212 protein-coding genes, 1 tRNA gene, 2 pseudogenes and 3 riboswitches (1 of these 218 running past the window's edge) are annotated in these 224,717 nt (G+C 72.6%); of the genes and pseudogenes, 132 read left to right on the forward strand and 83 right to left on the reverse strand.

What is annotated here, in order from left to right; translation table 11 throughout:
- The 4 genes and pseudogenes from AB0O19_RS09195 to AB0O19_RS09210 all read right to left on the reverse strand — a co-directional run.
- Positions 1–217, reverse strand: a pseudogene (locus tag AB0O19_RS09195) (ubiquinol-cytochrome c reductase cytochrome b subunit); the annotation flags it as partial.
- Complete coding sequence (locus AB0O19_RS09200) at positions 214–1,266, reverse strand: Rieske 2Fe-2S domain-containing protein (RefSeq protein WP_363583006.1); 1,053 nt, start codon at positions 1,264–1,266, stop codon at positions 214–216. The pseudogene AB0O19_RS09195 and the gene AB0O19_RS09200, both read right to left, overlap by 4 nt.
- 8 nt (positions 1,267–1,274) lie before the next feature.
- Positions 1,275–2,084, reverse strand: a complete 810-nt coding sequence (locus AB0O19_RS09205; protein ID WP_363618848.1) for a c-type cytochrome — start codon at positions 2,082–2,084, stop codon at positions 1,275–1,277.
- Between the two features lie 188 nt (positions 2,085–2,272).
- Positions 2,273–2,893, reverse strand: a complete 621-nt coding sequence (locus tag AB0O19_RS09210) for a heme-copper oxidase subunit III (RefSeq protein WP_063347284.1) — start codon at positions 2,891–2,893, stop codon at positions 2,273–2,275.
- Between the two features lie 396 nt (positions 2,894–3,289).
- On the opposite strand from AB0O19_RS09210, the gene AB0O19_RS09215 reads away from it, so the two are divergent.
- The 3 genes from AB0O19_RS09215 (at position 3,290) to AB0O19_RS09225 (ending at position 6,570) form a co-directional block, all read left to right on the forward strand.
- Entirely contained in the window at positions 3,290–3,715 is a 426-nt protein-coding gene (locus AB0O19_RS09215) for a hypothetical protein (protein WP_350886353.1), read from the forward strand.
- A 120-nt stretch (positions 3,716–3,835) separates the two neighbouring features.
- Complete coding sequence (gene trpD / locus AB0O19_RS09220) at positions 3,836–4,912, forward strand: anthranilate phosphoribosyltransferase (protein WP_363583004.1); 1,077 nt, start codon at positions 3,836–3,838, stop codon at positions 4,910–4,912.
- A 107-nt stretch (positions 4,913–5,019) separates the two neighbouring features.
- A riboswitch (SAM riboswitch) is annotated at positions 5,020–5,137 on the forward strand.
- A 53-nt stretch (positions 5,138–5,190) separates the two neighbouring features.
- Positions 5,191–6,570 (forward strand): aminotransferase class V-fold PLP-dependent enzyme, encoded by a 1,380-nt coding sequence (locus AB0O19_RS09225; RefSeq protein ID WP_363618849.1) that lies wholly within the window; start codon positions 5,191–5,193, stop codon positions 6,568–6,570.
- A 27-nt stretch (positions 6,571–6,597) separates the two neighbouring features.
- Here AB0O19_RS09225 and AB0O19_RS09230 read toward each other — a convergent pair whose 3' ends face one another.
- Positions 6,598–6,879: an Lrp/AsnC ligand binding domain-containing protein gene (locus tag AB0O19_RS09230; protein ID WP_063347281.1), complete on the reverse strand. Its 282-nt coding sequence runs from the start codon at positions 6,877–6,879 to the stop codon at positions 6,598–6,600.
- A gap of 41 nt (positions 6,880–6,920) precedes the next feature.
- Positions 6,921–7,703 (reverse strand): rhomboid family intramembrane serine protease, encoded by a 783-nt coding sequence (locus AB0O19_RS09235; RefSeq protein ID WP_363618850.1) that lies wholly within the window; start codon positions 7,701–7,703, stop codon positions 6,921–6,923.
- A 201-nt stretch (positions 7,704–7,904) separates the two neighbouring features.
- Between AB0O19_RS09235 and AB0O19_RS09240 the strand changes: the two genes are divergently transcribed.
- From AB0O19_RS09240 to AB0O19_RS09265, 6 genes are all read left to right on the forward strand, one after another.
- Entirely contained in the window at positions 7,905–8,168 is a 264-nt protein-coding gene (locus AB0O19_RS09240; RefSeq protein ID WP_350886362.1) for a hypothetical protein, read from the forward strand.
- A 270-nt stretch (positions 8,169–8,438) separates the two neighbouring features.
- A complete protein-coding gene (locus AB0O19_RS09245; protein ID WP_363619070.1) occupies positions 8,439–9,800 on the forward strand; it encodes an NYN domain-containing protein in 1,362 nt (453 codons plus the stop codon).
- A 200-nt stretch (positions 9,801–10,000) separates the two neighbouring features.
- On the forward strand, positions 10,001–11,035 hold the full coding sequence (locus tag AB0O19_RS09250) for an NlpC/P60 family protein (protein WP_363618851.1): 1,035 nt from the start codon (positions 10,001–10,003) through the stop codon (positions 11,033–11,035).
- 338 nt (positions 11,036–11,373) lie between these two features.
- Positions 11,374–11,523, forward strand: a riboswitch (cyclic di-AMP (ydaO/yuaA leader).
- A gap of 10 nt (positions 11,524–11,533) precedes the next feature.
- The gene (locus AB0O19_RS09255; protein ID WP_363582994.1) at positions 11,534–12,679 is read left to right on the forward strand and encodes an NlpC/P60 family protein; all 1,146 of its coding nucleotides are present in this window, start codon (positions 11,534–11,536) and stop codon (positions 12,677–12,679) included.
- Positions 12,680–12,906: 227 nt separating this feature from the next.
- The gene (locus tag AB0O19_RS09260; RefSeq protein WP_363618852.1) at positions 12,907–13,953 is read left to right on the forward strand and encodes an NlpC/P60 family protein; all 1,047 of its coding nucleotides are present in this window, start codon (positions 12,907–12,909) and stop codon (positions 13,951–13,953) included.
- A gap of 188 nt (positions 13,954–14,141) precedes the next feature.
- Positions 14,142–15,173: a hypothetical protein gene (locus tag AB0O19_RS09265; RefSeq protein ID WP_363618853.1), complete on the forward strand. Its 1,032-nt coding sequence runs from the start codon at positions 14,142–14,144 to the stop codon at positions 15,171–15,173.
- Between the two features lie 13 nt (positions 15,174–15,186).
- On the opposite strand, the gene AB0O19_RS09270 is transcribed toward AB0O19_RS09265, so the two are convergent.
- Positions 15,187–16,602, reverse strand: a complete 1,416-nt coding sequence (locus tag AB0O19_RS09270) for a glycosyltransferase 87 family protein (RefSeq protein ID WP_363618854.1) — start codon at positions 16,600–16,602, stop codon at positions 15,187–15,189.
- Between the two features lie 244 nt (positions 16,603–16,846).
- On the opposite strand from AB0O19_RS09270, the gene AB0O19_RS09275 reads away from it, so the two are divergent.
- Positions 16,847–17,983, forward strand: a complete 1,137-nt coding sequence (locus tag AB0O19_RS09275) for a glycosyltransferase family 4 protein (protein ID WP_363618855.1) — start codon at positions 16,847–16,849, stop codon at positions 17,981–17,983.
- A 62-nt stretch (positions 17,984–18,045) separates the two neighbouring features.
- Here the strand turns inward: AB0O19_RS09275 and AB0O19_RS09280 are convergent, their stop codons facing one another.
- On the reverse strand, positions 18,046–19,839 hold the full coding sequence (locus tag AB0O19_RS09280; protein WP_363618856.1) for a long-chain fatty acid--CoA ligase: 1,794 nt from the start codon (positions 19,837–19,839) through the stop codon (positions 18,046–18,048).
- Between the two features lie 325 nt (positions 19,840–20,164).
- On the opposite strand from AB0O19_RS09280, the gene AB0O19_RS09285 reads away from it, so the two are divergent.
- The 5 genes from AB0O19_RS09285 to AB0O19_RS09305 all read left to right on the forward strand — a co-directional run bounded on the left by AB0O19_RS09285 (position 20,165) and on the right by AB0O19_RS09305 (position 24,313).
- Positions 20,165–20,626, forward strand: coding sequence for an SRPBCC family protein (locus AB0O19_RS09285; protein WP_350884431.1), 462 nt, complete (start codon positions 20,165–20,167; stop codon positions 20,624–20,626).
- A 24-nt stretch (positions 20,627–20,650) separates the two neighbouring features.
- Positions 20,651–21,823 carry an ArsA-related P-loop ATPase gene (locus AB0O19_RS09290; RefSeq protein ID WP_363618857.1) on the forward strand — a complete coding sequence of 391 codons (1,173 nt, stop codon included), beginning with the start codon at positions 20,651–20,653 and terminating at the stop codon, positions 21,821–21,823.
- An 85-nt stretch (positions 21,824–21,908) separates the two neighbouring features.
- Positions 21,909–22,286, forward strand: a complete 378-nt coding sequence (locus tag AB0O19_RS09295; RefSeq protein WP_363582980.1) for a DUF5304 family protein — start codon at positions 21,909–21,911, stop codon at positions 22,284–22,286.
- 193 nt (positions 22,287–22,479) lie between these two features.
- The gene (locus AB0O19_RS09300) at positions 22,480–23,424 is read left to right on the forward strand and encodes an ROK family glucokinase (protein WP_363582978.1); all 945 of its coding nucleotides are present in this window, start codon (positions 22,480–22,482) and stop codon (positions 23,422–23,424) included.
- 133 nt (positions 23,425–23,557) lie between these two features.
- Positions 23,558–24,313 (forward strand): endonuclease/exonuclease/phosphatase family protein, encoded by a 756-nt coding sequence (locus AB0O19_RS09305; protein WP_363582976.1) that lies wholly within the window; start codon positions 23,558–23,560, stop codon positions 24,311–24,313.
- On the opposite strand, the gene AB0O19_RS09310 is transcribed toward AB0O19_RS09305, so the two are convergent.
- Together AB0O19_RS09310 and AB0O19_RS09315 are read right to left on the reverse strand one after the other, a co-directional pair.
- A complete protein-coding gene (locus AB0O19_RS09310; RefSeq protein WP_363618858.1) occupies positions 24,310–25,053 on the reverse strand; it encodes a hypothetical protein in 744 nt (247 codons plus the stop codon). The two genes, AB0O19_RS09305 and AB0O19_RS09310, sit on opposite strands and share 4 nt — an antisense overlap.
- Before the next feature lie 10 nt (positions 25,054–25,063).
- Positions 25,064–25,858 (reverse strand): alpha/beta fold hydrolase, encoded by a 795-nt coding sequence (locus tag AB0O19_RS09315; protein ID WP_363582972.1) that lies wholly within the window; start codon positions 25,856–25,858, stop codon positions 25,064–25,066.
- Positions 25,859–26,129: 271 nt separating this feature from the next.
- Between AB0O19_RS09315 and AB0O19_RS09320 the strand changes: the two genes are divergently transcribed.
- Genes AB0O19_RS09320 through AB0O19_RS09330 form a run of 3 tightly spaced genes read left to right on the forward strand, consistent with a single transcriptional unit; the run spans position 26,130 to position 28,901 of the window.
- On the forward strand, positions 26,130–26,948 hold the full coding sequence (locus AB0O19_RS09320; protein WP_350884442.1) for a lysophospholipid acyltransferase family protein: 819 nt from the start codon (positions 26,130–26,132) through the stop codon (positions 26,946–26,948).
- A 35-nt stretch (positions 26,949–26,983) separates the two neighbouring features.
- On the forward strand, positions 26,984–28,243 hold the full coding sequence (locus AB0O19_RS09325; protein WP_363618859.1) for a DUF5931 domain-containing protein: 1,260 nt from the start codon (positions 26,984–26,986) through the stop codon (positions 28,241–28,243).
- The gene (locus AB0O19_RS09330) at positions 28,221–28,901 is read left to right on the forward strand and encodes a response regulator transcription factor (RefSeq protein WP_063347264.1); all 681 of its coding nucleotides are present in this window, start codon (positions 28,221–28,223) and stop codon (positions 28,899–28,901) included. Before AB0O19_RS09325 ends, AB0O19_RS09330 begins: the two co-directional genes overlap by 23 nt.
- A gap of 82 nt (positions 28,902–28,983) precedes the next feature.
- On the opposite strand, the gene AB0O19_RS09335 is transcribed toward AB0O19_RS09330, so the two are convergent.
- Complete coding sequence (locus AB0O19_RS09335) at positions 28,984–30,918, reverse strand: anthranilate synthase family protein (RefSeq protein WP_363618860.1); 1,935 nt, start codon at positions 30,916–30,918, stop codon at positions 28,984–28,986.
- A 301-nt stretch (positions 30,919–31,219) separates the two neighbouring features.
- Between AB0O19_RS09335 and AB0O19_RS09340 the strand changes: the two genes are divergently transcribed.
- Both AB0O19_RS09340 and AB0O19_RS09345 read left to right on the forward strand, forming a co-directional pair.
- Positions 31,220–32,569 (forward strand): class II 3-deoxy-7-phosphoheptulonate synthase, encoded by a 1,350-nt coding sequence (locus AB0O19_RS09340; protein WP_363618861.1) that lies wholly within the window; start codon positions 31,220–31,222, stop codon positions 32,567–32,569.
- A gap of 209 nt (positions 32,570–32,778) precedes the next feature.
- Positions 32,779–33,072, forward strand: coding sequence for a (2Fe-2S)-binding protein (locus AB0O19_RS09345; RefSeq protein WP_363618862.1), 294 nt, complete (start codon positions 32,779–32,781; stop codon positions 33,070–33,072).
- Positions 33,073–33,076: 4 nt separating this feature from the next.
- Here the strand turns inward: AB0O19_RS09345 and bfr are convergent, their stop codons facing one another.
- Entirely contained in the window at positions 33,077–33,556 is a 480-nt protein-coding gene (bfr, locus tag AB0O19_RS09350) for a bacterioferritin (protein WP_363582962.1), read from the reverse strand.
- A gap of 221 nt (positions 33,557–33,777) precedes the next feature.
- On the opposite strand from bfr, the gene AB0O19_RS09355 reads away from it, so the two are divergent.
- Positions 33,778–34,407, forward strand: a complete 630-nt coding sequence (locus AB0O19_RS09355) for a molybdopterin-dependent oxidoreductase (RefSeq protein ID WP_363618863.1) — start codon at positions 33,778–33,780, stop codon at positions 34,405–34,407.
- A 28-nt stretch (positions 34,408–34,435) separates the two neighbouring features.
- Here AB0O19_RS09355 and pknB read toward each other — a convergent pair whose 3' ends face one another.
- The 4 genes from pknB to thiO form a co-directional block, all read right to left on the reverse strand.
- Positions 34,436–36,211 (reverse strand): Stk1 family PASTA domain-containing Ser/Thr kinase, encoded by a 1,776-nt coding sequence (pknB, locus tag AB0O19_RS09360; RefSeq protein ID WP_363619071.1) that lies wholly within the window; start codon positions 36,209–36,211, stop codon positions 34,436–34,438.
- Between the two features lie 119 nt (positions 36,212–36,330).
- Positions 36,331–37,128 (reverse strand): thiazole synthase, encoded by a 798-nt coding sequence (locus AB0O19_RS09365; RefSeq protein ID WP_363618864.1) that lies wholly within the window; start codon positions 37,126–37,128, stop codon positions 36,331–36,333.
- A 1-nt stretch (position 37,129) separates the two neighbouring features.
- Positions 37,130–37,384 carry a sulfur carrier protein ThiS gene (gene thiS / locus AB0O19_RS09370; protein WP_363582956.1) on the reverse strand — a complete coding sequence of 85 codons (255 nt, stop codon included), beginning with the start codon at positions 37,382–37,384 and terminating at the stop codon, positions 37,130–37,132.
- Positions 37,381–38,556 carry a glycine oxidase ThiO gene (gene thiO, locus AB0O19_RS09375; protein WP_363618865.1) on the reverse strand — a complete coding sequence of 392 codons (1,176 nt, stop codon included), beginning with the start codon at positions 38,554–38,556 and terminating at the stop codon, positions 37,381–37,383. The genes thiS and thiO overlap by 4 nt, the downstream gene beginning before the upstream one ends.
- A 3-nt stretch (positions 38,557–38,559) precedes the next feature.
- Positions 38,560–38,672, reverse strand: a riboswitch (TPP riboswitch).
- Between the two features lie 84 nt (positions 38,673–38,756).
- On the opposite strand from thiO, the gene AB0O19_RS09380 reads away from it, so the two are divergent.
- From AB0O19_RS09380 to thiE, 3 genes are read left to right on the forward strand one after another with little or no spacing between them, the layout of a single operon-like run.
- Positions 38,757–39,965, forward strand: a complete 1,209-nt coding sequence (locus tag AB0O19_RS09380) for an FAD-dependent oxidoreductase (RefSeq protein WP_363618866.1) — start codon at positions 38,757–38,759, stop codon at positions 39,963–39,965.
- Between the two features lie 42 nt (positions 39,966–40,007).
- Complete coding sequence (locus AB0O19_RS09385) at positions 40,008–40,373, forward strand: Rv2175c family DNA-binding protein (protein ID WP_350884398.1); 366 nt, start codon at positions 40,008–40,010, stop codon at positions 40,371–40,373.
- Positions 40,373–41,023: a thiamine phosphate synthase gene (thiE, locus tag AB0O19_RS09390; protein WP_363618867.1), complete on the forward strand. Its 651-nt coding sequence runs from the start codon at positions 40,373–40,375 to the stop codon at positions 41,021–41,023. The genes AB0O19_RS09385 and thiE overlap by 1 nt, the downstream gene beginning before the upstream one ends.
- A gap of 56 nt (positions 41,024–41,079) precedes the next feature.
- On the opposite strand, the gene AB0O19_RS09395 is transcribed toward thiE, so the two are convergent.
- On the reverse strand, positions 41,080–42,186 hold the full coding sequence (locus tag AB0O19_RS09395) for a polyprenyl synthetase family protein (protein WP_363618868.1): 1,107 nt from the start codon (positions 42,184–42,186) through the stop codon (positions 41,080–41,082).
- Between the two features lie 220 nt (positions 42,187–42,406).
- On the opposite strand from AB0O19_RS09395, the gene metF reads away from it, so the two are divergent.
- Both metF and AB0O19_RS09405 read left to right on the forward strand, forming a co-directional pair.
- Positions 42,407–43,327 carry a methylenetetrahydrofolate reductase [NAD(P)H] gene (gene metF, locus AB0O19_RS09400; protein ID WP_363618869.1) on the forward strand — a complete coding sequence of 307 codons (921 nt, stop codon included), beginning with the start codon at positions 42,407–42,409 and terminating at the stop codon, positions 43,325–43,327.
- Positions 43,328–43,546: 219 nt separating this feature from the next.
- A complete protein-coding gene (locus AB0O19_RS09405; RefSeq protein ID WP_363618870.1) occupies positions 43,547–44,449 on the forward strand; it encodes a hypothetical protein in 903 nt (300 codons plus the stop codon).
- An 18-nt stretch (positions 44,450–44,467) separates the two neighbouring features.
- Here the strand turns inward: AB0O19_RS09405 and AB0O19_RS09410 are convergent, their stop codons facing one another.
- Together AB0O19_RS09410 and AB0O19_RS09415 are read right to left on the reverse strand one after the other, a co-directional pair.
- A complete protein-coding gene (locus tag AB0O19_RS09410) occupies positions 44,468–45,964 on the reverse strand; it encodes an NAD(P)/FAD-dependent oxidoreductase (protein ID WP_363618871.1) in 1,497 nt (498 codons plus the stop codon).
- Positions 45,965–46,024: 60 nt separating this feature from the next.
- Positions 46,025–46,666, reverse strand: coding sequence for a DUF4126 domain-containing protein (locus AB0O19_RS09415; protein ID WP_363618872.1), 642 nt, complete (start codon positions 46,664–46,666; stop codon positions 46,025–46,027).
- A 577-nt stretch (positions 46,667–47,243) separates the two neighbouring features.
- Here AB0O19_RS09415 and AB0O19_RS09420 point away from each other — a divergent pair.
- The 3 genes from AB0O19_RS09420 (at position 47,244) to AB0O19_RS09430 (ending at position 49,414) form a co-directional block, all read left to right on the forward strand.
- The gene (locus AB0O19_RS09420; RefSeq protein ID WP_363582938.1) at positions 47,244–47,816 is read left to right on the forward strand and encodes an SAV_6107 family HEPN domain-containing protein; all 573 of its coding nucleotides are present in this window, start codon (positions 47,244–47,246) and stop codon (positions 47,814–47,816) included.
- A gap of 45 nt (positions 47,817–47,861) precedes the next feature.
- A complete protein-coding gene (locus AB0O19_RS09425) occupies positions 47,862–48,614 on the forward strand; it encodes a methyltransferase domain-containing protein (protein ID WP_363378597.1) in 753 nt (250 codons plus the stop codon).
- A gap of 410 nt (positions 48,615–49,024) precedes the next feature.
- Positions 49,025–49,414 (forward strand): DUF3040 domain-containing protein, encoded by a 390-nt coding sequence (locus AB0O19_RS09430; RefSeq protein WP_350884379.1) that lies wholly within the window; start codon positions 49,025–49,027, stop codon positions 49,412–49,414.
- Between the two features lie 122 nt (positions 49,415–49,536).
- On the opposite strand, the gene AB0O19_RS09435 is transcribed toward AB0O19_RS09430, so the two are convergent.
- From AB0O19_RS09435 to AB0O19_RS09450, 4 genes are all read right to left on the reverse strand, one after another.
- A complete protein-coding gene (locus AB0O19_RS09435) occupies positions 49,537–51,990 on the reverse strand; it encodes a DUF3488 and transglutaminase-like domain-containing protein (protein WP_363618873.1) in 2,454 nt (817 codons plus the stop codon).
- The gene (locus AB0O19_RS09440; protein ID WP_363618874.1) at positions 51,987–53,303 is read right to left on the reverse strand and encodes a DUF58 domain-containing protein; all 1,317 of its coding nucleotides are present in this window, start codon (positions 53,301–53,303) and stop codon (positions 51,987–51,989) included. Before AB0O19_RS09440 ends, AB0O19_RS09435 begins: the two co-directional genes overlap by 4 nt.
- Position 53,304: 1 nt before the next feature.
- Positions 53,305–54,249: a MoxR family ATPase gene (locus tag AB0O19_RS09445; RefSeq protein ID WP_363619072.1), complete on the reverse strand. Its 945-nt coding sequence runs from the start codon at positions 54,247–54,249 to the stop codon at positions 53,305–53,307.
- A gap of 374 nt (positions 54,250–54,623) precedes the next feature.
- Positions 54,624–55,166, reverse strand: a complete 543-nt coding sequence (locus tag AB0O19_RS09450) for a carbonic anhydrase (RefSeq protein ID WP_063347243.1) — start codon at positions 55,164–55,166, stop codon at positions 54,624–54,626.
- 563 nt (positions 55,167–55,729) lie between these two features.
- On the opposite strand from AB0O19_RS09450, the gene rsmH reads away from it, so the two are divergent.
- The 16 genes from rsmH to AB0O19_RS09530 all read left to right on the forward strand — a co-directional run bounded on the left by rsmH (position 55,730) and on the right by AB0O19_RS09530 (position 74,236).
- Positions 55,730–56,704 carry a 16S rRNA (cytosine(1402)-N(4))-methyltransferase RsmH gene (gene rsmH / locus AB0O19_RS09455; RefSeq protein ID WP_363618875.1) on the forward strand — a complete coding sequence of 325 codons (975 nt, stop codon included), beginning with the start codon at positions 55,730–55,732 and terminating at the stop codon, positions 56,702–56,704.
- Positions 56,705–56,837: 133 nt separating this feature from the next.
- The gene (locus AB0O19_RS09460; RefSeq protein WP_363582930.1) at positions 56,838–57,332 is read left to right on the forward strand and encodes a hypothetical protein; all 495 of its coding nucleotides are present in this window, start codon (positions 56,838–56,840) and stop codon (positions 57,330–57,332) included.
- Positions 57,329–59,518: a penicillin-binding protein 2 gene (locus AB0O19_RS09465; protein ID WP_363618876.1), complete on the forward strand. Its 2,190-nt coding sequence runs from the start codon at positions 57,329–57,331 to the stop codon at positions 59,516–59,518. Before AB0O19_RS09460 ends, AB0O19_RS09465 begins: the two co-directional genes overlap by 4 nt.
- Before the next feature lie 93 nt (positions 59,519–59,611).
- Positions 59,612–61,177: a UDP-N-acetylmuramoyl-L-alanyl-D-glutamate--2,6-diaminopimelate ligase gene (locus tag AB0O19_RS09470; RefSeq protein ID WP_063347240.1), complete on the forward strand. Its 1,566-nt coding sequence runs from the start codon at positions 59,612–59,614 to the stop codon at positions 61,175–61,177.
- Positions 61,174–62,577, forward strand: coding sequence for a UDP-N-acetylmuramoyl-tripeptide--D-alanyl-D-alanine ligase (gene murF, locus AB0O19_RS09475; protein WP_363618877.1), 1,404 nt, complete (start codon positions 61,174–61,176; stop codon positions 62,575–62,577). The genes AB0O19_RS09470 and murF overlap by 4 nt, the downstream gene beginning before the upstream one ends.
- On the forward strand, positions 62,577–63,638 hold the full coding sequence (gene mraY / locus AB0O19_RS09480; protein WP_363618878.1) for a phospho-N-acetylmuramoyl-pentapeptide-transferase: 1,062 nt from the start codon (positions 62,577–62,579) through the stop codon (positions 63,636–63,638). Before murF ends, mraY begins: the two co-directional genes overlap by 1 nt.
- Entirely contained in the window at positions 63,635–65,122 is a 1,488-nt protein-coding gene (gene murD, locus AB0O19_RS09485) for a UDP-N-acetylmuramoyl-L-alanine--D-glutamate ligase (protein WP_363582924.1), read from the forward strand. The genes mraY and murD overlap by 4 nt, the downstream gene beginning before the upstream one ends.
- A gap of 173 nt (positions 65,123–65,295) precedes the next feature.
- Positions 65,296–66,561: a putative lipid II flippase FtsW gene (ftsW, locus tag AB0O19_RS09490; protein WP_350884436.1), complete on the forward strand. Its 1,266-nt coding sequence runs from the start codon at positions 65,296–65,298 to the stop codon at positions 66,559–66,561.
- 6 nt (positions 66,562–66,567) lie between these two features.
- Positions 66,568–67,674, forward strand: a complete 1,107-nt coding sequence (gene murG, locus AB0O19_RS09495; protein ID WP_063347235.1) for an undecaprenyldiphospho-muramoylpentapeptide beta-N-acetylglucosaminyltransferase — start codon at positions 66,568–66,570, stop codon at positions 67,672–67,674.
- Positions 67,667–68,443: an FtsQ-type POTRA domain-containing protein gene (locus tag AB0O19_RS09500; protein ID WP_363582922.1), complete on the forward strand. Its 777-nt coding sequence runs from the start codon at positions 67,667–67,669 to the stop codon at positions 68,441–68,443. The genes murG and AB0O19_RS09500 overlap by 8 nt, the downstream gene beginning before the upstream one ends.
- 363 nt (positions 68,444–68,806) lie before the next feature.
- Positions 68,807–70,021: a cell division protein FtsZ gene (gene ftsZ / locus AB0O19_RS09505; RefSeq protein ID WP_363618879.1), complete on the forward strand. Its 1,215-nt coding sequence runs from the start codon at positions 68,807–68,809 to the stop codon at positions 70,019–70,021.
- Positions 70,018–70,749 carry a peptidoglycan editing factor PgeF gene (pgeF, locus tag AB0O19_RS09510; protein ID WP_363618880.1) on the forward strand — a complete coding sequence of 244 codons (732 nt, stop codon included), beginning with the start codon at positions 70,018–70,020 and terminating at the stop codon, positions 70,747–70,749. Before ftsZ ends, pgeF begins: the two co-directional genes overlap by 4 nt.
- Positions 70,750–70,820: 71 nt before the next feature.
- Positions 70,821–71,555 carry a YggS family pyridoxal phosphate-dependent enzyme gene (locus AB0O19_RS09515; RefSeq protein ID WP_363619073.1) on the forward strand — a complete coding sequence of 245 codons (735 nt, stop codon included), beginning with the start codon at positions 70,821–70,823 and terminating at the stop codon, positions 71,553–71,555.
- Between the two features lie 303 nt (positions 71,556–71,858).
- Complete coding sequence (sepF, locus tag AB0O19_RS09520; RefSeq protein ID WP_031071810.1) at positions 71,859–72,461, forward strand: cell division protein SepF; 603 nt, start codon at positions 71,859–71,861, stop codon at positions 72,459–72,461.
- A 99-nt stretch (positions 72,462–72,560) separates the two neighbouring features.
- Positions 72,561–72,842, forward strand: a complete 282-nt coding sequence (locus AB0O19_RS09525) for a YggT family protein (RefSeq protein WP_063347232.1) — start codon at positions 72,561–72,563, stop codon at positions 72,840–72,842.
- 59 nt (positions 72,843–72,901) lie between these two features.
- Complete coding sequence (locus AB0O19_RS09530) at positions 72,902–74,236, forward strand: DivIVA domain-containing protein (RefSeq protein WP_363618881.1); 1,335 nt, start codon at positions 72,902–72,904, stop codon at positions 74,234–74,236.
- Positions 74,237–74,404: 168 nt separating this feature from the next.
- Here AB0O19_RS09530 and ileS read toward each other — a convergent pair whose 3' ends face one another.
- Positions 74,405–77,533, reverse strand: a complete 3,129-nt coding sequence (gene ileS / locus AB0O19_RS09535) for an isoleucine--tRNA ligase (protein ID WP_363618882.1) — start codon at positions 77,531–77,533, stop codon at positions 74,405–74,407.
- A gap of 641 nt (positions 77,534–78,174) precedes the next feature.
- On the opposite strand from ileS, the gene AB0O19_RS09540 reads away from it, so the two are divergent.
- The 6 genes from AB0O19_RS09540 (at position 78,175) to AB0O19_RS09565 (ending at position 84,811) form a co-directional block, all read left to right on the forward strand.
- The gene (locus AB0O19_RS09540) at positions 78,175–78,642 is read left to right on the forward strand and encodes a TraR/DksA family transcriptional regulator (protein ID WP_244293330.1); all 468 of its coding nucleotides are present in this window, start codon (positions 78,175–78,177) and stop codon (positions 78,640–78,642) included.
- 240 nt (positions 78,643–78,882) lie between these two features.
- Entirely contained in the window at positions 78,883–79,461 is a 579-nt protein-coding gene (gene lspA, locus AB0O19_RS09545) for a signal peptidase II (protein ID WP_363618883.1), read from the forward strand.
- A 61-nt stretch (positions 79,462–79,522) separates the two neighbouring features.
- The gene (locus AB0O19_RS09550; protein ID WP_363582910.1) at positions 79,523–80,461 is read left to right on the forward strand and encodes an RluA family pseudouridine synthase; all 939 of its coding nucleotides are present in this window, start codon (positions 79,523–79,525) and stop codon (positions 80,459–80,461) included.
- Between the two features lies 1 nt (position 80,462).
- Positions 80,463–80,924 carry a GNAT family N-acetyltransferase gene (locus tag AB0O19_RS09555; protein WP_363618884.1) on the forward strand — a complete coding sequence of 154 codons (462 nt, stop codon included), beginning with the start codon at positions 80,463–80,465 and terminating at the stop codon, positions 80,922–80,924.
- A 156-nt stretch (positions 80,925–81,080) separates the two neighbouring features.
- Positions 81,081–83,885 carry an alpha/beta fold hydrolase gene (locus AB0O19_RS09560; RefSeq protein WP_363618885.1) on the forward strand — a complete coding sequence of 935 codons (2,805 nt, stop codon included), beginning with the start codon at positions 81,081–81,083 and terminating at the stop codon, positions 83,883–83,885.
- Positions 83,886–83,929: 44 nt separating this feature from the next.
- Positions 83,930–84,811, forward strand: coding sequence for an ABC transporter permease subunit (locus tag AB0O19_RS09565; protein WP_363619074.1), 882 nt, complete (start codon positions 83,930–83,932; stop codon positions 84,809–84,811).
- An 84-nt stretch (positions 84,812–84,895) separates the two neighbouring features.
- On the opposite strand, the gene AB0O19_RS09570 is transcribed toward AB0O19_RS09565, so the two are convergent.
- Positions 84,896–86,593 carry an alkaline phosphatase D family protein gene (locus AB0O19_RS09570; protein WP_363619075.1) on the reverse strand — a complete coding sequence of 566 codons (1,698 nt, stop codon included), beginning with the start codon at positions 86,591–86,593 and terminating at the stop codon, positions 84,896–84,898.
- Between the two features lie 163 nt (positions 86,594–86,756).
- On the opposite strand from AB0O19_RS09570, the gene AB0O19_RS09575 reads away from it, so the two are divergent.
- Positions 86,757–87,386: a dienelactone hydrolase family protein gene (locus AB0O19_RS09575; RefSeq protein ID WP_363618886.1), complete on the forward strand. Its 630-nt coding sequence runs from the start codon at positions 86,757–86,759 to the stop codon at positions 87,384–87,386.
- A 32-nt stretch (positions 87,387–87,418) separates the two neighbouring features.
- Here the strand turns inward: AB0O19_RS09575 and AB0O19_RS09580 are convergent, their stop codons facing one another.
- The 3 genes from AB0O19_RS09580 to AB0O19_RS09590 form a co-directional block, all read right to left on the reverse strand.
- Entirely contained in the window at positions 87,419–88,111 is a 693-nt protein-coding gene (locus AB0O19_RS09580; protein WP_363618887.1) for a response regulator transcription factor, read from the reverse strand.
- A complete protein-coding gene (locus AB0O19_RS09585) occupies positions 88,108–89,343 on the reverse strand; it encodes a histidine kinase (protein WP_363618888.1) in 1,236 nt (411 codons plus the stop codon). The genes AB0O19_RS09580 and AB0O19_RS09585 overlap by 4 nt, the downstream gene beginning before the upstream one ends.
- 130 nt (positions 89,344–89,473) lie before the next feature.
- A complete protein-coding gene (locus AB0O19_RS09590; protein ID WP_363618889.1) occupies positions 89,474–90,001 on the reverse strand; it encodes a GNAT family N-acetyltransferase in 528 nt (175 codons plus the stop codon).
- A gap of 148 nt (positions 90,002–90,149) precedes the next feature.
- Here AB0O19_RS09590 and AB0O19_RS09595 point away from each other — a divergent pair, with 148 nt between their 5' ends.
- The 7 genes from AB0O19_RS09595 (at position 90,150) to AB0O19_RS09625 (ending at position 95,859) form a co-directional block, all read left to right on the forward strand.
- Complete coding sequence (locus tag AB0O19_RS09595; protein WP_363618890.1) at positions 90,150–90,920, forward strand: HAD family hydrolase; 771 nt, start codon at positions 90,150–90,152, stop codon at positions 90,918–90,920.
- Between the two features lie 124 nt (positions 90,921–91,044).
- Positions 91,045–91,509: a MarR family transcriptional regulator gene (locus tag AB0O19_RS09600; RefSeq protein ID WP_363618891.1), complete on the forward strand. Its 465-nt coding sequence runs from the start codon at positions 91,045–91,047 to the stop codon at positions 91,507–91,509.
- 133 nt (positions 91,510–91,642) lie between these two features.
- The gene (locus tag AB0O19_RS09605; protein WP_350884320.1) at positions 91,643–92,203 is read left to right on the forward strand and encodes an RNA polymerase sigma factor; all 561 of its coding nucleotides are present in this window, start codon (positions 91,643–91,645) and stop codon (positions 92,201–92,203) included.
- Positions 92,200–93,027 (forward strand): zf-HC2 domain-containing protein, encoded by an 828-nt coding sequence (locus AB0O19_RS09610; protein ID WP_363618892.1) that lies wholly within the window; start codon positions 92,200–92,202, stop codon positions 93,025–93,027. The genes AB0O19_RS09605 and AB0O19_RS09610 overlap by 4 nt, the downstream gene beginning before the upstream one ends.
- A 32-nt stretch (positions 93,028–93,059) precedes the next feature.
- Positions 93,060–93,872, forward strand: a complete 813-nt coding sequence (locus tag AB0O19_RS09615) for an ABC transporter ATP-binding protein (protein ID WP_363618893.1) — start codon at positions 93,060–93,062, stop codon at positions 93,870–93,872.
- A complete protein-coding gene (locus AB0O19_RS09620) occupies positions 93,869–95,269 on the forward strand; it encodes a hypothetical protein (RefSeq protein WP_363618894.1) in 1,401 nt (466 codons plus the stop codon). The genes AB0O19_RS09615 and AB0O19_RS09620 overlap by 4 nt, the downstream gene beginning before the upstream one ends.
- On the forward strand, positions 95,266–95,859 hold the full coding sequence (locus tag AB0O19_RS09625) for a hypothetical protein (protein WP_363618895.1): 594 nt from the start codon (positions 95,266–95,268) through the stop codon (positions 95,857–95,859). The genes AB0O19_RS09620 and AB0O19_RS09625 overlap by 4 nt, the downstream gene beginning before the upstream one ends.
- 72 nt (positions 95,860–95,931) lie before the next feature.
- Here the strand turns inward: AB0O19_RS09625 and AB0O19_RS09630 are convergent, their stop codons facing one another.
- Positions 95,932–96,888 (reverse strand): SDR family NAD(P)-dependent oxidoreductase, encoded by a 957-nt coding sequence (locus AB0O19_RS09630; RefSeq protein WP_363618896.1) that lies wholly within the window; start codon positions 96,886–96,888, stop codon positions 95,932–95,934.
- Positions 96,889–97,026: 138 nt separating this feature from the next.
- On the opposite strand from AB0O19_RS09630, the gene AB0O19_RS09635 reads away from it, so the two are divergent.
- Positions 97,027–97,620: a TetR family transcriptional regulator gene (locus AB0O19_RS09635; RefSeq protein WP_363618898.1), complete on the forward strand. Its 594-nt coding sequence runs from the start codon at positions 97,027–97,029 to the stop codon at positions 97,618–97,620.
- 81 nt (positions 97,621–97,701) lie between these two features.
- Here AB0O19_RS09635 and AB0O19_RS09640 read toward each other — a convergent pair whose 3' ends face one another.
- Positions 97,702–99,696 (reverse strand): ricin-type beta-trefoil lectin domain protein, encoded by a 1,995-nt coding sequence (locus tag AB0O19_RS09640; protein ID WP_363618899.1) that lies wholly within the window; start codon positions 99,694–99,696, stop codon positions 97,702–97,704.
- A 305-nt stretch (positions 99,697–100,001) separates the two neighbouring features.
- Between AB0O19_RS09640 and AB0O19_RS09645 the strand changes: the two genes are divergently transcribed.
- A complete protein-coding gene (locus tag AB0O19_RS09645) occupies positions 100,002–100,250 on the forward strand; it encodes a hypothetical protein (protein ID WP_363618900.1) in 249 nt (82 codons plus the stop codon).
- A 34-nt stretch (positions 100,251–100,284) separates the two neighbouring features.
- Here the strand turns inward: AB0O19_RS09645 and AB0O19_RS09650 are convergent, their stop codons facing one another.
- On the reverse strand, positions 100,285–101,337 hold the full coding sequence (locus AB0O19_RS09650; RefSeq protein ID WP_363618901.1) for a HEAT repeat domain-containing protein: 1,053 nt from the start codon (positions 101,335–101,337) through the stop codon (positions 100,285–100,287).
- A 428-nt stretch (positions 101,338–101,765) separates the two neighbouring features.
- Between AB0O19_RS09650 and AB0O19_RS09655 the strand changes: the two genes are divergently transcribed.
- Both AB0O19_RS09655 and AB0O19_RS09660 read left to right on the forward strand, forming a co-directional pair.
- Positions 101,766–102,488 carry a hypothetical protein gene (locus tag AB0O19_RS09655; RefSeq protein WP_363618902.1) on the forward strand — a complete coding sequence of 241 codons (723 nt, stop codon included), beginning with the start codon at positions 101,766–101,768 and terminating at the stop codon, positions 102,486–102,488.
- Positions 102,489–102,645: 157 nt separating this feature from the next.
- Entirely contained in the window at positions 102,646–103,551 is a 906-nt protein-coding gene (locus tag AB0O19_RS09660; RefSeq protein ID WP_363618903.1) for a sterol desaturase family protein, read from the forward strand.
- Positions 103,552–103,944: 393 nt separating this feature from the next.
- Here AB0O19_RS09660 and AB0O19_RS09665 read toward each other — a convergent pair whose 3' ends face one another.
- A complete protein-coding gene (locus tag AB0O19_RS09665) occupies positions 103,945–104,796 on the reverse strand; it encodes a LysR family transcriptional regulator (RefSeq protein ID WP_363618904.1) in 852 nt (283 codons plus the stop codon).
- A 94-nt stretch (positions 104,797–104,890) separates the two neighbouring features.
- On the opposite strand from AB0O19_RS09665, the gene AB0O19_RS09670 reads away from it, so the two are divergent.
- Both AB0O19_RS09670 and AB0O19_RS09675 read left to right on the forward strand, forming a co-directional pair.
- Positions 104,891–105,622, forward strand: coding sequence for an SDR family NAD(P)-dependent oxidoreductase (locus AB0O19_RS09670; RefSeq protein WP_363618905.1), 732 nt, complete (start codon positions 104,891–104,893; stop codon positions 105,620–105,622).
- 200 nt (positions 105,623–105,822) lie between these two features.
- Positions 105,823–106,200, forward strand: coding sequence for a nuclear transport factor 2 family protein (locus AB0O19_RS09675; RefSeq protein ID WP_363582862.1), 378 nt, complete (start codon positions 105,823–105,825; stop codon positions 106,198–106,200).
- Positions 106,201–106,346: 146 nt separating this feature from the next.
- On the opposite strand, the gene AB0O19_RS09680 is transcribed toward AB0O19_RS09675, so the two are convergent.
- The 3 genes from AB0O19_RS09680 to AB0O19_RS09690 all read right to left on the reverse strand — a co-directional run bounded on the left by AB0O19_RS09680 (position 106,347) and on the right by AB0O19_RS09690 (position 107,654).
- A complete protein-coding gene (locus AB0O19_RS09680; RefSeq protein WP_363618906.1) occupies positions 106,347–106,538 on the reverse strand; it encodes a DUF397 domain-containing protein in 192 nt (63 codons plus the stop codon).
- A gap of 65 nt (positions 106,539–106,603) precedes the next feature.
- The gene (locus AB0O19_RS09685; RefSeq protein ID WP_363618907.1) at positions 106,604–106,795 is read right to left on the reverse strand and encodes a DUF397 domain-containing protein; all 192 of its coding nucleotides are present in this window, start codon (positions 106,793–106,795) and stop codon (positions 106,604–106,606) included.
- Positions 106,796–106,805: 10 nt separating this feature from the next.
- Complete coding sequence (locus AB0O19_RS09690) at positions 106,806–107,654, reverse strand: helix-turn-helix transcriptional regulator (RefSeq protein WP_363618908.1); 849 nt, start codon at positions 107,652–107,654, stop codon at positions 106,806–106,808.
- A 218-nt stretch (positions 107,655–107,872) separates the two neighbouring features.
- Here AB0O19_RS09690 and AB0O19_RS09695 point away from each other — a divergent pair, with 218 nt between their 5' ends.
- From AB0O19_RS09695 to dnaE, 4 genes are all read left to right on the forward strand, one after another.
- The gene (locus AB0O19_RS09695) at positions 107,873–108,232 is read left to right on the forward strand and encodes an ATP-binding protein (RefSeq protein WP_363582853.1); all 360 of its coding nucleotides are present in this window, start codon (positions 107,873–107,875) and stop codon (positions 108,230–108,232) included.
- A complete protein-coding gene (locus tag AB0O19_RS09700; RefSeq protein WP_159398403.1) occupies positions 108,232–108,498 on the forward strand; it encodes a hypothetical protein in 267 nt (88 codons plus the stop codon). The genes AB0O19_RS09695 and AB0O19_RS09700 overlap by 1 nt, the downstream gene beginning before the upstream one ends.
- A gap of 169 nt (positions 108,499–108,667) precedes the next feature.
- Positions 108,668–109,666 carry a hypothetical protein gene (locus tag AB0O19_RS09705; protein ID WP_363618909.1) on the forward strand — a complete coding sequence of 333 codons (999 nt, stop codon included), beginning with the start codon at positions 108,668–108,670 and terminating at the stop codon, positions 109,664–109,666.
- 129 nt (positions 109,667–109,795) lie between these two features.
- Positions 109,796–113,329: a DNA polymerase III subunit alpha gene (gene dnaE, locus AB0O19_RS09710; protein ID WP_363618910.1), complete on the forward strand. Its 3,534-nt coding sequence runs from the start codon at positions 109,796–109,798 to the stop codon at positions 113,327–113,329.
- A 39-nt stretch (positions 113,330–113,368) separates the two neighbouring features.
- On the opposite strand, the gene AB0O19_RS09715 is transcribed toward dnaE, so the two are convergent.
- Positions 113,369–114,256, reverse strand: coding sequence for a LysR family transcriptional regulator (locus AB0O19_RS09715; protein WP_350885762.1), 888 nt, complete (start codon positions 114,254–114,256; stop codon positions 113,369–113,371).
- Between the two features lie 72 nt (positions 114,257–114,328).
- Between AB0O19_RS09715 and AB0O19_RS09720 the strand changes: the two genes are divergently transcribed.
- The 6 genes from AB0O19_RS09720 (at position 114,329) to AB0O19_RS09745 (ending at position 121,064) form a co-directional block, all read left to right on the forward strand.
- A complete protein-coding gene (locus AB0O19_RS09720; RefSeq protein ID WP_363582847.1) occupies positions 114,329–115,219 on the forward strand; it encodes a dihydrodipicolinate synthase family protein in 891 nt (296 codons plus the stop codon).
- Positions 115,220–115,320: 101 nt separating this feature from the next.
- Positions 115,321–116,367, forward strand: a complete 1,047-nt coding sequence (locus AB0O19_RS09725; RefSeq protein WP_363582845.1) for an aspartate-semialdehyde dehydrogenase — start codon at positions 115,321–115,323, stop codon at positions 116,365–116,367.
- Positions 116,368–116,663: 296 nt separating this feature from the next.
- Complete coding sequence (locus AB0O19_RS09730) at positions 116,664–118,169, forward strand: NYN domain-containing protein (protein ID WP_363618912.1); 1,506 nt, start codon at positions 116,664–116,666, stop codon at positions 118,167–118,169.
- Positions 118,170–118,281: 112 nt separating this feature from the next.
- Positions 118,282–119,280 carry an ABC transporter ATP-binding protein gene (locus tag AB0O19_RS09735; RefSeq protein WP_363618913.1) on the forward strand — a complete coding sequence of 333 codons (999 nt, stop codon included), beginning with the start codon at positions 118,282–118,284 and terminating at the stop codon, positions 119,278–119,280.
- The gene (locus AB0O19_RS09740; protein ID WP_363618914.1) at positions 119,277–120,092 is read left to right on the forward strand and encodes an ABC transporter permease; all 816 of its coding nucleotides are present in this window, start codon (positions 119,277–119,279) and stop codon (positions 120,090–120,092) included. The genes AB0O19_RS09735 and AB0O19_RS09740 overlap by 4 nt, the downstream gene beginning before the upstream one ends.
- Positions 120,093–120,224: 132 nt before the next feature.
- Positions 120,225–121,064, forward strand: a complete 840-nt coding sequence (locus AB0O19_RS09745; RefSeq protein ID WP_363618915.1) for a hypothetical protein — start codon at positions 120,225–120,227, stop codon at positions 121,062–121,064.
- Positions 121,065–121,128: 64 nt separating this feature from the next.
- On the opposite strand, the gene ybaK is transcribed toward AB0O19_RS09745, so the two are convergent.
- The 3 genes from ybaK to AB0O19_RS09760 form a co-directional block, all read right to left on the reverse strand.
- Positions 121,129–121,623 (reverse strand): Cys-tRNA(Pro) deacylase, encoded by a 495-nt coding sequence (gene ybaK, locus AB0O19_RS09750; protein ID WP_063347187.1) that lies wholly within the window; start codon positions 121,621–121,623, stop codon positions 121,129–121,131.
- 77 nt (positions 121,624–121,700) lie between these two features.
- Positions 121,701–122,429: an LON peptidase substrate-binding domain-containing protein gene (locus AB0O19_RS09755; protein WP_363618916.1), complete on the reverse strand. Its 729-nt coding sequence runs from the start codon at positions 122,427–122,429 to the stop codon at positions 121,701–121,703.
- Positions 122,430–122,512: 83 nt separating this feature from the next.
- Positions 122,513–124,090 carry an oxidoreductase gene (locus tag AB0O19_RS09760; RefSeq protein WP_363618917.1) on the reverse strand — a complete coding sequence of 526 codons (1,578 nt, stop codon included), beginning with the start codon at positions 124,088–124,090 and terminating at the stop codon, positions 122,513–122,515.
- 91 nt (positions 124,091–124,181) lie between these two features.
- On the opposite strand from AB0O19_RS09760, the gene hisD reads away from it, so the two are divergent.
- From hisD to hisF, 8 genes are read left to right on the forward strand one after another with little or no spacing between them, the layout of a single operon-like run.
- A complete protein-coding gene (hisD, locus tag AB0O19_RS09765; RefSeq protein WP_363618918.1) occupies positions 124,182–125,489 on the forward strand; it encodes a histidinol dehydrogenase in 1,308 nt (435 codons plus the stop codon).
- A 41-nt stretch (positions 125,490–125,530) separates the two neighbouring features.
- Entirely contained in the window at positions 125,531–126,631 is a 1,101-nt protein-coding gene (locus AB0O19_RS09770) for a histidinol-phosphate transaminase (RefSeq protein ID WP_363582829.1), read from the forward strand.
- 5 nt (positions 126,632–126,636) lie between these two features.
- A complete protein-coding gene (gene hisB / locus AB0O19_RS09775; protein ID WP_063347182.1) occupies positions 126,637–127,230 on the forward strand; it encodes an imidazoleglycerol-phosphate dehydratase HisB in 594 nt (197 codons plus the stop codon).
- Positions 127,227–127,379, forward strand: coding sequence for a hypothetical protein (locus tag AB0O19_RS09780; protein ID WP_350885740.1), 153 nt, complete (start codon positions 127,227–127,229; stop codon positions 127,377–127,379). Before hisB ends, AB0O19_RS09780 begins: the two co-directional genes overlap by 4 nt.
- 30 nt (positions 127,380–127,409) lie before the next feature.
- Entirely contained in the window at positions 127,410–128,045 is a 636-nt protein-coding gene (gene hisH / locus AB0O19_RS09785) for an imidazole glycerol phosphate synthase subunit HisH (protein ID WP_063347181.1), read from the forward strand.
- 19 nt (positions 128,046–128,064) lie between these two features.
- Positions 128,065–128,790 carry a bifunctional 1-(5-phosphoribosyl)-5-((5-phosphoribosylamino)methylideneamino)imidazole-4-carboxamide isomerase/phosphoribosylanthranilate isomerase PriA gene (gene priA, locus AB0O19_RS09790; protein ID WP_350885736.1) on the forward strand — a complete coding sequence of 242 codons (726 nt, stop codon included), beginning with the start codon at positions 128,065–128,067 and terminating at the stop codon, positions 128,788–128,790.
- Entirely contained in the window at positions 128,787–129,218 is a 432-nt protein-coding gene (locus AB0O19_RS09795) for a RidA family protein (protein WP_363618919.1), read from the forward strand. The genes priA and AB0O19_RS09795 overlap by 4 nt, the downstream gene beginning before the upstream one ends.
- The gene (hisF, locus tag AB0O19_RS09800) at positions 129,215–129,985 is read left to right on the forward strand and encodes an imidazole glycerol phosphate synthase subunit HisF (protein ID WP_363582824.1); all 771 of its coding nucleotides are present in this window, start codon (positions 129,215–129,217) and stop codon (positions 129,983–129,985) included. The genes AB0O19_RS09795 and hisF overlap by 4 nt, the downstream gene beginning before the upstream one ends.
- A 60-nt stretch (positions 129,986–130,045) precedes the next feature.
- Here hisF and AB0O19_RS09805 read toward each other — a convergent pair whose 3' ends face one another.
- The 5 genes from AB0O19_RS09805 to AB0O19_RS09825 form a co-directional block, all read right to left on the reverse strand.
- Entirely contained in the window at positions 130,046–130,831 is a 786-nt protein-coding gene (locus AB0O19_RS09805) for a VOC family protein (RefSeq protein ID WP_363618920.1), read from the reverse strand.
- A 119-nt stretch (positions 130,832–130,950) separates the two neighbouring features.
- Entirely contained in the window at positions 130,951–131,760 is an 810-nt protein-coding gene (locus AB0O19_RS09810; RefSeq protein ID WP_363618921.1) for an aminoglycoside phosphotransferase, read from the reverse strand.
- A 69-nt stretch (positions 131,761–131,829) separates the two neighbouring features.
- Positions 131,830–131,964 (reverse strand): hypothetical protein, encoded by a 135-nt coding sequence (locus AB0O19_RS09815; RefSeq protein ID WP_363618922.1) that lies wholly within the window; start codon positions 131,962–131,964, stop codon positions 131,830–131,832.
- The gene (locus AB0O19_RS09820; RefSeq protein WP_363618923.1) at positions 131,961–133,082 is read right to left on the reverse strand and encodes a radical SAM protein; all 1,122 of its coding nucleotides are present in this window, start codon (positions 133,080–133,082) and stop codon (positions 131,961–131,963) included. The genes AB0O19_RS09815 and AB0O19_RS09820 overlap by 4 nt, the downstream gene beginning before the upstream one ends.
- Before the next feature lie 16 nt (positions 133,083–133,098).
- On the reverse strand, positions 133,099–133,779 hold the full coding sequence (locus tag AB0O19_RS09825; RefSeq protein ID WP_363618924.1) for an ATP-binding protein: 681 nt from the start codon (positions 133,777–133,779) through the stop codon (positions 133,099–133,101).
- A 192-nt stretch (positions 133,780–133,971) separates the two neighbouring features.
- Between AB0O19_RS09825 and AB0O19_RS09830 the strand changes: the two genes are divergently transcribed.
- Together AB0O19_RS09830 and AB0O19_RS09835 are read left to right on the forward strand one after the other, a co-directional pair.
- Positions 133,972–135,324 (forward strand): tetratricopeptide repeat protein, encoded by a 1,353-nt coding sequence (locus AB0O19_RS09830; RefSeq protein WP_363618925.1) that lies wholly within the window; start codon positions 133,972–133,974, stop codon positions 135,322–135,324.
- A gap of 29 nt (positions 135,325–135,353) precedes the next feature.
- A complete protein-coding gene (locus AB0O19_RS09835; RefSeq protein ID WP_363618926.1) occupies positions 135,354–135,857 on the forward strand; it encodes an NUDIX domain-containing protein in 504 nt (167 codons plus the stop codon).
- Between the two features lie 99 nt (positions 135,858–135,956).
- Here the strand turns inward: AB0O19_RS09835 and AB0O19_RS09840 are convergent, their stop codons facing one another.
- Positions 135,957–136,595 (reverse strand): TIGR03085 family metal-binding protein, encoded by a 639-nt coding sequence (locus AB0O19_RS09840; protein WP_363618927.1) that lies wholly within the window; start codon positions 136,593–136,595, stop codon positions 135,957–135,959.
- Between the two features lie 19 nt (positions 136,596–136,614).
- On the reverse strand, positions 136,615–137,190 hold the full coding sequence (locus AB0O19_RS09845) for a hypothetical protein (RefSeq protein WP_363618928.1): 576 nt from the start codon (positions 137,188–137,190) through the stop codon (positions 136,615–136,617).
- Positions 137,191–137,405: 215 nt separating this feature from the next.
- Here AB0O19_RS09845 and hisI point away from each other — a divergent pair, with 215 nt between their 5' ends.
- From hisI to AB0O19_RS09940, 19 genes are all read left to right on the forward strand, one after another.
- Positions 137,406–137,777, forward strand: a complete 372-nt coding sequence (gene hisI / locus AB0O19_RS09850) for a phosphoribosyl-AMP cyclohydrolase (protein WP_063347172.1) — start codon at positions 137,406–137,408, stop codon at positions 137,775–137,777.
- A 48-nt stretch (positions 137,778–137,825) separates the two neighbouring features.
- Entirely contained in the window at positions 137,826–139,349 is a 1,524-nt protein-coding gene (locus tag AB0O19_RS09855) for an anthranilate synthase component I (protein WP_363618929.1), read from the forward strand.
- Between the two features lie 68 nt (positions 139,350–139,417).
- Complete coding sequence (locus AB0O19_RS09860; protein WP_363618930.1) at positions 139,418–139,918, forward strand: Uma2 family endonuclease; 501 nt, start codon at positions 139,418–139,420, stop codon at positions 139,916–139,918.
- Positions 139,915–140,517 (forward strand): TIGR02234 family membrane protein, encoded by a 603-nt coding sequence (locus AB0O19_RS09865; protein WP_363618931.1) that lies wholly within the window; start codon positions 139,915–139,917, stop codon positions 140,515–140,517. The genes AB0O19_RS09860 and AB0O19_RS09865 overlap by 4 nt, the downstream gene beginning before the upstream one ends.
- Before the next feature lie 235 nt (positions 140,518–140,752).
- Complete coding sequence (locus AB0O19_RS09870; RefSeq protein ID WP_350885707.1) at positions 140,753–141,007, forward strand: HGxxPAAW family protein; 255 nt, start codon at positions 140,753–140,755, stop codon at positions 141,005–141,007.
- Between the two features lie 136 nt (positions 141,008–141,143).
- Entirely contained in the window at positions 141,144–141,587 is a 444-nt protein-coding gene (locus AB0O19_RS09875; protein WP_363618932.1) for a DUF2752 domain-containing protein, read from the forward strand.
- A gap of 347 nt (positions 141,588–141,934) precedes the next feature.
- Positions 141,935–142,741 carry an indole-3-glycerol phosphate synthase TrpC gene (trpC, locus tag AB0O19_RS09880; RefSeq protein WP_363618933.1) on the forward strand — a complete coding sequence of 269 codons (807 nt, stop codon included), beginning with the start codon at positions 141,935–141,937 and terminating at the stop codon, positions 142,739–142,741.
- A gap of 9 nt (positions 142,742–142,750) precedes the next feature.
- Complete coding sequence (locus AB0O19_RS09885; protein ID WP_167745855.1) at positions 142,751–142,900, forward strand: hypothetical protein; 150 nt, start codon at positions 142,751–142,753, stop codon at positions 142,898–142,900.
- A gap of 47 nt (positions 142,901–142,947) precedes the next feature.
- Entirely contained in the window at positions 142,948–144,219 is a 1,272-nt protein-coding gene (gene trpB / locus AB0O19_RS09890) for a tryptophan synthase subunit beta (RefSeq protein ID WP_350885701.1), read from the forward strand.
- Positions 144,220–144,221: 2 nt separating this feature from the next.
- On the forward strand, positions 144,222–145,031 hold the full coding sequence (gene trpA / locus AB0O19_RS09895; protein ID WP_363582796.1) for a tryptophan synthase subunit alpha: 810 nt from the start codon (positions 144,222–144,224) through the stop codon (positions 145,029–145,031).
- 215 nt (positions 145,032–145,246) lie between these two features.
- The gene (locus AB0O19_RS09900) at positions 145,247–145,495 is read left to right on the forward strand and encodes a hypothetical protein (protein WP_350885697.1); all 249 of its coding nucleotides are present in this window, start codon (positions 145,247–145,249) and stop codon (positions 145,493–145,495) included.
- Between the two features lie 200 nt (positions 145,496–145,695).
- Positions 145,696–146,214, forward strand: coding sequence for a MauE/DoxX family redox-associated membrane protein (locus AB0O19_RS09905; RefSeq protein WP_363618934.1), 519 nt, complete (start codon positions 145,696–145,698; stop codon positions 146,212–146,214).
- 67 nt (positions 146,215–146,281) lie between these two features.
- Positions 146,282–147,145, forward strand: a complete 864-nt coding sequence (locus AB0O19_RS09910) for a thioredoxin domain-containing protein (protein ID WP_363582792.1) — start codon at positions 146,282–146,284, stop codon at positions 147,143–147,145.
- A gap of 143 nt (positions 147,146–147,288) precedes the next feature.
- Positions 147,289–148,407: a prolipoprotein diacylglyceryl transferase gene (gene lgt / locus AB0O19_RS09915; protein WP_363582790.1), complete on the forward strand. Its 1,119-nt coding sequence runs from the start codon at positions 147,289–147,291 to the stop codon at positions 148,405–148,407.
- Between the two features lie 160 nt (positions 148,408–148,567).
- Entirely contained in the window at positions 148,568–149,290 is a 723-nt protein-coding gene (locus tag AB0O19_RS09920) for a VIT1/CCC1 transporter family protein (RefSeq protein ID WP_363583022.1), read from the forward strand.
- A gap of 450 nt (positions 149,291–149,740) precedes the next feature.
- Positions 149,741–154,342, forward strand: coding sequence for a glutamate synthase large subunit (gene gltB / locus AB0O19_RS09925; RefSeq protein ID WP_363619076.1), 4,602 nt, complete (start codon positions 149,741–149,743; stop codon positions 154,340–154,342).
- The gene (locus AB0O19_RS09930) at positions 154,335–155,813 is read left to right on the forward strand and encodes a glutamate synthase subunit beta (RefSeq protein WP_363582788.1); all 1,479 of its coding nucleotides are present in this window, start codon (positions 154,335–154,337) and stop codon (positions 155,811–155,813) included. The genes gltB and AB0O19_RS09930 overlap by 8 nt, the downstream gene beginning before the upstream one ends.
- A 354-nt stretch (positions 155,814–156,167) precedes the next feature.
- A complete protein-coding gene (locus AB0O19_RS09935; protein WP_363618935.1) occupies positions 156,168–157,034 on the forward strand; it encodes a helix-turn-helix transcriptional regulator in 867 nt (288 codons plus the stop codon).
- Positions 157,035–157,118: 84 nt separating this feature from the next.
- Positions 157,119–158,576: an aldehyde dehydrogenase family protein gene (locus tag AB0O19_RS09940; protein ID WP_363618936.1), complete on the forward strand. Its 1,458-nt coding sequence runs from the start codon at positions 157,119–157,121 to the stop codon at positions 158,574–158,576.
- Positions 158,577–158,679: 103 nt separating this feature from the next.
- Here AB0O19_RS09940 and AB0O19_RS09945 read toward each other — a convergent pair whose 3' ends face one another.
- The 5 genes from AB0O19_RS09945 to AB0O19_RS09965 all read right to left on the reverse strand — a co-directional run bounded on the left by AB0O19_RS09945 (position 158,680) and on the right by AB0O19_RS09965 (position 164,725).
- Positions 158,680–159,249 carry a Uma2 family endonuclease gene (locus tag AB0O19_RS09945; protein WP_363618937.1) on the reverse strand — a complete coding sequence of 190 codons (570 nt, stop codon included), beginning with the start codon at positions 159,247–159,249 and terminating at the stop codon, positions 158,680–158,682.
- Between the two features lie 84 nt (positions 159,250–159,333).
- Positions 159,334–161,166: a 5'-nucleotidase C-terminal domain-containing protein gene (locus tag AB0O19_RS09950; RefSeq protein ID WP_363588921.1), complete on the reverse strand. Its 1,833-nt coding sequence runs from the start codon at positions 161,164–161,166 to the stop codon at positions 159,334–159,336.
- Positions 161,167–161,434: 268 nt separating this feature from the next.
- Positions 161,435–162,022 carry a hypothetical protein gene (locus AB0O19_RS09955; protein WP_363618938.1) on the reverse strand — a complete coding sequence of 196 codons (588 nt, stop codon included), beginning with the start codon at positions 162,020–162,022 and terminating at the stop codon, positions 161,435–161,437.
- Positions 162,009–163,640 carry a VWA domain-containing protein gene (locus AB0O19_RS09960; protein WP_363618939.1) on the reverse strand — a complete coding sequence of 544 codons (1,632 nt, stop codon included), beginning with the start codon at positions 163,638–163,640 and terminating at the stop codon, positions 162,009–162,011. The genes AB0O19_RS09955 and AB0O19_RS09960 overlap by 14 nt, the downstream gene beginning before the upstream one ends.
- 8 nt (positions 163,641–163,648) lie before the next feature.
- Positions 163,649–164,725: a hypothetical protein gene (locus tag AB0O19_RS09965; protein WP_363618940.1), complete on the reverse strand. Its 1,077-nt coding sequence runs from the start codon at positions 164,723–164,725 to the stop codon at positions 163,649–163,651.
- Between the two features lie 281 nt (positions 164,726–165,006).
- Here AB0O19_RS09965 and pyk point away from each other — a divergent pair, with 281 nt between their 5' ends.
- Entirely contained in the window at positions 165,007–166,437 is a 1,431-nt protein-coding gene (gene pyk, locus AB0O19_RS09970; protein ID WP_363618941.1) for a pyruvate kinase, read from the forward strand.
- A 57-nt stretch (positions 166,438–166,494) separates the two neighbouring features.
- Entirely contained in the window at positions 166,495–166,629 is a 135-nt protein-coding gene (locus AB0O19_RS09975; RefSeq protein ID WP_363618942.1) for a hypothetical protein, read from the forward strand.
- Between the two features lie 15 nt (positions 166,630–166,644).
- Here AB0O19_RS09975 and AB0O19_RS09980 read toward each other — a convergent pair whose 3' ends face one another.
- The 3 genes from AB0O19_RS09980 to AB0O19_RS09990 form a co-directional block, all read right to left on the reverse strand.
- Positions 166,645–167,418 (reverse strand): transcriptional regulator, encoded by a 774-nt coding sequence (locus AB0O19_RS09980; RefSeq protein ID WP_363618943.1) that lies wholly within the window; start codon positions 167,416–167,418, stop codon positions 166,645–166,647.
- 7 nt (positions 167,419–167,425) lie between these two features.
- Positions 167,426–168,211: a helix-turn-helix domain-containing protein gene (locus AB0O19_RS09985; RefSeq protein WP_363618944.1), complete on the reverse strand. Its 786-nt coding sequence runs from the start codon at positions 168,209–168,211 to the stop codon at positions 167,426–167,428.
- Positions 168,212–168,330: 119 nt separating this feature from the next.
- Positions 168,331–168,405 (reverse strand) — tRNA-Leu (locus AB0O19_RS09990).
- 96 nt (positions 168,406–168,501) lie between these two features.
- On the opposite strand from AB0O19_RS09990, the gene AB0O19_RS09995 reads away from it, so the two are divergent.
- Positions 168,502–169,158 carry a response regulator gene (locus AB0O19_RS09995; RefSeq protein WP_363618945.1) on the forward strand — a complete coding sequence of 219 codons (657 nt, stop codon included), beginning with the start codon at positions 168,502–168,504 and terminating at the stop codon, positions 169,156–169,158.
- Positions 169,159–169,224: 66 nt separating this feature from the next.
- On the opposite strand, the gene AB0O19_RS10000 is transcribed toward AB0O19_RS09995, so the two are convergent.
- The 6 genes from AB0O19_RS10000 to AB0O19_RS10025 all read right to left on the reverse strand — a co-directional run bounded on the left by AB0O19_RS10000 (position 169,225) and on the right by AB0O19_RS10025 (position 176,146).
- Positions 169,225–169,941: an ABC transporter ATP-binding protein gene (locus AB0O19_RS10000; RefSeq protein WP_363618946.1), complete on the reverse strand. Its 717-nt coding sequence runs from the start codon at positions 169,939–169,941 to the stop codon at positions 169,225–169,227.
- On the reverse strand, positions 169,938–170,759 hold the full coding sequence (locus tag AB0O19_RS10005) for an ABC transporter ATP-binding protein (RefSeq protein ID WP_363619077.1): 822 nt from the start codon (positions 170,757–170,759) through the stop codon (positions 169,938–169,940). Before AB0O19_RS10005 ends, AB0O19_RS10000 begins: the two co-directional genes overlap by 4 nt.
- Positions 170,760–170,767: 8 nt before the next feature.
- The gene (locus AB0O19_RS10010; protein WP_363619078.1) at positions 170,768–172,696 is read right to left on the reverse strand and encodes a branched-chain amino acid ABC transporter permease; all 1,929 of its coding nucleotides are present in this window, start codon (positions 172,694–172,696) and stop codon (positions 170,768–170,770) included.
- A gap of 5 nt (positions 172,697–172,701) precedes the next feature.
- On the reverse strand, positions 172,702–173,631 hold the full coding sequence (locus AB0O19_RS10015; RefSeq protein WP_063347149.1) for a branched-chain amino acid ABC transporter permease: 930 nt from the start codon (positions 173,629–173,631) through the stop codon (positions 172,702–172,704).
- Between the two features lie 220 nt (positions 173,632–173,851).
- Entirely contained in the window at positions 173,852–175,090 is a 1,239-nt protein-coding gene (locus tag AB0O19_RS10020; RefSeq protein ID WP_363588910.1) for a branched-chain amino acid ABC transporter substrate-binding protein, read from the reverse strand.
- Positions 175,091–175,681: 591 nt separating this feature from the next.
- Positions 175,682–176,146 (reverse strand): hotdog fold thioesterase, encoded by a 465-nt coding sequence (locus AB0O19_RS10025; protein ID WP_363368771.1) that lies wholly within the window; start codon positions 176,144–176,146, stop codon positions 175,682–175,684.
- Positions 176,147–176,477: 331 nt separating this feature from the next.
- Between AB0O19_RS10025 and polA the strand changes: the two genes are divergently transcribed.
- Entirely contained in the window at positions 176,478–179,165 is a 2,688-nt protein-coding gene (polA, locus tag AB0O19_RS10030) for a DNA polymerase I (RefSeq protein WP_363619079.1), read from the forward strand.
- A 122-nt stretch (positions 179,166–179,287) separates the two neighbouring features.
- Positions 179,288–179,836 (forward strand): GNAT family N-acetyltransferase, encoded by a 549-nt coding sequence (locus AB0O19_RS10035; RefSeq protein WP_363618947.1) that lies wholly within the window; start codon positions 179,288–179,290, stop codon positions 179,834–179,836.
- 69 nt (positions 179,837–179,905) lie between these two features.
- Here AB0O19_RS10035 and AB0O19_RS10040 read toward each other — a convergent pair whose 3' ends face one another.
- Positions 179,906–180,595 (reverse strand): TetR/AcrR family transcriptional regulator, encoded by a 690-nt coding sequence (locus AB0O19_RS10040; protein ID WP_363618948.1) that lies wholly within the window; start codon positions 180,593–180,595, stop codon positions 179,906–179,908.
- A 70-nt stretch (positions 180,596–180,665) separates the two neighbouring features.
- Between AB0O19_RS10040 and AB0O19_RS10045 the strand changes: the two genes are divergently transcribed.
- Both AB0O19_RS10045 and AB0O19_RS10050 read left to right on the forward strand, forming a co-directional pair.
- Positions 180,666–181,328 (forward strand): class I SAM-dependent methyltransferase, encoded by a 663-nt coding sequence (locus AB0O19_RS10045; RefSeq protein ID WP_363618949.1) that lies wholly within the window; start codon positions 180,666–180,668, stop codon positions 181,326–181,328.
- 148 nt (positions 181,329–181,476) lie between these two features.
- On the forward strand, positions 181,477–181,878 hold the full coding sequence (locus tag AB0O19_RS10050; protein WP_363618950.1) for a hypothetical protein: 402 nt from the start codon (positions 181,477–181,479) through the stop codon (positions 181,876–181,878).
- A gap of 107 nt (positions 181,879–181,985) precedes the next feature.
- Here AB0O19_RS10050 and AB0O19_RS10055 read toward each other — a convergent pair whose 3' ends face one another.
- The gene (locus AB0O19_RS10055) at positions 181,986–182,837 is read right to left on the reverse strand and encodes an alpha/beta hydrolase (protein ID WP_363618951.1); all 852 of its coding nucleotides are present in this window, start codon (positions 182,835–182,837) and stop codon (positions 181,986–181,988) included.
- Positions 182,838–183,655: 818 nt separating this feature from the next.
- Here AB0O19_RS10055 and AB0O19_RS10060 point away from each other — a divergent pair.
- From AB0O19_RS10060 to AB0O19_RS10075, 4 genes are all read left to right on the forward strand, one after another.
- The gene (locus AB0O19_RS10060) at positions 183,656–183,910 is read left to right on the forward strand and encodes a hypothetical protein (protein WP_363618952.1); all 255 of its coding nucleotides are present in this window, start codon (positions 183,656–183,658) and stop codon (positions 183,908–183,910) included.
- Positions 183,911–184,550: 640 nt separating this feature from the next.
- The gene (locus tag AB0O19_RS10065; RefSeq protein ID WP_363618953.1) at positions 184,551–185,060 is read left to right on the forward strand and encodes a hypothetical protein; all 510 of its coding nucleotides are present in this window, start codon (positions 184,551–184,553) and stop codon (positions 185,058–185,060) included.
- A gap of 13 nt (positions 185,061–185,073) precedes the next feature.
- Positions 185,074–185,688: a hypothetical protein gene (locus tag AB0O19_RS10070; protein WP_363618954.1), complete on the forward strand. Its 615-nt coding sequence runs from the start codon at positions 185,074–185,076 to the stop codon at positions 185,686–185,688.
- Positions 185,689–186,394: 706 nt separating this feature from the next.
- The gene (locus AB0O19_RS10075; RefSeq protein WP_363618955.1) at positions 186,395–186,853 is read left to right on the forward strand and encodes a DUF4277 domain-containing protein; all 459 of its coding nucleotides are present in this window, start codon (positions 186,395–186,397) and stop codon (positions 186,851–186,853) included.
- Between the two features lie 86 nt (positions 186,854–186,939).
- Here the strand turns inward: AB0O19_RS10075 and AB0O19_RS10080 are convergent, their stop codons facing one another.
- Both AB0O19_RS10080 and AB0O19_RS10085 read right to left on the reverse strand, forming a co-directional pair.
- Positions 186,940–187,506, reverse strand: a complete 567-nt coding sequence (locus AB0O19_RS10080; protein ID WP_363618956.1) for a hypothetical protein — start codon at positions 187,504–187,506, stop codon at positions 186,940–186,942.
- A gap of 13 nt (positions 187,507–187,519) precedes the next feature.
- Positions 187,520–187,969: an ATP-binding protein gene (locus AB0O19_RS10085; RefSeq protein WP_363618957.1), complete on the reverse strand. Its 450-nt coding sequence runs from the start codon at positions 187,967–187,969 to the stop codon at positions 187,520–187,522.
- Positions 187,970–188,130: 161 nt separating this feature from the next.
- Here AB0O19_RS10085 and AB0O19_RS10090 point away from each other — a divergent pair, with 161 nt between their 5' ends.
- The 3 genes from AB0O19_RS10090 to AB0O19_RS10100 all read left to right on the forward strand — a co-directional run bounded on the left by AB0O19_RS10090 (position 188,131) and on the right by AB0O19_RS10100 (position 190,558).
- On the forward strand, positions 188,131–189,078 hold the full coding sequence (locus tag AB0O19_RS10090; protein ID WP_363618958.1) for a helix-turn-helix transcriptional regulator: 948 nt from the start codon (positions 188,131–188,133) through the stop codon (positions 189,076–189,078).
- The gene (locus tag AB0O19_RS10095; RefSeq protein ID WP_363618959.1) at positions 189,041–189,175 is read left to right on the forward strand and encodes a DUF397 domain-containing protein; all 135 of its coding nucleotides are present in this window, start codon (positions 189,041–189,043) and stop codon (positions 189,173–189,175) included. Before AB0O19_RS10090 ends, AB0O19_RS10095 begins: the two co-directional genes overlap by 38 nt.
- A 132-nt stretch (positions 189,176–189,307) precedes the next feature.
- Complete coding sequence (locus tag AB0O19_RS10100; RefSeq protein WP_363618960.1) at positions 189,308–190,558, forward strand: hypothetical protein; 1,251 nt, start codon at positions 189,308–189,310, stop codon at positions 190,556–190,558.
- A gap of 43 nt (positions 190,559–190,601) precedes the next feature.
- On the opposite strand, the gene hrpB is transcribed toward AB0O19_RS10100, so the two are convergent.
- A complete protein-coding gene (hrpB, locus tag AB0O19_RS10105; RefSeq protein WP_363619080.1) occupies positions 190,602–193,091 on the reverse strand; it encodes an ATP-dependent helicase HrpB in 2,490 nt (829 codons plus the stop codon).
- Between the two features lie 73 nt (positions 193,092–193,164).
- Positions 193,165–194,019 (reverse strand): class I SAM-dependent methyltransferase, encoded by an 855-nt coding sequence (locus AB0O19_RS10110; RefSeq protein ID WP_363584190.1) that lies wholly within the window; start codon positions 194,017–194,019, stop codon positions 193,165–193,167.
- A 414-nt stretch (positions 194,020–194,433) separates the two neighbouring features.
- Here AB0O19_RS10110 and rpsA point away from each other — a divergent pair, with 414 nt between their 5' ends.
- Both rpsA and AB0O19_RS10120 read left to right on the forward strand, forming a co-directional pair.
- The gene (rpsA, locus tag AB0O19_RS10115; protein ID WP_063347134.1) at positions 194,434–195,924 is read left to right on the forward strand and encodes a 30S ribosomal protein S1; all 1,491 of its coding nucleotides are present in this window, start codon (positions 194,434–194,436) and stop codon (positions 195,922–195,924) included.
- Between the two features lie 247 nt (positions 195,925–196,171).
- Positions 196,172–198,388, forward strand: coding sequence for an MMPL family transporter (locus AB0O19_RS10120; RefSeq protein ID WP_363618961.1), 2,217 nt, complete (start codon positions 196,172–196,174; stop codon positions 198,386–198,388).
- On the opposite strand, the gene AB0O19_RS10125 is transcribed toward AB0O19_RS10120, so the two are convergent.
- Positions 198,368–198,793 (reverse strand): MarR family transcriptional regulator, encoded by a 426-nt coding sequence (locus tag AB0O19_RS10125; protein ID WP_363584187.1) that lies wholly within the window; start codon positions 198,791–198,793, stop codon positions 198,368–198,370. The genes AB0O19_RS10120 and AB0O19_RS10125 overlap by 21 nt on opposite strands.
- A 62-nt stretch (positions 198,794–198,855) precedes the next feature.
- Here AB0O19_RS10125 and AB0O19_RS10130 point away from each other — a divergent pair, with 62 nt between their 5' ends.
- Complete coding sequence (locus tag AB0O19_RS10130; RefSeq protein ID WP_363618962.1) at positions 198,856–199,497, forward strand: MBL fold metallo-hydrolase; 642 nt, start codon at positions 198,856–198,858, stop codon at positions 199,495–199,497.
- A gap of 88 nt (positions 199,498–199,585) precedes the next feature.
- Entirely contained in the window at positions 199,586–200,188 is a 603-nt protein-coding gene (coaE, locus tag AB0O19_RS10135) for a dephospho-CoA kinase (RefSeq protein ID WP_363618963.1), read from the forward strand.
- A gap of 3 nt (positions 200,189–200,191) precedes the next feature.
- Here the strand turns inward: coaE and AB0O19_RS10140 are convergent, their stop codons facing one another.
- Complete coding sequence (locus AB0O19_RS10140; RefSeq protein WP_363618964.1) at positions 200,192–201,532, reverse strand: sensor histidine kinase; 1,341 nt, start codon at positions 201,530–201,532, stop codon at positions 200,192–200,194.
- A gap of 101 nt (positions 201,533–201,633) precedes the next feature.
- Between AB0O19_RS10140 and AB0O19_RS10145 the strand changes: the two genes are divergently transcribed.
- Positions 201,634–202,173: a GNAT family N-acetyltransferase gene (locus AB0O19_RS10145; RefSeq protein WP_363618965.1), complete on the forward strand. Its 540-nt coding sequence runs from the start codon at positions 201,634–201,636 to the stop codon at positions 202,171–202,173.
- Positions 202,174–202,216: 43 nt separating this feature from the next.
- Here AB0O19_RS10145 and AB0O19_RS10150 read toward each other — a convergent pair whose 3' ends face one another.
- Positions 202,217–202,858 (reverse strand): HD domain-containing protein, encoded by a 642-nt coding sequence (locus AB0O19_RS10150; protein WP_363618966.1) that lies wholly within the window; start codon positions 202,856–202,858, stop codon positions 202,217–202,219.
- Complete coding sequence (locus tag AB0O19_RS10155; RefSeq protein ID WP_363618967.1) at positions 202,855–203,679, reverse strand: hypothetical protein; 825 nt, start codon at positions 203,677–203,679, stop codon at positions 202,855–202,857. Before AB0O19_RS10155 ends, AB0O19_RS10150 begins: the two co-directional genes overlap by 4 nt.
- Positions 203,680–203,749: 70 nt before the next feature.
- Between AB0O19_RS10155 and AB0O19_RS10160 the strand changes: the two genes are divergently transcribed.
- Positions 203,750–204,646, forward strand: a complete 897-nt coding sequence (locus tag AB0O19_RS10160; protein WP_363618968.1) for a LysR family transcriptional regulator — start codon at positions 203,750–203,752, stop codon at positions 204,644–204,646.
- 155 nt (positions 204,647–204,801) lie between these two features.
- The gene (locus AB0O19_RS10165; protein ID WP_363618969.1) at positions 204,802–205,356 is read left to right on the forward strand and encodes a hypothetical protein; all 555 of its coding nucleotides are present in this window, start codon (positions 204,802–204,804) and stop codon (positions 205,354–205,356) included.
- 740 nt (positions 205,357–206,096) lie between these two features.
- Here AB0O19_RS10165 and AB0O19_RS10170 read toward each other — a convergent pair.
- Positions 206,097–207,356 carry an alpha/beta hydrolase-fold protein gene (locus tag AB0O19_RS10170; RefSeq protein ID WP_363618970.1) on the reverse strand — a complete coding sequence of 420 codons (1,260 nt, stop codon included), beginning with the start codon at positions 207,354–207,356 and terminating at the stop codon, positions 206,097–206,099.
- A gap of 173 nt (positions 207,357–207,529) precedes the next feature.
- Here AB0O19_RS10170 and AB0O19_RS10175 point away from each other — a divergent pair, with 173 nt between their 5' ends.
- Positions 207,530–207,961, forward strand: a complete 432-nt coding sequence (locus tag AB0O19_RS10175; protein ID WP_363618971.1) for a hypothetical protein — start codon at positions 207,530–207,532, stop codon at positions 207,959–207,961.
- Positions 207,962–208,088: 127 nt separating this feature from the next.
- Here the strand turns inward: AB0O19_RS10175 and AB0O19_RS10180 are convergent, their stop codons facing one another.
- The 7 genes and pseudogenes from AB0O19_RS10180 to AB0O19_RS10210 form a co-directional block, all read right to left on the reverse strand.
- Positions 208,089–208,853 carry a Scr1 family TA system antitoxin-like transcriptional regulator gene (locus AB0O19_RS10180; RefSeq protein ID WP_363618972.1) on the reverse strand — a complete coding sequence of 255 codons (765 nt, stop codon included), beginning with the start codon at positions 208,851–208,853 and terminating at the stop codon, positions 208,089–208,091.
- A gap of 28 nt (positions 208,854–208,881) precedes the next feature.
- A pseudogene (locus AB0O19_RS10185) lies at positions 208,882–208,956 on the reverse strand (hypothetical protein); the annotation flags it as partial.
- Between the two features lie 90 nt (positions 208,957–209,046).
- On the reverse strand, positions 209,047–209,328 hold the full coding sequence (locus AB0O19_RS10190) for a hypothetical protein (RefSeq protein ID WP_363618973.1): 282 nt from the start codon (positions 209,326–209,328) through the stop codon (positions 209,047–209,049).
- A gap of 125 nt (positions 209,329–209,453) precedes the next feature.
- The gene (locus tag AB0O19_RS10195) at positions 209,454–209,675 is read right to left on the reverse strand and encodes a DUF397 domain-containing protein (RefSeq protein ID WP_363618974.1); all 222 of its coding nucleotides are present in this window, start codon (positions 209,673–209,675) and stop codon (positions 209,454–209,456) included.
- Positions 209,672–209,821 (reverse strand): Scr1 family TA system antitoxin-like transcriptional regulator, encoded by a 150-nt coding sequence (locus AB0O19_RS10200; RefSeq protein WP_363618975.1) that lies wholly within the window; start codon positions 209,819–209,821, stop codon positions 209,672–209,674. The genes AB0O19_RS10195 and AB0O19_RS10200 overlap by 4 nt, the downstream gene beginning before the upstream one ends.
- Before the next feature lie 79 nt (positions 209,822–209,900).
- Positions 209,901–210,332: an SRPBCC family protein gene (locus tag AB0O19_RS10205; RefSeq protein WP_363618976.1), complete on the reverse strand. Its 432-nt coding sequence runs from the start codon at positions 210,330–210,332 to the stop codon at positions 209,901–209,903.
- Between the two features lie 98 nt (positions 210,333–210,430).
- On the reverse strand, positions 210,431–211,075 hold the full coding sequence (locus AB0O19_RS10210) for a CatB-related O-acetyltransferase (protein ID WP_363618977.1): 645 nt from the start codon (positions 211,073–211,075) through the stop codon (positions 210,431–210,433).
- Positions 211,076–211,151: 76 nt separating this feature from the next.
- Between AB0O19_RS10210 and AB0O19_RS10215 the strand changes: the two genes are divergently transcribed.
- Both AB0O19_RS10215 and AB0O19_RS10220 read left to right on the forward strand, forming a co-directional pair.
- The gene (locus tag AB0O19_RS10215) at positions 211,152–211,790 is read left to right on the forward strand and encodes an SUMF1/EgtB/PvdO family nonheme iron enzyme (protein ID WP_363618978.1); all 639 of its coding nucleotides are present in this window, start codon (positions 211,152–211,154) and stop codon (positions 211,788–211,790) included.
- Between the two features lie 66 nt (positions 211,791–211,856).
- On the forward strand, positions 211,857–212,363 hold the full coding sequence (locus AB0O19_RS10220; protein WP_363584158.1) for a GNAT family protein: 507 nt from the start codon (positions 211,857–211,859) through the stop codon (positions 212,361–212,363).
- A 13-nt stretch (positions 212,364–212,376) separates the two neighbouring features.
- Here the strand turns inward: AB0O19_RS10220 and AB0O19_RS10225 are convergent, their stop codons facing one another.
- Together AB0O19_RS10225 and soxR are read right to left on the reverse strand one after the other, a co-directional pair.
- Positions 212,377–213,300, reverse strand: coding sequence for an aminoglycoside phosphotransferase family protein (locus tag AB0O19_RS10225; protein WP_363618979.1), 924 nt, complete (start codon positions 213,298–213,300; stop codon positions 212,377–212,379).
- A 123-nt stretch (positions 213,301–213,423) separates the two neighbouring features.
- A complete protein-coding gene (gene soxR, locus AB0O19_RS10230; protein ID WP_363618980.1) occupies positions 213,424–213,963 on the reverse strand; it encodes a redox-sensitive transcriptional activator SoxR in 540 nt (179 codons plus the stop codon).
- Between the two features lie 57 nt (positions 213,964–214,020).
- Between soxR and AB0O19_RS10235 the strand changes: the two genes are divergently transcribed.
- On the forward strand, positions 214,021–214,734 hold the full coding sequence (locus AB0O19_RS10235) for a transketolase (RefSeq protein WP_363584153.1): 714 nt from the start codon (positions 214,021–214,023) through the stop codon (positions 214,732–214,734).
- A gap of 121 nt (positions 214,735–214,855) precedes the next feature.
- Positions 214,856–215,749, forward strand: coding sequence for a transketolase C-terminal domain-containing protein (locus AB0O19_RS10240; protein ID WP_363618981.1), 894 nt, complete (start codon positions 214,856–214,858; stop codon positions 215,747–215,749).
- 27 nt (positions 215,750–215,776) lie between these two features.
- Here AB0O19_RS10240 and treZ read toward each other — a convergent pair whose 3' ends face one another.
- The 3 genes from treZ to glgX all read right to left on the reverse strand — a co-directional run bounded on the left by treZ (position 215,777) and on the right by glgX (position 222,343).
- Positions 215,777–217,522, reverse strand: a complete 1,746-nt coding sequence (treZ, locus tag AB0O19_RS10245) for a malto-oligosyltrehalose trehalohydrolase (protein ID WP_363618982.1) — start codon at positions 217,520–217,522, stop codon at positions 215,777–215,779.
- Positions 217,523–217,524: 2 nt separating this feature from the next.
- Positions 217,525–220,050, reverse strand: coding sequence for a malto-oligosyltrehalose synthase (gene treY, locus AB0O19_RS10250; RefSeq protein WP_363618983.1), 2,526 nt, complete (start codon positions 220,048–220,050; stop codon positions 217,525–217,527).
- A gap of 70 nt (positions 220,051–220,120) precedes the next feature.
- Positions 220,121–222,343, reverse strand: a complete 2,223-nt coding sequence (gene glgX / locus AB0O19_RS10255) for a glycogen debranching protein GlgX (RefSeq protein WP_363618984.1) — start codon at positions 222,341–222,343, stop codon at positions 220,121–220,123.
- A gap of 539 nt (positions 222,344–222,882) precedes the next feature.
- Between glgX and AB0O19_RS10260 the strand changes: the two genes are divergently transcribed.
- The gene (locus tag AB0O19_RS10260; RefSeq protein ID WP_350881759.1) at positions 222,883–224,073 is read left to right on the forward strand and encodes an SAV2148 family HEPN domain-containing protein; all 1,191 of its coding nucleotides are present in this window, start codon (positions 222,883–222,885) and stop codon (positions 224,071–224,073) included.
- A 320-nt stretch (positions 224,074–224,393) separates the two neighbouring features.
- Positions 224,394–224,717, forward strand: the 5' portion of a protein-coding gene (locus AB0O19_RS10265; RefSeq protein WP_363618985.1) for a carboxylesterase family protein. 1,236 nt of this gene lie beyond the right edge of the window; 324 of the gene's 1,560 nt are visible here — the first part of the coding sequence; it begins with the start codon at positions 224,394–224,396; the stop codon falls past the right edge of the window.

Genomic DNA, 224,717 nt, shown 5'->3' on the forward strand with positions numbered 1-224,717 from the left:
AGACACCGGTCAGGATGATGATGACGAACGTGTAGAGGCAGATCTCGCCCAGCATGAAGGACCAGTGGTCCGGGAAGATCTTGCGCAGGTTGGCCTTGGCGAGGGAGTAGATCCCCACCCGGCCGTCCGTCCAGTCAGCAGCGGCCTCCCACTTGTTGGCGGGCTTGGCGCGCGTGCTGGCGGGCTTGGCGGCACCGGTGGTGCTGCTCGTACTCATCGAGCACGCTCCCAGTAGCTCGGGCCGACGGGCTCGTCGAAGTCGCCGGTGGCGACCAGGTAGCCCTTCTCGTCAGTGATGATCTTCAGCTGCGGCAGCGGGTGGCCGGCCGGGCCGAAGATCACGCGCGCGCCGTCCGCCAGGTCGAAGGTCGACTGGTGGCAGGGGCAGAGCGCGTGGTGGGTCTGCTGCTCGTACAGGCTGATCGGGCAGCCGACGTGGGTGCAGATCTTGGAGTAGGCGAGGATGCCCTCGAAGGCCTTCTCCCGCGACCGGTCGTCCTTGATGTCGTCCGGCGCGATGCGCACCAGCATCAGGGCGTCCTTGGCGATCGCCTGCTGGAAGTCCTCGTCGTGGACGTGCAGACCCTCGGGCATGGCGAAGGTCAGCGAGCCGATGACGATGTCCTCGGCCTTCATCGGCAGGTTGGTGCTCATGTTGATGAGCTGCAGGGGCTTGGCCGGGGTCGCCTCGTTCCAGCCCGTCTCCTTCAGCTTCTTCTCGGGCAGCGGCCCGAGGTCGCGGAGCAGGACCACGCCGGAGAGCGGGACCAGCGCCATGGAGCCGATGAGGGTGTTGCGGATCATCTTGCGGCGGCCGAAACCGGACTCGGCGGCACCGGTCTTGAACTGCTCGATGACGTCCGCGCGGACCTCGTCGTCAGCCTCGATCGGGTGGCGCTCGGCCGGCAGCTCGACGTCCGACATCAGCGTGCGGGCCCAGTGGACCGCACCCGCGCCGATCATGAACAGCGCGACGCCCAGGGTCAGGCCGAGCGCGAAGTTCAGCGCGCTGACGTGACCGAGCGGGAAGATGTAGACGATCTTGTCCGGGTCGATGGCCACGTACGAGGCGATGAAGCCGATGGTGGCGAGCATCGAGACCACGAACATCAGCGAGACCTGGCGCTCGGCCCGCTGGGCGGCCCGCTCGTCGATGTCGGTGCGGCGGGGCTCGTGGGCCGGCAGGCCCGGGTCGGCGAACGGGTCGCCGTGCGCGGCGACGTCACCGGCGGAGCCGTGCGACTCCGGCAGCTTCTCTTCTGACATGTCGTGGCTCATGACTTCTTGGCCTTGGTGGTGTGGGCGGCGACCCAGATCGCGACCGCGATGAGCGTGCCGAGACCGAAGATCCAGCCGAACAGACCCTCGGTCACCGGACCGAGGCTGCCGAGCGTGAGACCACCGGGGTTGGGCTCATCGGAGGTGGTGTGGCGGACGAAGGCCACGATCTGCTTCTTCTGCTCCTCGGGCATGGTGGTGTCCGGGAACGACGGCATGTTCTGCGGGCCGGTCTGCATGGCCTCGTAGATGTGCTTGGCGTCCACGCCCTCCAGCGACGGGGCGTACTTGCCCTTGGTCAGGGCACCGCCCTGGCCGGCGAAGTTGTGGCACTGGGCGCAGTTGGTGCGGAACAGCTCGCCACCCGCGGAGATGTCATCCGGGTTGGTCGAGGTGTACTGCTCCGGGGTCGGCGTCACCGGGCCGGGGCCGAGCGAGGCGACGAAGGCGGCGAGCTGGTCGATCTCCGCCTGCGAGTAGATGTTCTTCTTGCGCGGCACCTGGGCGCCGGGCTGCTGGGCCGGCATGCGGCCGGTACCGACCTGGAAGTCGACGGAGGCGGAGCCGACGCCGACCAGGCTCGGACCGTCGCTGCTGCCCTGGCCGTTCAGGCCGTGGCACGAGGAGCAGCCCACGGCGAAGAGCTTCTTGCCCTCATCGATCGCGAGCGACTGCGCGGCGACGTCGGCCTGCGCCTTGTCGGCGGGCGCGAACGCGGCGTACAGCCCCCCGGTTGCCGCCAGGGCGAGAAGTAGGACGACCAGCGCCGCCAATGGGTGGCGCCGTCGTGCGGAGAGCTTTTTCACGGAATAACCCCGGTGTCAGGATCTGGTCGACTGGTGGGTGCACCCGGCGGCCGGTCTGGCCGGCACGAGGCTGCCTGTCTAGGGCTGCGCGCGCGGTCGGTCGGTGGGAGCGTCGCCCACCGGCAGAATCGGCCCGACGCCGGTGAGGGCGGGGACCGAAGCCGGTGGCCAGCGACCTGATCAGCTGGTTACTTGATCAGGTAGATGGTCGCGAACAGGCCGATCCACACGACGTCGACGAAGTGCCAGTAGTACGACACGACGATCGCGGCGGTGGCCTGCTCGTGCGTGAAGCGCTTGGCTGCGTACGTCCGTCCCAGGACCAGCAGGAAGGCGATCAGACCACCCGTCACGTGCAGACCGTGGAAGCCGGTGGTCAGGTAGAACACCGTGCCGTACGGGTCGGAGGACAGCGAGAGGCCGTCCTTCTTGACCAGCTCGGTGTACTCGAAGATCTGGCCGCCGATGAAGATCGCGCCCATCACGAAGGTGATGACGAACCACGAGCGGAGCTTCTTCACGTCCCCGCGCTCGGCAGCGAACACGCCGAGCTGGCAGGTCAGCGAGGAGAGCACCAGGATCGTGGTGTTGACCGAGGAGAAGGGCACGTTGAGGGCGTGCGCCTTCTCGGTCCAGAACTCGGCTCCCTTGACGGAGCGGAGCGTGAAGTACATCGCGAAGAGGGCCGCGAAGAACATCAACTCGGAACTGAGCCAGACGATCGTTCCGACGCTGACCATGTTCGGCCGGTTGACCGATCCGTGCGCGTGCCCGGTTTCTACTGCTGTTGCTGTCGCCACGACGGACATTATGTCGGTCCCTTATTCCGTCTTCACGCCGGGGGGTGTCCCTCGGAGTGTCCGGTGCGTGCGGTATGCCCCCCTGGAGGGCGGTGGGGGGTCCCAATGGCGGCTGAGCAGCGGCGTGTCCCTTTTCTGACGGTTCCTCGAAGGGGCCCGCGACCCCGTTGCCCAGCGCGTCGTTGCACGCTTGGCGGAGCCTCCGGGGGTAATGCGCGGGTCCCTTGTCGGCCGTACGGGTGGTCTGGACGGGTCCGGGTGACGGGCCGTCCTCCGGGCGGGTGAGTCGCGGGCGCGGCGGCTTGAGGGGGGAAGGTCCGCGAGGGGGACTCGGCGACGGGTGATCGGGAGTAGCATCCGGATCAGGCGAACGTGGTCCGGATCACACTTGAGGGAGCAGGGCCCATGGCGTACACGACCGACGAGACGCTCACCGTTCTCGTCTACAGCGATGACCGCAACACCCGCGAGCAGGTGCTGACGGCACTCGGCCGCCGGCCCGTCGAGGACCTTCCGGAACTGTCCTACCTGGAGTGCGCGACCACCCCCGCGGTGCTGAAGGCACTGGAGAAGGGCGGCGTGGACCTCTGCATCCTGGACGGCGAGGCGGTGCCGGCCGGCGGGCTCGGGCTCGGCCGCCAGCTCAAGGACGAGATCTACGGCTGCCCGCCGGTGCTGGTGCTGATCGGCCGGCCGCAGGACTCCTGGCTGGCCGCCTGGAGCCGGGCCGACGCCGCGATCTCGCGCCCGGTGGACCCGGTGGCGCTGGCCGAGGCGGTCGCCACCCTGCTGCGGGCGCGGCTGGCCAAGCGGGCGCCCGTCAGCCGCTGAGCGGTGCCGTCTCAGGACCAGAGAAGACGCCGCCGCGGGAACCCCGCCGGTCGATAGGCTGACTCCATCCGTACGGACGTCCCCCCGACGCGGGGAACCCGACAACAGCTGGAGTCAGCCATGGTGAACGTGAACCCTGCGAACGGTGGTACCGCACCCGCGCAGGTGGTCCGCACCTGGCCGGACGTCCTGGCGGCGCTGTTGAAGGGGGAGGACCTCGACCGCTCGGCCACCGCGTGGGCGATGGACCGGATCATGAGCGGCGAGGCGTCCCCCGTCCAGGTGGCCGGGTTCATGGTGGCGCTGCGGGCCAAGGGCGAGACGGTCGACGAGATCACCGGCCTGGTGGACGCGATGTACGCGCACGCCGAGCCGCTGGACATCCCCGGCCCGGCCGTGGACATCGTCGGCACCGGCGGCGACCGGGCCAAGACCGTCAACATCTCCACCATGTCGGCGATCGTCGCGGCCGCGGCCGGCGCCAAGGTGGTCAAGCACGGCAACCGGGCCTCCTCCTCGGCCAGCGGCTCCTCGGACGTGCTGGAGAAGCTCGGCGTCCGCCTCGACCTGTCGGCCCGGCGGGTCGCCGAGATCGCCGAGGAGGTCGGGCTGACCTTCTGCTTCGCGGCCAAGTTCCACCCGTCGATGCGGCACGCCGCCACCGCCCGGCGCGACCTCGGGGTGCCGACCGCGTTCAACATCCTCGGCCCGCTGACCAACCCGGCCAAGGTCACCTCGCACGCGATCGGCTGCTTCGACACCCGGCTCGCCGGACTGATCGCCGGCGTGCTCGCCCGGCGCGGCTCGACCGGCCTGGTCTTCCGGGGCGACGACGGCCTGGACGAGCTGACCATCACCACCACCTCGCAGGTGTGGATCGTGCGGGACGGGACCGTCACCGAGACCGCCTTCGACCCGCGGGACGTCGGCGTCGAGCTGGTCGGCATCGAGGCGCTGCGCGGGGCGGACCCCTCGTACAACGCCGAGGTCGCGCGGCGGCTGCTGGCCGGCGAGCGCGGGGCGGTGAGGGACGCCGTCCTGATGAACACGGCGGCGGCGCTGGTCGCGCTCGACCTGGGTGAGGCGCCGCTCACCGAACAGCTCGCGGCCGGCATGGCGCGGGCCGAGCGGGCCATCGACTCGGGCGCGGCGCAGGAGCTGCTGCGGCGTTGGTCGGAGGCCACCAGCCGGGTGTGAGGCGGTACTTGGGAGCCCGTGCCGGAACGCCGGCGCGGGCTCCTCGGCTGTCCGGATGGTGGATGCCTGTTTGACCACTCGCTGGGCGCGACCTAGAGTCTTGGCCAGGTCATGAGTGACAGCGTCAAGCCCCAGCTTGCTGTCCGGCAACCCTCCGTCCGTGGCGGGGTGCCCTGGGTGAGGACCGGGTCGCTCGGCGAATCGTCCGTGCGGCAAGCGCGGACGCCCGACGACTTAGCACTCCCGGGGTCCCACACCCCCAGAAGGAGTGCATCCTCATGTCGATCGCCACCGAAATCTGCGCCCCCCTCGCCGTCCTCGGCCACGACGTCCAGGTCCCGCTCGCCAGCGGCGAGAAGGTCGGGTACGCGGCCCTCGACTACGCGGCCAGCTCCCCGGCGCTCCAGCGGGTCTGGGACGACGTCTCCGCCTACGCCCCCTACTACGGCAGCGTGCACCGCGGCGCCGGGTACCTCTCCCAGCTGTCCACCGACCTGTTCGAGCAGAGCCGCCGCACCGTCGCCGAGTTCCTCGACCTGCGCGAGGGCGACCAGGTGGTCTTCACCCGGGCCACCACCGACTCGCTGAACCTGCTCGCCTCGGCCGTCCCGGCCGGGACCCGGGTGTTCGCCTTCGAGACCGAGCACCACGCCTCGCTGCTGCCCTGGGCGCACGCCGGGCTCGACGTCCACTACCTGCGCGCGCCGCGCTCGCACGCCGAGGCGGTCGCCGCCCTGGACGCCGCGCTCGCCGAGGCGCCCGAGGGCCCCAAGCTGCTCTGCGTCACCGGAGCCTCCAACGTGACCGGCGAGCTGTGGCCGGTCGCCGAGCTGACCGGGACCGCGCACCGGCACGGCGCCCGGGTGGTGCTGGACGCCGCCCAGCTGGCCCCGCACCACCGGGTCTCGGTGCGCGAGCTGGACGTCGACTGGATCGCCTTCTCCGGCCACAAGATCTACGCGCCCTTCGGCGCCGGCGTGCTGGCCGGCCGGGCGGACTGGCTGGACGCGGCCGACCCGTACCTGGCCGGCGGCGGGGCGACCCGGACGGTGGCCCGGGAGAGCGACGGCTCGGTGGCCGTCCAGTGGCACTCCGGCCCGGCCCGGCACGAGGCCGGCTCGCCGAACGTCATCGGCGCCTACGCGATCGCCTCGGCCTGCCGGGCGCTGAGCGAGGCGGGCTTCGACGCGCTGGAGGCCCGGGAGCGGCAGCTGATCGCCCGGCTGACCGCCGGGCTGGCGGAGATCCCGCAGGTCAAGGTGCTGACCCTGTTCGGCGCCGAGGCGGCCCGGGTGGGCGTGCTGTCCTTCGTCGTCCAGGGCTGGAACAGCTCGCACTTCTCGGCCGCGCTGTCCGCCGAGTACGGCATCGGGGTCCGCGACGGCCTGTTCTGCGCGCACCCGCTGCTGCGCACCCTGCTCGGGGACGAAGAGGTCTCCCCCTCCGAGTGCGGGGCGCCCGAGCCGTCGCTGCCCGGCGAGCGCAGCCTGAACGCGATCCGGGTGAGCTTCGGGGCCGGGACCCCGGACGAGCACGTCGACCGCTTCCTGACCGCCGTGCGCGAGCTGGTCACGGACGGTGCCGCGTGGAACTACCGCAACGAGGGCGGGCGCTGCGTCGCCACCGTGCAGGTCGACCGGGGGCGTCAGCAGGGCTGAGGGGCCCGGTCGGCGGGGCCGAGGGGCCTACTCGTCCAGGCCGAGGGCGAAGGCGGCCTCGAGGTCGTGCTGGGAGTAGGTGCGGAAGGCGATCTGGGTCTCGGTGTGGGCCACGCCCGGGACCTTGTTCAGCCGGCCCGGGATGACCGCGGCCAGATCGTCGTGCCGGCGCACCCGGACCATCGCCACCAGGTCGTAGCCGCCGGTCACCGAGTACACCTCGCTGACGCCCTCGATGGCCGCGATGGCTTCGGCGATCTCCGGGATGCGGTCGACACTGGTCTTGATCAGGACGATGGCGGTGATCACTGTTCGGGCTCCTTTGTGGGGTGCCGCCAGCGTATCGGGCGTCAGCCGGGTCGTCTCGGGGGGTGGCTGACCGCCGTGCAGGCGTAGAGGAAGCCCGCCGAGAAGCCGATCACGTGAACCAGATAGGCCACCCCGGGCCCGGCCGAGTGGACCGACCACCACTGCAGGGCGAACCAGAGGCCGAGCACCAGCCAGGCCGGGAAGCGCAGCGGCAGGAACAGCAGCAGCGGGACGAGCGTCGTCACCCGGGCGCGCGGATGGAAGCGCAGGTAGGCGCCGAGGACGGCGGAGATCGCGCCGGAGGCGCCGATCAGCACCCGGGTGGAGCCCGGGGAGTGCGCCTCGGCGAGGGCGAAGCCGTACGTGGCCAGGCTGCCGGCGGCCAGGTAGAAGACGGCGAACCGGGCCCGGCCCAGCCGCCGTTCGACGGTGGGGCCGAAGACGTGGAGGAAGAGCAGGTTGCCCAGCAGGTGCAGCCAGCCGGCGTGCACGAAGAGCCCGGTGAGGACGGACAGCGCCGGGTGCTTGCCCGGGGTGGGCGCGGCCGGGCAGCCCGGGGCCGGGTCGGGGGCCTGGGCCAGCTGCTCGGCGGTCAGCGGGCGGCCGGCCAGCACCTCGGCGGGGATGACGCCCCAGCGCTGCTCGTACCGCTGCTCCGCGCAGAGCCGGGACTGGCCGGTGCCGTACAGCGGGTTGAGCCCGGCGGCCGGGCCCAGCAGGAACACCAGGGTGTTGACCGCGATCAGGGCGTAGGTGACCGCCGGGGCGGGCACGGACGGGTGCTCGCCCCGCGCGTCGGTGTGCCCGGGGGCCGTCAGTGCCATGCGGCCAAGCATCCCTCCGTGTCGGGCGTGTGACACGGCCTTGTACGGCAGGTGGACTAGCCCGCTCGTTCTCCTGACTGGTGGCCGGGATGGTTGCCTCAGGCAATAGGCTTGGGGCGGGCAATCCCGCCTCCCGCCGCCGACGCCGGGGCTCCGGGGGGAGCGCCTAGCCCACCCAGGGACCACCCGAGAGGACCCCCGATGACAGTCCCCGCCCTGACCGCCGAGACGCGCTGGCGCTGCACCCTGTGCGGAAACCTCACCCGCTTCGACGTGACCCGCACCGCGCGGGTCACCGAGTTCCTGCACTTCGACCTGGCCGGCGAGTCCAAGGTCGAGGAGACCGAGGTGCTGAGCGAGACGATCGAGTCGGTGCGCTGCCGCTGGTGCAACGCCGTGGACCAGGTCGAGCTGGTGGCCCGTCCGGGTGCCGAGAACGCGGAGGCCTCCGCCGAGCAGGGCTGACGCCCGACGGCGCGGGGGGCGGGTGCGCGGCGCGCCTGCCCGCCGCGCTGGGACAATACAGACAGGACGCACGGAGCGTGACGACAGGGCGGCGGCCGCGGGCCGTGACCCCGTAGGACCAGGATCGGAGCCGAGGACGTGGTGGACGCAGCGAGGGAGCCCGCCGAAGCGCAGGGGCTTCAGCCCGCTGCGGCCGTGCAGGCGCGGGCCGCCGACGCGGCTCCGTCCGAGCCCGCGGCCGCCGGCGGGGCGGCGGGTCCCGATGAGTCGGTGGGCCCCGGCGGGGCGGCGGGCTCCGGCGAGGTGGCGCCGGAGCGTGGTGCCGAGAAGCTGGACCGGCCGCTGCCCGAGGGCGTGCGCCGGCGCGTGGTCGGCCTGGCCTCGGACGCGCTCGGCGGGCTGCCGCCCGGCGAGCTGCCGCAGAGCCTGCGCCAGTACGTCAAGTTCACCCCGGCCCGGCGGGCCAAGTACGCGGCCACGGCGCTGGCCGCGGCGCTGGAGTCGGAGCCGGCGTTCCGGGTGCGGATAGCGGAGCGGCTGAGGCTGGGCCAGCCGGACCTGGTGAAGGCGTTGGAGTCGGGCAGCGTTCCGGGCGCCGCCGATCCGATGGACGTCGCGGCCGCCGCCTACCTGGTGCGGTCGGCCGGTTGGAGCCGGCTGGTGGCCGAGGCCGGGGAGGAGGCCGAGCGGGCCGGCGCCGAGGGCGCGGCCGCCGAGGCCACCCGGCTGGCGGAGAAGTTGCAGGCGGAGCTCGCCGAACTGCGGTCCGCCGCCCGGGCGGACCTGGAGCGGCAGCGCGCGGAGTTCGAGGGCGTCCGCCGGGAGGCCGAGTCGCTGCGGAAGAAGGTGCGCTCGCTGGAGAGCGACACCCGCCGGGCGCAGGCCGAGACCAGGCGGCTGACCGCCGAGCTGGAGGCCGCGAGGGCGCAGGCGGCCGCCGAGCGTGGCGCCGCGGAGTCCGAGGCGCGGCGGCTGCGGCACCGGGTCGGCGAGCTGGAGACGGCGGCCGAGCAGGGCCGCCGGTCGGCCCGCGAGGGCCGCAGCGTCGAGGACATGCGGCTGCGGCTGCTGCTGGACACGGTGCTGCAGTCGGCGCAGGGGCTCCAGCGGGAGCTGGCGCTGCCGGTCTCCCAGATCCGGCCGGGGGACCTGGTGGAGGCGGTGGTGCCGGGTGCGGCCTCGCCGCACGACGTGGCCCGGCGCGGTCTGGCCGACGACGATCCGGCGCTGCTGGACCAGCTGCTGGCGATCCCGCAGGTGCACCTGGTGGTGGACGGCTACAACGTGACCAAAACGGGCTACCCGACGCTGCCGCTGGAGCAGCAGCGGATCCGGCTGCTGGGCGGGCTGGCGATGCTGGCCCAGCGCACGCAGGCGGAGGTCACCTGCGTGTTCGACGGGCAGGACCTGGACGTTCCGGTGATCATGGCGCCACCGCGCGGGGTGCGGGTGCGGTTCAGCCGGACCGGCGAGACCGCGGACGAGCTGATCCGCCGTCTGGTGCGGGCCGAGCCGCAGGGCCGTCCGGTGGTGGTGGTGTCCACCGACCGGGAGGTCGCGGAGGGCGTGCGGAAGGCCGGCGCGCGCCCCGTGGCTTCCGTTCTGCTGCTGAACCGGCTGGCGCGGCCCTGACGGCTGCCGCGGCGGGATGACGCCTGGTCAGCGCCCGGTTTGCGGTGGTGTGCACATCCAGTGGAGCCTGCGGGGGAAGTGGAGTTCACGCCTTCGGGGGAGTGGCAAAACCCGTGGATCTTCCCTAGGGTGTGGCGTCAAACCTATTTTCCGGATTCTCACCTGATCGGGTGAGGCCGATGGAAGAAGGAGCAATTCCCTTGGCCTCCCACCGCCGTCCCAAGCAGCCGAGCCGCGCCCGGGTCTCCGTGCTCACCGCTGCCGCGGCGACCGCGGTCGCCCTCTCCGCGCAGGTCGCCGCGCACGCCGCGCCCCAGCCGAGCAAGAGCGACGTCAAGGCGCAGATCGACCAGCTCCAGCAGGACCAGGAGCAGGCGGCGGAGAAGTACAACGGCGCCAAGGAGCGGGCCGACCAGCTCCGCAAGCAGTCCGACCAGCTGCAGGACAAGGTGGCCCGCAGCCAGGACGAGATGACTCAGCTGCAGACCGGCCTGGCCGGCGTGGCGGGCGAGCAGTACCGCACCGGCGGCATCGACCCGTCCGTCCAGCTGATGCTCTCCTCGGACCCGTCGGGCTACCTGGAGAAGGCGTCCAGCGCCCAGCAGGCCAGCGCCAGCGAGTCCGAGGCGCTCAAGGGCCTGCTGGACCAGCAGCGTCGGCTGGACCAGGAGAAGTCCGAGGCCGCCGCCGTCCTGGCCTCGCTCGACTCCACCACCAAGGACCTGAACCAGGCCAAGACGGACGTCAACCAGAAGCTGAAGGCCGCGCAGGACCTGCTGAACTCGCTCAGCGCCTCCGACCGCGCCGCGCTGCGGGCCCAGCAGCAGCAGGACGACCGCGCCTCGCGCGGCAGCGACCGTGCCGACCTCGGCAGCCTTCCGCAGGCCGGCGGCTACGCGGGCGTGGCCGTGGCCAAGGCGATGAGCAAGCAGGGCTCGCCGTACGTGTGGGGCGCCACCGGCTCGACCACCTTCGACTGCTCGGGCCTGATGGTCTGGGCGTACGGCCAGGCCGGCGTCTCGCTGCCGCGCACCTCGCAGGAGCAGGGCAACGTCGGCACCAAGGTCTCGCTGGACCAGGCCCAGCCGGGCGACCTGGTCATCTACGGCGCCGACCGGCACCACGTCGGGATGTACATCGGCAACGGCATGGTGGTGCACGCGCCGCACACCGGCGACGTGGTGAAGGTGATGAAGGTCGACGCGATGCCGATCAACACGATCCGCCGGGTCTGACGGCCCGACACGCCCGGAGGGCCCCGTCCGGGCCTGTGATCCACGCCACCCTCCGACCGGGGGTGGCGTTCGGGTTTTGTCCGCAGCGCGAGTCCCCGGTGAAGAGTGATCAGCTTTGCGTACGGCGGTGATCACTATGTGTCATATTCACAAAAGAACTTTGGTCTTCTTCCGTCTTTTTTCTGACAAGGATTTGAACGGATCACGGTTCAGTTACTAGGGTCGTGCCCCGAACCACCGCACTCCCGATCGCCCAGCCAGGGTGACGGCGGTGGTTTCCGTCGAGTTCGTGACGCAGCGGGGCGGGCCCAGTGCCTGCCCGACGGGGAGCCCAGCAGTCGGGGGTGCTGTCGAACGGAGCCGGGGAACCACGTTCCTCCGGGGTGAATCGGCGCCAGGTCGGCCGGTGGAACGGCCGTGAGGCGTCGTAGGGCACGCTTCCGGCCCGAACCCGTCAGCTCACCCGGTAGACGGCGTAGGAAGAAGGAGTCCGCCTTCGTGGCGTCCCATCGTCGTCCCAAGCCCGCCAGTCGCACCCGGGTCTCGATCCTGACCGGCTTCGCCGCGGCGGCCGTCGCGCTGTCCGCGCAGTCCGGCGCCCACGCCGACCCGCAGCCGACCAAGGACCAGGTCAAGGAGCAGGTCGACCAGCTCAACGAGCAGGCCGAGGTCGCGACCGAGAAGCTCAACGCCGCCCAGGAGAAGCAGCAGCAGCTGCAGAAGCAGGTCACCGACCTGCAGGACCAGGTGGCGCGGCAGCAGGGACAGGTGACCGACCTCCAGGGCGGCCTGGCCGAGATCGCCGGCGAGCAGTACCGCAACGGCGGCATATCCCAGACCGTCCAGCTGATGTTCTCCGCCAGCCCGGACACCTTCCTGAGCCAGGCCGACACGCTGAACCAGGCCGGCGGCACCCAGAAGGGCCAGCTCAAGCAGCTCCAGGACGAGCAGCGCAAGCTCGACCAGGTGCGCTCCGAGGCCCAGGGCAAGCTCGCCGAGATGGAGACCACCACCCAGCAGCTGAAGAGCGCCAAGGACGAGGTCCAGGGCAAGCTCAAGGCCGCGCAGGACCTCTTCAACACCCTGTCCGAGCAGGAGCGCCAGGCGATCCGCGCGGCCGAGGAGAAGGCCGCCGCCGAGGCCAAGGCGAAGGCCGACGCCGCGGCGAAGGCCGCCCAGCAGCAGGCGGCGGCCCAGCAGGCCGCCGACCGCTCCTCCCGCGACAACAGCCGCACCGACCTGAGCGCGTCGCAGGCCCCCGCCGCGCCGGTCACCAAGCCGAGCGCCGGCAGCTCGCGCGGCGCCGCGGCGCTGTCCATCGCCGCCTCCAAGATCGGCAGCCCGTACGTCTACGGCGCCTCCGGCCCCGGCTCCTTCGACTGCTCGGGCCTGATGGTCTGGGCGTTCAACCAGGTCGACGTCTCGCTGCCGCGCACCTCGCAGGAGCAGGCCCACGCCGGTACCCGGATCGGCACCGACCTCTCCCAGGCCCAGCCCGGCGACCTGCTGATCTTCTACGGGGACGCCCACCACGTCGGCATCTACGCGGGCAACGGCCAGGTGCTGCACGCGCCCAAGCCGGGCGCGTCGGTCCGCTACGAGGCCGTCGGCAACATGCCGCTGACCTCCATCGTGCGGGTCTGATCCCCGCTCAGGCCCTCCCGGGCCCGGCCTTCCACCGCGGAAGGCCGGGCCTGCGGCTTTTCCGGCGCCTCGGACTGATGTCCGATTGCGGGTCAAATATTCGGGTTGGCGGGGGTTTGGACTCGGTTGCCCGGACTCGCTAACGTCTGCCACCGGACTCCGCTTCCAGGGCCGCCCGCGTTGGGGCGGCGGCGGGGCCCCACCGCCGGATCGGAGCCGCTGCCGCCATGCCCGTGCACCGTCGTTCCCAACTGCTCGCCCGTGCGCTGGTGCTGACCGCAGCCGCCGCCACCGCCCTGGGTGTGACGACGGGCGGCAGTGCCCAGGCCGCCCCCGCCACGCCGGACACGCCCACCCGCAAGGACGTCAAGGCGCAGGTGGAGCAGCTCTACGGCGAGGCCGAGCAGGCGTCGGAGAAGTACAACGCCGCCCAGGAGGCGCAGCAGCGGCTCCAGGGCGAGACGACCGTCCTCCAGGGCGAGATCGCCGTCGCCCAGGACCAGCTCAACCAACTGCGCGGCGACCTCGCCACCGTGGCCGGCGCCGAGTACCGCGGCGGCGGCATGGCCCAGACCGTCCAGCTGATGCTCTCCACCGACCCGGAGGGCTACCTGTCCCGGGCCCGCACCCTCGACCAGGCCGCCGAGCGGCAGCAGGAGACCCTGCACGAACTGGCCACCCGCCAGCGCCGGCTCGACCAGCGCCGCACCGAGACCGCCGGCAAGCTCGCCGAACTCGACCAGGTCCGTCGCTCGCTCGCCGACAGCAAGCAGCAGATCCAGCAGCGGCTCACCCAGGCCCAGCGGCTGCTCAACAGCCTGGGCGTCGTCGAGCGGGCCCGGATGGCCGCCCAGGACGCCCGGGAGGCCGAGCAGCGCGCCACCCGGGGCACCGACCGGCTGGACCTCGGCACGGCCCCGCCCGCCTCCGAGCGCGGGGCGGCCGCGCTGGCGGCCGCGGTGCGGATGATCGGCTCGCCCTACCTCTACGGATCCACCGGGCCCCGCGCCTTCGACTGCTCCGGTCTGATGTACTACAGCTGGCGGCAGGCCGGAGTGACCCTGCCGCGCACCTCGCAGGCCCAGGCGTACGCCGGGCAGCGGGTCAGCCTCTCCGAAGCGCGGCCGGGAGACCTGGTGATCTTCTACCGGGACATGCACCACGTCGGGATGTACGCCGGCGGCGGGGTGATCGTGCACGCCCCCTACCCGGGCGCCAAGGTCCGCTACGAGAGCGTCAACGCGATGCCGGTCGCGGGGGTGGTCCGGCTCTGAGCCCGGCACCGTCCGACCCCGACGCCCCCCACCCGATAGACGGCGCCCGCCGGACGCTGTCCCGGCGCGGTGCGCTGCTGCTCGCGGCCGGCGGGCTGGCCCAGCTGTCGCTGCCGCCGGCGGCCCCGGCGGCCCCCTCCGCGGCCGGGCGGGCGTCGGACCGGTGGGCGTCGGACCGGCGGGCCGAGGTGGCCGCGCTGCTGGACGCGCGGGCCCGGGCGCTGCCCTCCTGGTCCGGACCGGCGGCGATCGAGGCCGGCTACCACAACCTGGTGCTCGGCGCGGACGGCGGACCGGAGCGGCTCACGGCCGCCGCCGACCTGGCGGTCCGGATCACCGGGTACGACGACTACCCGGTGGTGTACCCGCGCCGGATCGACCTGGTCCTGGTCGGCGGCGGCTGGCGGGTCGACCGGGAGGAGAGCGCGAGCGGGCCCCCGGCGCTCTGGGACCTCGGCTCCGCCCGGTCCGCGGCGGGCGCGCACTGCCTGGTGCTCGGACTGGCCGACGGGCCCGACCCGGCCGGTCTGGTCGCGGTGGCCGACCGGGCCGCACCCGCCGTGAGCGAGGTCTGGGGCACCGGCTGGGCGGGCCGCCTGCTGCTCGAAGTACCCGCCACCGCGGAGCAGTTCGCCCGGCTGCTGGAGGTCGACCCGGCGGGCTGGGCGGGCATGGCGGCGGTCACCTCGGCCGCCCCCGGCGCGCCCTGGCACACCCCCGCCGACCGGGTGCTGGTCAACCCCGGCACGTTCGGGCGGCTCAGCGACTTCGGCCGGCAGGTGGTCGTCACCCACGAGGCCACCCACGTCGCGACCAGGGCCGACACCCGGGCCTGGACACCGCTCTGGCTCTCCGAGGGCGTCGCCGACTGGACCGCCTACCGGGGCTCCGGCCGGCGCCCGCAGCAGATCGCCCCCGAGCTGGCCCGGGACGTCGCCGCCGGCCGGCTGCCCACCGCGCTGCCCGCCGACCGGGACTTCACCGCGGGGGCCGACGGCATCGCCCAGGCGTACGAGCAGGCCTGGCTCGCCTGCGAGCTGATCGCCCGGCGCTACGGGCCCGAGCGGCTCGTGGCGTTCTACCGGGCGGTCGGCGCGGCCGACGGGCAGGGGGAGGACCGGGACCGCCGGCTGGACCGGCTGCTCCGGGCCGGACCGGGCGTCGGCCTGGCCGAGTTCACCCGGCTCTGGCTGGACGAGGTGGCCGCGCTGCGCGATTGAAGGCGCGCGTCGTTCAGCGCCGCTGCCTGGCCGGGGTGCCGGGCCGGTCGATGCCGTCCAGCAGGTCCTGCTCGTAGGCGATGCCGGGGCGCACCGGGTAGGCGCCGGCGGGCACCGGCTCGGGCTTGGCCAGCACCACCGTCGCCGGGAGCTGTGCCGGGCCGCGGGTGGCGCGCCAGAGCCGGACGCAGGAGAGCACGGTGGCGGCCAGCAGCAGCAGGTTGCGCAGGCTGAGCACGCTGACGCCCCAGGGCTCGCTGGCGAGGATCCGGCTGAACATCAGCGGGAACTCGGCCAGCGTCAGCGGGCAGGCGAGCAGGATCAGCAGGGCCACCGGCCGCTGGCTGCTGCCGCGCACGGTCAGGCAGACGGCGGCGACGCCGATCAGCCAGACCAGGTACTGCGGGCTGATCACCCGGCTGGTGACGGTGAAGATGAGCAGCGCGCTGAGCGCCGCGTCGTACATGGTGGCCGCGTTGCGGCGCTTGGCGGTGAAGCGCCAGAGCAGCAGCCAGGCGAAGCCCAGCACGGTGCCGGCCATCATCACCTTGCTGATCACGGGGACCCACGGCCCGAGCATCTCCGGGGAGCCGTAGTTCATGGTGACCCTGCCGTCCCAGGCGTCCGCGAGCCGGGCGAAGTGCAGTGGCAGCGCGCCGAGCGACTCCACCTCGATGCCGCGTTCCTTCTGGAAGGCGAGGAAGCCGAAGGCGCCGTTCATCCCGGCCGCGAGCAGGAAGCCCACCGAGACGGCGGTGGCCGCGGCCAGCGTCCAGGCGCGGCGGGTGCGGCGGCCGGAGGGGGTGCCGATCAGGGCGAGCAGCGGCCAGATCTTGATGATCCCGCCCAGGCCGAGCAGCATCCCGCCGATCGCCGGGCGGCGGATCAGCGCCAGCAGGCCGGCCAGGGCGATCGCGGTGACGATGATGTCCAGCCGGTTGTAGACCATCGGGCCGAGCAGCGGCACGGCCACCACCCACATCCAGGCGCCGGTCAGTGCCCGGCCCCGGCGCAGTCCGGTGCGGACCAGCAGGGCGGTGGCGGCGACGTCGGCGATCCCGCAGATCACCCAGAAGGAGACCAGGTACGACCAGGGCAGCAGGCCGGGCAGCAGGATCACCAGGGCCGCGCCGGGCGGGTACTGCCAGGTCACGTCGTCGAACGGGAAGGTGCCGGTCTGCAGGACGCCGTACCAGGCGTGGTAGATCATCCAGACGTCGGCGGTGATGTCCCCGCCGAGCCCCTTGACCACGCCGGTCATCAGCAGCACCAGCACCGTCCGGGTGGCCACCCAGGTGGCACCGAGTGCGGCGAGCGCCCCGAACGGGCGGCCGGGGGCACGGGCCGGCTCCTGCCGGGCGGCCGGCGTCGGGCCGGGGCCGGCGGCGCCGCTGGGTGTACCGGACTCGGTGGCCGGGGCCAACTCCACTGCGCTCCCTCGTTCGTCTCGGACGTCCCACCGGAGGCGCCGCGCGACGGACGCCCGGGCGGTCGGAGGGGCGGGCGCGGCACGCTTGGCCGGGCCGCCACCGGCCGCCTAGGTACTAGGACTGACCCGGGGGTGAAACGGTTGCCGTGCGCGGATCCGTTCCCGGCGGGTCATGGTGTTGACCTATCGTACGGATCACCCAGCGGTACACCGAGCACCCCCCGACAAGCGAGCCGTGGCCTGAATGCACCGAACCTTGATCGTCACCAACGACTTCCCGCCCCGCCCCGGCGGCATCCAGGCCTTCGTGCACAACATGGCTGTACGTCAGCCCGCCGGGAGCATCGTGGTGTACGCCTCCACCTGGCGGGACGGCAGCGAGGTGGCCCGCTTCGACGCCGAGCAGCCGTTCCCGGTGGTCCGGGACCGGACGAAGGTGATGGTTCCCACACCGCGGGTCACCCGGCGGGCCGCCGAGATCCTGCGGGCGGAGAAGTGCGACTCGGTCTGGTTCGGCGCCGCCGCCCCGCTCGGGCTGATGGCGCCCGCGCTGCGCCGGGCCGGTGCGGAGCGCCTGCTCGGCATGACCCACGGGCACGAGGCCGCCTGGGCCCAGCTGCCGGCCGCCCGGCAGTTGCTGCGGCGGATCGGCGCGGGCACCGACGTGCTGACCTACCTGGGGGAGTACACCCGGTCCCGGATCGCGGGCGCGGTCGGGCCGCAGGCCGCGGCCCGGATGGTGCAGCTGCCGCCGGGCGTGGACGAGACGACCTTCCACCCGGGCTCGGGGGGCGCCGAGGTGCGTCGCCGGCTCGGGCTGGCGGACCGGCCGGTGGTGGTCTGCGTCTCCCGGCTGGTGCCGCGCAAGGGCCAGGACACGCTGATCGAGGCGATGCCGCAGATCCTCGCCGACGTGCCGGACGCCGTGCTGCTGATCGTCGGCGGCGGCCCGTACCGGGCGGACCTGGAGAAGCTGGCCGACGCCAAGGGGGTCCGGGCCTCGGTGCGCTTCACCGGCGCGGTGCCGTGGGAGGAGCTGCCCGCCCACTACGGGGCCGGGGACGTCTTCGCGATGCCCTGCCGGACCAGGCGCGGGGGGCTGGACGTCGAGGGCCTGGGCATCGTCTACCTGGAGGCCTCGGCGACCGGTCTGCCGGTGGTCGCCGGTGACTCCGGCGGCGCGCCGGACGCGGTGCTGGAGGGCGAGACCGGGTACGTGGTGCCGGGCGGCTCGGCCGCCGCGGCCGCCGAGCGGATCGTCCGGCTGCTGGGCGACGAGGAGCTGCGGCGGCGGATGGGCGAGGCCGGGCGGCGCTGGGTGGAGCGCTCCTGGCGCTGGGACCTGCTGGCCGGGCGGCTGACCTCGCTGCTGGCGGCCTAGACCCGGGTCCGGACCCGTGAGCGGGCCCCGTCTCCTTCGCCGGAGGCGGGGCCCGTACCCGGCTACTTCTGGTAGATCGCCTCGATGTCGGCGGCGAAGTCCTTCAGCACGAGGTTGCGCTTGAGCTTGAGGGAGGGCGTCAGGTGGCCGCTCTCCTCGGAGAACTCGGTGTCCAGCAGGCGGAACTTCTTGACCGCCTCGGCGTGCGAGACGGCCGCGTTGCCGTCGTCCACCGCGGCCTGGAGGGCGGCCAGCAGGTCCGGGTCCTGGCTCAGCTCGGCCACCGTGGCGGTGGCGGGCTTGCCGTTGAGTTCCTTCCACTTGGGGAAGAAGTCCGGGTCGACGGTGATCAGGCAGGCCACGAAGGGCTTGCGGTCGCCGACCACCATGACCTCGCCGACCAGTGCGTGCGCCCGGATGCGGTCCTCGATCACGGCCGGGGCGACGTTCTTGCCGCCCGCGGTGACGATGATCTCCTTCTTGCGGCCGGTGATGGTCAGGTAGCCCTCGGAGTCGAGCGAGCCGAGGTCGCCGGTGGCGATCCAGCCGTCCTTGAGGGTGTCGGCGGTGGCCTGCGGGTTGTTCCAGTAGCCGGTGAAGACGTGCGGGCCCTTGAAGAAGACCTCGCCGTCCTCGGCGATCCGCACCGAGGCACCGGGGACCGGCTGGCCGACCGTGCCGATCTTCGGCTTGTCCCACGGGTTGAAGGCGGTGGCCGCGCAGGTCTCGGTCAGGCCGTAGCCCTCCAGGACGGTGAAGCCGATGCCCCGGTAGAAGTGGCCCAGCCGCTCGCCGAGCGGGGCGCCGCCGGAGATGGCGTGGGTGGCCCGGCCGCCGAGGGCCGCGCGCAGCTTGCTGTAGACCAGCTTGTCGAAGACCGCGTGCTTGATCCGCAGGCCCAGGCCCGCGCCGCCGGCGTCCAGCGCCCGGCTGTAGGCGATCGCGGTGTCGGCGGCCTTGTCGAAGATCTTGCCCTTGCCGTCGGCCTGGGCCTTGGCGCGGGCGGTGTTGTAGACCTTCTCGAAGACTCTCGGCACGCCCAGGATCAGGCTCGGCTTGAAGGCGGCCAGCTCGGTGGTGACGTCCCTGACGTCGGAGACGTGGCCCAGCTTGATCGGCGCCATCGCGGTGGCGATCTCGGCGATCCGACCGAGCACGTGGGCCAGCGGCAGGAACAGCAGGACGGAGCTGTCGCCGGTGCGGAACAGCGGGGCCAGGCGCTCCACCACGTTGCCGCACTCGGCGAGGAAGTTGGCGTGCGTCAGCTGACAGCCCTTCGGGCGGCCGGTGGTGCCCGAGGTGTAGACGATGGTGGCGATCGAGTCGGCGGTCGCGGTCGAGCGGCGCTCCTGCACCGTCTCGTCCGGGACGTCCTTCCCGGCCTCGGCCAGCGCGGCGATCGCGCCGCCCTCGATCTGCCAGGTGTGCTTCAGCCCGGTGAGCCGGCCGCGGACCTCGTCGACCACCTTGACGTGCTGGTCGGTCTCGGTGACGACGGCGACCGCGCCGGAGTCGCCGAGGATCCACTCGACCTGCTCGGCGGAGGAGGTCTCGTACACCGGGACGGTGATCGCGCCGGCCGTCCAGATCGCGAAGTCCAGCAGCGTCCACTCGTACCGGGTGCGGGACATGACGCCCACCCGGTCGCCCGGCTCGATGCCCGCGGCGATCAGGCCCTTGGCGGCGGCGTGCACCTCGGCCAGGAACTGCACCGCGGTCAACTCCTGCCAGCGGCCGTCCACCTTCCGGCTGAGCACCGCGACGTCCGGGTGCTCCGCCGCGTTCCGGTGCACAGGGTCGGAGAGATTACCGCCGCCGGGTACCTGATAGAGAGCCGGAAGGCTGAAGTCGAGCAAGACTGCTCCTCGTTCGCGACGCTGCGGGACGGCAGGACGTTACTGCCCGGTAGGCAGCTTCGACCAGGGGGGTCGGCTCCGGTGTTCGAAGTGTCACACCCGGCCGGGTCCGACCAGGCCGTGACCGGGTCGTTCGAATGGCACCCTACGACAGCCCCGAGGTGACCGGCCGGTAGCATGCCCCGCCGACCGGCGCCGGGCCCCCGCCGAGCCGCGGCCCGCGCGGCCGAGCCGATCGCTGGTCGCGGTAGCCTGCTCCGGGCGGACAAGGCCGAGCACGCTCGACCGGACCGGCAGGCAGAGGGACGACGCGGAGGGCCATTCCATGGCGGAGCACACCAGGTCGAGCATCACCATCGACGCGACCCCGGCCACGGTCATGGCCGTGATCGCCGACTTCGCCGCCTACCCGGCCTGGACCGGAGAGGTCAAGGAGGTCGAGGTCCTGGAAGCCGGCGAGGACGGCCGCGCCGCCCAGGTCCGCCTGCTGCTCGACGCCGGCGCCATCCGCGACGAGCACGTCCTCGCCTACACCTGGGACGGTGACCGCGAGGTCGGCTGGACCCTCGTGCGCAGCCAGATGCTCCGCTCGCTGGACGGCTCCTACTCCCTCGCCCCGCTCTCCGGCAGCCGCACCGAGGTGACGTACCAGCTCGCCGTGGACGTCAAGATCCCGATGCTCGGCATGATCAAGCGCAAGGCCGAGAAGGTCATCATCGACCGCGCCCTGGCCGGTCTGAAGAAGCGCGTCGAGGACGCCGACGGCAAGAAGCCCGTCCAGGGCTGACGCGGCGGAACGGGGGCCGACGGCATGACGGCGACACGCACCATCCTGGTCAGCGGCGACGCGGGCGCGCCCGTGGTGGCCGCCGCCACCGCCCTGCACGCCGCCCGGCGCGGCCACCGCACCTGGCTGCTGGCCGCCGACGACCCGCACCGCGCCCTGGACGGCGTCCTCGGCACCCGCCTGGAGCCCGAACCGGCCCGCTACGCACCCGGCCTGACCGTCTCCCGGATCGACGAGCAGGCCGCCTTCCGGTACGCCGCCGGCGAGCTCACCAGCCGGCTCAAGCCCGCCCTCGACCTGCTCGGCGCCGAGCAGCTCGACCCCGAGGAGCTGACCGCCCTCCCCGGCATCGCCCGGATCGCCCTGCTGCGCGCCCTGCCCGCCGCCGACCAGGACGTCCTGGTCGTGCTCGCCCCGCCGCCCGCCGAGCTGATCGCCACCCTCGCCCTGCCCGAGCAGCTGGAGCGCTACCTGGACCGGCTCGTCCCCGAGCAGCGGCAGGCCGCCCGGGCGCTGCGCCCGCTGCTGGCCGGCCTGGCCGGCGTGCCGATGCCCGCCGAGTGGCTGTACGAGGGGCGGACCAAGGCCGCCGCGGTGCTCGCCGAGTCCCGCGCCGCGATCGCCGCGCCCGGCACCAGCGTGCGCCTGGTCGTGCCCGCCGACGGCCACCCGTACCGGGAACTGGGCCGGATCCGGGCCGGGTTGGCCCTGCACGGCCACCGGCCGGACGCTGTCGTGGTGCACGGAGTGCTGCCCGAAGGCGCGGCCGACTCGCCGGACCCGTGGCTGGCCGCGCTGGCCCGCCGCCGCCGGGAGGAACTGGCCGAGCTCGCCGCCGAGACCGACGCCCCGGTGCTGGCCACCGGACTGGCCGAGGCCACCCTGGAGGCCGTCGCCGACCGCCTGTACGGGGGCGGGCCCGGCCCGGAGCGGCTGGCCCCCGAGCCCTGGCCGGTCGAGGACCGCCTCGCCGAGGAAGGCCTGCTGGTCTGGCACCTCGTGCTGCCCGGCGCCGACCGGGCCGAGCTGGACCTCGTCCGGCGCGGCGACGAACTGGTCGTCGGCCTCGGCGCCCACCGCCGGGTGCTCACCCTGCCGTCCGCGCTGCGCCGCTGCACGGTGGCCGGCGCGAGCCTGCACGACGGGGCGCTCTCGGTACGGTTCGCGCCCGACCCGGCGCTCTGGCCCCGGGGCTGAAGCCCTTTCGAGGCCCCTGCCGGCTGTCCGGTAGCGTCGGGCCCGAGGGCCGCGGGGTGCGGCCCCGGCTGAGGAGGCGCCCGCGATGACCAGCACCGACGACCGGACCGAGCCCACCGCCGAGCCGGGCGGCCCGCAGGCCCACCCGTTCGGGCCGGAGCTGGGCCCGCTGGTGGACGAGGTGCGCAAGCTCGCCTCCGCCGTCGGCCAGAAGGCGCAGGAGGCGAGCGCCGACACCCTGATCACCCTCTCCGGGCTGGCCGACCGGCTGCGCACCCAGCAGCCCGAGGTCTACTCCCACCTCGCCGCCGCCGGCTCCGGACTGGCCGCCGCGGGCACCGAACTGCTGGCCGCCTACCGGGCCGCGGTGGCCGGCCACGAGCACCGCTGGACGGCCGGCGAGGGCTCCCCCACCGAGCGGATCGACCTCGACACGCCTGACGAGGCGTCCGCCAAGCAGTGAATCCGTAACCTTCGAACCGTGATCGCGTTGCTCTGGTGCGTGACGAAGCGGGCGATTAGATACGACTTTTGAAGCTTGGCGGCCCGGTTGGTCCATGATTGTCTTCGGTTAATGTATGCGAGGCTGTGTACGGGGGGCAGGGTTGGGCGGTACCGTTCCGCCCAGCGGGAACGAGTGAATAGCTGAGGGACACATGGCTCTGACCATCGGCGTCGATGTCGGCGGGACCAAGATCGCGGCAGGCGTGGTCGACGAGGCGGGCGCGATCCTGGCTCGGACCAGGGTGCCCACCCCGGCCGACCCGCAGTGGGCGGTCGATGCCATCGCGCAGGCCGTGCGCGAGCTCAAGGAGCAGCACCCCGACGTCACCGCCGTCGGCGTCGGCGCCCCCGGCTTCGTGGACAGCAACCGTTCCACGGTGATCTTCGCTCCCAACATCGACTGGGAGAACGAGCCGCTGCGCGGCCGCATCGAGGAGCTCGCAGGCCTGGACACCGTCGTCGAGAACGACGCCAACTGCGCCGCCTGGGCCGAGTTCCGCTTCGGCGCCGCCGCCGACCACCGGGACATGGTGCTGATCACCGTCGGCACCGGCATCGGCGGCGGCATCGTCCTCGACGGCCGGCTGCACCGCGGCCGGTTCGGCGTGGCCGGCGAGATCGGCCACCTCAACATGGTCCCCGACGGCCTGGCCTGCGGCTGCGGCGGCAAGGGCTGCTGGGAGCAGTACGGCTCCGGGCGGGCGCTGCGCCGCTACGGCCGGGAGAAGGCCGCCGCCGACCAGGTGCGCGGCCGGCGGATGCTGGAGCTCAACGACGGCGTCGCCGAGACCATCCGCGGCATCCACATCACCGAGGCGGCCGAGGAGGGCGACCCGCTCGCCCTGGAGTGCTACGCCGAACTGGCCGACTGGCTCGGCCGCGGCATGGCCGACCTCGCCGCGCTCTTCGACCCGGGCGTCTTCGTCCTCGGCGGCGGCGTCTCCGACTCCGGCCGCCTGCTGCTCGACCCGGTCGCCAAGGCCTTCGAGCACTACCTCACCGGCGGCATCCACCGCCCGCGCGCCGAGGTCGTGCTGGCCTCGATGGGCTCCGCCGCCGGCATCGTCGGCGCCGCCGACCTGGCCCGCACCGCGTAGCCACCCCCCGAACCCGCCGGCGGCGGTGCGACCGGACCCCGACCAACCCCGGACGCGCCGCCGCCGACGCACACCCCCGGCCCTGCCGTACGGTCGTCCCACGCGCCACGTACGTACGGGGAGGACCAGGACCATGACCACGGCACCCGCCGAACCGCCGCCGCCCGGCCCGCGCCGGCTGCGCCTGCTCAGCTACAACATCCGCTCGCTGCGGGACGACCGGCGGGCGCTGGCCCGGGTGATCCGGGCCTGCGCGCCCGACCTGGTCTGCATCCAGGAGTCGCCGCGCTACTGGCGGCCCGAGGGCCAGGCCGCCTGGCTGGCCCGGAGCACCGGGACGGCCGTCCTGGCCGGCGGCGGCCGGACCGCCGCCGGGCCGCTGCTGCTCGGCCGGCCCGGCGCGGCGCAACTGCTGGGCGTGCACGACCGGCTGCTGCCCAAGACCCGAGGCCTGCACGCCCGGGGCTTCGCCACCGCGCTGCTGCGACTGCCCGGAGCGGCGCCGTTCACCCTCACCAGCTGCCACCTCAGCCTGGACGCCGACGAGCGGTACGGCCAGTTCGAGCTGCTGCTCGACCAGCTCGGGATCGCCGAACACGGCATCGTGGCAGGGGACTTCAACGAGCATCCGGACGGCAGGGGCTGGCAGCTGCTGGCCGCGCGGCTCCAGGACGGGTACCCGACCGCGCCCTGGGGCGGAGAGTTCACGTCCGTCCCCGAGCGCCCCTACCAGCGGATCGACGCCGTGTTCGCCACGCCCGGGATCACCGTCCTCGGCTGCGGGGTGCCGCACGGGCTGCCCGGCGTCACCGAGGCCGACCTGCGTGCCGCGACCGACCACCTGCCGGTGCTCGCGGTGCTGGAGCTGCCGGAGGCTCCGGCAACCTAGACGACCGCGCCGTTGTCCGGGTCCTCGGGCTCGTCCTCGTCGCGGTCCTTCATCCGGGTCACCAGGGTGACGAAGCCGCCGAGGAAGGCGGTGATCCCGACCCAGGCCGGCCAGCCGGCGATCTCCCGCCACACCACCGCGTCGAACAGCAGCAGGGCGGGGCCGCCGAGCACCGCGAGCCAGGCGAACTTCGCGGTGACGTCGGCGGTCGGCAGCGGCGGGGGCTCCGGCGGGACGTAGTGGTCCTCGTCGGTCTCCTCGGCCAGCTCGAAGTCGCGCGGGCCCGAGCCCGCCGCCGGCATCACCGGCCGACCGGAGCGGGGGCGGGGCTGCGGGGCGAGGTCGGCGAGGTCGTCCGGGTCGGTCCGGGAGCCGGGGGCGTCCTTGAGGCCGCCCTTCAGCTCGCTCTGGGCCCGGAGGTTCTCGACCTCCGGCCAGTTGGGATTGGTGAGGTCCACGGGGTCGTCGAACTGGGCGACCAGGGCGGCGAAGATCTCGTCCTGCTCGGCCTGGCTGCGCTCGGGGGCGCGCCGGGTGCGGGGCTCCGCGGGCGCGGTGGCGTCCGGTTCGGCCGGGCGCCGGTCGGCGGCCGTCGCTTCGGGGGCCTCCGCGGCCGGGGCGGTGACGCCGTCCGCCCCCGGACGGTCCGCCGGGGCGCCGCTCTGCGCGGTGCCGTCCTTCGCCGTGCCGTCCTCGCGGGGTGCCTCGTCCCCGCCGCCCGCCGTGCTGCTCTCGTGCACTTCCGGCCCTTCAGCCATGGTGATCGTCGGATTCGACCCCGGTGACGCCCACCGCGTGCGCGGGGGCCAGCCGTCGGATGAAGTCCTGGCTGGCCGCGAATATTTCCGCCGCGTCGTGGTCCAGCGTCGCGACGTGGAAGCTGCGCTGGCACAGCCGCTCCGTCACGTCGGTCGAGGATATCCGGGCCAGCACCAGTTCCGAGTTGGCCGGCGAGACGACGTGGTCCTGCGGACTGCGGAAGAGCAGCACCGGCTGGGTCACCTGCGGCAGCCGCCGTCGGACGTCCCGCCACAGCCGGCCCAGCGACCAGGCGGCGTTCAGCGGCGTCCGGTCGTAGCCCAGCTCGACCGCGCCGGGCTTGGCGATGTCGTCGGCGATCCCGGGCACGCTCGGCACGAGGTGCCGCAGCACCGGCAGCAGCACACTCGCGGGGTTGTCCGAGCGCACCGACGGGTTGACCAGCACCAGCCCGGACACCGCCGGACCGTGCAGCGCGGCCAGCCGCAGCGCCAGCGCGCCGCCCATCGACAGCGCGCAGACGAAGACCTGCTCGCACTCGGCGGAGAGCGTCAGCAGTTCGTGCTCGACCTCGGCGTACCAGTCCTCCCAGCGGGTGACCTGCATGTCCCGCCACCGGGTGCCGTGCCCGGGCAGCAGCGGCAGCGACACGCTGAACCCGGCCGCGGCCAGTTCCTCCGCCCAGGGCCGCAGCGACTGCGGCGACCCGGTGAAGCCGTGGCACAGCAGCACCCCCACCGGTCCGCCGCGGTGGCGGTACGGTTCGGCACCGGGCAGCAACGGCATGGCGGACTCCTTCGCGGGCGGGTGGCGCTGGGGGAGGGACGCTGGAGGGGGAGGCTGCGGGAATCCGCATCGTCCCACGGCCCCGCCCGGGACGTACACCCCTCATGGCGGCTCCCGCGCGGGCCGCACACCCCTCGCGGCGGCCTCCGCGCGAGTGCCTGCGGGAGTCCGGCGGCGGCCCGCCGGGGCGGGGCGGGGCGCGGGCCGAGCCCACGGGGCATTAGGATCGACCGGTCCGCATAACAGGAGGCCCGGGTTGTTCTACCGACTGATGAAGATGATCGTCGCGCCACTGCTTCGGATCTTCTTCCGGCCGTGGATCGAGGGTGAGGAGAACATCCCCACCGAGGGCGCGGCCATCATCGCGAGCAACCACCTGTCCTTCTCGGACTCCTTCTTCTTCCCCGCGCTGATCAAACGCCGGGTGACCTTCATCGCGAAGGCCGAGTACTTCAACACCCCGGGCATCAAGGGCCGGCTGACCGCCGCGTTCTTCAAGGGCGTCGGCCAACTGCCGGTGGACCGCTCGGGCGTGCGCGGCGCGGGCGAGGCCGCGATCCGCAGCGCCATCGCGGTGCTGGACGGCGGAGAGCTGTTCGGCGTCTACCCCGAGGGCACCCGCTCGCCCGACGGCAAGCTGTACCGCGGCAAGGTCGGCGGCCTGGCGCGCGTCGCGCTGGCCACCGGCGCGCCGGTCATCCCGGTCGCCATGATCGACACCGAGAAGGTCCAGCCGCCCGGTCAGGTGATCCCCAACTTCGGCACCCGCCCCGGCATCCGGATCGGCCGCCCGCTGGACTTCTCCCGCTACCACGGCATGGAGAACGACCGCTTCATCCTCCGTTCGGTGACGGACGAGGTGATGTACGAGATCATGCGGCTCTCCGGCCAGGAGTACGTGGACATCTACGCGACCGCCGCCAAGCGGCAGATCGCCGACGACAAGAAGAAGGCCGACGCCGAGCGCAAGGCCGCCGCCAAGGCGGAGAAGGCGGAGGCGGAGGCCGAGAAGGCCGCCGCCGAGAAGGCAGCCGCGACGGAGAAGGCCGAGCAGTCCGGGCAGGAGCCGAAGGAGACCGGGTCGGCCTGACGACCGCGGGCGCGGCCCAGGGGAGGGGCGGAAGGATGACGGACGGCGAGAGAGCCGGGGCAGTCGGCGGCGCGGTCGCGGCCGGGGGCATGTCCGTCGAACTGCCGTTGTGGAAGGCCATCTCCTACTTCCGGCTGCTGGCCCTGTGCTACGCCCTGCTGCGCTACCTCAACTCCTACCTGGACTTCCTGCACCCCGTCGCCGGCTGGATCTTCCTCGGCACGCTCACCCTCTGGACGCTCGCCAGCACCCGGGCCTTCGCCGGCCCGCAGCGCTGCACCTGGTACGTGCTCGGCACCGACCTCACCCTCGCCGTCACCGGCATCGTGATGAGCGGCCTGACCGACGACCCGGTGCGGATCAGCCACGGCGCGCCCACCCTGCCGACCATCTGGGCCGCCGGCACGGTGCTCGGCTTCGCCGGCAAGGGCGGCTGGCGCTGGGCGGCCGCCGCGGGCACGGTGATCGGCGTCGCCAACATCCTCGGCCACGGCGGCGCGACCGGCGACAACGTCCACAACATCATGCTGCTGATGGTGGCCGGCTGCGCCATCGGCTACGTCATCGAACTGGCCCGCGCCAGCGAGGCGACGCTCACCCGGGCACTCCAGGTCGAGGCGGCCACCCGGGAGCGCGAGCGGCTCTCCCGCGACATCCACGACGGCGTGCTCCAGGTGCTCGCCCTCGTCCAGCGCCACGGCGCGGAACTCACCGCGCGGCCGGCCGAGGGCGCTGCCGCCGCGGCCGGTGGACGCCCGGGCGGCGACGCCGACTTCGCCGAACTCGGCCGGCTGGCCGGCGAGCAGGAGCGCGCCCTGCGGGCGCTGATGACCGGCGGCCCGATCCCGGGGCAGCGCCCGCCGGAGTGCGGGGCCGGGGAGCCGCAGGACCTCACCGCGCTGCTGCGCCCGTACGCCGACGAGCGGATCACGCTGTCCGCCCCCGGCGGGCCGGTGCTGCTGTCCGCCGGGGCGGCCGGCGAACTGGCCGCGGCGGTCGGCGCCGCCGTCGACAACGTCCGCCGGCACGCCGGGGAGCGGGCCCGGGCCTGGATCCTGGTGGAGGACGAGCCGCAGGCCGTCACGGTCAGCATCCGCGACGACGGCCCCGGCTTCGCCCCCGGCCGCCTCGGCGAGGCGGAGCGGGCCGGGCGGCTGGGCGTCTCCCAGTCCATCCGCGGCCGGCTGCTGGACCTCGGCGGCACGGCCGAGCTGTACTCGGCGCCCGGGGAGGGCGTCGAGGTCGAACTCCGCGTCCCGAGGAAGGGCTCTGATGACCGATCAGCCGACGACTGACCGGCCGATACGGGTGATGGTCGTGGACGACCACCCGATGTGGCGCGACGCCGTCTCGCGGGACCTCGCCGAGGCCGGGCTGGACGTGGTGGCCACCGCGGGCGACGGCGAGGAGGCCGTGCGTCGGGCCCGCGCCTGCTCGCCGCAGGTCGTCGTGCTGGACCTCAACCTGCCCGGTCTGCCCGGCGCCGAGGTGTGCCGCCAGGTGGTCGCGCAGGACCCGGCGGTGCGGGTGCTGGTGCTCTCGGCCAGCGGCGAGCACCAGGACGTGCTGGAGGCGGTGAAGTCCGGCGCGACCGGGTACCTGGTCAAGTCGGCCGGGCGGGAGGAACTGCTGGACGCGGTGCGGCGCACGGCCGTGGGCGACGCCGTGTTCACCCCGGGCCTGGCCGGCCTGGTGCTGGGCGAGTTCCGCCGGCTGGCCGCCGAACCGGCTCCGGCCTCCGCGCCGGCCGTCCCGCAGCTGACCGCCCGGGAGACCGAGGTCCTGCGCCTGGTGGCCAAGGGCCTGTCGTACCGGCAGATCGCCGACCGGCTGGTGCTGTCGCACCGGACGGTGCAGAACCACGTCCAGAACACGCTCGGCAAGCTGCAACTGCACAACCGGGTGGAACTGGTGAGGTACGCGATCGAGCAGGGGCTGGACGACGACATCTGACGGCTCCGGCGGGATCCGGCCGCCTCGGCGATCCCGCGTGCGGCGGGGGCCGGTCTCCCGGGACCGGCCCCCCACCGGCTGCTCAGCCGCGGACGGCCGCCGCCTCGCGCAACAGGCCCGCCACGATGCCGACGCCGTCGCGGGTCAGCACCGACTCGGGGTGGAACTGGAGGCCGGCGAAGCCGGGCCCGCGCAGCGCGTGGACGTCCCCGGTGGCGGCGTCCCGGGCGACCTCGACGCCCCGGGCGGCGAGCCGGGCCGCGTCGGCGTCCGAGCAGCGCGCGGTGAACGTGTTGTAGAAGCCGACGGTGTGCTTGGTGCCGAACAGATCGATGCTCTCCTGCGCGCCCTGGTACGGGACGTCCTTGCGGCCCAGCGCCAGCCCGAGCTCACCGCAGAGCAGCTGGTGGCTGAGGCAGACCGCGAGCAGCGGCGCGGTGCGGGCTCCGGACCGGACGGCTGCCAGGGCGTCCGCGACGACCGGCCGCAGCAGGGCCATCTTGGGGTCGTCGGCGAGCGCCGGGTCGCCGGGCCCGGGGCCCAGCACCAGCGGCCCGCGGTGCGCCGCCAGCAGGGCGGGCAGCCCGGGCGTGTCGTAGCGGACGACGCTGACCTGGTGGCCGATCGAGGTGAGCAGGTGGGCGAGCATCGAGGTGAAGGTGTCCTCGCCGTCGACCACCAGGGTCGGCGCGGGCTCGGTGACCACGGTCGGTGTCTGCATCCGCAGCCAGAACGGGGCGAGGTCGGCCCGCCGGGCGTCCAGGGCGGCCTGGACGCGGTGGTCGTCGGCCAGCCGGGGGCCGGTGGGGCCGGGCAGCCGGGCGGGCGCGGGCCGGGCGCCGATCGCGGTGAGCACCCCGGCGGCCTTGGCGTGGGTCTCGGCGACCTCGGACTCGGGGACGGAGTGGCGGACCAGCGTGGCGCCGACCCGGACGACCAGGCGGCCGGTGGCCGGGTCGATGTCGGCGGTGCGGATGCAGATCGGCGAGTCCAGCAGCTGTCCGCCGCTGGCGGAGCGGCCGATCAGGGCGAGCGCGCCGGAGTAGTAGCCGCGCCCTCCGGGCTCGTACCGCTTGATGACCCGGGTGGCGTTCTGCACCGGGCTGCCGGTGACGGTGGCGGCGAACATCGTCTCGCGGAGCACCTCGCGGACGTCCAGCGAGGTGCGTCCGCGCAGCTCGTACTCGGTGTGGGCGAGGTGGGACATCTCCTTGAGCCGGGGCCCGAGCACCTGGCCGCCGAGGTCGCCGACCGTGCACATCATCTTGAGCTCTTCGTCGACGACCATCGTCAGTTCCTCCAGCTCCTTGGGGTCGTGGAGGAACCGGAGCAGCGAGTCGATGTCCGAGCCGCCGGTCGGATAGCGGTAGGTGCCGGAGATCGGGTTCATCACGACGGTGCCGCCGCTCTGGCGGACGTGCACCTCGGGGGAGGCGCCGACCAGGACGCGTTCTCCGGTGTGCACCAGGAAGGTCCAGTAGGCGCCGCGCTCCTGCTCCAGCAGCCGCCGGAACAGGGTGAGCGCGAGTGCGGGCGAGAAGTTCTCCAGGGTGGCGCCGAAGTCGCGCCGGATCACGAAGTTGGCGCCCTCGCCGTTGCCGATCTCCTCCTCGATCACCCGGCGGACGATCGCGGCGTACGCCTCGTCGTCGATGTCGAACGAGCCGCCGGTGAGCGAGACCGGCGACTGCGGCAGGGCGGCGGCGAGTTCGGCCAGCGGCAGGGTGTGCTGTTCGGCCACCGAGAGGGCCTGCAGCGGGGTCCCGTCGTCGTGCGCCTCGAAGCCGCGCTCGCGGATCTGCCGGTACGGGACGAGCGCGAGCAGGTCGTGGACGGGGCCGTCGGCCGGGACGCCGGTGCGGACCGGCAGGTCGGCGAGGTTCCGGTAGCTGTCGACGGTGCCCACCAGCACCTCGACGGTGTCCGGGGCGAGCCGGGGGGTGCGGCGGTGCAGCAGGGCGAACGCGGGCGCGTCGGGAGCGGTGAGGCGGGCGAGCAGGTCGGCGGTGGCGGTCACGGAGCGGCTTCCTTCCGGGGGGCTGGTGAGGTGCGGTGCTGGGATCCGCTCCCGGAGGGCCGTCTGCGCATACGCCGACGGCCGCCCCGAGGGGCGGCCGTCGTGTTCGTCTAGGAACGCGCGATCGGTGGGCCACCCTTGGGGGAGGCCCACCACCAGGAGTGGGTGCGGGGCGCGTGCATGGTTCGAGCGTAGCGGATCGTGCGGGGAGGGTGAGCCCGGTCACGTGTTTGTCCGAGTTATGTCTCACCCCTCGGGCAATGGTCACGAATCGCTCGGGTCACCCCGTAGCCTTGGTGGTGTGACCGTGACGACTGAGACATCGAGGACTGACCGCTCCTGGCAGTCCCTGCCCGCGGCGCAGCAGCCTGAATGGCCGGACCAAGAGGCTCTGCGCAAGACCCTTGCCGAGCTCGCCTCCTATCCGCCGCTCGTGTTCGCCGGCGAGTGCGACCAGCTGCGCGCCCGGCTCGGCGCCGTGGCGCGCGGGGAGGCCTTCCTGCTGCAGGGCGGTGACTGTGCCGAGGCCTTCGACGGCGTCTCGGCGGAGCACATCCGCAACAAGCTGAAGACCCTGCTGCAGATGGCCGCCGTGCTGACGTACGCGGCCTCGGTGCCGGTCGTGAAGGTGGGCCGGATCGCCGGCCAGTACTCCAAGCCGCGCTCCAAGTCGACCGAGACCCGCGACGGCGTGACACTGCCGGTCTACCGCGGCGACTCGGTGAACGGCTTCGAGTTCACCCCCGAGTCCCGCATCCCGGACCCGGAGCGCCTCAAGCGGATGTACAACGCGTCCGCCGCGACGCTGAACCTGGTGCGCGCGTTCACCACCGGTGGTTACGCGGACCTGCGCCAGGTGCACGCCTGGAACCAGGACTTCGTGCGCAACTCGCCGGCCGGCCAGCGCTACGAGCAGCTCGCCCGGGAGATCGACAACGCCCTGGCGTTCATGAACGCCTGCGGTGTGGCGCCGGAGGAGTTCAAGACCGTCGAGTTCTTCTCCTCGCACGAGGCGCTGATCCTCGACTACGAGACCGCGCTGACCCGCGTGGACTCGCGCACCGGCGAGCTGTACGACGTCTCCGGCCACATGGTGTGGATCGGCGAGCGCACCCGCCAGCTGGACCACGCGCACATCGAGTTCGCCTCGAAGGTCCGCAACCCGATCGGCGTCAAGCTCGGCCCGACCACCTCGGTCGACGAGGCACTGACCCTGATCGAGAAGCTGGACCCGGAGCGCGAGCCCGGCCGCCTCACCTTCATCACCCGGATGGGTGCGGGCAAGGTCCGCGACCACCTGCCCACCCTGGTGGAGAAGGTCACCGCGTCCGGCGCCCAGCCGGTGTGGATCTGCGACCCGATGCACGGCAACACCTTCGAGGCCTCCAGCGGCCACAAGACCCGCAGCTTCGACGACGTGCTCGACGAAGTCAAGGGCTTCTTCGAGGTGCACCGCGCGCTGGGCACCCACCCGGGTGGCATCCACGTGGAGCTGACCGGCGACGACGTGACCGAGTGCGTCGGCGGTGGCGACGAGGTGCTGGTCGACGACCTGCACCAGCGCTACGAGACGGCCTGCGACCCGCGGCTCAACCGCAGCCAGTCGCTGGACCTGGCGTTCCTGGTGGCGGAGATGTACCGCGGCCAGTGAGCTGCCACGGGAGCTGCCACGGGTGAGCCGCCGCCGGCGGGTCACCGGTGAACGAATGTGACGAAAGCCCCTCCGGATTCGGGGTCCCCGAGCCCGGAGGGGCTTTTTCGTGCCCGGATCGCCGGGTAAGGTGAGGCTTAGTGAAGTAAGGCAAGCCTTAGTCAAGATCGTTCCGCCAGTCGGCGCCGCACCACCCTGGAGAGTCCGCGATGTACGTGTGCATGTGCCATGCGGTCACCGAGGACCAGGTGAAGAAGGCGATCGACGCCGGGGCCGGCACCCCGCGCCAGATCGCCCGGGGCTGCAAGGCCGGCACCGACTGCGGATCCTGCGTCCGCCGGATCCAGGCCCTGCTCGGCGAGCACGGCGCCCGGCCCTGCCCGACCGCCCGCCTCGCCGCGAAGCTCGGCCTGGCCGACCCGCAGGACCAGGCCGCGTCCGCGCCGGTGGCCACCGTGACTCAGGCCGCCCCGACCCCGGTCGCCCCGCTGCGCGCGGCCTGAGGGCTCAGGAGTCCGGCTGCTCGATCACCTGGGCGAGGTAGAGGGCTTCGCCGAGCTTCTCCAGGAGCTCCAGCTGGGTGTCGAGGTAGTCGATGTGGTGCTCCTCGTCGGCCAGGATGTCCTCGAAGATGTTCGCCGAGGTGACGTCGTTCTTGGCGCGCATCACCACGATCCCGCGCTTCAGCCGGTCGATCGCCTCGACCTCGATCTGGCGGTCCGCCTCGAACATCTCCTTGACCGTCTGGCCGATCCGGACGTGGAACAGCCGCTGGTAGTTCGGCAGCCCGTCCAGGAAGAGGATCCGGTCGGTGAGGGTCTCGGCGTGCTTCATCTCGTCGAAGGACTCGTGCCGGGTGTACTTGGCGAGCTTCGTCCAGCCGAAGTTCTCCTGCATCTTGGCGTGCAGGAAGTACTGGTTGATCGCGGTGAGCTCCGCGGTGAGCTGCTCGTTGAGGAACTCGATGACCTCTGGGTCGCCCTGCATGGCTGGTGCCTCCCTGCGCTACGGCCTGTTGTGACTCCTGCGCTGCGCATCCTGGCATCGAAATGGGAGAAAATTCCAGTAAGTTCACACTCACTAGGACATGTTTTGGAATATCCGATTTGAGCCGATACGGGCTCGGTCACCGGTTCTTGGGGGCGGGGCGTGTGGTCGCGCGAAGGGGCGCGCACGGCGCGTCGGCCGCCGTCTGTCACCATGGAGTCATGGGTCAGTCCGAACAAGAACCGTTTCCGCCGTCTGACCCGAGGCTCCCCCCGGGGCAGCGCGTGCAGCGCGGCTGGCCCGCCCTGCACTACGGGCCCGTACCCCGCTTCAAGCCGCTGACCTGGGACCTCCAGGTGTTCGGCGCCACCGCCTCGGCGGAGAAGCACAGCTGGGACTTCGAGGCCTTCCACGCCCTGCCGCGCACCACCGTCGTCGCCGACCTGCACTGCGTCACCAAGTTCACGCTGCTCGGCAACGAGTGGTCGGGCGTGCCGGCCGCCGCCCTCCTCGACCTGGAGCCCCCCGCGCCCGGCGTCACCCACGTGATGGTCTGGGCCGAGTACGGCTACAGCGCCAACCTGCGGCTGGCCGACTTCGCAGACCCGCGGACGATCTTCGCCACCCACCGCAACGGCGAGCCGCTGACCGCCGAGCACGGTTTCCCCGTCCGGCTGATCGTCCCCGGGCTGTACGCCTGGAAGGGCCCCAAGTGGGTCCGCGCGGTGGAGTACATGCGGGCCGACCGCCGGGGCTTCTGGGAGGAGCGCGGCTACCACAACCTCGCCGACCCGTGGCGCGAGCAGCGCTACTCCCACCAGGAGGAGCCGGGCGACGGCCCGCTGCGCTGAGGGCGGGCCGACGTTCGGAGGAATCCCCTTAGAAGAAGGGGAAGTTGACCGTCACCGCGGTGTGCTGCGGGCGCCGCTCGCCGGCCGCCGGGGACTGACTGGACACCTTGCCGGTGCCGAACAGGTTGACCCCGCTGGTCTGCATCGTGAAGCCGGCCGCCTGGAGCGCCTTCGCCGCGTCGTCCTTGCTCATCCCGGTGACGTCCGGGACGGGCACCATGCCCTTGCTGACCACCAGCGAGACCGCGGTGTTCTCCTGGAGCAGCTGCCCGGCCGCCGGCGAACTGCTGATCACCACGCCCTCCGGCACGGTGTCGTCGTACGTCCCGGTCACGCCGCCCCTGGTCAGCTGGGCCGCGGTCAGCGCGTCGGCGGCCTGGTCGGCGGTCTTCCCGGCCAGGTCCGGCACCGCGATCCGCTTGGGGCCCCTGGAGACGGTCACCGTCACGGTGTCGCTCTTGCGGGTCCGCGCGCCCACTCCGGGGTCGGTGGCGATCACCTGCCCGGCCGGGACGCTCTCGCTGAACACCTCGACGAAGCGGCCGTGCATGCCGTCCTTGTCCAGGATCCGCTGCGCCTCGGCCCGGTCCTTGCCGAGCACGCCGGGCACCGGCCCGTACAGCCCCTCGGACAGCCCGTACGTCGCACCGCCGACCGCCAGCACCAGGGCGGTCAGCGCGGCGACCCAGATCAGCGGCTTGCGGGGGAGGCGGCGCAGCAGGCCGGGCCGGCGCCCGCGCACCGGGGTCGGCTCGTCGTACGGGCGCGGCTCGACCAGCAGCTGGTCCAGCAGCTCCGCCGGCACGTCCAGCACGCTGGTGGGCTCCGGCGCCCCGGCGGCGGGCCCCGCCGGCTGCTGGATCACCGAGGTCGGCTCGCTGGTCGGGTAGCGCGGGCTGGGCCGGGTGGAGGCCGGCGGCTCGGCGTCCAGCTCGGCCGGGGTGAGCGTGCGGCGGATCCGCTGGAGGGCGGCGAGCAGTTCGACCGCGTCGTACGGGCGGGCCTCGGCCGTCCGGGCGCAGGCGCCGGCCACTATGGCGTCCAGCCCGGGGCCGACGGCCGGGGCGATCAGCGAGGGGGCGGGGACGTCCTCGTGCAGGTGCTTGTACATCACCTGGACGGGGTTGTCGCCGGTGTGCGGGCGGCGGCCGGTGAGCATCTCGTAGAGCAGGATGCCGGCCGCGTAGACGTCGACCCGCTGGTCGGTGGGGGCGTCCGGGAGGATCTGCTCGGGGGCCAGGTAGGAGACGGTGCCGAGGACCGTGCCGCCGGTCGCGGTGCTGGTCGAGGTGGGCGCGCCGTCGGCGGTGCCGAGGACCCGGACCAGGCCGAAGTCGGCGACCTTGACCAGCCCGTCCTCGGTGATCAGCACGTTCTCCGGCTTGACGTCCCGATGCACCAGCCCGGCCCGGTGGGCGGCGCCGAGGGCGGCCAGCACCGGCTCCAGCACGTCCAGCGCGGCCCGCACGGACAGCGCGCCGCGGTCGCGCAGCAGGTCCCGCAGGGTGCGGCCGGGCACGTACTCCATGGCGAGGAAGACGTTGGCGCCGTCCGCGCCCTGGTCGAAGACGTTCACCACGTTCGGGTGGGAGAGCCGGGCGACGGCCTTGGCCTCGCGGATGAACCGGGCGGTGAAGCCGTCGTCCCCGGCCAGCGCGGGGTGCATCACCTTGAGGGCGACGACCCGGTCCAGCCGGGTGTCGGTGCCCTTGTAGACGGTGGACATCCCGCCGGTCGCGATGCGCTGCTCGACCCGGTACCGGCCGTCGAGCAGGGTACCGATCAGGGGGTCGTGCAGTGCCATGTCCACCCGGAGAGTCTAGGGCCGCGGGCGGCAGCCGGACCCGGAGGACATCGCCTCCGGGCCCGGCTGTGCCCGGTTTGTGACACGGCACACGCGGGTGGGTGCCGGGCGCCAGGGCGTCAGAACGCCGGGTGCTCGCGGGTGTCCAGCTCCGCCCGGCCGGCCATCGCCGAGGAGGCCTCGGCGTGGAACCGGCGCGGGATGCGGCCGGCCCGGTGGGCGAACCGGCCCGCCTCGGCGGCGTGCCGCATCGCCTCGGCCATCAGCACCGGGTCCTGCGCCCTGGTCACCGCGGAGGCGAGCATCACCGCCGCGCAGCCCAGCTCCATCGCCAGCGCGACGTCCGAGGCGGTGCCGGCGCCCGCGTCCAGGATCACCGGGACGCCCGCGTCCTCCACGATCAGCTGGAAGTTGTGCGGGTTGCGGATGCCCAGGCCGGAGCCGATCGGCGAGCCCAGCGGCATGATCGCCGCGCAGCCGACGTCCTCCAGCTTGCGGGCCAGCACCGGGTCGTCGTTGGTGTACGGCAGCACCGTGAAGCCGTCGTCGACCAGGGTCTCGGCGGCGTCCAGCAGCTCGATCGGGTCCGGCAGGAGGGTCCGCTCGTCGGCGATCACCTCCAGCTTCACCCAGTCGGTGCCGAGCGCCTCGCGGGCCAGCCGGGCGGTCAGCACGGCCTCCCCGGCGGTGAAGCAGCCCGCCGTGTTGGGCAGCACCCGGATGCCGTTGCGGGTCAGCACGTCCAGGACGGAGCCCTGGGTGCTGGCGTCGACCCGGCGCATCGCCACGGTGGTCAGCTCGGTGCCGGAGGCCAGCAGCGCCCGTTCCAGGATCTCCAGGCTGGGTGCGCCGCCGGTGCCCATGATCAGCCGGGAGCCGAAGGACTCCCCGGCGATGGTCAGCAGGTCGTCAGCCATGTCAGCCTCCCTGGACGGCGGTGAGGATCTCGATCCGGTCGCCCGCCGACAGTTCCGTGGCCGGCCACGAACTGCGCGGCACCACGGCCTCGTTGAGGGCGGCGGCGACGCCGCTGTGGGCGGCGCTGAGGGTGGCCACCACCTCCGCGAGGGTGGTCGTGGCGGACACCCGGCGGGGCTCGCCGTTGACGGTCAGCCCGATCTCGGCCGGTGTGGTCTGGGCCGGTGTGGTCTGGGGTGGTGCGATCTCGGTCATGCGGAGGCCTTCGTGGTGGAGCGGTCGGGGGAGAACCGGGTGGGTGTGAACGGCTGTGCAAGCTCGGGGAGTTCGCCGGTCGCCAGGTACTCGGCGAGCAGGTCGGCGGTCACCGGGGTGAGCAGCACGCCGTTGCGGTAGTGGCCGGTGGCGGCGACCAGCCCGGGCAGCGCGGTCGGGCCCAGCAGCGGGGCGTTGTCCGGCGAGCCGGGACGCAGCCCGGCCGAGGTCTCCAGCAGCGGGAGTTCGGTGATGCCCGGCACCAACTCGTGGGCGTCGCGCAGCAGTTCGTACACCCCGCCGGCGGTGACCGTGGTGTCGTAGCCCTGCTCCTCGGTGGTCGCGCCGATCACCAGCTCGCCGTTCTCCCGGGGCACCAGGTACAGGTGCTGTCCGCGCACCACCGCGCGGACGTTGCGGGACAGGAACGGCCGGTACGCCTCGGGGATCCGCAGCCGCAGGATCTGCCCCTTCACCGGGCGGACGGCCGGCAGCACGCCCTCCGGCAGCCCGGGCAGCCGGTGGCTGTGCGGGCCGGCCGCGAGCACCACCTGGTCGGCCCTCTGGGTCTCGCCGGTGCCGAGCCGGGCGCCGACCGCGCGGCCGTCCTCGACCAGCAGCCCGACGGCCTCGGCCCGGTGGAGCACGACCCCGGCGAGCTCGCAGGCCGCCACCAGGGCGGTCAGCAGCCGGCGGGGATCCACCTGGTGGTCGTCCGCGACGTGCAGGCCGCCGCGCACGCCGGGGGCGAGCATCGGCTCCAGCCTGCGGGCCTCCCGGCCGGTCAGCCAGGCCGAGTCCAGACCGAGCCGCTGGTGGAAGGCGTGCAACTCGCGCAGTTCCTCGCGGTCGTCGGAGTCCAGCGCGACGGCGATCGTGCCGCACCGGCGGTACCCGGTGTCCAGGCCGCCGCTCGCCTCGGTGAGCTCGGCGGCGAAGTCCCCGTACCGCTGGTTGGAGGCCATGCCGAGGCGCAGCAGCGGCTCCTCGCCGTACTGCAGCTCGGTGACCGGGGCGAGCATCCCGGCCGCGACCCCGGCCGCCCCGCCGCCGGGGGAGGGGTCGACCACGACGATGTTCCCCAGCCCGCGCCGCGCGGCGCGCCAGGCGACGGCGAGGCCGATGACGCCCCCGCCGATCACCAGCACGTCGGCGTGGGTTTCCTCGGGCAAGCGTGACAAGGCTGCTCTTCTCCCTTCGCCGGAATGACCCGGATCAGGTTCGGACGGTCGCGGGCCGTGCCAGCCCGCCTCTCAGCCCGGTACGCCGGGCTCCCGTGATGGTGCCCCCACCATAACGCCGGGGGCGGGCCCGGCCGAAGGCCCGTACGCGGGGTGGACGGGCCGGTGGCCCCGGCAGGGCGCTGAGTACAGTGACGGGCGTGGCAGAGCTGAACGGAACGGATCAGGTGGTCGTCGTCGGGGCCGGGCTGGCCGGGGCGCAGTGCGCCCTGAAGCTGCGGCAGGGCGGCTGGCGGGGGCGGATCACGCTGGTCGGGGAGGAGCCGCACGCGCCGTACGACCGGCCGCCGCTCTCCAAGGACGTGCTGCTCGGCAAGGCCGACGCCACCACCCTGGACATCGACTACCCGCACCTGGGCATCGAACTGCTCACCGGCCGCCGCGCCACCGGCCTCGCCCCCGGCGTGCTGCACACCGACGCTGGCGACCTCCCCTACGACGCCCTGGTGATCGCCACCGGCGCCACCCCGCGCGCCCTGCCCGGCGCCGAGCGCGCGCACCTGCTGCACACCCTGGACGACGCGCTGGCGCTGCGCGCCCTGCTGCGGCCCGGCCTGCGGCTGGTGCTGGTCGGCGCGGGCTGGATCGGCGCCGAGGTGTCCACCGCCGCCCGCGCGGCCGGCTGCGAGGTGACGGTGGTCGAGGCGGGCCCGGCGCCCGTCCCCGGCGCGCTGCCGGCCGAGGTCGGTTCGGCGATGGCCGCCTGGTACGCCGAGGCCGGTGTCGACCTGCGCTGCGGGGTCGGCGTGGCCGCCGTCGAGGAGGGCGCGGTGCTGCTGGCGGACGGCTCGCACCTGCCCGCCGACGAGGTCGTGGTCGGCGTCGGCGCCCGGCCCGCGACGGGCTGGCTGGCCGGTTCCGGCGTCGAGCTGGACGGCACCGGCGCCGTCCTGGTGGACGGGCGGCTGCGCACCGGCCTGCCCGGCGTCTTCGCGGCCGGGGACTGCGTCAGCTACCCGTCCGCCCGCTCCGGCGCCCGGCTGGCCGTCCAGCACTGGGACCACGCGTTGCAGTCCGGCGAGGCCGTGGCGGCCGCCGTCCTCGGCGCGGACGCGCCGCCGTACGACCCGGTGCCGTACTTCTGGTCGGAGCAGTTCGGGCGGATGGTCCAGTACGCCGGGCGGCACGCCGAGGGCGACGAACTGCTGTGGCGCGGCGGCCCGCAGGGCGCCTCCTGGACGGCGCTCTGGCTGCGCGACGGGGTGCCGAGCGCGCTGCTGGCCGTCGACCGGCCGCGCGACCTGACCCAGGGCCGCCGGCTGATCGAGCGCGGCACCGCGCTGGACCGGGCCCGCGCGGCGGACCCCTCGGTGCCGCTGAAGTCGGCGGTCGCGGGGTAGCGGCTGGTGCGCGGGGGGCTGTGGAGGTGGCAGTCTGGTGGCGTGAGTGAGATTGAAAGCAAGATCGAAGCCCTGGTTTCCGAGTGGATGTACCTGCCCGACATCTCGGAGCAGTGGGGGGTGCGCGTCACCGAGGTGCGCGACCTGGTCCGCAGCGGCGGGCTGATCGCCGTCCGGCGGGGCCCCAACAAGTCGCTGCAGGTCCCTGCGGCGTTCATCGACGGCCAGGGGCTGGTCAAGCACCTGTCCGGCACCCTGACCGTGCTGCGCGACTGCGGGTACAACGACGTGGAGATCCTGGAGTGGCTCTTCACCGAGGACCCGTCGCTGCCCGGCAGCCCGATCCAGGCGCTGCAGGAGAACCGCGGCACCGAGGTCAAGCGGCGCGCCCAGGCGATGCTGATCTGATGGCGGCGGACGCACCGCGCCGGCGGCTGGCCGACGCCCGGCTGTACCTGTGCACCGACGCCCGCCGGGAGCAGGGCGACCTCGCCCAGTTCCTGGACGCGGCGCTGGCGGGCGGGGTGGACATCGTCCAGCTCCGGGACAAGGGCCTGGAGGCCAAGCAGGAGCTGGCGGCCCTGGAGGTCTTCGCGGACGCCTGCCGCCGCCACGGCAAGCTGCTGGCCGTCAACGACCGCGCCGACGTCGCGCACGCGGCCCGGCCGGACGTGCTGCACCTCGGGCAGGACGACCTGCCGGTGCCGGCCGCCCGGGCGATCCTCGGTGACGAGGTGCTGATCGGCCGGTCCTGCCACGCCGAGTCCGAGGTGGACGCGGCGCTCACCGAGCCCGGCGTGGACTACTTCTGCACCGGCCCGGTCTGGCCGACCCCGACCAAGCCGGGCCGCCCGGCGCCGGGCCTCGGCCTGGTCTCGTACGCGGCGAAGCAGAGCACCGACCGGCCGTGGTTCGCCATCGGCGGCATCGACCTCGGCAACCTCGACGAGGTGCTGGCCGCCGGCGCCCGCCGGATCGTCGTGGTCCGTGCCATCACGGCCGCCGACGACCCGCAGGCCGCCGCAGCCGAGCTCGCCCGGCGGGTGCGCTCGGCCTGACGGCCCCGGGGGCCGTCACCGTTCTCCGTACCTGCGGATCCCCCTGCGTGCGGATCTCAGTACTTGCGGACGGTGGCGGCCTCGGCCAGGGCCAGCAGCACCGTGCGGGCCTGCTCGTCGGCCAGCGGCGCCGCCTCCAGCGCGGCCAGGGACTGCCGCATCAGCTCGTCGATCCGGCGCTCCACCCGCTCGGGCGCGCCGCTGCGGGCCACCAGGTCGCGCAGCCCGGTGACCTCCTCGGGCACCAGGTCCGGCGCGCCGAGCCGCTCGTCCAGGTGCCGGGCGTCGGCGGCCGGCAGGCCCCGCATCGCGTGCGCCACCAGCAGGGTGCGCTTGCCCTCGCGCAGGTCGTCCCCGGCCGGCTTGCCGGTGACCGCCGGATCGCCGAAGACGCCGAGCAGGTCGTCCCGCAGCTGGAAGGCCTCGCCCAGCGGCAGCCCGAACGCCCCCAGCGCCGCCACCAGCTCCGGGCCGGCCCCGGCCAGCAGCGCGCCGACCTGGAGGGGGCGCTCGATCGTGTACTTCGCCGACTTGTAGTGCAGCACCGTCTGCGCCCGGTCGAGCGCGCCCTCGTCGGCGGAGTCGCCGGCCACCGGCTCCAGGACGTCCAGGTACTGGCCGACCATGACCTCGGTGCGCATCAGGTCGAACACCGGCTTGGCGGCCAGCACGGCGGTCGGCTCCAGGCCCGAGCGCAGGAACAGCTCGTCGCACCAGATCAGCAGCAGGTCGCCGAGCAGCACCGCCGCCGAGGCGCCGTACTGCTCGCGGTCGCCGCGCCAGCCGTTCGCCCGGTGCAGCGCCTCGAAGCGGCGGTGGATCGAGGGCAGGCCGCGGCGGGTGTCGCTGCGGTCCATCAGGTCGTCGTGCACCAGGGCGCTCGCCTGGAGCAGTTCCAGCGCGGCCGCCGCGTTCGCGATGCCCTCGTCGCCCGCCGGGCCGCCGGCGCCGCGCCAGCCCCAGTAGCAGAAGGCCGGGCGCAGCCGCTTGCCGCCGTCCAGCAGGAAGTCGCGCAGGGCGTCGGCGGCGGGCACGAGCTGCGGGGAGATCTTGTCCAACAGGGCGGACTGGCCGTCCATGAACGCGGCGAGGGCGGCGTTGACGCGCGCGCGGACGTCCTCCACGTCTATGGGGTTGGCCGGCCGGTTGCTGGACGAGGTCACGATGAGGCTCCGCTGGTTCGCTGGGGTGCAGCAAGCGTAGCGGGGTAGCCGGGAACGAATGTGCGAGCGGGCGTGCGCGCGGGCGTGCGGGCGCCCCCGGCGCGGGCCCCGAACGCCGGTGGGAATCCGACGGACCACCGGACGGAGTATCGTCCACCGCTTGTCTCAATCCGTGGTACCGAGTTGTCCGGCCCCTTCGAACGCCGGATAACCTGCCAGCATGGCACTCGGCATCGCTTCCACCAGACCGGACCGCGCACTGACGGTCCGCGAACTCCTGGCAGCCGGAAAGCGGTCCTTCTCCTTCGAGTTCATGCCCCCGCGCACCGAGGTCGGCGAGCAGAGACTCTGGGACGCCATCCGCCGGCTCGAACCGCTGGACCCCAACTTCGTCTGCATGACGTACGGCGCGGGCGGCTCCTCGCGCGAGCGCACCGTCAACATGGTCGGCCGGATCGCCACCGAGACCACGCTGACCCCGGTCGCTCACCTGACCGCCGTCGACCACTCGATCGCCGAACTGCGCAACATCATCGGCCAGTACGCCGACCAGGGCGTGCGCAACGTCCTCGCGGTCCGGGGGGACCCGCCCGGCGACCCGATGGGCGAGTGGGTCAAGCACCCCGACGGCGTCACGTACGCGTACGAGCTGGTCGAGCTGATCAAGGGCATCGGCGACTTCTGCGTCGGCGTCGCCGCCTCGCCGAACATGCACCCGCGCTCCACCGACTGGGACGAGGACATCCGGCACTTCGTCGGCAAGGTCCGGGCGGGCGCCGACTACGCGATCACCCAGATGTTCTTCGAGGTCGACGACTACCTGCGGCTGCGCGACCGGGTCACCGCCGCCGGCTGCGAGACGCCGATCATCCCGGAGATCATGCCGGTCACCAACGCCAAGCAGCTGGAACGCTTCCCCCAGCTGAGCGGCTCCGCCTTCCCCGCCGACCTGGAGGCCCGGCTGCGGGCCGCCGTCGACGACCCGGCGGCGCTGCGCGCGATCGGCATGGAACACGCCACCGCGATGGCCGAACGCCTCCTCGCCGAAGGCGCGCCCGGCCTGCACTTCATCACGCTCAACCACTCCACGGCGACGCTGGAGATCTACCAGAACCTCGGCCTGCACCAGCGCCACGCGTAGGCCCCGTCCGGCGCCCCGTCGGGGGTCCTGCGCCGGGCCGATCGGGCCCGCGGGCCCGGACGTTTCACCGGCCCGTCACCGCCCCGACGGTGACGGGCTCGGTCGTGTGCGCCCCGGCCGCGACCGGCGGGAACGCGATGCGGTACCCCGGCCGTTGAACCGGTACAGTCGCCGCACACGCGCGGCGAGCGCGGGCACGCGACTGGAGGTAGCGGGCGGATGGGCATCGGATACCTGCTGCTGTACGTCGCGTTGGCGGTGGTGGCGCTCTGGCTGGTCGCCGAGGTCCTGCTGCAGAACCGGGCCCCGCTGCACTGGCGGGCCCTCGCCCTGGTCGGCTTCCTCGCAGTGGCCGCCGGCATGGTGCTCGGCTCCGTCCCGGTGATCGGCGCCGGCGCCGCCCTCTTCGCGGCCGGCCAGAGCTTCGTCACCCTCTCCGTCAAGCGCGGCTATCGGGCCGGCTGGTCGCTGCGCAAGGCCGACGGCTCGCTGCCCGGCCCGCTCGCCAAGGTGCCCCTGCTCGGCGCCCTCACCGGCGGCGCGGCCGCCGTGGCCGCGGTCGAGGCCACCGACAAGCGGATCGGTGAGGTCAGCGCCGTCGAGGAGGCCCCGGTCGCCGCCCCCGCCCCGGTTGCCGAGGACGTCCCCGAGGTCGAGCAGACCGCCGCCTTCGAGATGCGGGAACTCGCCCAGGACGGCGTCTACGCGCCCGCCTACTACGAGCAGCAGCAGGCGCAGGCGCCGCACGACCCCTACGCCGAGGCCTACCAGTCCGGCTACGACAACGCTGCCCAGCCGCAGCCGGCCTACGAGCAGCAGCAGTGGCAGAGCCAGCAGCAGCCCGTCTTCGCCTACGACCAGGGCTACGGGGCCTACCCCCAGCAGTCCGACCCGTACAACGGCTACCCGCAGCAGGACCAGTACCAGTCCTACCCGCAGCAGCAGCCCGGCTGGGAGCAGCACCCCCAGCAGCAGTGGCAGACCCCGCAGCAGCACCCCGAGCAACACCTGGAGCAGCACCCCGGCCAGCAGCCGGGCCAGCACCCCCAGGGCATCCCGCAGCAGCAGTCCTACGACCACACCTACGGCTACCAGCAGCAGAACACCTGGCCCCAGGGCTGAGGTCCGGCGCCAGGGCCCCTACGCCGGGCCGATCAGGTTGGCGGCGATGCAGGCGGACATCCCGGCCCGGGCCAGTCCGCCGCCGGGGTGGGCCGCTCCGCCGATCAGGTAGAGGCCGGGGACGGGCGACTCGTTGGCGGGCTGGAGCCATCCGCCGCCGTCTCCGGCGAGCGCGGGGCGGGGGACCGACCCGCCGAGGGCGCCGGTCTCCCGGCGGGTGTCGTCCGGGGTGCGCACGACCCGCCACAGCACCCGTTCGCGCAGGCCCAGGCCGGCGGCGTCGGCGTGCGCCAGCAGCCGGTCCGCGTGGCGCTCGGCGACCCCGGGCGCCGTCCAGTCGACGTCGCCCTGGGCGGGGACGGTCGCGGTCAGCACCACGCTCTCGTGCGCGTCGTCGGGACGCAGCGAGGGATCGTCCGGACGCAGCACCTGGAGGGTGGGGCGCTCGCAGGGCGGGGCCGGGAGGGTCAGGGCGTTCTGCTCGGCCGCCGGGTCGGCGGCGTGCACCACCGTCCGGTGCGGGGTGCCGGCCGGCCGGGCGCCGCGCAGCGCGAGCAGCACGCTGAACCGGCCGGGCACCTCGGACGGCTCCCCGTGGTCGGGCCCGAGCTCCGGCCACCGGGCGAGACCGTCACGGAACAGCGCCCTGGTGTCCATCGAGGAGACCACCAGGTCCGCGTCGATCCGCCCGCCCGGGGTGTCGACGCCACGGGCCCGGCCGTCCTCGACCAGCACCCCGGTGACCGGGGTGTCGAAGCGGAACTCCACCTTGCGCAGCTCGCAGCGCCGGTGCACCGCGTCCGCCAGGGCCCGCAGGCCGCCCCGGACGTACCAGACGCCGAAGGACTGCTCCATGTACGGCAGCACGGTGGCCCCGGCGGGGGCGGACCCGGGGGGCAGGCCGAAGCGCAGGGCGTGCTCCGCCAGCAGGGCGGTGAGGCCGGGGTGGCCGCCGAGTTCGCGGGCGGCGACGTCGGCGAGGGTCCACGGGCGGGGCCGGCCGAGCCGGGCGAGCAGGCCGCGCCGGGGCGGGACGGGGTAGGGGTCGGTGTGCAGCGGCGACCGGTCGGCCGGGAGCGGCTCCTCCAGGAGCGGGCGGCGGGTGGCCTCCCAGACCGTCCGGCCGTGGTTCATGACCGCGCTCCAGCGGGCGCCCGAGCCGGCGCCGAAGGCGGCGTCCAGGGCCTGGCTGACGCCGCCGCGGGAGGCGTTGGGCAGGCTGACGGCGGTGCCGTCCGGGAACAGGTGCCGGCTCTCCGGGTCCACCGGGGCGAGGTCGACGAGCTGCTCCAGCGGCTCCTTGCCGGTCTTCAGCGCGAGGTCGCGGTAGACGGCCGGGAGGGTCAGCAGGCCGGGACCGGTGTCGAAGGCGAATCCGTCGCGCTCGTACCGGCCGACCATGCCCCCGTACGTGCCGCCGGCCTCGCAGACCGTCACCCGGTGTCCGAGGGTGGCCAGCCTGGAGGCCGCCGCGAGCCCGCTCATTCCTGCGCCGATGATGACGATCCGTGCCATGGCACCTGATCCTAGGCCGTGACCTGGGCTGGGCCGGGCCGGGCCGGGCGGGCGCCGTCCTCAGCGCCGCGGGACGTACGGCCGGTCCGCCTCCTGCTCGCGGGCGGCGGACCCGGCGTCGCGGGCGGCGCGGCGTTCGCGGCGGCGGGCCCGGAAGGCGCGGATCCGGTTGACCGCGAACCAGACCAGCAGCAGGCCGACGGCGAGCAGGACGGCGGCGATCGAGGCGGCCAGCCAGGGGTGGAAGATCGCCAGGGATACCAGCCCGGCCACCGACAGGTCCTCCGCCATGCTGACCGCGATGTTGCTGGCCGGTTCGGGCGAGGTGTTGACCGCCATCCGCAGCGAGGCCTTGACCAGGTGGCTGACCAGCGCCGTGGTGCCGCCCATCGCGCCCGCCGCGACCTCGCCGAGCGAGCCCGGGTCGGTGCTCGCGATCAGCGCGCCGACGGTGGCGCCCGCGATCGGCCGGATCACGGTGTGCACGGAGTCCCAGAGGCTGTCGACGAACGGGATCTTGTCGGCCACCGCCTCCAGCAGGAACAGTACGGCGGCCGCGGCCAGCACGTCGGTGCGCTCCAGTGCGGGCGGCACCGAGTCCGCGCCGCCGAAGCGGCCCAGCAGTCCGAGCAGCAGCACCACCGCGTAGGCGTTGATGCCGCTGGCGAGTCCGCTGGTGAAGATCAGCGGCACGATCGTCATGGCTTCCCCCTCCTCATCGCTTTCCCCCTCCTTCTCGTGGCCGTGGCCGGTCCGCCCCGGCCACGGCCGTACCGTACCCGGACGTGCCGGGTCGGCCCGCCGGTTCCGGCCACGGCCGGGTCCGGGGCCGACGGATCTGAGTACGCGTACTCAGATCCGGGGTTGAGTACGTCAGCGGATGGCCCGCCGACCTGCCGGGACGGGAGAGTGGTGGCACCGGGACGGCGGCGCGTCGGGCGCCCCGCCCCGGGTGGCGGATCCGTCCGCCCAGCCGGCAGATGAGGGGTCGGCGGGGCGGCGGCGGAGGTCCGCCGCGGGAGCCGGTCACGGGCCTCGCACCGCCGACACGGGGCGGCGGAGCGGGCCGGGGGGAGACCGGCCACCGGAAGGGGGAGCTGGCCACCGCCGCCTGTGGGGAACGGCGGAGCGGCGGCGTACGGCGGCGGCACAGGACCTGGGGGGACAGGCCGGTGCCCGCCGCCGCTCACCCGTTTCGGGCCGCGTTGTCAGTGGTCCCGTTCACGATGGAGGGGCACGGGCCGCCCGGTCCGCGCGCTGCCTCGGAACGGGGGAGACCATGACCATCAGCCGTCCTGAGCCCGTCACCGCCCGCCTCCACTCCGCCGCCCCGCCGTCCTCCCCGGGCGGGCGCCCGGGTGGCGGGGACGTCCACCCCGTGCTGCGCCGGACCGCCGCGCCGCCGGCCGCCCTCGACCTCCTCGCCGACGCCCACCGCACGCTCGCCCGGGCCCGCGTGCTGGAGGACCCGCTGGAGCGGTACGCCACCGCCCACCTGGCCGCGCTGCGCACGGTGGCGGCCGTGCTCGCGGTGCGGGGGCGGCCGGAGAAGAGCCCGCGCCGGCGCAAGGCCATCCGCAGTGCCTGGGAGGTGCTGCCCGAGGTGGCCCCCGAGCTGGCCGAGTGGGCGCTCTACTACGGCGCCGGCGCCCGCCGCCGGGCGGCCGCCGAAGCCGGGATCAGGGGTGCCGCCTCGGCCCGTGACGCCGACGACCTGGTCCGCAACTCCGCCCTGTTCCTGCGCCTGGTCGAGCGCCTGCTCGGCCTGCGCCCGACCCCGCCGGCCCCGCGGCTGCCGCTGGACGGCGACGACCCGCCGGGGGTGACGGGCCCCGCCACCCGCCCGGTCTAAGGTGGAGGCATCCTGATCGATCTGCATGTGCCGAGGAGCCCCGCCTTGTACCCGACGCGTCCCCGCAGTGCCCTGCGTACCGCCGTGGTGTGGGAGGTGGTGCGGGCCGCCCTGGAGAAGCGGGCGGCCGAGCTGGACCAGCCGGTGCTCGACGTGGTCGACACCGGTGGCGGCACCGGCAACTTCGCCGTGCCGGTGGCCAAGCTCGGCCACCGGGTCACCGTGGTCGACCCCAGCCCGGACGCGCTGTTCGCGCTGGAGCGCCGGGCCGCCGAGGCCGGGGTGACGGAGCTGGTCCGGGCCGTCCAGGGCGACACCCAGACGCTGCCCGAGCTGGTCGCCCCCGGCACCGTGGACGCGGTGCTCTGCCACGGCGTGCTGGAGGTCGTGGACGACCCGGCGGAGGCGCTCGGCAGCCTGGCCGGCACCCTGCGCCGGGGCGGCCTGGTCAGCCTGCTGGCCGCCAACCGCAACGGCGCCGTGCTGGCCCGTGCGCTGGCCGGCCACTTCACCGAGGCCCGTACGGTGCTGTCCGCGACCGACGGCCGCTGGGGCGAGCAGGACCCGATGCCGCGCCGCTTCACCGGCGAGGAGCTGGGCCGGCTGGCCGAGGGCGCGGGCCTGCGGGTGGAGTCGGTGCACGGCGTCCGGGTCTTCGCCGACCTGGTCCCCGGGGTGCTGGTGGACGCCGAGCCGGGCGCGATGGAGGCGCTGCTGAAGCTGGAGGAGGCCGCCGCCGAGCAGCCCGCGTTCCACGCCGTGGCGACCCAGTTGCACCTGCTGGCCACCCTGGCCTGAGCGGCCGCGGGACCGTCCGCCGCCGTACGGTTCGCACACCGTGCGGCGGCAGTTCGCCTTCCGGACGCCCCCCGGCCTCGTCCGGGTGGTCCCGAACCTGCCCAGGTCCGGACCGATTCCACCCGTTCGGGCACTTGTCCGCGTCCCGTGGCGTTGAGCCGGGTGCGGCCGTGCCCGGTCGAAGTGGCCCGTCCCACGCGGCGCAGACCACTCCGTAACGGGCCCACGGACCGTATGATCTGGGTAAAGCCGGAAAGCATGACAGCCGGATGCGTGGGGCATATGGACGACACGGGCCGGGTCCCCCCGCACAGGCGTCCGACCGTGTGCCCCGAAGGCTGATTGGACTTTGCCTCCCCGACCGGGGTGGCGGACCGGTCGCACCCGCGACCGACGAGTAGGAGGACTCCGTGCCGCTCTCGGAGCACGAGCAGCGACTGCTCGACCAGATGGAGCGAGCGCTGTATGCCGAAGATCCCAAATTCGCGACGGCGCTTGAGGGAACCGGGCTGCGCACCTACACCCGCCGGCGGGTGTACCTGGCCGTTGCCGGCTTCGTGGTGGGCATCGGCCTGCTGATGGGCGGCATGGTCGTCCCCGACCAGATCTGGGTCAGCGTCGTGGGCTTCCTGGTGATGCTCGGGTGCGCGGTGTTCGCCGTGACCGGCTGGCGCCGCGGCCCCGCGGGCCAGGGCTCCGGCCCCCGGCCGGCCGCCGCGCCCCGCCGCAAGGCCGGGATGATGGACCGGGTGGAACAGCGCTGGCAGCGTCGTCGGGACGAGCAGGCCGGCGGCTTCTGAGCCGCGCACGGCGCGCCCGCCGGGGCGCGCACACGTTGGACGAACGCCGGGGCGGGCAGTCGATCGACTGCCCGCCCCGGCGTTCCCGCGTCCGCGCGACGGCCCGTTCGCCCGGGCCCCGCTCAGGACTCCCCGGAGGCCTGCTCGGACTCCGGCTTGCGCTTGCGCCGGGAGACCACCCGCCGCACCGGGCCGGTGACCGCGGCGGACACCCGGCCGACGCTGGTGCCGACCGCCTCCCGGGCCGCCCGCAGGGCGTCCGAGATCCGCCACCACAGCTGGGCCGAGGACGGCGGCAGCAGCACCGCCCTGGTCCGCCCGGCCCGGCCGGCGGCGGCCCGCAGGCCCTGCCGGGCGGTCCGGACGTCGGCCGACAGCGGGGCGGTGGTGACCTGGCCGGCCGGGGCGTAGAGCACCCGTTCGGTGGCCAGCGCCAGCCGCCCGGCGGCCGCCGCCGAGTCCGCGTCCAGCTCGGCCTTCTCGGTGATCCGCCGGGCGGCCGAGCGCGGGGTGCGTGACTCGTCCGGGGGAATGCCGAGGTCCCAGGCGGAGTCGATCAGTTCGTCCCAGGCGGCCAGCACCTGGGCGTCGGTGAGCTCGGCCGGGCCGCCGCCGGGCCCGCGCCGGCCGCCGGAGCCGAGCCGGCGCCGGCGCAGCGCCGACCGCCAGAGCATCGGCACCAGCAGCAGCGCGATCACCAGCACCACCACGGCGGCGCTGCCCAGGACCTGCCCGGACAGCAGCCAGGAGTCCTCGGCGGCGCTGCTGACGGCCTTGCTCTTGCCGCCGCACTCACCCAGCTGGCGCTGCTTCGCGTCGCAGTCCTTGCTGTCGGTCGGCGCCGCGACCGGCGCCGAGCTCTGCGCGGAGGCGGTCGGCTGCTGGGTCGGCGCGGTGGTCGGGGTGGTGGACTGCTCGGTGTAGCGGGGCTGGACGCCGCGGCTCGGGGTGGGCTCGAAGCGCAGCCAGCCGTAGCCCGAGAAGTACAGCTCGGGCCAGGCGTGGTACATCCGGCCGGTCACCGAGTAGACGTTGCCGCCCTTGGCGTCGCCGGGGGTGAAGCCGACGGCCACCCGGGACGGGATCTTCAGGGTGCGGGCCATCGCCGCCATGGTGGAGGCGAAGTGGACGCAGAAGCCCTTGCGGTCGCGCAGGAAGACCGCGATCGCGTTGCTGCCGGTGCCGCCGTTGACCGCGGTGTCGTACTGGAACTGCGGGCCGGTGAACCAGCTCACCAGCGCCATCGCCCGGTCGTAGTCGTTCGTCGCCTTGGCGGTGACCTCGTGGGCCTGCTGCGCGACGACCGGCGGGAGGTCCTGGGGGAGGCCGGTGTAGTGGTCCCGGATGTCCTGCGGCGCGGTCGACGCGGTGCGCAGCTCGTTCGCGGTGGGCCGCACGTCCAGCGCGCTGACGTGGTAGCGCAGGCTGCGGATCGCCCGGTCGTTGGTCGGCAGGACGGTGCGGGTGAGCGGGTCGAGCTTCCAGTCGGACCGGTTGGGGACCTGGACGGAGGCGGCCGGGTAGGGCATCGGCAGCCAGCTCTTCTCCAGCCGGTCGCTGATCTGGAAGTCGCCCTCGATCCGGGGGAGGTTGGCGTCCCGCAGGCCCTCGGGGGCGGGGAAGGAGGACGGGAGGTCGTTGACCGTGGTGCTGCCGAGCCGCCAGTTGGTGCCGTCGAACTGGTCCAGCGCCCCGGTGCGCAGGTAGATCTGGTCGGCGATCTCGCTGTCCAGGGTGTAGCTGAGCAGTTCGTTGTTGGTGGGCTTGGTGACCGCCGACTCCAGGCTGACCAGCGGGTCGAGGCTGGTGGCCGACCCGATGGAGCTCTTGCCCGAGGACCCGCCGGAGTCGGGGCTCAGCAGGCCGGAGTCCCAGTGCGGCAGGACGACCGGCAGCAGCAGCGCCGCGACCAGCGCGAGGACGCCGACCTGCTGGCCGCCCGGGCTGACCCGGCCGGAGCTCGTCCCGTCGCGCGAGCCGCCGTGGAAGACCCGGCCCCAGCGGGAGACCCGGTCCTGCCCCTCGGCGAACAGCAGCACCAGGTAGCCGGCCGACGCCAGGGCGAACCAGAGCCAGCTGCCGTGGTCTCCGGAGAGCCCGTTGCCGACCGAGTACAGCGCCAGCAGCGGCAGCCCGGCCAGCGCCGAGCGCCGGTACGTCACGGCGACGGTGTCCACCACGACGGCGACCAGGCCGACCGAGGTGACTAGGATCAGCCGCAGGCCGGGGTTGGGCGGCGCCGGGATGGCGTACACCTGGATGTCGTCCAGGCCGGAGTTGATGACGTGGTCCAGGGCGCGCAGCGAGGACGGCCCGGGCACCACGCCGCCCAGCAGCGAGCCGGAGCCGGCGAAGCCGATCAGGATCAGCAGGAACAGCACCAGCAGCTGGCCGACGGGCACCGTCCAGCGGTACAGCGGGGCCCGCCGCAGGCCCGCGCCGACCGCCGCGATCACCGCGATCACCAGGAAGGCGTGGGTGACCCAGCTCCTGGTGGTGAGCAGCGGGGTCAGGCAGAGCGACGCGAGGGCGGTGGCCAGCGCCGAGTAGACGGTCAGTTTGGCCCGGGTGGTCACGCGCCGGCCTCTTCTCGGTAGGGGGAGGTCGTCTTGGCGCCGTCGGCGGCCTGCCAGAGGTCCGGGACGGAGTCCCCGGAGCTGACCGGCAGGACGGTCCAGCCGGCCTCGCGCAGCTGCCGGACCCGGTTGCGGAACTCGTCGCCGCCGGTGTCGGGGGCGAGCATCCGCAGGCCCGCCCAGGTGCCGGTGTCGAGGAGGAACGCGACGGCCCCGCCGGTGCGGTTGCGCAGCCGGGCCAGCCGGGCGGTCTGCGCCTCGTCGAGTTCGCCGAGCACGGCGACCAGCAGTCCCTCGCCGCCGGCGCGCAGCGGCTCCTCGGCGCGGGAGAGGCCGGCGCCGTCGGACAGGTCGGCCACCGCGAGCGCGTCCAGGATCAGCCCGGAGGCGTCGGCCGCGGTGTTGCCGCCGCCGGCGCCGGGCACCCACTGGCCGGTGTCGGTGAGCAGCTGGGTCTGGTAGCCGCGCTCCAGCAGGTGCACGGCGACCGAGGCGGCGCAGCTCACGGCCCACTCGAAGGAGGAGGCGGGGCCGATGCCCCGGTGGCCGATCTCCCGGGTGTCCAGCAGGACGGTCGCGCGGGCCCGCTGCGGCTGCTCCTCGCGGCGCACCATCAGTTCGCCGTACCGGGCGGTGGACTTCCAGTGCACCCGGCGCAGGTCGTCGCCGGGCCGGTACTCGCGCAGGATCACGTCGTCGTCGCCGGCCAGTGCCAGGGTGCGGGCACGGCTCTCGCCCTGGCCGCCCCACTCGCCGCTCAGCCGCACGTGCGGCAGGGCCTGGACCTGGGGGACGACGGTGAGGACGTCGGAGGCGGAGAAGGAACGGTTCACCTCGCACATCCCGAACGGGTCGGACAGCCGCAGCTGGAGCGGCCCGAGCGGGTAGCGGCCGCGCAGGTCGGAGCGGACCCGGTAGGAGACCTCGCGGTGGCCGCGCGGCTCGACCCGGTCCAGCACGAAGCGCGGGCGCGGCCCGAGCACGTACGGGACCTTGTCCTCCAGGAGCAGCAGCCCGGTGGGCACCCGGGAGACGTTGTCGACCCGCAGGTGGACCCGGGCCTCCTGGCCGGCCACCGCGCGACGCGGGCTCAGCCGGCGGCCGCTGGCCACCCGGTAGCGGGTGTTGGCGACCACCAGCGCGGCGGCCAGCGGCAGCGCGGCGAGCAGCACGCCGACGCGCAGCAGCGCGTCCTGGTCGAGCAGGTAGGCGCAGCCGACCGCGGTGACGCCGGCGGCGAGGAAGGAGCGCCCCCGGGTGGTGAGGCCGCGCAGCCCGGCCCGCAGTCCTGACGTCGGGTCGGACGGGGCCACCTCAGCCCCTCCGGACGGCCGGGCCGCCCTGCGGGCGCGGCAGCGGCAGCCGGGCGACCAGGTCGGTCACGATCTGCTCGGCGGTGCGGCGGCTGAGCTGGGTCTCGGCGGTCGGCATCAGGCGGTGCGCGAGGACGGGCACGGCCAGGCGCTGGATGTCGTCCGGGGTGACGTAGTCGCGCCCGTCGAGCGCGGCGGCGGCGCGGGCGGCCCGGACCAGGTGCAGGGTGGCGCGCGGCGAGGCGCCCAGACGCAGCTCGTGGCTGGCGCGGGTGGCGCCGACCAGGTCGACGGCGTAGCGGCGGACCGGGTCGGCGATGTGCACGCTGCGCACCAGGTCGACCAGCTTGAGGATGTCGGCGGCGTGCGCCACCGGCTGGAGGTCCTCCAGGGGGCTGGCGCCGGAGTGCACGTCGAGCATCGCGAACTCGGCCTCGGGGCTGGGATAGCCGATCGAGATGCGGGCCATGAAGCGGTCCCGCTGGGCCTCCGGCAGGGGGTAGGTGCCCTCCATCTCGACCGGGTTCTGGGTGGCCACGACCATGAACGGCGAGGGCAGCTCGTAGCTGGTGCCGTCGATGGTGACCTGGCGTTCCTCCATCGACTCCAGCAGCGCGGACTGGGTCTTGGGCGAGGCGCGGTTGATCTCGTCGCCGACCACGATCTGCGCGAAGATCGCGCCCGGGCGGAACTCGAAGTCGCGCTGGTGCTGGTCGTAGATGTTGGTGCCGGTGACGTCCGAGGGCAGCAGGTCGGGCGTGAACTGGATGCGGCGGACGGTGCAGTCGACCGAGCGGGCGAGCGCCTTGGCCAGCATGGTCTTGCCGACGCCGGGCACGTCCTCCAGCAGCAGGTGGCCCTCGGCGAGCAGGACGGTCAGTGCGATCCGGACGGCCTCCGGCTTGCCCTCGATCACGCTCTCGATGTTGGCGCGGATCCGGTCCACGACCGCGGCGAGCTCGGGAAGTCCGGCCCGGTGGTACCCGTCCGTCCCCTGGCCGCCCCCCGCAGGACTGCCGAGACCGGCCTGATCGCTGTAGCTCGTCACCCGTATACGCTCCCTGGCACCCTGTGCCCGCCTCACCCCGAGGCCGGACCCCACCCCATGCTTGACGCGGCCTTCCCGGGGGCGGTTCCGTCGGGGATCCGGTGCCGGGGTAGCGGCCTGCGGCCTGGCCGCCCCAGGTGGTTCGGGGTCTGACCGGCAGGCGCATTCTCCCCTGACCGGTGACCAGAAGTCACCCTCGGGACGGCCCCGGATGCCCGGACGCCGTTGGCCGGGCGGTGCGCGGTGCGGGGGCGGTGGTGCGGGTACGGGGTTCAGTGGATTTCGCGCAGGAGCCCGGTGTGGACGTCGAAGACGAAGCCGCGGACGTCGTCGGTGTGCAGCAGGAAGGGCGAGGTGCGGACCCGCTGCATGGACTGGCGGACGTCGCCGTCGAGGTCGACGAAGGCCTCCACCGCCCACTGCGGGCGCTGGCCGACCTCCAGTTCCAGCTCGCGGCGGAAGTCCTCGGTCAGCCCGAGCAGGCCGCAGCCGGTGTGGTGGATCAGCGCGACCGAGCGGGTGCCGAGGGCGCGCTGACTGATGGTGAGGGAGCGGATGGTGTCGTCGGTGACGACGCCGCCCGCGTTGCGGATGACGTGGGCGTCGCCCAGTTCGAGGCCGAGCGCCGCGAACAGGTCGAGGCGGGCGTCCATGCACGCCACCACGGCGATCTTCTGGACCGGGCGGGCGTCCATGCCGCCGTCCCGGAAGGTCACGGCGTACTCGCGGTTGTCCGTGACGAAGCGGTCGATGATGGCGGGTCGCGGGGAGTCGGCAGCGTCGGTCGGCGTCGGCCGGTCGGGGGTCACTGTCATGGTGGCGACGTTAGTGCGATTCGGGCGTCCGCGGTGGGGAGGAGAGCTACAGATCGGGCCGCTGTGATCGAGCGCATAGCCACAACGGGCGGACCGTTCCACGCGTTCGGGAGGGTTTGTCCGGGCTGGTCCCGGAGCGCCCGTGGGGCGGGTGCGCGGGTGGGGCGCGCGGCCGCTCCCGCGGGCCCCCGGCCGGTACCTCCGCGGGGCCACTCCCATGGCTGCGACCTGCGGTGATCCGTACCGCCGCCCGGGTGGTGCGCCGGAGCGGACCATTGACTGGCGGGGCCCGCGCGATAGAGTTTGCGGCGCAGTGGAGCACACCCGCCGGATCCCGTCAACCGGGCTTTTCCGGCCCGGGTGGCCCGGTTGATGCGGCCCGTGGCCTCCACCCGCTCCGTGCCCACCTGGCGCACCTTCCCCGGCGCCGGGCGGTCACGATCTTCCCCCTGGAGCGGGCGGGGACCACGGGCCGCGTCGTCGCGTCGTGCAGTGGTGGGCGAGAATGGTCGGAGCTCCCGGTCGTCGGGCTGCTCCGCACCTGAGGAAGGGCGCCACCGCGCATGACCACCAACGATCCGGGCCCCAAGCACGTTCCGGTCATGCTGCAGCGGTGCATGGACGCCCTGGCTCCGGCGATCTCGCGCCCCGGGGCGGTGGTGGTGGACGCCACCCTCGGCCTCGGCGGGCACAGCGAGGCGCTGCTCACCCAGTTCCCCGAGGTGCGGCTGGTCGCGGTGGACCGCGACCCGCAGGCGCTGAAGCTCTCCGGCGAGCGGCTGGCGCCCTTCGGCGACCGGGTCACCCTGGTGCACGCCGTCTACGACGAGATCCCCGAGGTGCTGGAGCGCCTGGACATCGACCGGGTGGACGGCGTCCTGTTCGACCTCGGCGTCTCCTCGATGCAGCTGGACGAGGCCGATCGCGGTTTCGCGTACGCGCAGGACGCGCCGCTGGACATGCGGATGGACCAGACCCGGGGGATCAGCGCGGCGGAGGTGTTGAACACCTACAGCCACGGTGCCCTGGCCCGGATCCTCAAGGTCTACGGCGAGGAGCGGTTCGCCGGGAAGATCGCCTCGGTGATCCTCCGGGAGCGGGAGAAGGAACCGTTCACCAACAGCGCGCGTCTGGTCGAGTTGGTGCGGAACGCCATTCCGGCGGCGACCCGCCGGACCGGCGGGAACCCGGCCAAGCGGACGTTCCAGGCGCTGCGGATCGAGGTCAACGGCGAGCTGGAGGTCCTGGACCGGGCGATTCCCGGTGCGCTGGAGGCACTGGCGATCGGCGGTCGGATGGTCGTGATGTCCTACCAGTCGCTGGAAGACCGGCTGGTGAAGCAGTACTTCGCCGCCGGGTCGACCAACACCGCGCCGCCGGGGCTGCCGTTCATTCCGGAGGAGCACCAGCCCTGGCTCAAGCTGATCACCCGTGGTGCGGAGCTGGCCACGGAGGAGGAGATCGAGGAGAACCGGCGCGCCGCGCCCGTACGGCTGCGGGTGGCGGAGAGGATCAGGGACCGTAGCAAGCGGGGCTGAAACGTCGGCCCCGGCGGGGTCCGAAGGGCGGAGGAGAGCAGTGGGGCCGGTGGCCGGTGGGGTCCGGGCGGGGCGGGGATCGTTCCCCGGACAGGGCAGGGCGCGGATCACGGTCCGGCCGGGGCGGCGTCCGGTGCGGGGCCGCACGCCGTTCGCGGTGCTCGTGGTGGTGCTGCTCGCGGCGGGGCTGCTCGGGCTGCTGGCGCTGAACACAGCGCTCAACGAGGGCTCCTTCGAACTGTCCCGGCTGCAGAAGCAGACCACCGTGGCGACCGACGAGAAGCAGGGCCTCCAGCACCAGATCGACCAGAGCTCGGCGCCGGACGCGTTGGCGCGGCGGGCCGCCGAGCTGGGCATGGTCCCGGCCGGCGGGATGGCCTTCCTGGACGTCCCGAACGGCGGCAAGGTGATCGGCACGCCCGGACCGGCGCAGGACAGCCCGCCGGTCAAGCGCTCGACGGTCGACCCGTGGCCGATGAAGCAGCCGGCGCCGAGCGCCCCGGCGGGTGCGCCCCCGGCGAGCGCGCCCCCGGGCGCGCCGAGTCCGGCGGCGACGGCCGGTGACTCCGTGGTCCAGATCAACCCGGCCTCCCCGGCCGCGCCGTCGACCGGAGGTGCGGGCCGATGAGCACGCCACGTCAGCCGTCCGGAGGCTCCGGCAACGGCCGCCGCCAGCCGCCCAAGGGCGCCGCGCGCCGCGCGGCCGCGCCGCGCGGCCAGTCCGCCGGCAAGGCCCAGCCCGCGAAGGCCCAGCCTGCGAAGGGACAGCCCGTCAAGGGACAGCCCGCGAAGGGGCAGCCGGCCAAGGGCCAGCCCGCCAAGGCCGCCGCCGCCCGTACGCCCCGGGCACCGCAGCAGCGCCGCCCCGAGGGCCGCCCGCCGGCCCGGAGCCAGGCCGCCGTCCGGCCGCGCCGCCCGCTGCGCCCCAAGGCGCTCCGGCTGGCCGAGCCCAAGCGCCGCCTGCGGGTGATCACCGTGGTGATGTCGCTGGTGTTCTCGGTGTTCGCCGGCCGCCTGGTGCAGCTCCAGCTGCTGGACTCCGACGCGCTGGCCGCCGACGCCAACACCAACCGCTACCTGAACATCCCGATCACCGCCGAGCGCGGCTCGATAACGTCCTCCGACGGGGTGGCGCTGGCCGCCACCGTCGACGCGTACGACATCACCGCCGACCCGGCGATGTTCACCCCGGCGGCGACCGGCATCCCGGACGCCCCGGAGCAGGCGGCCGCCCTGCTGGCGCCGATCCTCGGCGTGCCCAAGGACAAGATCGCCGCCGACCTGCACACCCCCAAGACCCGCTACAAGCGGCTCGCCGCCCAGCAGACCCCGGCCACCAAGAGCCAGATCAGCGACCTCAAGGCGGGCCTGGAGAAGCAGGCCGGCTCGCGGACCTGCCAGGCCCAGAAGCGGCTGCTGACCAAGGCCGCCGACCAGGGCGGACGCACCCGGGTCGACAACGAGTGCGCCAACCCGCTGGCCGGGGTGTTCAACCGGGAGACCCAGAAGCGGATCTACCCCGCCGACGGCCTGGCCGCCAACCTGGTCGGCTTCGTCAACGGCGAGGGCGAGGGCGCCGGCGGCCTGGAGCTCCAGTACCAGAAGCAGCTGGCCGGCAAGGACGGGCACAGCAGCTACGCCCAGGCGGGCGGCCGGCTGGTGCCCACCGCCGGGGGCTCGATGGACCCGGCCGTGCCCGGCACCGACGTGAAGCTGACCATCAACCGGGACATCCAGTGGGCCGCCCAGCGGGCGCTCACCGACCAGGTCGCCAACTCCGGGGCGGAGAAGGGCTACGTCGTCGTCCAGGACGTGAAGACCGGTCAGGTCCTGGCGATGGCCACCGCGCCCGGCTTCAACCCGAACGACCTGAGCACCGCCAAGCAGTCCCAGATGGGCAACGCCGCGCTGGTCGACGCGTACGAGCCGGGCAGCACCGCCAAGCTGATGAGCCTGGCCGCCGTCCTGGACACCGGCAAGGCCAACTGGGACACCAAGGTCACCGTGCCCAACCGGCTGGTCCGGGCCGGCCAGCAGTTCAAGGACGACGTCGAGCACGGCGACTGGTACCTGACCCTGGCCGGGGTGCTGGCCAAGTCCTCCAACATCGGCACCATCGAGGCGGTCGAGACCCTCGGCGCCGACCAGTCGGAGGTCAACAAGACGCTGGACGGTTACATGCGCAAGTTCGGCGTGGGCCAGCCGACCGGTCTGAACTTCCCCGGCGAGACCCCTGGGATGCTCAAGAAGCCGGGGGACCTGGTCGCCTCGGAGAAGTACAACATCGCCTTCGGCCAGGGCCCGCTGCAGATGAACGCGCTGCAGGCCACCTCGGTGTACTCGACCATCGCCAACGGCGGCGTCCGGGTCGCGCCCAGCATCGTCCAGGGCACCACCAGCCCGGACGGCAAGTACACCGCGACCCCGCCGGGCGAGCAGACCCAGGTGGTCAGCGAACAGACCGCCAAGACCCTCACCTCGATGCTGGAGTCGGTCGTCGACGACGAGCAGGGCACCGGCGGCAAGGCCGCCATCCCCGGCTACCGGGTCGCCGGCAAGACCGGCACCGCCAACCGGGGGGCCGCCAACGGCAAGGGCTACGACGGTTACACCGCCTCCTTCATCGGCTTCGCCCCCGCCGACGCCCCCCGGTACACCGTCTCCTGCACCCTCCAGGGGCCGGTCAACGGCCACTTCGGCGGCCAGCTGTGCGGACCGGTGTTCAAGCAGGTGATGGAGTTCACCCTGAAGACCATGCAGGTCCCGCCCAGCGGCAGCCAGGCGCCCAACCTGCCCGTCGAGTGGAAGCCGTGAGCGAGTATGAGCAACGAGCGGGTCGGGCCGGACGGCGGCGCGGCGAAGGGCCGGTTTGGCCCTGGACACCCTTCGGCGGATAGCCTTCCCGCCGTGCCGAAACCCGATCAAATCACCGTGAGTCCGCCCCGCCCGGCCGGGACCGCCGCCCTGCCGCTCGCCGAACTGGCCCGCCAGCTAGGCCTCGATCCCGTCGAGGGGGGCCTCGTCAGCGGCGTCACCCACGACTCCCGGGCGGTGCGCCCCGGCGACGTGTACGTGGCCTTCCCCGGCGCCAACCACCACGGCGCGGCCTTCGCGGCCCAGGCCGCGGCGGCGGGCGCGGCGGCGCTGCTCACCGACCCGGCCGGCGCCGAGCTGGCGGCCGGCACCGGCCTGCCGCTGCTGGTCGTCGACCGGCCGCGGGCCCGGATGGGCGAGCTCGCGGCAGCCGTCTACGGCCGCCCCTCCGAGCGGCTGCTGATGATCGGGCTGACCGGCACCAACGGCAAGACCACCACCTCCTACCTGGTCGAGGGCGGCCTGCTCGGCGCCGGGCGCGCCCCCGGGGTGATCGGCACCGTCGAGATGCGGGTCGGCGACGAGCGGATCAAGAGCGAGCGCACCACCCCCGAGGCCACCGACCTGCACGCGATCCTCGGCGTGATGGCCGAGCGCGGCGCGGACGCGGTGACCATGGAGGTCTCCAGCCACGCGCTGGTCTACGGCCGCACCGACGGGGTGACGTACGACGTCTCCCTGTTCAACAACCTCACCCCCGAGCACCTCGACTTCCACCCGGACATGGAGGACTACTTCCAGGCGAAGGCCCGGCTCTTCCAGCCCGGCAAGTCCCGCCACGGCGTGGTCAACGTGGACGACGAGTACGGCCGCCGGCTGGCCGCCGAGGCCAAGATCCCGGTGACCACCTTCTCCGCCACCGGCGCCGTCGAGGCCGACTGGCGGGCCGTGGACGTCCAGCTCGGCCCGGTCGGCTCCACCTTCCGGGTGCTCGGCCCGGACGGCGCCGAGGCCGACGCGGCCGTGCCGCTGCCCGGCCCGTTCAACGTGGCCAACGCGCTCGCCGCGATCACCCTGCTGGTCGCCGCCGGCCTGCCGCTGGAGCGGGCCGTGGCCGGCGTCGCCGCGGTGCCCGGCGTGCCGGGCCGGCTGGAGCGGGTGGACGCCGGGCAGGCGTTCGTCGCCGTGGTCGACTACGCGCACAAGCCGGACGCCCTCCAGGCCGTCCTCGGCTCGCTGCGCGAGGTCACCAAGGGCCGGCTGCACGTCGTCGTCGGCTGCGGCGGAGACCGGGACCCGCACAAGCGCGGCCCGATGGGCGCCATCGCCGCCCGGCTCGCCGACACCGCCCTGCTGACCAGCGACAACCCGCGCAGCGAAGACCCGCTGGCGATCCTCGCCAGCATGCTGACCGGCGCCGCCGCGGTGCCCGAGGCCGAGCGCGGGACCGTCCTGGTCGTCCCCGACCGGGCCGAGGCGATCCGGATCGCCGTCGCCCGCGCCCACGCCGGGGACACCGTGCTGGTGGCCGGCAAGGGCCACGAACTTGGCCAGTACGTACGAGACGAGATCCGCCCCTTCGACGACCGGGAGGTGCTGCGCGAATCCATCACGCAGACCACGGCCGCCCGGGGCGACCGAGGAGTAGAGCAGCAGTGATCGCACTGACCCTCGCCGAGGTGGCCGCCGCAGTCGGGGGCACCCTGGACGGCGCCGACCCCGGCGCCCTGGTGACCGGCCCGGTCGAGGTCGACTCGCGGAAGGTGCGCCCCGGCGGCCTGTTCGCGGCCTTCGTCGGCGAGCGCGCGGACGGCCACGACTACGCGGACGTCGCGGTCGGGGCCGGCGCCGTCGCGGTGCTGGCCGACCGCCCGGTCGGCGTGCCCGCCGTCCTGGTCGACAGTGTGGTGGACGCGCTCGGCAAGCTGGCCCGGGCCGTGGTCGCCCGCGCCGAGGGCACCGCCGTCGTCGCGCTGACCGGCTCGGCCGGCAAGACCAGCACCAAGGACCTGATCGCCCAGCTGCTGCAGCGCCTCGGCGACACGGTCTACCCGCCCGGCTCGCTCAACAACGAGATCGGCCACCCGATGACCGCTCTGCGGGTCGAGCCCGGCACCCGGCACCTGGTCATGGAGATGGGCGCCCGGCACAAGGGCGACATCGAGTACCTCACCTCGATCACGCCGCCCCGGATCGGCGTGGTGCTGAACGTCGGCACCGCGCACGTCGGCGAGTTCGGCTCGCAGGAGGCGATCGCCGAGGCCAAGGGCGAACTCGTCGAGGCGCTGCCCGCCGACGGCGCCGCGATCCTCAACGCGGACGACCGGCTGGTGCGCGCGATGGCCGGCCGTACCAGGGCGAAGGTGGTCCTGTTCGGGGAATCCCCGGATGCCCACGTCCGCGCGACGAACGTTCGGCTGGACGCCGCCGGACGGCCATCCTTCACGCTCACCACCCCGGCCGGTTCCGCGCCCGTGCAGCTGCGCCTGTACGGTGAGCACCACGTCTCGAACGCCCTCGCCGCCGCTGCGGTGGCGGTGGAGCTCGGGATGTCCGTCGACGACACCGCGACCGCCCTGGGCGAAGCGGGTGCGCTGTCCCGCTGGCGCATGGAGGTCGTCGACCGGGCCGATGGTGTCACCGTCGTCAACGACGCCTACAACGCGAACCCCGACTCGATGCGGGCCGCGCTGCGGGCGCTGGTCTCGATGGGGGGACGCGGCCCGGAGCGCCGCCGCACCTGGGCGGTGCTCGGCGAGATGCGGGAGCTCGGCGAGGAGAGCCTGGCCGAGCACGACGCCATCGGGCGGCTCGCCGTCCGACTGGACGTCACCAAGCTGGTGGCGGTCGGTGGACGCGAGGCGGCCTGCATGGAACTCGGCGCGAGGAACGAAGGTTCGTGGGGTGAGGAGTCGGTGCTGGTGTCCGACGCGGACGCGGCGGTCGAGCTGCTGCGCAGTCAACTTCGGCCGGGGGATGTGGTCCTGGTGAAGGCGTCCCGTTCGGTGGGGCTGGAGAAGGTGGCCGAGGCCCTCCTCTCGGACGGTGTGGCCGCGTAATGAAGCAGATCCTCTTCTCCGGCATGATCGGCCTGATCCTGTCGCTGGTCGGTACCCCCGCCCTGATCAAGCTGCTCGCCCGGCAGGGCTACGGCCAGTACATCCGCGACGACGGGCCGAAGGCGCACCACAGCAAGAAGGGCACGCCCACCATGGGCGGCATCGCCTTCATTATGGCGACCCTGATCGCCTACTTCGGGACCAAGGCGATAACGGGCGAGAGCCCGACGGCCTCCGGCCTGCTGGTGCTCTTCCTGACGACCGGTCTGGGCCTGGTCGGCTTCCTGGACGACTACATCAAGGTGGTCAAGCGCCGCTCGCTCGGTCTGCGGGCCAAGGCGAAGCTGGCCGGCCAGTCCATCGTCGGCCTGGCCTTCGCCGTGCTGGCGCTGCAGTTCCAGGACGACCGCGGGCTCACCCCGGCGTCCCAGCACCTGTCCTTCGTCCGGGACTACGGCTGGTCGATCGGCCCCGTGCTGTTCGTCATCTTCGCCTACTTCATGATCGCCGCGACCTCCAACGGCGTGAACCTGACGGACGGTCTGGACGGCCTCGCCACCGGTGCCTCGGTGATGGCCTTCGGCGCCTACACCTTCATCGGCGTCTGGGAGTACGGGCAGAGCTGCGCCTACTCCGTCACCGCGACCGTCAGCTGCTACGACGTCCGCGACCCGCTGGACCTCGCGGTGGTCGCCGCCGCCCTGATGGGCTCCTGCTTCGGCTTCCTCTGGTGGAACACCTCGCCCGCCAAGATCTTCATGGGCGACACCGGCTCGCTCGCCCTCGGCGGCGCCCTGGCCGGCCTGGCGATCTGCTCGCGCACCGAGCTGCTGCTGATCCTGCTCGGCGGCCTCTTCATGATCATCACCCTGTCGGTGATCATCCAGGTCGGCTCGTTCCGGATGACCGGCAAGCGCGTCTTCAAGATGGCGCCACTGCAGCACCACTTCGAACTCAAGGGCTGGAGCGAAGTCCTGGTCGTGGTCCGGTTCTGGATCATCCAGGGACTCTGCGTGGCCGTCGGCCTCGGCCTCTTCTACGCGGGATACCGGACCGGATGACGAACCCTGACTTTGCGAACCTGCCCGTCGTCGTCGCCGGGCTCGGTGTCTCCGGCATCAGCGCCGCGCGCGTCCTGCACGGCCTCGGCGCCCGCGTCACCGTGGTGGACGGCGGCAGCGGCGCGGGCCTGACCGCCCGGGCCGCCGAGCTGGAGGCGCTCGGCGTCACCGTCCGCCTCGGCGACGGCGACAGCCTGCCCGAGGGCACCCGGCTGGTCGTCACCTCGCCCGGCTGGGCGCCCGACCGCCCGCTGTTCGCCGCCGCCGCGGCGGCCGGCATCGAGGTCTGGGGCGACGTCGAACTCGCCTGGCGCCTGCGCCGGCCGCTGCCCGCCACCGGCGAGCCCGCCCCCTGGCTGGCCGTCACCGGCACCAACGGCAAGACCACCACCGTCCAGATGCTCGCCTCGATCCTCACCGCCGCCGGGAAGCGCACCGCCGCCGTCGGCAACGTCGGGGTGTCGGTCCTGGACGCGGTCCTCGCCGAGGAGCCGTACGACGTGCTCGCCGTCGAGCTCTCCAGCTACCAGCTGCACTGGGCGCCCTCGCTGCGCCCGCACTCGGCGGTCGTGCTCAACCTGGCCCCCGACCACCTCGACTGGCACGGCTCGATGGAGGCGTACGCCGCCGACAAGGGCCGGATCTACCAGGGCAACACCGTCGCCTGCGTGTACAACCTGGCCGACCCGGCCACCGAGGCGCTGGTCCGCGAGGCCGACGTCGAGGAGGGCTGCCGGGCGATCGGCTTCGGCCTCGGCGCGCCCGCCCTGTCGAACCTCGGCGTGGTGGACGGGCTGCTGGTGGACCGCGCGTTCGTGGCCGACCGGGCCAAGAACGCGGCCGAGCTGGGCACCGTCGAGGACGTCAGCCCACCCGTCGCCCACCACCACCCTTCCGAGGAAGGCGCTGCGCGCCGCCCCGCTGCCCCGCACAACATCGCCAACGCGCTCGCCGCGGCGGCGCTGGCCCGGGCGTACGGCGTCGAGCCGAAGGCCGTCCGGGAGGGCCTGCGGGCCTTCCGCCCGGACGCCCACCGGATCGCCGAGGTCGGCGTGGTCGACGAGGTCACCTACATCGACGACTCCAAGGCCACCAACACCCACGCCGCCGCCGCCTCGCTGGCCGCCTACCGGCCGGTCGTCTGGATCGCCGGCGGCCTGGCCAAGGGCGCGACCTTCGACGACCTGGTCCAGGGCGCGGCCGGGCGGCTGCGCGCCGCCGTGCTGATCGGCGAGGACCGCGCGCTGATCCGGGAGGCGCTGGAGCGACACGCTCCGGATGTCCCGGTGATCGAGGCGGCCGAGGGCCAGACTGGCGCGGTGGCGATGGCGGAGGTCGTCCGGACGGCCGCCTCGCTCGCCCGGCCGGGTGACACGGTGCTGCTGGCACCGGCCTGCGCCTCGATGGACATGTTCACCAACTACGGCGAGCGCGGCGACCTCTTCGCCGCCGAGGTCCGGCAGCTGGCGGACCGCGGGGAGTGAGCCGAAGGGCCGTACCGGGCCGGAGCGGCCCGGCGGCGGGTGAGCCGTGAAGAGAGAGTGAGCGGGGAGTGGCTGGGCAGGGCAGGGCGGGTTCCGGAGCACCGGAGCGGGAGGCCGCCGAGCCGTGGCGCGTGATCTCGGCCACCACGACCAAGTACAAGTCGGCCGGACCGCTGGCCCGGGTGCGGGCCTTCCGGTACCGGGTGCGGTACTGGCTGGACCGGCCGCTCACGCCCTACCTGCTCGTCATCGGCACGACGCTGCTGCTGGTGGTGCTCGGCCTGATGATGGTCTTCTCGGCCTCGCAGATCCTCGCCCTGGGCCAGCACCACTCGGCGCAGTACTACTTCCTCAAGCAGCTGATCGCGGCCATCCTCGGCCTGGTCCTGCTGATCGGCTTCGCCTCCGTGCCGCTGGCGGTGCTGCGGGTGATCGTCTACCCGGTGATGTTCGGGGTGATCGGCGCGCTCGCGCTGGTCGCCGTACCCGGCATCGGGGTGCGGATCAACGGCAACCAGAACTGGCTGGACTTCGGCTTCTTCCAGTTCCAGCCCTCGGAGTTCGCCAAGCTCGCGCTGGTGCTCTGGGGCGCCGACCTGCTCGCCCGCAAGCAGAAGGCCGGCACCCTCACCACCTGGAAGCACCTGCTCGTCCCGCTGGTGCCGGGCGCCCTGCTGCTGCTCGCGCTGATCATGCTCGGCGGCGACATGGGCACCTCGATGATCCTGGTGGCGATGCTGTTCGCGCTGCTCTGGATGGTCGGCGCGCCGCTGCGGCTGTTCGTGGCCACCGTCGGGGTGGCCGTGGTCGTCTGCACCGCGCTGGTGATCACCGTCCCGCACCGGGCGGAGCGCCTGGGCTGCATCGGCGTCACCAAGCCCGACCCGGACGGGGCCTGCTTCCAGGCGCTGCACGGCGTGTACTCGTTCGCGCTCGGCGGAGGCTTCGGCACCGGTCTCGGTGCCGGCGTGGAGAAATGGGGCCAGCTGCCCGAGGCGCACACCGACTTCATCTTCGCCGCGACCGGCGAGGAACTGGGCCTGGTGGGGACGCTGTCGGTGATCGGTCTCTTCGCGGCACTAGGCTACGCGGGTATCCGTGTGGCCATCGGTACGAAGGACCCCTTCGTCAGGTACGCCGCGGGAGCCGCCACCACCTGGATCATGGCGCAGGCCATGATCAACCTGGGGTCGGCGCTGGGACTGCTGCCCATCGCGGGCGTCCCGCTCCCGCTGTTCTCCTACGGCGGTTCCGCCATGCTGTCGGCCATGTCCGCGATCGGTGTGCTGCTGTGCCTGGCGCGCAGCACCTCGGGCGCGAAGGCGGCGCTGGCCGCCCGGAGCAAGAACTCCCGGATCAGGAGACGACTGGCCCGGGTGCTGCCACGACGACGAACCACAGCGCGCCCGGCCCCGGGGCCGGCACGCAGGGAGCGGTGAATTTCGGTGCATGTCGTACTCGCCGGCGGGGGGACCGCCGGTCACATCGAGCCGGCGCTGGCCCTCGCGGACGCCCTCCGCAGGCACGACCCGTCCATCGGGATCACCGCCCTGGGAACCGAGCGCGGACTGGAGACCCGGCTGGTGCCGGAACGCGGCTACCAGCTGGAGCTGATTCCGGCCGTCCCGCTGCCCCGCAAGCCCACCCCCGAGCTGATCACCGTCCCCGGCCGGCTGCGCGGCACCGTCCGGGCCGCCCAGGAGATCATCGAGCGGGTCAACGCGGACGCCGTGGTCGGCTTCGGCGGCTACGTCGCGATGCCCGCCTACCTGGCCGCCAAGCGGGCCGGCGTGCCGATCGTGGTGCACGAGGCGAACGCCCGTCCGGGCCTGGCCAACAAGATCGGCGCCCGCTACACGGACTTCGTCGCGGTCTCCACGCCGGACAGCAAGCTGCGCGACTCCCGGTACATCGGCATCCCGCTGCGCCGGACCATCGCCACCCTGGACCGGGGCGCCGCCAGGCCGGAGGCCCGGCACTACTTCGGCCTCGACCAGCGGCTGCCCACCCTGCTGGTCTCCGGCGGCTCCCAGGGCGCGCGCCGGCTCAACGAGGTGGTCACCGCGATCGCCCCGCGGCTCCAGCAGTACGGCGTGCAGATCCTGCACGCCGTCGGCCCGAAGAACGAGCTGCCGCAGGTCGAGGACATCCCCGGGATGCCGCCGTACCGCGCGGTGCCGTACGTCGACCGGATGGACCTCGCCTACGCGGCGGCGGACCTGATGCTCTGCCGGGCCGGCGCCATGACCGTCGCCGAGCTGGCCGCCGTCGGGCTGCCCGCCGCGTTCGTCCCGCTGCCGATCGGCAACGGCGAGCAGCGGCTGAACGCCCAGCCGATGGTCAAGGCCGGCGGCGGCCTGCTGGTGGACGACGCCGAGCTGACCCCGGAGTGGGTGCTGCAGAACGTGCTGCCGGTGCTCACCGACCCGCAGCGGCTGTGGGACATGAGCCGGGCCGCCGCCGAGTTCGGCCGCCGGGACGCCGACGACCTGCTGGTCGGCATGGTCTACGAGGCGATCCAGGCCTCCCGCGGCGGCCGCCGCCGTGGCTGACGGCCGGCTCGCCGACCCGCTGGAGGAAGAGCTGGAGGCCGAGGAGTCCGCTCCTCGGCTCCGGCTCTCCCGGCGGGGCATCGTGGTGCTGAGCGTGCTCGGCGCCGCGGTGCTGGGCGTGCTGGCCTGGGTGGTGTTCTTCTCCTCGGTGCTGGACGTGCGCGAGGTCGCGGTCCAGGGGCCGAAGGACGAGAAGCTGACGGCGGACCAGGTCCGCGAGGCGATCGGCGGGATCGGTGACGGCCCGCTGGCCAGAGTGGACCTGGACGCCGTCCAGCGCCGGGTGGAGGCGATCCCCCGGGTGGCGAAGGCCGAGGTGTGGCGGGGCTGGCCGCACACCCTGCGGGTGAAGGTCGTCCAGCGCACGGCGGTGGCCGCCGTCAAGGGGGAGGACGGTCAGTTCACCCAGGTGGACGCCGCCGGCGTGAGCTTCGCCACCGAGGCGGCCCCGCCGGAGGGGGTGCCGGTGGTGGAACTGCGGCTCAGTCAGCAGGCCAAGGACGCGGACGGGGTGATCTCCCGTTCGCAGCTGGTTCAGGGCGCGGTGTCGGTGGCCGCCGGACTGCCGCCCGAGGTGGCGAAGCGGGCCGGAGCGGTGCTGGTGCACTCGTACGACGATATTCAGCTGCAGCTCAGCGGGGGTGCGACGGTGCGCTGGGGGAGCCCGGAGCAGACCGACCGCAAGGCCCGGACACTGGTCGCGTTGATGGCTCAGAAGGGCTCGAACTTCGACGTGAGTGCGCCGGAGGCGCCGGCGGTGTCGGGATGATCCGGTAGGTTCTGTGCCTGAGGGAGGGGTTGACGCTGTGAAGTGTCGGCCCGACCCTTGGTGGTCACCCCGGTTTCATGTGCCGGCCGATGATCACATAGGCTCAAAAGAAAAGGGGAAGCTCGGCGTGTTCGTTGAAACACGTGCCTGGAGCCACCTAGTGTCCTGTGTCACCAGACTGTGCCCCCTGGTGATGTGACGGAGGCACAGGACTAACCCTAAAGGTCAAGTTTAGGGTTGGGGTCGGCGGTCGGCATTTCGGACATTCAGTCGGAAACCAGGCTCCCTACCCATCGACATCCGTCGGTACGATCCCCCGTCGGGTCGGGCCGACCCGGAAATTCGAGGCGAGAGGCCTTCGACGTGGCAGCACCGCAGAACTACCTCGCAGTCATCAAGGTCGTCGGAATCGGCGGCGGTGGTGTCAACGCCATCAACCGGATGATCGAGGTCGGTCTCAAGGGCGTCGAGTTCATCGCGATCAACACCGATGCGCAGGCCCTCCTGATGAGCGACGCCGACGTCAAGCTCGATGTGGGCCGTGAACTCACCCGGGGCCTCGGCGCCGGCGCCAACCCCGAGGTCGGCCGCAAGGCCGCCGAGGACCACCGCGAGGAGATCGAGGAGGTCCTCAAGGGGGCCGACATGGTCTTCGTCACCGCGGGTGAGGGTGGTGGCACGGGCACGGGCGGCGCGCCCGTGGTCGCCAACATCGCCCGTTCGCTCGGCGCCCTGACCATCGGCGTGGTCACCCGCCCCTTCACCTTCGAGGGCCGCCGCCGCGCCAACCAGGCCGAGGACGGCATCGCGAGCCTGCGCGAAGAGGTCGACACCCTCATCGTGATCCCCAACGACCGGCTGCTGTCCATCTCGGACCGCCAGGTCAGCGTGCTCGACGCGTTCCGCTCGGCCGACCAGGTCCTGCTCTCCGGTGTCCAGGGCATCACCGACCTGATCACCACCCCCGGCCTGATCAACCTCGACTTCGCCGACGTCAAGTCCGTCATGTCGGAGGCCGGTTCGGCGCTCATGGGCATCGGTTCGGCCCGCGGCGAGGACCGTGCCAAGGCGGCCGCCGTGATGGCGATCTCCTCGCCGCTGCTGGAGGCCTCGATCGACGGCGCCCGCGGCGTGCTGCTCTCCATCTCGGGCGGCTCCGACCTCGGCCTGTTCGAGATCAACGAGTCGGCCCAGCTGGTCAGCGAGGCCGCGCACCCCGAGGCCAACATCATCTTCGGCGCGGTCATCGACGACGCGCTCGGCGACGAGGTCCGGGTCACCGTCATCGCGGCCGGCTTCGACGGCGGGCAGCCGCCGGCGATCGTCCGCGACCCGGTGGTCAAGGCCACCCCCGCCGCCGCGGCCACGCCGTCGGCCGCCCCGGAGCGCCCGGCCACCCGGCCGTCCTACGGGAGCATCGGCTCGGTGACGTCGCGTTCGGAGGGGGAGACCCACGCCGCGCCGCGCGCCACCGAGACCGTGACCACCGCCCCGGTGCCGCCGCAGGTGCAGCCGGTCCGGCAGCCGTTCGTCGAGAGCCCGGCGGAGGAGCTCGACGTCCCGGATTTCCTTAAGTGATCGATCACGCCGTACGCGCGGGTGCTCACTTCGCCTTCACCGACAGGTGGGGCGGGGTGAGCACTTCGCCGTACGGGGAGCTCAACCTCGGCGGGGCGGTGGGGGACGACCCGGAGACCGTCCGGGAGAACCGGGCGATCGCCGCCGGGGAGCTCGGGCTCGACCCGGCCGACGTGGTCTGGATGAACCAGGTGCACGGCGCGCGGGTCGCCGTGGTGACGCAGCGCCAGTCGCCGGGGGACGCCCCCACGGTGGACGCGGTGGTCACCGACCGGCCGCTCGCGCTCGCCGTCCTGACCGCCGACTGCACTCCGGTGCTGCTGGCCGACCCGGTGGCGGGCGTGGTGGGCGCGGCCCACGCGGGCCGGCCCGGGCTGGCGGCCGGGGTGGTGCCCGCGGTCGTGCGGGCGATGGTCGAACTGGGGGCCGAACCCGGCCGGATCGCCGCGGCCACCGGCCCGTCGGTCTGCGGCCGGTGCTACGAGGTGCCGGCCGGCCTGCGGGCGGAGGTCGCCGCGGTGGTGCCCGCCGCGTTCGCCGAGACCTCCTGGGGAACACCGGCGCTGGACGTGGCCGAGGGAGTCGCGGCCCAGCTGGCCGCCGCCGGGGTCACCGGGTTGGTGCGGTCACCGGTCTGCACCCTCGAATCCGCGGATCACTACTCCTATCGCCGCGAGCAGCGCACCGGCCGGCTCGCGAGCTACGTCTGGTTGGGCTCTGATCATTGATGACGAACGACATCTACGGACCGTTCCCGGGGAGTCGCGGCGGCCTTCCCGACCAGAGCTGGCTGGAGACCCTGACGGAGGGGCAGCGGGCCCGGTACGAGGAGCTGGGGACCAACCTCGACGTGGTCGAGCGGCGGATCGCCGACGCCTGCGCGGCTGCCGGACGGCCGCGCGACGAGGTCACCCTGGTCGTCGTCACCAAGACCTACCCCGCCGAGGACACCGCGTTGTTGGCCGGACTGGGTGTGACGGATGTCGCGGAGAACCGCGACCAGGACGCCGCACCCAAGGCAGAGCAGTGCAGAAACCTTCCTCTTGACTGGCACTTCGTCGGACAGCTGCAGACCAACAAGGTCCGCTCGGTCGTCCGGTACGCGAACCACGTGCACTCGGTGGACCGGCTGCGGCTGGTCGGGTCGCTCTCCGCGGCGGTGCTCAAGTCCGAGCGCCCGGAGCTGGGTTGCCTGGTGCAGGTGGCCCTGGACAAGGAGCACGGCGAGGGGGCCCACCGGGCCGGAGTCGCCCCGGAGGACGTCGCGGAACTCACGGACGCGATCGCCGACACGCCCGGCCTGCGGCTGGACGGTGTGATGACCGTCGCTCCGTTGGCCGGTCCGCTCGCCGGAGACCCGCTCCGTGCCTTCGAGCGGCTGACGGAAATCGCAACCGCAGTACGCGCGACCCATCCTGCTGCCACCATGGTCTCCGCAGGAATGAGCGGTGACCTTGAGCAGGCGATTGCCGCCGGGGCGACACATGTGCGCGTCGGAACGGCGGTACTCGGAGTGAGGTCACCCCTCAGGTAACGTCACCGGGTAGTAGATCAGACTGCAGGACAAAATAGGACAGAATCTAGCAGCTCCTCGGAGCGCTAGCGAACCGTGGATCGCAGCTCCGCGGCCCCCACCCCACGAACTCTGACCGGCCGTCGGCCTGACGGGCCGTCGTGGGTGGACCGCGGAATCCGCAGGCAGGGCCGCACGGCCTGGCCGCCGGGACGGAGCCGGTCCGCACGGAGCGAGCAGAGCGAGCGACCATCGGAAGGTGCGCGTTTCGCGAAGCCGCCACCGAGCGCCAGCGAGGTGGCTATGAGCGGAGGAGACAGGAGCATGGCCGGCGCAATGCGCAAGATGGCGGTCTACCTCGGCCTCGTGGAGGACGAGACGTACGACGGTCAGGGGTACGACCCTGACGACGACTACGACGCGGACCCCGAGCCGATTCGAACGGGACAGCGGACCGAGGACATCCCCCGGCCGGCCGCCGCGCCCGCCCCGGTCTCCTCGATCACTCCGCAGCCGGTCCCGGCCGCGGTGCCGATCCGGCAGGAGACCCCGAGGATGGCCCCAGTGTCGTCCATCACACCCGAACGCCGCCACAACCTGGAGAAGAGCGCCCCGGTGATCATGCCCAAGGTAGTGAACGAACGAGAGCCCTACCGCATCACCACGCTGCACCCGCGGACCTACAACGAGGCCCGTACCATCGGGGAACAGTTCCGTGGCGGGACCCCCGTGATCATGAATCTGACCGAGATGGACGACACCGACGCGAAGCGACTCGTAGACTTCGCCGCTGGACTCGTCTTCGGTCTGCACGGCAGTATCGAGCGCGTGACACAGAAGGTGTTCCTGCTGTCGCCTGCTAACGTCGATGTCACGGCGGAGGACAAGGCTCGGATCGCCGAGGGTGGGTTCTTCAACCAGAGCTGACCCGGCCACGACTTTACGTGTGGATCTGATCAACAGTGGATTAGCGACAGGTGACGAGCGGCAGGCCCAAGGGCCCGGAACCGGGGAGAGGGAAACGCGATGGACATCGTGTGGGCGGTGCTCTACTACGCCCTGACCGTCTTCCTGGTGTTCCTGCTCGTGCGACTGGTCATGGACTGGGTCTTCCAGTTCGCGCGTTCGTGGCGGCCCGGCAAGGCCATGGTCCTGGTCCTGGAGGCCACGTACACTGTCACGGATCCGCCGCTCAAGCTTCTTCGGCGGTTCATTCCGCCGTTGCGTTTCGGGGGCGTGGCGCTCGACCTGTCCTTCTTCGTACTGATGATCATTGTGTATGTCCTGATCTCGCTTGTGCGGCCCTAGTCGTAGGTGAGCGATGCGACAGGATGCCGGTGTGCCGACGATCACGTTGAGGTGAAGAGATGCCATTGACCCCCGAGGACGTTCGGAACAAGCAGTTCACGACCGTCCGCCTGCGCGAAGGCTATGACGAGGACGAGGTCGATGCCTTCCTCGACGAGGTCGAAGGAGAGCTGACCCGCCTGCTTCGCGAGAACGAGGACCTGCGCGCCAAGCTGGCCGCCGCGACTCGCGCCGCCGCGCAGAACCAGGCGAACATGCGGAAGGAGCCGCCGCAGGACGCCCGTTCGGGCGCCCCCGTTCCGGCCGCCATATCCGGCCCGCCGGTTCCCGGCCAGCAGGGCCCCGGCCCGCAGCAGCAGCAGATGGGCCCCGGTGGTCCGCAGCAGCAGCAGATGGGCGGCCCGCAGCAGCAGCAGATGGGCAACCAGCCGCTCGGCCTGCCCTCCGGCGCCCCGCAGCTCCCCGCCGGCCCCCAGCAGATGGGCGGCCAGCAGCAGCAGATGAACCAGACCATGGGCGGCCAGCAGCAGCTGGTCCAGCCGATGGGCGGTCAGATGCTCCAGCCCATGGGCGGCCCCGGTGGCCCGCAGCAGATGGGCAACCCGATGGGCCAGGGCATGGGCCAGCAGCAGCAGATGCAGCCGATGGGCGGCCCCATGGGCGGCCCGCAGCAGCAGATGGGCGGCCCCATGGGTGCCCCCATGCAGCAGCAGGGCCCCGGTGGCGACAGTGCCGCCCGCGTCCTGGCGCTCGCTCAGCAGACCGCCGACCAGGCGATCTCGGAGGCCCGTTCCGAGGCCAACAAGATCGTCGGCGAGGCCCGCAGCCGCGCCGAGGGCCTGGAGCGCGACGCCCGTGCCAAGGCCGACGCCCTGGAGCGGGACGCGCAGGAGAAGCACCGCGTCGCGATGGGCTCGCTGGAGTCCGCGCGCGCCACGCTGGAGCGCAAGGTCGAGGACCTGCGGGCGTTCGAGCGCGAGTACCGGACGCGCCTCAAGTCGTACCTGGAGACCCAGCTGCGCCAGCTGGAGTCGCAGGCCGACGACTCGCTCGCCCCGCCGCGGATCCCCGCCACCGCGTCGCTGCCGCCGGCGGCCTCGTCGATGGCTCCGGCCGGTGCCGGTGCGATGAGCGGTGCCCCGGCCTTCGGTGGCAACCAGCCGGCCTTCGGCGGCAACGCGCCGTCGTTCGGCGGGCAGAGTTCCTTCGGCGGCAACCCGCCGGCGCCGAGCTTCGGCGGCCAGGCGTCCGGTGGCAACACCGGCGCGCCGCAGATGCAGCCGGCCGGGATGACGCAGCCGATGGCGGCCGTCCGCCCGCAGCCTCCGCAGCCGATGCAGCAGGCGCCGGCGCCGATGCGGGGCTTCCTGATCGACGAGGACGGCGACAACTGAGGTTGTAGCGCGGCCTTTTGAGAGCGCCCCCTGTCCGACCCACGGGTCGGACAGGGGGCGCTCTGCTGTGCTGCGGGCGCGCGCGGGGTGGTGACGTCGCTTCGGGGGCGCGCGGGTACGGCGAAGCCGCCGTCGCCCCGGGCGGGGTGACGGCGGCTTCGGAGTCGGTCAGGCCTTGCGGAGCTGGAAGGCGAGGCCGAGGGCTTCGTCGACGAAGGTCTCGGAGTCCCAGTCGGCCGTGCCGGCGGCGAAGTCGGTGGCCAGGACCTCCTCGGCGACGAGGGGGCCGTGCTCGGCGATGGCCTCGGCGGTCTCCTCGGTGGTGGCCCGCCAGCGCAGGACGATCCGGTCGGCGACGTCGAGACCGGAGTTCTTGCGGGCCTCCTGGATCTGGCGGATGGCGTCGCGGGCGACGCCGAGCCGCTTGAGCTCCGGGGTGATGGCCAGGTCGAGGGCGACGGTGGCGCCGGACTCGTTGGCGACGGCCCAGCCCTCGCGCGGGGTCTCGGTGATGATCACCTCGTCCGGGGAGAGGGTGACCGGCTCGCCGTTCAGCTCGACCGAGGTCTCGCCGTCGGCGCGCAGTTCGGCGGCCAGGCGGGCGGCGTCGGTGGCGGCGACCGCCTTGGCGACGTCCTGCACGCCCTTGCCGAACCGCTTGCCCAGGGCGCGGAAGTTGGCCTTGGCGCTGGTGTCGACGAGCGAGCCGCCGACCTCGGCGAGCGACTCCAGGGTGGAGACGTTGAGCTCCTCGGCGATCTGCGCGCGCAGGTCGGCGGGCAGCTCGTCCCAGCCCTGGGCGGCGATCAGCGCGCGGGACAGCGGCTGACGGGTCTTCACACCGGACTCGGCGCGGGTGGCCCGGCCGAGCTCCACCAGGCGGCGGACCAGCGCCATGTGCCGGGAGAGGTCGGTGTCGATCAGCGACTCGTCCGCCTGCGGCCAGGTGGCCAGGTGGACCGAGGCCGGGGCGTCCGCGGCGACCGGGACGACCAGGTCCTGCCAGACCTGCTCGGTGATGAACGGGGTCATCGGGGCCATCAGGCGGGTGACCGTCTCCAGCGCCTCGTGCAGGGTGGCGAGCGCGGCCGCGTCGCCCTGCCAGAAGCGGCGGCGGCCGCGGCGGACGTACCAGTTGGACAGGTCGTCGACGAAGCCGGACAGCAGCTTGCCGGCGCGCTGGGTGTCGTACGCCTCGAAGGCGGCGTCGACCTCGCGGACCAGGGTGTTCAGCTCGGAGAGCACCCAGCGGTCCAGCTGCGGGCGGTCGGCCGGGGCCGGATCGGCCGCCGAGGGGGACCAGCCGGCGGTGCGGGCGTACAGGGCCTGGAAGGCGACGGTGTTCCAGTAGGTGAGGAGGGTCTTGCGGACCACCTCCTGGATGGTGCCGTGGCCGACCCGGCGGGCCGACCAGGGCGAACCGCCGGCGGCCATGAACCAGCGGACGGCGTCGGCGCCGTGCTGGTCCATCAGCGGGATCGGCTGCAGGATGTTGCCCAGGTGCTTGGACATCTTGCGGCCGTCCTCGGCCAGGATGTGGCCCAGGCAGACGACGTTCTCGTAGCTGTTCTTGTCGAACACCAGGGTGCCGACCGCCATCAGCGTGTAGAACCAGCCACGGGTCTGGTCGATCGCCTCGGAGATGAACTGCGCCGGGTAGCGCTTCTCGAACAGCTCCTTGTTCTGGTACGGGTAGCCGTACTGGGCGAAGGGCATCGAGCCCGAGTCGTACCAGGCGTCGATGACCTCGGGGACCCGGGTCGAGGTGCCGCCGCACTCGCGGCAGGCGAAGGTCACGTCGTCGATGTACGGGCGGTGCGGGTCGAGCTCGCTCTGGTCGGTGCCGGTGAGCTCGGAGAGCTCGGCCAGCGAGCCGACGCAGGTGAGGTGGCCCTCCTCGCAGCGCCAGATCGGCAGCGGGGTGCCCCAGTAGCGGTTACGGCTGAGCGCCCAGTCGATGTTGTTGTTCAGCCAGTCGCCGAAGCGGCCGTGCTTCACGTTCTCCGGGTACCAGTTGGTGGCCTCGTTCTCCCGGATCAGGGCGTCCTTGACCGCGGTGGTGCGGATGTACCAGGACGGCTGCGCGTAGTAGAGCAGCGCGGTGTGGCAGCGCCAGCAGTGCGGGTAGCTGTGCTCGTACGGGAGGTGGCGGAAGAGCAGGCCGCGCTCCTTGAGGTCCGCGACCAGGGCCTCGTCGGCCTTCTTGAAGAACTGGCCGCCGACCAGCGGGACCTCGGGGGCGAAGGTGCCGTCGGCGAGCACCGGGTTGACCACCGGCAGGCCGTACCTGCGGCAGGTCGCGAGGTCGTCCGCGCCGAAGGCGGGCGACTGGTGGACGATGCCGGTGCCGTCCTCGGTGGTGACGTAGTCGGCGTTGAGGACGTAGTGCGCGTTCTCGATCTCGACCAGGTCGAACGGGCGGCGGTAGGCCCAGCGCTCCATCTCGGCGCCGGTGAAGGACTCGCCGGTGGCCTCCCAGCCCTCGCCGAGGGCCTTGGCGAGCAGCGGCTCGGCGACGACCAGCTTCTCCTCGCCGTCGGTGGCCACCACGTAGGTGACCTCCGGGTGGACGGCGGCGGCGGTGTTGGAGACCAGGGTCCACGGGGTGGTGGTCCAGACCAGCAGCGCGGCCCGGCCGGCCAGCGGGCCGCTGGTCAGCGGGAAGCGGACGAAGACCGAGGGGTCGACGACGGTCTCGTAGCCCTGGGCCAGCTCGTGGTCGGACAGGCCGGTGCCGCAGCGCGGGCACCAGGGGGCGACCCGGTGGTCCTGGACCAGCAGGCCCTTGTCGAAGATCTGCTTGAGCGACCACCAGACGGACTGGACGTACGACGGGTCCATCGTCCGGTAGGCCTCGTCGAGGTCGACCCAGTACCCCATGCGGGTGGTCAGCTCGGCGAAGGCGTCGGTGTGGCGGGTCACCGACTCGCGGCACTTGGCGTTGAACTCGGCGATGCCGTACGCCTCGATGTCCTGCTTGCCGGAGAAGCCCAGCTCCTTCTCGACGGCGAGCTCGACCGGGAGGCCGTGGCAGTCCCAGCCGGCCTTGCGGGCGACGTGGTAGCCCTTCATCGTCCGGAAGCGGGGGAAGACGTCCTTGAAGACGCGGGCCTCGATGTGGTGGGCGCCGGGCATGCCGTTGGCGGTCGGCGGGCCCTCGTAGAAGACCCACTCGGGGCGGCCCTCGGACTGCTCCAGGCTGCGCTGGAAGATCTTGTTGTCCTGCCAGAACGACAGGATCCGGTGTTCGAGGGCGGGCAGGTCCACCTGTGCGGGGACGGAGTTGTAGGTGCTCATCGCGGGCGTCATACCTCCGGCGGATGTGAACGGGATCCGACGGAGGGACGAGACGGCGAGCCGCCCCGCGGTACCACCCTCCTTGGCCGCGGTGCTGCTGCGGCCCTCTTGTTTGGGCTTGCTGCCGGGTCTAGTGGGCCGGCCCGCGCGGTGGCGGGCGGCCGTTCTTCCGGCGGCTCCGGGGTGATCTTCCCGCCGTGCACACCCCCGGGCTCGCACCGTCCCCGGGTCGCTGGTGGCTGCGTACGTCGGTACTCGTCCCATCTGCGCCTTGCAGGGCCAGTGTATCGGCCGGGCGAGTCGGTTTGTCCAAATCGTTTTTCCCCGCGGTGGACGACCGGGGCGCTCCGGGGCCGGCGGCGGTGGTGGTTAGGCGGGGGTGATCTGGGCACAAGTCTGGTCAGCGCGCGGGGCGTGGCGGCTGGGGCGGCTGCCTGGGTGGGATCATCATGGGGCGTCGGAATGTCATGTTGTGACCGGTTTTGATCGGGATTATCGTTCCGGCACTGGAGGCCGCCGGGAACCGGCGGCTCGATTCGTTCGTAGATGGGGTCGAAGCCATGGCTGAGAAGGCAACCGGCGCGGGTACCGCCACCAAGCGGGCACGCAAGGCCGTGGCGGCCGATCCAGGGGAGGGGACCGTGACCACTACCGCACGGCAGAAGAGCAGCACCGACACCGTCACCGTGCCGCGCGGCGCCGAGTCGGTGGACCCGGCCACGCTGCCGGTCCGGCCCGGCGAGGACCCGTGGACCACCGACGAGGTCCACGAGCTGCACACCGAGCTCATCAGCGAGCTGGAGCGGCTGCAGAACGAGATCGACGCCGCGGAGGCGGCCATCTCCGGCCTGATGCGTGACTCCAACGACGGAGCCGGTGACGACCAGGTGGACGCCGGTACGAAGAACATCTCGCGGGAGAGCGAGCTCGCGCTCGCCAACAACGCCCGGGACAGCCTCGCCCAGACCGAGCGGGCCCTGACCAGGCTGGAGGGCGTCGGCTTCGGCACCTGCGAGTCCTGCGGGCAGGCCATCGGGAAGGCCCGGATGCAGGCCTTCCCCCGGGCCACGCTCTGCGTGCAGTGCAAGGCCAAGCAGGAACGCCGCTGACGCGGCCGACCGGGGCGGCGCAGGGGGTCGGGCTTGCCGTACGCTCGACCCCGTAACGTCGCCTGAATCCTCGGGACACGTCCGGTTCGGAGGTGTCCGGTACGGCGACCACGGGCCCACCCTCCCCCACCTCCAACCGGGGGAGCTCCACCGGCAGCGGAGCGGATCATCAGTACGCAAGGTTCCCCCCAGACGCGGGACGACGCCGTCCCGACCCCCGCCGAAGCCGTGGAGGTGGCCGTGGCCGAGTCCACCGAGCCCGCCGAGCCTGCTGGGCCCGCCGAGGCGAGCGCCCCGGCCGCGGCGGAGGCGCCGAAGGGCCGTCGGCGGGTCGGCGTGCTGATGGTCGTCGCGCTGCTCGCCTTCCTGATCGACCTCGGCAGCAAGCTGCTGGTCGTGGCCCGGCTGGAGAACCACGCGGCGATCAAGGTGATCGGGGACGTCGTCACCTTCCAGGTCATCCGCAACTCCGGCGCCGCCTTCGGCATGGGGCAGGCGCTGACCGTCGTCTTCACGATGATCGCCTCGGCCGTCATCGTGGTGATCTGGCGGATCGCCCGCCGGCTGTACAGCCTGCCCTGGGCGATCGCGCTCGGGCTGCTGCTCGGCGGGGCCCTGGGCAACCTCACCGACCGGCTGTTCCGCTCGCCGGGCGTCTTCCGCGGGCACGTCGTCGACTTCATCTCCGTCCAGCACTTCGCGGTCTTCAACCTCGCCGACTCGGCGATCGTCTGCGGCGGAATCCTCGTCGTGCTGCTCTCCTTCCGGGGCAGCAACCCGGACGGCACCGTCCACCAGCAGGGCGGCAAGACCGAGTAGCAGGGGCCCCCGGGCGGTCGGGCGGGCGGCGGAGGGCCGCGGTTCCGGCATACTCGTACGGGTGAGTACCGCAGCGCAGATCCGCAGCCTCCCCGTACCCGACGGCCTGGAGGGCGAGCGCCTCGACGCCGCCCTCGCCCGGATGTTCGGCTTCTCCCGGACGAAGGCCGCCGAGTTGGCCGCCGACGGCAAGGTGACGCTCGACGGCGCCGTGGCCGGAAAGTCGGACCGGGTGACCGCCGGCTCCTGGCTGGAGGTCGAGATCCCGGCCCCCGCCGCCCCCGTGCGGATCATCGCCGAGCCGGTCGAGGGCATGCGGATCATCCACGACGACGAGGACATCGTGCTCGTCGACAAGCCGGTCGGCGTCGCCGCGCACCCCAGCCCCGGCTGGACCGGCACCACCGTCATCGGCGGGCTCGCCGCGGCCGGCTACCGGATCTCCACCTCCGGCGCCGCCGAGCGCCAGGGCGTCGTGCACCGGCTGGACGTCGGCACCTCCGGGCTGATGGTCGTCGCCAAGTCCGAGCGCGCGTACACCGACCTCAAGCGGCAGTTCCACGACCGGATCACCGAGAAGCGCTACCACGCCCTCGTGCAGGGGCACCCGGACCCGCTGAGCGGCACCGTGGACGCGCCGATCGGGCGACACCCCAGCTCGGACTGGAAGTGGGCCGTGACCAAGGACGGCAAGCCGTCCGTCACCCACTACGACCTGATCGAGGCCTACCGCTCGGCCTCGCTGCTCGACATCAAGCTGGAGACCGGGCGCACCCACCAGATCCGGGTCCACATGTCCGCGCTGCGCCACCCCTGCGTGGGCGACCTGACCTACGGCGCCGACCCGACGCTGGCCAAGCGGCTCGGGCTGACCCGGCAGTGGCTGCACGCCGTGTCGCTCGGCTTCGAGCACCCGGCGGACGGGCAGTGGGTCGAGTTCTCCAGCGAGTACTCGCCCGACCTACGCAAGGCGCTCGACATCATCTCGTCGGAGAGCTGAGATGACGGCGGCCATCCGGACCGCGGCGGGCGCCGCGGACCTGGCGCTGGTGCGGGACGTGCGGCGCGAGGTGTTCATCGTCGAGCAGAACGTGCCGGAGGAGCTGGAGTACGACGAGTACGACGCGACCTCGGTGCACCTGCTGGCCGTGGCGGCGGACGGGACCGCGCTCGGGACCGGACGGCTGATCTTCGGGGAGCAGGCGCTGAAGCTCACCGGGGGTGTCGAGGGCAGGGTGCTGCTCGGACGCCTCGCGGTGGTGTCGGCGGCCCGGGGGACCGGGCTCGGGGCCCAGCTGGTGCGGGCGATCGAGGCGGCCGGGCTCGACCGCGGGGCCGTCGAGGTGGAACTGCACGCGCAGGTGCGGGCGCTGGGGTTCTACGAGCGGCTGGGGTACGCGGCCGAGGGCCCGGTGTACGAGGACGCGGGGATACCGCATCGGACGATGACGCGGGTGCTGTAGGGCGCGCCCTGCGGATCCCCGTACCCCTGGTGGGGTGCGGGGATCTCCGTCGTCCCGTGCCGTACCGGGGCGCAACGGGGTGAACGGGGCGGAAGCGGCGGCTTCGGCGGTGGCCTTATCGGACGCCTACCCGGGGGGCGGATACGATCAGCCCCCATGGAGTTCGGTGGGGCGTGGCGCCGGTGGCGCAGCCGGGGTACGACGGTGCGGCGCAGGGTGGTGGCCGGTGCGGTGGCCCTGGTGGTGGTGGCCGGGGTCGGTACGGCGACGGTGGCGTCCGGCGGTGAGCCGGCGGTCCATCAGGAGGACCGTTTCCTCGCCATGCCGGAGACCCCCGGCAGTGACCAGCAGGTCCAGGTGGACACCTCCTTCTTCACCACCGGCAGCACCCCGCGCCCGGCGGTCCTGCTCGCGCACGGCTTCGGCGGCTCCAAGGACGGCGAGCGCGAACGCGCCCAGCAGCTGGCCCGGCAGGGCTACGCGGTGCTGACCTGGTCGGCGCGCGGCTTCGGGCACTCGGGCGGGAAGATCGGCCTCAACGCGCCCGACCGCGAGGTCGAGGACGTCAAGCACCTGGTGGACTGGCTGGCCCAGCGGCCCGAGGTGCAGCTCGACGGGCCCGGCGACCCCCGGGTCGGCATCACCGGTGCCTCGTACGGCGGCGCCGTCTCGCTGCTGGCCTCCGCGTACGACCACCGGATCGACGCGGTGGCCACCCAGATCACCTGGTGGAACCTCGCCGACGCGCTGTTCCCGCAGGGCGTGCAGGGCTCGGGCGCCGTCGACGGCGTATTCAAGAAGCTCTGGGCCGGGATCTTCTTCACCACCGGCGCGGCCGGCGAGCTCGGGCCCTCCGGCGGCGCGCCGCGCGGCGGCGGGGCCGGGCAGGGCGGGCCGGGGCAGGGCGGCGACGCCGCGGGCGGGCCGGTCGGCTGCGGGCGGTTCCTGGAGTCGCTCTGCCAGATGTACGACCGGGTCGCCACCGCCGGGCACGCCGACCCGGAGGCCGTCGCGCTGCTGGACCGCTCCAGCCCGTCCTCGGTGGCCGCGCAGCTCAAGGCGCCCACCCTGGTCGTGCAGGGCCAGCAGGACTCGCTGTTCCCGCTCGACCAGGGCGACCGGATCGCCCGGGCCGTCGCGGCCAACGGGGCACCCGTCTCGGTGGACTGGTTCGCCGGCGGGCACGACGGCGGCACCGACACCAGCGCCCGGGTCGACGACCGGGTGACCGCCTGGTTCGACCGCTACCTGAAGGGGCAGGGCGACGACACCGGCCCCGCGTTCCGGGTCACCCGCACCGGGGGCGTCGACTCCACCGGCTTCCAGGCCGTGCTGCGCGGCGCCTCCGCCGACCGCTACCCGGGCCTGGGCGGAACCGGCTCCCACGGTGTCGAACTGGCCGGCGGTGAGCAGACCATCGCCAACCCGCCCGGCGGGGCCCCGCCCGGGATCTCGACGCTGCCCGGGATCGGCGCGCTGAGCCAGGCCGCCTCGCTGGGCGCCGGGCTGTCGCTCGACTTCCCCGGCCAGCACGCCGCCTTCGACTCCGCGCCGCTGGACCAGCCGCTGCACCTGACCGGGCAGCCCACCGTGCCCGTCCAGGTGCACGCCGACCGGCCGGACGCGGTGCTCTTCGCCAAGCTGTACGACGTGGGCCCGGACGGCAAGGCCGTGCTCCCGCAGCAGCTCGCCGCCCCGCTGCGGGTCACCGGCGCCGACGCGGGCCGCACCGTCACCGTCGCGCTGCCCGCCGTCGACCACACCTTCGCCGCCGGGCACCGGCTGCGGGTCGTCCTGGCCGCCACCGACCTCGCGTACGCCTCGCCCGTCGAGCCCGCCACCTACCGGGTCGCGCCGGCCGGCGCGCTCACCGTGCCGACCGACGACGAACTCGTCACCGAGGCCACGCCGCTGCCCGCGCGCACCTGGCTGCTGCCGCTGGCGGCCGTCGTGGTGGCGCTCGGCCTGGTGCTGTCGCCCCGGCTGCTGCGCCGCCGTCGGCGGGGGGCGGGCGACGGGCCGGCGTACGATCCGGCGCTGGCCGGGGTGCCGTTGCAGATCACCGGCCTGAGCAAGCGCTACAAGGGCGCTCAGGACCGTTACGCCGTGCGGGAGTTGGGCTTCCGGGTGGAGCAGGGGCAGGTGCTCGGCCTGCTCGGGCCCAACGGCGCCGGCAAGACCACCACGCTGCGGATGCTGATGGGCCTGATCCGGCCCGACGCGGGCGAGATCCGGATCTTCGGCCACCTGGTGCGCCCCGGCGCACCGGTGCTCTCCCGGGTCGGCGCCTTCGTCGAGGGCGCGGGCTTCCTGCCGCACCTCACCGGCCGGGCCAACCTGCGGCTGTACTGGCAGGCCACCGGCCGGCCGGAGGCGGACGCCCGCTTCGACGAGGCGCTGGCCATCGCCGGTCTCGGCGAGGCGCTCGACCGCGCGGTGCGGACCTACTCGCAGGGCATGCGCCAGCGGCTCGCCATCGCCCAGGCCATGCTCGGGATGCCGGACCTGCTGATCCTCGACGAGCCGACCAACGGGCTCGACCCGCCGCAGATCCGCGAGATGCGCGAGGTGATGATCCGGTACGCCGCCGCCGGCCGTACCGTCATCGTCTCCAGCCACCTGCTCGCCGAGGTCGAGCAGAGCTGCACGGACCTGGTGGTGATGGACCGCGGGCGGCTGATCACCACCGGAGCCGTCGGCGAGATCGTCGGTGCGGGCGAGCTGCTGTTCCTCGGCGTGCCCGCCGGGTACGAGCCCGGGTCGGTCGTCGAGAAGGTGGCCGCGCTGGCCGGGGTCGGTTCGGCGGAGGCCGTCGAGGGCGGGCTGCTGGTGCGCCTGGACGGGCTGGCGGCGCACGAACTGCTGGCCGAACTGGTGCGCCTCGGCGTGCCGGTGGAGAGCGCCGGGCCGCAGCGGCGGCTGGAGGACGCGTTCCTGTCGTTGATCGGAGGTGCGGCGTGAGCAGTGGCGTGAGTGGTGGGGCGAGCGGTGACGTGAGCAGCGATGTGAGCAGCGATGTGAGCGGTGGCGCGAGCGGCGTCGTGTCGGCGGACCACGCCGAGGGGTACCGGGCGGGCCGGACGCTGCCGCTGCGGGTGGAGGCGATGCGCCAACTGCGGCGCCGCCGCACCCTGGTGATCGGCGCGGTGCTGGCCGCCCTGCCGTTCGTGATGCTGGCCGCTTTCCAGATCGGCGGCACCCCGAGCCGCCCCGACCGGACCACCTTCATCGACCTGGCCACCGCGTCCGGGCCCAACTTCGCCGCCACCATGCTGTTCGTGGGCACCGGCTTCCTGCTGGTCATCCCGGTGGCGCTGTTCTGCGGCGACACGGTCGCCTCCGAGGCGAGCTGGTCCTCGCTGCGCTACCTGCTGGCCGCGCCGGTGCCCCGGGCCCGGCTGCTGGCCCGCAAGTTCGCGGTCGGGCTGGCGTTCTCGGCGGTGGCGGTGGCGATGCTGCCGCTGATCGGGCTGGTCGTCGGCACCGCCGCGTACGGCTGGGGGGACCTCAAGCTGCCCACCGGGGCCAGCCTTTCGGCCGGGGAGGCGCTGCCCCGGCTGGCCGTCGCGGCGGCCTACGTGTTCCTCGCCGAGATCGTGATCGCCGCGCTGGCGTTCTGGCTCTCCACGGCGACGGACGCGCCGCTGGGCGCCGTCGGCGGGGCGGTGTTCGCGTCGATCATCACCGGGGTGCTGGACGCCGTCACGGCGCTGGGAGGCCTGCGGGAGTGGCTGCCCGCGCACTGGCAGTACGCCTGGGCGGACGCCCTGCAGCCGCAGTTGGAGTGGGGCGGCATGGTGCAGGGCGTCTCGCTGTCGCTGTCGTACGCGGCGGTGCTGCTCGCGCTGGCGTTCCGGGGGTTCGCGCGCAAGGACGTGGTGTCGTAGGGCCGTCGTGCTGCGGGCCCGCCGCGTGGGTGCGGCGGGCCCGGGTGACAGACGTGGGGCCCGGTGTGGGGGCCCGGGGTGGGGTCAGGCGATCGGGGCGTTCGCGCGCTCGATCCGCTGGGTGCCGGTGCGGGTGCGGTAGGAGCGGGTCCAGCTGCTGGTCGCGTCCTTGCGGGTGCGGTCGGAGAGGACGTAGTAGTCCATCTGGGTCTGCTCGGGCGTGATGTCCAGGATCCCGTAGCCGTGCGAGTCCAGGTCGACCCACTTGACGTGCGGGTTGGCCGTCCTGATCGCGGTGCCGGCCGCCAGCGAGACGGTCTGCGGGGCGACCTTCAGCAGGTCGTCGACGTTGTCGGAGGTCACCGAGGTGACCACGAACTCGGTGGCGACACTGCCGGACAGCGGGTAGGTGGCGGCCTCGTTCGGGACGTCGGCGGCCCAGGCGGAGTGGATGTCGCCGGTCAGGAAGACGGTGTTGGTGATGCCGTTCGCCTTGAGGTGGCCGAGCAGCTCGCGGCGGTCGTGGGTGTAGCCGTCCCACTGGTCGGGGTTGACCGCCACGCCCTCGCCGGGCAGGCCGAGCAGCTTGGCCAGCGGGCGCAGCAGGTAGTCGGGCAGCGAGAGGAAGGCGACCGGGGAGATCATCACCTCGTTGCCGATCAGCCGCCAGGTGGTGTCGGAGGCGGACAACCCGGCCTTGAGCCAGTCCAGTTGGGCGCGGCCGGTGAGGGTGCGGTCAGCCGAGTCGACGGCACCGCTGCCCGTCTTCGCCTGCTGGGAGCGGAACGAGCGCTGGTCCATCAGGTGCAGGTCGGCGAGCTTGCCGTAGCGCAGGCGGCGGTAGGTGGTGCCGGCGATCGAGGGCCGGACCGGCATCCACTCGAAGTAGGCCTGCTTGGCGGCGGCCATCCGGTCGGCCCAGGCGCCCTCGGTGCCCGGGGTGTGGTTCTCGGCGCCGCCGGACCAGGCGTCGTTGGCGAACTCGTGGTCGTCCCAGATCGCGATGGTCGGGAGCTTGGCGTGCAGGGCCTGGAGGTCGTCGTCGGTCTTGTACTGGCCGTGCCTGGTGCGGTAGTCGGCGAGGGTGAGGATCTCGTGGGTGGGGGCGTGCGGGCGCACGACCGTGCCGCGGGCGCAGAACTCGCCGGTCTTGTACTCGTAGATGTAGTCGCCGAGGAAGAGGAAGGCGTCCAGGTCGCCGCGGGCGGCGAGGTGGCGGTAGGCGGAGAAGTAGCCGCCCTCCCAGTTGGCGCAGGAGGCGACGCCGAACCGCAGCCGGGAGAGGGCGGCGTCGGTGGCGGGGGTGGTGCGGGTGCGGCCGGTGGGGGAGGCGGCGGTGCCGGTACCGGCGGTGGCGGTGAAGCGGTACCAGTAGGGGGTGTCCGGGGTCAGGCCGCGGACGTCGGCCTTGACGGTGTGGTCGGCGGCGGCGGTGGCGGTCACCGTGCCGCTCGCGACGACGCGGGTGAAGGCCTGGTCGGCGGCCAGCTCCCAGCGGACCTCGGTGTCGGGGCCGAGGCCCGAGCCGGGGACGGCCTCGGGGCGGGGCGTCACCCTGGTCCAGAGCAGGACGCCGTCGGGGAGGGGGTCGCCGGAGGCTATGCCGTGCAGGAAGCGGGGGGCGGCTTCGGGGGTTCCGGGGGCCTGGGCGGCTCCGGCGGCCTGGGCCGGCTCGGCGGCTCCGGCGGGGGCGGGGAGGGCGATCGGGAGGGCGGCGGTCGCGCCGGCGGCCAGCGCGCCGGCCTTCAGGACCTGGCGGCGGCGCGGGTGGGCGGGGGTCATGTCATGGACAAGATCGTTCACGCCCGGAAGGTTACCCGTTAGTAAAGCGTAGGTAAATCAGGCGACCTGACGACCCGTCGTGGAGAGGAAGGGGGCTGCGGTTCGGTGCGGGCGGGCCGGGGAAGCCGGGCCGGGCCGGCCGGGGAAGTCGGGTCGCCGGATCATGCGGGATCATGGGGGAGTACCCGCCCTCAGCTGCCGAAGGACCCCGACCGTGGCCCAGATCGTCCTCTTCCACTCCGCCCTCGGGCTGCGCCCCGCCGTCCACGCCGCCGCCGACCGGCTGCGCGCCGCCGGGCACACCGTGCACACCCCGGACCTGTACGACGGGCGGACCTTCGACGACATCGAGGCCGGACTGGCGTACCAGGAGGAGGTCGGCGGCAGCGAGGAACTGCTGCGCCGGGCCGTCACCGCCGCCGCTCCGCTGTCGGACGGCGGCCTGGTCTACGCGGGCTTCTCGCTCGGCGGCTCGCTCGCGCAGAACCTCGCCCTCGCCGACGACAAGGCCCGCGGCCTGCTGCTCCTGCACGGCACCTCCGACCTGCGCGAGGACGCGGCCACCGAGATCCCGGTGCAGCTGCACGTCGCCGAGCCGGACCCGTTCGAGACCGAGGACTGGCTGAACGCCTGGTACCTGGGGATGCGGCGGGCCGGGGCCGACGTCGAGGTGCACCGCTACCGGGGCGCCGGGCACCTGTTCACCGACACCGAGCTGGCCGACTACGACGCCGAGGCGGCGGAGCGGGCCTGGGCCATCGCGCTGGACTTCCTAGGCGAGCTGGATTCCTGACCGGGAGGCGAGGGGGTCGTCGGGGCGGCCGGTCAGCCGGCGAGCCCCGGCACCACCAGGCCGGACTCGTACGCGATCACCACGGCGTGGGTCCGGTTCTGCGCGCCGAGCTTGGTCAGCACGTTCCCGACGTGCGTCTTCACCGTCTCCAGGCTCACCCTGAGCGACTCCGCGATCTCCGGGTTGGACTGGCCCGTGGCCATCGACCGCAGCACCTCCTCCTCCCGCACCGTCAACGCCGCCCGGGGCAGCGCCTCGGCGGAGTCCAGCGGGCGGGCGGAGACCATCCGGCGCAGCGCCGCCGGGAAGAGGATCGCCTCCCCGGCCGCCGCCACCCGCACCGCCTCCGCGATCTGCCGCACCGGAAGCCGCTTCAGCACGAACCCGCTCGCCCCCGCGCTGAGCGCGGCGGTGACGTAGCCGTCGTTCTCGAAGGTGGTGATCACCACGACCTTCGGCGGCGCGGCCGACTCGGCCAGCAACTGCCGGGTGGCCTCGATCCCGTTGCGGCGCGGCATCCGTACGTCCATCAGGACCACGTCCGGCCGCAGCCGTTGTGCCTGCTCGACCGCGTCGACGCCGTCGGACGCCTCCCCGACCACCGTGATCCCCGGCTGCACCGCGAGCAGGGTGCGCAGGCCGCTGCGGGTCACCTCGTCGTCGTCCGCGATCAGGAGGGTGACGGGGGCGTTGCCCGGGGCGTCGGTGGGGCCTGGGCCGGTCATGCCGACAACCGCACGGGCAGCTGCACGGCCAGCCGCCAGGCCTGGGGCCCGTCCGGTCCGGCCTCGATCTCGCCGTGCAGCAGCCGGACCCGCTCGGCCAGGCCCGGCAGGCCGTGGCCGGACGTCGGGAAGGCGCCCTGGCGCGGACCCGTCCCGGTCCGGTTGACCACGCTGAGCTCCAGGGTGTCCGGCCCGGCCGCCACCCGGACCTCGATCGGGCCGCCGGCTCCGTGCCGCAGCGCGTTCGTCAGCCCCTCCTGGAGGATCCGGTACGCCGCCCGGGAGAGCGTCCCCTGCACCTGCGCCAGCTCGCCGGACAGCTCCGGCTCCACCGCCGCGCCGGCGTGCCGCAACCGGTCCAGCAGCTCGGGCAGGTCGGCCAAGGTCCGGGCCGGGGCCGCCCCCGACTCCTCCTCGCGCAGCGCGCCCAGCACGTAGTCCAGGTCCTCCAGGGCGGCCCGGGTCGACTCCTCGATGCTGCGCATGGCGGCCCGCGCCGCCACCGGGTCGGCGGAGAGCACCTCGCCCGCCACCGCCGCCTGGATCGTGGCCGCCGTCAGGGTGTGCCCGATCGAGTCGTGCAACTCGTGCGCCAGCCGGTTGCGTTCGGCCAGCCGGCGCTCCCGCTCCGCCGCCATCGCCAGCCGCTCGGCCGCCGACGGCCCCAGCAGCTTCGGGGCCAGACCGCGCAGGGCGCTCGCCACCGCCGCGCACACCACCGGCGCCAGCAGCAGGCAGGCCGCCGCCACCACCCAGCTCCAGAGGCCCGTCACCTGCACCGACCGGCCGGGCCAGCTCAGCCGGGCATCACCGGAGACCCAGCCGCCCGGAAGGGCCACGGCCGCGCCGAGCAGGACGAGGCTCACCAGGCCCCCCACCCAGCCCAGTGCCACGTGCAGCAGCAGCCACAGCGGGGTGCGCCAGCGGTCGGTGCCGGGGGTGTCCGCCGCCCGGGTGTCGGACACCGGATCCGGCAGCGGCACCCTCAGCAGCCGGCGGGCGCCGCCGATCAGCACCCGCCGGGTGGTGCGGGCCAGCCCGACCACGGCGAGCAGCGCCGCCCAGGCCAGCAGGGTGAGCACCGCCCGTGCGAGGTAGGGGCCGGACGGCCAGGCCATCATCGGCAGCATCGCGAACGGCAGCAGCGGCAGGCTCGCCAGCGCGCCGAGGAAGGCGAACAGCACACCCGAGTACGTGGAGCCGCGCAGCAGCGGCCGGATTCCCCTGATCATGATCACCAGTATTGCGGCGCAGTTCGTGGGGGGCCTCCCCCGATCGGGGGAGCGTTCGTTCCGGCCTTCCGGCCTCGGCCCTTCCGGCCTCAGTCCTTCCGGCCTCGGCGTTTCTGCTCCGGCGGGAAAGCTACGGCGAGGCGGCCCCGGAGGCATCGGCGCGGCCCCGGGTGAGCAGGCGGGTCGTGCTGCCGTCGTCCTCCGTGATGTCGCGGACGTGCCGGAAGCCGATCCTGCCCAGCAGCGCCAGCGAAGCGAGGTTGGCGTCGGCGACCGTCGCGTGCACCTCGGCCAGCCCCAGGGCGGTGAAGCCGTAGTCGACGATCGCGGCCGCCAGTTCGGTGCCCAGGCCGCGGCCCCACGCCTCCGGGGCCAGCGCGTAGACGATCTCGAAGCCCTCGACCGCGGTGGCGGGCTTGATCTCGGCGTGCCCGACGAGGCGGCCGTCGTGCCGCACGGCCCAGACGTCGAACCGGTTCGAGGCGTAGACCTGGGTGAAGACGCGGCCGAACAGGGCCCGGTCCTCGGCCTCGGACTGCGGGCCGTCGCCCATCCACCGGGACACCTGCCGGTTCTGGAACAGCGCCACGAAGTCCTCTTCGTCCGCGAGGACGTATGGGTCGAGCAGCAGGCGCTCGGTACGCAGGGTCGGGGTCATGTCGGGCGACGGTACGGGGGCCGTCGCCCGCCCGGCAAGCGGCTTTCGGGAGGTCGGAGCACCGGTGGCGATCGCGGTCGAACGGGTGTCGGGGGCGGCGTCGTGGGGATCGCATCGCGGGCTCCGAACGGACGGATATCATCCGGGAATGGTCAACCTTCGCACCCGCACGGTGGTTTTCGATCTCGACGGCACGCTCTGCTTCGACGGGCGGACGATCGACGGTCGGATCCTGACGGCGATCGGGGAGTGCGAGCGGGCCGGGTACCGGGTGGTCTTCGCGTCGGCCAGGCCGGTTCGGGACATGCTGCCGGTGCTCGACGGCGCCTTCCCTGCCGCGATGCTGATCGGCGGGAACGGGAGCCTGGTGTCGGTCGACGGGCAGGTGCGGGCCCGGGCCGCGTTCGAACCGGCGGTGCTGGGCGGGCTGATGGCGGCGGTCGCGCGCCACGAGGCGGGCTATCTCGCGGACGGGCCCTGGGACTACGCGTACACCGGGCCGGTGGACCACCCGATCCGGGGCCGCGTCGACCAGGGCGGCCTGGCGAGCCGGGTGGAGCTCGCCGAGCTGCCCGAGGTGGTGAAGTTCCTGGTCGTCGAGGCGTCGGACATGGCGGAACTCGCCGAGGCCGGCCGGGGGCTCGGGCTGATGGTGAACCACCACCTCGACGAGGCGATCATCGACTTCGCGCCCGGTTCCACGACGAAGTGGGAGGCCCTGACGTCGATGGGCATCGGCGCGTACGCGGCCTTCGGCAACGACATCAACGACTTCGACCTGCTGCGCAACGCCGAGCGGGCGGTGCGGGTCGGCACGCATCCCGGGCTGGACGGCGTCGCCCACGTCAGCGTCGCGGCCGAGCCGGAGGCGGTGGCGGCCGAGATCGCGCTGCTGGCGCGGGCGGCCGAGGGGCGGTAGGGCGCCGGGGTGCCTGCCGCCACAGGTGCCTGATCCGGGCGGCCGCCTTCTGAACCGGCCTTGATTTCAAGGGCGGTTGAGGTTCTACGGTGGCCGTGTTCCGGTGATCGCTCGAAGGGGGCGAATGGACATGGCAGTCCGGGAGTACTCGCAGGAGGAGCTGGCCGCCCAGCCCATCGGCGCGTGGAGCGGTGAGGCGTGCCGATGGGTGGTCGGGGCCCTCCGTGCGCAGTTGGCGGTGGAGGACCTCACTCAGCTGCACTGGTGGACGCTCAACCACGTGGCCGGGGATCCGGGCCGGTGGACCCGGGCGGCGTTGGTCGAGCGGTTGGCGAGGTACGAGGACCTCGGGATCGACTTCGGCGGCGTCTTCGACGACCTCGTCGCCCGGGGGTGGCTGTCGGAGGAGGCGGGGGCCATGACGCTGACCGAGGCGGGGGAGGCCGGCCGCCTCCGGGCGCGGGAGCGCAATCTGCGGGTGCACCGGCAGGCGCACGAGGGCATCGGCGCGGCCGAGTTCGCGACCACGATCGACGTCCTGCGTCGGATGGTCGCCAACCTGGGGGGCGACGGGAACCTGCCCGACTGAAGGGTGTCGAGGTAGCCGCAGCGCAGGAAGTCGGGTAGGTCGACTTCCTGCGCTGCTGTCATGCCGGGGTGGCGATGTGGCGCAGGTCACGTCGAACGCAGAACCTGCGTGCGGTCGCGGGCGTCTGGCTGGTGTGAGATCACGCAGGAGAGCACTGGACGAGCTGGACGAGGAACGCCTCGTCCGGCTGATCGCCAGAAGTGACCGCGCGGCGTTCGACGAGCTGTACCGGCGCACGTCGCCGTGGCTGGCGGTGCGGTTGCGCCGCCGCTGCGCGGACGAGCAGATCGTCGCCGAGGTCATGCAGGAGACCTATCTGGCGGTGTGGCGCGCGGCCGGCGCGTTCGCCGGGAGCGCCGTCGGCGGGACGGCCGTCGGGTGGCTGTGGACGATCGCGGCGCGCCGCCTCGTCGACGCCTTCCGCCGTCGTGCCCACCACGCCGAACCGCCGGCCGCCGCCGCCGAGCGGGCCGTGGTGCCCGCGGCGGAGGAGGAGGCGCTCGCCGGGACCGTCGGCGGCGACGTGGGCGACGCCCTGCGGCGGCTGGCGCCGGAACTCCGAGACGTACTGCAGGCGACGGTGCTCGACGGGCTCTCCGTCCGGGAGACCGCCGTCCTGCTCAGACTGCCCGAAGGCACGGTCAAGACCCGTGCCCGCCGGGCCCGGATCGCGATGCGGGAGGCGCTGGCATGAACGCGGAACACGCGTCGAGGCGGCTGATCGACGACTACGCGCGTGGTGACACGGCGATGGCCGCGGACACGGTGTGGGCGCTGGAAGCCCACCTGGAGACGTGCGCGCCGTGCCGGAGCCTGCTGGCGGCCTCCGTGGCCACCGAGGCGCCCGGCGTCGCCGCGCTCGTCGACACCGTCCGGGCCGGTCTGGACGCGCAGTTGGGCGTGTCCGCCGGGGCGCCCCGGCGGCGGCACCGCCCGACGTGGGTGTCGGTCTGGCTGACACCGGCCATGACCCCGTGGCTGGCGATGACCGCCGTCGTCACCCTGGTGGCGCTGCTGCTGGACGTGGCCGCGCCGGCGAAGGTCTTCGGCGGCTCCTCGATGGTGGCGCTGATCGCGCCCGTGCTGCCGCTGTGCGGTGTCGCCGCATCGTGGTCGCGCGGTCTGGACCCGGCGCACGAACTGACCGCCTCGACCGCCCGGGCCGGCCTGGCCCTGCTGCTCAGGCGCACCACCGCGGTCCTCGTGGTGGTCGTGCCCGGGCTCCTGCTGGGGGGATGGCTGACCGGGAACACGACGGCCGCGCAGTGGCTGCTGCCCTCCCTGGCCTTCACCTCCACCGCCCTGGCGCTGGGCAGCGTGGTCGGCGTGACCCGCGCCGCCGTGGGGCTGGTGGCCGCGTGGGGCGCCGCCGTCGTGGTGCCCGCGTTCGTCACCGGCCGCATCCCCGCCGTCCTCGAACTCGCCCTGCACCGCGACCAGTTGCCCGTGTGGGGGCTGCTCCTCACACTCGGCATCTGCGCCGTGATCACCCGCAGGGACGCGTACTCAACGCTGTGAAACCCATGTCCACCCTGGAAAGGGACCATCGCATGACGTATACGGCGAGCGCGGCCGACACCGCGCCGAAGACCTACGCCTGGGAGATCCGGGCCAGCGGCCTGAGGGTGCGCGTCGGACGGAGCAAGATGGCCGTCGACGGGCTCGACCTGTCCCTGGGCGTCGGCGCCCACGGGCTCCTCGGGCCCAACGGGGCGGGCAAGACCACCCTGATCCGGACGCTGGCCACCGTGCTGCGCCCCACCGAGGGCGAACTGGAGATGCTCGGCACCTCCCTGGGGGGCAGGGTGGGCGACCACCGGGCCCTGCGCCGCCAGATCGGCTACCTGCCGCAGGACTTCGGCTACTACAAGCGCTTCACGGTGCGCGAGTTCGTCGAGTACATGGCCTGGCTGAAGGAGGTGCCGAAGGCGGACATCCCCGGGGCCGTGCAACGGGCCGTGGAACGGGTGGGCCTGGCGGACCGCGCCGACCACCGGATGAAGACCCTGTCCGGCGGCATGGTGCGGCGGGCCGGCATCGCCCAGGCCATCGTCAACTCCCCCGCGGTGCTGCTGCTGGACGAGCCGACGGCCGGCCTGGACCCGGCGCAGCGGCTGCGCTTCCGCGAGCTGCTGCAGGACCTGGGCCGCGACACCTGCGTGGTCGTCTCCACCCACCTGGTCGAGGACGTCGCGGCCGCCTGCTCCGACGTGGTGCTGTTCGCCGACGGCCGCCTCGTCTTCCAGGGCACGCCGGACGAGTTGGGTGCGGCCGGCAGCCCCGACCACCCGGGCGACAGCCCCCTGGAGCGCGGCTACTCGGCGCTGCTCCGCAACTCCGGCCAGCAGGGGAGCGCCTGGTGAACGGACGTGTGCTGCGGACGGAGCTGAGGCGCTCCGCCGCCCCGTGGGCCGGCATCGTCGTGCTGGCCGGGAGCCTGGCGGTCTTCTTCCCGTTCGACGCGTTCTGGTGGCACGGCACCGCGGGGTGGACGGCCCAGTGGACCACCATGGCCATGTGGACCCGGTCCCTGCTGGCCTACTGGTGGCCGTTCGTGATCGGCATCGGGGCGGTGTACGGGCTGCGCGAATCCCGCTCGCGGATGACCGAGCTGCTGTCGACCACGCCGCTGCCGGCCTGGCGCCGTGCGGCGCTGCCGGCCGGTGCGATCGGGCTCGCCGCGGCGGTGGGCTTCGGTCTGCTGGTCCTGGTGGGCGGAGCCCAGGTGGCGGCCGGTCCGACCACCTACGCAGCCCTCGGCTGGCTGCCGATCTCGCTGGTGGCGGCACTGGCCCTGGTCGCGGGCGCCGTGTTCGGCATGGGCGTCGCGCGGGCGCTGCCCTCCGCCCTCACGCCGCCGGCCCTGGTGGTGGTCGTCTTCGTGGGGACGGGCCTGTTCCTGCGCATGAACAACGAAGGGGCGGTGCCGACGGGCAGGGTGTCGAACCGGTTCGCCCAGCTGTCCCCGGCGACCGTGGAGCCGCGGCAGATGCTGCTGACCCTGTCCGGCTCCGTCCACCTCGGCCAGACGCTCTGGCTGCTCGGCCTGCTCGCCACCGGCTTCGCGCTGCTGGCGGCCGCGACCCGCCGGGCCCGGCTGCTCGCGGTGACTCCCGTCCTGGCCGGCCTGGGCCTGGCCCTGCTGGTCCTCCCGGCCGCCGCGCGCGACACCTACGTCGTCGACAAGGCCGCCGCGGCGCTGGTGTGCGACGGGCCGGTGTGCGTGACGCAGGCGAGCCGTTCGCGCCTCACCGAGCTCGCGTTGCGCAGCAAGGACGCGATGCGCGTGCTGCACGACGCCCTGGGCGACAAGGCGCCGGCCTCGGTGCGGGAGGACACCGCGCTGCACGAGCTCGCCGCGGCGCGCGAACTCTCCGCAGACGTGCTGCTGGTCGACTTCAACGACCGGATGCTCGCCGATGCGAAGGGCGAGAAACTGACCCGCGCGCTGATCGCCAGGGGCCTGGCGCCGAGCTGCTACCCGGACAACGACAAGGAGGGCGGGGGGAGCCACGACATCCCCGCCCAGAGCATCGCCGTGAGCTGGGCCCTCCACGACCCCCAGCTCCAACCGCTGCAGGAGAAGGGCACCAGCCGGTACGCGCTCGAAACCTGGGCGGAGGCCGACGTCGCGTGGCAGAAGCTGATGGCGCTGCCGCCGGCCGAGCAGCGCTCGCGGATCGTCGAGCTGCACGCCGCCGCGCTCTCCTGCGAGGGGTACAAGCAGGTCACGAAGCTGGCCGGGGGAGCGTCGCGATGAGGTGGCTGATGCTGTACGCGCGTTCACGGCAGGTGTCCACGTCGGCCGCCGCGGTCGCGCTCACCGCGCTGGTGGTGTGGGCCTTCAACCGGGGCGGCGGCGGCACGGGTGCGATGGACGCGGACGCGATCAACCCGATCGTGTACTTCGTGCTCGCCGCGAGCGTGGCGGCCGGCTCCGTCGGGCTCGGCGGGCAGGACCCCGCACTGGACAGGACGGCCGCGATCCGGTGGGTGCCCCGCCGGGCGGCGCACGCGCTGCTGATCGGTGTGGTCGCGGGTGCGGCGCTGCTGGCGGTCCAGGCGGCGGGGCCGAGGTTCGCCCCCACCGAGGTCGTCCTCCGGGACGCCGCGGGCCTGGCCGGCCTGGCCGCGTTCGGGGCTGTGCTGTGCGGGGCGCACCTCGCCTGGACCCTGCCGACCGTGTGGCTCGCGTTCGCCGTCCTCTCTCCGCCGCTGCCGCCCAACACCGTGGGGAAGGCGTTCGGTTGGATGTCCTACCCCCCTGGCACGGAGGCGTCCACCTGGACCGCGGTGGCCCTGCTGGTGACCGGCGCCGGGCTCTACGCCCTGGCTGGGCCGCGCAAGTAGCGGGCCCGCCCCGCGCCCCGCTTCCCCTCGGTGAGTCGGGGAGCGGAGCGCGGGGCGTTCTGCCGCGGACCGTCAGTCGCGGCTGCCCAGGGTGTCGTGCGAGACCTGCCAGAGCAGGGCGGCCGCCTCGGGGTCGAGGGCGTACTCGGCGACGCCGCTGCGGGCGCCGAGTTCGCCGCGGACGGCTTCGTTGCAGTCCTCGAAGTAGCGGCCGCTGACGCCCGCCAGCAGCGGTGAGGCCGCGAGCAGGACGGAGGTCGCCGCGCCCTGCTCGGTGGTCTTCCACAGCAGCTCCGCGCCGTTGGCGGCCTGGGCGCGCAGCCGGTCGAGCTCCTCCTCGGAGACGTGGCGCTGGAGGGCGGTCCGGATGCCGCCGGGCATCAGGGCGTTGACGGTGATGCCGTCCGCCGCCCAGCGCTTGGCGGCCTCGACCGCGAACAGGACGTTGGCGGTCTTGGACTGGCCGTAGGCGGACCAGGGATCGTAGGCGCGCTCGCGGAAGTGGATGTCCTCGAAGACGACCGGGGAGCGGTGGTGGGCGCTGGAGCTGACGGACACCACGCGGGCGCCGCCGTCCCGGGCCAGGGCCGCGTGCAGGCCGGTGGCCAGCGCGAAGTGCCCGAGGTGGTTGGTGGCGAACTGGAGCTCCCAGCCCTCCGGCGTGCGGAGCTCGGGCGAGGCCATCACGCCGGCGTTGTTGACCAGGATGTGCAGGGGCCCGTCCCAGGCGGCGACGAACGCGGCGACGGAGGCCTGGTCGGCGAGGTCCAGCGGCGCGACCCGGACGTCCTTGTTGCCGGTGGTCGCGGTGATGTCCTCGGCGGTGCGGGCGCCGGCGTCGAGGTTGCGGACCGCGAGGGTGACCTGCGCGCCCGCCGAGGCGAGGGCGCGTGCGGTCTCGACGCCGATGCCGGAGGCGCCGCCGGTGACGACGGTGCGGCGGCCGGTCAGGTCGGTGCCGGAGACGACCTCGGCGGCGGTGGACTCGGCGCCGAAGGGGGTGGTGAGGCGCGGGGTGTTGGCGTTCATGATGTTCCCGTCTGGCTGGGTGACCGGAGCTGGGGGTGCGCGGGAGGGGGCGGCCGGTAGAGTGGAAACCGGAGGGCCCTCCGCATGTCTCCAGGCTAAGCGGAGCATCCTCCGTTTGCAACCCGAGGAGGACCAGCCGTGACCACCGCCGACCCCCGGCCGCTGCGCGCCGACGCGCGCCGCAACCGCGACCGACTGATCGAAGTGGCCGCGCGGGCCTTCGCCCAGGACGGGCCGGACGCGACGCTCGGGGCGATCGCCAAGGAGGCCGGCGTGGGCATCGGCACCCTCTACCGGCACTTCGCCACCCGCGAGGAACTCGTCGAGGCGGTCTACCGCAGCGAACTCGCCAAGCTGTGCGACTCCGCCGCGGAACTGCTGGACGGCAGGGGGCCCGACGCCGCGCTGCGCGCCTGGATGGACGGCTTCGTCCGCTACATGACCACCAAGCGCGGGATGTCCGACGCGCTGCGCGCGCTCATAGCCTCCGGCAGCGACCCCTTCTCGCACAGCCGCGCGATGCTGACCGCCGCGATCACCCAACTCCTGCGGGCCGGGGCCGAGTCGGGCGTGCTGCGCGCCGACGTCGAACCGGAGGACGTGCTGTTCAGCCTCAGCGGCCTGTCCATGGCCGCGACCACCCCCGAGCACCACGCCCGGATGGAACGCCTCCTCGACCTCCTGATGGACGGCCTGCGCTACCACGCCGCCTCCGGGCGGGGCGCCCGCTGAGAACGGCGAAGGGCGCCGGCCGTGCGGCCGGCGCCCTTCGCCGTGACTCCGGTCTGGCCTGATACGGCCTGGCCGGGTCGGTCAGAGGAGCTGGAAGGACCACTCCTGCTTCCAGCCGCCCTCACAGCTCCACACCCCGAGCTGCTTGAAGTCGGAGTCGTGGGTGAGGCAGTCGTCGTCGCCGATCTGGATCCGGTACTTGCCGTTGCCGAGGCTGACGAACTCCCACTTCTGGTTGGAGGTGTTGCCCCACGCCTGCTGCTCGGCGACGTAGGTCTCGGGGTTCTCGGTGAGGTTGTACCCGAGGTCGTTGACGATCCGGTAGCGGTCCCCGCCCAGCGGCTTGATCGTCCAGGTGGACCCCTTGTACCCCAGGATCCCGCCCACGATCGGGGCGCCCCAGGTCGAGGTCTCGGTGGGGGCCGACGCGCCCAGGCCGTTGGAGAGCTTCAGGAACAGCGGCCGCTCGGTCGGGACGGTCGGCTTGGTGTCCGGCTTCGGCTTGGGGTCCGGCTTGGGCTTCGGGTCCGGCTTCGTCGGGTTGGTCGGGTCGGTCGGGGTGATCACGCCGCCGGACGCGGACTCCAGCACCCACGCCTGCTGCCAGCCCGACTTGCACGTCCACACGCCGAGCTGCTTGAAGTCGGCGTCGTGGGCGAGGCAGTCGTCGTCGGAGATCCGGATCTGGTACTTGCCGTTCCCGACTCCGACGAGCTCCCACTTCTGCTGGGAGGAGTTGCTCCACGGCTGGAGTTCGGCCATGTAGTTGCCGTTCTCGGTGAGTTCCAGCCCGTACGAGCTGGTGATCCGGTAGCGACCGCCGCCGACCGGGGTGAGCTTCCACTTGGACTCGTTGCCACCCCGGATCCCGGCGACGACCGACGCGCCGGCGGAGCCGTTGACCGGGACGGCGCCCAGGCCGTTGTCGAGCTTCAGGGTCACGTCGGCGCCGTTGCCGCCGCCGCCTCCGCCGGGCGTGGGCGGGTTGGTGGTCGGCGGGGTGCCGCCCCAGGCCCAGTTCTGGTTGGGCGCGTCCCGCTTGTCCTCGGAGCCGCAGGCCCAGGCCGCCACGGTGCTGCCGTTGGCGGTCTGGCCGTTGAAGTCGTCGATGCAGACGTCCTTGGACCGGTCGTCCATGTCCGCCATGTGCCGGAAACCGCCGCTGGCCGACATGTTCCAGCGCTGACCGGGGATCTCCAGGCAGTCCCAGACCTGGAGCTTGGTCCCGTTCGCGGTCTTGTTGGCCTCCAGGTCGAGGCACTTGCCGTTGGCGGCCTGGAGCTTGTACCCGTTGTAGGTCCACTTCTGGGCGTCGCTGCCGTTGCACTCCCACATCTGCACGGGGGTGCCGTTCGCGTTGCCGTTGCCGTTGACGTCCAGGCAGGCGTGGTAGCCGGGGCTGGAGTCGGGGGTCAGGCTGCCGGTCCTGGTGCCGTAGCCGGACCGCGCGGGGAAGTGGATGGTGCGCACGTCGCCGTCGCACTTGTAGGGCCGCGCGGTGCCCGCCCGGCAGGTCCACGGCTCCTTCTTGACGGTGTCGCCGTCATTGCCGATGAACGCCCAGTTCATGTAACCGCCGTCGCCGCGGTTGCGGATGGTCGAGTCCCCCTGGAAGACCCAGATCCGGAATATGTCGTAGCCGGAGGGCTCCTTCTTCTCCTTGTCCATGAAATGGTTGAGCTTGTAGGTGGTGTCGATCAACACCCCCTTCATGTCGGACTTGTACTCGTTCTTGAACCACTCGGTGTCATACAGGTCGGTGCCCACGGTCTTGAACACCATCACGTTGAACCCGGGAAACTTCGCGCTCAACTTCGATGCGGTGCTCTGGGTGAACTCCGCGTTGTCCAGCTTGTTGAGGTTGGCGGCGTTGCGCATGAGCCTGATCGTGTCGAAGGCGGAGCCGATCAGCGCGGTCATGCAGTTGCCGCCGCCCACCGAGGCCGGGGTTCCGCAGGTCTTGTCCGCGTGGAGGGGTGACTCCGCGGCCTGGGCCTGCACGGTCAGGCCGGCGACCCCGGCGACTGCGGCGATTCCGCAGGCCAGGGCGCGTTTGAGGCGGGACAGGGGTTTCATGTCAGATCCATCTTTCTACTCGGCAAAGATGGATCGTAGGCATCGGAATCCTCCGCCCCGCTACTCCATACGGAATCCATATGGCGAGATCGAGAGTCTTGACGCCTTTTTACACCACCCCGGCCGGCGGGTTTTCGGATGAACCCGAATGCCGGATGATCCGTCAACCGACTTCCGGTGGCGGAGGTGGAGTTCGGGCCATCAGGACATCGGACGCCGCCTGTCGGTGGGCAGAGTCTAGGGTGGGAGCCGCGGCCACGCCGGTGATCACCGGTGGCCGCACCGGGGCTGCTGTAGCCCGTGTCATGACGACGAACGTGGACACCGAAGGTTGGAGGACCCGCGAAGTGTCAGCATCGCCAGAGTTCCGTGGCTTCGACTTGGTGCGGCGTGGTTACGAACGCCAGCAGGTCGACCTCTATCTCAGGGCCCTGTCCGAAGCCGGTTCGCCGCCACCCCCGCCGGCGTTCGAGATCGTGCGGCGGGGCTACGACCGCGAGCAGGTCGACGCGCGCATCGCGGACCTCCTGAGCGGCAGGGGCGCCGAGGGCTAGACCCGAAGTCTCGGCTCCCGAAAGGGGCGAGGTGTCAGTCGGGCTGGATTCTCGGCAGGTCGGTCGAGACCAGTTCGGCAGCGCGCGCGGGGTCGCCGTCCGCGCGGGTGAGCAGCGCCTCGATGTCGTAGCCCGTCGGCTCCGAGGCGGCGTGGATGTCGAGGGAGCGGCCCCAGCCGCGGCGTTCCATCGAGACGGCGGCGTCCAGGTCGGGGCGGAGCCGGTGGAGCGTGCAGACCAGTTCCCAGGCGAAGGCGTCCAGGCGGGCCCGCCGGACCGGGTTGCAGGCGTTCACGGCGTCGGTGGTCCAGTCGTCGCCGGGCTCGTACTCCGGGAGGGGCGGCAGGAGTTCGGGGTCGCCCGTGATCGGCTCCGCGCTGAACGTGAGGGCGTGTGCGCCCTCGGGGCTGCCGATCAGTTCGGCCAGGAGCGGGACGACGCGGGGGTCGTGCCGACTGGCCAGTCCGTGGATCGCTTCCGTGCGGGTCTCGTCGTGCTCGTCGGCCGTCCGCTCCCAGAGCGCGGCCCGGATCGCGGGGCTGTCCGCCGCGGACTGGACGCCGAGGGTGAACGTCGCCCAGTCGCGGACGTGCGGGTCCTGGTCCTGGGTCAGCCTGATGAGGGTGTGGATGTCCGGCCCGTCCGGCAGGCCGGTGAGGACCTCCGCGAACGAGCGGGCCACCCCCTCGCGGACCTCGGCGTCAGGATGCCCGGAGAGGGCGACGAGGACGGGGACGGCGCGCGGGTCGTGCGTCTGCTCGATCGCGCGCGCCAGGGCCCGCAGCACGTGGTCGTCGGTCTCCCGCTGGGCGAGGGCGACCAGTGCGGTGGCCGTCCCGGCGCGGGTTGCCTCGTGGTGATAGCTGGTGTCGCGCAGCAGGTCGCAGCCCGCCGTGCGCTCGATCGGATCGGTCGAACCGATCAGCTCCAGGCCGAGCGGCAGCGCCGCCTCGTCGGCGGCCGCCCGCCACAGCAGCGGTGAGTACTCGTTCCAGCCGTCGTGGTCGTCCGGATCGTCCGAGGCGGTGATGGCGCGCATTGCCGACAGTGCCCGCGTGACCAGTTCCGCCACGGTGTCCGTTTCCATGCGGGCATTCTGGTGCACGAAACCGCGAGTGCGCGCGGGAATTGTCGGCCCGACCGCGCTTCCGGCTCACGGACGCGTCGACGCCGGCGGGCGTGTGCGGGTGTCGCAGGTGCCCTCGGGAAGGATCTTGACGTGGTCATGAGCAGGGGTGATCATAGCGGAGCGCCGCGCAACACCGATGTGCAAGAAGGTCGTTGAAGGCGCTCGGCCTGGGTCGTCAGGGGATTTTCCGGACAGGACCCATCCCTTTCCAAGGGTCGGCGGTGCGGAAGCCGGCCGGCTGCGGAGTCGGCCTTGACGAAAGGGAGTTGGTGGACGTTACGAGGTTGTGGGTCCGTTGGTGCCGATCCGTTCGCTCGGTCGCGGCCTTCGCGGCGAGATGGTTCGGCCATGGCCGGGCTCCGGCCGCCGCCCCTCCGGTGGCACCGATGCTGCTCGCCGCCGCCCGGAACAACTCGTCCTGGTGCGAGGCGATGTGTCGGGCGCACGGGTTCTCCGGAGAGATCTCCGACGTCGCGTGGGTGAATCTGAAGAAGAGTCTCACGTACTACCCGAACCTGGTGATCCTGAGCCCGTCGATGTCCGGCTCGGAGGTTCTCGACGTACTGCGGGAGGCGCCGCTGGGGCCGCTTTTCGTCAAGGACAGTTTCGCCAACGCCGACCTCCTCCCGGGGAACTATCGCATTCTCATCGAGGCGGAGTGGATCCACCGGCCGGCCGCAGCCGCGGCCCCGGCGCAGGTGGCGTCACGGGACGGCGCCGACCAGCGGTGGCGGCGTATCACCGGCACCGATGAGCTGCGGACGTGGGAGCGGGCATGGGCGGGCGGCGACACGTCGGTGAACACGTTCCCCGAAACCCTTCTGCTCGATGACGGCGTGATCTTCCTCGGGGGATTCTCGGGCGACGGCCTGGTGGCGGGAGCCGTGCTCCACCTGAGCCACGGTGTGGCGGGGGTGTCGAACGTCTTCGGACCCTCGGGGGAATCTCCCCGGACATGGGCCGGTCTCATCTCCTGTGCTCACGAAGAGGCATCGGGAATCGACCTGGTCGGGTACGAGCGAGACGCGGAGCTGGCGGCTGCCGAGGCAAACGGATTCTCGCCGCTGGGGCCGGTCCGGATATGGCAGCAGATCGCCGGAAGCCAGTAGGTACCTGCCCGTCCCGCGCGGAGGGGTGCAGAAGAAGCCTGAAGAAGTCCGAAGATCCACGGGGAGATCAGGAATGAAATCAACGACGGAAACAGAACTCGGCGGCGCGCGGAGAACCCTGCGTTTCACCATCCGCTATCTCAGCTATCCGATCCTCATGGCGCTGACACTCGGGGCATCCATCACCCTGGTCGACACCTCGTTCCCGCAGTGGGCCATCGTGCCGATGGTCACCCTGTTCGCCTCGGTGTACGTGGCCGTCCTGGAGCGGGTCCAGCCGTTCTACGAGGGCTGGAACCGCTCGCGCAAGGACGTCGTCTCGGACGCCACCTCCAGTCTGGTGGCCCTTCTGGTGGTCGCCCGGCTGATCGAGCCGCTGTTCCTCTCGGTCCTGTTCGCCGGATCCGTCCTGCTTTCCGAAGAGCTGGACAGCACGTTGTGGCCGACGAGTTGGCCTCCCGTCGCCCAGGCCGCGCTGGCGCTCCTGGTGGGAGAGTTCTTCTACTACTGGATGCATCGCTGGATTCACGGTTCGCGGGTCTTCTGGCGCTTCCACGCGGTGCACCACAGCTCGGAGCGGCTCTACTGGCTCAACTCCGCCCGGTTCCACCCCATCGACTTCTTCCTCGACGACGTGGCGATCGTCTTCCCGCTGGCCCTGACCGGGTGGACGCTGCACAGCCTCTCCGGCCTGATCATCCTCCTCACCTTCTACAACTGCCACGGCGTCACCATGCACTCCAACATGGACGTCCGTCTGGGCCCGCTGAACTACCTGGTGCCCGGACCGGAAGGGCACCGTTGGCACCACTCCAGGGACCTGCGCGAAGCCAACAAGAACTTCGGCGGCAAGGTCGTCCTGTGGGATCTGCTGTTCGGGACCTTCTACCTGCCCGCTGACCGGATGCCGCCCGAGGACATCGGCCTGGCCGACCAGGTCCGGCTGCCGGACTCCTACCTCGGCCTGCTGCTGGCTCCCTTCCGCTGGTCCAAACTTCCGCTGCGCAAGACCGGAGCGGCGTCCGGCGCCGTCCTGGTCGAGGAAAAGGCGGGCAGCGCCTGATCCCGCGGCGGGCGGCGCGTGAGCGGCACTGGGGAGCGCTGGTCGAACTCGCCGGCTTCGGCTGCTTGGCGGCGGGTGGTGGGTTGTTCCCCGGTGGTTGTTCGGCGCAGGAAGTCGGGCCGGCCGACTTCCTGCGCGTGGGGCGTCTCGCGATCCGTCACCTGTTCGGGGCCCCCGCAATGGCCGGTGCAAGAGGCCACTTGGGCCGGGGAAAACGCAACTTCGACAGGCGTCGCGGAGGCGGCTGCCTTCACCCCTGGTCCTCGGCGATCGGTGATCGTCCACGGTCGCACGGGAGTTCCACCGGCTGGGACTTCCGCTCGTCGTGACGGCGATGTCCGGTGACGGTCGAGCCGGGCCACGACAGGTGGAACCCGGCCGGGCAGGTCGGAACTACCGGAGACGTGTCGCCGTCCGGACGAAGTCGGCGACGGCCCTGGACCGGCTGTGCGGTGGCCAGGCGATCACGGTGGTGACCTTCGGCGCGTCCAGCACGGGCACGGCCGCGAGGTCACCGTGCAGTCGGGCTCGGCACGACTCCGGTGAGACCGCGCAAGCCCGGCCGAGCGCGACGAGCTGCAACAGCTGCGCGTGGTCGCGGACCTGGGGGCCGGGGCCGGGTGGGTAGGTGCCGTCGGGGTTGGGCCAGCGTGGCAGGGGCAGGCCCGGCAGCCCCGTGATGTCGGCCATGTGCACGTGGTCCCGGGCGGTGAGCGGATGCCCGGCCGGCAGGACCACCACCTGGCCCTCCGTGCCGAGTTCTTCGGTGTGGAGCCTGGCCGTCGAGTCGAACGGCCGGTGCAGCAGCGCCACGTCGGCCCGGCCTTCGAGCAGAAATCGTGCCTGCTCGGCCGGGCCGCACAGGATGACGTCGACGGGGACCGCGCCGGGTTCGGCGGCGTACGCGTCGAGGAGTTCCGCCAGCAGTTCGCTGGACGCGCTGGCCTTCGTGACCAGGACCAGGCCGGGGCGGCCGGTGGGGGAAGCGGCGGCGCGGCGGGTCCGACGCTCGGCGGCGTCGACCGCCTCCAGGGCCGCCCGGCCCTCGACCAGCAGGACCGAGCCGGCCTCCGTCAGCGTGACGGTACGGCTGGTCCGATCCAGCAGCGCTGCCCCGAGCCGTCGTTCGAGCTGCTGGATCGCCCGCGACAGCGGCGGTTGCGCGATCCCGAGGCGCTGCGCGGCGCGCCCGAAGTGCAGCTCTTCGGCGACGGCGACGAAGTAGCGCAGTTCCCGGGTCTCCATCCGGTCACGGTACTCCGGATCAATACCCGGACGGTATCGGTGTCGACCCGATCGGTCTTGGACCCCGACCGGGGGCCGACGGCAGCATGGCCCCATGAGCGAACGAACGACTGCGCTGGTCACCGGCGCGAACAAGGGAATCGGCTACGAGATCGCCGCGGGCCTGGGCGCGCTCGGCTGGAGCGTCGGCGTCGGCGCCCGCGACGACCAGCGCCGTGAGGCCGCGGTGGAGAGGCTGCGCGCCGCCGGCGTCGACGCGTTCGGCGTACCGCTGGACGTGACCGACGACGCGAGCGCGACCGCCGCCGCCCGGCTGATCGAGGAACGGGCCGGGCGCCTCGACGTGCTCGTCAACAACGCCGCCATCACCGGCGGCATGCCGCAGGAGCCCACCCGGGTCGACCCCGCCACCATCCGGACGGTCGTGGAGACCAACGTGATCGGTGTCATCCGCGTCACCAACGCGATGATGCCGCTCCTGCGCCGCTCCGCCTCACCGCGGATCGTGAACATGTCCAGCAGCGTCGGCTCCCTCACCCGCCAGTCAGGAGCCGCTGCCGAGCAGACGGCGGGTCCGGTGGCCGTGGCGTACGCGCCGTCGAAGACGTTCCTGAACGCCGTCACCCTCCAGTACGCCCGGGAGTTGAGCGGCACGAACATCCTGATCAACGTCGGCTGCCCCGGCTACGTCGCGACCGACCTCAACGGCTTCCGCGGCGTGCGCACCCCCGAACAGGGCGCGGCGATCGCGATCAAGCTCGCGACCCTGCCGGACGACGGCCCGACCGGCCAGTTCTTCGAGGACGCCGGCGTAGTGCCCTGGTGATGCGTACGGCGGCTTCACCCGTCGGGGTGAGGCCGCCTCGCCCGCGCCATCCGGGGCCCCGTTGGTTGTTCGGCGCAGGAAGTCGGGCTGGCCGACTTCCTGCGCTGTGGTGTGTCCAGTGCTGTGACCGGGATGGTCCGACGTGATCGGAAGGCGGCTCGCGGGGCGAGCGCACGTGCAACGGCTGGTATTACTGGGGCATGCAGGAAGAGACGGCACGCTCCGCGATCGACACGTTCATCTCCGCGTTCAACGCCTCGGACGACAGCTATGTGACTGCCCTGCTCTCCCAGGCCCTGACCTCAGACGTGGTCTTCTGGGGGCCGTTGGGTCGCAGCGAAGGAATCGCGGCGGTCGAGCAGTTCGTGCTGGACATCCGGCGCCACCCGGCGGGGGCCGGCACGATGGCGCGCTGCTCGGCGGTGGACATGCCTGGCGAGTGGGCCCGGTACCAGTGGGTCTTCACCACGCCGGATGGAGGCCCCCGCCTGGCGGGAACGGACGTCGTCCATCTGCGGCGGAGCCTCATCGACCAGGTCATCGTCTTCGCGGGGGAGATCGAGCCGTCCGCCTCCTGAGCCGTCCGCCTCCTGAGCCGTCCTTCTGCCGCTGTCCTTCTCGTGAACCTGTCCCTTTCGGCACTCCGGGGCTGCGGTTCGCGGTCGGTCAGGCTGCGGCGTCGAGGGGGCGCCGGTCCCAGCGGCGAACCTACGCTGTCACAGCCCTAGGCGTGGTGGTCGAACTCGCCGGCTTTGGCGGCCTGGAGGAAGGCGGCGAAGTGGGCGGGGGTGGTGGGGAGGGTGAGGTGGCCCTGGTCGGACTCGCGGAGTTCGACCAGGCCGTCGGCGGTGCGGATCTCCATGCACTCGTTGGAAGCCCCGCTGTAGCTGGACTTCTGCCAGTTGGTGTCGGTCATCTGGGATCCCGTTGGTTGTTCGGCGCAGGAAGTCGGGTTGGCCGACTTCCTGCGCTGCGGTGTGTCTAGGCGTGGTGGTCGAACTCGCCGGATTTGGCGGCCTGGAGGAAGGCGGCGAAGTGGGCGGGGGTGGTGGGGATGATGACATGGCCCTCGTCCGACTCGCGGAGTTCGACTGCCCCGTTGGCCGTGCGCACCTCGACGCAGTTCTCGACGTTGCCGCTGAAGGAAGACTTCTGCCACTCGGTGTCGGTCATGTCGGGCCTTTCATAGGTTTCGTGCGACCTTGCGAATCAAGTCGCGAGATTCGACCTCACTCAGCGCCGCTGCTTCGGTGCGGTCGAAGATGTGCCGGTAGCTGGTCAGCTCGCTGACGGCATCGAGGTACTCGGGGCCTTGGGAAGACTCCCGCTCGACGGTGTCGAGTTCAGGGATCGCGCCGAATGCATAGGTGAGGTTCTCGGCGGCACCTGGGAAGGTCTCGACGTCGAACGGAACGACTCGAATGGTCATCCAGGGAAGCTCGGAGTCTTCGAGCAAGGTGGCGAGTTGATCCTTGAGGACCTGGGTGCCGCCGAACCTCGTCCACAGTACCGATTCGTAGATGAAGGCAGTCAGCGGCTTCGGATTGCGACGCAGGTCGGCCTTGCGCTGCATTCTGAACGCGATGCGGGCCTCCAGTTCATGCCGGGGGATCGGAGGGATCACCCGCCCGAAGACTGCCGAGGCGTAGCTGATGGTCTGGCTGGGACCCGGCATGTGGGTGAGGACCCAGATCATGAGCTCGTGGGAGGTCTTCTCCAGCTCCGCGTTTTCGAGGAACCCGTCGGGGAGGGTTCCTCGATACTCCTCCCACCAACCTTTGGAGCGGTCCTGGAGCATGGACTCCAGGGCTTCGATCAGGGGCAGATTCATGCACTTGCAGGCGGCGGCGAAGGAACGGAGCCGCTCTGGACTTACGCCGACCTTGGCCGACTCCATCTGGCTGACCTGAGTCCTGTCGATGCCAAGCGCTCTGCTCAGCTTCGTGGTCGACAGTCCGGCGGCCTCGCGCATCTTCCGAAGCTCGGTGCCGATGCGGCGTTGGCGGAGCGTCGGGTTGAGTCGTGGCGGCATTGGTTCCTTCCTCGCCGATGTGTCCCAAGTCTGCCGCGCTGCTGGGCGCGGGGTCCACTTGAGGATGAACCTATCCGGATTTGGGATCACACGTGATGTCGCTGCTGTATGTTCGGCGTCATGGCGATCCGACGGATCGTCAATAAAGCCCTCTTGATGGGCTTTCGGCGGCATGCCCGCCGGTTCTTCCCTCACCATCACGCCTCGGGAGAACTCCCATGCGTCACCTCAACACGCCCTCCCTCGCCATCGCCCGCCAGTCCCTCCGGGACGCGATGGGTCGTTGCGGGTACTCGCCCTCGGCCACTGCGGACGCCGAACTCGCGCTCGTCGAAATGCTCGTGAACGCCTGGCGGCACGGCGGCACCCCCGCGCCGCTCGTCCTCATCCTCGCTGTCGGCCCCACGCTCCGGGTGTCCGTCAGCGACGAGAGCCCGGACCTCCCCAAGAAGCAGGAGCCGGCGCCCCTCGCCCAGTCCGGTCGGGGCCTCCAACTCATCGAAGGCCTCACCCACCGCTGGGGCGTGGACCCCCAGGAACGCGGCAAAATGGTGTGGTTCGAGCTGGACGCCGCCTGATGTCCTTCCCCCTCCCGCGCCGTCGCCCCATGCTGCCGACCGACCCCCGGATCCGGCACTACACCGACGACCACATCCACACGCTCCTCGCCGAAGTCCAGGAGCGTGGCCGGAGGTTCGGCCTGATCTGGCCCTCGGCCACCACCGACAAGACCATCGACGGCCGCATCCTCGTCCGCTTCAACGCCGCCCCCGCCTCCACTCTCCTCAACCTCCTCTCCCTCCTCCTCGCCGCCGAACGAGGCGACGACTCGTGCGTTTCCTGATCGCCACCGCCTTCGCCGTCCTCCTCGCCCTGGCGATCGCCACCGTCGTCCTGGGCGTCATCACCGCCCTCCGCGCGACCCCGCCCGACGAGGACACCTAACCCCCACCCCCACCCCCGCCCCCAGCCCCCGCCGCCCAGCCGTCGGGGGCTGAGGGACGATTGGGCACGTGGCACAGCGGAGATACGAGTACGCCCCGGCAGGCACCCTGCCCGGGCTGTTGCAGCGCGGCCGGGGCCTGGGCGCGCAGATGGCGGCGGAGGACCCGGCGGCAGCCGCCGACCTGGTCTACGGGTGCATCCGCTGGGACTGGCGCTGGGACCGGCAGGTGGACGACCGGCACCTCTACCTGGCGCGGCTCGTCCGGGACCTGGAACTGCCGGTCGGACCGATCGTCGAACTGCTGACCGGGGACGAGGACACCTGCCTGCGGGCCACCGGAGTCCTGGAGCTGCTGGCGCTCGGCGGCTCCGCCGAGGCCCGGGACGCACTCCGCACCCACGTCCGCGAGGGCGAGCACCGGGTGGCCGTCCTGGAGTCGGTGGCCGTGGTCTGGCCGCCCCAGTGGTGGGAGGACCTGGCGGCCGGGCAGGACGTCCGTGACGGGCAGGACGTACGCCGGCGGCGTGGCCCCCGCGGCCCCCGCGGGCCCCGCGGCTCGACGGACCCGGCCCCCGAGCGGGACAGCGCGAGCCCGCCTGCCCTGCTGCCGGAGCACGGCGGCGGCGCGAGTGATCCGTCCATGGCGACGGGCGAGCTGGAGCGGCAGTGGGCGGCCCAGGAGTGGTGCGGCCCGATGCACACCGCCCGGGGCCTGGCCCAGTTCGGCCCCGAAGCGGCCGGGGCCGCGTCGCTGCTGCGCCGCTTCTGGCTGTGGACGCCGCACTCCTCCGAGCGCCCCGCCTACCTGGAGGCACTGGCCGCCGTCGCCCCCGCCGGGCTGGCCGAGGTGTACACCGAGTGCCTCTGGGACTGCGAGGCCGACGCCCGCCTCCTGGCCGTCGCGCACGCCCCCGACCGCCCCCACGTCCGGGAACGCCTCGCCCACCTGCGGGACGACCCGATGGAGGTACCGGAGGTCCGCGAGGCCGCCGGGGCGCGACTCGCCGGGCTGAGCTCGGGAGGCTCCGAGCGGGAGGGAGCCGCCTCCGAAGGGGAGCTAGAGTAGACGCGTGAACGCGTGAGTGATGGTCCGGACCCCGTGAGGTGGTTCGGGCCACATCTGTTTCCAGGCACCCCCTGTGACCTGCGCGTTCGCCGGCCCACCAGACCCGCACTCGCCTCCGGAGGCCCCGCCTTGAGCGATCAGCCGTTCGCGCATCTGCACGTCCACACCGAGTACTCGATGCTGGACGGTGCCGCCCGGCTGAAGCAGATGTTCAAGGAGGTCGAGCGGCTGGGCCAGACCCACGTCGCGATGACCGACCACGGGAACATGTACGGCGCCGCCGAGTTCCACAAGCAGGCGACCGCCGCCGGGATCACCCCGGTGATCGGCATCGAGGCGTACGTCGCGCCGGAGTCCCGCTCCAACACCAAGCGCATCCTGTGGGGCCAGCCGCACCAGAAGCGGGACGACGTCTCCGCCTCCGGCGCCTACACCCACAAGACCATCTGGGCCCGCAACAAGGAGGGCCTGCACAACCTCTTCAAGCTGACCTCGCGCTCCTACGCCGAGGGCTGGCTGGTGAAGTGGCCCCGGATGGACAAGGAGCTGATCTCCGACCTGTCCGGCGGCCTGATGGCCACCACCGGCTGCCCGTCCGGCGAGGTGCAGACCCGGCTGCGCCTGGGCCAGTTCGACGAGGCGGTGAAGTCGGCCGCCGACTACCAGGACATCTTCGGCAAGGAGAACTACTTCCTGGAGCTGATGGACCACGGCCTCGACATCGAGAAGCGGGTCCGCGACGGGCTGCTGGAGATCAGCAAGAAGCTGAACATCCCCCCGGTCGTCACCAACGACTCGCACTACACCACCGAGGCCGACGCGGGGGCGCACGACCTGCTGCTCTGCGTGCAGACCGGCAAGAACCTCTCCGACCCGGACCGCTTCCGCTTCGACGGCACCGGCTACTACATCAAGTCGGCCGCCGAGATGTACGCCCTGGACTCCTCGGACGCCTGGCAGGAGGGCTGCCGCAACAGCCAGCTCCTCGTCGCCTCCCGGGTCGACACCGAGGGCATGTTCAAGTTCCGCAACCTCATGCCGCGCTTCCCGATCCCGGAGGGCTTCGAGTCCGAGGCGGACTTCTTCAAGTCCCAGGTGTGGAAGGGCATGGACTGGCGCTTCCCGGGCGGGTACGACGAGGAGCACAAGAAGCTCGCCGAGTACGAGATGGACACCATCATCCAGATGGGGTTCCCGGCGTACTTCCTCGTGGTCGCCGACTTCATCATGTGGGCCAAGCAGCAGGGCATCGCGGTGGGCCCCGGCCGTGGTTCGGCGGCCGGCTCGCTGGTCGCGTACGCGATGGGCATCACCGACCTCGACCCCATCCCGCACGGCCTGATCTTCGAGCGCTTCCTCAACCCCGAGCGCATCTCCATGCCCGATGTCGACATCGACTTCGACGAGCGCCGGCGCGGTGACGTGATCCGGTACGTGACCGAGAAGTGGGGATCCGACAAGGTCGCCATGATCGTCACGTACGGCACCATCAAGGCGAAGGCCGCCATCAAGGACTCCTCGCGCGTCCTCGGCTACCCGTACGCGATGGGCGACCGGATCACCAAGGCGATGCCGCCGGACGTGATGGGCAAGGGCATCCCGCTGTCCGGCATCACGGACAGCAGCCACCCGCGCTACAGCGAGGCCGGCGAGATCCGGGGGCTGTACGAGACCGACCCGGACGTGAAGAAGGTCATCGACACCGCGCGCGGCATCGAGGGCCTGATCCGCCAGCCCGGCGTGCACGCGGCCGGCGTCATCATGTCCGCCGAGCCGCTGACCGACCACATCCCGGTCTGGACCCGGCACACCGACGGCGTCACCATCACGCAGTTCGACTACCCCACCTGCGAGGGCCTCGGCCTTCTCAAGATGGACTTCCTCGGCCTGCGCAACCTGACGATCATGGACGACGCCGTCAAGGCGATCGAGAAGAACAAGGGCATCAAGATCAACCTGCTTGATCTGCCCCTGGACGACAAGCCGACCTACGAACTGCTGGCGCGCGGCGACACGCTCGGCGTCTTCCAGCTCGACGGCGGCCCCATGCGCTCGCTGCTGCGGCTGATGAAGCCCGACAACTTCGAGGACATCTCCGCCGTCCTCGCGCTGTACCGACCGGGCCCGATGGGCGTCAACTCGCACACCAACTACGCGCTGCGCAAGAACGGCCAGCAGGAGATCACCCCGATCCACCCGGAGCTGGAGAAGCCCCTGGAGGAGATCCTCAAGCCGACGTACGGCCTGATCGTCTACCAGGAGCAGGTGCAGAAGGCCGCCCAGATCCTCGCCGGCTACTCGCTCGGCCAGGCCGACCTGCTGCGCCGGGCCATGGGCAAGAAGAAGAAGGAGATCCTGGAGGCCGAGTTCGTGCCCTTCCAGAAGGGCTGCCGGGACCACGGCTACTCGGACGCGGCGATCCAGGCGGTGTGGGACGTCCTGGTCCCCTTCTCCGGCTACGCGTTCAACAAGGCGCACACCGCCGGGTACGGGCTGGTCTCGTACTGGACGGCCTACCTCAAGGCGAACTACCCGGCCGAGTACATGTCCGGCCTGCTGACGTCCGTCAAGGACGACAAGGACAAGTCGGCGATCTACCTCAACGAGTGCCGCAAGATGGGCATCCAGGTGCTGCCGCCGGACGTCAACGAGTCGGACTCGGACTTCACCCCGCACGGTGACACGCTCGTCCGGTTCGGCCTCACCGCGATCCGCAACGTCGGCGGCCCCGTCGTCGAGTCGATGATCCGCACCCGCAAGTCGAAGGGGAAGTTCAGCTCCTTCCCGGACTTCCTCGACAAGGTGGAGTCGGTGGTCTGCAACAAGCGGACCGTCGAATCGCTGATCAAGGCGGGCTCCTTCGACTCGCTCGGGCACACCCGCAAGGGCCTCAGCGCGCAGTTCGAGCCGATGATCGACAACGTCGTCGGGGTCAAGCGCAAGGAGGCCGAGGGCCAGTTCGACCTGTTCGGCGGGGACGCCGTCTCCGACGAGCCCAGCTTCGGCCTCGACGTCGTCTTCTCCGAGGAGGAGTGGGAGAAGTCCTTCCTGCTCACCCAGGAGCGCGAGATGCTCGGCCTGTACGTCTCCTCGCACCCGCTGCACGGCATCGAGCACGTGCTCGCCGACAAGGCGGACTGCGCGGTGGCCGACCTCGCCGAACGGCCCGACGGCACCATCGTCACCATCGGCGGCATCATCTCGGGCCTCCAGCGCAAGATGACCAAGCAGGGCAACGCCTGGGCGATCGCGACCGTCGAGGACCTCGCGGGCTCGATCGACTGCATGTTCTTCCCCGCCAGCTACCAGCTGGTCTCGGCCCAACTCGTCGAGGACGCCGTGGTGTTCGTGCGCGGCAAGCTGGACAAGCGGGAGGACGTGCCGCGACTGATGGGGATGGAGCTGTCCGTCCCGGACCTGTCGAACGCGCACGCCGAGGCGCCGATCGTCATCAACATCCCGAGCGTGAAGATCACCCCGCCGCTGATCGCCCGGCTCGGCGAGGTGCTGGGCAGCCACCGGGGCACCACGGAGGTCCGGGTGCGGCTGGAGGGCCGGAACAAGACGACCGTGCTGCGGCTGGACCGGCACCGGGTGAAGTCGGACCCGGCGCTGTTCGGGGACCTCAAGCAACTGCTCGGGCCGAGCTGCCTGGCGGGCTGAGCCGGTGACCGATCCCCCCGGGGGTGCGCCCCCGGGGGATCAGCCGTGCCCGCCCAGGCCCGGGGGGACGGCCGTGTGCAGGGCGGAGACGAAGGCCGAGATGGCCGGGTGCGAGCCGGCGCCCGCGCGGAAGGCGGCCCGGGTGCGGCGGTACATCGGCAGCCGGGTGAGGACCACGCCGGGCGGGGGCTGCGCGGCGCCCAGCTGCGGGACCAGGGCCACGCCCTGGCCGGCCGCCACCAGGGCCAGGACGGTCGCGAAGTCGTCGATCTGGTGCCGGATCCGGGGTGCGAACCCGGCGGACTCGCAGGCCCGGACGGCCATGCTGTGGCAGAGCGTGCCCGGCGGGGCCATGATCCACGGCGCGCCGCGCTGCTCGGCGACGGTGCCCGGGGCGCGGGCCGCCAGGTACATCGGCTCGGTGAACACCGGACGGGTCACCGCCAGGCCCGGCTCCGGATCGGCCGGGACCAGGTCGTACTCGTGGACCAGCGCGACGTCCAGCTCGCCCGCGCGCAGTGCCGCCGCGACGCCCGCCGGATCCACCTCGGTCACCATCGGCTCCAGGCCCGGATGCCAGGCGGCCAGCTCGCCCAGCACCGCCGGGATGATCGCGCGGGCCGCCGACGGATAGGTGCCGATCCGCAGCGGGCCGGCCAAGCCTCGCCGGGCGTGGGCGAGTTCGGCGCCCGCCTGCTCCAGCAGGGCGAGCACCGCCTCGGCGTGCCGGACGAGGTTGCGCCCGGCCGGAGTGAGCGCGACCCGCCGCCCGGTGCGCTCCAGCAGCGGGACGCCCGCCTCCTTCTCCAGGACGGACAGCTGCTGGGACACCGCCGAAGGGCTGAAGGAGAGCGCTTCGGCGACGGCGGCGATGGTGCCGAGGTGGGCGAGTTCGCGCAGCAGGCGCAGGCGTCGGACGTCGAGCATCGGCTCAGCTTACGAGAAGCATCACGAATGTGAACTGGACCTGGGTGATCGGCGGGCCGCAGGATCGTGGCCATGGAACTCACCGGCATCCACGTCCCCCTGATCACGCCCTTCGCCGCGGACGGCACGGTCGCGCTGGACGCCCTCGCCGTGCTCGCCGCCGAACTGCTGGAGGCCGGCGCGGCCGGGCTGGTCGCCCTCGGGACCACCGGCGAGCCCGCCGCGCTGAGCGAGGACGAGCGCTGGGCCGTGGTCGAGACCGCCGCGGCCGCCTGCGCCGCCCGCGGGGCCCTCCTGACCGTCGGCGCGCACGGCGGCGACACCCGCTCCACCGCCGAGTCGCTGGCCGCGCTCGGCAAGCGGGTGCCGCAGGCCGCGGCCGCGCTGGTCACCGTCCCGGCGTTCCTGCGGCCGGGCGAGGCCGGGACGGTCGCGCACTTCCGGGCGCTCGCCGGGAGCAGCCCGCTGCCGCTGGTCGTCTACCACATCCCGTACCGCACCGGGCAGCAGCTGTCCGCCGCCGCGCTGCTCGAACTCGCCGCGCTGGACGGCGTGGCGGGCGTCAAGTACGCGACCGGGGGAGTGGACCAGACGGCGGTGGAACTGCTCGCCGCCGCCCCCGCCGACTTCGCGGTGCTGACCGGGGAGGACGCCTTCCTGTCGCCGCTGCTGGCGCTCGGCGCGGCCGGCGGCATCCTCGCCTCCGCCCATCTGGCCACCGCCCGGTTCGTCGAGCTGACACGGGCCTGGCAGGCCGGGGACGCCGCCCGGGCCCGGGCGCTCGGGCACCGGCTCACCGGGCTGGCGCTGGCCGCCTTCGCCGCGCCGAACCCGACGGTGATCAAGGGCGTGCTGCACGCCCAGGGCCGGATCCCCACCCCGGACGTCCGGCTGCCGCTGCTGCCGGCCGGGGAGGCGGAGGTCGAGGCCGCGCTGAAGCTGGTGAGTGGTCTGGACCACTAGCGCTCTCTCACACCGTGGAACACCAGGCCGCCGCACCCGCGTGACAAGGCATGATGGGCAGAGTGCGGCTGTAGACAGCACCATCCAGAGGAGTAGTCGGAATGAAGATCGGCATTGTCGGGGCCACCGGCCAGGTCGGCGGAGTGGTCCGCGAGATCCTGGCGGAGCGCGCTGGTCGTGAAGGCGGACTGGGCCCGGTCGAGCAGCTGCGGCTGTTCGCCTCGGCCCGCTCGGCCGGACGCACCCTGCCGTGGCAGGGCACCGAGGTCACCGTCGAGGACGCGGCCACGGCCGACTACACGGGCCTGGACATCGTGATCTTCTCGGCCGGCGGCTCCACCTCCAAGGCCCTCGCCCCCAAGGCCGCCGCGGCCGGCGCCGTCGTCATCGACAACTCCTCCGCCTGGCGCCGCGACCCCGACGTCCCGCTGGTCGTCTCCGAGGTCAACCCCGGCGCCATCGCCGACCGGCCCAAGGGCATCATCGCCAACCCGAACTGCACCACCATGGCCGCCATGCCCGTGCTGCGCCCGCTGCACGAGGAGGCCGGCCTCGCCGCGCTCGTCGTCTCCACCTACCAGGCCGTCTCCGGCAGCGGCGTGGCCGGCGTGGCCGAACTCCAGGACCAGGCCGCCAAGGTCGTCGACGGCGCCGCCGCGCTCGCCCACGACGGCTCCGCCGTCGAGTTCCCCGAGCCCAAGGTCTACCAGCGCCCGATCGCCTTCAACGTGGTGCCGCTGGCCGGCTCCATCGTCGAGGACGGCTCCAACGAGACCGACGAGGAGCAGAAGCTCCGCCACGAGAGCCGCAAGATCCTCGGCATCCCGGACCTCAAGGTCGCCGGCACCTGCGTGCGCGTCCCGGTCTTCTCCGGCCACTCGCTCCAGATCAACGCCCGCTTCGAGCGCCCGATCAGCCCCGAGCGCGCCGCCGAACTGCTCGCCGCCGCCCCCGGCGTCGAGCTGTCCGACATCCCCACCCCGCTCCAGGCCGCCGGCCGGGACCCGAGCTACGTCGGCCGCATCCGGGCCGACGAGACCGTCGAGCACGGACTGTCGCTGTTCGTGTCCAACGACAACCTGCGCAAGGGCGCCGCGCTCAACGCCGTCCAGCTGGCCGAGCTGGTCGCCGCCGAGCTCAAGGGCTGACACCCGGCCCCGCCGGGCCGCGGGCGCTCGCACCCCGCGGCGAGCGCCCGCTCGCACTCCCCGGCGTGACCAAGGGCGGGCCCCGTCGTTGAACGGGGCCCGCCTTTGCGTTCCGTTGGGCTTGCCGTTGCGGTACCGCGACATCCGTCGAGGTTCGGCGCGCGAACCAGGGGGAAAAGGTGACCCAACGATCGGGCGGCCACGGGGGCCCCTCACCCCACCACGCCCGGACGACGGGCGGATCCGCGCCCACCCGGCCCGACCCCCACACGAGGGCGAGTGGAAAGAGGTGCGCGATGGACCGCTGTGTCGTCCTGGTGGATGCCGGATACCTGCTGGGCGCCGCCGCCAGCCTGCTCGCCGGTGACCCGTCCCGTTCCAGAGTCACCGTCGACCACACCGCGCTGATCACCGCGCTGCGCGAACGCGCCGAGGCCGAGACCGGACTGCCGCTGCTGCGCATCTACTGGTTCGACGCCGCCCCCGACCGGCGCCCGATGCCCGAACACCGTCGGCTGCGCGTCCTGCCCCGCGTCACCGTGCGGCTCGGCGCCCTCACCCGCGCCGAAGGGCGCTGGGTGCAGAAGGGCGTCGACGCCGCCATGCACGCCGAACTCTCCGAACTCGCCCGCAACCGGGCCTGCGCCGACGTCGTCCTGATCACCGGCGACGGCGACCTGCTGCCCGGCATGATGACCGCCAAGGAACACGGCGTGGCCGTCCACCTGTGGGCGCTCCAGGCCGCCGACGGCGACTTCAACCAGTCCGAGGACCTGGTCGGCGAGGCCGACGAGCGAAGAGTGCTCGACCGCGAGTGGATCGAGGGCTCCTTCAGCCTCCGGGAGAACGCCAGCGTCTTCCCCGCGCCCGGCGCCCGCCAGGAGATCGCCAAGATCCTCGCCGCCCCGCCCGTCGGCCCGCCCGTGGCGGCACCCGCCGCGGCGCCGGTCGTGGCGCCCCCGGTCGTCCAGCCGGCCGCCGTCGCCCCGGCCGCCGTGCCCGCTGCCGTCGGGGCCTCCGCCGTCGGGGCCGTCCCGGGCGCCGCCCCAGGGGCCGTTCCAGGGGCGGTTCCAGCGGCGGGGCGGCCCCAGCCGGCCGCCGCGCTCAAGGTCGTCCCCACCCCCAAGGACCTCGCCGGGCGCACCCCCGCCGTCGCCTCGGCCGTCAACGGGCACGGCGGCACCGGACTCGCGAACGGCCACGGCGGCACCGGGCTCGTCAACGGGCACGGCGCCAACGGGCACGGCACCAACGGACAGGGCACCAACGGACAGGGCACCAACGGACAGGGCGCCAACGGGCTCCTGAACGGGCAGGCGAACGGGCACGGCACCAACGGACAGGCCGTCGGCTCGACGGGCGCCGCCGGACAGGCCGGCCCCGTCCTGCGCTGGTCCTCCGACCGCGGCTGGGTCGACCGCCCCGCCCCCGAACCCGCCGTCACCGCCGGCGACAGCCTCCCCACCCTCGCCCACCTCACCACCGCCGAACAGCGCTGGGCCGACCGCGAGGAGGACATCACCTCCATCGGCGGCGACGCCCACGAAGTCGGCCAGGTCTTCGCCCGCCGCTGGAGCGAACGGCTGGGCGACGTCGAACGGCTCACCGTGCTCTGGCCCGACTACCCCCGCATCCCGCACCGGGTCGACGGCGAACTCCTCCGCTACGCCGCCCGCTTCGGACTGCTCGCGCACAAGGACGACCAGATCGACGAACACGACCGCTACGCCATCCGGGCCGGATTCTGGAAGGAACTGGCGGTGCGGGTGCCCGGCGGATCGATGGTGGTCGTGGACGACTGACGGGCGCACGGCCCGGGTCGGACCCGGTGGGACCCGGCGGGCCGCGCGCCGGTTTTCGGTGATCAGGCCCCCTTGTCCGGTTCGCCCGTGCGAACGCGTAAAGTCTTCGGTCGTGAACGAGTCGGCAGGGCGAGCACCCCAGAACACCCCGCCGTGCGTCGCCGTGCGCGACCTCGTGAGGACCTATCGCACCGGGCGCGGAGCCGGCGCCACCGAGATCCGGGCCAACGACGGAATCAGCCTCACCGTCCGCCAGGGCGAGATCTTCGGACTGCTCGGACCCAACGGGGCCGGCAAGTCCACCCTCGTCCGCCAGCTCACCGGCCTGCTGCGGCCGGACTCCGGATCCGTCGAACTCCTCGGCCACGACATCGTCCGCCACCCCGAGCGGGCCGCCCGGCTGCTCGGCTACCTCGGCCAGGAATCCAGCGCCCTCGACGAGCTGACCGTCGCGCTCGCCGCCGAGACCACCGGACGGCTGCGCGGCCTCACCCGGGCCCGGGCCCGCGCCGAAGCCGCCTACGTCCTCACCGAACTCGGGCTCGAACCCCTCGCCCAGCGGCCGCTCGCCAAGCTCTCCGGCGGTCAGCGCCGGCTCGCCTGCGTCGCCGCCGCCCTCGTCGGGGAACGGCCGCTGCTCGTCCTCGACGAACCCACCACCGGCATGGACCCCGTCGCCCGGCGGGCCGTCTGGACCGCCGTCGACCGGCGCCGCACCGAACGCGGCGCCACCGTCCTGCTGGTCACCCACAACGTCATCGAGGCCGAGACCGTCCTCGACCGGGTCGCCGTCATCGACGACGGGCGGGTCATCGCCTGCGACACCCCCGGCGGACTCAAGGCACTCGTCGACGGCGACGTCCGGCTCGACCTGGTCTGGCGGGACGAGGCGCCGCTCGCCGTCCCCGCCGTCGCCGAACTCGCCGAACGGGCCGAACGCACCGGCCGCCGCTGGACCGTCCGCACCACCCCCGAACAGGCCCGCGAACTGGTCGCCGCCGTCACCACCGGCCCGGCCTTCGCCGCCCTCGACGACTTCACCCTCGCCACCCCGAGCCTTGAGGACGCCTACCTCAAGCTCGGGGGCCGCCACGGAGGACTGGCCAAGTGACGCTGCTCTCGGTGCCGCCGCAGGCCGCCGCCCCCGCGACCGGCGGCACCCCCGCCCCGCTCGCCCCCGCGGCCCGGCTGCTGCCCGCCCTCGCCGCCGTCTACCGGGCCCAGCTCGCCCGGGCCCGGGTGGCGCGGATCCCGCTGCTGTTCGTCGCCACCTTCCAGTCCGTCGGCATCCTCGTGATGATGCGGGGCGTGGTGGACGCCGGGCAGACCTCGGCCGCGCGGTCCGTGGTCGCCGGGTCCAGCGTGCTGGTGGTGGCGTTCGTCGCCCTCAACCTGCTCGCCCAGTACTTCGGGAAGCTGCGGGCCACCGGCGGACTCGACCACTACGCGACGCTGCCCGTACCCGCCGCCTCCGTGGTGCTCGGCGCGGCCGGCGCCTACGCCTCGTTCACGCTGCCCGGGACGGTCCTCACCGCGGCCTTCGGCGCCGTGATGTTCGGGCTGCCGCTCGGGCAGCTGTGGGTGCTGCTGGCCGTCGTCCCGCTCGCCGGAGCCGCCCTGTCCGGGCTCGGGGCCGCCTGCGGGCTGCTCGCGCCCCGCCAGGAGATCGCCACCATGCTCGGGCAGCTCGGCATGTCGGCGGCCCTGCTGCTCGGCGTGCTGCCCGTCGACCACCTCCCGCAGCCCGCCCTGTGGCTGCGCGACCTGCTGCCCTCCACGTACGGCGTCGAGGCCTTCGCCCGGACCTTCGAACCCGACCCGGACTGGGCGCTGATCGCGGGCGACCTCGCCGTCTGCGCGGGCGTCGGCGTGGTGTCGCTGGCGATCGCCACCTGGGCCTACCGGCGGGCCGTCTCCCGGTAGGGGGTGTCCCGGCGTGTCCCGGGGTCCGGCTCCGCGAGGTGCGGGGCTCGGGCTCCGCGAGGTGCGGGGTTCAGGTTCCGCCAGGTACGGGCGACGGCTCGTCCCGGCCGCGATCGTGAAACGATGGGGTCCGTGACCGTACCGAACACGCCTCCGGACCCCACCCGCGCCGCCGCGGACGCGGTGCCGGACATCACCCCCGATCCGTACGCGCCGCCGCCCGCCCCCGACGCCGGGACCCCGCCGCCGGACGGCCTGGCGGTCGCGCAGTCGCCGGGCCCCACGCTCAAGGAGCGGCTGCTGCCCGAGCTGCGGCTCGGCGCGGGCACGGTACTGGCCTGCATTGCGGTCGGACTGGTGATGGCGGGACTGTGGGTCTGGCTCGCGCCCAAGGTGCCGCTGGTCGTCGACGGCGACCGCATCCTCTACGCCGACCCCGAGGGCGAGCAGCGGGCGGGGGCCGACGCGGTCTTCGCCCTGATCGCGCTCGGCGCCGGCCTGCTGACCGCGCTCGGGGCCTTCCTGGCCACCCGGCAGCGCGGCGGCGGCATCGCGGTCGCGCTCGGACTGGTGGTCGGCGGACTGCTCGGCTCGGTCGGTGCCTGGCGGCTCGGGCGGTGGCTCGGCCCCAGCAACGACCTGATCGCCGAAGCCCGGCGGGTCGGCAACGGCGGGCACTTCGACGCGAGCATCGACCTCGGTGCGCTGGGGGCGCTGCTGGTGTGGCCGATGGCGGCGATGGTGGTGCTGCTGGCGCTGTCGGCGGCGTTCGGCAAGCGCGAGGAGGACCCGCCGCCGTACTGGGCCGGGCCGTACGGGGCGGCCGTGCCGCAGGCCCCTGCGGACGGCGCTGCGCGGCCGCAGGACGCCGTGCGGGCGGACGACGGCGCTCGGCCGGACGGCGCTGCGCGGCCGAACGACGGCGCTCGGCCGGAGGACGCCGCGCGGCCGGGGGAGCGCGGGCAGGGCTGACCGCGTGGGCCCGGGCCCACCCGCGGGTGGGCCCGTCGGCCGGGGCGGCGGGGGTCAGCCGGGGTCAGCGGGCGATCGGTGCGGTGCGGGCACCGGTCAGGGTGACCAGGTCGGCCGGGGCGAGTTCGACCTCCAGGCCGCGGCGCCCGCCGGAGACGTAGACGGTGGGGTGGGTGAGCGCGCTGGCGTCGACCACGGTCCGCAGCGGGCGGCGCTGGCCGAGCGGGGAGATGCCGCCGAGGACGTAGCCGCTGCTGCGCTCGGCGGCGGCCGGGTCGGCCATGGCGGCGCGCTTGCCGCCGACGGCGGCGGCGAGGGCCTTGAGGTCGAGCTGCCCGGCGACCGGGACCACGCCGACGGTGAGCACGCCGTCCACGTCGGCGACCAGGGTCTTGAAGACCCGCTCGGCGGCGACGCCCAGGACCTCGGCGGCCTCGCCGCCGTAGGAGGCGGCGGCCGGGTCGTGCTCGTAGGCGTGCACGGTGAACGGGACGGCGGCGGTCTCCAGGGCGACGGTAGCGGGGGTGCCCTGCCCGCCCTTCTTCGGCTTCTTCGCCATGTGGGGCTCCTTCTTCGCCGTGCGGGTTCCCCCGGACTTACGTGCGGGTGTCCCGGACTACGTGCGGGTTTTCCGGATCAGTTGGGGCTGAACGACTGGCGGGTGAGGTCGACGGCGGGCAGCGACGGCAGCCAGCTGAGCACGGAGCTCTCGCGGCGCAGCAGGTCGAGTTCGGTGCGCAGCCGCTGGGCGGTGTCGGGGCAGGCCAGCAGCTGCTGCTTGACCGGGGTCTCGAACACCGAGGCGGCGGCGACCAGGTAGGAGAGCACCTGCGGGTCGTCCGGGAGCTCCTGGCGCCCGACGGTGCTGGCCTCGCGGGCCCCGGCGAGGCGCTTCTGGTAGACCCGGAAGGCCCGCTCGACCTCGGCGGCGAGGGCGCCGGAGCCCTCGCCGGGCTGTTCCTCGACGAGTTCGGCCTCGCCGGTCAGGTACGGGCCGGAGACGTCCGCCGAGCGGAGCCGGAACCGCGTGGTGCCGGTGACCAGCAGCTCGTAGCGGCCGTCGGGCTGCTCCTGGACGGAGGCGACGTCGGCGACGCAGCCGATGTGGAACATCGCCTCCAGCGGGTCCCCGGTGGCGGTGCCGAGGCCGTCGAGCGGCCCGGCCGGGCCCTCCTCGGGGCGGACCGGGGCGACCTCGCGGCCGTCCTTGATGGCGAGCACGCCGAAGCGGCGCGGCGTGTCGGCCGGTAGTTGGAGCAGGTCGGCGACGAGACGGCGGTAGCGCTCCTCGAAGACGTTCAGGGGCAGCACGAGGCCCGGGTAGAGCACGTTGTTCAGCGGGAAGAGCGGCAGCCGTTCTGTCACGGCGGACAGCGTAGTTCCCCGCGCGGTCGCGGCGCGTCGGGGTTGTACCCGAGGACGGGCCCGAGGGCGGCCCGCCGGGGCGGTCAGCCCCGTTGCAGCATCCGGGTGGCGCCGGCCACGACGGTGGTGGCGAGCAGCCAGCCGACGATCACCAGCCCGGCGGTGACGTACTGGCTGAGGCCCCCGGGGTTCCAGCCCTGCTGGCCGAGCTCGACGACCGGGACCAGCTGGCTGAGCGTGTACAGCACCGGGTTCCAGTGCGGGTGCTCGTCGGCCTTCAGCGGCTCCAGCGGGTGGGTGGCGAACCAGATGCTGCCCAGCGCCCAGGCGAGCAGCAGCCACAGGCCGGCCCGGCCGGGGCGGTAGCCGTAGCCGACGGTGGCGTCCTGGACCCGGCCCCAGATCCGGGCGGGCAGCGGGAGGGTCCGGTGGCGGCGGCGCTGCTTGGCGTACAGCACCTCGCGGGCGTCGTCGTCGGCGCCGTCGCGGCGCAGGGCGGCGGCGAGCTGCTCGTAGGACTCGGGCTGGAAGTCCACCGAGGAGCCCTCCAGCCAGGCGATCCGCTGCTGGACGCTGAAGGGGCCGACCGGGCGCAGCACCTCGTAGACGAAGCCGGTCAGGCCCAGGTGGCGCCCGCGCGGCCAGGCGTCCGGGGTGTCGACGAGGTTGCCGACCCGGGCGCGGGAGAGCGAGACGGTGCCGGTGGGGCGGATCCGGCAGGTGAACCGCAGCTCGGGGGTGTGGATGCGGCGCAGCGAGAGCTCCTCGTCACCCTCCAGGTGGAACTCGCCGGAGATCAGGCAGGCGCTCTCGAAGCGGGCGTCGGAGAGCCGGACCCGGCCGTAGGCGCGGAACGGGGTGCTGGGGGCGCCGGGCGGCGGGTTCTGGCCGTAGCCGGAGCCGTAGTAGCTGCGGGAGCCGAACCAGCCGCCGTCGGCGGAGCTGGTCAGGTAGAGGGTGTGGCCGACGGTGAGCCGGACGGCGTTGAGGCAGGTGCGGTTCTGCGGGACGGCGCGCAGCTGGGCGCCGCGCAGCGACAGCCGCCCGCCTATCCGGGCCGTGCGCAGGCTCAACTCGCCCTCCACGTCCACGCGTTCGGCCTCGAAGTCCTGGTGGACGGCCAGGCCGTCGGCGGACAGCGCGCGGCCGTAGCGGTCGCCGCCCAGGACGGTCTGGTTGAGCAGCAGGTCGGTGCCGACCTTGGCGTCGGTGAGCCGTACGCCCTCGGGTATCCGGCAGCGGGCCAGGTGGAGGTCGCCGGTGGTGGTGAGCCGGGAGGCCTCCAGGCGGGGGATCAGGCAGGTGACGAAGCGCAGCGTCGAGGCCGAGGCCTCCGAGATGAGGATCTTGCGCTCGAAACGGCACTCGCGGAGTTCGACGTAGTGGCCGATGGCGCCGCCGGCCAGGTTGAGCGCGCCGGTGACCAGCACGCCGTTGAGCCGCAGCGAGGCGACCCGCCCGGTGGCGGCGGCCGGGCCGGCCAGCAGCAGATGGGCGAGGACCCTGGCCCGGACGGTCCGCCCGGGGCCCCAGACGGCGTCCCCGAAGGGGTCGTCGGTGGCGGCGTCGCCACTCCGCCGGTCGAAGACGTTGCCGCGACGGAAGGCCTCCCAGAGCTCACGCTCCGTGTCGGTCCAGCCCTCCGGGGCGTGCTCCAGCATGGTTTTCCCCGTCCCCCCGGTCGTCTCGCCTTTCGTATCACGGACTGAAATGCGGGGCCAGGGGTTCCGGCCACTCCTTACACTGGGTGGCGTGATCTCTCGAATCGACCTCCGCGGCTCGCTGGACGACCCGCGTGACCTGCTGCCCCGTGCCGAGTTCGACGTGGCGGCCGCCCTGGAGAAGGTGCGGCCGATCGCCGAGGACGTACGCCATCGCGGGGTCGCGGCCGTGATCGAGATCACCGAGCGCTTCGACGGCGTCCGGCTGGAGTCGACCCGCGTCCCGGCCGAGCAGCTGGCCGAGGCCCTGGAGACGCTGGACCCGAAGGTGCGGGCCGCGCTGGAGGAGTCGATCCGCCGGGCCCGCGCCGTGCACGCCGACCAGCGCCGCACCGAGCACACCACCCGGGTGGTGCCGGGCGGCACCGTCACCCAGCGCTGGGTGCCCGTGGAGCGCGTCGGCCTCTACGTGCCGGGCGGGCTGGCGGTCTACCCGTCCTCCGTGGTGATGAACGTGGTGCCGGCCCAGGAGGCGGGCGTCCAGGGCATCGCGGTGACGTCCCCGCCGCAGAAGGAGTTCGACGGCCGCGTCCACCCGACCATCCTGGCGGCCTGCGCGCTGCTCGACGTGGACGAGGTGTACTCCGTCGGCGGCGCCCAGGCCGTGGCGATGTTCGCGCTGGGCACCGAGGAGTGTGCGCCGGTCAACATGGTCACCGGCCCCGGCAACATCTACGTGGCCGCCGCCAAGCGCCTGTTCGCCGGCCGGATCGGCATCGACTCGGAGGCAGGCCCGACCGAGATCGCCGTCCTCGCCGACGACAGCGCGCTGCCGTCCGACGTGGCCGCCGACCTGATCAGCCAGGCCGAGCACGGACCGACCTCCGGCTCGGTGCTCGTCACCGACTCGCCGGCGCTGGCCGACGCGGTCGAGGCGGAACTCGCCGTCCAGGTCGCCAGGACCAAGCACAGCGAGCGGGTCGCCGAGGCACTGGGCGGCCGGCAGTCCGGGATCATCCTGGTCGACGACCTGGAGCAGGGCCTCGCCGTGGTCAACGCCTACGCGGCCGAGCACCTGGAGATCCAGACCCGGGACCCGCACGCGGCGGCCGCCAAGGTCGTCAACGCGGGCGCCGTCTTCATCGGCCGCTGGACGCCGGTCTCGCTGGGCGACTACGCGGCCGGCTCCAACCACGTGCTGCCCACCGGCGGCTGCGCCTGCCACTCCTCCGGCCTGTCCGTGCAGACCTTCCTGCGCGGCGTCCAGGTCGTCGAGTACGACCGGGACGCGCTCGCGGACGTCGCCGCGCACGTGGTCAACCTCGCCAACGCGGAGGACCTGCCCGGGCACGGCGACGCGATCAAGGCGCGCTTCGACTGGACGGTGCCGGGATCGTGACTCCTGTGACTCCTGTTACTTCTGAGGTGGGTGCGACGCGGGTGACTCGGATCGACGACCTCCCCATCCGCGACGAGCTGCGCGGCCAGTCCCCGTACGGCGCGCCGCAGCTGGACGTGCCCGTCCAGCTGAACACCAACGAGAACCCGTACCCGCTCCCCGAGGAGCTGGTCGCCCGGATCGCCGAGCGCGTCGCCGAGGCCGCCCGCAACCTCAACCGCTACCCCGACCGGGACGCCGTCGAACTGCGCGAAGGCCTCGCCGCGTACCTCGGCCGGACCACCGGCTTCGCCGTCACCCGGCAGCAGGTCTGGGCCGCCAACGGCTCCAACGAGGTGCTCCAGCAGCTGCTGCAGACCTTCGGCGGCCCCGGTCGCAGCGCGCTCGGCTTCGAGCCCTCCTACTCGATGCACGCGCTGATCTCCCGGGGCACCGGCACCGAGTGGATCTCCGGCCCGCGCAACGACGACTTCACCATCGACCTGGACGCCGCCCTCGGCGCGATCGCCGAGCACCGGCCGAACGTGGTCTTCATCTGCTCGCCGAACAACCCGACCGGCACCGCCGTCGCCGCCGACACCGTGCTGCGGCTGTACGAGGCCGCGCAGGCCGCCGGGCCCAGCCTGGTCGTCGTCGACGAGGCCTACGTCGAGTTCTCGCACCGGGCCTCGCTGCTGCCGCTCATCGAGGGCCGCCCCAACCTGGTGGTCTCCCGCACCATGTCCAAGGCCTTCGGCGCGGCCGGGCTGCGCCTGGGCTACCTGGCCGCCGACCCGGCCGTGGTGGACGCGGTGCAGCTGGTCCGCCTGCCGTACCACCTGTCGTCCGTCACCCAGGCCACCGCGCTGGCCTGCCTGGAGCACACCGACACCCTGCTCGGGTACGTCGGCCGGCTCAAGGAGGAGCGCGACCGGCTGGTCGACGCGCTGCGCGGGCTCGGCCTGGAGGTCACCGACTCGGACGCCAACTTCGTCCAGTTCGGCCGCTTCGCCGACACCCACGCCGTCTGGCAGGCCATCCTCGACCAGGGCGTCCTGGTCCGTGACAACGGCGTCCCCGGGTGGCTGCGCGTCACCGCCGGCACGCCCGCAGAGAACGACGCCTTCCTGGACGCCGTCCGCACAGTGATCAAGGAGCTGTAACCCGTATGTCCCGCATCGGACGCGTCGAACGCACCACCAAGGAGACCGCGGTCCTGGTCGAGATCGACCTCGACGGCACCGGGAAGACCGACATCTCCACGGGCGTCGGGTTCTACGACCACATGCTCGACCAGCTCGGCCGCCACGGTCTCTTCGACCTCACCGTCAAGACCGACGGCGACCTGCACATCGACACCCACCACACCATCGAGGACACCGCCCTCGCGCTCGGCGCCGCCTTCAAGCAGGCGCTCGGCGACAAGGTCGGCATCTACCGCTTCGGCAACTGCACGGTGCCGCTGGACGAGTCGCTCGCCCAGGTCACCGTGGACCTCTCCGGCCGGCCGTACCTGGTGCACACCGAGCCCGAGCACATGGCGCCGATGATCGGCTCGTACGACACCACGATGACCCGGCACATCCTGGAGTCCTTCGTGGCCCAGGCGCAGGTCGCCCTGCACGTCCACGTGCCGTACGGGCGCAACGCCCACCACATCGTGGAATGCCAGTTCAAGGCGCTGGCCCGAGCCCTGCGCTACGCCGCCGAGCGCGACCCGCGCGCGGCCGGAATCCTCCCCTCGACCAAGGGTGCACTGTGAGCAAGGCGGCCCTCGCCCTCATCTTCGTCGGCCTCTTCCTGGCCGGCGGCGTGATCTCGTTCTGGAAGCAGAAGCTGCCCAAGGGCGTCATCCTGGTGCTCGCGTTCGGCTCGGTCATGTGCCTGGCCTCCGGCATCATGCGCCTCTAGACCCGCAGTAGAGAGACTGGACACCTGAACATGGGCAAGAACGTCGTCGTCCTCGACTACGGGTCGGGCAACCTCCGCTCCGCGCAGCGCGCGCTCGAACGGACCGGGGCGGACGTCACCGTCACCTCCGACTACGACACCGCGATGAACGCGGACGGCCTGCTCGTCCCCGGCGTCGGCGCCTTCGAGGCCTGCATGCGCGGCCTGAAGTCCGTCCGGGGCGACTGGATCATCGGCCGCCGGCTCGCCGGGGGCCGCCCCGTCATGGGCATCTGCGTCGGCATGCAGATCCTCTTCGAGAAGGGGGTCGAGCACGGCGTGGAGACGGCCGGCTGCGACGAGTGGCCCGGCGTCGTCGAGCCGCTGGACGCCCCCGTCATCCCGCACATGGGCTGGAACACCGTGGACGTGCCCGAGGGCAGCCGGATGTTCGCCGGCCTCGACCCGCAGAGCCGCTTCTACTTCGTGCACTCCTACGGCGTGCGGCACTGGGAGCTGGAGACCCACAGCGCACGGATCCACGCCCCGCTCGTCACCTGGGCCACCCACGGGCAGCCCTTCGTCGCCGCCATCGAGAACGGCCCGCTCTGGGCCACCCAGTTCCACCCCGAGAAGTCCGGCGACGCCGGCGCCGCCCTCCTGACCAACTGGGTCAACACCCTCTGAGCTTGGAAGAGTTGTGACTATGAGCCGCCTCGAACTGCTTCCCGCCGTCGACGTCCGGGACGGCCAGGCAGTCCGCCTGGTCAAGGGCGCGTCCGGCACCGAGACCTCCTTCGGCGAACCCCTCGCCGCCGCCCTCGCCTGGCAGAACGCCGGCGCCGAGTGGCTGCACCTGGTCGACCTCGACGCCGCCTTCGGCACCGGCACCAACTACGAGCTGCTGCGCGAGGTCACCGGCCGCCTCGACATCAAGGTCGAGCTGTCCGGCGGCATCCGCGACGACGAGTCGCTCGCCAACGCGCTCGCCACCGGCTGCACCCGGGTCAACCTCGGCACCGCCGCCCTGGAAGCCCCCGAGTGGGTCGCCAAGGCCATCGCCGAGCACGGCGACAAGATCGCCGTCGGCCTGGACGTCGTCGGCACCACCCTGCGCGGCCGCGGCTGGACCCGCGACGGCGGCCAGCTCTTCGAGGTGCTGGAGCGGCTCAACCAGGAGGGCTGCGCCCGCTACGTCGTCACCGACGTCAACCGGGACGGCACCCTGACCGGCCCCAACCTGCAGCTGCTGCGCGACGTCTGCGCCGCCACCGACCGCCCCGTCGTCGCCTCCGGCGGCGTCTCCTCGCTCGACGACCTGCGCGCCATCGCCGGCCTGGTCGGTGCGGGTGTCGAGGGCGCCATCGTGGGCAAGGCACTCTACGAGCAGAAGTTCACCCTCGAAGAGGCCCTGGAGGCGGTTTCAGGATGACGGAACGTCGGATCGTGCGTGGCAGGGTCGGCGGATTCTCCCCCTGGGAGGACCAGTTCGGCTACTCGCGGGCGGTCGCCGCGGGAGACCACGTGCACGTGGCCGGCTCCACCGCCTGGGTGAACGGCCGGATCGAGCACGAGGGAGACCCCTACCGGCAGACCCTCGCCGCGTTCGGCGTCGGGCTCAACGCCCTCGCCGCGTACGGTCTGACGGCGGACGACGTGGTCCGCACCCGGATGTACATCACCCACGCCCGCGACGCCGACGAGGTGGGCCGCGCCCACCACCAACTCTTCGACGCCGCCCGCCCGGTGGCCACCATGGTGGTGGTCGACGGGCTGATCGACTCCCGGATGATGGTCGAGGTCGAGCTCGACGCCTATCGTGCCGGGCTGGCAAAGACCCTGGAAGGCAACCAGCCGTGACCCTCGCCGTACGTGTCATCCCCTGCCTGGACGTCGACGCCGGGCGGGTGGTCAAGGGCGTCAACTTCCAGAACCTGCGCGACGCCGGAGACCCGGTCGAGATGGCCAAGCTCTACGATGCCGAGGGCGCCGACGAGTTGACCTTCCTCGATATCACCGCCTCCTCCGGCGACCGGGAAACCACCTACGACGTGGTCCGCCGCACCGCCGAACAGGTCTTCATCCCGCTCACCGTCGGCGGCGGCATCCGCGCGGTCGAGGACGTCGACAAGCTGCTGCGGGCCGGCGCCGACAAGGTCGGCGTCAACACCGCCGCCATCGCCCGGCCGGAACTGGTCCGCGAGATCGCCCAGCGGTTCGGGCGGCAGGTCCTGGTGCTGTCCGTGGACGCCCGGCGCTGCCCTCCCGGCACCGAGACCGCGTCCGGCTACGAGGTCACCACCCACGGCGGGCGCAAGGGCACCGGCCTCGACGCCGTCGAATGGGCCGGGCGCGCGGCCGAACTCGGCGCCGGCGAGATCCTGCTCAACTCGATGGACGCCGACGGCACCAAGGACGGGTACGACCTGGAGATGATCCGGGCCGTCCGCAAGGCCGTCTCCGTGCCCGTCATCGCCTCCGGCGGCGCCGGCAAGCTCGCGGACTTCGCGCCGGCCGTCGAAGCGGGTGCGGACGCGGTGCTCGCCGCGAGCGTCTTCCACTTCGGGGACCTGCGGATCGGGCAGGTCAAGGACGCGCTGCGGGAGGCCGGGCACCCGGTGCGGTGACCGTCCTTACTGCCGCGAGAGGGCCCGCTGCGCACCGGCGCAGCGGGCCCTCTCGCGTGCTCAGGACTGTTCGCGGGGCTCGCCCTTGATCAGCGCGAACGGCGTGCCGTGCGGGTCCACGATCCAGGCGATCCGGCCGACGTCCGGCACGTCCTCGGGCCCCATCACCACCGTGCCGCCGGCCGCCTTCGCCTTCGCGATCAGCGCGTCCACGTCGCCGGCGGCGAAGTACGGCGTCCAGGCGGAGGGCTCCTGCGGGGACATGGTCGGGGCGATGCCGCCGAAGGCCGTGGCCTGTTGGTCGCCCTCGGAGGTCGAGATCACCCGGTAGTCCATGCCCGGAGCCGGCTCGAACTTCTCCACCCGCCAGCCGAACAGCGCCTGGTAGAAGCCGAACCCGGCGCTCTGGTCCGAAGTGTGCAGCTCGGACCAGACCAGCGCGCCGTCCTCCGACACCACGTCCAGGCCGGTGGTCGTGCCCGGCTGCCAGACCGCGAACCTGGCCCCCTGCGGGTCGGCGAACTGGGCGAACCACCCCTCGCCCATGACGTCCATCGGCGGGACCAGGACCGAACCGCCCGCCTGCTCGGCGGCCTGCGCGGTGGCGTTCACATCGGCCGCACGGAAGTACGTCGTCCAGGTCGGCTCGTCACCCTCGTCGAGCGGGCCGACGGCGCCGACCGTCCTGCCGTCCGACTGGAAGAAGCCGTAGCCGCCCGCCTCCGGGCCGCCGGACCGGAACGTCCAGCCGAAGACCTTGCCGTAGAACTCGGCCGTGGCGGGGATGTCCGGGCTGCCGAGATCGATCCAGCAGGGCGCGCCGGCCGGAAAGTCGGTGGTGAGCATGAGGTGGTGCCCCTTCGACGGAAGACGTGACCAGGACGGGTCCCGTCGGGCGCGCACACGCACCCTCCCCGACCCTCTGCGAGTCTGCACCCGCCCACTGACATCCGCAGCCGGAGTCCTCACCTGTGCCCGCGGAAACGGGCCCACCGCTGAGCCGCCCGGTTCAGCCTGGCAGTCCACGGGTCCGGCTCTTCTCCGGCGATCTCGACCCACATCCGGGCCTGAGCCTGTGCGAAGACGTCCACCACGGTCGGGTCGCCGGTCTGCCAAGCCGGGACCCTGGCGGCCCACGCTTCCGCTGCAGCCGGGCCGTGGCCGCCCGCAGCGATCAACCAGACCACCCACAGGGCCGGGTCGATCCAGGGCGCTCCCCGGGTGGCCCACGCCCAGTCGACCAGAAGTGCGTGGCTTTCGCGGATCAGGACGTTCTCGTTGTTCAGGTCCGTGTGCAGCAGGCAGCCGCCGCCGAACCGGGACAGCACCTCGGGGTCGTCCACGTAGGCGGCCCATCGCTGCTCGGCCCGGCGTAGCTCGATCGGCGGACACGGGACGCGGCCGAGTCGGCCGAGGGCCTCGACCACCAGCTCCAGGTCCCCGGCCTCCCTGTAGTCGGCGTGGCGGGCCTCGACGTGCTCGAACGCGACGAGGCTCCAGCCGTCGACGTCCAGGTGCCAGAGGACGGTGGGGGCGAGGCCTTCCACGTAGGGGTTGACCTCCCTCTCACGTCGCTGTGTCCACACGCGTGGGTGGCTCAGCTGCATCCCCTTGACGAAGACAGCGCCCCTGGCGGTGCTGAGCTTGGCGGCGATCTCCGAGTTGAAACCGGCCGAGACGGTCTGCGCGGCAAGGACCGGCGTCCCGAGGCGGGCGGCGACGGCCCGGTGTACGGAGGCGGGCAGGTCTGTCCAGTGAAGGCGAGTGGTGGTCACGGCCCACAGGCTCCCAGCTCCAGCCCGGCGGCCGACGGCACCGCAGCCGTCGGCCTCCGGGGTTGCGCCCTACCGGTACGGGTTGTCGTCGTTGCACCCGGGGAGGGCGTCCGCGCCGAAGTCCTCCATGTCGTCGATGAACCCCAGCGTCTCGTCGTCGTCCTCGCGCCGGGTGGTGGTGATCTCGACCATGACAGCGGTCATGCTGTGCTTCCTTTCTGTCCGTGCTGGCAGTAGGTGTTCAGTGGTGCCTTCGCCTCCTGGTAGCGCTTGGCCAGCGGTCGGCAGACCGAGCAGTCGGCGGAGAGCTGGCAGCCGGAGCAGCCACCGGTGCGAAGCATGAGGCGGTCGGCGATTCCGCCGAGCCGGGCGAGGCCTTGGACGCCCTCGGCCATGAGATCGATCTGCTCATCGCGGCCGACCTTGCAGATCGAGGCCCTTCCGTGCGGGTCGACGTGGAGGAACGTGTGTCCCGCGTTGCAGCCCGTGAACCGTTCGAGCGGCTTCAGGTGAGCGGGCGACTGGGACGCGAGCGATTCGGCGCCGCCGTAGATCGTCGGCGACATGTGGGTGTACTCCCGGTAGGGAAGCCCGAGTTCGTCCGCCATTTCGCGCATCCGGTCGTGCTCGTGCGCGTTCTGCGCGGTGACGATCAACGCCAGTTGCAAGGGAAGGCCGGCCTCGATTCCGGCGGCCAGCCCCCGTGTGACCCGTTTGAAGGCGCCCCGCCGACGGGTGAACGAGTCGTACGTCTCCACGGTCGCCCCGTAGAGGGAGACGGTGACTCTGTATGGCCTGCCGGCGGCGAGCGCCTCCACGGTGGCGGGGCTCGATAGTCGGGTGCCGTTCGTCAGGACCTCGATCATCATCCCGAGATCGTGCGCGAGCTGACACGAAGGGGTGAAATGCGGGTCGATCAGCGCCTCGCCACCTGTGATCTGGAGCCACAGGATCCCGACGTCCCGCAGGGTCAGCAGCAGGCGGCGCTTGCCCTTCCAGTCCAGGCCGGCGAACCGCTTTTCTCCGAGGTAGCAGTGCTCACAGTCGAGATCGCAGCCGAGGTTGATCTCCCAACTCGCGCGACTGTGTCCGTACATCGGGGAGTCACGGATCAGAACGGCTTCACTCGTTGGTCGGATCGCCAGCTCGGTGCCCCAGCGGGCGCGGGCGGCGCTCGCGAGCCAGAACGGGAGATCGGCCCCGGAGCCGTGGGCGCGCTCCAGCTCCCGGAACCGTTGTTCGGGCAGCTTGATGCCCTCCAGCCGACCCGGTTGCAGCACAACGAAGCTTTTGAGGAACGGACTTGCGATCAGGCTGTGCACTTTTCCTCCTCGACCGTCAGGTGTCTGAGTGGCGCAGCTGGGACTGGGCAGCCGACTTGGTGTAGAAGCGTCTGATCCGGTCCGAGGAGCCAGGAACGCGTACGTACCCGTGCTGTTCGCGGTCGTAGATCCCCCAGCACTCCAGCAGGAAGAAATGGGGGCTTCGGGAGTCGATCAGGCGGATCTCGTACCGAGACAAGGCGGAAGGAGCGCTCACCGCGACTCCCGGCCGGGCATGAACATGAGCCGGAAGGGTTGGTGCGGCGAGCCGCGAGTCTCCCGTCACGACCTGGTCGGGCGCCGCCTCGAACCAGACCACCTTGCCCTCCTCCGAGGGGTACCAGCCCCAGGAGTGGGCCAGCGCCTCCACCAGGAGCAGGCCGCGGCCGCCGGTGGCCATGTCGTCCGCCGCGCTCCTCACTGGCGGCTGCGGACTCCTGTCCGCGACCTCGACCCGGAGGCGGACTCCGGTCCACCGGACCGTGACGCGGCAGCGCTTTCCGGTGTGCTCAACGGCGTTGGCCAGCAACTCGTCGGCGCACAACTCCACGTCCCGCAGCGACTTCTCGGAGAGGAGTTCCGGCCAGGACCGAGCCACATGCACCACCCACAGTCGGGCGAATCTCACCGCAGCCGTGGTCGGTTGCACCTCTTGGGACTTCGGCATCGGGAGTACAGCGCAGTCGTCGGTGTTCATCAGCCCTCCCGGACTGGGGCGTTGATCGGCGCGGCGATGAGCAACCGCACGGTGGTTCGACCTTCGGAGCGACAGGACTCGATGGCCCTGGCAGGCTCGAATCCAGTGAACCGGCCCAACAACACGATCGGTATGCCTGTCGACACGTAGAGTGGTTTACGCGGTTTACAGCTCGACCTCAGGGGATCGATCGTGGCCACACGCAGGGAACCCAATCACCGCCTCAGGGAGACGATTTCAGCGGGCGGATGGACCTATGAGGCGTTAGCCCGTGCTGTGCGGTGCATCGGTGCGGAGAACGGAGAGATGCTCCTCACCAACAAGTCCGCCGTGGCCCACTGGATCAACGGCGCGCAGCCGGCCGGGCAAGTCGGCCACTACATCGCAGAGGCGCTCTCCCGCCGGTCCGGGCGTCGGGTCACCCTTGCCGAACTCGGCTTCGCCACCCCGGAAGAGTCCTTGGCGGTGAGTAGTGATCCGGTCGAGGCGGTTGCCAATCTCGGCCGTGCAGATGTCGAGCGCCGCACCTTTCTGGCTGTCGCCGCATTCACAACTGCCGGTGTAGCCATGCCGCTGCTCTACGATCCTGAGCCCATCTCGCGTCTGATGAGGGCCCGGACCGGCTTGGCTCGCATCGGTGTTGAAGAAGTTGAGGTCGTTCGGCAGATCACTGCCGCGTTCAGCGCGGCAGACGAACGACTCGGCGGCGGGCATGGGCTGACCACCGTGACCGCCTACCTGGCCGACACGGCAGCCCCGATGCTCAACGGCCGCTTCCCCAACGAAAGTGTGCGGCGGCACGCCTTCGGAGCCGTGGCCGAACTTGCCTACCTTGCTGGATGGAAACACCACGACCTCGGCCAAGAAGGCGCCGCCCAGCGTTACTACCAGGTCGGTTACCAACTCGCTGTGGAGTCGGATCCGCATGGTCACGCCGGATGGATGATGCGCACCCTGGCTCATCAGGCGCTCAGTCTCAAGCAGCCCCACCACTGTGCGGCGCTGATCGAGAATGCACTCGCTCGGAGCGTTGGTCGGGTGGATGGAAAGACCGAGGCGCTTCTTCACATCACTCACGCTCGTGCTTTCGCCGCCACCCGGGACAAGCCCGCCGCAGCCAAGGCACTCCTCGCCGCAGAGAACGCCCTCGTCCGAGACGGCGACCCGCAGCCCAGTTTCTCATTCGTCAGCGGCCCTGCGGTCGGTACTGTCGCCAGCCACACTGCCCGAACCCTCACCGACCTCGGGGACCACGCAGGAACCGAACAGCAGCACCGTGCCGCGCTGATTCGTTGGGATGCCGAGAAGTACAAGCGGGTTCACGCCCTCACCTACGCAGACCTGGGTGACAGCTTGGCTGTTCAAGCCCGAGCGGACGAGGCGGTCGCAGCCTGGGGACGTGCGCTCGACCTCATGGCCGGCATGACCTCGGATCGGACGAGAAAGGCGATTTCCTCAATCCGCCCTTGCTTGGCGATCTACCGTAGACGTGGTGTTCCTGGAGCCGTAGATCTGGAACGCCGAACACGTGAGGCACTGACATGACAGCTGTAACGCAGGAAGGACTCGACCGAGTGGACCAGCCGACCGCCGATCAGACGACTGCTCTCAAGCCCGCCACGGAGTCGATGACCCTGCTGGTCGCCGCCGTCATCGTCCATGACCTTGAAGCTCAACGTGTCGTTCTTCTCCGGCGGGGGCCCAAGGCCAAGTTCGCGCAAGGCCTGTGGGATCTGCCGGTCGGCAAGAACGAACCAGGCGAGCCGATCACGGGGACGGCGGTTCGCGAGCTCAGGGAGGAGACCGGGCTCGTCGTCGCTCCTGAGGATTTGCAACTTGCCCACGTCATCCACGGTGCTCGCGGCGTCGAGGCTCCCAACGGCTTCCTGACCGTCGTTTTCGCGGCACACCGGTGGTCCGGTGAGCTCGCGAACGGGGAACCTGCCAAGCACTCGGACGTTGCGTGGATCGGCGTCGGGGCTGTACCGGAGGAATTCGTCTCCACTACCAGGGAGGCCCTGATCAATTATCTGACCAATGGACCGAGCGTCTCTCTCGATTCGTGGCGGAGCCGATAGCCAGCGGGGAGTTTCCGACCTCCTCCCAATCCTCTTGGTCTTGGGTCGTCGAGCGCTGCCCCTCGGTATTCCGAGGGGCAGCGCATCATTTTTCTCTCTTTAAGGCAGTGGCAGGACGTGGCGGAGGGCTTCGAGGGCGTCCGGGGGGCCGTCGACGGTGAGGGTGGTGTGGGCGCCGCGGCCGTAGGTGAAGAGGATCAGTTCGCCCGGTTCGCCGGTGAGTTGGACGGTGGGGGAGCCGGTGGGGCCGACGGTGAGGGACTGGCCGTCGGGGCGGCTCAGCACCAGTCGGACGGGGGAGCGGCGGCCGGCTTCCAGGCGGGCCAGCAGGGGCAGTCGGCGCCACAGGGCTTCGGCGCGGCCGGCGGGGACCGGGGCGGGGGTCCAGTCGTCGGCGGCCCGCAGGACGTCCTCGGCGTGCACGTAGTACTCGACGGTGTTCGCGGCCTCGTCGGCGCCGGGCAGGGCGAACGGGGAGAGCACCGGCGGGCCGGAGCGGAAGAGCTTCAGCAGCTCCTCGTACGGGCGCTCGGCGTACGCGGACTGCACCCGGCGGGCCCGGTCGGCGAGGGCGCCGATCAGCAGTCCGGCCGCCGCGTCCGGGCGGTGCTCGCGGACCACCAGGTGGGCGGCGAGGTCGCGGGTGGTCCACCCGGCGCAGAGGGTGGGGGCGTCCGGCCCGGCGGCGGCCAGGAGTGCGGCGAGGCGGTGGCGTTCGGCGAGGGCGTGGTTCGACATGGCGCCACGATAGAGGCTGTCAGCGCAGGTTGCCGGTGAGCTTGGGGCCGCCCTGCTTGTTGCCGGCGGTCAGGGTGCAGGTGTAGTCCCGCCAGCCCTGCTGGTAGTTGGCCTGGGCGGGGCCGAACTGGCGGCCGTAGTACGTCTTCCCGTCGTTCTGGCGGGCCTTGGCGGCGGCCTCGGCCTCCTTGCAGCCCTCGCGCATGGCGAGCGCGATCGGGATCTCGCCGGTCAGGCCGTCGGCCAGTTTCAGGTCGGCGATCACCTGGCCGTCGTGCTCGCCGGTGCAGGGGCGCTCCTCGGCCTTGGTGATCACCGGGCTGAGCTGCGGGTGGTCGAAGCAGGCGCCGACCGGGAAGAAGGCGTACGGCGGGGCCTTGGTCGGGGTGGGTGTCGGCGTGGGCGTCGGGGTCGGGGTCGGGGTGGCCGTGGGGGCCGGCGGGGGCGGCGCGGCGGCGGGCTTGCGCTCCTCCGGCCAGAGCAGGACGGTGGCCACCACCGCGAGCAGCACGGCCAGGACGGCCACGACGGCGAGGACCAGGCCCCGGGACGGGCGGGAGTCGGCGGCTGCGGGCGGCTGCTGCTCGGAGGTCATGGCCATGAGGATGGCCCACGCGGGGCCCGCCCGGCAGGCGGTTGGCCGAAATCACCCCTTTACGGCGATGTTCGGGGTGGGGCCGGACAGGCTCCCGGGCCAGGCTTCCCGCGGTACGGATCCGGCACGGCGGTTGTGAGCGCACCGAGTAGGGGCACACCGCACAGGGGCACAGGCCGCGCCGGGGCGGCGGGCCGGACTGCAACAATGGCCCCATGTCCACCACACCCGCCACCCCCGGCACCACTGCCCTGGCCCCCGAGATCGCCGCGCGCCTCAAGCGCACCGAGGACGGCCTGCTCCCGGCGATCGCGCAGCAGTACGACACCGGCGAGGTGCTGATGCTGGGCTGGATGGACGACGAGGCGCTGCACCGCACGCTCACCACCGGCCGCTGCACCTACTGGAGCCGCAGCCGCCGCGAGTACTGGGTGAAGGGCGACACCTCCGGCCACGCCCAGGCGGTCAAGTCGGTGGCGCTGGACTGCGACGGCGACACCCTGCTGGTGAAGGTCGACCAGACCGGTGCCGCCTGCCACACCGGTGACCGCACCTGCTTCGACGCCGACGTGCTCCCGCTCGCCTGACCCCTCCGCCCACTCCTCCTGCCGGAACTCCAGAAGGTGCCGCTCGCCATGGATCTCGAAGCCTTCCGCAAGCTCGCCGTCGACACCCGGGTCATCCCGGTCACCCGCAGGCTCCTCGCGGACGGTCTCACCCCGGTCGGCCTGTACCGCAGCCTCGCCGAGGAGCGGCCCGGCACCTTCCTGCTGGAGTCCGCCGAGCAGGGCCGCAGCTGGTCGCGCTACTCCTTCGTCGGCGTCCGCAGCGCCGCCGTCCTCACCGTCGGGGAGGACGGCGAGGCCCGCTGGCTGGGCACCCCGCCGGTCGGCATCCCGACCGGCGGCGACCCCTTGCAGGTGCTGCGCGCCGCGCTGGAGGCGTTGCACACCCCGCGCCGCGACGACGACGGCCTGCCGCCGCTCACCGGCGGCCTGGTCGGCTACCTGGGCTACGACGTCGTCCGCCGGCTGGAGAAGCTGCCCGACCTCAACCCGGACGACCTGCGGCTGCCCGAGCTGACCATGCTGCTCGCCACCGACCTCGCCGTGCTCGACCACGTCGACGGCACGGTGCTGCTGATCGCCAACGCCGTCAACCACAACGACCTCGCCAGCGGCGTGGACGAGGCCTACGCGGACGCGGTGGCCCGGCTGGACGCCATGGAGGCCGACCTGCTCAAGCCGGTCGACCCGGGCCTGGCCACCTTCACCCCGGCCGGGCCGGGCGAGGCCCGCTCCCCGTTCGGCGGCGCGCCGTACCGGGCGGCGGTGGAGGTGGTCAAGGAGCGGATCCGGGCCGGCGAGGCCTTCCAGGTCGTCCCCTCGCAGCGCTTCGAGGCGCCCTGCCCGGCCTCGGCGCTGGACGTCTACCGCGTGCTGCGCACCACCAACCCCAGCCCGTACATGTACCTGTTCCGCTTCCCGGGGCCGGACGGCACCGCCGAGGGCGGCTTCGACGTGGTCGGCTCCAGCCCGGAGGCGCTGGTCAAGGTGACCGGCGGCGAGGCGATGGTGCACCCGATCGCCGGGACGAGGCACCGCGGCGCCACCCCGCACGAGGACGCGGCGCTGGCCGCCGAGCTGCTCGCCGACCCCAAGGAGCGGGCCGAGCACCTGATGCTGGTCGACCTGGGCCGCAACGACCTGGGCCGGGTCTGCGAGCCGGGCAGCGTGGAGGTGGTCGACTTCATGCACATCGAGCGCTACAGCCACGTGATGCACATCGTCTCCACCGTCACCGGCCGGGTGGCGCCCGGGCGGACCGCCTTCGACGTGCTGACCGCCTGCTTCCCGGCCGGCACCCTGTCCGGCGCGCCCAAGCCCCGCGCGATGCGGATCATCGAGGAGCTGGAGCCCACCCGCCGCGGCCTGTACGGCGGCTGCGTCGGCTACCTGGACTTCGCCGGGGACTCCGACACCGCGATCGCGATCCGCACCGCCGTGCTGCGCGACGGCACCGCCTTCGTGCAGGCCGGCGCGGGCGTGGTCGCGGACTCCGACCCGCACGGGGAGGACACCGAGTGCCGCAACAAGGCGGCCGCCGTGCTGCGGGCCGTCGCCACCGCCAATACGCTGCGGACGCCGGAACTGTCGTAAGTCGTAAGTCGTACGTCGTACGTCGTCAGTGTCGTCAGTGTCGTCAGTCGTCGAGGGAGGCGGCCGGGATGTCCGAGGTGTCGCCCGACGAACTGCGGCGGGTGGTGGTGCTCGATGCGGCCGCCCAGATCGAGGACCAGTTGGGCGGGCACGGCCGGGTGCTGTCCGGCGCCGTGATCGACGCCCCGGCCGGGGCCCCCGACCTGATCCCCGACCTGACGGTGACCGCCCCGGGGGCGGAGCCCGACGGCCGGGGCCGGTACCCCCAGGGCGCCGTCGAGGCCGTCCTGGAGGTGGCCCGGTCGCACCTGGCCGCGGCGGCGCTGGCGTACGCGTGCAGCGGGATCCCGCTGTACGTGGTGGTCGACCCGGCGGCGGCGGCCTGCACCGTGCACACCGCGCCGTCCGTCGACGACGGGTACCGGGAGGCGGAGCGGGTTCCGTTCGGCAACGATCTCTTCCTGCCGCTCGCCGGGCGGACGCTGGTGCTGCGGACGGACGAGTTCCCGGCCGGGCCGCCCACCCCGGGTGCGGGGCCGGACGCCGGGCGGGGGATAGTGGACGGGTGAGCGCACCTGACCAGACCCCCGTACCCGCCCCGCCGGCCCCCGCGTCGGGCCGCCGGACGCTCGGCGTGATGCTCCTGCTGACCGTGCTGAGCGCCGTGCTGGTGCTCACGGCCGTCGGCCGGGTCTGGGCCGAGGGCCGGGCCGGCACCCTGGCGGTGTCCGTCTCCGGCGGCGCGATCTCCGAACTCCCTGGCGGGCTCGCCCTGGTGGGGCTCGCGGCGGCCGTCGCGGTGTTCGCGGTGCGCGGCGCGGGCCGGCTCGCGGTCGGCGCGCTGACCCTGCTGGCGGGCCTCGGCGCGGCCGCCGCCTCGGCCGCGGGCGCCGGGGACACCGCCGCGCTGGACGCCGAGGCGGCCCGCAAGCTGGCGCTGTCCGGCTCGGTGGCCACCGAGGTCGGCCACACCGGCTGGCCCTGGGTGGCGCTGGCCGGCGGGCTGCTGCTGGCCGTCGCCGGGCTGCTCACCCTCCGCTACGGCCGGAGCTGGCCGGCCATGGGCAGCCGCTACGAGGCGCCCACCCGCAAGGCCCCGGCGAAGAGCGACACCCCGGCCGACCTGTGGAAGGCGCTGGACCGGGGCGAGGACCCGACCACGGTCTGAGCGCGGGGTCTGAGTGCCGGCCTTGAGCGCCGGGCCCGGGCTTCGGGCCCCAGCGGGCCTCAGCAGCCCTCAACGGGCCTCAGCAGCCCTCAACGGGCCCCGGCGCCGGTGTGACGCGATAGACCCGCCACCCGCTTTGGGCCGCCGGTGTGTGGCCCGGCACAATGGAACCCGTCAACCCGCCGGCGGCCCCGCAGGCCCGGCCGGGCCCCGAGAGGCTAGGAGCACCACTCAGATGGCAGCAGCAGCACACGGTCACACCACCGCCGCCTGGACCGGCGTGACCATCACGTTCATCGGTTTCGGGATCGCGGGGGTCGCGATGATCCTCCCGTCGGTGATGCTGGTCTGGGCCGGCATCGCGGTCATCCTGGCCGGCGGTGTGGTCGGCAAGGCCATGTCGATGGCGGGCATGGGCAAGCAGCCGAGCGCCAACGTGTACACCTCGCACGAGGAGCAGCGCGCGGCCCGGGCCGCCGTCGCCGCCTGACGACGGACTCCTCGCAGTAGATACGACTCGTAGCAGTACGACTCGCAGCAGTACCGACTCGTAGCAGTACCGAACGGCGGGCGCGCCACGCCCGCCGTTTCGTTCTGTCCGGGCCAGGCCCGGGCAGAATCGGGGCGTGACCTCCGCCTCCACCACCTCCGCCCTGCCGCCCGTCCTGCGCCGGCTGGGTCCGCCGCTGGCCGCGCTGGCGGCGGTGGCCGTCCCCGCCGTCTACGTCGCCGCGGTGGACCCGAACACCCCCGGGCACTACCCCGACTGCCCCTTCCTGGCCGCCACCGGCTGGTGGTGCCCCGGCTGCGGGGGGCTGCGCTGCGTCCACGGGCTGGCCCACGGGGACTTCACCGGCGCGCTGCACGACAACGCCGCGGCCGTCCTGCTGTTCGGCGTCCTGGCGCTGCTGTGGCTGCGCTGGGCCTGGGCCGCGCTGACCGGCGCCGGGCCGCGGCCCAGGCCCCCACTCGGGGCCCGGCGCTGGGTGCTGGTCCTCCTGCTGTTGCTGGTGTTCACGGTGGTGCGCAACCTGCCCGTCGGGGCGGGGCTGGCGCCCCTGCTGGTTTGATCGCCCGCGCCGACGGGTAGCGACCCGCGCGGGCTGGCGCACCGGTCCACAGCGGGGCCCGTACATCGGTCCACTTGGTCCGCACCGCACGTCCGGGCGGTGCCGGAGAACCGGTGAAACCGCAGTTGGGAGCCGCCCAGGGGGGCGTCCGGCACGCGAGACGCACACCGGGCGGATGCGCCCCGCGCCCCCGGGTGCCGATACCATCGAAGTGCCGCCGGGCCACCGCCCGGACGGCTCGTCGCCGGCGAACGAACAGAAATGTTGGGGGCACTTCGCGTGAGCGAGCGAACCATTGACAGGTGCGTGTTGCGCGCAGCGCCTGCTGAGCGAAGCGAGGTGTGCGCATGAGTGTGCTCGACACGATCATCGAGGGGGTCCGTGAGGACCTCGCCGAACGGCAGGCCCGGGTCTCCCTGGACCAGCTGAAGGAACTCGCCGCCAAGGCCCCCGAGGCCAAGGACGGCGTCGCCGCGCTCAAGGGCGACGGGGTCCGGGTGATCTGCGAGGTGAAGCGCTCCAGCCCGTCCAAGGGCGCGCTGGCCGCGATCGCCGACCCGGCCGCCCTGGCGGGCGACTACGCGGCCGGCGGCGCCGCCGCGATCAGCGTGCTCACCGAGCAGCGCCGCTTCGGCGGCTCGCTGGCCGACCTGGACGCCGTCCGCGCGGCGGTGGACACCCCGCTGCTGCGCAAGGACTTCATCGTCACCGCCTACCAGTTGTGGGAGGCCCGCGCGCACGGCGCCGACCTCGCGCTGCTGATCGTCGCCGCCCTCGACCAGTCGGCCCTGGTGTCGCTGATCGAGCGGGCCGAGTCGATCGGCCTCACCCCGCTGGTCGAGGTGCACGACGAGGAGGAGATCAAGCGCGCGGTGGACGCCGGGGCGCGGATCATCGGCGTCAACGCCCGCAACCTCAAGACCCTCGAGGTGGACCGCAACACCTTCGGCAACGTCGTCCACGCCATCCCGGACAGCGTCGTCAAGATCGCCGAGTCCGGCGTGCGCGGCCCGCTGGACGTGATCTCCTACGCCAACCTGGGCGCCGACGCCGTCCTGGTCGGCGAGTCCCTGGTGACCGGCAAGGACCCGCGCGCCGCGGTCGCCGACCTGGTCGCGGCCGGCGCCCACCCCGCCGTCCGGCACAAGGACTGACCCGCCGACATGAAGATCGCCACCCGCCTCGCCCCCGGTTGCCGCCCGCGCGGCTGCCGCGCGCCCGCACGCCGGGTGCTGGGGCGGCGGGTGCGCTACGTGATCGGCTGCGAGCCCGGGCAGGTGCCGGGCCGCCGATGGCGACGGACATCCGGCTGAGCCCAGCCACGAGACGTCCCTGTCGTCATCTCCCAAAGGACTCCACCATGTCCGACAAGTCCGCGAAGGACTACCTGCCCGGCGCCCAGGTGCCGGACGCCCGAGGCTACTTCGGTGCCTACGGCGGCCGCTTCATCCCCGAGGCACTGGTCGCCGCCGTCGAGCAGGTCGCCGAGGAGTACGAGAAGGCCAAGGCCGACCCGGCCTTCGCCGCCGAACTCGACGGCCTGCTCAAGGACTACACCGGCCGCCCGAGCCCGCTGACCGACGTGCACCGCTTCTCCGCCGAGGCGGGCGGCGCGCGCGTCCTGCTCAAGCGCGAGGACCTCAACCACACCGGCTCGCACAAGATCAACAACGTGCTGGGCCAGGCCCTGCTCACCCGGCGGATGGGCAAGACCCGGATCATCGCCGAGACCGGTGCCGGCCAGCACGGCGTGGCCACCGCCACCGCCTGCGCCCTGTTCGGCTTCGACTGCACCATCTACATGGGCGAGGTCGACACCCAGCGCCAGGCGCTGAACGTCGCCCGGATGCGGATGCTCGGCGCCGAGGTGGTGTCCGTCACCTCCGGCAGCCGCACCCTCAAGGACGCCATCAACGAGGCGTTCCGCGACTGGGTCGCCAACGTGGACTCCACCCACTACCTGTTCGGCACCGTGGCCGGCCCGCACCCCTTCCCGATGATGGTCCGCGACTTCCACCGGGTCATCGGCGTCGAGGCCCGCCAGCAGGTGCTCGACCGCACCGGGCGGCTGCCCGACGCCGTCGTCGCCTGCGTCGGCGGCGGCTCCAACGCGATGGGCATCTTCCACGAGTTCATTCCCGACGCCGGCGTGCGCCTGATCGGCTGCGAGGCCGCCGGCGAGGGCGCCGACACCCCCAAGCACGCCGCCACCCTCACCAAGGGCGACCCCGGCGTGCTGCACGGCTCGCGCACCTACGTCCTCCAGGACGAGGACGGCCAGACCATCGAGTCGCACTCCATCTCCGCCGGCCTCGACTACCCGGGCGTCGGCCCGGAGCACGCCTGGCTGAAGGACACCGGACGGGCCGAGTACCGCCCCGTCACCGACGACGCCGCCATGCAGGCGCTGCGGCTGCTGTCCCGCACCGAGGGCATCATCCCGGCCATCGAGAGCGCCCACGCGCTGGCCGGCGCCCTGGAGCTGGGCCGCGAGCTCGGGCCCGAGGCCACCATCCTGGTCTCGCTCTCCGGGCGCGGCGACAAGGACATGCACACCGCGGCCGAGTACTTCGGCCTGTACGACGAGCCGGCCGGCGGTTCGGCCCACGACGCGGCCCACGGGGGTAAGTGACCATGGCATCGAAGCTCAGTGGCATCCTGGCGGCCGCCAAGGCCGAGGACCGCGCCGCGCTGATCGGCTACCTGCCGGGCGGCTTCCCGACCGTCGACGGCGGCATCCGGGCGATCAACGCGCTGATCGAGGGCGGCTGCGACATCGTCGAGGTCGGCCTGCCGCACTCCGACCCGGTGCTGGACGGCGCCGTCATCCAGACCGCCGACGACATCGCGCTGCGCGGCGGCGTGCGGATCAAGGACGTGCTGCGCACCGTCCAGGAGGTCGCCACCGCCCACCCCGAGGCGGCGGTGCTGGTGATGACGTACTGGAACCCGGTCGACCGCTACGGCACCGCGCGCTTCGCCGCCGACCTCGCGGCCGCGGGCGGCGCCGGCTGCATCCTGCCGGACCTGCCGGTGGAGGAGTCCGAGGAGTGGCGCAAGGCGGCGGACGAGCACGGGCTGGACACCGTGTTCGTGGTCGCCCCCAGCAGCAAGGACCCGCGCCTGGCCGAGGTCACCGCGGCCGGCAGCGGCTTCGTCTACGCGGCCGCCGTGATGGGCGTGACCGGGACCCGCGCCCAGGTCGGCTCGCTCGCCGAGGACCTGGTCGCCCGCACCCGGGCCACCACCGACCTGCCGGTCTGCGTCGGCCTCGGCGTCTCCACCCCCGAGCAGGCCGCCGAGGTGGCGGGCTTCGCCGACGGCGTGATCGTGGGCTCCGCGTTCGTGAAGCGGATCCTGGAGGCCGGCGACGACGAGGCGGCCGCGCTGGACGCGGTGCGCGCCCTGGCCGGCGAGCTGGCGGCGGGCGTCCGCCGGCGCTGACCCTCGTACCACCTGACGGCCCGTCGCTCCTTCCGGGGGCGGCGGGCCGTCGCGCTTGCGTGCGCCCGGCTCGCCGGGCGGCGGCGCTCGCGCGGCCCCGAACGGGTGAACAGCTACGGGCACACGCATCAGGCGGGGTTGACCGGCGTTGAGTGGAGGGACGAGTGCACGAACGAGGTGTACGGGGGTTGCCGAGCGAGCGAAGGAGTGAGCCGGTGCCGGGTCTCCATCGGGCCGTTCTGCTGCGGGCGGCCGCCGCCGCGCTGGCGCTCGGCGCCGCCGTCGGAGCGCACACCGAGGTGGGGCAGGCGCTGGCCAAGCGCGGTGCCGAGCGGGCCGTGCGGGACGCGTACGCCTGCGCCGAGGCGGCCCGCTGGGACGCCGCCGAGCGGGCAGCCCACCCGCACCACGAGGGCCGCGCCGACCTGTTCGACCCCGGCCGGCCGCCCGGCTGCCGCTCCTGAGGGCCGCGCCGACCTGTTCGGCCCGGGGCGCCCGCCCGGCCTCCCGCCCGGTCACCGGCTCCTGAACGGACGTTCGCCGGATTCGGACACACCATCACCAGACGTCACCCATCCGGCTTAATTCCTGAATATGGAGGAACCGCCCTTCATCCCTTACGGTTCATCAGGAAGTGAACGAGTTTCCCGAGGGGGGTTCCCTGATGGCCGGCCCGGCAGCGCAGCCCGGTGACACGGCGCCCGCGCCGCCCGCCCGGCGGCCGGTGCCGGCCTGGAGTCCGTGGCTGGGCACCGTCGTCCGGCTCGGCCTCGCGGTGGTCTGGGGCTGGGCCGGCCTGGCCAAGATCGCCGACCCGGCGGAGGCCGCCCAGGCCGTCCGCGCCTACGAGATCCTGCCCGAGGGCCTGGTCAAGCCGGTCGGCTACGCCCTGCCCTTCCTGGAGCTGGCGCTCGCCCTGCTGCTGGTGATCGGCCTCGGCGTCCGGATCGTCGCCGGCGTCTCCGCGCTGCTGCTGCTCACCTTCATCGCCGGGATCGCCGCCGCCTGGGCGCGCGGCATCTCGATCGACTGCGGCTGCTTCGGCGGCGGCGGGCACGTCGACGCCTCGCAGACCGAGTACCTCCAGGAGATCCTGCGCGACACCGGGTTCCTCCTGCTGGCCGGGTGGCTGCTGTGGCGGCCCCGCACCAGGTTCTCGGCGGACGGCTGGCTGGCGAGCTGACCGGCCGGCCCCGCCGCACCCCCACCCCACCCCACGAAGGCCCTCCCCGATTGTGGATGTCAAGGCAATGAGCGAGAAGAACCGAGAAGGCAAGCGCACCGCCCGCGAGCGGATGCTGGAGCAGCGGGCGGCCGACGAGGCCACGTCCAGGCGCAGGAAGAAGCTGTTGGTGGGCGGCGCGGTGCTCGTGGTGATCGCCGCCGCCGTGGTCACCGGCGTCGTGGTGCAGAACCAGCGCTCCAAGCCGGAGACCCCGGTCGCCGCCCCCGCCGGGACGATCGGCGACAAGAACCTGGTCATCCCGGCCGGCTCGGCCAACGCCCCGGCCGTCCTCACCGTCTACGAGGACCCGCGCTGCCCGGCCTGCGGGATCTTCGAGCGCGAGTTCTCCTCGACCGTCGACCAGTTGGAAGACGCCGGCAAGATCTACACCAACTACCACATCGTGTCGTTCATCGACCGGGCCGTCCCGGGCAAGGGCTCCAAGGCCGGCGCCAACGCGCTGGCCTGCGCCCAGGACGCCGGGCACTTCCGGGACTTCCACGACGTGCTGTACCGCAACCAGCCGGACGAGACCAGCGACGCCTTCGGCGACAAGGCCGTCCTGATCAACCTCGCCAAGCAGGTCAACGGTCTCGACACGCCCGCCTTCCAGGCCTGCGTCAACGACAACAAGTACGGCGGATGGGTGTCGTCCGTGCAGCAGGACTTCGACAAGTCCAGCTACAAGTCCACCCCGACCGTGCTGCTCAACGGCCAGCCGATCTACCCCAAGAACGGCGCCGAGGAGATCACCCCGGCGAACCTGGTGAAGTGGGTCGACGCCGCCAACCAGGGCAAGCAGCTGGGCACCGCGGGCTCCAACGGGCAGACCCCGGCGCCCACCAGCACCGCCTCGGAGGCCAACAACCCGTCGCCGACCGCGGGCTGAGCCCCGCACACCGCCGGGTGACCGCCGCCGCCTCCTCCCCGTCCGGAGGGGGCGGCGGCGCCGTTCCCGGTGCCCGTTGTTCGGTATCTGTGACCCCGGGGGTGCCCAGCAGGGGCCGCAGACCCTGTAGCGTCGGAACCGCCATGGATATCGCCTACATTCCCAGCCCGTCGCGGGGCGTCCTGTACCTCGGACCGGTCCCGCTGCGCGCCTACGCCTTCTGCATCATCCTCGGTGTCGTCGTGGCCGTCTGGCTCGGCAGCAAGCGCTGGGTCGCCCGGGGCGGTGCCAAGCACACGGTCGGCGACATCGCCGTCTGGGCCGTGCCCTTCGGCCTGGTCGGCGGCCGGCTGTACCACGTGATCACCGACCACCAGCTGTACTTCGGGGCCGGCAAGAACCCCTGGAACGCCTTCAAGATCTGGGAGGGCGGCCTCGGCATCTGGGGCGCCGTCGCGCTCGGCGCGGTCGGGGCCTGGATCGGCTGCCGCCGCCGGGGCGTGCCGCTGCCCGCGTACGCGGACGCCATCGCGCCGGGCATCGCGCTCGCGCAGGCGATGGGCCGCTGGGGCAACTACTTCAACCAGGAGCTGTACGGCCGGCCGACCACGCTGCCGTGGGGCCTGGAGATCGACAAGACGCTGCCGGGCGGCGAGGTCGTCAAGGGCGTCTACCACCCGACCTTCCTGTACGAGTCGATCTGGTGCGTCGGGGTCGCGCTGCTGGTCATCTGGGCCGACCGCCGCTTCAAGCTGGGGCACGGCCGGGCCTTCGCGCTGTACGTGGCCGCGTACACGGTGGGCCGGTTCTGGACCGAGTGGCTGCGGATCGACGAGGCGCACGTCTACTTCGGCCTGCGGCTGAACGACTGGACGTCGATCGTGGTGTTCATCGGCGCCGTGGTCTACCTGGTGGTCGTCGGCAAGAAGCGGCCCGGCCGGGAGGACCCGGCGAGCATCGACCCGCTGGCCGACGAGGAGGGCGAGGCGCGGGGCCCGTCCGACAAGGCGGCGGCGTCCGAGAAGGCCGCGGTGTCCGGCAAGGCCGCGGTGTCCGAGAAGTCGGGCAGGGCCGAGAAGGCCGAGAAGGCCGGCAAGGCGGCTTCGGCGGAGAAGGCCGCCGGGAAGCCCGCGCCGTCCGAGAAGGTCGCCGGGGCCGGCGAGACCGCCGAACTGTCTCAGTCCACGGACGAGAAGGCGGACGCGGAGGCAGCCTCCGAAGCCGTCGAGAGCGCCGACAAGAATGCCAAGAACCTGACCTGACCTGGGAGTTCCCCCTGCTTCGGCCGCCCGCGCGATGCTCGCGCAGGGCGGCCGAAGCGCTGTTCGGACAGCCTTACTTTGCTGGAAATGCGCAGGTCAGACGGTCTACGGTCGGGGCAGACGAATCGAACGGAGGGGAACTGCCGTGAGCGCGACCACCCTGGAGCCCGAGGCCGGGCACCACCCCCGCATACCCGCTGCCGGGCACCACCGGGACGTGAACGGAGGCTGGCTGCGGCCCGCCGTGTTCGGGGCGATGGACGGCCTGGTCTCCAACTTCGCGCTGATGACCGGCGTGGTCGGCGGCTCGGTGTCCAGCGGCACGGTGGTGCTGACCGGGCTCGCCGGGCTGGCGGCCGGCGCCTGCTCGATGGCGGCGGGGGAGTACACCTCGGTGGCCTCGCAGGCCGAGCTGGTGCAGGCCGAGATCGAGGCCGAGCGGCTGGAGCTGAGCCGCAACCCGCACGGCGAGCTGGCCGAGCTGGCGCAGCTGTACATCGCCCGCGGGGTGGAGCCGGACCTCGCCCACGAGGTGGCCCGGCAGCTGTCCGCCAATCCGGACCAGGCCCTGGAGATCCACGCCCGGGAGGAGCTGGGCATCGACCCGAACGACCTGCCGTCACCGTGGGTGGCCGCCGGGTCGTCCTTCGTCTGCTTCGCGGTGGGCGCGCTGCTGCCGCTGCTGCCGTACCTGCTGGGGGCGACCTCGCTGGTGCCGGCGCTGCTGCTGTCGGTGGTGGGGCTGTTCCTGTGCGGCGCGGTGGTGGCGCGGGTGACGGCGCGCAGCTGGTGGTTCAGCGGGCTGCGGCAGCTGGTGCTGGGCGGGGCGGCGGCCGGGGTGACGTACCTGCTGGGGTGGCTGATCGGCGGGCACGTCGGCTAGGCACCGGGGCGCCTGGGCCGTCGGCCGGCGTGTGTGACGACCCGGAGGAGTGCATGACTATGCCGGTCAGTGCGTGACGTTCCGCACACGGCTGCCGGGTGGCGCCTGGCCTAGTCTCACCATTCGGGCCTCGGGGCCGAGGATTCGCATCCGTGGGTGATCCCTCGGGATCGATTCACAGGCGTCCTTGATCGTCCCGTGTGGCGATCGGGTTTCGCCCCTGTTTCAGGCGGCCGACCGCCGGGCACAATCGAGGGGACGCGCATTGTGGCGCGTCCTCTCATTCCCCCCTTGACCTGCGGATCAGTCCGCCATGTGGACGAGATATTCCACTTCCCGGGATCTTGGGCATCATGTAACTTGCACGAAATCGCATCAGGGCCAACGTCGTCCCTCCTTGCACCACACAGCCGAAAGACGACGACGGGAGAGCCGATGCTGCCTGCATCCATGCACTCCGCCAACGAGCCCCAGGCCGGCGCAGCCCGCCAGCCGTACGCGCTCGTTCCGGATGCGCGACCTACCGCTCAGGGCCTGTACGACCCGCGAAACGAGCACGACGCCTGCGGCGTCGGTTTCGTCGCCACGCTGACCGGCATCGCCGACCACACCATCGTCGAACAGGCGCTGACCGTCCTGCGCAACCTGGAGCACCGCGGCGCCACCGGCGCCGAGCCGGACTCCGGTGACGGCGCCGGCATCCTCACCCAGATCCCGGACGCCTTCCTGCGCGGCAAGGTCGACTTCGAGCTCCCCGCCGCCGGCTCCTACGCGGTCGGCATCGCCTTCCTGCCCGACGCGGACGCCGCCGACGCGGACGCCGCCGCCCGGATCGAGGCCATCGCGGCCGAGGAGGACCTCACCGTCCTCGGCTGGCGCGACGTCCCCGTCACCCCGGACCTGCTCGGCGCCACCGCCCGCGGCGTCATGCCGCGCTTCCGGCAGCTCTTCCTCGCCAAGGAGGGCCTGGCCGGGATCGAGCTCGACCGGACCGCCTTCGTCGTCCGCAAGCGCTCCGAGCGCGAGGTCGGCGTCTACTTCCCGTCGCTGTCCGCGCGCACCATCGTCTACAAGGGCATGCTGACCACCGGCCAGCTGGAGCCCTTCTTCCCCGACCTGTCGGACCGCTCCTACGCCTCCGCCGTCGGCCTGGTGCACTCGCGCTTCTCCACCAACACCTTCCCGAGCTGGCCGCTCGCCCACCCGTACCGGTTCGTCGCCCACAACGGCGAGATCAACACGGTCAAGGGCAACCGCAACTGGATGAGCGCCCGCGAGTCCCAGCTCGCCACCGACCTCATCCCCGCCGACCGCAACGGCCGGGGCCTGGAGCGGATCTTCCCGGTCTGCACCCCGGAGCACTCCGACTCCGCGTCCTTCGACGAGGTCCTGGAGCTGCTCCACCTCGGCGGCCGCTCGCTGCCGCACTCGGTGCTGATGATGATCCCGGAGGCGTGGGAGAACCACGCCACCATGGACCCGGCCCGCCGGGCCTTCTACCAGTACCACTCCAACCTGATGGAGCCCTGGGACGGCCCGGCCTGCGTCACCTTCACCGACGGCACCCAGATCGGCGCCGTGCTCGACCGCAACGGCCTGCGCCCGGCCCGCTACTGGATCACCGAGGACGGCCTCGTCGTCCTCTCCTCCGAGGTCGGCGTGCTCGACATCGACCAGGAGAAGGTCGCCAAGAAGGGCCGCCTCCAGCCCGGCCGGATGTTCCTCGTCGACACCGCCGAGGGCCGCATCGTCGGGGACGAGGAGATCAAGTCCTCCCTCGCCGCCGAGCACCCCTACGCGGAGTGGGTCGCCGCCGGGCAGATCCAGCTCGCCAAGCTGCCCGAGCGCGAGCACATCTTCCACACCCACGCCTCGGTCACCCGCCGCCAGCAGACCTTCGGCTACACCGAGGAGGAGCTGCGGGTCATCCTCGCGCCGATGGCCAAGACCGGCGGCGAGGCGCTCGGCTCGATGGGCACCGACTCGCCGATCGCCGCGCTCAGCGAGAAGCCGCGCCTGCTCTTCGACTACTTCGTCCAGCTCTTCGCGCAGGTCACCAACCCGCCGCTGGACGCCATCCGCGAGGAGCTCGTCACCTCGCTGCTCAGCAACCTCGGCCCCGAGGGCAACCTGCTGGCCGCCGAGGCCGCCGCCTGCCGCTCGGTCGGCATCACCTTCCCGGTGATCGACAACGACGAGCTGGCCAAGCTCGTCCACATCAACCACGACGGCGACCAGCCCGGCCTCAAGGCCGTCACGCTCTCCGGCCTCTACAAGGTCGCCGCCGGCGGCCAGGGCCTGGCCGCCCGGCTGGCCGAGATCGCCGCCGAGGCCGACGCCGCGATCGCCGACGGCGCCCGGATCGTCGTGCTCTCCGACCGGCACTCCGACGCCGAGCACGCCCCGATCCCCTCGCTGCTGCTCACCTCCGCGATCCACCACCACCTCATCCGCACCAAGCAGCGCACCCAGGTGTCGCTGCTGGTCGAGGCCGGCGACGTTCGCGAGGTGCACCACGTCGCGCTGCTGATCGGCTACGGCGCCGGCGCCGTCAACCCGTACCTGGCCATGGAGTCCGTCGAGGACCTCGTCGCCCAGAAGGTGTTCATCCAGGGCGTCGAGCCCGAGAAGGCCATCAAGAACCTGATCAAGGCGCTCGGCAAGGGCGTGCTCAAGGTCATGTCCAAGATGGGCATCTCGACCGTCGCCTCCTACCGCGGCGCCCAGGTCTTCGAGGCCATCGGCCTCTCCCAGGAGCTGGTCGACGGCTACTTCGCCGGCACCACCACCAAGCTCGGCGGCATCGGCCTGGAGGAGATCGCCAAGGAGACCGCCGCCCGCCACGCCAAGGCCTACCCGGCCTCCGGCATCCCGGCCGCGCACCGCGCGCTGGAGATCGGCGGCGAGTACCAGTGGCGCCGCGAGGGCGAGCCGCACCTGTTCGACCCGGACACCGTCTTCCGGCTCCAGCACTCCACCCGCAACCGCCGGTACGACATCTTCAAGCAGTACACGGACCGGGTGAACGAGCAGTCCACCCGCCTGATGACGCTGCGCGGCCTGTTCCAGCTGGACGCCCTCGGCCGGACCCCGATCCCGGTCGAGGAGGTCGAGCCGGTCTCCGAGATCGTCAAGCGCTTCTCCACCGGCGCCATGTCGTACGGCTCCATCTCCCTGGAGGCGCACGAGACCCTCGCCATCGCGATGAACCGCCTCGGCGGCAAGTCCAACACCGGCGAGGGCGGCGAGGACCCGGACCGCCTGTACGACCCGCAGCGCCGCTCGGCCATCAAGCAGGTCGCCTCCGGCCGCTTCGGCGTCACCTCCGAGTACCTGGTCAACGCCGACGACATCCAGATCAAGATGGCCCAGGGCGCCAAGCCCGGCGAGGGCGGCCAGCTGCCCGGCCACAAGGTCTACCCGTGGGTCGCCAAGACCCGGCACTCCACCCCGGGTGTCGGCCTGATCTCGCCGCCGCCGCACCACGACATCTACTCGATCGAGGACCTGGCGCAGCTCATCCACGACCTCAAGAACGCCAACCCGGCCGCCCGCATCCACGTGAAGCTGGTGTCCGAGGTCGGCGTCGGCACGGTCGCCGCGGGCGTCTCCAAGGCGCACGCCGACGTGGTGCTGGTCTCCGGGCACGACGGCGGCACCGGCGCCTCCCCGCTGACCTCGCTGAAGCACGCGGGCGGCCCCTGGGAGCTCGGCCTCGCCGAGACCCAGCAGACCCTGCTGCTCAACGGCCTGCGCGACCGCATCGTCGTGCAGACCGACGGCCAGCTCAAGACCGGCCGTGACGTCGTCATCGCCGCGCTGCTCGGCGCCGAGGAGTTCGGCTTCGCCACCGCGCCGCTGGTCGTCTCCGGTTGCATCATGATGCGCGTCTGCCACCTGGACACCTGCCCGGTCGGCGTCGCCACCCAGAACCCGGTGCTGCGCGAGCGCTTCTCCGGCAAGCCCGAGTTCGTGGTCAACTTCTTCGAGTTCATCGCCGAGGAGGTCCGGGAGATCCTCGCCGAGCTGGGCTTCCGCACGATCGAGGAGGCCGTCGGCCACGCCGAACACATTAACGCGGCCGCCGCCGTCGACCACTGGAAGGCCGCCGGGCTCGACCTGGCCCCGCTCTTCCACGTCCCGCAGCTGCCCGAGGGCGCGGCCCGCCACCGCACCACCTCCCAGGACCACGCGCTCGACAAGGCCCTGGACAACCAGCTGATCACGCTCGCCGAGGACGCCCTGGAGCGCGGCGAGACCGTCCGCATCCAGCTGCCGATCCGCAACGTCAACCGCACCGTCGGCACCATGCTCGGCCACGAGGTGACCAAGCGCTACCGCGGCGAGGGCCTGCCCGAGGGCACCATCGACGTCACCTTCACCGGCTCCGCCGGGCAGTCCTTCGGCGCCTTCGTGCCGCGCGGCGTGACCCTGCGGCTGGAGGGCGACGCCAACGACTACGTCGGCAAGGGCCTCTCCGGCGGTGTCGTGATCGTCCGCCCGGCCCGCGACGCCGCGGCCATCGGCAACGACGCGCAGAACCACGTCATCGCCGGCAACACCATCGGCTACGGCGCCACCTCCGGCCGGATCCACCTGCGCGGCAAGGCCGGCGAGCGCTTCGCCGTCCGCAACTCCGGCGCCACCCTGGTCGTCGAGGGCGTGGGCGACCACGGCCTGGAGTACATGACCGGCGGCCGGGTCGTCATCCTCGGCGAGACCGGGCGCAACCTGGCGGCCGGCATGTCCGGCGGCATCGCTTACGTCCTGGACCTGCGCCCCGCGAACGTCAACGACGGCCTGGTGGGCATCGAGGCCCCCTCCGCCGCCGACCGCGACTGGCTGCGCGAGACCGTGCAGCAGCACTACGAGGAGACCGGCTCCACCGTCGCCGCCGAACTCCTGGCCGACTGGGGCAGCGGGGTCTCCCGCTTCTCCACGATCATGCCGACCGACTACAAGGCCGTGCTCGCCGCCAAGGACGCCGCTGAGCGCGATGGCCTCTCCGAGGCCGAGACCACTCGCAAGATGATGGAGGCGGCTAATGGCTGACCCCAAGGGCTTCCTGACCACGCCCAAGCAGCTGGCCGAGCGGCGCCCCGTCGACGTGCGCCTGCGGGACTGGAACGAGGTCTACGTCGAGCGCAGCCTCCTGCCGATCATCACCGAGCAGGCCGGCCGCTGCATGGACTGCGGCATCCCGTTCTGCCACAACGGCTGCCCGCTCGGGAACCTCATCCCCGAGTGGAACGACCTCGCTTACCGGGACGACTTCGTCGGCGCGATCGAGCGGCTGCACGCGACCAACAACTTCCCGGAGTTCACCGGCCGCCTCTGCCCGGCGCCCTGCGAGTCGGCCTGCGTGCTCGGCATCAACCAGGACGCGGTGACCATCAAGAACGTCGAGGTCACCATCATCGACAAGGCCTGGGACCGCGGCGGCGTCACGCCGCAGGTCCCGGAGCGGCTGTCCGGCAAGACCGTCGCCGTCGTCGGCTCCGGCCCGGCCGGCCTGGCCGTCGCCCAGCAGCTCACCCGGGCCGGGCACACCGTCGTCGTGTACGAGCGCGCCGACCGCGTCGGCGGCCTGCTGCGCTACGGCATCCCCGAGTTCAAGATGGAGAAGCGCCACATCAACCGCCGCGTCGAGCAGATGCGCGCGGAGGGCACCCGCTTCCGCACCGGCGTGCACGTCGGCGAGGACATCACCGGCCAGCAGCTGCGCGAGCGCTTCGACGCCGTCGTCGTCGCCGCCGGCGCCACCACCGCGCGCGACCTGGCGGTGCCCGGGCGCGAGCTCAAGGGCGTCCACCAGGCCATGGAGTACCTGCCGCTGGCCAACAAGGTGCAGGAGGGCGACTTCGTCGAGTCGCCGATCAGCGCCAAGGGCAAGCACGTCGTCGTCATCGGCGGCGGCGACACCGGCGCCGACTGCGTCGGCACCGCCCACCGCCAGGGCGCGGCCTCCGTCACCCAGCTGGAGATCATGCCGCGGCCCTCCGAGGAGCGCCCCGGCCACCAGCCCTGGCCGACCATGCCGATGACCTACAAGGTCACCTCCGCGCACGAGGAGGGCGGCGAGCGGATCTACTCCGTGAACACCACCCACTTCACCGGCTCCGCCCCCGAAGAGGGACAGACGGTCGGCAACGTCCAGGAGCTGCACCTCGTCGAGGTCGAGTTCAAGGACGGCCGCTTCGAGCCCGTCCCCGGCACCGAGCGGGCCATCCCGGCGCAGCTCGTCACCCTGGCCATGGGCTTCACCGGCACCGACGTCCGCAACGGCCTGGTCGAGCAGCTCGGCGTGGACCTGGACGCGCGCGGTAACATTGGCCGCGACGGCCGGTTCGCCACCAATGTCGATGGCGTGTACGTCTGCGGAGACGCCGGCCGCGGTCAGTCGCTGATCGTCTGGGCCATCGCGGAAGGCCGCTCGGCCGCAGCCGCGGTGGACAAGTACCTCGGCGGCAAGACCCCACTGCCGGCCCCGATCCGTCCCACCGACCGCCCGCTGGTCGTCTGACGGGCCGACCGGCCCCCTGAACCCCCGGTGCCGCATCGCCGGGAGCTCAACCCGCTGCCCCCGCCAGCGTCGCCGGGCCAACGCGGTCTCCTGGCGCCTGCCCTCTTCCCCGACCAGTTGGAGGGCGGGCGCCGTCGCGTTCCCCCGGGCGGTCCGCCGCCTTACCCCGAAGATGGCAGGCCCGTCAAGGGTCGTGTCAACTCTCAGACATTTCCCAGGACTTGGGTCTACCGTAGGCCCGTTCCGGACGCCGCGCGGGAGGGCCTGACCGGACGGACTGTTGTTCGTCGGTACCAGGTGGCAGACTGCCGCCGACGGCCGGGGGGCTGCTGCGCGAGTGCGGAGGTTGACGCGATGAGCACGACTCAGACAAGCGGAGGCGCCACGGTACGGCGACTGCTGCTCGGCACCCAGCTGCGCAAGCTCCGCGAGGCCAGGGGCGTCAGTCGCGAGGAGGCCGGCTACTCGATCCGCGCCTCCGAGTCCAAGATCAGCCGGATGGAACTCGGCCGGGTCGGCTTCAAGGAACGCGACGTCGCCGACCTGCTCACCCTGTACGGCGTCGAGGCCGAGCAGGAGCGCGCCACCGTCCTCGGACTCGTCCGGGACGCCAACGCCACCTCCTGGTGGCACGAGTACGGCGACGTGCTGCCCGCCTGGTTCCAGAACTACGTCGGCCTGGAAGAAGCCGTCGCCGAGATCCGCAGCTACGAGGTCCAGTTCGTCCACGGGCTGCTCCAGACCGCCGACTACGCCCGCGCCGTCATCGCCGCCGGCGGCCACGTCACCGACCCCGGCGAGATCGAACGCCGCGTCGAGGTCCGGCTCAAACGCCAGGCCCTGCTCACCGCCGAGAGCGGCCCCCGCCTGCTCGCGATCCTCGACGAGGCCGCGCTGCGCCGCCCCTGGGGCGGCCCCGAGCTGATGCGCAACCAGATCGACCGGCTGCTCGAACTCGGCGAACTGCCCAACGTCCGGCTCCGGGTGCTGCCGCTGGGCTGCACCGGGCTGAGCGCCGAGAGCGGCGCCTTCACCGTGCTCGGCTTCGCCGAACCCGAACTCGCCGACGTCGTCTACGTCGAACAGTTCACCACCGCGCTCTACCTCGACAAGCCGGCCGAGGTCGCCGAGTACCGCCACGCCATGGAAGGGCTGCTCGCCGACAGCCTCGACCCCGAACAGACCCGGCAGCTCCTGTACTCCGTACGCCAAGAGCTCTGAGACGTCAGTACGATGATGCCCAATCAGACCGGGCCGTAGCGGCTCGCCCGCCGACGTTCCCCGAACCGGCACGAGAGGGATCAGATGTCGTACTTCTCCGAGTTGGCGCTGCAGTACATCGACGGCGAATGGTGCAGCGGCAGCGGCTCCTGGGACATCGTCGACGTCGACCCCTACACCGGCGACAAGCTCGCCACCATCACCGTCGCCACCGTCGCCGAGGTCGACCGGGCCTACCGGGCCGCCGAACGGGCCCAGAAGCAGTGGGCCGCCACCACCCCCTACGCCCGCCGGCTCGTCTTCGAACGCGTGCTGCGCCTGGTCGAGGAGCGCGAGGAGGAGATCACCCGCGCCATCATGGCCGAGCTCGGCGGCACCGCGCTCAAGGCCGCCTTCGAGCTCTCCCTGGTCAAGGACATGCTGCGGGACTGCCTGCGGGTGTCCCTGGGCCTGGAGGGCCGGCTGCTGCCCTCGATCACGCAGGGCCAGGAGAACCGCCTCTACCGGCTGCCGGTCGGCGTCGTCGGCGTGATCAGCCCGTTCAACTTCCCGCTGTACCTCTCGATCAAGGCCGTCGCCCCCGCCCTAGCACTCGGCAACGGCGTGGTGCTCAAGCCGCACCAGGAGACCCCGATCGTCGGCGGCACCCTGATCGCCCGGCTCTTCGAGGAGGCGGGCCTGCCGGCCGGGCTGTTCAACGTCGTGGTCACCGACATCGCCGAGATCGGCGACGCCTTCATCGAGCACCCGGTGCCCAAGGTCATCGCCTTCACCGGCTCCGACCGGATCGGCCGGCACGTCGCCACCGTCGCCGCCGCCAACTTCAAGCGCACCGTGCTCGAACTCGGCGGCAACAGCGCGCTGATCGTGCTCGACGACGCCGACCTCGACTACGCCGTGGACGCCGCCGTGTTCAGCCGCTTCGCCCACCAGGGCCAGGTCTGCATGGCCGCCAACCGCATCCTCGTCGACCGCTCCGTCGAGGCCGAGTTCACCGCCAAGTTCGTCGCGAAGGTCTCCTCGCTCACCGTCGGCGACCCCAAGGACCCGGCCACCCAGATCGGCCCGCTGATCAACCCCGTCCAGGCCGACACCATCACCGCCCAGGTCGACCAGGCCATCGCCGCCGGCGCCACCGCACTGCTGCGCGGCACCACGGTCGGCAGCCTGATGGAGCCCGTCGTCCTCACCGGCCTGGCCGAGGACGCGCCGATCCTCCAGCGCGAACTCTTCGGCCCGGTCGTCCTCGTGGTGCCCTTCGACGGCGAGGACGAGGCCGTCCGGCTCGCCAACGACAGCCCCTTCGGGCTCAGCGGCGCGGTGCACACCGGCGACGTCGAGCGCGGCGTCCGGGTCGCGCACCGGATCGAGACCGGCATGATCCACGTCAACGGCGGGACCATCGCCGACGAGCCGGCGGTGCCGTTCGGCGGGGAGAAGAACTCCGGCATCGGGCGGCTCAACGGGGAGTCCACGGTGGACGCGTTCACCACCGTGAAGTGGATCTCCGTCCAGCACGGGCGCACCGCCTTCCCGTTCTGAGCGGTGCCGTTCCGGGCGTTTCTGTTCCGGGTGTTTCTGTTCTGACGGTGCCGCCTCGGGCGGTGCGGGTCGCCCGGCGGCAGCCGCCGGGCGACCTGATCGGTCAGGCCGGGTAACGGATGAGACCGTCGGTGGCGAGCTCGAAGCCGAAGGGGGCGGGGACCGGCACCCGGTCGCCGAAGCTGCCGGTCCAGCGTTGGCGGTAGGCGCCGTCGGAGGGCTCGGAGTAGAGGGTGATGCCGCCCTCGCGCGGATCGATCAGCAGGTACAGCGGGATCCGCATCTGCGGGTAGTCGCGCACCTTGCCGACCAGGTCGTTCTCCGGGTTCGACGGCGAGACGATCTCCACCGCGATCGCCGCCTCCTCGGCCGGCACCTCGTTGCCGCCCAGTTCGACGACCGAGATCGGGATGTAGGTCAGGTCGGGGTTGCGCAGCTTGCCCACGTTCGGCGACGCCAGATCGGTGTTCTCGCTCGGCATCAGGTCGGACGGGCGGCGCGCGTCGAACTGCTCGCGGACGAGCAGCAGGTTGCGCTGGTGGATCACCGATGGGCCGGCCATCATGATGATCTCGTCGCCGGAGATCTCGATCTTCCACCCGGCCGGAGGCGTCAGGCTCTGCGCGTAGGCCAGCAGCCGCGCGTGGCGCCCTGGGATCTGGAACTCGCTCATGGCCCCATTCTTCCACTGCGAACAGCACGAAGGCCGTCGGCGCGGGACGGTTCGTCCCGCGCCGACGGCCTTCGGATGAGGTGCTCAGAACACCGGCTGGCCGGCGCGCACCAGGCGCCAGGAGTCGGTGAAGAAGTCTGCCGGGTCGATGACGCCCTTGGCCTTCACCCAGGCGATCATCGTGTTGCGGATCTCGTCCGAGTTCGACCAGACCAGCTTGGCCTGCGCCACGTGGGGGAAGTTGCCGCCGCCGTTGGCACGGTAGTTGTTGACCGCCAGGACGAACTGCGCGGCCGGGTCGATCGGCTTGCCCTGGAACGACAGGTTGACGATCCGCTGCCCCTTCGGCTGCGCGATGTCGATGTCGTAGCTCAGCCCGTACAGCGAGTCGTAGTTGTAGTCCGGCGTGGTCTCCGCGCCGGTCAGCGCGTCCTTGTCGACCGGCGCGCCCGGGGCCAGCTGGTTGTAGTACTTGGCCGAGAACTCCAGGTAGTCCTTCAGCTGCGCACCCGTCAGGACGCGCGCCTCCAGCGTGTTCTCGTAGATGTACAGACCCGCCGCGTCGCGCAGCTTCACCTGGCCCGCCGGGATCAGCGCCGTCCGGTTGAACGGCGCCGCCTGCGCCAGCACCGGCAGGTTGGCGTACTGCCCGCCCGCCAGCGCCGCCTTCACCGCGTCCGCCTGCACCCGGCCGATCAGGTCGATGATCGGGGTCGCCCGGAACCGCGCCTCGGCGATCGACAGATCCGTCTTGCAGGTGCCGATCTGCTGGTTGACGTACGCCACGACCTTCTTGTGCTGCTCGGTCAGCGCGTCCACGATCTCCGGGTTCTCCGGCACGGTGTTGGAGTTCAGCACCCGCGAGGACACCGAGAGGACCTTCCACGCGCCGTCGGCGAACTCGACGTCGAAGTCGAAGCAGCTCAGGCGCTGGCCCCAGCACAGCGGCTCGGAGAGCACCACGGTCCTGCCGGTCTTCTTGTTGACGATCAGCCGCTGCGCCACCTCCTTGTGGGTGTGGCCCACCAGCACCGCGTCGATGCCCGGAACGGTCTCGGCCATCTCGCCGGAGGCGTCCTCGGGCCAGGGCAGCTGGTCGCCGTAGGTGGTCGGCTCGTCGATGCCGGAGTGGGCGGAGACGACGATGACGTCCGCGCCCGCGGCCTTCATCCGGGGCACGTACTTGGCGGCCGTCTCGACGATGCCCGGGAAGACCATCTTGCCGGTGACGTTGGCCTTGTCCCAGATCGCGATGCCCGGGTTGGTGAGGCCGAGGATGCCGACCTTCAGCGGGGTGTCCTCGTCCAGCCACACCTCCTTGATCACGTACGGCTTGAAGGCCGGCTTCTCGTTCTTCGCGTGCAGCGCGTTGGCGCCCAGCAGCGGGAACTCCAGCTGGTCCTCGAAGGCCTTCACGGTGGGGATGCCGTAGTTGAACTCGTGGTTGCCGAGCGCGGCGGCGTCGTAGCCCATGAGGTTCATGGCGACGGCCATGGGGTGGTCGGGCACGTTGTCGCCGTCGGTGGCGATCGGCTCGATCCGGGCGTAGTAGTAGGTCAGCTGGGTGCCCTGGATGATGTCGCCGGAGTCGATCAGCAGGCAGCGGTCCCAGCCCTTCTCCTCGCGGACCTGGTTGGCCAGGGTGGAGATCTTGGCGAGGCCGACGTCGTTGTGCGCCTTGTCGGCGTACACGGCGTCGGTGAAGTAGTCCCAGTTGAGCACCCGGCCGTGCAGGTCGGTGGTGCCCATGACGGTGAAGGCCTGCTTGCGGCCCTTGCGCTTGCCCTTGGCGGCCGCCGGGGCCGGCTCGGCGGCCACGGCGGCGGGGGCGGCGGCGACGACTGCTCCGCCGGTCAGGGCGGCGCCTGCTGCGGTGGCGGCGGACCGGGTGACGAAGTCACGGCGGTTCAGGGGCATGGACGACTCTCCCGGGTGGGGACTGACGGACCGATGGTCCGTCAACTGGTGTTCGGGTGGCGTGCCGACGCGCATCGACGCGCGTAGAAGGACGCGCGTAGAAGTGTGCCGTGCGGGCCCGGCCGGTGGATAGCCCTCCGACGTTTCCAGCAGGTGAGATCTTGGCGACTCGTTCGTGACGGGGGTGCGCGGAGGGCGGGGTGGTAAGGGGCCCCGGCCGGGCCCTGTCCGGTTTCCTCGGGGGGCAAGACCCTCGGGGGCAGGACGCTCAGTTCAGGTCCGCGACCAGTCGGCGCACCTCGCGGCCGAGCTCCGCCTCCGGATCCGGGGCGTCCGGCCCCGCCCACGGCCGCCAGGTCAGCGCCCGCAGGTAGCCGGCCACCGCCACCGGCAGCCGGTGCCGCACGATCTCCTCGGGCACCGGCCCCGGCTCCGCCGAGCGCAGCGCCGCCAGCAGGCCCGCCACACCGACCGAATCCGGCAGCGGCACCGTGGCCAGGTAGTCGGCCAGCGCCGCGAGCTCGGGATCGGGTCGCGGTGCGGGCTCCGGCGCTGGCTCCGGTTCCGGCCTGGGCGTCGACGTGGAAGCCGTCGACGGCCCCGGCGGCACCAGCGGATCGACGGGCAGGACGACGGGCAGGACGACGGGCGGCACGACGGGCGGGTCCGTCCGCGCGCCCGGCGTCAGCAGCGCGCCCGCCCCGTACAGCCCCGCCACCACCGCCGGCCACCACGCCCCGCCCAGCCCGGCGAAGTGCAGCCCCAGTCCCACCGCGCCGCCCCCGCAGCCGACCAGGTTCCGGGCCGACTCCAGGTACCGCAGCACCCGTCGGCCGAACCCGTCACTGGTAGCCACGAATCTCCTCGAACACCCCGTCCAGCGAACCCGACCCGTCGAACAGCTTGCCGCCGCTCACGTCCGCGATCCCCTGCAGCTGGCTCACCGCCGCCTCCCCGAACTTGATCGGGAACACCGGGATCGACTTCTGCCCGGCCGACAGCCCGTCGTGGAACCGCTTGAAGTCGCCGTCCGAAGCCCCCTCGTTGCTCTCCCCGTCGGTCATCAGCACGATCGACGTGAACCGGTCGTCCCCCGCCGCCGACTGCTGCCGGTCGATCACCCGGTACGCCTCCTCCAGCGAGTCGTACAGCGCCGTACCCCCCGACGCCGCCAGCGACTGCACGTCCGCGTCGATCGACGCCAGCTCCGCCTCCGGGCCCGGCTTGCTCCCCGAGGCCGGCACCGCGTGCGTCCTCGCCCACTTCACCTTCGACGCGAAGGAGATCAGCGTCACCTCCTCGCGGTCCCGGAACCGGCGCACCGCCCGGGTGTCGTCCGCCCCCGTCAACCGGCCCAGTGCCGACTTCAGCGCCGAGATCCGCGAACCCTCCATCGACCCCGAGGTGTCCAGCACGTACACCGTCCGCGACGGCCGCCGTAGCTCGTTCTGGTACGAGGCCAGCAGCCCGTCCGCCACCGCCCGGCTCCCCGGGAACGGCAGCTCCCGGCGCCGGTCCGCCGGCAGCCCGGCCGCCGGCGACACCCCCGGCGCCACCGGGCGGCGCAGCGTCACCTCGGAGATCCGTTTCTGCACGTCCTCCTTCAACAGGTACGCCGTCAACCGCTGGAAGGAGTCCCGCTCCCGCTGCGCGGACGAGGACAGCAACGACAGTGGATAGTCCGCCGACACCACCCCGTCCACCGGGCGGATCACCGTCAGCTGCTGGTCCGCCGCCAGCGACTTGTTCATCGACAGCAGCACCGACTCGTAGTTCACCAGCGCCCCGACCTTGCCCGGCTCCGCCCGGGTGTACGCCTGCGCCAGCCAGCCCGAGGAGCCCGACGTCAGCTTCTGGCCGGTGAAGAACTGCTTCAACTGCGGCGCCGCCTTCTGCACGTCCCCCTCGGTCAGCGCCGCCCCCGCACCCGAGAACGCCGAGGCCACCGCCACCAGCGTGGAGAAGCCCGAGTTCGACCGGGACGGGTCCGCCATCCCGTACGCCAGCTTCCCGGCCGACGCCGCATCCCCGATCTGCGTCCAGGAGACCTTCGAACCGTCCCCCCAGCCGAGCTCGTCGAGGACCGAGGAGCGCACCCCCACCGCCACCGGCGACACCATCACCGGCGTCTCCGACAGCACCTTCGACTTCCCCGCGTCGTCCAGCCGCAGGTACTGGTTGGACGGGAACCACACCGCGTCGTACTTGCCGTCCGCCCGGCCCGAGGACACCGCGTCCGCGCCGTCCAGCGAGCCCGTCCAGGAGAACTGCACCGTCACCCCGGTCGCCTTCCTGGCGTCCTCCAGGACCGGCGCCAGGTCCTGCAACTCGCTGCCGGCCAGCACCCGCAGCACCCCCGCCTGTGCCGTCGTGGCCGGCGGGTCGGACGGCTTCGGGCCCGGCGGGGTGGAGGTGCAGGCGGCGGCCGCCAGCAGGGTCGCCAGCGCGGCGGCCGGCCAACTGTGCTTCTTCATCCGGGAGTTCACTGAGCCTTCCCCTTGGCGGCCTTGATCAGCCTGGTCAGGATGTCGGGCACGGGAATCTGCGGCTGGTTGACCTTCGCCGCCGCGAGATCGGGCGCCAGGACCGGGGTCTTGCCCTTCACCAGCGCGGCGAAGGCGTCCGGGTCGTCCTGCGGGCGGAAGCCGAACTTCGCCTCCAGCCGGCGAAGTTCGGCGTTGTCGTGCAGCTGGGCGGCCAGCCGCCGGCCGTTCGGCGTGCGGCCGACGATGGTGTGGTCGGTGTAGATGGTGGTGTCCGGGTACAGCACCACCATGTCGCCGGTCGACTCGCCCTTCAGCACCATCGCGGCGGCCTGCGACTCGTACGCGAGCACCAGCGGATTGCCGACCCCGGCCAGGAAGGCCTTGAACGGCTCGTCGCTGCTGCTCTTCTGGCCGCCCTGGATCGCCGTCGCCGTGCGCAGCACGTCCTTGGTGGCGTCGATCCCGGCCTGGTCGTAGACCACCTGGCGGTTGTTCAGCAGGTACGACAGCAGGGCGATGTGCAGCGCCCCCGAGGAGGACGTCTCCGGGTCGGTGGTGGTGAGGAACACCGGGCCCTTCAACTCCGCGTGCTCGGTCGCGCCCGCGAGGTCCGGCCAGGTGCGGCCGGCCTTCAGCGCGGCCAGGTAGGCGTCCATCCGGAACGTCCACAGCCCGGTGGAATGGTCCAGGGTGGCGAGGCCGTTGCCCATCAGGACGTCCGCCACCGGGCGGTGCGCGAGGATCACCAGCGGCGAGTAGAACGGCTGGACCGGGACCTCCTTGATGTTCCAGTCCACGCGCAGCTTGTCGGCCGGCGGCTGACTGGCCGGGAACGCGAAGTCCTTCGCGTCGCCGTCCATCAGCCAGGAGCCGATGCTCTCCGCGTTCACCTTCATGCCCTGCTTGGCCAACTCGGCGACGACCTGCGGATCCTGGAAGAAGTCGCGCTTCTCCGAACCGATCAGGCCGGAGACGGTGACGATGTCGCCGCCCGGGTCGTCCTGCGGGATCAGCGCGTACGTCACCCCGCCCAGCAGGGCCAACGCCGCCAACACCCCCAGAGTGCGTCTCATGCCGAACGCCTCCCCCTCGTCCGCTACGTCGTCCGGGTGGTCACCCGGGGGTGACGAGCGTCCCGCCGGGCGGGGAGCGGCGGCCGAACCGGCGGTGAACCAAGGGTGAACACCCCTTCACGGGTTCGCATCGGAAGGCCGGACGGCGACGGCACCCGGGCAGCTGCTCGCACACCGGTCCGAGGATGTGTCAGATTGTTCAACTCGCCTTACGGCAAAGGTCATCCCGCCGTCCGGACCCGCGTCGTGGTTACGCGCCGGTAATGCCTACCCTCAGCAGTATGCGCCGAGCAAAAATCGTCTGCACCCTCGGGCCGGCCACCGACTCGTACGACCAGATCAAATCCCTGGTCGACGCCGGAATGGACATCGCCCGCTTCAACCTCAGCCACGGAACCCACGACGAGCACGAGGAACGCTACCGCCGCGTCCGCAAGGCCGCCGACGAGAGCGGCCGCAGCGTCGGCGTCCTCGTCGACCTTCAAGGCCCGAAGATCCGGCTCGACACCTTCGCCCACGGCCCCGTACTTCTCGAACGCGGCGACGAGTTCACCATCTCCACCGACAACGGCGTCGTCGGAGACAAGGACATCTGCGGCACCACCTACCCCGGCCTCGCCGCCGACGTCACCCGCGGCGAACGCATCCTCGTCGACGACGGCCGGGTCACCCTGGAGGTCGTCGAGGTCGACGGGCCGCGCGTGCGCTGCCTCGTCATCGAAGGCGGCCTCGTCTCCGACCACAAGGGCCTCAACCTCCCCGGCGTCGCCGTCTCCGTCCCCGCACTCAGCGACAAGGACGTCGCCGACCTGCGGTGGGGCCTGCGCACCGGCGCCGACCTGATCGCGCTCTCCTTCGTCCGCAGCGGCCGCGACATCGAGGACGTCCACCGGATCATGGCCGAGGAGGGGCGCCTCGTCCCCGTCATCGCCAAGATCGAGAAGCCGCAGGCGGTCGACAACCTGGAATCCATCGTCGACGCCTTCGACGGCATCATGGTGGCCCGCGGCGACCTGGGCGTGGAGATGCCCCTCGAACAGGTCCCGCTCGTCCAGAAGCGCGCCGTCAAGCTCGCCAAGCGCAACGCCAAGCCGGTCATCGTCGCCACCCAGATGCTCGACTCGATGATCAACGCCTCCCGGCCCACCCGGGCCGAGGCCTCCGACGTCGCCAACGCCGTCCTCGACGGGACCGACGCCGTGATGCTCTCCGGCGAGACCTCCGTCGGCAAGTACCCCGTCGAGACCGTCAAGACCATGAGTCGCATCATCGAGGCTGCCGAAACCGACATCCTCGCCGCCGGACTGCCGCCCCTGACCACCGGCAACAAGCCGCGCACCCAGGGCGGCGCGGTCGCCCGCGCGGCCGCCGAGATCGGCGACTTCCTGCACGCCAAGTACCTCATCGCCTTCACCCAGTCCGGCGACACCGCGCGCCGGCTGACCCGCTACCGCTCGCCCATCCCCGTCCTCGCCTTCACCTACGAACCCGCCGTCCGCAGCCAACTCGCCCTCACCTGGGGCGTCGAGACCTTCCTCGGCCCCTTCGCCCCCACCACCGACCAGATGGTCGAACAGGTCGACGCGGCCCTCCTGTCGCTCGGCCGCTGCCAGAAGGGCGACATCGTCGTCATCACCGCCGGCTCCCCGCCCGGCCTCGCCGGCTCCACCAACCTCGTCCGCGTCCACCACGTGGGGACCCTGGACAACTGACAGCCACTGGGCGGCATCCCTCGTGTGAGGGATGCCGCCCAGGACGGAATGAGTGCGATGAACGAGCACACCCCCTGGCGCGCTTTCCGCGAGGAGATCCTCAGCCACCCCGGCGCGGGCGCAGCCTACGAGGCCGCCAGGGCCCGATTCGAACAGGACGAACAGGTGGAACCGGAGCCCGAGGGTGGCTGAACCGCGCTGCCACTGTCAGTACTTGGGGCCGATGTGGGCGTCCATGAGGGCGACGGAGTCCCTGCGGGCGATGGAGATGTTGGTGGCACCGGTCGGCCGGGCCGCGGCCTTCCACTGGACGCCGACGGCGTCGAGGGTGGTGGTGAAGAGGCCGATGATGTCGGTCGAGGTGTTGGTGAAGAAGTAACGCGGGTACTCGTAGCGCTTCTTGACGCCGCCGACCGTTCGCATCGTCCAGTTGGTGATGCGGCAGCCGTCGGAGTGGATCAGGCCGCGCAGGAACTCCCACGGGTGGGCGTCGACGATCTCCTGCTGCCAGGGTGCGAGGGAGATCGACCGTCGGTGCTTCGGGCCGGGGCCGTGCTGGGGGAAGAGGCAGGGCCAGTGCTTGCTGGTGCTCACGACACTGGTGCAGCCCGGTGCGCGGACGCGCTGAACCCTGTTGAGCGGCATGACGGCGGAGACGGCGCGCTCGCATTCGTCGATGAGGCCGGGCCAGGCGTCGCAGCACGCGATGCGGAGGGCGTAGACCTTGCGGCGGCCCTCGCTGACACAGCCGTCGCCGAGGTAGAGGCCGAAGAGGTAGGCGTAGTCGGCGCGCGGGCGTGAGGGGTCGAGCCGGCCGCTACGGACCGGGCACTCGGCGGTCATCCGCGGGCTGGGCACGGCACCGGAGGCCCACGCGCGGATCGCGAACCGGGATATTCCGGTCGCGCGGCTGACCTGGCTGAAGGTCAGCCCGGTCGCGTGGAGGTCGAGCGCCCGCTGCCGCGTGGCCACGTCGTACATGTGGCTGTCAGCGCTTGGGGCCGATGCGGGCGTCCATCAGGGCGACGGAGTCCTTGCGGGCGATGGAGATGTTGACCTGGCCGGTGGGGCGGGGGATCGAGGCCTTCCACTGGATTCCGACGGCGTCGAGGGTGGCGGTGAAGAGGCCGATGATGTCGGTGGAGGTGTTGGTGAAGAAGTAGCGCGGGTACTCGTAGCGGCGGACGACGCCTTTGACGGTCTTGGCCGTCCAGTTGGTGATCCGAGTACCGTCCGAGTGGATCAGGCCGCGCAGGAACTCCCATGGATGAGCGTCGACGATCTCCTGCTGCCAGGGCTCCAGGGCGATGGTGCGCTCGTGCTTCTTTCCCGGGCCGTGCTGGGGGAAGTAGCAGACGAGGTGTGTCGAGTACGCCTTGACGTTGTGGCTGCCGGGCCGCCGCACGCGGCAGGGTGTCAGGTTGGGCAGGACCTGTCGCATGGCCGTTTCGGCGGTATTCATGATTCCGGGCCACTTGTCGTCACAGGATATGAACAGGCTGGGGACTCGATGCTGCTTGGGGTGGCTGATGTGGCCGTCGCCGAGGTGGAGCCCGAGCAGGTACGAGTAGGCGGGGCGGTTCAGTTCGTCGCCGTGGCAGTGCATGCAGGTGGTGTGCTTGCGGCCGGGGAGTTCGCCGCGCTTGGCGAGATCATGATGCTTCCACCAGGAGACCGTGCCGCAGGGGACGGCCAGTCGGCGGGCGGTCTCGGCCGTGCCGACGCTGCTGCGGAGGAGGCTGACGGCCTGCTCGCGTACAGATCGGTCGTACATGTGACCGAGATTGCACGGTCGAGGGGGTGTTGGCATGCAAACAAAGAGAGCTTCACCCGAGTGGGTGAAGCTCTCCGGCTGTTGGACCGAATTAGGCTTCCTTCGATTCGAAGGTTAGGTGCCCCGAGTGGGATTCGAACCCACACTGTATGGTGTTTGAGACCACTGCCTGCTGCCGATTGGGCTATCGGGGCCTACGATTCGAAGGCGGTTGCCCGAATCGATTAACTCAAACATACCGTGTCTAGGTACCCTCGTGCATGCAGTACCCCGCCGGAACTAGGAGCCCCGTGAGCACCGCCGACGAGCAGGCACAGCCGCTTGAGACCGATTCGCCCCAGATCACCCGGATTGTGATCGCCGAGGATGAGGCGCTGATCCGCCTCGACCTCAAGGAGATGCTCGAAGAGGAGGGGTACACCGTCGTCGGTGAGGCCGGGGACGGGGCCACGGCGGTGAAGCTGGTGGAGGAGCTTCGGCCGGACCTCGCGATCTTCGATGTGAAGATGCCGGTGCTGGACGGGCTCTCCGCCGCCGAGCAGATCCACGAGAAGCACCTGGCGCCGGTTCTGATGCTGACGGCGTTCTCGCAGCGGGAGCTGGTGGACCGGGCGCGGGACGCCGGGGCGATGGCGTACATCGTGAAGCCGTTCAGCAAGGCGGACCTGGTGCCGGCGATCGAGATGGCGGTGTCGCGGTACACCGAGATGCGGACGCTGGAGGAGGAGATCGCGGATCTCACCCAGCGGCTGGAGACCCGGAAGCTGGTGGACCGGGCGAAGGGCGTGCTGCAGACGAAGTTCGGGCTGAACGAGCCGGCGGCGTTCCGGTGGATCCAGAAGACGTCGATGGACCGTCGGATGACGATGGCCGCGGTGGCCGAGGCGGTCATCGAGGAGGGCGCGGCCCAGGACCGCAAGAAGGCGGACGGGGACGCCTCCGAGTAGACGGATGCGAGGAGGGCCCGGCGGATGGGATCCGCCGGGCCCTTCGTGCGTGGAGGCGCGGGGGTGTCAGTCCTCGCCGAGGTAGGCCTTGCGGACGGACTCGTCGTGCAGGAGGTCGGCGCCCGTCCCGGAGAGGACGATGCGGCCGGTCTCCATGACGTAGCCGCGGTCGGAGAGGGAGAGGGCGGCCTGGGCGTTCTGTTCGACGAGCAGGATGGTCGTGCCGGCGGCCTTGAGCTCGATGATGGTCGCCATGATCTTCTGCATCATCAGCGGCGACAGGCCCATGGACGGCTCGTCGAGCATGAGCAGTTTGGGCTGGGACATCAGGGCCCGCCCCATGGCGAGCATCTGCTGTTCGCCGCCGGAGAGGGTGCCGGCGGCCTGGCGGCGGCGTTCTCCGAGGATGGGGAAGAGGTCGTAGGCGCGGTCGACGTCGGCGGTGATGCCGGCGGTGTCGGTGCGCAGGAAGGCGCCGAGGAGGAGGTTCTCCTCGATGGTCATGCGGGGGAAGATGTGCCGGCCTTCGGGGGAGTGGGCGAGGCCGAGGGCGACGATCTTGTGGGCGGGGACGGCGGTGAGGTCCTGGCCGTCGAAGGCGATGCGTCCGGCGGTGGGTTTGAGGAGCCCGGAGAGGGTGCGCAGGGTGGTGGTCTTGCCGGCGCCGTTGGTGCCGATGAGGGTGGTGACCTCGCCCTGGTTGACGGTGAAGCTGATGCCCTTGACGGCTTCGATCTTGCCGTAGGCGACGCGGAGGTCCTCGACCTCGAGGAGTGCGGTCACTGGTCGGTCTCCGTAACGGTCTCCGCGACTGCGGGGGTGGTGCCTTCGAGCGGGGCGCCGAGGTAGGCGGTGATGACGCGTTCGTCGTTCTGGACGGTTGCGCGGTCGCCTTCGACGATCTTCTGGCCCTGGACGAGGACGGCGGTGCGGTCGCAGAGGTTGAAGATGAAGCGCATGTCGTGCTCGATGACGAGGATCGAGACGCCCTGGTCGCGGATGGCGAAGACGAGTTCCTCGGCGGCGCGGGTCTCCTGGGGGTTCATGCCGGCGGTGGGTTCGTCGAGCAGCAGGAGGCCGGGGTCGGAGGCGAGGGCGCGGGCGATCTCCAGCTTGCGCTGTTCGCCGTAGGGGAGGTTGCGGGCGAGGTGGTCGGCCTTGTCGGCGAGGCCGGTGAAGGCGAGGAGTTCCATGGCCTTCTCGCGGCTCTCGTTTTCGGCGCGGTGGTAGCCGGGGCCACGGAGGATGGCGGAGAAGATGCCTTCCTTGGTGCGGGTGTGGCGGCCGACGAGGACGTTCTCCAGGACGGTCATGTTGGCGAAGAGCCGGATGTTCTGGAAGGTGCGGGCGATGCCGGCCTGGGTGACGAGGTGGGGCTTGGGCGGCAGGAGGGTGCCGCGGTAGCGGACGGCGCCCTCGGTGGGGACGTAGAGGCCGGTGAGGCAGTTGAAGAAGGTGGTCTTGCCGGCGCCGTTGGGGCCGATGAGGCCGATGATCTCGCCTTCGCCGACGGTGAGGCTGACGTCGTTGACGGCGGTGAGGCCGCCGAAGCGCATGGTGACGCCGGTGACTTCGAGCAGGGGTGTGGCGGTGGTGGTCATCTGGGTGGTCACGCCCCTGCCTTGGTGAGTGCGGCGCCGTCGCCGGCGGGCTGGGCCGGGATGGCGGCCTCGTGGAACTCCAGTTGGCGGCGCCGGTTGGGGATGAGGCCCTCGGGGCGGACGCGCATCAGGATGATGAGGGCGGCGCCGAAGGCGAGCAGCTGGTAGTCGGAGAGGAATTCGAGCTTCTTGGGGATGAGGAAGAGGAGGGTGGCGCCGGCGAGGGGCCCGCTGATGGTGCCCATGCCGCCGAGGATGACGGCGGCGAGCAGGAACGCGGAGTTGGGGGGGAGGGCCTCGGCGAAGGTGTACTGGTCGGGGGTGACGGTGTAGCTGACGTGGGCCTGGACGGTGCCGGCGAGGCCGGCGAGGCAGGCGCCGAGGGCGAAGGCCAGGAGCTTGAGGCGGAAGCCGTTGATGCCCATGGCCTCTGCGGCGGTCTCGTCCTCGCGGATGGCGACCCAGGCGCGGCCGATGCGGGAGTTGCCGACCCGGGCGAAGACGAGCACGACCAGGGCGGTGACGAGGAGCATCAGCAGGTAGTAGTTGGAGAAGCGGCCGAGTTCGATGCCGGCGACGGTGTGCGGCTTGCCGAGGTCGAAGCCGAGGATCTCCAGGTCGGGGATCCGGGGGATGCCGTTGGAGCCGTTGGTGACCTTGGGGCCGGTGGTGCCGTTGAGGTTGAGCATGGTGATGCGGAAGATCTCGCCGAAGCCGAGGGTGACGATGGCGAGGTAGTCGCCGCGCAGGCGCAGCGTGGGGGCGCCGATGAGGACGCCGAAGACCATGGAGACGGCGGCGCCGGTGAGCATCGCGGCCCAGAACGGGAACTGGACGTGGATGGGGGAGGCGGGGGAGCCGGAGACCAGGGCGGCGGCGTAGGCGCCGACGCCGAGGAAGGCGACGTAGCCGAGGTCGAGCAGGCCGGCGAGGCCGACGACGATGTTGAGGCCGAGGGCGACGGTGGCGAAGATCAGGATGTTGGTGGCGACGGAGGTGTACTGGTCGCTCGTCTGGGTGAAGGGGAAGCTGGCGGCGGCGGCGAAGGCGGCGCCGGTGGTGACGGGGCGGTGCTTGACGGTCAGGGCGCGCAGCCGGGCGAGCAGGCCGGACCGGGTGAGGGCGGGGACGACGAGGGCGGCGAGCAGCAGGTAGCCGATGAAGAGTTCGCCGTACTCGGTGTCGATGCCGAAGGTGATCGTGAACAGTCCGAGGCCGAAGGCCAGGACGATGATCAGGACTTCGGCCCAGGAGGGGAGTTGGCGCGGCGCGGGCAGGGGCCGGTCGACGGTGCCCAGGCGCAGCCAGGTGTGGGCGAGGTGGCCGAGCTGGAGCAGCAGGACGACGCCGGCGGCGATGGCGAGGGCTCCCGCGAGCGCGGTCATCACGGGGGCGACGGGCTGGTCGCCGGGGATGGCGTGGGCGGCGAACCAGCCGGCGGGGGCGACGGGGACGAGCAGGAAGAGGCGCTTGTCGAGGATGCGCAGCGGGACGCGGGTGCGCCGGTCGAGGGGGAGGCCGAGGGCGCCGAGGACGGTGAGGAGGCCGCCGGCGGCGAGGATCCAGCCGCCGGCTTCGAGGTTGGCGAGGCCGCCGAGTTCGGTGGCGATGGCGGCGACGGAGAAGACGCTGACGGCGAGGGCGCCGGTGGCGGCGTAGAGGACGGCGTTGTGGCTGCGGGTGGGGGCGGCCCAGCGCAGGCCGGGGGTGCCGTGGGTGGCGAGGAGCAGGAGGAGGACGAGGAGTCCGGCGGCGAGGGCGAGCCATTGGAGGCCGGCGGGGGAGCCGGTGTAGGTGAGGTCGCCGGGGAAGTCGGAGGTCCAGGTCCAGGGGAGGGCGGCGGAGGCGGCGGTGGTGAGGGCGCCGAGGCCGGTGAGGGCGGTGGCGGCGCGGGCCGGCAGGGGGATGACCGGGGTGGTTTCGGTGGTGGTGGTCATGGTGGTCACGCCCTGTCCGCGACGCGCTCGCCGAGCAGGCCCTGGGGCCGGACGAGGAGCACGAGGATGAGGAGTACGAAGGCCCAGACGTCCTTCCAGGCGCCGCCTCCGAAGAGGTGCATGCCGGGGAGGTGCTGGATGTAGCCGGTGGCGAGGCTTTCGGCGAGGCCGAGGGCGATGCCACCGAGCATGGCTCCGTAGATGTTGCCGATGCCGCCGAGGACGGCGGCGGTGAAGGCCTTGAGGCCGAGGATGAAGCCCATGCGGAAGTCGACCTGGCCGCTGCGCAGTCCGTAGGCGACGGCGGCGACGGCGGCGAACGCGGCGCCGATGGCGAAGGCCATGACGATGATGCGGTCGGTGTCGATGCCCATGAGCTTGGCGGTGTCGGGGTCCTGGCTGGTGGCCTGCATGGCGCGGCCGGAGCGGGTGCGGGTGACGAACCAGCCGAGGGCGAGCATGCACAGCGGGGCGGCGATGAGCAGGAAGAGGTCGCTGCGCTGGATGGTGACGGAGCCGAGGCTGAAGGGGTCGCCGGGGATCTTGGGGAAGACCCGGGCCTTCTTGGCGTCGGGGTAGAAGGAGAAGACGAGTTGCTGGAGGAAGATGGACAGCCCGATCGCGGTGATGAGGGGGGCGAGTCGGGGGGCGTTGCGCAGGGGCCGGTAGGCGAAGCGCTCGGCGGCGACGGCGGTGAGGGTGGAGACCAGGATGCCGGCGATCAGCATGAGCGGCAGGGCCAGCCACAGGGTGGTGCCGCCGGGGAGGGCGAGGTAGGCGGTCAGGGCGCCGAAGCCGCCGACCATGACGATCTCGCCGTGGGCGAAGTTGATGAGCTGGACGATGCCGTAGACCATCGTGTAGCCGATCGCGACGAGTCCGTAGAGGGCGCCGAGGATCAGGCCGTTGGCCAGCTGCTGCGGTAGGTCGTGCACCGCTGGGCCTCCGTAGTGCGTTCGGGGTTGTCCGCGTGGGTGGTGGATGTGGGGGCGCGCGGGGGCACTCGTGGCGCCCCCGCGCGCTGTGCTGCTGGAAGGTGGTGCGGGCCGGCTCAGCGGTTGAGGTTCAGCCGTCGAGGGCTGAGCCGCTGGAGGCCCAGCTGTCGGGGGCTCAGCCGTTGAAGGCCCAGCCGCTGGAGGTTCAGCCGTTGAAGGTTCAGCCGTTGAAGGTGCCGGTCTTCTCCACGGTCCACTTGCCGTCCTTGACGGTGTAGACGGTGAGTTGCTTGTTGGTGGTGTCGCCGAACTCGTCGAAGGAGACCTTGCCGGTGACGCCGTCGAAGGAGACCTTCTGGACGGCGTCGACGACGGCGGCGCGCGGGTTGGCGGGCAGCTTGCCGTTGTTGGCGGCGGCGACGGCCTTGACGGCCTGGATGATGGCCCAGCCGCTGTCGTAGGAGTAGCCGCCGTAGGTCTCGTAGGGGTCCTTGTAGCCGGCGGCCTTGTAGTCGGCGATGAACTTGGCGGCGGTGGGGAGTTGCTCGACGGCGCCGCCGACGGCGGTGGCGTAGTCGCCGGCGCTCTTGGGGTTGAGCTTGATGAAGTCGGCGCTCTGCATGCCGTCGCCGCCCATCAGCGGGATGTTGACGCCGGCGTCCTTGAGCTGGAGGGAGAGCGGGCCGGCGGCGGGGTACTCGCCGCCGTAGTAGACGGCTTCGGCGCCGGAGGTCTTGACCTTGGTGACGATGGCGGAGAAGTCGCGGTCGTCGGGGTTGACGTGCTCCTCGCCGACGATGTTGCCGCCCTGCTTGGTGAATTCGGCCTTGAAGGTGGCGGCGAGGCCGGCGCCGTAGGTCTTCTGGTCGTCGATGAGGAAGACCTTGGACTTCTTGGCGTCCTTGGCGAGGAACTGGGCGGCGAAGGGGCCCTGGACGGCGTCGGTGGTGGCGGTGCGGAAGTAGGTCTTGAAGGGGCGCTTCTTCTCGCCGGTGACCCACTTCTCGCCCTGGCTGAGGGCGACGCCGGTGTTGGCGGGGGAGATCTCGACGAGGTTGGCGTCGTTGAAGATCTGCTGCATCGACTGGGCGACGCTGGAGTTGAGCGGGCCGACGACGCCGAGGACGCTGTTGTCGGCGACGAGCTGGGTGGCGTTCTGCTGGCCGGGGCCGGGCTTGGCGGTGTCGTCCAGGGCCTTGACCTGGAACTTGACGCCGGGGACCTCGTTCTGCTCGTTGGCCTTCTTGACCGCGAGGTCGACGGAGTTGCGGATGCCGATGCCGATGGCGGAGAGGTCGCCGGTGAGCGGGGCGTCGATGCCGATGGTGACGGTGGTGGCGGAGCCGCTGTTGCCGCTGCCTCCGTCGGCGGACTTCTTGTCGTCGCGGGAGCCGCACGCGCTGAGGCTCAGGGCGCCGATCACGGCAATGCTCACGACAATTGCGGAACGGTGACGCACGAGGGTCCCCTTCGGTTCGGGAGGCGCCGCGCCTGAGTTGGCGGGAGCCGGGATGCGCGGAGGGCCGGGCCCAATCCGTTGGCGCGGTGACTGGCCGTGACTCTAGATGCCTCTGGGCGACTCGGGCAGTGGTGTGGCGAGGCTGTGATTCTCTTGTTATGAGCACACAGAGCAGTTGTCTCAGCATGTGGTCGTTTTGGCGCGACCGATCCGCCGATGTAGGGCGTTTAGGGGCTGTTGGGGCGATGTAAGGGCCAGAAATGGGGGTTGCAGCTGGCCTGGTCGATAGTCGGACACCTGTGTCCGATTCACTTGTTCCGGTCATGCCCGTCCGGATTTCGGACAGCGAGGGCATGGCGAAGGAACTCCGGGCCGCCTGCGAGCCTCGGAGCGGGCCATTGCTCGGATTTCCTACTTGTTACGTAGCGTTACCTGCGCGGATTCCGGGCATGCTGCCGCGTCGGCCGCGCCCGGACATGCCGCCGCCCCCTTGTCCAGACCAACGCCTGCCCAGGGTGGCGGAAGGTCAAACAAGGGGGCGGTGAAGGGATTTGATGATCCGTCGGCACCGGGAAGGGTCCCGGCGCGGGGTCAGAGGTCGCGCAGCATGCAGGTCAGCCGGCAGCTGGTGACCCGCTTGCCGGTGTCGTCGGTGATCGCGATCTCGTACGTGGCGGCGGTGCGGCCCTTGAACACCGCCGTCGCCACCCCGGTGACCAGCCCGGAGGTGGCCGAGCGGTGGTGGGTGGCGTTGAGGTCCACCCCGACCGCGTACCGGCCGGGGCCCGCGTGCAGCATCGCGCCGATCGAGCCCAGCGTCTCGGCCAGCGCCGCCGACGCGCCGCCGTGCAGCAGCCCGTACGGCTGCTGGTTGCCCTCCACCGGCATGGTGCCGACCACCCGGTCGCCGGAGGCCTCGACGATCCGGATGCCGAGCTTCTCGCCGAGGGCGCCGCCGGAGAAGGTCTGCGGGTCGACGCCGAGCTTGGCGAAGTGGTCCAGCACGTCCTGCGGGACCTTCAGGACGGGGGCCGCGTCGGGGGCCGCGTCGGTCATGGGGAACTCCTGCCGCTCGGGGATCGTCATCGTGCTGCCTGTGATCGTACGACCGTCCTACTCGGCGGTAGCGGCCGTGTCCGGGGTCGGGGCGTGTCCGGGGCCGGGGCGTGTCAACGGACGCCCCGGGCACGGCGGCCCCCGGCGCGCCCCCGCCGCCCGCGCCCGACGGGCACGGCGCCCGATCGGCACGGCGCCCCTTTTGTCGGTGCCGGGCCATAGGATCGGTGGCCGGTAGTGGAATCGGCAGGAACGGGACGTTGACGTGGCTACGCAGAGTACGGACAAGGGCGCGACGGGTGGCGGCGGGGCCGGCCCGCGGCCCCGGCTGATGCTGCTCGACGGGCACTCGATGGCCTACCGGGCCTTCTACGCCCTGCCCGTGGAGAACTTCAACACCTCCACCGGCCAGCCCACCAACGCGGTCTACGGCTTCGCCTCGATGCTCGCCAACACCGTCCGGGACGAGCAGCCCACCCACCTCGCCGTCGCCTTCGACCTCTCCCGGCAGACCTTCCGCTCCGTCGAGTTCCCCGACTACAAGGCCAACCGCGCCAAGACGCCGGACGAGTTCCGCAGCCAGATCGGCCTGATCGGCGAACTGCTCGACGCGATGAACGTCCCCCGGCTGACGGCCGAGGGCTTCGAGGCCGACGACATCATCGCCACCCTGGCCACCGCCGCCGAGGCGGCCGGCTACGACGTCGACATCGTCACCGGCGACCGCGACTCCCTCCAACTGGTCACCGACCACATCACCGTGCTCTACCCGACCAAGGGCGTCTCCGAGCTCACCCGCTACACCCCGGAGAAGGTCGCCGAGAAGTACGGCGTCACCCCGCGCCAGTACCCGGACCTCGCCGCCCTGCGCGGCGACCCGTCCGACAACCTGCCCGGCATCCCCGGCGTCGGCGAGAAGACCGCCGCCAAGTGGGTCAACCAGTTCGGCTCCTTCGACGAACTCGTCTCCCGCGCCGACGAGGTGAAGGGCAAGATCGGCGAGAAGCTGCGCGAACACCTCGACTCGGTCAAGCGCAACCGCGTCCTCACCGAGCTCGTCCGCGACGTCGAACTCCCGCTCGGCGTCGGCGACCTGGCCCGCGCGCCGTTCGACAAGGCCGCCGTCGGCACGCTGATGGAGTCGCTGGAGTTCCGCAACGCCAACTTCCGCGACCGCGTCCACGGCATCGACCCGGCCGGCGGCGAGGAGGAGGCCGTGGCCGAACTCGCCCCCGGCGTCGAGGTCGACGGCGAACTCCTCACCGACCCGGGCACGCTGGCCGGCTGGCTGCGCGAGCACGCCGCCGACACCAAGGCCCCGGTCGCCCTCGCCGCCGTCTACCAGTGGGCGCTCGGCACCGGCGAGGTCACCGAAGTCGCCCTGGCCGCAGGGGAGTCCGCCGCCTGGTTCGACCCGGCGCAGCTCGCCGAGGAGGACGAGCGGGCCTTCGCCGCCTGGCTCGCCGACCCGGCCGCCCCCAAGGCCCTGCACATCGCCAAGCAGGTCATGCGGGCCTTCGCCGAGCGCGGCTGGGCCATCGAGGGCGTCGTCGCCGACACCGCCCTCGCCGCCTACCTGGAGAAGCCCGGCCGCCGCACCTTCACCCTGGAGGTGCTCGCCGAGGAGTACCTGGCCCGCTCGCTCACCCCCGCCCCCGCCACCGAGGACGGCCAACTCGCCTTCGACGCCCCGGAGGAGGACCCGGCGGCCGGCGCCCAGGCACTCATGCTCCAGGCCCGCGCCGTCCTCGACCTCGCCGCGCTCTTCGACACCCGCCTCGCCGAGGTCGGCGCCACCGGGCTGCTGCGCGACATGGAGCTGCCGATCGCCGCCCTGCTGGCCCGGATGGAGCGCACCGGCATCGCCGCCGACCGCCCCTGGCTCACCAGCCTGGAGGCGCAGTTCGCCACCGAGATCCAGCGCGTGGTCGAGGAGGCGCACGCCGCCGCCGGGCGCGAGTTCAACCTCGGCTCGCCCAAGCAGCTCCAGGAGATCCTCTTCGGCGAGCTCGCCCTCCCCAAGACCAAGAAGATCAAGACCGGCTACACCACCGACGCCGACGCGCTCACCTGGCTCGCCACCCAGACCGACAACGAACTGCCGGTCATCCTGCTGCGCCACCGCGACCAGGCCAAGCTGCGCACCACCGTCGAGGGCCTGCTCAAGACGGTCTCGCCCAAGGGCCGCATCCACACCACCTTCAACCAGATGGTCGCCGCCACCGGCCGGCTCTCCTCGCAGGACCCGAACCTGCAGAACATCCCCGTCCGCACCGAGGAGGGCCGCGCCATCCGCCGCGCCTTCGTCGTCGGCGAGGGCTACGAGTCGCTGCTCACCGCCGACTACTCGCAGATCGAACTGCGCATCATGGCCCACCTCTCCGAGGACGAGGCCCTGTTGGAGGCCTTCGCCACCGGCGAGGACCTGCACACCACCGTCGCCTCCCAGGTCTTCGAGGTCCCGGGCGCCGCGGTGGACGCCGAGATGCGCCGCAAGATCAAGGCGATGTCCTACGGCCTCGCCTACGGGCTGTCCGCGTACGGGCTCTCGCAGCAGCTCGGCATCAAGCCCGGCGAGGCCCAGGGCCTGATGGACACCTACTTCGAGCGCTTCGGCGGCGTCCGCGACTACCTGCGCCGGGTCGTCGACGAGGCCCGCGCCACCGGCTACACCGAGACGCTGCTCGGCCGCCGCCGCTACCTGCCGGACCTCAACAGCGACAACCGCCAGCGCCGCGAGATGGCGGAGCGGATGGCCCTCAACGCCCCGATCCAGGGCTCGGCCGCCGACATCGTCAAGATCGCCATGCTGCGGGTGGACGAGGCGCTGCGCGCCGCCGGCCTCACCTCCCGGATGCTGCTCCAGGTGCACGACGAAATCGTGCTGGAGCTGACGCCGGGCGAGCGCGAGCAGGTCGAGGCGATCGTCCGCGAGCAGATGGCCGGCGCCTACCCGCTGCGCGCCCCGCTGGACGTCTCGGTGGGCGTCGGCGCCAACTGGGAGGCCGCCGCGCACTGATCCGGCGGCGCGGTTCTCGGCGGGCTCGGACACGGCTGGTGTCCGAGCCCGCTGCCAGGTTTCCGCGGGCCGTCGCGCAGCGGGGGATGGCAAAGAGCCCCTTGGCTGTCCAGAATGATCCGATGGCCACGCTTGAGACTCCGCGTCTGATCCTGCGCCGCTGGCGCGAGGAGGACGTTGCGCCCATGGCTGCCGTCAATGCCGACCCCGAGGTGATGCGGTGGATCCGGGACGGCAGCGTCCGTGACGAGCAGCAGACCCGCGGCGGGATCCAGGCGTGGGAGAGCGAGTGGGATGCGCAGGGCTTTGGCCTGTTCGCGGTGGAGATCCGCTCCACTGGCGAGCTGGCCGGGTTCACCGGTCTCTCGGTCCCCGGCTTCCTGCCGGAGGTACTGCCGGCGGTCGAGGTCGGCTGGCGGTTGGGGCGCTCCCACTGGGGGCAGGGCTTGGCCACCGAGGCCGCTGCGGCCGCTGTGCGGTTCGCGTTCGAGGAGCGAGGGCTGGAGCGGATCGTCAGCATCACTCAGGTGGGCAACGACGCCTCCGAACGGATCATGACCAAACTGGGGATGCAGCTGACCCGTGAGACCGTCAGTCCCGCCGGCGGTCGGCGAGTGCGGGTGTTCGCGTTGTCGTCGGACCAGTACGCCGCAACAACCACTCGGCACTGAGCTCGGCCATCCGATCGGCGGTCCCGCCGGTGCCTCGGAGTCAACTGCTCACCGTCTCTCCTGCGTCGGCTACCCCGCCGCGTGCGCTGCGCGCGCTGCGTCGGCTGCGTCCGCTACGTCGGCTACGTCGGCTACGTCCGCGCGGTGCAGGAACGCCTCGACGAGGCGGTCGGTGAAGGCCTGGTCCACGGGTTCCGCCGTCACCAGGACGCGGTGGTAGAGCGGCCCCACGAGTTGGTCGATCTCCGCCGCCATGTCGAGTCCTGCGGCGAGCTGGCCGCGTTCCACCGCGCGTTCCAGCGGGAGCCGGTCGCGTCGGCGCTGTTCGTCGAGGTACCCGGACCGCAGGGCGGCGGCGAACGCGGGATCGTGCTGGGCGTGCCCGATGAGGGCCTTGAAGACGGCGCCCGCGTCGGACCGGGTGAGGAACAGGGCCAGTTGGCGCAGGTGGGCGCGCAGGTCCGGGGCCAGGTCGCCGTGGTCCGGCGGGGTCAGGGCTTCGGCCGCGTCCTGGAGGAAGGCGTCCAGGAGGATGTCGGTCTTGGTCTTCCACCAGCGGTAGACGGTCTGCTTGGCGACGCCCGCCCGGGCGGCGATGCCCTCGATGGTGACGCCGGTGAAGCCCTTCTCGACCAGGAGGTCGTCGGCGGCCTCCAGCACTGCCTGCCGGGCCTGTTCGCTGCGGCCGTGCCGGTTGCCGTGGTGGCGTGCCGCCGGTTGTGACCCGGCCGCCGCGGCGGCCGTACTTCCTCGTTCCATGTCTGCCTCCTGGGGCCAGGGTAGGCCAGAACCGCTAGACGCAACGCAACGGTGCGTCTAGTCTAGGCCCATGACACCCACCAACACCCTCGAAGACCCCCGCGTCGCCACCGCCCTCGACCGGATGTTCCGGCACGCCGAGCAGGACGAGGCGACCAGCAGGCGGATCCGGGCGGCGTGGCCCCAGGGCGCCGCGCCCCTCGGCCCGCAGGAGCAGGCCGACGCCAACGCCGAGGTGTACATGCCGATTTCCGCCCAGGGTGGCCGCCTCCTCTACAACCTGATCCGGGCCGTCCGCCCCGCCACCGTCGTCGAGTTCGGCACGTCCTTCGGCATCTCCACGCTCCATCTCGCCGCCGCGGTGCGCGACAACGGGACGGGGCGGGTGATCAGTACGGAACTGAGCGCCGCCAAGGCCGCGGCCGCCCGCCGGACGTTCGCCGAGACGGGGCTGGACGACCTGATCACCGTCCTCGAAGGAGACGCCCGCGACACCCTCGCCGCAGTCGACGGCTCCGCGGACTTCGTCCTCCTCGACGGCTGGAAGGACCTGTGCCTGCCCGTCCTGCGACTCCTCGAACCACGCCTCGCGCCCGGCACCCTCGTCGTCGCCGACGACGTCGACCTGGAGGCCCTCGCGCCCTACCTCGACTACGTCCGCGACCCCCGCAACGGCTACCAGAGCGTCACGTTCCCCGTGGAGGACGGAATGGAGATCAGCTGCCGCCTGTAGACCCGTGTGGCGTCGTGATCAGGTGCGGGTACCGCCTTCTTCGTGGGGGTAGTCCGGTACGACACTGGTCGTGACGCGTGGGCAACTCGCGAATGCCCAGGGAAAAAGGACGCGCGCCACTGCGTCCGGTCAGGCGATCATTGCTGCCATGACGGATGCAACCGGACCGGAGCCGCTGGGCGTGTGCCTCGTGGCCAATGTCGCCCAGGAGACCGGTCACGGCGAAGGCGGGTCGGAGATCCGCAAGGGGCTGAGGCACTTCGCGCCGGGGGCGAAGGTATGGATCGCGCCGCTGGCCTGGGGTGACGGCGGTGACTGTGTCATCGTGGCCGGACGCCACCGGGGCAACAGCCGTCGCTACGTGCGGATCGTGATCAAGAGTCGGTTCCTGGTGAACTTCCGGGTCCATGCCGTCTACAGCCCGGCGCTGGTGCGCGCGTTGACGGAGGCGGAACCCGGCGAGGAGAAGGATTTCGGGGCCCGCCTCCTGTGGGACCAGGAGCAGGCGGAGAGCTGGGCGCGATCCCGGAACGCGCCGAAGACGCGCTGAGGCCGGGCTGGGGCCGGGCTGAGTACGGGTTGAGGGCGGGTTGAGGGCGGCCTGAGGGCGGGGAAGCCGGCGCGCCGGTGGGGCGGCGCGCCGGGAACACCTCCGGGTCAGCCCGCGAGGTGCTCCAGGAGCAGCGGCACGATCCGCTCGGCGTCGGCCTCCGGCAGCCAGTGGGTGGCGCCCTCCAGCGCAACGAACCGGTACGGGGCGCTGACGTGCTTGGCCGTCAGGTCGGCTGCCTCGCGGCCCAGGGCGCGGTCCTCGGTACCCCAGACGAAGAGCGTGCGGACGGTGATCTCGCCGGCCGGCACCCGGAGTTCCTCGTTGATCGCCCGGTACCAGTTGAGCCCGGCCGTCAGCACGCCCGGCTCGGTCAGCCGTCGGACGTTGGACTCGGCCTGGTCCGTCGGCAGCGCGCCCCGGTAGATCGCGCGCAGCCTGGCCGCGTCGTCGGCCAGCATGGCCTGTTCGGCCACGTGCCCCGGCAGGCGGAACTCCCTGATGTACTGAGAGCGTTGGCGCTGGTCGCTGTCGTTGTTCAGGGCCTCGTAGAGCGCCTCGGGGTGCGGGGTGGAGAGCACGGTCAGGCTGTGCAGCCGCTCCGGGTGGGTGGAGGCCAGCGCCCAGGCGACGAGGCCGCCCCAGTCGTGGGCGACCAGGTGGAAGCGCGGCGCGTCCAGGGCGTCGGCGAAGCCCAGCGCGTCCGCGACCAGCAGCTCGACGGAGTAGTCCGCGATGTCCGCGGGGCGGGCGTCGGGGGAGTAGCCGCGCTGGTCCACCGCCACCGCGCGGTAGCCGGCCGCGGCCAGCGCGGTCAGCTCGGCGCTCCAGCAGTCGGCGAACTCGGGGAACCCGTGCAGCAGCAGGACGAGTTCCCCGTCGGCGGGCCCGGCGGCCAGCGCGTCGAAGGTGTGCCGGCCGACGGTCAGGCGGAGGGCAGTGGGCTGGGGTGTCGACATGGGTCAGCTCCTGGTGGCGGTCCGTCAAGAGGACGATCAGATCACAGGGCTGACCAGGCGGGTGCGGCGGGACGACGCGGCGGGCGGTGCGGTGGCCGACGCCGGCGCTCGCCCTTGGCGTGAGGGCCCAGTCGGAGGAAGTCGGCGGGGCCGACTTCCTGCGCCCGGCCCGGCGCTGTGGCCGAGCCTGGCGCCCCGGTCGAGCCGGTCGCTTCGGCCGCTGTGCCCCGCCAGGCCGCCCTCGCAGCCGGTCCGGTGGTTGCGTCGCGCCGTGCGTCGTCGTCGCGTCCGACAGCTGGCGCACCGTCGCGGTCGCGGAAGGCGGCGGCGAAGAAGCCGGCAGCCGAGGCGGGCCCGGCCGACTGGAAGACCGCCGCGGCCGCCCGCTTCCCGGCCGGCCGGCCCGCTCGCGGTGGTGGATGTCGCGCCGTCCGGCCGGGCCCTGGTCGCCTACCTCGCCGACGGCACCCTCGCCCCGGCCGCGCCGTCCGGCCGCACCCTCGCGGATGTCGTGGGGTGGGCGCTGGAGACCAGGCTTGGCTCTCCGCGGCTGCACCAGCATGGCAAGGACGGCGACGCCCTGGTCATCATCTCTGACGCCGACCTGGCGGAGCTCGGCCTGCCGCCGATGGGCCGGGACGAGAAGAAGGAGTTCGTCCAGTGCTTGGGCCAGCTGCCGAAGGGTCACAAGGCCGTCAAGGCGCTGGAGAGGGCTGGCTGGCTGCTCACCCAGCGCGGCCTGGGCCCGTGGGCCAGGGTCTATCGCACCCCCGAGGACGGCAAGCGGGTCTGTGTGCAGTTGTGCATCCCGGCCTGGGGTGCCCTGGCCTCCGGCGGCTGGCAGATCCCCGACGACCCCCCCCGCCCCGGACCTGGACCGCCTTTTCGGCACCTACGCCACCCGCGCCCTCACCCCCCCCCACGGCTCCACCGCCGTCTCAGGCCTGGAGATCGTCACCGCACTGCGCCCGCCGACCCGCGCGGTGCGCACCGAGGCTGGCTGGACGTCCGGCCCGGTGGAGGGCTCCCGGCCCAAGGCCGCGTTCGATCCCTGGATGGACGTCGAGCTGTAGAACCACCTCCCCGGCGGCCCCGTGTCGCCGGAATTGTGACTGAGCACTCCGGTTGGCAAGTTCGCGGTTGATGTGGTGGGTTGAGCGTTCGGCGTTCTTCCTGGTCAAGCAGGTTTGCGAGGCTTCAAAGGTCGTTCCCTTCGCGAACGGCTCTGAGTATCGTCGCTGGTCAGCGCTTTACTCGGCGCGCCAAGTGAAGCGCTCAGTCACGAGTTTCCGTCCGCGCCGGCGTCGGCGGTGATCCGCTATGTGTGGGACCCGGGAGGCGCCGAAGACACGCCACGCTCACATTGTCCGCCCATTGCCGCCGCATTAACCGGACTGATATATTCGGAACTCTAAATTCCCTCTTCGTCTGAATTGGATGACCGTGTCGGATTTATCGTGATTCCGCACTCAAGGCAGGCTCAAATGGTGCGAATTTCCCTTGTCCTTGGCTTTTTTTAGGGTAAGTATCAGGTGTGTCCGGAAGATGCGGACACGGAAATACGCCGAACTCGGAGGGAAAGGAATGCGTAAGGGTATTTCTCAAATGGTAGGCGCTGTCGTCGGGGCGGGGGCGCTGCTTGCGCTGGCGGCTCCGCAGGCGCTGGCGGCTCCGGCATCTGGCCCCAGGCCGGTCCCGGCGTCGGAGACGACGGTGCAGCTTCCGGCTGGGGCGGTGCCGGAGCACTGGACGATCGACCGCAAGGCGCCGGCCGTGAAGCTCCCGATGCCGGAATCGGGTCGGGTCACCGCGTCCCAGGGGGTGCAGGGGTCGCTCGCGGACTCGCCGTGGCTCCAGTCCCGCAACTCGGTGTTCCAGGGGCAGACCTGCGGGACGGACAGGGTGGACATGGTCACCGGTTGGGGACCGATGACCCTGTCGCTGTCCCAGAGCCGTGCGGTGTCCAGCCAGTGGTCGTCGAGCGTGTCGATCGCGGCGTGGAAGGTGTCCGGGACTGTCGGGTTCAGCGTCACGGACACCGCCACCAACACCGAGACCGGCTCGTACGCCGTTCCGGATGGCAAGTTCGGCACGTTGGAGGCTTATCCGCTGTTTGACCACTTCACCTTCGACGTCTACGACACCTCGGTCGGCAACCGCTACGTCGGCGGCGGCGATGCCTTCCACCCGGTAGGCTTCTGCTACAACCACTGGGCCAACTAAGGGACTTCGGCACATGCGGCGATCCAGCGGGCTCGCGGGCGCGGCACTTCTCCTCATAGCAGGCCTCACCGCCGCATGCACCGACGGCGGTACTGTGCCTCAAGGTGGTGATGGGCCGTGGGCCCTGAACGGGCTCGCCGCCGCGCCCATCGGCGCACCCGTCCAGGGCAGTATCGATGCCCCGCCCTCGAAGGGCGCCGCGAAGATCCTGGGGGTCGCAGCGCTCTCGGGTACCGATGTGGTCCTCTCCGTGAGGGATGGAACGTGCCAGGTGGCACTCCTGCCGGACTCGTTGACCGAGCCGACCACCACGGCTCCGACATCGCTCGGTTCGCCCCGGCCGGCTGGCCGCACGGGTTCCTCGGACTCCCATCAGGAATTCCCTGGGAATGTTCTTGAAGGGAAATACACCCTGGCGTCGTCCCAGATTCAGCCCTTCACCTTCGCGACCGTCGGCTGCTCTGAAAAAGCAATGACGGTCAAAATTGAAGGGGCTGGAGAGTCGGCCCAGGTGAAAAAGAAGTCAGGCGATTCGCTGTGGTTCTGGCAGGAGGGCCAAAGCGTGGTGTTGGCCGTGGGTTTTCCCGAGGCCATCCACCGGCCGGCCTCGGAACGCAGCACCTCCTGAAGGAGCACGGTATCTTCTAGCAGGCAGTTGAGGGCGCCCTCAACTGCCTGCGGCCGTAGCAGGCCCACACGCTGCGTCGTCGCCGCGGGCGGTCCGACTGGCGCCGCGCTGCCAGCCTCGACGTCGATCTGACGGGGCGACATTCCCACGACCATCTCGCCCCCGCGTGATCACGCAGAAGATGCCCGGCTCCTTCGCCCAGCGCTTGTACGAGGCCCGCGACGCCGGCGCCCCCCAGGCCCAGCAGGAAGCGATCCTCGCCGAAGCGCTGCGGGACCACTACTTCAAGGACGGCGGCCGCCGGGGCGCGGCCTCGACGTCGAGCTCAACGACGTTGCCTGGATGGACGTCGAGCTGTAGAGGCCACCGCAGCCCGTGCCGCGTTTATGGTCGGGCATCAGAACGGTTTGGCAGGGTGCGCCAGCAGTGCAAGCACGAACCTCAAGAGCATGTGAACTGCTGCCGGGTCGCCAGAATCGTCCGGGCCGGGATCGAGCGTTACGAAACTACTTGCTATGAGGGGAGTGCCCAGAACTCGCAACGACCTGCGGAATCGGGAAAGTTGACAGTTAGTCCCGGACTTCGCACATAACGAGTTCGGAGATGTGGTGATGCGACCGGTATCCCGGTTGGCGTGTCGGTCGTTGAGCCTGGCGTGCCGATATCTCGTTCACGTCGCTCGCGGGTCCACCGTCCACTCTTCGCCGTGGAGATCGCTCCCGTGGTGGAGAGGCGTCTGGGCGCTCTGCCCGCCTCTGCCGAGTTTCTGCGCCGGCTGGACGTGGCCGGGATCGTCGACGAGCTGTGCCCGATCCGTGAGGTCGCGCATCTCACGCATGGCCAGGTGATCGAGGTGCTGGTCGCCAACCGGCTGTCCGCCCCGGCGCCACTGGTCCGTGTGGGCGTCTGGGCCCGGGAATGGGCGGTGGAAGAGGTCTTCGGCGCCGAGCCGGACCTGCTGGGCGACGACCGGCTCGCCCGCGCCCTGGACGCGATCGCCCCGCACCTCGACCAACTGGTCGGCACCGTCGGCGCTCAGGCCAACGCCGAGTTCGGTATCGACGTGTCTCGGATTCACTGGGACATGACCGTGCGCCACGAGGCGCTGAGTAACCGAGCGGGGATGGAAGGGCCCCGCCGCCCGGCTGTCGCAGAAGTCGGGTAGAAGCCGAGGGCAGTCTGACCCGGGAGACGCCGGGGAGGGCGGGAAGCAGCCCCGACAACGACGTGACGCATCGGCACTGCCTGTGCCTACGGGTGGGTTTCGCGGGCGGCTTGGGCTTGGGTGCGGGCGTGGGTGAGGGCGGGTTTGAGGCGGGGGTCGGGGGAGGGGCGGGCTGTGAGGAGTTCGCCGGCGGTGGTGAGGGTGGTCCAGTAGTGGGTGGGGTCGCCGGTGGTGGGGTGGGGTTGGGTGGCGGTGAGGGAGAGGTAGGCGGTGGTGAGGTTGCCGGTGGTGAACCAGCGGGTGAGGCCGTGTTGGTGGCCGGCGCGGATGCTGCCGTGGGCGTCGATGGCGGTGAGGAAGAGTTCGATGACGGCGAGGTCGCGGTCGTCGGGGGTCTTGGGGATGTCGAAGACGCCGAGGGCTTCGAGGAGTTCGCCGGTGTCGTTCTCTGTGCCGGGGCGGGGGTTGGCGAGGAGGGCGTCGTAGCAGTCGTCGAGGCGGCGTTGGGTTTCGGCGGCGGGGATGCCGAGGGCGGTGCAGACGGCGCGGGCTGAGCGCAGGGGCTCGCGGGTGCGGCGGGCGAGGGTGGCGTAGGTGTCGGCGGGGGTGGAGCCGGTGTCGAACAGGTGGCGGGCGGTGAGGGGGAGTCGCATGGTGGGTGCCTGTTCAGACGGTGAGGAGGGTGGACGTGGGGGAGGGTGCGGGGGCGATGAGGGCCCAGACGAACTTGCCGACGCCGCCGGCGCGGGGGCAGCAGCCCCATTTCTCGGCGAGTTCGTTGATGAGGAGGACGCCGCGTCCGTGTTCGTCGTCGGGGGTGGGGGTGTGGAGGGAGGGGCGGCCGGTGCCGGCGTCGTGGACTTCGAGGCGTAGGCGGTCGCCGGTGAGGGCGAAGTGGACCTCGATGAGGCGGTCGGTGGGGGCGTCGGTGTGCTGGACGGCGTTGGCGAAGAGTTCGCCGAGGAGGAGTTCGGCGGTGTCGGTGTAGCGGTCGCCGGTGGGGAGGGCGGCGAGGTAGGCGCGGAGCAACTGCCGGGCGACGGGGGTGGATTCCGTGCGGGAGTCCAGGCGCGCGGCGAACGTTCGGGGGCGGGGCGCGGTACGGATTTTGAGCATGGCGGGGCACCTCAGGGGGCGGATGGGGGCGTGCGAAGGTAGTGCGCAATCACGCTTTGCATTCGAATGATCGCGTTCTGGTGTCAATCATCGAGGTTCCAGAGGTACGGTGATGGCCGAAATCGGGTGCCATGGGCACGTGGTGCGTGAGGGGGCCGGCTGTGGCACATCGGCGGTTCAAGCGGGAGCTGACGGCGAGTTCGGCGGAGCTGTTCGGCGAGGAGCTGCGGTTCTACCGGGAGCTGGCCAGCTACACCCAGGAGGAGCTGGGCAAGCTGCTGCACTGCAGCCGGACGAACATCACCCGGTACGAGACCGGTCAGCGCCGCATGCCGCCGGAGCTGGTGGAGAAGGCCGACGAACTGCTCAACACGGGCGGTGCGTTGAGGCGGATCTGGGGGAGGGTGGACTGGAACGCCGGGATTGAACATCCGGACTGGTTTCAGAGTCACGTCGACATGGAATCCGAGGCCGTGGCTGCGAGGATCTTTCAGCTGGCCGTCGTGCATGGCCTCCTGCAGTGTCGCGAATACGCCGAATCAGTCCTGGCGGTCAGCGATGCGGCTGGGAAGCCCAAAGTGATCGAAGAGCGAGCGGCGGCTCGATTGGCGAGGCAGCGGCGGTTCCTGGAGTTGGATGGGCCGACTCTGCTGGTGATTCTGGACGAGAGCGCCATCCGAACTGTTGTCGGCGGGCCAAAGGTGATGAGGCGGCAGATGCAGCACCTGCTGGACGTTTCGAGACTTCCGAACGTGATCGTCCAGGTTGTGCCATTCACGCGTCGACCGGCCAATGCTGACAAGTCCATGGTGATGCTGGAGATGCCCGACGGCCGCACCTGCGTCTACTCCGAGAGCCTCGATCGCGGGCACTCCAGCGATGATCCGGCGATCGTTGTGCGGCATCGGTGGAGCTATGATCTGCTCCACGAGGCGGCACTGCCAGTAGCCGACTCGCTCGCGCTGATCGCCGACGCGCTGGAAGGGTTCAGAGATGACGAGGAACGAGCTCGACTCGACAGTCTGGCGCAAGAGCAGCTACAGCGGAAGCAACGGCGGAGACTGCATCGAGGTGGCCCCCGGATTCCCCGGCCTCGTCCCCGTGCGTGACTCCAAGGACCCGCACGGGCCGGTGCTCGTCTTCCCGGCCTCGGCCTGGACGTCCTTCCTCTCCTTCGTCCAGGCCGGTGACTTCCCGGAGCGGTGACCCGCTGCTGCCGGGGGCGCGTCGCCTTCCGCGTGCGCCTTCCGTAGCCTGAAACGCGCCTTCTGACCAGGCGAAACGCGGATCGGTCCCTACGCTGGGTGTCGGCCCGCCAGCCCCGTCGAAGGACCGCGTATGCGCCGCTCCCGTCTCATGCTGTCCCTGGCCCTGTCCGCCGTGACTGCCTCCGCCCTCGTCGCCGCCGACGCCGCGCCGGACGGGCCGGTCCCGTCGGTCAGCCTGCCGGTGCTCCGCGACCCGCAGGCCCAGCAGAAGCTCCACCGCATGACGGACCCGGTGCAGGACTGGGTGGAGTCCGGCGACCCGGCGGCGGACGGCTACGCCGGGACCGTGATCGACGCGTCGAACCAGCACGCCGACGTCTACTGGAAGGGCGAGGCCCCGGCCGAGGTCCGGGCGCTGCTCGACGCGAACGCCGGCCCCGGCTACACCGTCGACGTCCACCAAAGCCCTTACTCCCGTGCGGAGATGCGCGCCGCGATCGACCGGTTCACCGCCGCTGTGGCGCCCGAGGCGTGGACGTCGATCGGCCCGCAGGAGGACGGCACCGCCATCGCGATCACGTACGTGCCGACGAAGGCGACCCGGCCGACCGGCGGCGCCACGACCGAGCAGGCGTACTCCCGGACGGCCGCCGAGATCGCCGGGATGCCGGTGACGGCCACCGTCGAGGGCATCCCGGCAGCGCTGTCCGGCAGCCGGCACTCCGACAGCGCGCCGTACTACGCGGGCGCCGAGGTCAACACCGGCAAGGCCTCGTTCTGCTCGACCGCGTTCAGCGGTTGGAAGGACAGGACGAAGGTGCTGCTGACCGCCGCACACTGCGGCGCCGGCCGGTACTACAACGGCACCAACGGCTACATCGGCGACCTGTACGCGATCGGCGACGGTTTGGACGTCGGCATGATCGCGATCAACGGCGGCGGCGCCGGCCGGTTCTACGACGGCGCCTGGTCGGACAGCGGCGGTTCGTCGCGACGCACGTACGGGATCGGACGCAACAACGTGGGGGACCTCGTCTGCCTCAGCGGCGCCCAGTCGGGGTGGAAGTGCGACGTGGAGGTCAAGAAGGTCGATGTCGAGACGACGAACGACGAGGGGACGAAGATCAAGCCGGTGGACATCGCGGAGTCGAAGGGTGGTGACCGACGGGCGATCGGCGCGAAGGGTGACAGCGGCGGCCCCGCACTCGCCAACCCGTCCGGCGCGAACGGCGACATGGAGGCTCGCGGCGTGATCGTGGCCGGAAGGTCGGAGGTCGGTTGCCCGGCTGGATCGACGGCTCACTCGACGACCTGCTACGCGCAGGTGCTCTACGTGCCGATGACGCCGGTGGTGAACCAGATGGGCTTCTCGATCTCCTGACGGCAGCGCGAGCCGGGAATCCCGACCCCGCCGAGGAGGAGTGTCAGTTCCGCGGGTTGAGGCGGCGGGTGGGCTCCGCTGTCGACGGGTCCTCGGGCCAGGGGTGGCGGGGGTAGCGGCCTCTCAGCTCTGCGCGGACGGCGCGGTAGCCGTTCTGCCAGAAGCTCTCCAGGTCGCCGGTGACGGCGGCGGGGCGGCCGGCGGGGGAGAGCAGGTGAATGGTCAGCGGGACGCGGCCGGCGGCCAGGGCAGGGGTCTTGGTCCAGCCGAAGAGTTCCTGCAACTTGACGGCCAGCACCGGGCGTTCGGTGCTGTAGTCGACGCGTATCTTCGAGCCGGACGGCACGGTGATGCGTTCGGGGGCCAGCTCGTCCAGGCGGCCTGCCTCGCCGGTGGACCAGGGCAGCAGGCGTTGCAGGGCGGCGGTCGTATCGATGCGGGCGAGGTCGGCGCGGCGACGGGCGCGGGAGAGTTCGGGCTCCAGCCATTCGTCGGCGCGTTCCAGCAGCGCGGCGTCGGAGACGTCCGGCCAGGGGTCGCCCATGGCGGTGTGGAGGAAGGCGAGGCGTTCGCGCAGGCCGGAGGGGAACGTCAGCAGGGTGCTGATGCCCTCGCGGGCCAGGCCTTCGAGGATGGCGGTGCGGACGAGGGCCCGGTCGGGGCGGCTGAGCGGCTTCTCGGCGAGTTCGATCGCGCCCAGCGACTCGACCCGGCGGGAGACGACCTCGTCGCGGCGGGTGTCCCAGTGGACCTCCTCGCGGGATTCGAGCAGCGAGGCACCGGCAAGCCGGGCGGTGTCCTCGTCCAGTGCCGCAGCGTGCAGGATGCGGGCGGAAGGGGAGCCGGCCGGGCGGTCGGCGACTGCGATGGCGAGCCATGGCAGTGCGCCGAGCGCGGTGCCGGGCGCGAGTTCGGCCGCCGTCCCGGAGGCCATCAGGTACGGGCTTCGCTCGCCGGGGGCGGGGCGTTCGACCCGGGCGCGGGCGATGCGTTCGGGGAAGGCGAGGGCGACGACGAGGCCGGCGGCGGTCGTGTCGGGCAGCTGAGTGGCGGGTTCGGAGCCGGTGGCGCGCAGCAGGCGGCGGACTTCCTCGCGCCAGCGGCCGGCGTAGGGGTCGTTGGCGGAGCGGACCGCCCGCCAGACCGCGCCGAGGTCGTCGCCGAGGGCGCGCGGCGGTTCCTCGGAGAGCAGGGCGACCACCTCGGCCGCTCGACGGGCGCCGACGGCAGGGGCGCCGTCGACGAGCGCGCGCCCCAGCCGGGGGTGCAGCCCGGTGCGGGCGAGGCGCACGCCGCGCGGGGTGGCCCGGCCGTCGGCATCGACGGCGCCGAGGGCCTGGAGGGTCTGCCGGGCGGCGGCCATCGCCCCGGCGGGCGGGGCGTCGGGCAGGGCGAGGCCGGTGGCGTCCGGGTCGCCCCAGCAGGCGGCCTGGAGAGCGAACGCGGTGAGGTCGGCGAGGGCGATTTCCGCTGTGGGGAAGCGGGCGGCGAGGGCGTCCTCGGCCTCGTTCCAGCAGCGGTACACGGTGCCGGGGGCCTCGCGGCCCGCACGGCCGGCGCGCTGGCGGGCGGCGGCGAGCGAGGCGCGGACGGTGACCAGGCCGGCCAGGCCGCGGGCGTGGTCGGTGCGCGGTTCGCGGGCGAGCCCGGCGTCGACCACGATCCGCACGCCGGGCACGGTGAGCGAGGACTCGGCGACGGCGGTGGCGAGCACGACGCGGCGGCCGTCCGAGGGGGTGAGGGCGGCGTCCTGGACGGCCTGCGGGGCGCGGCCGTGGAGTTGTAGTACGTCCGCCGCCACGGTGGACAACTGCCCGGCGACACGGCTGATCTCGCCGACGCCGGGCAGGAAGCAGAGCACGTCGCCCGCCTGCTCGGCGAGCGCCCGCCGGACGGTGGCGGCGACGTGGTCGAGCAGCGCCGGGTCGACCCGGGTGCCGTGGGCGGGCCGGACGGCGCGCGGCGGCGGTGCCCACACCGTCTCGACCGGGTGGGAGACCCCGTGCGCCTCCACCACCGGCGCGCCGCCGAGGAGTTCGGCCCAGGCCGCGGTGTCGGAGGTGGCCGAGGCGCAGACCAGCCGCAGTTCGGGCCGCAGTGCCGCCCGGACGTCGAGGAGGAACGCGAGCGCGGTGTCGGCGTCCAGGTGCCGTTCGTGGCACTCGTCCAGGACGACCACGTCCACTCCGGGCAACTCCTGGTCGCGCTGGAGCCGTTGCAGCAGCACCCCGGTGGTGACCACCTCGACCACCGTCTCCGGGCCGACGCGACGGTCCCCGCGCACGGTGTAGCCGACCCGCCCGCCGACCGCCTCGCCCAGCAGCCAGGCCATCCGCCGGGCGGCGGCCCGGACGGCGAGCCGGCGCGGTTCGGCGACCAGCACGCGAAGCGTCGGACGCCCGGGATCGAGCAGACCGGCGAGCGCGAGCGGCACCAGGGTCGTCTTGCCGGTGCCGGGCGGGGCGGCGAGGACGGCGGTGCCCGGCCCGTCCAGCGCGTCGTGCAGTGCGGGCAGGGCGCTGCGGACGGGCAGTTCGCGCCAGGCGGGGTTCGGCGAGGCGGGGTTCGGCGAGGCGGGGTCGGGCAAGGCGGGGTTCGGCAAGGCGTCAGCCCCGCTCGGCGACGAAGATCGCGGTGCCGGGGATCAGCCGCCCGCGCAGCGGGGACCAGCCGCCCCACTCCTGCTCCAGGCCGACCGGCCACTCGGGCTCGACCAGGTCGGTCAACCGGAAGCCGGCGCCGACGAGTTCGCGGACCCGGTCGCCGATGGTGCGGTGGTGCTCGACGTAGCTGGCACGGCCGTGCTCGTCCTCCTCGACGTAGGGGGTGCGGTCGAAGTAGGAGGAGGCGGCGGTGAGGCCCTCGACGCCGGGCTCGTCGGGGAAGGCCCAGCGGATCGGGTGGGTGACGGAGAACACCCAGCGGCCGCCGGGGCGCAGCACCCGGTGCACCTCGCGCATCAGGGCGGCGGTGTCGGCGCTGAACGGGACGGCGCCGTAGGCGGAGCAGGCGAGGTCGAAGGAGGCGTCGGCGAAGGGCAGGACGGCGGCGTCGGCCTGGACGACGGCGACGGGGGTGGCGCCGCGGCCGAGGTCGATCCGGCGGGAGTGCTGGAGTTGGCGGTGGGAGATGTCCAGGGCGACGGGGCGGGCGCCGCGGCCGGCCAGCCAGCGCGAGCACTGGGCGGCGCCGGCGCCGATCTCCAGCACGTCCTTGTCCGCGACCTCGCCGAGGAGGTGGGCGTCGGCCTCGTCGAGGCCTTCGGGGCACCAGGTGAAGCGGTCGTCGCCGAGGAACTCCCCGTGCTCGTCCTGGTACTCGTCGGCGTTGCGGTCCCACCAGTGCCGGCTGGCCCGGCTGCTCTCCCCGGTGCCGGCCGCGCGCCGTACCGCGTCGTCGCCGTCGCCGTCAAGATCATGCAGGTCGGACTGGGGGGTGGTGGCCACGGTGATAATGCCCATCGCGTAGGGTGTGGAGTGCGGAAGCGCCGCTGCCGAGACCGGGCCCGTCAAGGACCCGATCCTGGTGGTGGCATCCGGGGAAGGGCCCCCTTCGGGCGCCACCGCAAGGTGCGCAATCGGAGGATATGGCCTGATCCATACCGGGCTCCACCGTCTTGCCGCTCTTGGCGTTGACCGTGCCTGGCCGTCCCCGTATGCTACAAGTTGCGCTGCGGGCCTGCGCGCCTCAGACGGAGCAGGTCGCGCTCGCATCTGTCGAAGACCCCACGGTCGCAAGACGGACGCCGGATTTCTCGCTGTGCGGGAATGCCGGTGCGCCGTGTTCTTGGCTGTCCGGCTTTCGGTGGGAGCGATACGGGCCCCCCGCGTGGCATTACCTACGACTTTCATGTCCGTACCGGAGCCCTTTTCCTAATGACGAGCCCCACCGACTCCTCCCTCAGCACCACCCCGCAGGTCGCGGTCAACGACATCGGCGACGCCGAGGCGTTCCTCGCCGCCATCGACGAGACCATCAAGTACTTCAACGATGGCGACATCGTCGAGGGCGTCATCGTGAAGGTCGACCGTGACGAGGTCCTCCTCGACATCGGTTACAAGACCGAGGGCGTCATCCCGTCCCGCGAGCTCTCGATCAAGCACGACGTCGACCCGCACGAGGTCGTCGCCGTCGGTGACAACATCGAGGCCCTGGTTCTCCAGAAGGAGGACAAGGAGGGTCGTCTCATCCTGTCCAAGAAGCGCGCTCAGTACGAGCGTGCCTGGGGCACGATCGAGAAGATCAAGGAAGAGGACGGCATCGTCACCGGTACCGTCATCGAGGTCGTCAAGGGTGGTCTCATCCTCGACATCGGCCTCCGTGGCTTCCTGCCGGCCTCGCTCGTCGAGATGCGCCGCGTCCGCGACCTCCAGCCCTACGTGGGCAAGGAGCTCGAGGCCAAGATCATCGAGCTGGACAAGAACCGCAACAACGTGGTCCTGTCCCGCCGTGCCTGGCTGGAGCAGACCCAGAGCGAGGTCCGCCAGACCTTCCTCACCACCCTGCAGAAGGGCCAGGTGCGCTCCGGCGTCGTCTCCTCGATCGTCAACTTCGGTGCCTTCGTGGACCTGGGTGGCGTCGACGGCCTGGTGCACGTCTCCGAGCTGTCCTGGAAGCACATCGACCACCCGTCCGAGGTTGTCGAGGTCGGCCAGGAGGTCACCGTCGAGGTTCTCGACGTTGACATGGACCGCGAGCGCGTCTCCCTGTCGCTGAAGGCGACCCAGGAGGACCCGTGGCAGCAGTTCGCCCGTACCCACCAGATCGGCCAGGTCGTTCCGGGTAAGGTCACCAAGCTGGTTCCGTTCGGTGCGTTCGTCCGCGTGGACGAGGGCATCGAGGGTCTGGTCCACATCTCCGAGCTGGCCGAGCGCCACGTGGAGATCCCGGAGCAGGTCGTCCAGGTCGGCGACGAGATCTTCGTCAAGGTCATCGACATCGACCTCGAGCGTCGCCGCATCAGCCTGTCGCTCAAGCAGGCCAACGAGGCGCTGGGTGCCAACCCGGCCGAGGTCGAGTTCGACCCGACCCTGTACGGCATGGCCGCCTCGTACGACGACCAGGGCAACTACATCTACCCGGAGGGCTTCGACCCCGAGGCGAACGACTGGCTGGCCGGCTTCGAGAAGCAGCGTGAGGAGTGGGAGCGCCAGTACGCCGAGGCGCAGTCCCGCTTCGAGCAGCACCAGGCCCAGGTCATCAAGAGCCGTGAGGCCGACGCCGAGGCCGCTGCCGAGGGTGGCGACGCCGTCGCCGCCGCTGCCGGTGGCTCCTACTCGTCCAGCAGCGACGAGGGCTCCGGCGCTCTCGCCTCGGACGAGGCCCTGGCGGCCCTGCGCGAGAAGCTGGCGGGCGGCCAGAGCTGAAGCTCTGACCCGCTGCCAGTACCTGGCGCATAGCTGAACGGTGGGCCCCACCCGGAGAGATCCGGGTGGGGCCCATTTCGTTTTCCGCCTTTGGCCGGGGCCTTTTGCTTCACGTTCTTTCGTTTTTCGCCTTCACTTATTTGTGGTTTATGTGAAGGAATTTTGTGAGATGTGGCTCATTGTCCGCCTATAGGTCGAACATCGGGTTGCACCTACATTGAGGGGAGCTGCCCGAAAGGCCTCCTTGATGCGCAACGCTCCCACCGCTGCCGGCGACCCCGCGGTCCCCGGGCGGCTCGCCGCCCTCGGCCGGTTCTGCTTCCGCCACCGCCGCTGGGTGCTCGGCCTCTGGGCCGTCGTCCTGGTCGTGGGCGTGCTGATCGGCGGCCGGGTCTTCGAAGGAACGGTGGCCGGCGCCTCCTCCGCCACCGCCGAAGCCGACCGGGGCAACGCGGTGGTCGCCGCGACCGACCCGGCCCGCGGCACCGTCACCGCCGTCGTGGACGGGAAGCCGGTCGACGACCCGGCCGTACGGGCCGCCGTCACCAAGGCCACCGCCGACCTCGCCGCCCTCCCCGGCGTCTCCTCCGCGCTCGACGCCTACGGCACCGGCCCGGCGCCCGCCGCACTGCGCTCCGCCGACGGCACCGCGAGCCTGGTCACCGTACGGATGGCCGACACCAGCAGCTCCGCCCAGGCCGACGCCGTCACCCAGCGCCTCGCCGCGCTGAACGGCGAGGCCGGCGCCCACGTCACGGTCGGCGGGGACCTGGTGCTCCAGGACGAGGTCAAGAAGCAGACCGAACAGGACACCCGCTTCGGCGAGATGGTGACGCTGCCGCTCACCCTGATCGTCATGGTGCTGGTCTTCGGCGGCCTCGCCGCGGCCAGCCTGCCGGTGATCGGCGCGGTCGCCTCGGTGGGTGGCGCGCTGCTGGCCATGTTCGGTTTCAGCCGGATCATGGACATCGACACCAGCGTGCTGCCGATCGCCACCGTGCTCGGGCTCGGGCTCTCGATCGACTACGCGCTGCTCATGGTGAACCGCTTCCGGGAGGAACGCGGGCACGGCGCGGGCATCGCCGCCGCCGTCGAACGCACCGCCGCGACCGCCGGGCGCACCGTCGCCTTCTCCGGCCTCACCGTCGCCGTCGCGCTCTCCGGCCTGTTCGTGTTCACCAGCCCGGTGCTCGGCGCGGTCGCCGCCGCCGGGGTGAGCGTGGTGGTGATCGCGGTCGCCGCCGCGCTGACCCTGATCCCCGCGCTGCTCGGCTTCGCCGGCTCCCGGATCAAGGCGCCCGCCGCGCCCGTCCCCGACGAGGGCTTCTTCAGCCGGACCGTCCGCCGGGTCGGCAAGCGGGCGGTGCCGGTCGCGCTCGCCTGCGTCGCCCTGCTGATGGCCGCCGGCGCGCCCTTCCTGCACGCCGACATGCGCAACTCCGGCGCCGCCGTGCTGCCCGCCTCCTCGGCCGGGCGGCAGGTCGCCGACGCCGTCGACCAGCGCTTCCCGCAGGCCGCGGCCGCGCCGATCACCGTCGTCGTCGAGGGCGGCGCGCCCGTCGCCCAGGCGTACGCGGACGACGTCGTCGCCGAGCTGCCCGGGGTCGCCGGGGTGCGGGCGGTGACCCCGGTGAGCGACTCGGTGTCCACCGTCGACGTGCTCGTCCACGGCGACCCGCAGGGCCACCAGGCCAAACAGGTCGTCCAGGAACTGCGGGCCGACCGCGGCGGGCTGAAGACCTACGTCACCGGCGGCGCGGCCTCGGTCGTCGACTTCGAGGACGAGCTGATGTCGCGGGGCCCCTGGGCGCTCGGGCTGGTCGCGGTCGGCACGCTGGTGCTGCTCTTCCTGATGACCGGCTCGGTGGTGATGCCGGTCAAGGCGCTGCTGATGAACCTGCTGTCGCTGGGCGCCTCGCTCGGCGCGCTCACCCTGGTGTTCCAGGACGGGTACTTCAGCGGGCTGCTCGGCTTCAGCCCCACCGGCGGGCTGGAGACCTTCATCCCGGTGCTGGTCTTCGCCTTCGCGTTCGGGCTGTCCATGGACTACGAGGTGTTCCTGCTCGCCCGGATCAAGGAACTGCGGGACAAGGGACACGGCTGCACCCGGGCGGTGGAGCTCGGGGTCCAGCGCAGTGGCCGGATCATCACCTCGGCGGCGCTGTTGATGGTGATCGTGTTCGCCGGGTTCGCCCTCGGGGACATGCTCATGGTCAAGCAGATGGGCATCGCGCTGGCCGTCGCCGTCGCGGTGGACGCCACCCTGGTGCGCTGCCTGCTGGTGCCCGCCGCGATGAGCCTGTTCGGCGAGTTCAACTGGTGGGCGCCCGCCCCGCTGCGGCGCCTGCACCGGCGCTTCGGGCTGAGCGAGCACGTCGAACTGCCGACCGTCGGCGCGACGGCCGTCCCGGCTCCGCGGCCGGAGGCCAGGGACCTGGTGGGTTCAGCGCAGTCGGCGCAGTAGGTCGACGCCCGCCCTCAGGGTCAGCCGCTCCTCCGGGGTGAGGCGGGCCTCGATGGCGGTGGCGATCCGCTGCTCCCGGCGGGCGCGCTGCTCCAGCAGGGCGGCGCGGCCCGCTCCGGTCGCGGTGACCAGCAGTTTCCGGCCGTCGGTGGGGTGGGGCTGCTGGGTGACGAGCCCGGCCTCGGTCAGCAGGGCGACGGTGCGGGCCATCGACTGGTGGCGGACGCGCTGGTGCTCGGCGAGTTCGGCGACGGTGCAGGCGCGTTCGTCGCGGACGAGGACGCCGAGGACGCCGGCCTGGTTCTGCGGCAGCTCGTCGTCCGGGCGCAGGGAGCGGACCAGGTCGCCGATGGCGGCGCGCAGCTCGGCGGCGAGTTCGAGGGTTTCGGGAGCCGGACTGTTCATGGGAGAAGCCTACCGGGAACCTCCACAGCAAAACTGTACAGTCATGCTGTATGGTCTGCCGCATGAGGATCACCAAGTTCGGACACGCCTGCGTACGCCTGGAGCACGACGGGACGACCGTCGTCGTCGACCCCGGGGCGTTCACCGACCCCGCCGCGCTGACCGGGGCCGACGCCGTCCTGATCACCCACGAGCACATGGACCACTTCGAGGAGGCCCGGCTGCGCGCCGCCCTGGAGGCCGACCCGGCCCTGCGGGTGTGGACCAACAGCGCGGTGGCCGCCCGACTGGACGGGGTGGCGCAGCGCGTCGCCGTGGTCGGCGAGGGCGACGCCTTCGAGGTCGGAGGGGTCGGGGTGAGCGTGCACGGCGAGTGGCACGCGGTCATCCACCGGGACATCCCGCGGGTGAAGAACATCGGCTTCCTCTTCGACGGCCGGCTGTTCCACCCCGGCGACGCCTTCACCGTGCCGCCGCACTCGGTGGACACCCTGCTGCTGCCGCTCGCGGCGCCGTGGAGCAAGGCCGGTGAGGTCGTCGACTACGTCCGGGAGGCCGCCCCGCGGGTGGCGGTGCCGGTGCACGAGGCGACGCTGAGCCCGATCGGGCACATGATCGCCACCCGGCTGCTCGGGCCGGACGGGCCGGGCACGGGCGCGGAGCTGACCGTGCTCGGCGAGGGCGAGAGCCTGGAGCTGGGCTGACGGTGCCGGGGGGCGGGGCCGGACCGGTGCTGGTTGCGTGATGGTCGGCCGCTGGTCCCTGCGGTCCGGGCGCCGGTAGCCTGACGCCATGCTGAAGATCGGACTGACGGGTGGCATCGGCGCCGGCAAGAGCGAGGTGTCCCGGCTCTTCGCCGCCCACGGCGCGGTGATCGTGGACTCCGACGTGATCGCCCGCGAGGTGGTCGCGCCCGGGACGGACGGTCTGGCGGCCGTGGCCGCCGAGTTCGGGCCGCGGGTGCTGCGCGAGGACGGCGCGCTCGACCGCCCGGCCCTCGGCGCGATCGTGTTCGCCGACCCGGCGCGGCTCCAGGCACTGAACGCGATCGTCCACCCGCTGGTGCGCGCCCGGTCCGCCGAACTGGAGGCCGCGGCCGCGCCGGACGCGGTGGTGGTGCACGACGTGCCGCTGCTCGCGGAGAACGGCCTCGCCCCGCTGTACGACCTGGTCGTGGTGGTCGACGCGGCCGACGACGTGCGGGTGGAGCGGCTGGTGCGGCTGCGCGGGATGGCCGAGGACGAGGCCCGGGCCCGGATGGCCGCGCAGGCCTCGCGGGCGGACCGGCTGGCGATCGCCGACGTGGTGATCGACAACGGCGGGCCGCTGGAGGCGCTCGCGGCGCGGGTCGACGAGGTGTGGGCGGAGCTGGTGAAGCGCGCCGCCGCTGCCTGAGGTTCAGGCGGCGGTCAGCGGCAGACGGGCCCGGACGGCGAAGCCGCCCTCGGTGGTGGGGCCGGCGTGCAGGGTGCCGCCGAGGTCGTCGGCGCGGGTGCGCATGCCGTCCAGGCCGTGGCCGCCGGAGGGCAGCCGGAGCCCGTCCGGGTCGGCCGCCGTGGCGGGGGAGTTGACGATGTCGAGGCGCAGCCCGTCCGGGTGGACCTCGACGGTGACGGCGACCTCGGCGGCCGGGGCGTGCTTGTGGGCGTTGGTCAGGGCTTCCTGGACGATCCGGTAGGTGGCGTACTGCACGGCCGGTCCGGGTGCGGGCAGTCCTTCGGCGGGGCCGGTGAGGGTGAGGTCGACGGCGAGTCCGGCCTGGCGGGACTCCTCGACCAGGGCGGGCAGTCCGTGCAGTGAGGGGCCCTGGTCGGAGGCCGGGGTGAGGACGCCGAGCAGGCCGCGCAGCTCGGTGAGGGCCTGGAGGCCGAGAGCGCGGATCAGGCCGAGGGTCTCCCGGACGGCGGTCGGGTCGTCGGCGGCCGCGACCTGGCAGGCGCCCGCGTGCAGGGTGATGAGGGAGACGCGGTTGGAGACCACGTCGTGCATCTCCCGGGCGAGCCGGGCGCGTTCGGTGGCGGCGGCGCGCTCCTCGGCGTACCGGCGGGCCGCCTCCAGCAGCCGGTTGCGTTCGGCGAGCGCGGCGACGGCGCGGGCGCGATGGTGGGCGGTGAGGCCGAGGGCGAGCGGGACGGCGCCGAAGACCAGCGGGTCCTCGGCCAGGTTGGCGAGGGCGGAGAGGCTGCTGACGTCCCCGAGGTCCATGGGGAGGAGCAGGCGCACCCCGGCCAGCACGGCCAGGACGGCCGTCACCCGGGTGGCGCCGCGCCGCGTGGCCAGCCCGTAGAGGGCGACGGCGAGCGGGAGTTGGCCGCCCAGCAGGGTGACGGCGGCGACGGCCGCCGGGTACCGCAGGCGGGCGGCGAGGGCGAGCGCGCCGGCCGCCACCAGGCCCGCGTTGAGCGGTGCCGAGGTGGTCGGCCCGATGTCGGGGTCGCCCGCGGCGAGCGGGACGAGCACCAGCAGCACCAGGACGGTCGGCCCGAGCGCGACGACCGGGCCGGGCAGGCGCAGCGGCGGGCCCGGCAGCGGTACCGCGGCGAGGGCGGAGTCCAACTGGTCGGCGGGGTGGGTCCGGTGGGCCGCGCCGGCGTGCTGGGCGGTGTGGGGCTGGTGGGCGGCGTCGGCTTGGTGGGCGGCGTCGGGCTGGTCGGTGGACGGGTGGTGCTGGTGACGGGTGGGGTCCAACCGGCCGGTGGGGCGCCGGAGTCGGGGCCGCTGCTGGGTGGGCTGGCGCATGGGGGCATGCTCGCACACCCCGTCCGGCCCGGGGTGGCGAGCGGGCCGCAGTGGCCGGGAACAGCCTGGAATTCGCCTTCCCGGGAAGGGATCATGGTCGGATGGATGATCGTTTCTCTCCCGAGCCGCCGACCGTCGTCCGGCTGCCGCAGTACACCCGCGCCGACCATGACGAGATCCTCGGCCCCGGCGACGACCCGTACGGCGTCGCCTACACCGGACTGACCTGGCTGCCCAAGGACATCCACTTCGGCATCCGGGCCGCCGACGGCCGGCTCGTCGCGCACACCGGCCTGGTGCCGCTCCCGCTCACCGTCGGCGGCACCGACCTGGCGGCGATCGGTGTCGGCGGCGTCGCCGTCGCCCCCGACCGGCGCGGCGCCGGCCTCGCGCGGGCCGTGGTCCGGGCCGCCCTCGGCCACGCCCGCACCCTCGGCCACCGCCACGCGCTGCTGTTCTGCCGCCCGCCGCTGGCCACGTTCTACCGGGGGCTCGGATTCCGCGAGGTCGCGGAGGAGGTGACGGTGGAACAGCCCGAGGGGCGGTTGGCGGTGATGCCGCTGCGCAGCATGTGGGCGCCGCTGGCGGAGGGCGCCGGGTGGCCGGAGGGGCCGGTGCGGTTGCGTTCGCTGCCGATGTGACGTGCCCTGTGGGGATGGGGGCGGGGGCGGGTTCTGGGCGGGGTCACTCCGGCCAGGCGGAGTTCTCGATCACGGCGACGAAGTCGGTCCGCTCGAAGTACGGGTCGAAGTGGGCGAGGACGTCCGCCTTGACGTTGCCGAAGGCGGTCTCCGGCTTGGGCGCGACGCCGTCGTGGAAGGCGCGCAGGATGCCGCGCTTGAAGTCCGGGCGCGGATGGGCGGCGACCACGGCGTCCCGGTCGGCGGCGGCGAGGTCCGCGTACCCGATGCCGAGCACGTCCAGCTCCACGCCGGCGGTGGTCAGCGCGATCTCCGGCTCCAGGAACTCCGGGATGCCGGGCGTGGTGTGCAGGGCGATCGCCTCCCACACCAGGCGCACCCGCCGCTCGTCCACCCCGTGCCCGCGCAGGAACGCGGCGGCGACCTCGGCGCCGTCCACCTCGAAGCGCCGACCGGAGGCGTGGTGCTCGGGGCCCAGGCCGAGATCGTGGAACATCGCGGCCAGGTACAGGAGTTCGGGATCGAAGTCGAGCCCCCGGCGGCGCCCCTGGAGGGCGCCGAACAGGTAGACCCGGCGGGAGTGGTGGTACAGCAGCTCGGTGGTGGCGTCCCGGACCAGCTCGGTGGCCTCGGCGGCGAGGCGGCTGTCGGGGATCCGCACCCCGGCGATCTCGGTGGCGGTCATGCGGTGGCCTCCAGGGCGGTGGTGCTCGGGTCGGTGCCCGGGACGGTGGCGGTCGGTACGGCGGCGGTTCGGTCGGCAGGGGTCGGGTCGGTCAGGTCGGTCGCGGTCGGCGAGCCCGCCGCGTGGGCGACGGCGGCGCCGGCCAGCGCGCGGATCATGGCGTGCGCCCGGGTGCCGTCGCCGGACAGCTCCGGCTGGAAGAGCGAGGCGAGGAAGAACGGGTGGTCCGGCAGTTCCAGGACTCGCACCTCGCCCGCGCCGTCCGCGCCGCTGAACCGCAGCCCGTGCGCGCGCAGTCGGTCCAGGTAGTCGGCGTTGAGGCCGTACGCGCAGTGGTAGCGCTCCAGGGTGCGGGTGGTGCCGAGGACGCGCTCGGCGAGCGTGCCGGGGATGATCGCGACCGCCCCCTCGTGGCCGACCAGGGAGCAGGCCAGCGGCACGATCACCTGCTCGTCCCGCTCCGGGTGCTCCTCGCCGTGGACGGCCCCGCCGAGGCCGCAGACGTTGCGGGCGTACTCCAGCACCGCGTGCTGGAACCCGGCGCAGGTGCCGAGGAAGGGGATGCCGCGCTCGCGGGCCGTCCGGACGGCGGCCAGCGCGCCCGCCTCGCTGCGGTAGGGGCTGCCGGGGAGCAGCCAGACGGCGTCGAAGCCGTCCAGGGCGCCGGGCGCCCCGGCGTCCTCGGTGGGGATCCAGTAGGCGTCCAGGACGAGCTGCTCGCGCTCGGCGAGGGCGTCGAGCAGGCCGGGGATGCGGGCGTGCGAGCGGACGGCGGGGGAGCGGTCGCCGACCAGGGCGATCCGCGGGGTGAGGTAGGTCATGGGACTATCCTGACCCCGCACCCGAGATCAGCGCCAACGATGATTTCTTACCCCTCGATCAGAAGAGTTGATGACTGCCGTGGATCCGCAGCAGCTGCGCACCTTCGTCACCGTCACCCGCCTCGGCTCCTTCTCCGAGGCCGCGCGGGAACTCGGCTACACCCAGTCCGCGGTCTCCCAGCAGATCGCCGCCCTGGAGGCCGACCTCGGGACTGGCCTGCTCAGCCGCCGCCCGGTCGGCCCGACCGAGGCCGGCCTGCGGCTGCTGGAGCACGCGGCGCCCCTGCTGGTCCGGCTGGAGGCGGCGCGCGCCGACGTCGCACGCCTGGCCGGTGCCCCGAGTGCCCGGCTGGTGCTCGGTGCCACCCCGCTGGCAGTCGGAGCGACCCTGGGGCGCGCACTCGGCGAGGTGCGCCGGGCCCACCCGGCAGCCGACCTCGTCGTCCGGGTCCTCGCCCAGGACGCGCTGCCCGCCCAGGTCGCCACCGGCGAGGTCGACCTCGCCCTGATCGACGGCCTCGCCGCCCCCAGCGACCCGCTGCCGCTGTCCGACGTCGGCCCGCTCACCACCGTCGCCGTCGACGAGCAGCCCGTCGCCGTCGCCCTCCCGGTCGGCCACCCCCTCGCGGGCCGCACCGGCGTCGCGCTCGCCGACCTCTCCGCCGCCCGCTGGCTCGACGCCCCCGACCTCACCCCGACCGCCGCCCGGCTGCGCGCCGCCGCCGGCGTCGACGGCTTCCGCCCCGCCACCCGCTACCGGGGCACCGACGTGCACGGGCTGCTCGCCCTGGTCGCCACCGGGCACGGGCTCAGCCTGCTCCCGGCGTCCGTCCTCGCCGGGGCGCCCGGCGTCGCGTCCGCGCCGATCGCCGCCCCGCGGCTGGTGCACCGCACCGAACTGGTGCACGGCAGCCTGCCGGAGGGGCCGGCCGCGCTGCTGGCACGGCTGCTGTCGGGCACGCCCTGAGCCCGCTCCCCGGATCGCGCCGGGCGCCCGCGGTGATTGTGGAGGCGCGATCACCGGGCGTTCACGTCCTGGGACTGACGGTGGTCGCATTGGTGGTGCTGTCATGGGCACAGTCGCCCGGCGCGAGGCCGGGCAAGGCCCAGGAGATCCCCCACATGATGCTCCGTCAGCGTCTCACCGTCGCCGCCGCGGCGGCCGTCCTCGCCGCCGCCGGGCTCGCGGCCGGCACCGCGCAGGCCGCCCCCGCCAAGGGCTCGCCCGTCAAGATCCGTCCGCTCGCCGCGAGTTGTTCGCAGGCCTACCTGCCGCTGCCCGACCCGTCCTGCACGCCGGGCGCCTACAACCCGGACGTCACCCAGGCCACCATCGGCCAGACCATCTGCGTCTCCGGCTGGACCTCCACCGTCCGCCCGCCGACCAGCTACACCAACGCGCTGAAGGCGCAGCAGATCGCGCAGTACGGCTACGCGGACACCAACCTGTCCGACTACGAGGAGGACCACTTCGTCCCGCTGGAGCTCGGCGGCGCCCCGCGCGACCCGCGCAACCTCTGGCCCGAGCCCCGCTACGGCGACCAGACCGCGACCGGCAAGGACGGCGTCGAGACCAAGCTGAAGAACGCGGTCTGCAAGGGCAAGGTCGGCCTCGACGACGCCCGCAGCGCCATCGTGACCGACTGGACCACCGCGCTCAGCAGCCTCGGCCTCTGACCCTCTGCCGCTCCGGCCCTTCGGCCTTCGTGCTGGTGCGGCGGTCGGTCCGTCCGGTCCCCTGTGCCGGACGGGCCGACCTGCCGTCCGCCCCGGGCGCCGCCTCGGCGGTGCGCGGGGCCGTCTGTGGTGGTTCTGTGGTGGTGGTCGGGGCGCGGCGCCGGGTCAGCGGCCCGAGCTGGCCGGGGCCGGGCCCGCGGTGGTGCCGGGCCGCGTGCGCGCGGCGCCGTCCGCCCGTTCCCGCTGCCCGGTCGCCTCGCGGATGCGGGCACTCGGCATGGCTGTTCCCTTCCCCCGTACGTTCTGCCGCCCGGCCGCCGGCCCGCTGCGCTCCTCTGTTCCGAGGGGCGGTCGGGCTCGGCTGCGTCGACGGCGGTCGAAACTTATGCCACCGGGCCGCCGGGAGCAAAGCGGGATACCGGCGGGTAGGCCGCCTTACCCGGCCGTTGCGGGGGCGTTGGTGGTGAAGGTGTGTGCGGGCGTGTCGGAAGGTATGGCGGGCCTTCGGCGCCCGACCGGTCGGCGGGACGGCGCGCGGTCGCGGATTCCCCCTGTCGGGCGGGGGTTCGCCGGTCGGCCGCAGCCCCGGCCCGCCCGCCCGTGCGGGCCCGCGGCCGGTCGCGGCGGACGGCCGATGCCAAGGCTTTCCCCCGACCGGATCCGCCGCCCTCCCTCCGGGTGACGGGCCTGGCTCGGCACGCCCCGGCACGCTCCCGGCCCCGGACCGGACCGGTGGCGGATCAGGCGTGGGTGCCGGGGACGCCGAGCTGCTGGGCGAGCCAGGGGAGGGCCTGGGCGAAGGTGGCGGCCCCGGTCTGCCAGGTGTGCTTGCCGGAGCCGACGGCGGTGGTGGTGCGGATGCCGTCCTTCCGGGCGGCGTCGTTGAGGGCCTTGGCGGACTCGATCTGGCCGTGCTCCTCGTCGCCCTGCCCGAAGTAGCCGGAGACGCCCTGGTACTTGGGGTGGTGGGCGAGCACGGTCAGCGGGTCGTGGGCGGCCCAGGCGGCCGCGTCGCCGCCGTACAGCTCCTGGACGGTGTGGTCCTTGTCGCCGGTGGCGGGGCCCTTGTCGCCGGAGAAGTCGCCGAAGTGGGTGAAGACGTCGGGGTGTTCGACGGTGAGGTCGACGGCGCAGGTGCCGCCCATGGACCAGCCGGCCACGCCCCACCTGTGCGGGTCGGCGGCGGCGTTGAAGGTCTTCTGGACGAACGGCGGGACGTCCTTGAGCAGATGGCTCTCGGAGTTGCCGTGCGGGCCGTCGACGCACTCGGTGTCGATCCGGAAGCCGCCGGTGGCGTCGACGAAGACGAGGATCGGCGCGAAGCCGTTGTGCTTGGCGGCGAAGTCGTCCGCGGTCTTCACCGCGTTGCCGGAGCGGATCCAGTTGTCGGGCGCGGCGAACTCGCCGCCGATCAGCTCCAGCGCCGGCAGCTTCGGCCGGTTCTGGCTGCGGAACCACGCGGGCGGCAGGTAGACGAGCTCCTGGCGGTGGGTGAAGCCGCTGGCCGTGCTGGGGATGTCCACCTGGACGATGCGGCCGGTCCTCGTCTTCCCGTGCAGGGAACCGAGTTCGGCGAGCGTGATCTGCTCCGGCAGCGGCTGCCCGCCCAGTTCGCCGATCGCGTCGTCGAGGGTCGGGTAGTAGCCGGTGGCGATGTTCACGCTGTTGGCGGCGCAGAACAGGGCGAGCAGCGCGGCCGGCGGCGCCAGCGCCCGGCGCCACCAGCGGGCGCCGCGCCAGCCGAACCCGAGCGCGCTGACCGCCGCGACCGCGACCCCGCCCCACAGCCACACCCCGAACGGGATCGGATCGGTGATCCCGGCGAGCGTGAGCACCCCGACGGCGGCGAGGGCGGTGAGCAGCAGCGCCGTCCCGAGGGCGATCGGGCCCCACTTCAGCCGCCAGGTCCGGTCCCGCCAGCCGAGGGCCGCCAGGAACAGGGCGAGGGCCACGGCCTGGACGGTCCAGGGGAACCAGCCGCCGAGCAGGGAGACGTTCATCTGGCGGAGGCTAGGGGTGCCGGATGAGAAGTCGATGAGAGGCTGGCAGGTCGCTGGGAGGCGGCTGGGAGGTACCGTCGGTGGCCCGCGTAGGCCCCGGTTGACGGGCGCGCGGCCGGGGGCGCTACATTTGAACGCGTTCAGGTTTGCTGCTAGGGGGAGTCATGGTGGTGGTGCCGACAAGCGCGCGCCTGCTGGCCGCGTTGGCGGCAGCCGTTTTCCTACTGCCGCTGACGCTGGTGGTGGCGCTCGGCGCCACCTGGCCGTACGTCCCGCAGCTGGTCGGGCTGCTCAGCGCCGCCGTGTGCGCCGTGCCGGTCTTCTACCGCCGGCGGAACCCGTTCCGGGTCGCCTGTGCGGCTGCCGGGTTCACCGTCGCGGCCGTGTGGGTGCCGCTGGCGATCCTGTGCGCCTTGATGGTGGCGACGTTCGGTGGTTGGGCCTGGCTCCTGTTCGCGCTGCTCCTGCCGGCCGCCGCGATCACCGCGCTGATCGCCGCCTTCCAGCGGGCGCGCGGCGCCGAGTGCGGCCGGGTGGCGGTCGCGCTCGGCCGGGCCATGGGGGCGCTGTCGCTGCTCTGCTGGGGGTACGTGATGCTCCGCTAGACGGGGTGGACGGCTTCGTGGCCAGGGACTGCCGAACGGAGGTCCGAGGGCCGGGGTGGTGATCACTCGCCGAGAGTGCCGACGGTGTTGCCGGGGTCGTCCAGCCAGACCGTGTTCGTCTCCGGGGTCACCGTGAGCCCGTAACGTTCCAGCCCTGGGCGCCCGTTGGACAGCCATGTCGAGGCTGCGGCCTCCAGCTCCGGACCAGAGGCGCGCGGGCCGCCCTGGAAGGCGTGCGCGGTGCCGTCGTTCCGACTCTCCAGTACCGCCCATGATCCGTCGGGGTGGAGGCGGCGGTGACCAGATGGCCGAGCTGAGCCGACATGGTCTCGCTACTGCACACGGCGGTGTGGAGAACGTATTCCTCGACCAACAGCCCGAACCGGTGGCGGCCGGAGAACAGCATGCGTTGACGCTTCAGTCGCGCCTCCACGGCCTCCTCGACGTCATCGATGGGGACACGATCGCGTTGGATCGAGCGCAGTACGGCAGCCGTGTACTCGGGCGTTTGTGCCATGCCGGGAATGACCCGGCTTGCGTACACGCGGAAGAGCCTGGTGCGCTGGTAGAGCGCGGCGACGGACTCCTGTGCGGCCCGCAACCCGGTGGGCTCCATGCGACGCCACTCGGTGTACATCGACTCGACGGCGCGGGCCGTGGCGATGAGGTCGGGGATCTGGTTCTCGGCATTGCAGGCAGCGCACCAGGCGCGGAGATCGTCCTCGGACGGAGCGGACTTGCCACTCTGGATCCGGCTGGTCTTGGCAGGATGCCACCCGCACCGGGCAGACAACTCGTCGCCAGTCAGCCCGGCGTCCCTGCGGATCTCGATCAGCCGGTTGTCGAGCGCCTTGCGGGCCTCGACAACGCTGGAGGACGGGGACGACGACATGTGCGAACTACCCGGTGCCGGTGGTGATTCAGACGGTGTACTGCGCGTGCGGGACAGCGCGCTCCCAAACCGCCTCGAAGGAGGCGGAGACCATCTTCACCGTGGCCGGGTCCTCGTTGAAGTGGTGGCCGGCCCAGTCGCCGTCGCCGGTGAACCATAGGAGTCCCGCATCTCCAGGTGGACCGCCGAACGCTCAGCGCTCCTCAGCAGTGCGCCAAAGTCCGGCACGTTCTGCGTCATCGCACACCTTCCGCAAGGCCGGGATCATCCGGACGGGGATACGGACGACGCCCTCATGGTCGGGGACGCCGATGGGGCGATCAGGTACCCACTCGGTCTCGCCGATGGTGCGGAGGGTGTCCGCGTCCGGGAGCCATCCCTGGACGACGATCTCCGCTTTCTCGTCTTCGAGCCACACCGTCGGAGATCCGCCGTTGGGGGTGTCCGGGTCGATCCCGGTGAAACGTAGTGCCATGACTGCCCCTTCCGTGAAGTCGGTTGCGAGTCCCTGCACTTAGCGCGGTGACGTGGACCGGGTGCGGCCGTCAAGCCGGGGGGGCGGCCCCGTGCTCGGCGCGGGGCCGCCCAGGACAGCGGAGGTTAGAGAGCTGTCGGGAAGCCGTTGGACCGAACGCCCGCGACGAATGCCCGCCGGGCCTCGGGGCCGAAGCCGAGGGCCGGGCCGTGGGGGTCCTTGCTGTCGCGGACCGGGACGATGCCGGTGACGCCGTCGGCTACTTCGACGCAGTTGTCGTTCGGGTTGCTGGCGCTTGACTTCTTCCACTGCACGGGGAGTGCGGAGGCGACAGGGAAGTGGGTCACTTGAGCGTGTCTCTCCTCTGTGTGATGAGGTTGAGCGACTGGTCCGGAGACAAGGCGGTTGCCGTGATCTCGTCGAACGCCGCTCGACAGACGTCGACTTGGTCCGGGCCCTCAACCCAGTCGCTGCCGGGCTGGTCGCCAGTCACGCTCTACGTGGCGATGGGGCGGTAGGCGGCCCGCCGTACGGGAGTGCGGTCCGTCGTACGGGAGGGCCGCCCGCCGCCGTCAGGCGGCGAAGCGCTCGCGCAGTGCCGCCAGGCCGGCCGCGAACACCCCGTGGAGGCGGTCGGCGGAGTCCTTGCGGTGCTCGGCGTCGACGTCGTACGTGGCGCCCCACTCGACGAAGCTGGCGTCGAGCGCGGTGACCGGGGTGACCCGCAGCGTCGCCCGGTAGCCGTACAGCTCGAATGCCCCTTCGGGGAAGCTGTAGGTGTAGCTGCGGGCCTCCTCGTCGTAGGCGAGCAGCGTCTCGTGCAGTGCCACGCCGTCGATCTCGAACACCCGGACCGACCCGATCGCGTTGCCCGTCAGCTCGTTGCCGAGGCTGCTGGCCGGCAGGTTCGGGTGCCAGCCGCCGAGGTTGTGGAAGTCCCCGAGCAGCTCCCACACCCGCTCGGCCGGAGCCTCCACCACCGTGCTGACCTTCGTGCCTGCCATCGTCGTTGCCGCCTTTCGCGTGCCTCCGTACGGACGGGCACCATCCTCGGGCCGCCGCGCGGCAGGCGCCAGGGGGCCTGGCGGTCGGCTCCGGGGCGTCACCTGCCCGGCGCGGCCGCTTCGAGGTCGTCGACGGTGCCGGACATGACGGTGCGCAGGTGCCGGGTGAGGTGCTCGGTCGGCCAGTCCCACCAGGCGAGGGCGAGCAGGCGGGCGATGTCCGGCCCGCTGTAGCGGGTGCGGATGAGCTTGGCCGGGTTGCCGCCGACGATCCCGTAGTCGGGGACGTCGTCGACGACGACGGCGCCGGAGGCGACGATCGCGCCGTGGCCGATGCGCACCCCGGGCATCACCATGGCGCCGTAGCCGATCCAGACGTCGTTGCCGACCACCGTGTCCCCCCGGCCGGCGAGGCCGGTGATCAGGTCGAAGTGCTCGGCCCAGCTTCCGCCCATGATGGGGAACGGGAAGGTCGAGGGGCCGTCCATGCGGTGGTTCGCCCCGTTCATGAGGAACCGGACCCCCGTACCCAGCGCGCAGAACTTCCCGATCACCAGCCGCTCCGGGCCGTAGTGGTAGAGCACGTTGCGCGTCTCGAAGGCGGTCGCGTCGTCCGGGTCGTCGTAGTAGGAGTAGTCGCCGACGTCGATCAGCGGGGACGTCACCAGTGGCTTGAGGAGCACCACGCGCGGCTGTCCGGCCATCGGGTGCAGCGTCGAGGGATCGGGCGGAACGGAACTCATGGCGACACGACTCCGGCTCGTCAGGGGTGAAGCGTGGGAGGGACATCGATCATCCCACCGTCTAGGATCGCGGATCATGGACGCGAGCACCGGCATGATCACCGTTCCGTCCGGCCGCGTCACGCTGTCGGACCGTCGCACGCAACGGAGTTGGAGCGTCGAGCTCGCCCCCTACGAGCTGGCGGCCTGTCCGGTCACCCGCGAGCAGTACGGCGCCGGGGCCGGCGACCGGCTCCCCGCAGACAGCGTCTCCTGGTACGACGCCGTCCACTACTGCAACGAACTGTCCCGGCGCCACGGCCTCACCCCCGCGTACCACCAGGACGGCGAGTCCGTCACCTGGGACCGCGCCGCCGACGGCTACCGGCTGCCCACCGAGGCCGAATGGGAGCACGCCTGCCGCGCCGGGACGGACGGCCCCCGCTACGGGCCGCTCGACGAGATCGCCTGGCACCGCGGCACCTCGGGCGCGCGCCCGCACCAGGTGGGCGGTCTGCGCCCCAACGGCTTCGGCCTGTACGACCTGCTCGGCAACGTGTGGGAGTGGTGCTGGGATGTGTACGACGCCGAGGTGTACGGCGGCTACCGGGTGCTGCGCGGCGGCGGCTGGTTCGACGAGCACTGGAGCTGCCGCGCCTCCGTCCGCCGCCGCAGCCACCCCACCCTGCGGATCGACGACGTCGGCTTCCGGCTCGCCCGGTCGATCACCGCCTGAAGGCGCGCGCCGCGGGGAACCCGGGCCAGGTCACGGACCGTTGGGGTCTGCATGAACGATGCACCGGTGTCCCTCAGACCGATCGGCCAAGCCGACCTCGACCCGCTCGAAGTACTGCTGAACGACCCCCAGGCGGTGGGCCCGTTCCAGTGGTACGGGTGGCGCGACCCCGGGCGGTTCCGGCGCCGCTGGGCGGAGCACGGCCTGCTGGCACCCGAGCAGTCGATGCTCGCGGTGCTGTCCGGGGACGAGTTCGCCGGGTTCGTCGCCTGGCGGCAGGTGGGCCAGGTGGACGTGGCGCCGTACTGGAACGTCGGCATCGTGCTCCGCCCGGAGGCGCGCGGCCGGGGCATCGGCACGCAGGCCCAACGGCTGCTGGTGGACTACCTGTTCGCCCACACCCCGGTGATGCGGCTGGAGGCGGACACCGAGGACGCCAACCTCGCCGAGCAGCGCGCGCTGGAGAAGTGCGGCTTCGTCCGCGAGGGCGTCCAGCGCAGCAGGGGCTTCCGGGACGGCCAATGGCGGGACATGGTCCTCTACAGCCTGCTGCGCACCGACCCCCGGCCCTGATCCGCAAGACCCGTCAGGCGGCCCCGAACCACTCCTCCGCGAGGGCGTCCAGCGTCCGCGCGGAGGGATTCAACTCCCTCAGGTACCAAGGAAGGTGGCTGTACACGTGGAGCAGCGTGTACGCCATCAGCAGGCGCGGCTCGAAGCCGCGCCCGTAACCGGCCAGGAGGCGGCCGAGCAGGCGGGGGTCGGCGCGGGTGGTGAACAGGCCGACGGCGACGAGGTCGTAGGCCGGGTCGCCGACCATGGCGGGTTCGAAGTCGAGCAGGCCGGTGAGGCGCCAGCCGTCGGCCGGGTCGACGAGCAGGTGCTCGCGCATGAACTCGGTGTGCAGCAGGGCGCGTTGCGGCGCCCGGGGCAGCGGCGCGGCGGCCAGGAAGCCCGGGATCTGCTCCAGCCAGGCCTCGGGCAGGCCGCGTTCGCGCTGGCGGGCCACCGCCCCGGCCCGCTGCCGGTCCAGGAAGGCGCCCCAGTCGCCGGGGCCGAGGGTGTCGGTGAGCGGTCCGGGGTCGAGGGTGTGCAGGGCGGCCAGCGCCCGGCCGCAGTCGTGGGCGATCCGCTCCCGGTCGGCCTGCGGGATCCGCGGCCAGGCGGGGGCCAGGCCCTCGCCGGACAGTCGTGACATCAGCACGTAGCGCCAGCCGTTGACGTGGGCGCCGGCGGCCCGTACGTCGGGGGTGGGGATCGGCAGGGCGCCCTGGAGGCGGGTGAGGACGCGCTCCTCGGTGACGCCGTCCTCGGCGCTGGCGGTGGGGAACAGCTTGAGGACGTGCGCGTCGCCCACCGCGTAGACCGGGACGGACCCTTCCGTGAAGCGCGCCAACGGCAGCCCGGCGAGGCCGAGTTCGGCGCAGAGCGCCTCGGCTCCGGGGCGCATCACCGTCTCGTCGCGCACGATCGCGTCCCACTGTTCTTCCGTCTCCACCACCGGCAGCATGGGCGCACGGTAGGCGGACCGGCGTCGCCGCGGCAAAGGCTTTTCAGCGGTCGGGGCCGGCCGGCTCCGGCGCCCGGGACGGGCCGGGAGCGGGAAGCGGCCCGCGCCCCGCGCCGGAGCGGTTCACTGGGGCCCGCAGACGTCGGTGGCGGTGGGGGAGAGGGGTTCCGGGCCGCCGGCCGGGTCGCGGGTGAGGAGGTAGCGGGCGCCGGGGCCGGTGTCGGCGGCGCGGTCGGCGGCGTTGTAGAGGGAGCAGCGGGAGAGGGAGAGGCAGCCGCAGCCGATGCAGCCGGTCAGCTTGGCCTTGAGACGCTGGAGTTCGGCGATCTGCTCGTCGATGCGGCTCTGCCAGGATTCGGCGACCCGGTCCCACTCGGCGCCGCTGGGGGCGGGGCGCTCGGGGAGCCGGTCGAGGGCGACGCGGGCCTCGTCGAGGGAGAGGCCGACGCGCTGGGCGGCGCGGACGAAGGCGATCCGGCGCAGCGTGCCGCGGGGGTAGCGGCGCTGGCCGCCGGCGGTGCGGGTGGCGTGGATGAGGCCGAGGCTCTCGTAGTAGCGCAGGGCGGAGGCGGCGAGGCCGCTGCGGCGGCCGAGCTGGCCGATGGTGAGCAGGTCGTCGCGGTGCGGGCCGGGTGATCGGCCGTGGTCCGGGGTCGCGGTCATGGGCACCCACTCTAGCCGCTTGACCTCAAGTCGACTTTAAGTTGCACCATCGTGGTCATGACGACGAACGCAACCGCGGACCTCGCGGAAACCGCCCGTTTCGAGGACCTGTCGGCGCTGATGGGTCTGATGACCGGCGACGAGAAGCACGGCCCGGCCGCCACCTCCACCCTGGACGCGCTCTGGGTGCTGTACGACCGGGTCCTGCGGGTGAGTCCGGAGCGGGTCGAGGCGCAGGACCGGGACCGCTTCCTGCTCTCCAAGGGCCACGGCCCGATGGCGTACTACGCGGTGCTCGCGGCCAAGGGCTTCATCGACCCCGGGGTGCTGCCGAGCTTCGGCGGCTACGACTCTCCGCTCGGCCACCACCCGGACCGGATGCTCGTCCCCGGGGTGGAGATCGCCTCCGGCTCGCTCGGGCACGGCCTGCCGCTGGGCGTCGGCACGGCGCTCGGGCTGCGGGCGCAGGGCCTGACCGACCCGGCGGTGTGGGTGCTGGTCGGCGACGCCGAGTTCGACGAGGGCTCCAACCACGAGGCGGTGGCCTTCGCCGGTGCGTACGGGCTGGAGCGGCTGCACGTGGTGGTGATCGACAACTCCTCGGCCACGCACGGCTGGCACGGCGGGATCGCGGCCCGGTTCGCGGCCGAGGGCTGGTCCGCCGTGACGGTGGACGGCCGCGACCACGAGGCGCTGTACCGCGCCTACACCGCCGAGCACCCGGGCCGCCCGCACGTGGTGGTCGCCCGGGTCGAGCCCAAGGACTCCTGAGCCCAAGGACTCCTGAGCCCGAGGACTCCTGAGCCCGAGGGCTCCCGAGCCCGAGGACCCCCACGCAAGCGCCAACCCCCACGCAAGCGCCAACCAGCATGAACCGAAAGGCACTTCACCGATGGACACCATGCGCGACCGCTTCATCGACGTCACCAGCCGCCTGCTGGACGAGGACCCCCGGCTGGCCGTGGTGCTCGCCGACATCAGTGCGGCCGCCTTCGCCCCGGCCCAGCAGCGTCACCCGGACCGGGTGGTCAACGTCGGCATCCGCGAGCAACTGCTGATCGGCGCGGCCGGCGGCCTGGCGTTGACCGGGATGCGCCCGATCGCCCACACCTTCGCCAGCTTCCTCGTCGAACGTCCCTTCGAGCAGGTCAAGTTGGACCTCGTCCACCAGGGCGTCGGCGCCGTCCTGGTGAGCGCGGCCGGCTCCTACGACTGGCCGGCCGGGGGCCGCACCCACATGTCTCCGGGCGACGTCGCCCTGCTGGACACTCTGCCGGACTGGACGGTCCACGTGCCGGGCCACCCGGACGAGGCCGAGCAGCTGCTGCGCCACGCCGTCGCGGACGGCGACCGCAACGTCTACGTCCGCCTCTCGGAGCACCGGAACGCGCAGGCCCTGCCAGTCGAGGCGGGCCGGTTCACCACCGTGCGGCAGGGCTCGCGCGGGGTGGTCCTCGCGGTCGGGCCGATGCTGGACGCGGTGCTCGCGGCCACCGAGGGCCTGGACGCCACCGTGCTGTACGCGGCGACGGTGCGCCCCTTCGACGCGGCCGGGCTGCGGGCGGCGGCGGGGGAGCGGGCGGACGTGGTGCTGGTGGAGCCGTACCTGGCGGGCACCTCGGCGAACGAGGCGCACGCCGCGCTGGCCGACCGCCCGCACCGGGTGCTGGGCCTGGGCGTGCCGCGTGAGGAGCACCGGCACTACGGCTCGATCCCGGAGCACCTGACCGCCTACGGCTTGGACGCGGCCTCGCTGCGGGAGCGGATCGGCACCTTCCTGTGGTGACGTTCCTGTGGTGACGCGCGGGGTGGGTCAGCGCGCGACGGTCGCCACCGCGACCACCGCCACCGCGTCCGCCCCCAGCCGTACCGCCGTCCCGTCCAGCGCCGCCGCCCCGAAGGCCGCGACCAGTTCGCGCCCGGTCCCGTCCAGTGGCAGGGCGGCCTCGGTGGGGCCGAGGTTGACGGCGATCCGGTACGGCCCCCGGTGCACCACCAGCCAGCGCGCCGCTTCGTTGTACGCCACCCGCACCGCGCCGAGGTCGGGGTCGGACAGCTCCGGCCGGTCGCGGCGCAGCCGGATCAACGTCCGGTGCCAGGTGAGGAGTTCGGCGTGCGGGGCGCGCCGGGGCTCGGTCCAGTCGAGGACGGAGCGCAGGACGGTGGCGGGCTCCTGCGGGTCGGGGACGGACTCGGCGGCCCAGCCGTGGTCGGTGAACTCCCGGCGCCGGCCCTGCCGGACGGCCTCGGCGAGCTGCGGGTCGGTGTGGTCGGTGAAGTACTGCCAGGGGGTGGCCGCGCCCCACTCCTCGCCCATGAACAGCATCGGGGTGAACGGCGAGGTGAGCACCAGCGCGGCGCCGCAGGCGAGCCGGCCGGCGGTGAGGCAGGTGGAGATGCGGTCCCCGAGGGCCCGGTTGCCGATCTGGTCGTGGGTCTGGAGGTAGCCGAGCAGCCGGTGTCCGCCGTCCGGGGGGAAGGGGCGGCCGTGGCCGCGGCCGCGGAAGCCGGACCAGGTGCCGTCGTGGAAGAAGCCGCGGGTGAGCGTCTTGCTGAGGGCGGCGAGCGGGCGGCGGGCGAAGTCGCCGTAGTAGCCCTGGGATTCGCCGGTGAGCGCGCAGTGCAGGGCGTGGTGGAAGTCGTCGCTCCACTGCGCGGTGAGGCCCTGGCCGCCGGCCGCGCGCGGGGCGGTGGTGTGCGGGGTGTTGAGGTCGGATTCGGCGATCAGGAACAGCGGGCGGTTGGTCGCGACGGCCAACTTCTCGACCTCGTGGGACAGTTCCTCCAGGAAGTGGACGGCCCGGTCGTCCGCGAGGGCGTGTACGGCGTCCAGCCGCAGGCCGTCGATCCGGTAGTCGCGCAGCCAGCCGAGCGCGCTGCCGGTCAGGTAGCGGCGCACCTCGTCGGAGCCGGGGGCGTCCAGGTTGACCGCCGCCCCCCACGGGGTGTGGTGCCGGTCGGTGAAGTACGGGCCGTACGCGGGAAGGTGATTGCCGGAGGGGCCGAGGTGGTTGTGGACGACGTCCAGCACCACGCCGAGGCCCTTGCGGTGGGCGGTGTCGACGAAGCGCTTCAGCCCCTCGGGCCCGCCGTACGGCTCGTGCACGGCCCACGGCGAGACCCCGTCGTAGCCCCAGCCGTGCCGGCCGGGGAACGGGCAGACCGGCATCAGTTCGACGAAGTCGACGCCCAACTCGACGAGGTGGTCGAGGTGTTCGGCGGCGGAGTCGAAGGTGCCGCGGGGGGTGAAGGTGCCGATGTGCAGCTCGTACAGCACGGCGCCGGGCAACGCGCGGCCGCGCCAGCCGGTCTGCGACCAGCGGAACGCGGCGTGGTCGACCGGGCGGCTGGGGCCGTCGGGGCCGTGCGGCTGCCAGGGGGAGCGCGGGTCGGGCAGCGGCGGCCCGCCGTCGAGGCGGAAGGCGTAGTCGCCGGCCGGAGCGTCGCCGGTCCACCAGCCCGGGCGCTCCGGGCACCGGGCCAGCGGATGGGCGGAGCCGTCGACCTCGACCTCGACGCGGTCGGTGGCCAGGGGCGCCCACACCTCGTAGGTCCGCACGCTCAGCTCCTCCTCGTCAGCAGGGCCACCGGCCGGTCCGCCAGCAGCCGCGTGACGGGCACCGGGCCCGCCGGGTGGGTCCGCAGCGTCAGCAGGTCCGTCCAGGGCCCGCCCTCGGGCAGCTCCAGCACGGTGCCGCGCCAGCCGCCGGCGCGTTCCAGCCCGTACGGGAGCCGGGTGACGGCGGTGACCACGTCGGCGCCGCGGGCGAAGGCGAGCAGGTGGTCGGCGGCGGGGCCGGCGGCGCTCAGCGGCCGGTAGGGCCCGAGCGGGCGCTCGCGCCGCAGGTGCAGCGCCGCCCTGGTGAGGTGCAGCTTCTCGCGGGCGAGGTCACCGGGGCGAGGGGCGGCCGCGTCGGTGAGCCGGACGGCGAGCGCGCCGAGGTCCACCACGCCCCGGTTGTCCGGGTCGACGAGGGTGTACAGCGGCTCCTCGCTGCCCTGGTAGAGGTCGGGCACGCCCGGGACGGTGAGGTGCAGGAGCGCGGCGGCGAGGGTGTTGGCGCGGGCGTAGGGGGCGAGGGCGTGCACCAGGCCCTCGATCCGGGGCAGCAGTCCGGGGTTGGTGTGGACGGCGCGGGCGCGCGCGGTGAGCGCCTGCTCGAAGCGGGTGTCGGGGGTGGTCCAGGAGGTGTGCAGCTTGGCCTCGCGGGCGGCCTTGAGGAGGGCGGCGACGAGCCGGTCGGGGTCGATCGGCCAGGCGGCGACGAGGGTGTGCCAGAGCAGCCAGTCGCCGTCGCGGGCACCGTGGTCGTGGTCGTGGTCGTGGTCGTGGTCGTGGTCGCCTTCGCCGTCGGGGCCGGCGCCCGGGCCCGGCCCGGCTGCGGTGGACCAGGCGGCGGCCTCGGCGGCCCAGGCCTCGGGCCGCTCGGCGAGCACGGCGAGCCGGGCGCGGGCGTCGGCGCTGCGCTTGGTGTCGTGGGTGGACAGCACGGTCATGCTGTGCGGCCAGGCGCGCTCCAGGTAGCGGCACCAGTCGTGGAACCGGGCCGGCGACAGCCCCGGCCGGCCGGGCTCGCCGCCGACCTCGTTGAGGCCGGGCAGCGCGTTCCACCGGTAGAAGGCGGTGTCCTCGACGCCCTTGGCGGCGACGGCGGCGGCGGTCTGCGCGAAGCGCTCGCAGAACTCGTCCTTGTGCGGCCCGCTCCCCAGCTCCCCGAGGGCCAGGGCGGCGACCAGCCGGTCCGTCGGGTCGGCCGAGCCGCCCAGCGCCGCGCGCATCTGCTCGGCCGAGGCCGGCGGCACCGGCTCCCCGGGCCGGGCGTACGGCCGGTACGCCGGGTAGCCGGTGAACAGCCGCCGCAGCGCCGCGCGCAGCCGCCAGGGCGCGTGGTCGGCGTGCGCGGGCTCGGCGGCGCCGATCCGCAGCGCGATCCGCACCAGCCGGTCGACCTCGGCGGCCAGCTCGCCGTGCGGCGCGGTCATGTCGGCCCGCCCGCGCCGGGCGGCGGCGACCGCCGGGTGGGGGTCGGCGCAGGGTTCGCCGCCCGGCGCGGAGCCGGTCAGGAACGCCGCGTACGCCCCGGTCAGCCGGCAGGCGCCCGCGTGGTCGGTGAGCACGCCGTCGATGCGGCGCAGCGCGTCGTAGCCGGTGGTCCCGGCGACCGGCCAGTCCGCGGGCAGCCGCTCGTCGCCGGTGAGGATCTTCTCGACGACGGTGTACGCCCCGCCGGTGGCGCCGGCGAGGCGGCGCAGGTAGCCGCGCGGGTCGGCGAGCCCGTCGGGGTGGTCGATCCGGAAGCCGTCGACGACGCCGTCGGCGTGCAGCCGCAGCAGGGTGGCGTGGGTGGCGGCGAACACCTCGGGCTCCTCGACCCGGACGGCGATCAGCTCGTTGACGGTGAAGAAGCGCCGGTAGTTCAGTTCGGTGCGGGCCAGCCGCCACCAGGCGAGCCGGTACCACTGGCGGGCGAGCAGCTCGTCCAGCGGCAGCCCCGAGGTGCCGGGCCGCAGCGGCAGCTCGTGGTCGTGGTAGCGCAGCACCTCGCCGTCCACCACCAGCTGGTCCAGCACGGCGCCGAGCCGGTCGCCGAGCAGCGGCAGCAGCACCCGGCCGCGCGCGGGGGCGTCGACGGGGCCGGGCTGGGCCGCCCAGTCGATGTCGAACCAGCGCGCGTACGGCGAGTCGGGGCCGTCGCGCAGCACCTGCCACAGCGGCTGGTTGAGCCGCTCGGGGACGGGCACCGCCATGTGGTTGGGCACCACGTCGACGAGCAGCCGCAGGCCGTGCCGGTGGGCGGCGTCGGCCAGCGCGCGCAGGGCGCCCTCGCCGCCGAGCTGCTCGCTGACCCGGCCGTGGTCGACGGTGTCGTAGCCGTGGGTGGAGCCGGGGGCGGCCTCCAGCAGCGGGGACAGGTGCAGGTGGGAGACGCCGAGGGCGGCGAGGTAGGGGACGCCGGCGGCGGCGTCGTGGAGGGTGAAGCCGGGTTGCAGCTGGAGGCGGTAGCTGGCCGTGGGGGCGGTAGCGGTGGCGGATGAGGGGGAGGTGGCGGCCGGGCGGGGCGGTGCGGGCTCGGCGGCGGAGGTCATAGGTCCATGAGTACCCGGGGGAGCCCGCCGCCAAGACCCGCTGCTGGTCCGAACAGGTGAGCGCGGGGTGTCAGGCCGGCCGCTGGAGCACCATCAGCGAGCGGTCGGTGAGCCACAGCGCGTCCCCGGCCTTGACCCGCGCGCCCGTGCCCGGGGCGGGCAGCCGGGCCTGCGCGGTGTCGACCACGACCTGCCACTCCTGCCCGTGGTCGGCGGGCAGGGTGAACTCCAGCGGCTCGAAGTGCGCGTTGAACATCAGCAGGAAGGAGTCGTCGACGATCCGCCCGCCGCGCCGGTCCGGCTCGGAGATGGCGTAGCCGTTGAGGAAGACGGTCAGCGACTTGGCGTAGCTGGCGCCCCAGTTGCGCTTGGTCATCTCCTCCCCGCCGGGGGTGAACCAGGCGATGTCGGTGAGGTCGTCGTGGCCGCCCGAGTCGTGGCCGCCCGAGTCGTGACCGCCCGAGGGGTGACCGCCGGAGAGGTGGCCGCCGGCGGGGCGGCCGCCGGCGGCGAGCGTCCCCGGCCCGGGGCGCCCGGGGACCGGCCGCCCGTGGAAGAAGCGCCGCCGCCGGAACACCGGGTGGTCGCGGCGCAGCCAGATCATCCCCTGGGTGAACTCCAGCAGCCGCGCCTCGGGCCCGTCGCCGTCCGGCCAGTGCAGCCAGGTGAGTTCGTTGTCCTGGCAGTAGGCGTTGTTGTTGCCCTGCTGGGTGCGGCCGAGTTCGTCGCCGTGGGAGAGCATCGGCACGCCCTGGGAGAGCATCAGGGTGGCGATGAAGTTGCGCTGCTGGCGGGCTCTGAGCTCCTCGACGGCCGGGTCGGTGCCGGGGCCCTCGACGCCGCAGTTCCAGGAGCGGTTGAAGGACTCGCCGTCGCGGTTGTCCTCGCCGTTGGCCTCGTTGTGCTTGTCGTTGTAGGAGACGAGGTCGCGCAGGGTGAAACCGTCGTGGCAGGTCACGAAGTTGATGGAGGCGATGGGGCGGCGGCCGTCGTCCTGGTAGAGGTCGGAGGAGCCGGTGAGCCGGGAGCCGAACTCGGCGAGGGCGGCGGTCTCGCCGCGCCACAGGTCGCGCACGGTGTCCCGGTACATGCCGTTCCACTCGGTCCACAGCGGCGGGAAGTTTCCGACCTGGTAGCCGCCCTCGCCGAGGTCCCAGGGTTCGGCGATCAGCTTGGCCTGGGAGACCACCGGGTCCTGCTGGACGAGGTCGAAGAAGGAGGAGAGCCGGTCGACCTCGTGGAACTGCCGGGCCAGGGTGGCGGCGAGGTCGAAGCGGAAGCCGTCGACGTGCATCTCGGTGACCCAGTAGCGCAGCGAGTCCATGATCAGCTGGAGCACGTGCGGGCTGCGCATCAGCAGGCTGTTGCCGGTGCCGGTGGTGTCCTCGTAGAACCGCTGGTCCTGGGCGAGGCGGTAGTAGGAGACGTTGTCCAGCCCGCGCAGGGACAGCGTCGGCCCGAGGTGGTTGCCCTCGGCGGTGTGGTTGTAGACGACGTCCAGGATCACCTCGATCCCGGCCGCGTGCAGCGCCTTGACCATCGACTTGAACTCCTGCACCTGCTGGCCCCGGTCGCCGCTGGAGGCGTAGGAGGAGTGCGGGGCGAAGAAGCCGATGGTGTTGTAGCCCCAGTAGTTGGTCAGGCCCAGGTCGCGCAGCCGGTGGTCGCGGACGAACTGGTGCACCGGCATCAGCTCGATCGCGGTGACGCCGAGCTTGGCCAGGTGCTCGATCACCGCCGGGTGGGCCAGGCCCGCGTAGGTGCCGCGGATCTCCTCGGGGATGCCGGGGTGCAGCCGGGTGAGGCCCTTGACGTGCGCCTCGTAGATGACGGTGCGGTGGTAGTCGGTGCGCGGCGGGTGGTCGGTGCCCCAGTCGAAGTACGGGTTGATCACGACCGAGTGCATGGTGTGCGGGGCGGAGTCGAGGTCGTTGCGGCGCTCGGGCGCGCCGAAGTGGTAGCCGTAGACGGCCTCGTCCCAGTCGATGTGCCCGCTCATCGCCTTGGCGTACGGGTCCAGCAGCAGTTTGGCGCTGTTGTGGCGCTGGCCTAGGCCGGGGTTGTACGGGCCGTGGACGCGGAAGCCGTAGCGCTGGCCGGGCTGGACGCCGGGGAGGTAGGCGTGCCGGACGAAGGCGTCCGTCTCGCGCAGTTCGACGGCCGTCTCCGAGCCGTCCTCGTCGATCAGGCACAGCTCGATCCGGTCGGCACTCTCGGAGAACACCGCGAAGTTGGTGCCGACCCCGTCGTAGGTGGCGCCGAGGGGGTAGGGCTTACCGGGCCAGACCTGCATGAGTCCTCAACTTCCTTGCACTCAACGGAAACTGACGTGTAGTCCGATAACGTGCCCGGACCCGGACGCTCTCTTCCCGGCCGGGCGGCCGGGCATGTGCGGCGCTCGCGCGCCGTGACGCACGGCACAGTGCGCATACTCCCCGAGCCTTCCCCCGGCGGCCGGGACATGTGCTGCCGGTTCGCCCGAACGGGTGTCCAGTCGGCATTCCTGTGATAAGTGCGGGCCAGTGGTGGGCGGGCTTGTGGCGGGCGGGCCTGCGATGAGCGGGGCCTGCGACGGGCGTGGGCCTGTGAAGGGTGGGCCTGGTGGTGGTGCCGGGCCCCGTGGGCCATCCGGCTGCACACCGCTCGCGGCGGGCAGTACCCTTGATCGTCCGGCCGTCCCCGGGCCGGTGGCGCTCCATCAGCCGCGCAGGGGCGGAGCGTAGAGCAGCAAACCAGGTGAGGTGGCGCATGGTGTTCCCCGCCGGCGGCCGCGGCCCGGGGCCCGACGGCCCCGACCGGGGCGGCGCCCGCAGCGAGGCGCCCACGGTCGTCATGCGCCCCACCCTGTCCGGCCGCCCCCTGGTGCCCGCCCAGGGCGGCCCGGTCGAGGTCCCCGCCCTCGCCTGGTCCGCCGCCGAATGGGAGGACGCCTACCAACGGGTCCGCCTGTCCGGCCGCGCCTACGTCTGGCTCAACCTCGTCGAGCAGCGGCTGCGCTCCCTCGTCGACGAGGTGCTGCACCCCATCTACGCCCCCGCCCACGGCGAGGACTGGGTCACCGCCGCAGCCGGCCCCGCCGGCGAGGAGTGGGCGCACCGGGCCGGCGCCGTCCGCGAGGTCAGCCGCCGCAAGGGCTACCTGCTCGACCCGGCGGACGACGACCCGCTGGTCTTCCTCACCCTGCCCCAGCTGCGCGAGCTGATGGTCCAGCACTGGCCCTGCTTCGAGCCCTACCTGTCCGACCGGCGCGAGATCGAACTCGCCCTGGACGAACTGGAAGTGGCCCGGCACGTGGTCTCCCGCAACCGGGTGCTCACCCAGACCGTCCTCGCCCAGACCGAACGCGCCGCCGCCCGCCTGCTCGCCGTCCTCGACGGCGGCGCCGGCGGCGTGCCCGCCGACGTCGTCGAGTCGCTGGTGGCCGGCCGGTACGCGGACGTCGTCGCCGTGCACGCCGACCGCGTCCGCCTCCAGCGCGACCTGCCCGTCGAGGACCTGCTGGACGGCGCCCGGCGCCTGGACGCGCTCGGCATCGGCCTCGGCATGCTCTGCCAGAACTACACCGGCAAGCGGCTGGTGCGCCTGGCCGGCGACGGCTGCCGGGTCCGTCTGCTCTTCCTCAACCCGGCGAGCAGCGCCGTCCGCCGCCGTGAACGCGAACTCGGCCTCGGACGCGGCGAGTTGTCGCGCTCCATCGAGATGAACATCATGCACGTGCGCCGGGTGCGGGCCCGGCTGCGCGACCAGGGCGGCTTCGAGATCCGGGTCTTCGACGAGACCCCGCGCTTCACCGCCTACCTCGTCGAGGGCCCCCGCCCGACCGGCCAGGTCGGCGGCCGCCGCCAGAGCCGCGACCTCGGCGTCATCCAGCCCTACCTGCGCCGCGCCCGGGGCATGGAGTCCCCGGCCCTGGTGCTGCGCGGCGGCGCCGGCCAGCAGCCCGGCGGCAGCGAACAGGGCCTGCTGGAGGTCTACCGCGAGGAGTTCGAGGGCGCCTGGGGCGACTCCCGGCCGGTGTCCTGAACCCGCCCCCCACTTCTGACGGACCATCGGATTCCTCTCTCCACCCCCGGGTGGAGACCCGGAACTCCATCCGTGCGGCGGCGACACCCCCGGGCCGCGCCGCGCAAGCTGGAGGCGGGGTCGCGGCCGCACGAGCGACGCGACGACGTCGAGGGGAGTGCGCCGTGGTGTACGGAACAAAGCGCGGGACAGGACGGGGGGCGGCGCGCGGAAGGCTGCGCGAAGGGCCCGGGGCGGGGCTCGGGACGGGGCCCGGCGGAAGGCTGCCGGGGAATGCCCGCCGAACCGCCCGCCGGCGCTGGCCGTTCGCGCTGGCCGGCGTGGCGGCAGCCCTGCTGGGCCTGCTGCCGGCCGTCCCCGCCGAGGCCCGGGAGGCGGGCGGCTGCCGTACGGTGACCTCCGCCGGCCGCCTGCAAGGGGTGGCCCAGGACGGCCGGTGCGCCTACCTGGGCGTCCCGTACGCGGCGCCGCCCACCGGCGGGCGCCGGTTCCGCCCGCCGCAGCCCGCCGCACCCTGGCCCGGAACGCTGCGCGCCACCCAGGCCCGCCCCGGCTGCCCGCAGGACCTGAGCGCGGGCGGCGGCGGCACCGAGGACTGCCTGTACCTCAACGTGTGGTCGGCGCACCACGGCGGCGCCCGCAAA

This window comes from Kitasatospora sp. NPDC091276 (assembly GCF_040684355.1).
In the GTDB taxonomy this organism is placed as follows: Bacteria; Actinomycetota; Actinomycetes; order Streptomycetales; family Streptomycetaceae; genus Kitasatospora.

Bases quoted from the DNA above. Each gene is read 5' to 3' on its own strand.
- AB0O19_RS10100 (WP_363618960.1), top strand. From the start codon at position 189,308: ATGCGCCGCTCCCGTCTCATGCTGTCCCTGGCCCTGTCCGCCGTGACT.
- AB0O19_RS09700 (WP_159398403.1), top strand. From the start codon at position 108,232: ATGTCCTTCCCCCTCCCGCGCCGTCGCCCCATGCTGCCGACCGACCCC.
- AB0O19_RS09680 (WP_363618906.1), bottom strand. From the start codon at position 106,538: ATGACCGACACCAACTGGCAGAAGTCCAGCTACAGCGGGGCTTCCAAC.
- AB0O19_RS09905 (WP_363618934.1), top strand. From the start codon at position 145,696: ATGGCCGGCCCGGCAGCGCAGCCCGGTGACACGGCGCCCGCGCCGCCC.
- AB0O19_RS09725 (WP_363582845.1), top strand. From the start codon at position 115,321: ATGAAGATCGGCATTGTCGGGGCCACCGGCCAGGTCGGCGGAGTGGTC.
- thiE (WP_363618867.1), top strand. From the start codon at position 40,373: ATGGCGGCGGACGCACCGCGCCGGCGGCTGGCCGACGCCCGGCTGTAC.
- AB0O19_RS09870 (WP_350885707.1), top strand. From the start codon at position 140,753: ATGGCAGCAGCAGCACACGGTCACACCACCGCCGCCTGGACCGGCGTG.
- AB0O19_RS09615 (WP_363618893.1), top strand. From the start codon at position 93,060: ATGACGTATACGGCGAGCGCGGCCGACACCGCGCCGAAGACCTACGCC.
- AB0O19_RS09320 (WP_350884442.1), top strand. From the start codon at position 26,130: ATGAAGATGATCGTCGCGCCACTGCTTCGGATCTTCTTCCGGCCGTGG.
- AB0O19_RS09580 (WP_363618887.1), bottom strand. From the start codon at position 88,111: ATGACCGGCCCAGGCCCCACCGACGCCCCGGGCAACGCCCCCGTCACC.
- AB0O19_RS09600 (WP_363618891.1), top strand. From the start codon at position 91,045: ATGGACATGGCAGTCCGGGAGTACTCGCAGGAGGAGCTGGCCGCCCAG.
- AB0O19_RS09730 (WP_363618912.1), top strand. From the start codon at position 116,664: ATGGACCGCTGTGTCGTCCTGGTGGATGCCGGATACCTGCTGGGCGCC.
- AB0O19_RS09930 (WP_363582788.1), top strand. From the start codon at position 154,335: ATGGCTGACCCCAAGGGCTTCCTGACCACGCCCAAGCAGCTGGCCGAG.
- AB0O19_RS10240 (WP_363618981.1), top strand. From the start codon at position 214,856: ATGGACACCATGCGCGACCGCTTCATCGACGTCACCAGCCGCCTGCTG.
- AB0O19_RS09525 (WP_063347232.1), top strand. From the start codon at position 72,561: ATGGACATCGTGTGGGCGGTGCTCTACTACGCCCTGACCGTCTTCCTG.
- priA (WP_350885736.1), top strand. From the start codon at position 128,065: ATGAGCCGCCTCGAACTGCTTCCCGCCGTCGACGTCCGGGACGGCCAG.
- bfr (WP_363582962.1), bottom strand. From the start codon at position 33,556: ATGCAGGGCGACCCAGAGGTCATCGAGTTCCTCAACGAGCAGCTCACC.
- AB0O19_RS09275 (WP_363618855.1), top strand. From the start codon at position 16,847: ATGCACCGAACCTTGATCGTCACCAACGACTTCCCGCCCCGCCCCGGC.
- AB0O19_RS09575 (WP_363618886.1), top strand. From the start codon at position 86,757: ATGCGGGATCATGGGGGAGTACCCGCCCTCAGCTGCCGAAGGACCCCG.
- AB0O19_RS09695 (WP_363582853.1), top strand. From the start codon at position 107,873: ATGCGTCACCTCAACACGCCCTCCCTCGCCATCGCCCGCCAGTCCCTC.
- AB0O19_RS09260 (WP_363618852.1), top strand. From the start codon at position 12,907: ATGCCCGTGCACCGTCGTTCCCAACTGCTCGCCCGTGCGCTGGTGCTG.
- AB0O19_RS09815 (WP_363618922.1), bottom strand. From the start codon at position 131,964: ATGACCGCTGTCATGGTCGAGATCACCACCACCCGGCGCGAGGACGAC.
- AB0O19_RS10035 (WP_363618947.1), top strand. From the start codon at position 179,288: ATGGCCACGCTTGAGACTCCGCGTCTGATCCTGCGCCGCTGGCGCGAG.
- lgt (WP_363582790.1), top strand. From the start codon at position 147,289: ATGGATATCGCCTACATTCCCAGCCCGTCGCGGGGCGTCCTGTACCTC.
- trpC (WP_363618933.1), top strand. From the start codon at position 141,935: ATGAGTGTGCTCGACACGATCATCGAGGGGGTCCGTGAGGACCTCGCC.
- mraY (WP_363618878.1), top strand. From the start codon at position 62,577: ATGAAGCAGATCCTCTTCTCCGGCATGATCGGCCTGATCCTGTCGCTG.
- AB0O19_RS09315 (WP_363582972.1), bottom strand. From the start codon at position 25,858: ATGCCGTTGCTGCCCGGTGCCGAACCGTACCGCCACCGCGGCGGACCG.
- AB0O19_RS09645 (WP_363618900.1), top strand. From the start codon at position 100,002: ATGACGACGAACGTGGACACCGAAGGTTGGAGGACCCGCGAAGTGTCA.
- thiS (WP_363582956.1), bottom strand. From the start codon at position 37,384: ATGACCGAGATCGCACCACCCCAGACCACACCGGCCCAGACCACACCG.
- AB0O19_RS09420 (WP_363582938.1), top strand. From the start codon at position 47,244: ATGACCATCAGCCGTCCTGAGCCCGTCACCGCCCGCCTCCACTCCGCC.
- AB0O19_RS09985 (WP_363618944.1), bottom strand. From the start codon at position 168,211: ATGTACGACCGATCTGTACGCGAGCAGGCCGTCAGCCTCCTCCGCAGC.
- AB0O19_RS09685 (WP_363618907.1), bottom strand. From the start codon at position 106,795: ATGACCGACACCGAGTGGCAGAAGTCTTCCTTCAGCGGCAACGTCGAG.
- AB0O19_RS09860 (WP_363618930.1), top strand. From the start codon at position 139,418: ATGTCCGAGGTGTCGCCCGACGAACTGCGGCGGGTGGTGGTGCTCGAT.
- AB0O19_RS09720 (WP_363582847.1), top strand. From the start codon at position 114,329: ATGGAACTCACCGGCATCCACGTCCCCCTGATCACGCCCTTCGCCGCG.
- AB0O19_RS10205 (WP_363618976.1), bottom strand. From the start codon at position 210,332: ATGGCAGGCACGAAGGTCAGCACGGTGGTGGAGGCTCCGGCCGAGCGG.
- AB0O19_RS09665 (WP_363618904.1), bottom strand. From the start codon at position 104,796: ATGGAGACCCGGGAACTGCGCTACTTCGTCGCCGTCGCCGAAGAGCTG.
- AB0O19_RS09330 (WP_063347264.1), top strand. From the start codon at position 28,221: ATGACCGATCAGCCGACGACTGACCGGCCGATACGGGTGATGGTCGTG.
- AB0O19_RS10145 (WP_363618965.1), top strand. From the start codon at position 201,634: ATGGATGATCGTTTCTCTCCCGAGCCGCCGACCGTCGTCCGGCTGCCG.
- AB0O19_RS09365 (WP_363618864.1), bottom strand. From the start codon at position 37,128: ATGGCTGACGACCTGCTGACCATCGCCGGGGAGTCCTTCGGCTCCCGG.
- AB0O19_RS09410 (WP_363618871.1), bottom strand. From the start codon at position 45,964: ATGGCACGGATCGTCATCATCGGCGCAGGAATGAGCGGGCTCGCGGCG.
- AB0O19_RS10160 (WP_363618968.1), top strand. From the start codon at position 203,750: ATGACTGCCGTGGATCCGCAGCAGCTGCGCACCTTCGTCACCGTCACC.
- AB0O19_RS09805 (WP_363618920.1), bottom strand. From the start codon at position 130,831: ATGCTCACCACCGACTTTCCGGCCGGCGCGCCCTGCTGGATCGATCTC.
- AB0O19_RS09405 (WP_363618870.1), top strand. From the start codon at position 43,547: ATGGGCATCGGATACCTGCTGCTGTACGTCGCGTTGGCGGTGGTGGCG.
- AB0O19_RS09675 (WP_363582862.1), top strand. From the start codon at position 105,823: ATGCAGGAAGAGACGGCACGCTCCGCGATCGACACGTTCATCTCCGCG.
- AB0O19_RS09980 (WP_363618943.1), bottom strand. From the start codon at position 167,418: ATGTACGACGTGGCCACGCGGCAGCGGGCGCTCGACCTCCACGCGACC.
- AB0O19_RS09630 (WP_363618896.1), bottom strand. From the start codon at position 96,888: ATGAACGCCAACACCCCGCGCCTCACCACCCCCTTCGGCGCCGAGTCC.
- AB0O19_RS10130 (WP_363618962.1), top strand. From the start codon at position 198,856: ATGAGGATCACCAAGTTCGGACACGCCTGCGTACGCCTGGAGCACGAC.
- AB0O19_RS10155 (WP_363618967.1), bottom strand. From the start codon at position 203,679: ATGACCTACCTCACCCCGCGGATCGCCCTGGTCGGCGACCGCTCCCCC.
- AB0O19_RS09570 (WP_363619075.1), bottom strand. From the start codon at position 86,593: ATGACCCCCGCCCACCCGCGCCGCCGCCAGGTCCTGAAGGCCGGCGCG.
- AB0O19_RS09670 (WP_363618905.1), top strand. From the start codon at position 104,891: ATGAGCGAACGAACGACTGCGCTGGTCACCGGCGCGAACAAGGGAATC.
- AB0O19_RS09935 (WP_363618935.1), top strand. From the start codon at position 156,168: ATGAGCACGACTCAGACAAGCGGAGGCGCCACGGTACGGCGACTGCTG.
- AB0O19_RS10005 (WP_363619077.1), bottom strand. From the start codon at position 170,759: ATGACCACCACCGCCACACCCCTGCTCGAAGTCACCGGCGTCACCATG.
- hisI (WP_063347172.1), top strand. From the start codon at position 137,406: ATGTCCACCACACCCGCCACCCCCGGCACCACTGCCCTGGCCCCCGAG.
- AB0O19_RS09945 (WP_363618937.1), bottom strand. From the start codon at position 159,249: ATGAGCGAGTTCCAGATCCCAGGGCGCCACGCGCGGCTGCTGGCCTAC.
- AB0O19_RS10050 (WP_363618950.1), top strand. From the start codon at position 181,477: ATGACGGATGCAACCGGACCGGAGCCGCTGGGCGTGTGCCTCGTGGCC.
- AB0O19_RS09610 (WP_363618892.1), top strand. From the start codon at position 92,200: ATGAACGCGGAACACGCGTCGAGGCGGCTGATCGACGACTACGCGCGT.
- AB0O19_RS09295 (WP_363582980.1), top strand. From the start codon at position 21,909: ATGACCAGCACCGACGACCGGACCGAGCCCACCGCCGAGCCGGGCGGC.
- metF (WP_363618869.1), top strand. From the start codon at position 42,407: ATGGCACTCGGCATCGCTTCCACCAGACCGGACCGCGCACTGACGGTC.
- AB0O19_RS10260 (WP_350881759.1), top strand. From the start codon at position 222,883: ATGCGCCCCACCCTGTCCGGCCGCCCCCTGGTGCCCGCCCAGGGCGGC.
- AB0O19_RS09560 (WP_363618885.1), top strand. From the start codon at position 81,081: ATGGAGTTCGGTGGGGCGTGGCGCCGGTGGCGCAGCCGGGGTACGACG.
- glgX (WP_363618984.1), bottom strand. From the start codon at position 222,343: ATGCAGGTCTGGCCCGGTAAGCCCTACCCCCTCGGCGCCACCTACGAC.
- AB0O19_RS10150 (WP_363618966.1), bottom strand. From the start codon at position 202,858: ATGACCGCCACCGAGATCGCCGGGGTGCGGATCCCCGACAGCCGCCTC.
- soxR (WP_363618980.1), bottom strand. From the start codon at position 213,963: ATGACCGCGACCCCGGACCACGGCCGATCACCCGGCCCGCACCGCGAC.
- AB0O19_RS09625 (WP_363618895.1), top strand. From the start codon at position 95,266: ATGAGGTGGCTGATGCTGTACGCGCGTTCACGGCAGGTGTCCACGTCG.
- trpD (WP_363583004.1), top strand. From the start codon at position 3,836: ATGGTGAACGTGAACCCTGCGAACGGTGGTACCGCACCCGCGCAGGTG.
- AB0O19_RS09660 (WP_363618903.1), top strand. From the start codon at position 102,646: ATGGCGCTGACACTCGGGGCATCCATCACCCTGGTCGACACCTCGTTC.
- AB0O19_RS09300 (WP_363582978.1), top strand. From the start codon at position 22,480: ATGGCTCTGACCATCGGCGTCGATGTCGGCGGGACCAAGATCGCGGCA.
- AB0O19_RS09715 (WP_350885762.1), bottom strand. From the start codon at position 114,256: ATGCTCGACGTCCGACGCCTGCGCCTGCTGCGCGAACTCGCCCACCTC.
- AB0O19_RS09450 (WP_063347243.1), bottom strand. From the start codon at position 55,166: ATGACAGTGACCCCCGACCGGCCGACGCCGACCGACGCTGCCGACTCC.
- sepF (WP_031071810.1), top strand. From the start codon at position 71,859: ATGGCCGGCGCAATGCGCAAGATGGCGGTCTACCTCGGCCTCGTGGAG.
- AB0O19_RS10025 (WP_363368771.1), bottom strand. From the start codon at position 176,146: ATGACCGACGCGGCCCCCGACGCGGCCCCCGTCCTGAAGGTCCCGCAG.
- AB0O19_RS09655 (WP_363618902.1), top strand. From the start codon at position 101,766: ATGCTGCTCGCCGCCGCCCGGAACAACTCGTCCTGGTGCGAGGCGATG.
- AB0O19_RS09240 (WP_350886362.1), top strand. From the start codon at position 7,905: ATGACAGTCCCCGCCCTGACCGCCGAGACGCGCTGGCGCTGCACCCTG.
- AB0O19_RS10125 (WP_363584187.1), bottom strand. From the start codon at position 198,793: ATGAACAGTCCGGCTCCCGAAACCCTCGAACTCGCCGCCGAGCTGCGC.
- rsmH (WP_363618875.1), top strand. From the start codon at position 55,730: ATGACCACCAACGATCCGGGCCCCAAGCACGTTCCGGTCATGCTGCAG.
- AB0O19_RS09355 (WP_363618863.1), top strand. From the start codon at position 33,778: ATGGGTCAGTCCGAACAAGAACCGTTTCCGCCGTCTGACCCGAGGCTC.
- AB0O19_RS09590 (WP_363618889.1), bottom strand. From the start codon at position 90,001: ATGACCCCGACCCTGCGTACCGAGCGCCTGCTGCTCGACCCATACGTC.
- AB0O19_RS09855 (WP_363618929.1), top strand. From the start codon at position 137,826: ATGGATCTCGAAGCCTTCCGCAAGCTCGCCGTCGACACCCGGGTCATC.
- AB0O19_RS09840 (WP_363618927.1), bottom strand. From the start codon at position 136,595: ATGTCGAACCACGCCCTCGCCGAACGCCACCGCCTCGCCGCACTCCTG.
- AB0O19_RS09285 (WP_350884431.1), top strand. From the start codon at position 20,165: ATGGCGGAGCACACCAGGTCGAGCATCACCATCGACGCGACCCCGGCC.
- AB0O19_RS10010 (WP_363619078.1), bottom strand. From the start codon at position 172,696: ATGACCACCACCACCGAAACCACCCCGGTCATCCCCCTGCCGGCCCGC.
- AB0O19_RS09530 (WP_363618881.1), top strand. From the start codon at position 72,902: ATGCCATTGACCCCCGAGGACGTTCGGAACAAGCAGTTCACGACCGTC.
- AB0O19_RS09650 (WP_363618901.1), bottom strand. From the start codon at position 101,337: ATGGAAACGGACACCGTGGCGGAACTGGTCACGCGGGCACTGTCGGCA.
- AB0O19_RS10085 (WP_363618957.1), bottom strand. From the start codon at position 187,969: ATGCTCAAAATCCGTACCGCGCCCCGCCCCCGAACGTTCGCCGCGCGC.
- AB0O19_RS09595 (WP_363618890.1), top strand. From the start codon at position 90,150: ATGGTCAACCTTCGCACCCGCACGGTGGTTTTCGATCTCGACGGCACG.
- AB0O19_RS09345 (WP_363618862.1), top strand. From the start codon at position 32,779: ATGTACGTGTGCATGTGCCATGCGGTCACCGAGGACCAGGTGAAGAAG.
- AB0O19_RS10080 (WP_363618956.1), bottom strand. From the start codon at position 187,506: ATGCGACTCCCCCTCACCGCCCGCCACCTGTTCGACACCGGCTCCACC.
- AB0O19_RS09325 (WP_363618859.1), top strand. From the start codon at position 26,984: ATGACGGACGGCGAGAGAGCCGGGGCAGTCGGCGGCGCGGTCGCGGCC.
- AB0O19_RS10110 (WP_363584190.1), bottom strand. From the start codon at position 194,019: ATGGGCATTATCACCGTGGCCACCACCCCCCAGTCCGACCTGCATGAT.
- AB0O19_RS10120 (WP_363618961.1), top strand. From the start codon at position 196,172: ATGCGCAACGCTCCCACCGCTGCCGGCGACCCCGCGGTCCCCGGGCGG.
- pknB (WP_363619071.1), bottom strand. From the start codon at position 36,211: ATGGCACTGCACGACCCCCTGATCGGTACCCTGCTCGACGGCCGGTAC.
- AB0O19_RS10190 (WP_363618973.1), bottom strand. From the start codon at position 209,328: ATGGCACTACGTTTCACCGGGATCGACCCGGACACCCCCAACGGCGGA.
- AB0O19_RS09960 (WP_363618939.1), bottom strand. From the start codon at position 163,640: ATGAAGAAGCACAGTTGGCCGGCCGCCGCGCTGGCGACCCTGCTGGCG.
- AB0O19_RS09825 (WP_363618924.1), bottom strand. From the start codon at position 133,779: ATGAACACCGACGACTGCGCTGTACTCCCGATGCCGAAGTCCCAAGAG.
- AB0O19_RS09950 (WP_363588921.1), bottom strand. From the start codon at position 161,166: ATGCCCCTGAACCGCCGTGACTTCGTCACCCGGTCCGCCGCCACCGCA.
- AB0O19_RS09940 (WP_363618936.1), top strand. From the start codon at position 157,119: ATGTCGTACTTCTCCGAGTTGGCGCTGCAGTACATCGACGGCGAATGG.
- AB0O19_RS09795 (WP_363618919.1), top strand. From the start codon at position 128,787: ATGACGGAACGTCGGATCGTGCGTGGCAGGGTCGGCGGATTCTCCCCC.
- murD (WP_363582924.1), top strand. From the start codon at position 63,635: ATGACGAACCCTGACTTTGCGAACCTGCCCGTCGTCGTCGCCGGGCTC.
- AB0O19_RS09975 (WP_363618942.1), top strand. From the start codon at position 166,495: ATGAACGAGCACACCCCCTGGCGCGCTTTCCGCGAGGAGATCCTCAGC.
- AB0O19_RS10170 (WP_363618970.1), bottom strand. From the start codon at position 207,356: ATGAACGTCTCCCTGCTCGGCGGCTGGTTCCCCTGGACCGTCCAGGCC.
- AB0O19_RS09305 (WP_363582976.1), top strand. From the start codon at position 23,558: ATGACCACGGCACCCGCCGAACCGCCGCCGCCCGGCCCGCGCCGGCTG.
- pyk (WP_363618941.1), top strand. From the start codon at position 165,007: ATGCGCCGAGCAAAAATCGTCTGCACCCTCGGGCCGGCCACCGACTCG.
- AB0O19_RS10235 (WP_363584153.1), top strand. From the start codon at position 214,021: ATGACGACGAACGCAACCGCGGACCTCGCGGAAACCGCCCGTTTCGAG.
- AB0O19_RS09885 (WP_167745855.1), top strand. From the start codon at position 142,751: ATGAAGATCGCCACCCGCCTCGCCCCCGGTTGCCGCCCGCGCGGCTGC.
- AB0O19_RS10225 (WP_363618979.1), bottom strand. From the start codon at position 213,300: ATGCTGCCGGTGGTGGAGACGGAAGAACAGTGGGACGCGATCGTGCGC.
- AB0O19_RS10055 (WP_363618951.1), bottom strand. From the start codon at position 182,837: ATGTCGACACCCCAGCCCACTGCCCTCCGCCTGACCGTCGGCCGGCAC.
- AB0O19_RS10140 (WP_363618964.1), bottom strand. From the start codon at position 201,532: ATGCGCCAGCCCACCCAGCAGCGGCCCCGACTCCGGCGCCCCACCGGC.
- AB0O19_RS09910 (WP_363582792.1), top strand. From the start codon at position 146,282: ATGAGCGAGAAGAACCGAGAAGGCAAGCGCACCGCCCGCGAGCGGATG.
- AB0O19_RS10180 (WP_363618972.1), bottom strand. From the start codon at position 208,853: ATGTCGTCGTCCCCGTCCTCCAGCGTTGTCGAGGCCCGCAAGGCGCTC.
- rpsA (WP_063347134.1), top strand. From the start codon at position 194,434: ATGACGAGCCCCACCGACTCCTCCCTCAGCACCACCCCGCAGGTCGCG.
- polA (WP_363619079.1), top strand. From the start codon at position 176,478: ATGCTGCTCGACGGGCACTCGATGGCCTACCGGGCCTTCTACGCCCTG.
- AB0O19_RS09200 (WP_363583006.1), bottom strand. From the start codon at position 1,266: ATGTCAGAAGAGAAGCTGCCGGAGTCGCACGGCTCCGCCGGTGACGTC.
- AB0O19_RS09235 (WP_363618850.1), bottom strand. From the start codon at position 7,703: ATGGCACTGACGGCCCCCGGGCACACCGACGCGCGGGGCGAGCACCCG.
- AB0O19_RS10165 (WP_363618969.1), top strand. From the start codon at position 204,802: ATGATGCTCCGTCAGCGTCTCACCGTCGCCGCCGCGGCGGCCGTCCTC.
- AB0O19_RS10040 (WP_363618948.1), bottom strand. From the start codon at position 180,595: ATGGAACGAGGAAGTACGGCCGCCGCGGCGGCCGGGTCACAACCGGCG.
- gltB (WP_363619076.1), top strand. From the start codon at position 149,741: ATGCACTCCGCCAACGAGCCCCAGGCCGGCGCAGCCCGCCAGCCGTAC.
- AB0O19_RS10070 (WP_363618954.1), top strand. From the start codon at position 185,074: ATGCGGCGATCCAGCGGGCTCGCGGGCGCGGCACTTCTCCTCATAGCA.
- trpA (WP_363582796.1), top strand. From the start codon at position 144,222: ATGGCATCGAAGCTCAGTGGCATCCTGGCGGCCGCCAAGGCCGAGGAC.
- AB0O19_RS10045 (WP_363618949.1), top strand. From the start codon at position 180,666: ATGACACCCACCAACACCCTCGAAGACCCCCGCGTCGCCACCGCCCTC.
- AB0O19_RS09555 (WP_363618884.1), top strand. From the start codon at position 80,463: ATGACGGCGGCCATCCGGACCGCGGCGGGCGCCGCGGACCTGGCGCTG.
- AB0O19_RS09585 (WP_363618888.1), bottom strand. From the start codon at position 89,343: ATGATCAGGGGAATCCGGCCGCTGCTGCGCGGCTCCACGTACTCGGGT.
- hisH (WP_063347181.1), top strand. From the start codon at position 127,410: ATGGGCAAGAACGTCGTCGTCCTCGACTACGGGTCGGGCAACCTCCGC.
- ileS (WP_363618882.1), bottom strand. From the start codon at position 77,533: ATGAGCACCTACAACTCCGTCCCCGCACAGGTGGACCTGCCCGCCCTC.
- AB0O19_RS09225 (WP_363618849.1), top strand. From the start codon at position 5,191: ATGTCGATCGCCACCGAAATCTGCGCCCCCCTCGCCGTCCTCGGCCAC.
- AB0O19_RS09690 (WP_363618908.1), bottom strand. From the start codon at position 107,654: ATGCCGCCACGACTCAACCCGACGCTCCGCCAACGCCGCATCGGCACC.
- ybaK (WP_063347187.1), bottom strand. From the start codon at position 121,623: ATGGCGAAGAAGCCGAAGAAGGGCGGGCAGGGCACCCCCGCTACCGTC.
- treY (WP_363618983.1), bottom strand. From the start codon at position 220,050: ATGACCTCCGCCGCCGAGCCCGCACCGCCCCGCCCGGCCGCCACCTCC.
- AB0O19_RS09845 (WP_363618928.1), bottom strand. From the start codon at position 137,190: ATGACCTCCGAGCAGCAGCCGCCCGCAGCCGCCGACTCCCGCCCGTCC.
- AB0O19_RS09640 (WP_363618899.1), bottom strand. From the start codon at position 99,696: ATGAAACCCCTGTCCCGCCTCAAACGCGCCCTGGCCTGCGGAATCGCC.
- AB0O19_RS09290 (WP_363618857.1), top strand. From the start codon at position 20,651: ATGACGGCGACACGCACCATCCTGGTCAGCGGCGACGCGGGCGCGCCC.
- AB0O19_RS09465 (WP_363618876.1), top strand. From the start codon at position 57,329: ATGAGCACGCCACGTCAGCCGTCCGGAGGCTCCGGCAACGGCCGCCGC.
- hisB (WP_063347182.1), top strand. From the start codon at position 126,637: ATGTCCCGCATCGGACGCGTCGAACGCACCACCAAGGAGACCGCGGTC.
- AB0O19_RS09210 (WP_063347284.1), bottom strand. From the start codon at position 2,893: ATGTCCGTCGTGGCGACAGCAACAGCAGTAGAAACCGGGCACGCGCAC.
- AB0O19_RS09415 (WP_363618872.1), bottom strand. From the start codon at position 46,666: ATGACGATCGTGCCGCTGATCTTCACCAGCGGACTCGCCAGCGGCATC.
- AB0O19_RS09760 (WP_363618917.1), bottom strand. From the start codon at position 124,090: ATGCTGGAGCACGCCCCGGAGGGCTGGACCGACACGGAGCGTGAGCTC.
- coaE (WP_363618963.1), top strand. From the start codon at position 199,586: ATGCTGAAGATCGGACTGACGGGTGGCATCGGCGCCGGCAAGAGCGAG.
- AB0O19_RS10215 (WP_363618978.1), top strand. From the start codon at position 211,152: ATGGACGCGAGCACCGGCATGATCACCGTTCCGTCCGGCCGCGTCACG.
- AB0O19_RS09215 (WP_350886353.1), top strand. From the start codon at position 3,290: ATGGCGTACACGACCGACGAGACGCTCACCGTTCTCGTCTACAGCGAT.
- AB0O19_RS09965 (WP_363618940.1), bottom strand. From the start codon at position 164,725: ATGAGACGCACTCTGGGGGTGTTGGCGGCGTTGGCCCTGCTGGGCGGG.
- AB0O19_RS10210 (WP_363618977.1), bottom strand. From the start codon at position 211,075: ATGAGTTCCGTTCCGCCCGATCCCTCGACGCTGCACCCGATGGCCGGA.
- trpB (WP_350885701.1), top strand. From the start codon at position 142,948: ATGTCCGACAAGTCCGCGAAGGACTACCTGCCCGGCGCCCAGGTGCCG.